The sequence below is a fragment of the Nostoc sp. NMS9 genome (assembly GCF_017114995.1).
Taxonomy (GTDB): domain Bacteria; phylum Cyanobacteriota; class Cyanobacteriia; order Cyanobacteriales; family Nostocaceae; genus Nostoc.
In genome coordinates this window covers 1-180,605 of record NZ_JABXKL010000066.1, presented here as the reverse complement: position 1 = coordinate 180,605, position 180,605 = coordinate 1, and the positions used below count along the sequence as shown (strand labels likewise).

General features: G+C 41.8%; 139 protein-coding genes, 1 tRNA gene and 5 pseudogenes. 58 read left to right on the top strand and 87 right to left on the bottom strand.

Annotated features, from left to right (window positions below; all coding sequences use genetic code 11):
- Positions 1-746 precede the first annotated feature (746 nt).
- Positions 747-992 (top strand): hypothetical protein, encoded by a 246-nt coding sequence (locus HWQ40_RS20005; RefSeq protein ID WP_292780827.1) that lies wholly within the window; start codon positions 747-749, stop codon positions 990-992.
- 479 nt (positions 993-1,471) lie between these two features.
- On the opposite strand, the gene HWQ40_RS20000 is transcribed toward HWQ40_RS20005, so the two are convergent.
- From HWQ40_RS20000 to HWQ40_RS19985, 4 genes are all read right to left on the bottom strand, one after another.
- Positions 1,472-3,166, bottom strand: a complete 1,695-nt coding sequence (locus tag HWQ40_RS20000; protein ID WP_292780825.1) for an alpha/beta hydrolase — start codon at positions 3,164-3,166, stop codon at positions 1,472-1,474.
- Between the two features lie 237 nt (positions 3,167-3,403).
- Entirely contained in the window at positions 3,404-6,637 is a 3,234-nt protein-coding gene (locus tag HWQ40_RS19995; RefSeq protein ID WP_292780823.1) for an efflux RND transporter permease subunit, read from the bottom strand.
- A 187-nt stretch (positions 6,638-6,824) separates the two neighbouring features.
- A complete protein-coding gene (locus HWQ40_RS19990; RefSeq protein ID WP_292780821.1) occupies positions 6,825-8,318 on the bottom strand; it encodes an efflux RND transporter periplasmic adaptor subunit in 1,494 nt (497 codons plus the stop codon).
- 70 nt (positions 8,319-8,388) lie between these two features.
- Positions 8,389-9,669 carry an NAD(P)/FAD-dependent oxidoreductase gene (locus tag HWQ40_RS19985; RefSeq protein WP_292780818.1) on the bottom strand — a complete coding sequence of 427 codons (1,281 nt, stop codon included), beginning with the start codon at positions 9,667-9,669 and terminating at the stop codon, positions 8,389-8,391.
- Positions 9,670-9,836: 167 nt separating this feature from the next.
- On the opposite strand from HWQ40_RS19985, the gene HWQ40_RS19980 reads away from it, so the two are divergent.
- On the top strand, positions 9,837-10,463 hold the full coding sequence (locus tag HWQ40_RS19980) for a TetR/AcrR family transcriptional regulator (RefSeq protein WP_292780815.1): 627 nt from the start codon (positions 9,837-9,839) through the stop codon (positions 10,461-10,463).
- Between the two features lie 32 nt (positions 10,464-10,495).
- On the opposite strand, the gene HWQ40_RS19975 is transcribed toward HWQ40_RS19980, so the two are convergent.
- The gene (locus HWQ40_RS19975) at positions 10,496-10,927 is read right to left on the bottom strand and encodes a DUF29 domain-containing protein (RefSeq protein ID WP_334985217.1); all 432 of its coding nucleotides are present in this window, start codon (positions 10,925-10,927) and stop codon (positions 10,496-10,498) included.
- A 232-nt stretch (positions 10,928-11,159) separates the two neighbouring features.
- Between HWQ40_RS19975 and HWQ40_RS19970 the strand changes: the two genes are divergently transcribed.
- Positions 11,160-11,459, top strand: a complete 300-nt coding sequence (locus HWQ40_RS19970; RefSeq protein ID WP_094333099.1) for a 30S ribosomal protein PSRP-3 — start codon at positions 11,160-11,162, stop codon at positions 11,457-11,459.
- Between the two features lie 10 nt (positions 11,460-11,469).
- On the opposite strand, the gene HWQ40_RS19965 is transcribed toward HWQ40_RS19970, so the two are convergent.
- The gene (locus HWQ40_RS19965) at positions 11,470-13,260 is read right to left on the bottom strand and encodes a serine/threonine-protein kinase (protein ID WP_292780812.1); all 1,791 of its coding nucleotides are present in this window, start codon (positions 13,258-13,260) and stop codon (positions 11,470-11,472) included.
- Positions 13,261-13,386: 126 nt separating this feature from the next.
- Between HWQ40_RS19965 and HWQ40_RS19960 the strand changes: the two genes are divergently transcribed.
- The gene (locus tag HWQ40_RS19960) at positions 13,387-14,049 is read left to right on the top strand and encodes a hypothetical protein (protein ID WP_292780810.1); all 663 of its coding nucleotides are present in this window, start codon (positions 13,387-13,389) and stop codon (positions 14,047-14,049) included.
- 336 nt (positions 14,050-14,385) lie between these two features.
- Here HWQ40_RS19960 and HWQ40_RS19955 read toward each other — a convergent pair whose 3' ends face one another.
- The 3 genes from HWQ40_RS19955 to atpD all read right to left on the bottom strand — a co-directional run bounded on the left by HWQ40_RS19955 (position 14,386) and on the right by atpD (position 18,706).
- On the bottom strand, positions 14,386-16,518 hold the full coding sequence (locus HWQ40_RS19955) for a flotillin family protein (RefSeq protein ID WP_292780808.1): 2,133 nt from the start codon (positions 16,516-16,518) through the stop codon (positions 14,386-14,388).
- 152 nt (positions 16,519-16,670) lie between these two features.
- Positions 16,671-17,084, bottom strand: a complete 414-nt coding sequence (gene atpC, locus HWQ40_RS19950) for an ATP synthase F1 subunit epsilon (RefSeq protein WP_094348863.1) — start codon at positions 17,082-17,084, stop codon at positions 16,671-16,673.
- A gap of 173 nt (positions 17,085-17,257) precedes the next feature.
- A complete protein-coding gene (atpD, locus tag HWQ40_RS19945; RefSeq protein WP_190891177.1) occupies positions 17,258-18,706 on the bottom strand; it encodes a F0F1 ATP synthase subunit beta in 1,449 nt (482 codons plus the stop codon).
- 571 nt (positions 18,707-19,277) lie between these two features.
- Here atpD and HWQ40_RS19940 point away from each other — a divergent pair.
- On the top strand, positions 19,278-20,099 hold the full coding sequence (locus HWQ40_RS19940) for a SirB1 family protein (RefSeq protein WP_292780802.1): 822 nt from the start codon (positions 19,278-19,280) through the stop codon (positions 20,097-20,099).
- A gap of 91 nt (positions 20,100-20,190) precedes the next feature.
- Here the strand turns inward: HWQ40_RS19940 and HWQ40_RS19935 are convergent, their stop codons facing one another.
- Positions 20,191-20,640, bottom strand: a complete 450-nt coding sequence (locus tag HWQ40_RS19935) for an SRPBCC family protein (RefSeq protein WP_292780799.1) — start codon at positions 20,638-20,640, stop codon at positions 20,191-20,193.
- 261 nt (positions 20,641-20,901) lie between these two features.
- Between HWQ40_RS19935 and HWQ40_RS19930 the strand changes: the two genes are divergently transcribed.
- A complete protein-coding gene (locus tag HWQ40_RS19930) occupies positions 20,902-22,578 on the top strand; it encodes a mechanosensitive ion channel (protein WP_292780796.1) in 1,677 nt (558 codons plus the stop codon).
- Positions 22,579-22,956: 378 nt separating this feature from the next.
- On the opposite strand, the gene HWQ40_RS19925 is transcribed toward HWQ40_RS19930, so the two are convergent.
- Positions 22,957-23,295, bottom strand: coding sequence for a DUF4158 domain-containing protein (locus HWQ40_RS19925; RefSeq protein ID WP_292780793.1), 339 nt, complete (start codon positions 23,293-23,295; stop codon positions 22,957-22,959).
- Positions 23,296-23,359: 64 nt separating this feature from the next.
- Between HWQ40_RS19925 and HWQ40_RS19920 the strand changes: the two genes are divergently transcribed.
- On the top strand, positions 23,360-23,878 hold the full coding sequence (locus tag HWQ40_RS19920) for a GrpB family protein (RefSeq protein WP_292780791.1): 519 nt from the start codon (positions 23,360-23,362) through the stop codon (positions 23,876-23,878).
- A gap of 256 nt (positions 23,879-24,134) precedes the next feature.
- Here HWQ40_RS19920 and HWQ40_RS19915 read toward each other — a convergent pair whose 3' ends face one another.
- From HWQ40_RS19915 to HWQ40_RS19900, 4 genes are all read right to left on the bottom strand, one after another.
- Positions 24,135-25,436: a response regulator gene (locus HWQ40_RS19915; protein ID WP_292780789.1), complete on the bottom strand. Its 1,302-nt coding sequence runs from the start codon at positions 25,434-25,436 to the stop codon at positions 24,135-24,137.
- Positions 25,433-28,282: a CHASE2 domain-containing protein gene (locus tag HWQ40_RS19910; RefSeq protein ID WP_292780786.1), complete on the bottom strand. Its 2,850-nt coding sequence runs from the start codon at positions 28,280-28,282 to the stop codon at positions 25,433-25,435. Before HWQ40_RS19910 ends, HWQ40_RS19915 begins: the two co-directional genes overlap by 4 nt.
- A gap of 238 nt (positions 28,283-28,520) precedes the next feature.
- Positions 28,521-29,507: a DUF928 domain-containing protein gene (locus tag HWQ40_RS19905; RefSeq protein ID WP_292780783.1), complete on the bottom strand. Its 987-nt coding sequence runs from the start codon at positions 29,505-29,507 to the stop codon at positions 28,521-28,523.
- Positions 29,508-29,701: 194 nt separating this feature from the next.
- Entirely contained in the window at positions 29,702-32,260 is a 2,559-nt protein-coding gene (locus HWQ40_RS19900) for a CHAT domain-containing protein (protein WP_292780779.1), read from the bottom strand.
- Positions 32,261-32,408: 148 nt separating this feature from the next.
- Between HWQ40_RS19900 and HWQ40_RS19895 the strand changes: the two genes are divergently transcribed.
- On the top strand, positions 32,409-33,104 hold the full coding sequence (locus tag HWQ40_RS19895; RefSeq protein ID WP_292780839.1) for a Uma2 family endonuclease: 696 nt from the start codon (positions 32,409-32,411) through the stop codon (positions 33,102-33,104).
- An 11-nt stretch (positions 33,105-33,115) separates the two neighbouring features.
- Here the strand turns inward: HWQ40_RS19895 and HWQ40_RS19890 are convergent, their stop codons facing one another.
- The 22 genes from HWQ40_RS19890 to HWQ40_RS19785 form a co-directional block, all read right to left on the bottom strand.
- Positions 33,116-35,575 (bottom strand): S-layer family protein, encoded by a 2,460-nt coding sequence (locus HWQ40_RS19890; protein ID WP_292780776.1) that lies wholly within the window; start codon positions 35,573-35,575, stop codon positions 33,116-33,118.
- A gap of 66 nt (positions 35,576-35,641) precedes the next feature.
- Entirely contained in the window at positions 35,642-37,423 is a 1,782-nt protein-coding gene (locus HWQ40_RS19885; RefSeq protein ID WP_292780774.1) for a ShlB/FhaC/HecB family hemolysin secretion/activation protein, read from the bottom strand.
- Between the two features lie 772 nt (positions 37,424-38,195).
- Entirely contained in the window at positions 38,196-38,363 is a 168-nt protein-coding gene (locus tag HWQ40_RS19880) for a CopG family transcriptional regulator (RefSeq protein WP_094348841.1), read from the bottom strand.
- Between the two features lie 727 nt (positions 38,364-39,090).
- Entirely contained in the window at positions 39,091-40,431 is a 1,341-nt protein-coding gene (locus HWQ40_RS19875) for a DUF4910 domain-containing protein (protein WP_292780772.1), read from the bottom strand.
- A gap of 14 nt (positions 40,432-40,445) precedes the next feature.
- Positions 40,446-41,384, bottom strand: coding sequence for an NAD(P)-dependent oxidoreductase (locus HWQ40_RS19870; RefSeq protein ID WP_292780770.1), 939 nt, complete (start codon positions 41,382-41,384; stop codon positions 40,446-40,448).
- A gap of 40 nt (positions 41,385-41,424) precedes the next feature.
- Positions 41,425-42,309, bottom strand: coding sequence for a hypothetical protein (locus HWQ40_RS19865; protein WP_292780767.1), 885 nt, complete (start codon positions 42,307-42,309; stop codon positions 41,425-41,427).
- 171 nt (positions 42,310-42,480) lie between these two features.
- A complete protein-coding gene (rfbC, locus tag HWQ40_RS19860) occupies positions 42,481-43,038 on the bottom strand; it encodes a dTDP-4-dehydrorhamnose 3,5-epimerase (protein WP_292780764.1) in 558 nt (185 codons plus the stop codon).
- A gap of 39 nt (positions 43,039-43,077) precedes the next feature.
- Positions 43,078-43,731 carry a PIG-L deacetylase family protein gene (locus HWQ40_RS19855; RefSeq protein WP_292780762.1) on the bottom strand — a complete coding sequence of 218 codons (654 nt, stop codon included), beginning with the start codon at positions 43,729-43,731 and terminating at the stop codon, positions 43,078-43,080.
- Complete coding sequence (locus tag HWQ40_RS19850) at positions 43,728-44,525, bottom strand: sugar phosphate nucleotidyltransferase (RefSeq protein ID WP_292780759.1); 798 nt, start codon at positions 44,523-44,525, stop codon at positions 43,728-43,730. Before HWQ40_RS19850 ends, HWQ40_RS19855 begins: the two co-directional genes overlap by 4 nt.
- A gap of 39 nt (positions 44,526-44,564) precedes the next feature.
- A complete protein-coding gene (locus tag HWQ40_RS19845) occupies positions 44,565-45,830 on the bottom strand; it encodes a class I SAM-dependent methyltransferase (RefSeq protein WP_292780757.1) in 1,266 nt (421 codons plus the stop codon).
- Between the two features lie 19 nt (positions 45,831-45,849).
- On the bottom strand, positions 45,850-46,878 hold the full coding sequence (locus HWQ40_RS19840) for an NAD(P)-dependent oxidoreductase (RefSeq protein ID WP_292780754.1): 1,029 nt from the start codon (positions 46,876-46,878) through the stop codon (positions 45,850-45,852).
- A gap of 3 nt (positions 46,879-46,881) precedes the next feature.
- The gene (locus HWQ40_RS19835) at positions 46,882-49,437 is read right to left on the bottom strand and encodes a glycosyltransferase (protein WP_292780752.1); all 2,556 of its coding nucleotides are present in this window, start codon (positions 49,435-49,437) and stop codon (positions 46,882-46,884) included.
- A gap of 49 nt (positions 49,438-49,486) precedes the next feature.
- On the bottom strand, positions 49,487-51,487 hold the full coding sequence (locus HWQ40_RS19830) for a tetratricopeptide repeat protein (RefSeq protein ID WP_292780750.1): 2,001 nt from the start codon (positions 51,485-51,487) through the stop codon (positions 49,487-49,489).
- 384 nt (positions 51,488-51,871) lie between these two features.
- Positions 51,872-53,152, bottom strand: a complete 1,281-nt coding sequence (locus tag HWQ40_RS19825; RefSeq protein ID WP_292780748.1) for a calcium-binding protein — start codon at positions 53,150-53,152, stop codon at positions 51,872-51,874.
- A gap of 108 nt (positions 53,153-53,260) precedes the next feature.
- Positions 53,261-53,431: a hypothetical protein gene (locus tag HWQ40_RS19820; RefSeq protein ID WP_292780746.1), complete on the bottom strand. Its 171-nt coding sequence runs from the start codon at positions 53,429-53,431 to the stop codon at positions 53,261-53,263.
- Positions 53,432-53,437: 6 nt separating this feature from the next.
- A complete protein-coding gene (locus tag HWQ40_RS19815; protein WP_292780745.1) occupies positions 53,438-54,700 on the bottom strand; it encodes a nif11-class peptide radical SAM maturase 3 in 1,263 nt (420 codons plus the stop codon).
- 67 nt (positions 54,701-54,767) lie between these two features.
- Positions 54,768-55,208 carry a Nif11-like leader peptide family RiPP precursor gene (locus HWQ40_RS19810; RefSeq protein ID WP_292780744.1) on the bottom strand — a complete coding sequence of 147 codons (441 nt, stop codon included), beginning with the start codon at positions 55,206-55,208 and terminating at the stop codon, positions 54,768-54,770.
- A 16-nt stretch (positions 55,209-55,224) separates the two neighbouring features.
- Positions 55,225-58,197, bottom strand: coding sequence for a tetratricopeptide repeat protein (locus tag HWQ40_RS19805; protein ID WP_292780743.1), 2,973 nt, complete (start codon positions 58,195-58,197; stop codon positions 55,225-55,227).
- A 539-nt stretch (positions 58,198-58,736) separates the two neighbouring features.
- On the bottom strand, positions 58,737-58,991 hold the full coding sequence (locus HWQ40_RS19800) for a hypothetical protein (protein WP_292780741.1): 255 nt from the start codon (positions 58,989-58,991) through the stop codon (positions 58,737-58,739).
- A gap of 435 nt (positions 58,992-59,426) precedes the next feature.
- On the bottom strand, positions 59,427-60,215 hold the full coding sequence (locus tag HWQ40_RS19795; protein ID WP_292780739.1) for a peptidylprolyl isomerase: 789 nt from the start codon (positions 60,213-60,215) through the stop codon (positions 59,427-59,429).
- A 107-nt stretch (positions 60,216-60,322) separates the two neighbouring features.
- A complete protein-coding gene (locus HWQ40_RS19790) occupies positions 60,323-61,870 on the bottom strand; it encodes an HlyD family efflux transporter periplasmic adaptor subunit (protein ID WP_292780737.1) in 1,548 nt (515 codons plus the stop codon).
- Between the two features lie 123 nt (positions 61,871-61,993).
- Positions 61,994-65,104 carry a peptidase domain-containing ABC transporter gene (locus tag HWQ40_RS19785; protein ID WP_292780735.1) on the bottom strand — a complete coding sequence of 1,037 codons (3,111 nt, stop codon included), beginning with the start codon at positions 65,102-65,104 and terminating at the stop codon, positions 61,994-61,996.
- Positions 65,105-67,531: 2,427 nt separating this feature from the next.
- On the opposite strand from HWQ40_RS19785, the gene HWQ40_RS19780 reads away from it, so the two are divergent.
- Entirely contained in the window at positions 67,532-68,731 is a 1,200-nt protein-coding gene (locus tag HWQ40_RS19780) for an acyl-CoA dehydrogenase family protein (protein WP_292780733.1), read from the top strand.
- A gap of 315 nt (positions 68,732-69,046) precedes the next feature.
- On the opposite strand, the gene HWQ40_RS19775 is transcribed toward HWQ40_RS19780, so the two are convergent.
- From HWQ40_RS19775 to ssuD, 7 genes are all read right to left on the bottom strand, one after another.
- Complete coding sequence (locus HWQ40_RS19775) at positions 69,047-69,241, bottom strand: hypothetical protein (RefSeq protein WP_138502135.1); 195 nt, start codon at positions 69,239-69,241, stop codon at positions 69,047-69,049.
- A 261-nt stretch (positions 69,242-69,502) separates the two neighbouring features.
- Positions 69,503-70,453: a D-2-hydroxyacid dehydrogenase gene (locus HWQ40_RS19770; protein ID WP_292780727.1), complete on the bottom strand. Its 951-nt coding sequence runs from the start codon at positions 70,451-70,453 to the stop codon at positions 69,503-69,505.
- A 101-nt stretch (positions 70,454-70,554) separates the two neighbouring features.
- Positions 70,555-71,502: a D-2-hydroxyacid dehydrogenase gene (locus tag HWQ40_RS19765; RefSeq protein WP_292780724.1), complete on the bottom strand. Its 948-nt coding sequence runs from the start codon at positions 71,500-71,502 to the stop codon at positions 70,555-70,557.
- Positions 71,503-71,625: 123 nt separating this feature from the next.
- A complete protein-coding gene (locus tag HWQ40_RS19760) occupies positions 71,626-72,129 on the bottom strand; it encodes a GNAT family N-acetyltransferase (RefSeq protein WP_292780722.1) in 504 nt (167 codons plus the stop codon).
- Positions 72,130-72,380: 251 nt separating this feature from the next.
- Entirely contained in the window at positions 72,381-73,151 is a 771-nt protein-coding gene (locus HWQ40_RS19755) for an ATP-binding cassette domain-containing protein (protein WP_292780719.1), read from the bottom strand.
- Between the two features lie 117 nt (positions 73,152-73,268).
- Complete coding sequence (gene ssuC / locus HWQ40_RS19750) at positions 73,269-74,096, bottom strand: aliphatic sulfonate ABC transporter permease SsuC (protein WP_292780716.1); 828 nt, start codon at positions 74,094-74,096, stop codon at positions 73,269-73,271.
- A gap of 98 nt (positions 74,097-74,194) precedes the next feature.
- Entirely contained in the window at positions 74,195-75,343 is a 1,149-nt protein-coding gene (gene ssuD, locus HWQ40_RS19745) for an FMNH2-dependent alkanesulfonate monooxygenase (RefSeq protein WP_292780714.1), read from the bottom strand.
- 587 nt (positions 75,344-75,930) lie between these two features.
- Between ssuD and HWQ40_RS19740 the strand changes: the two genes are divergently transcribed.
- From HWQ40_RS19740 to HWQ40_RS19715, 6 genes are all read left to right on the top strand, one after another.
- Positions 75,931-76,641, top strand: a complete 711-nt coding sequence (locus HWQ40_RS19740; RefSeq protein WP_292780711.1) for a TVP38/TMEM64 family protein — start codon at positions 75,931-75,933, stop codon at positions 76,639-76,641.
- A 107-nt stretch (positions 76,642-76,748) separates the two neighbouring features.
- Positions 76,749-77,756, top strand: coding sequence for a glycosyltransferase family 2 protein (locus HWQ40_RS19735; RefSeq protein WP_292780708.1), 1,008 nt, complete (start codon positions 76,749-76,751; stop codon positions 77,754-77,756).
- A gap of 815 nt (positions 77,757-78,571) precedes the next feature.
- Positions 78,572-80,386: an iron uptake porin gene (locus HWQ40_RS19730; protein WP_292780706.1), complete on the top strand. Its 1,815-nt coding sequence runs from the start codon at positions 78,572-78,574 to the stop codon at positions 80,384-80,386.
- A gap of 524 nt (positions 80,387-80,910) precedes the next feature.
- Complete coding sequence (locus tag HWQ40_RS19725) at positions 80,911-82,584, top strand: FAD-binding protein (RefSeq protein WP_292780704.1); 1,674 nt, start codon at positions 80,911-80,913, stop codon at positions 82,582-82,584.
- Entirely contained in the window at positions 82,581-82,910 is a 330-nt protein-coding gene (locus HWQ40_RS19720; protein WP_292780702.1) for a 4Fe-4S binding protein, read from the top strand. Before HWQ40_RS19725 ends, HWQ40_RS19720 begins: the two co-directional genes overlap by 4 nt.
- Before the next feature lie 19 nt (positions 82,911-82,929).
- A complete protein-coding gene (locus HWQ40_RS19715) occupies positions 82,930-83,979 on the top strand; it encodes an ABC transporter substrate-binding protein (protein ID WP_292780700.1) in 1,050 nt (349 codons plus the stop codon).
- On the opposite strand, the gene HWQ40_RS19710 is transcribed toward HWQ40_RS19715, so the two are convergent.
- Positions 83,945-84,352, bottom strand: a complete 408-nt coding sequence (locus HWQ40_RS19710) for a hypothetical protein (protein WP_292780698.1) — start codon at positions 84,350-84,352, stop codon at positions 83,945-83,947. The genes HWQ40_RS19715 and HWQ40_RS19710 overlap by 35 nt on opposite strands.
- Before the next feature lie 164 nt (positions 84,353-84,516).
- Here HWQ40_RS19710 and HWQ40_RS19705 point away from each other — a divergent pair, with 164 nt between their 5' ends.
- From HWQ40_RS19705 to HWQ40_RS19660, 10 genes are all read left to right on the top strand, one after another.
- Positions 84,517-86,004, top strand: a complete 1,488-nt coding sequence (locus tag HWQ40_RS19705; RefSeq protein WP_292780696.1) for an amidohydrolase family protein — start codon at positions 84,517-84,519, stop codon at positions 86,002-86,004.
- 77 nt (positions 86,005-86,081) lie between these two features.
- On the top strand, positions 86,082-87,560 hold the full coding sequence (locus HWQ40_RS19700; RefSeq protein WP_292780694.1) for an amidohydrolase family protein: 1,479 nt from the start codon (positions 86,082-86,084) through the stop codon (positions 87,558-87,560).
- Between the two features lie 273 nt (positions 87,561-87,833).
- Positions 87,834-89,015: an acyl-CoA dehydrogenase family protein gene (locus HWQ40_RS19695; protein WP_292780692.1), complete on the top strand. Its 1,182-nt coding sequence runs from the start codon at positions 87,834-87,836 to the stop codon at positions 89,013-89,015.
- Positions 89,016-89,184: 169 nt separating this feature from the next.
- A complete protein-coding gene (locus HWQ40_RS19690) occupies positions 89,185-90,006 on the top strand; it encodes a class I SAM-dependent methyltransferase (RefSeq protein ID WP_292780836.1) in 822 nt (273 codons plus the stop codon).
- A 515-nt stretch (positions 90,007-90,521) separates the two neighbouring features.
- Positions 90,522-91,523 carry an aliphatic sulfonate ABC transporter substrate-binding protein gene (locus HWQ40_RS19685; protein WP_292780690.1) on the top strand — a complete coding sequence of 334 codons (1,002 nt, stop codon included), beginning with the start codon at positions 90,522-90,524 and terminating at the stop codon, positions 91,521-91,523.
- 181 nt (positions 91,524-91,704) lie between these two features.
- Positions 91,705-92,832, top strand: coding sequence for an aliphatic sulfonate ABC transporter substrate-binding protein (locus HWQ40_RS19680; protein ID WP_292780688.1), 1,128 nt, complete (start codon positions 91,705-91,707; stop codon positions 92,830-92,832).
- A 16-nt stretch (positions 92,833-92,848) separates the two neighbouring features.
- Positions 92,849-93,712 (top strand): TauD/TfdA family dioxygenase, encoded by an 864-nt coding sequence (locus HWQ40_RS19675; protein WP_292780686.1) that lies wholly within the window; start codon positions 92,849-92,851, stop codon positions 93,710-93,712.
- 706 nt (positions 93,713-94,418) lie between these two features.
- Complete coding sequence (locus HWQ40_RS19670) at positions 94,419-95,507, top strand: sulfonate ABC transporter substrate-binding protein (RefSeq protein WP_292780683.1); 1,089 nt, start codon at positions 94,419-94,421, stop codon at positions 95,505-95,507.
- Positions 95,508-95,721: 214 nt separating this feature from the next.
- Positions 95,722-96,759, top strand: coding sequence for an aliphatic sulfonate ABC transporter substrate-binding protein (locus HWQ40_RS19665; RefSeq protein ID WP_292780681.1), 1,038 nt, complete (start codon positions 95,722-95,724; stop codon positions 96,757-96,759).
- Positions 96,760-96,983: 224 nt separating this feature from the next.
- Positions 96,984-98,027, top strand: coding sequence for an aliphatic sulfonate ABC transporter substrate-binding protein (locus tag HWQ40_RS19660; RefSeq protein WP_292780679.1), 1,044 nt, complete (start codon positions 96,984-96,986; stop codon positions 98,025-98,027).
- 22 nt (positions 98,028-98,049) lie between these two features.
- Here HWQ40_RS19660 and HWQ40_RS19655 read toward each other — a convergent pair whose 3' ends face one another.
- A complete protein-coding gene (locus tag HWQ40_RS19655) occupies positions 98,050-101,088 on the bottom strand; it encodes a PAS domain S-box protein (protein WP_292780676.1) in 3,039 nt (1,012 codons plus the stop codon).
- Positions 101,089-101,457: 369 nt separating this feature from the next.
- On the opposite strand from HWQ40_RS19655, the gene HWQ40_RS19650 reads away from it, so the two are divergent.
- Together HWQ40_RS19650 and HWQ40_RS19645 are read left to right on the top strand one after the other, a co-directional pair.
- Positions 101,458-101,742: a hypothetical protein gene (locus HWQ40_RS19650; protein WP_292780673.1), complete on the top strand. Its 285-nt coding sequence runs from the start codon at positions 101,458-101,460 to the stop codon at positions 101,740-101,742.
- 191 nt (positions 101,743-101,933) lie between these two features.
- Entirely contained in the window at positions 101,934-104,141 is a 2,208-nt protein-coding gene (locus tag HWQ40_RS19645; protein WP_292780670.1) for a CHASE2 domain-containing serine/threonine-protein kinase, read from the top strand.
- A gap of 98 nt (positions 104,142-104,239) precedes the next feature.
- Here the strand turns inward: HWQ40_RS19645 and HWQ40_RS19640 are convergent, their stop codons facing one another.
- Positions 104,240-107,788 carry an NB-ARC domain-containing protein gene (locus HWQ40_RS19640; protein ID WP_292780667.1) on the bottom strand — a complete coding sequence of 1,183 codons (3,549 nt, stop codon included), beginning with the start codon at positions 107,786-107,788 and terminating at the stop codon, positions 104,240-104,242.
- A 196-nt stretch (positions 107,789-107,984) separates the two neighbouring features.
- Between HWQ40_RS19640 and HWQ40_RS19635 the strand changes: the two genes are divergently transcribed.
- The 5 genes from HWQ40_RS19635 to HWQ40_RS19615 all read left to right on the top strand — a co-directional run bounded on the left by HWQ40_RS19635 (position 107,985) and on the right by HWQ40_RS19615 (position 113,614).
- A complete protein-coding gene (locus HWQ40_RS19635) occupies positions 107,985-108,545 on the top strand; it encodes a hypothetical protein (protein ID WP_292780664.1) in 561 nt (186 codons plus the stop codon).
- A gap of 945 nt (positions 108,546-109,490) precedes the next feature.
- Entirely contained in the window at positions 109,491-110,198 is a 708-nt protein-coding gene (locus HWQ40_RS19630; RefSeq protein WP_292780662.1) for a COP23 domain-containing protein, read from the top strand.
- Between the two features lie 181 nt (positions 110,199-110,379).
- Entirely contained in the window at positions 110,380-111,192 is an 813-nt protein-coding gene (locus HWQ40_RS19625) for a serine protease (RefSeq protein ID WP_292780660.1), read from the top strand.
- Between the two features lie 34 nt (positions 111,193-111,226).
- Complete coding sequence (locus HWQ40_RS19620; RefSeq protein WP_292780657.1) at positions 111,227-112,942, top strand: tetratricopeptide repeat-containing serine protease family protein; 1,716 nt, start codon at positions 111,227-111,229, stop codon at positions 112,940-112,942.
- A gap of 21 nt (positions 112,943-112,963) precedes the next feature.
- Complete coding sequence (locus HWQ40_RS19615; protein WP_292780654.1) at positions 112,964-113,614, top strand: hypothetical protein; 651 nt, start codon at positions 112,964-112,966, stop codon at positions 113,612-113,614.
- A 238-nt stretch (positions 113,615-113,852) separates the two neighbouring features.
- Here HWQ40_RS19615 and HWQ40_RS19610 read toward each other — a convergent pair whose 3' ends face one another.
- The 3 genes from HWQ40_RS19610 to HWQ40_RS19600 form a co-directional block, all read right to left on the bottom strand.
- Positions 113,853-114,836 carry an RNA polymerase sigma factor, RpoD/SigA family gene (locus tag HWQ40_RS19610; RefSeq protein WP_292780652.1) on the bottom strand — a complete coding sequence of 328 codons (984 nt, stop codon included), beginning with the start codon at positions 114,834-114,836 and terminating at the stop codon, positions 113,853-113,855.
- 737 nt (positions 114,837-115,573) lie between these two features.
- On the bottom strand, positions 115,574-117,304 hold the full coding sequence (locus tag HWQ40_RS19605) for an ATP-binding protein (protein WP_292780650.1): 1,731 nt from the start codon (positions 117,302-117,304) through the stop codon (positions 115,574-115,576).
- A gap of 149 nt (positions 117,305-117,453) precedes the next feature.
- Positions 117,454-118,248 (bottom strand): glutathione S-transferase family protein, encoded by a 795-nt coding sequence (locus tag HWQ40_RS19600; protein WP_292780648.1) that lies wholly within the window; start codon positions 118,246-118,248, stop codon positions 117,454-117,456.
- A 747-nt stretch (positions 118,249-118,995) separates the two neighbouring features.
- On the opposite strand from HWQ40_RS19600, the gene HWQ40_RS19595 reads away from it, so the two are divergent.
- Positions 118,996-119,847, top strand: coding sequence for a fasciclin domain-containing protein (locus HWQ40_RS19595; protein ID WP_292780646.1), 852 nt, complete (start codon positions 118,996-118,998; stop codon positions 119,845-119,847).
- Between the two features lie 76 nt (positions 119,848-119,923).
- On the opposite strand, the gene HWQ40_RS19590 is transcribed toward HWQ40_RS19595, so the two are convergent.
- Positions 119,924-120,844: a polysaccharide deacetylase family protein gene (locus HWQ40_RS19590; RefSeq protein ID WP_292780644.1), complete on the bottom strand. Its 921-nt coding sequence runs from the start codon at positions 120,842-120,844 to the stop codon at positions 119,924-119,926.
- A gap of 720 nt (positions 120,845-121,564) precedes the next feature.
- The gene (gene hemL / locus HWQ40_RS19585; RefSeq protein WP_292780641.1) at positions 121,565-122,863 is read right to left on the bottom strand and encodes a glutamate-1-semialdehyde 2,1-aminomutase; all 1,299 of its coding nucleotides are present in this window, start codon (positions 122,861-122,863) and stop codon (positions 121,565-121,567) included.
- Positions 122,864-123,092: 229 nt separating this feature from the next.
- Here hemL and hisIE point away from each other — a divergent pair, with 229 nt between their 5' ends.
- Positions 123,093-123,743: a bifunctional phosphoribosyl-AMP cyclohydrolase/phosphoribosyl-ATP diphosphatase HisIE gene (gene hisIE / locus HWQ40_RS19580; RefSeq protein ID WP_292780638.1), complete on the top strand. Its 651-nt coding sequence runs from the start codon at positions 123,093-123,095 to the stop codon at positions 123,741-123,743.
- A gap of 121 nt (positions 123,744-123,864) precedes the next feature.
- On the opposite strand, the gene HWQ40_RS19575 is transcribed toward hisIE, so the two are convergent.
- On the bottom strand, positions 123,865-124,758 hold the full coding sequence (locus HWQ40_RS19575) for a phosphotransferase (RefSeq protein ID WP_292780636.1): 894 nt from the start codon (positions 124,756-124,758) through the stop codon (positions 123,865-123,867).
- Positions 124,759-124,922: 164 nt separating this feature from the next.
- Positions 124,923-126,182, bottom strand: a complete 1,260-nt coding sequence (locus HWQ40_RS19570; protein ID WP_292780634.1) for an MFS transporter — start codon at positions 126,180-126,182, stop codon at positions 124,923-124,925.
- Between the two features lie 486 nt (positions 126,183-126,668).
- On the opposite strand from HWQ40_RS19570, the pseudogene HWQ40_RS19565 reads away from it, so the two are divergent.
- Positions 126,669-126,860: pseudogene (locus HWQ40_RS19565) on the top strand (DUF2811 domain-containing protein); the annotation flags it as partial.
- Between the two features lie 675 nt (positions 126,861-127,535).
- Here HWQ40_RS19565 and HWQ40_RS19560 read toward each other — a convergent pair.
- Positions 127,536-128,255 (bottom strand): response regulator transcription factor, encoded by a 720-nt coding sequence (locus tag HWQ40_RS19560; RefSeq protein WP_292780631.1) that lies wholly within the window; start codon positions 128,253-128,255, stop codon positions 127,536-127,538.
- Between the two features lie 647 nt (positions 128,256-128,902).
- On the opposite strand from HWQ40_RS19560, the gene HWQ40_RS19555 reads away from it, so the two are divergent.
- The gene (locus HWQ40_RS19555) at positions 128,903-129,529 is read left to right on the top strand and encodes a CPP1-like family protein (protein ID WP_292780627.1); all 627 of its coding nucleotides are present in this window, start codon (positions 128,903-128,905) and stop codon (positions 129,527-129,529) included.
- A gap of 154 nt (positions 129,530-129,683) precedes the next feature.
- On the opposite strand, the gene HWQ40_RS19550 is transcribed toward HWQ40_RS19555, so the two are convergent.
- The 12 genes and pseudogenes from HWQ40_RS19550 to alaS all read right to left on the bottom strand — a co-directional run bounded on the left by HWQ40_RS19550 (position 129,684) and on the right by alaS (position 142,166).
- Positions 129,684-130,376, bottom strand: a complete 693-nt coding sequence (locus HWQ40_RS19550; RefSeq protein WP_292780624.1) for an HAD family hydrolase — start codon at positions 130,374-130,376, stop codon at positions 129,684-129,686.
- Positions 130,377-130,443: 67 nt separating this feature from the next.
- On the bottom strand, positions 130,444-130,884 hold the full coding sequence (locus tag HWQ40_RS19545) for an N-acetyltransferase (RefSeq protein WP_292780621.1): 441 nt from the start codon (positions 130,882-130,884) through the stop codon (positions 130,444-130,446).
- On the bottom strand, positions 130,881-131,966 hold the full coding sequence (gene hppD / locus HWQ40_RS19540) for a 4-hydroxyphenylpyruvate dioxygenase (RefSeq protein WP_292780618.1): 1,086 nt from the start codon (positions 131,964-131,966) through the stop codon (positions 130,881-130,883). Before hppD ends, HWQ40_RS19545 begins: the two co-directional genes overlap by 4 nt.
- 106 nt (positions 131,967-132,072) lie before the next feature.
- On the bottom strand, positions 132,073-132,777 hold the full coding sequence (locus tag HWQ40_RS19535) for an SDR family oxidoreductase (protein WP_292780615.1): 705 nt from the start codon (positions 132,775-132,777) through the stop codon (positions 132,073-132,075).
- 81 nt (positions 132,778-132,858) lie between these two features.
- A complete protein-coding gene (locus tag HWQ40_RS19530; RefSeq protein ID WP_292780834.1) occupies positions 132,859-134,004 on the bottom strand; it encodes an NYN domain-containing protein in 1,146 nt (381 codons plus the stop codon).
- Between the two features lie 30 nt (positions 134,005-134,034).
- Positions 134,035-134,136 (bottom strand): annotated as a pseudogene (locus HWQ40_RS19525) (IS1 family transposase); the annotation flags it as partial.
- Between the two features lie 187 nt (positions 134,137-134,323).
- Positions 134,324-135,103: a phosphate ABC transporter ATP-binding protein gene (locus tag HWQ40_RS19520; RefSeq protein WP_292780612.1), complete on the bottom strand. Its 780-nt coding sequence runs from the start codon at positions 135,101-135,103 to the stop codon at positions 134,324-134,326.
- 427 nt (positions 135,104-135,530) lie between these two features.
- Entirely contained in the window at positions 135,531-136,061 is a 531-nt protein-coding gene (locus HWQ40_RS19515) for a CAP domain-containing protein (RefSeq protein ID WP_292780609.1), read from the bottom strand.
- Positions 136,062-136,488: 427 nt separating this feature from the next.
- Positions 136,489-136,776: a hypothetical protein gene (locus tag HWQ40_RS19510; RefSeq protein WP_292780606.1), complete on the bottom strand. Its 288-nt coding sequence runs from the start codon at positions 136,774-136,776 to the stop codon at positions 136,489-136,491.
- 134 nt (positions 136,777-136,910) lie between these two features.
- On the bottom strand, positions 136,911-138,068 hold the full coding sequence (locus HWQ40_RS19505) for a class I SAM-dependent methyltransferase (protein WP_292780604.1): 1,158 nt from the start codon (positions 138,066-138,068) through the stop codon (positions 136,911-136,913).
- Positions 138,069-138,099: 31 nt separating this feature from the next.
- Positions 138,100-139,335 (bottom strand): tryptophan synthase subunit beta, encoded by a 1,236-nt coding sequence (trpB, locus tag HWQ40_RS19500; RefSeq protein ID WP_292780602.1) that lies wholly within the window; start codon positions 139,333-139,335, stop codon positions 138,100-138,102.
- Between the two features lie 188 nt (positions 139,336-139,523).
- On the bottom strand, positions 139,524-142,166 hold the full coding sequence (gene alaS / locus HWQ40_RS19495; RefSeq protein ID WP_292780600.1) for an alanine--tRNA ligase: 2,643 nt from the start codon (positions 142,164-142,166) through the stop codon (positions 139,524-139,526).
- Positions 142,167-142,438: 272 nt separating this feature from the next.
- On the opposite strand from alaS, the pseudogene HWQ40_RS19490 reads away from it, so the two are divergent.
- From HWQ40_RS19490 to HWQ40_RS19470, 5 genes and pseudogenes are all read left to right on the top strand, one after another.
- Positions 142,439-142,585 (top strand): annotated as a pseudogene (locus HWQ40_RS19490) (copper chaperone); the annotation flags it as partial.
- Between the two features lie 978 nt (positions 142,586-143,563).
- Complete coding sequence (locus HWQ40_RS19485) at positions 143,564-144,592, top strand: diguanylate cyclase (RefSeq protein ID WP_292780598.1); 1,029 nt, start codon at positions 143,564-143,566, stop codon at positions 144,590-144,592.
- Positions 144,593-144,813: 221 nt separating this feature from the next.
- Positions 144,814-147,555: a tetratricopeptide repeat protein gene (locus HWQ40_RS19480; protein WP_292780595.1), complete on the top strand. Its 2,742-nt coding sequence runs from the start codon at positions 144,814-144,816 to the stop codon at positions 147,553-147,555.
- Between the two features lie 102 nt (positions 147,556-147,657).
- Positions 147,658-147,942, top strand: a complete 285-nt coding sequence (locus HWQ40_RS19475) for a hypothetical protein (protein ID WP_292780592.1) — start codon at positions 147,658-147,660, stop codon at positions 147,940-147,942.
- Positions 147,939-148,319: a nuclease gene (locus HWQ40_RS19470; protein ID WP_366934013.1), complete on the top strand. Its 381-nt coding sequence runs from the start codon at positions 147,939-147,941 to the stop codon at positions 148,317-148,319. The genes HWQ40_RS19475 and HWQ40_RS19470 overlap by 4 nt, the downstream gene beginning before the upstream one ends.
- Before the next feature lie 135 nt (positions 148,320-148,454).
- Here the strand turns inward: HWQ40_RS19470 and HWQ40_RS19465 are convergent, their stop codons facing one another.
- Complete coding sequence (locus HWQ40_RS19465) at positions 148,455-149,192, bottom strand: Ycf66 family protein (protein WP_292780590.1); 738 nt, start codon at positions 149,190-149,192, stop codon at positions 148,455-148,457.
- 216 nt (positions 149,193-149,408) lie between these two features.
- Here HWQ40_RS19465 and gndA point away from each other — a divergent pair, with 216 nt between their 5' ends.
- Positions 149,409-150,893 carry an NADP-dependent phosphogluconate dehydrogenase gene (gndA, locus tag HWQ40_RS19460; protein WP_292780587.1) on the top strand — a complete coding sequence of 495 codons (1,485 nt, stop codon included), beginning with the start codon at positions 149,409-149,411 and terminating at the stop codon, positions 150,891-150,893.
- Between the two features lie 213 nt (positions 150,894-151,106).
- On the opposite strand, the gene HWQ40_RS19455 is transcribed toward gndA, so the two are convergent.
- Both HWQ40_RS19455 and cax read right to left on the bottom strand, forming a co-directional pair.
- Entirely contained in the window at positions 151,107-152,249 is a 1,143-nt protein-coding gene (locus HWQ40_RS19455) for a serine/threonine-protein kinase (RefSeq protein ID WP_292780584.1), read from the bottom strand.
- Positions 152,250-152,456: 207 nt separating this feature from the next.
- A complete protein-coding gene (gene cax / locus HWQ40_RS19450; protein ID WP_292780582.1) occupies positions 152,457-153,548 on the bottom strand; it encodes a calcium/proton exchanger in 1,092 nt (363 codons plus the stop codon).
- 532 nt (positions 153,549-154,080) lie between these two features.
- Between cax and HWQ40_RS19445 the strand changes: the two genes are divergently transcribed.
- Positions 154,081-156,798 carry a DUF3536 domain-containing protein gene (locus HWQ40_RS19445; RefSeq protein WP_292780579.1) on the top strand — a complete coding sequence of 906 codons (2,718 nt, stop codon included), beginning with the start codon at positions 154,081-154,083 and terminating at the stop codon, positions 156,796-156,798.
- A gap of 290 nt (positions 156,799-157,088) precedes the next feature.
- On the opposite strand, the gene HWQ40_RS19440 is transcribed toward HWQ40_RS19445, so the two are convergent.
- From HWQ40_RS19440 to HWQ40_RS19420, 5 genes are all read right to left on the bottom strand, one after another.
- The gene (locus HWQ40_RS19440) at positions 157,089-157,256 is read right to left on the bottom strand and encodes a hypothetical protein (RefSeq protein WP_292780841.1); all 168 of its coding nucleotides are present in this window, start codon (positions 157,254-157,256) and stop codon (positions 157,089-157,091) included.
- Positions 157,195-157,440 (bottom strand): hypothetical protein, encoded by a 246-nt coding sequence (locus HWQ40_RS19435; RefSeq protein WP_292780577.1) that lies wholly within the window; start codon positions 157,438-157,440, stop codon positions 157,195-157,197. Before HWQ40_RS19435 ends, HWQ40_RS19440 begins: the two co-directional genes overlap by 62 nt.
- Before the next feature lie 39 nt (positions 157,441-157,479).
- The gene (locus HWQ40_RS19430; protein ID WP_292780575.1) at positions 157,480-157,725 is read right to left on the bottom strand and encodes an HNH endonuclease; all 246 of its coding nucleotides are present in this window, start codon (positions 157,723-157,725) and stop codon (positions 157,480-157,482) included.
- Positions 157,726-157,732: 7 nt separating this feature from the next.
- A complete protein-coding gene (locus HWQ40_RS19425; protein WP_292780574.1) occupies positions 157,733-158,830 on the bottom strand; it encodes a Gfo/Idh/MocA family oxidoreductase in 1,098 nt (365 codons plus the stop codon).
- 182 nt (positions 158,831-159,012) lie between these two features.
- Positions 159,013-159,480 carry a DUF4870 domain-containing protein gene (locus HWQ40_RS19420; protein ID WP_292780572.1) on the bottom strand — a complete coding sequence of 156 codons (468 nt, stop codon included), beginning with the start codon at positions 159,478-159,480 and terminating at the stop codon, positions 159,013-159,015.
- A gap of 100 nt (positions 159,481-159,580) precedes the next feature.
- On the opposite strand from HWQ40_RS19420, the gene HWQ40_RS19415 reads away from it, so the two are divergent.
- The gene (locus HWQ40_RS19415; RefSeq protein ID WP_292780571.1) at positions 159,581-159,781 is read left to right on the top strand and encodes a hypothetical protein; all 201 of its coding nucleotides are present in this window, start codon (positions 159,581-159,583) and stop codon (positions 159,779-159,781) included.
- Between the two features lie 120 nt (positions 159,782-159,901).
- Here the strand turns inward: HWQ40_RS19415 and HWQ40_RS19410 are convergent.
- The 6 genes and pseudogenes from HWQ40_RS19410 to HWQ40_RS19385 all read right to left on the bottom strand — a co-directional run bounded on the left by HWQ40_RS19410 (position 159,902) and on the right by HWQ40_RS19385 (position 165,222).
- A pseudogene (locus tag HWQ40_RS19410) lies at positions 159,902-160,855 on the bottom strand (DUF4351 domain-containing protein).
- Positions 160,856-161,030: 175 nt separating this feature from the next.
- Positions 161,031-161,780, bottom strand: a complete 750-nt coding sequence (locus tag HWQ40_RS19405; RefSeq protein ID WP_292780568.1) for a hypothetical protein — start codon at positions 161,778-161,780, stop codon at positions 161,031-161,033.
- Positions 161,781-162,143: 363 nt separating this feature from the next.
- A complete protein-coding gene (locus tag HWQ40_RS19400) occupies positions 162,144-162,539 on the bottom strand; it encodes a hypothetical protein (protein ID WP_292780565.1) in 396 nt (131 codons plus the stop codon).
- Positions 162,540-163,205: 666 nt separating this feature from the next.
- Entirely contained in the window at positions 163,206-164,480 is a 1,275-nt protein-coding gene (locus HWQ40_RS19395; RefSeq protein ID WP_292780563.1) for a ribulose bisphosphate carboxylase small subunit, read from the bottom strand.
- Positions 164,481-164,520: 40 nt separating this feature from the next.
- Entirely contained in the window at positions 164,521-164,664 is a 144-nt protein-coding gene (locus HWQ40_RS19390) for a hypothetical protein (RefSeq protein WP_292780561.1), read from the bottom strand.
- A gap of 303 nt (positions 164,665-164,967) precedes the next feature.
- Positions 164,968-165,222, bottom strand: a complete 255-nt coding sequence (locus tag HWQ40_RS19385) for a hypothetical protein (RefSeq protein WP_292780559.1) — start codon at positions 165,220-165,222, stop codon at positions 164,968-164,970.
- Positions 165,223-165,599: 377 nt separating this feature from the next.
- On the opposite strand from HWQ40_RS19385, the gene trmFO reads away from it, so the two are divergent.
- Complete coding sequence (trmFO, locus tag HWQ40_RS19380; protein ID WP_292780556.1) at positions 165,600-166,916, top strand: FADH(2)-oxidizing methylenetetrahydrofolate--tRNA-(uracil(54)-C(5))-methyltransferase TrmFO; 1,317 nt, start codon at positions 165,600-165,602, stop codon at positions 166,914-166,916.
- A 91-nt stretch (positions 166,917-167,007) separates the two neighbouring features.
- Here the strand turns inward: trmFO and HWQ40_RS19375 are convergent, their stop codons facing one another.
- Positions 167,008-167,295 (bottom strand): hypothetical protein, encoded by a 288-nt coding sequence (locus HWQ40_RS19375; protein WP_292780553.1) that lies wholly within the window; start codon positions 167,293-167,295, stop codon positions 167,008-167,010.
- A gap of 161 nt (positions 167,296-167,456) precedes the next feature.
- Between HWQ40_RS19375 and HWQ40_RS19370 the strand changes: the two genes are divergently transcribed.
- Both HWQ40_RS19370 and HWQ40_RS19365 read left to right on the top strand, forming a co-directional pair.
- On the top strand, positions 167,457-168,644 hold the full coding sequence (locus HWQ40_RS19370) for a murein hydrolase activator EnvC (protein WP_292780551.1): 1,188 nt from the start codon (positions 167,457-167,459) through the stop codon (positions 168,642-168,644).
- 44 nt (positions 168,645-168,688) lie between these two features.
- A tRNA-Arg gene (locus HWQ40_RS19365) sits at positions 168,689-168,761 on the top strand.
- A gap of 609 nt (positions 168,762-169,370) precedes the next feature.
- Here HWQ40_RS19365 and HWQ40_RS19360 read toward each other — a convergent pair.
- Positions 169,371-169,616, bottom strand: a pseudogene (locus HWQ40_RS19360) (hypothetical protein); the annotation flags it as partial.
- On the opposite strand from HWQ40_RS19360, the gene HWQ40_RS19355 reads away from it, so the two are divergent.
- The 8 genes from HWQ40_RS19355 to HWQ40_RS19320 all read left to right on the top strand — a co-directional run bounded on the left by HWQ40_RS19355 (position 169,587) and on the right by HWQ40_RS19320 (position 174,738).
- Entirely contained in the window at positions 169,587-169,985 is a 399-nt protein-coding gene (locus HWQ40_RS19355) for a MerR family transcriptional regulator (protein ID WP_292780548.1), read from the top strand. The pseudogene HWQ40_RS19360 and the gene HWQ40_RS19355 sit on opposite strands and share 30 nt — an antisense overlap.
- Positions 169,986-170,071: 86 nt before the next feature.
- Positions 170,072-170,512, top strand: a complete 441-nt coding sequence (locus HWQ40_RS19350; protein WP_292780545.1) for a type I restriction-modification system subunit M N-terminal domain-containing protein — start codon at positions 170,072-170,074, stop codon at positions 170,510-170,512.
- Complete coding sequence (locus HWQ40_RS19345; protein WP_292780542.1) at positions 170,484-170,960, top strand: N-6 DNA methylase; 477 nt, start codon at positions 170,484-170,486, stop codon at positions 170,958-170,960. Before HWQ40_RS19350 ends, HWQ40_RS19345 begins: the two co-directional genes overlap by 29 nt.
- Complete coding sequence (locus tag HWQ40_RS19340) at positions 170,960-171,538, top strand: Uma2 family endonuclease (protein ID WP_292780832.1); 579 nt, start codon at positions 170,960-170,962, stop codon at positions 171,536-171,538. The genes HWQ40_RS19345 and HWQ40_RS19340 overlap by 1 nt, the downstream gene beginning before the upstream one ends.
- Positions 171,539-172,606 carry a hypothetical protein gene (locus HWQ40_RS19335; RefSeq protein WP_292780540.1) on the top strand — a complete coding sequence of 356 codons (1,068 nt, stop codon included), beginning with the start codon at positions 171,539-171,541 and terminating at the stop codon, positions 172,604-172,606.
- 172 nt (positions 172,607-172,778) lie between these two features.
- Positions 172,779-172,994, top strand: coding sequence for a hypothetical protein (locus HWQ40_RS19330; protein WP_292780539.1), 216 nt, complete (start codon positions 172,779-172,781; stop codon positions 172,992-172,994).
- Positions 172,991-173,398, top strand: coding sequence for a PIN domain-containing protein (locus HWQ40_RS19325; RefSeq protein WP_292780538.1), 408 nt, complete (start codon positions 172,991-172,993; stop codon positions 173,396-173,398). The genes HWQ40_RS19330 and HWQ40_RS19325 overlap by 4 nt, the downstream gene beginning before the upstream one ends.
- A 35-nt stretch (positions 173,399-173,433) precedes the next feature.
- The gene (locus HWQ40_RS19320; RefSeq protein ID WP_292780537.1) at positions 173,434-174,738 is read left to right on the top strand and encodes a restriction endonuclease subunit S; all 1,305 of its coding nucleotides are present in this window, start codon (positions 173,434-173,436) and stop codon (positions 174,736-174,738) included.
- 3 nt (positions 174,739-174,741) lie between these two features.
- Here HWQ40_RS19320 and HWQ40_RS19315 read toward each other — a convergent pair whose 3' ends face one another.
- The gene (locus tag HWQ40_RS19315) at positions 174,742-175,104 is read right to left on the bottom strand and encodes a hypothetical protein (protein WP_292780536.1); all 363 of its coding nucleotides are present in this window, start codon (positions 175,102-175,104) and stop codon (positions 174,742-174,744) included.
- Positions 175,105-175,366: 262 nt separating this feature from the next.
- On the opposite strand from HWQ40_RS19315, the gene HWQ40_RS19310 reads away from it, so the two are divergent.
- Genes HWQ40_RS19310 through HWQ40_RS19300 form a run of 3 tightly spaced genes read left to right on the top strand, consistent with a single transcriptional unit; the run spans position 175,367 to position 179,244 of the window.
- On the top strand, positions 175,367-177,094 hold the full coding sequence (locus HWQ40_RS19310; RefSeq protein ID WP_292780533.1) for an HsdR family type I site-specific deoxyribonuclease: 1,728 nt from the start codon (positions 175,367-175,369) through the stop codon (positions 177,092-177,094).
- A 48-nt stretch (positions 177,095-177,142) separates the two neighbouring features.
- On the top strand, positions 177,143-178,549 hold the full coding sequence (locus HWQ40_RS19305) for a hypothetical protein (protein WP_292780530.1): 1,407 nt from the start codon (positions 177,143-177,145) through the stop codon (positions 178,547-178,549).
- Complete coding sequence (locus tag HWQ40_RS19300; protein ID WP_292780528.1) at positions 178,546-179,244, top strand: SprT family zinc-dependent metalloprotease; 699 nt, start codon at positions 178,546-178,548, stop codon at positions 179,242-179,244. Before HWQ40_RS19305 ends, HWQ40_RS19300 begins: the two co-directional genes overlap by 4 nt.
- A gap of 47 nt (positions 179,245-179,291) precedes the next feature.
- Here HWQ40_RS19300 and HWQ40_RS19295 read toward each other — a convergent pair whose 3' ends face one another.
- The 3 genes from HWQ40_RS19295 to HWQ40_RS19285 are packed head-to-tail and all read right to left on the bottom strand — an operon-like array spanning position 179,292 to position 180,535.
- Entirely contained in the window at positions 179,292-179,702 is a 411-nt protein-coding gene (locus HWQ40_RS19295; RefSeq protein ID WP_292780526.1) for a hypothetical protein, read from the bottom strand.
- 2 nt (positions 179,703-179,704) lie between these two features.
- Entirely contained in the window at positions 179,705-180,187 is a 483-nt protein-coding gene (locus tag HWQ40_RS19290) for a Mu transposase C-terminal domain-containing protein (protein ID WP_292780829.1), read from the bottom strand.
- Entirely contained in the window at positions 180,188-180,535 is a 348-nt protein-coding gene (locus HWQ40_RS19285; RefSeq protein ID WP_292780524.1) for a hypothetical protein, read from the bottom strand.
- Positions 180,536-180,605: the final 70 nt, after the last annotated feature.

The window sequence follows — 180,605 nt, the reverse complement described above, 5'->3', positions numbered from 1 at the left end:
CATAGGTAATCTTGCCACCATTAAAATATTTGTCTTCCAGGGCTTTAATATTCTGCGCCGCTTTATAAGCTGCTTCTAGAACCTGAAGCTGCCTACGATTCAACCATTGATTCCATTGATTAAGATTGAGTGGATTGAAATTCATATTGTTTAGGTTGAAATTATATTTAGTACAACAAGGCAAAAGTAAAAATTAAATAAGAATGATGCATAGGTTGTTTTAGGCTTTTATTAATTATCCTGCGATCGTAAATAGACCTGTAATTTGAGGCACTTTTAGATCCCCCCTAACCCCCCTTAAAAAGGGGGGAACCGGAATCTAAGTCTCCCAATATATCGGGAGATTTAGAGGGATCTAAAAGTTTTGATACCGAGAAGATGACTTTTCAAACATCCTCTAAGGGCAAAGCAATGCTCATTAGTGTCAACTTAACGGGAAACCTTTGTTAAAACGTGATATTGAGTTCACTCACTGACCATTACTCACCGTGTTACCCCACCCTAACCCTCACAGATGTGTGTACAGAATAGATCCTCCTAAATCCTCCTTAAAAAGGAGGACTTTGAGAGGTCTTTGCCCCCCTTTTTAAGCTACCGTGTACACACAAGTCGAATTTCTTCTTAAATCCCAAAGATTACCTACTTAATCGCAATGATGGTTAGGGTGAGGTAAAACTAAAGCTTAAACCTTAGTGAATCAGGTTTAAGGTGAGGTTTTAAGAATTTATGCAATAAGTTTATTGATTTTGGGTGGTCATTTATTGAATTCGGGTGGTCGTTTATTGATTTTGGGTGGTCGTTTATTGAATTCGGGTGGTCGTTTATTGATTTTGGGTGGTCGTTTATTGAATTCGGGTGGTCGTTTATTGATTTTGGGTGGTCGTTTATTGAATTCGGGTGGTCGTTTATTGATTTTGGGTGGTCGTTTATTGAATTCGGGTGGTCGTTTATTGAATTCGGGTGGTCGTTTATTGAATTCAAGCAGTGGTTAAAGTGGGGTAAAACCCAGATTCTTGAGCAACTTCAGACTTGTGTGTACACCGTAGCCTTTTTAAGGGGGGTTGGGGGGATCAAGAAGCTGTGGAGCAACTCTAGAAAACTTGTGTGTACACCGTAGCCTTATAAAGGGGAGGGAACTAGATTTCTTTTTCCCCTATTTCTAAGAGGATGTTTTAAAAGTCCTATTGTAAGTATCAAAACGTTCTAGATCCTTCTAAATCCCCCGATGAATTGGGGGACTTTGATTCCGGTTCCCCACTTTTTAAGGGGGGTTAGGGGGGATCGATAAGTGCCTAAAATCACAGTTAAATACTTTTAAAACATCCTCTAAGGGAGGATTAAAGGGGATAAGCATTTAAGCTTAAGTTGACACCAATGAGCAATGCTGTGCCCTTACGAAAGATGTGGTTTTTAAACTTATTCATATTTGGCATTTATTGTCAATGTGTAAGTCCTATTAATTATTTAATTCTCATTTCTTGCGAACTAATTCTTGGGGAAATCCTGGTGGTAGCGACCTGACGAAATAGACCTTGACTGCTTCATCACGATTTGAGTTCTTCACATAAGATGTACTGAGAAAAGGACGATATTCAGTCTGGTGAGCAAGATATACTTTCATAAAAGCTGTACTAAAAGCCTGAAAATGAATGCGTCCCAATTCTGGGTCACGTCCAGAGAAACTAGAGAAACGGTTAGAAGATGGTAAAATTACGCTACTCACACCAGCAATCAAATCAGTATGATTCCCTTTGTCACCAATACCCAAATACTTGTCTTTGGTAGTCAACCAGGAAAATGCTTGTACTTGTTCCAACAAGGCGGGAGTAAACGTGTCTGAGGCTCCACCAGCAATGGCTACGGGAATTTCGATTCGGCTCAGACCTGCTTGCCCAAGAAGACTACTCGTGACTGGATTGAGAGCAATCACAGCTTTGACTCGGCGATCGCGTAAATCTAGGTTGCTTAAGTTTTGTTGTATCTGTTCATAATCAGGAGAATTTTTTCCCAGTGCTAAAGCACGACACTGCAACAACAACGACATATTGACCGGATCAGATTCAGATTTACAATCTTTGTGCAACTGATTAATATTGATGCGTGCGCCAGCTAAGACTAAGGCTGTGTAACCACCAAAAGATTGTCCAATCACACCGACTTGTTGAACGTTGATTTTTCCTTGTAGCCAGGGATCAGATGTTGAACGCTGCTCTAATTGATTAAGTACAAACGTTACGTCTAAAGGTCGGTCAATTAATTCTGTGTCTGCAAATACTTGTTGGCTTTTCCCTGTGAGTAGTGCTTCCATTTGGAGAGAATCACTACCAGGATGCTGAGGAACAACAACAGCAAATCCATAGGATGCTAAATTTTCTGCCAAGTAAGCAAAGCTATCGCGATCGGAACCTAGTCCATGAGAAATGACTACAACTGGTGCGGATGATTGACTTTCAGGTAAATAGATATCTGTCTGAATGACTCTAGTTTTAATACTTCCAGTCAGGGATTTACGATTAGTATCCACAAACGCGATCGCTTTTTTCTGCCAAGAAAACGATCCTGACTTGTTGTATAGTTCCGGTAATTTTGAGATATTTACAGGTGGTTCAGTAGATGCTTCTGTAGTAGACTGTTGCTCAATTACAGAGAGAGCTTGATTTGTCTCCTTTTTCAGAGTGGAGAGTTTATTCATCAGTGCCAAAAGCTTTTCAGTGTTAATCCGAATATTCTGTGAAGGGAAGTAGCGCATCGTATTAAGTAGTGTTAATCCCCCTGGATCAGCCGCTGCTAGAATCAACGCCGCACGAATTGCATAAAAACCGTTTTGTCTTGAATCTGTTTGAATCAATTCACCCGCAGAATTTAACATCGATTCTCCAATTTCTGAATAAAGAAATTGAGAGACTGCTACGGGACTTAATTTTTGTTTTTCAGTCAAAACCTGACGCAGTTGAGCAACATCCTCTGGTTTGAGGCGCTTTGTATATGATGCTAGTTGACTGCTAATTTTACCTTCTTGAGCATAAGTTTTTAAATCAGTAACAGGAAGAGAAAATTCTAAAAGACTGTAAGAAAATTTTATTTGTTCAGCACCGAGAGCTGGCATCATTCCCATGCTCAACAGCCCGATAGTGGTACCGACCCAAGAAGGAATTTTAAGTTTCATAGCATCGTGTGAATGAGTAATTTGACCGTGCCAATTTTAGATTTTGGATTTTAGATTTTGGATTTTGGATTAAAAAAGTTTTTTGATACATGCCCCGCCCCGCTTCAATTTTAGATTTTGGATTAGACGATAGCGCTTGGAAGTCAAGCTTGAAAGCGATCGCATCCTAATCGCTTTCAAGAAACAAACTAGCTTGTTTGTTTCATTTGTAGCGTGTGGTACGCCGCTCTCAAGCAGTTAAGCAGGGGCATCTCCCTGAAACTTGACGACTGTTTTTTGACTCTTTCCATTCAAAGAGGCTAATTCCCCAGCAGGAGTAGGTTCAGGCGATTGGGGTGGCTTGGGAGGTTTACCTTTAGAGGCAAAGTCTGTGAGGTTTTTGATCACTACATAAAGGACAGGCACTAGCAGTAGGGTGCAAATGGTGGAAATCAATAAGCCGCCAAACACTGCCGTACCGAGGGAGTTACGACTAGCTGCACCAGCCCCAGATGACAGCAATAAAGGAACGAACCCACACAGGGCGGCGATTGTGGTCATTAAAATCGGGCGGAACCGTTGTTCGACAGCATGGAGTACAGCCTGGGCGATCGTCATGCCCTGCTCCCGCGAATGGTTGGCAAATTCCACAATCAAAATTGCGTTCTTACTCGCCAAACCAATCAGCATTACCAATGCCACCTGACAGTACAGATCGTTGACTAACCCTCTAAATGAGATAAACACCATCGCGCCGAGAACTGCGAAGGGCACGGTCAGCAAGATGATGATCGGGTCGATATAATTTTCGTACTGAGCCGCTAAAATCAGAAACACGACTACAATACCGAGACCAAACAGCACGATCGCTTGTCCGCCAGATTTGCTTTCTTCTCTGGAAAGTCCAGTCCAGTCATAACCCAGCCCTGGCTGCTCAATCTCTTTAAAGGTCTCCTGCATTGCCGCAATTGCTTGCCCAGAACTGTAACCTGGGGCAGCACTGCCTTGAATCTTGATCGAGCGGAATAAGTTGAAGTGGCTGATGGTTTGCGGCCCTGTAATTGGAGTCACTTTGGCGACTTCATTCAGTAGCACCAAATTACCACCTCTGGAACGGACATTAATTTGACCAATATTGTCTGGAGAGTTCCGAAACTGTTCATCGGCTTGGATGTATACCCGGTAGCTGCGTTGGGAGAAGGTAAAATCGTTGACATACTGCCCACCCATGTAAGCGCCCAGAGTATTCATTGCCTGACTAAAATCGACATCAAGGGCTTCTAAGCGATCGCGGTTAATGTCAATCTGGTATTGGGGAGTACTAGACGTAAATTGAGTGAACACTTGGCGCAAGACGGGATTTTGATTGGCTTTGGCAATCATTTGTTGCGCGATCGCCAGAAATTGATCGATACTCAGTTGTCCGTTGGTGCGGTCTTGAAGTTGAAATTCAAAGCCACCCGTTACCCCATAACCAGAGACGGCCGGCAGGTTGGAGGTGAAGATCAATGCATCTTGATTTTGGGCGAAGATGCCATTCAATCTTTGCACGATCCCCTTCACCGAATGTTCTTCACCCTTGCGTTCTTTCCAATCTTTCAGCTTAAAGAAAAATGTCCCCTGATTCGGCCCATTGCCGTTAAGACCAAAACCGGCAATAACGAGAGACGCTTCCATCTCCGGCACTTCTTTTTGCAGAGTTTGAGATACAGTGTTAACAATTTTTTCGGTGGAGGCGAGGGAAACACCATTGGGAGCCTGAATAATCCCAACGATAATACCTTGATCCTCTTCTGGCACAAATCCACTAGGGACGGAAATATACATAAACGCTGTTGCCGCCAGTCCGAGGATAAATAGCCCGACTACGAACATGCGGATGCGGATCAAAAACTTGCTCAGACCCTCGTATTGCTTCAGTACCCAGCTAAAGCCCCGGTTGAACTGACGAAAGAACCAGCCCAGCGGCCCTTGCCCTTCACCCTCGGTATGATGCAGGAAGAGTCCAGACATACTGGGAGTGAAACTCAGGGCATTGAATAAAGAAATGCCGATGGAGAAAATAATGATCAGTGCGAACTGCCGATACATAATGCCGGTCGCGCCCGGAAAAAAGGACACCGGGATAAATACCGCCATCAACACCAAGGAGGTGGCAATCACTGCCCCTGAAAGTTCCCCCATCGCCTCAAAAGCAGCTTGCCGTCGGTCTAAGCCTTGTTCCATCTTGGCAGCAATTCCCTCAACGACGATGATCGCATCGTCTACCACCAAACCCGTTGCCAGTACCAATCCAAACGTGGTCAACGTGTTGAGCGAGAAGCCCAAGACATAAGCAAACCCCAATGCACCAACCAGGGATACAGGAATAGCGATCGCCGGAATGATCGTCGCCCGCCAATCTTGCAAAAAGACGAAAATCACCAACACCACTAGGGCGATCGCTTCTATCAGCGTCTTGACCACTTCTTCGATTGAGACTTCCACAAACTTGCTGGTGTCGTAGGCGATGACGGCTTTCACCCCTGGGGGAAAGTTTTTCTCTAGCTCTGCGATTTGCGCTTCCACCGCTTTGGCAGTATTTAGCGCATTGCTGCCCGGAAGCTGATAGATCAGCATCCCAACGCCGGGTTTGCCCTGTACCAATGCCGATGTTGTATAGTCCTTCGCACCTAACTCGGCTCGTCCCACATCCTTGAGTTTAACCAGTGTGCCGTTGGTGTCCGACTTGATTACCAAATTCTCAAATTCCTTGACATCTTTTAATCTACTATTGATGCGGAGTGGGAAATTCGAGTTCTGATCCGTCTTCGTGGGCGCTTGACCAATCGACCCTGCCCCCACCTGAACATTCTGAGAAGTTAGCGCACTGCTGACATCCGTTGCCGTTAATCCCCGACTAGCTAAAGCGTTCGGGTCAAGCCACAGCCGCATTGCATATTGGCGTTCCCCAGACAGCGTTGCATCCCCTACACCAGGGACTCGCTTGATGGCATCGGTGATGTATAGGTCAACATAGTTACTCAAAAAGATATTGTCGTACTCGCTATTTTCGGCATAGAAGCCATAAACTAGCAGAATGCTGTTGGAACGTGCTATAGTAGTTACCCCAGTTTGCCGCACAGACTCAGGTAAAGTCGGTTGGGCGATCGCGGCTCGATTCTGGACGTTAACTTGGTTAATATTACGGTTACTCGCTGGATCAAACAGGGTTGAAATGCTGCTGGAGCCGTCATTACCACTGCTTGAAGTCATGTACTGCATCCCCTCAACCCCGTTCACTTGCCGCTCAATCACGGTTGAGACGGTATCTTCAACGGTTTGGGCATCTGCGCCAATATAGACGCTAGTGGTTTGCACTTGAATGGGGGCAATTTCCGGTAAGTTGTTAATCGGCAGCAAAGGAATACAGATGCTACCAATCAGCAAGATTATTATGGTGCAAACCGTTGATAAGACAGGTCGCTTGATAAAGGTGTCTGCGATCGACATGATGATTATACTATTTTGGATTTTAGATTTTGGTGAAGCAGCGCGGTCTTGGGGGTCTCCCCCATGAGTGACTGCTGAACCCGTTCGCGCAGCGTCTCCCCTTGGGAGAAGGGATTGAGAAAGTCTTACCCAGAGTGACTTTCACCTAACTATGTGTTGCATTCTTGTTTCAAATTGGGATTAACTTTTAAGGTTGTGGTTGGATGGGTGCGCCATCTCGCAGTTTGAGAATGTTAGACACCACTATGCGATCGCCTGGTTTAATTCCCTCTAAAATGGGATAGCGTAGGCGTAGCCCGCCGGAGGCATCGCTTTGCACATCACCCAACTTCACAGGTTTTTGATGCACAACGAATTGCGGTTTTTGTTTTGACTTGTCTCCTTCCACAACATTTTCTTTTGACTTTTGACTTTTGACTTTTGACTTCCCCGTTCGCGTAGCGTCTCGCAGAGAAGGGGCTGACTTGTTTTCTTCCACCACATAGACAAAACTCTGTCCGCCAATCCGATTCACTACTTGAGTCGGAATCAAAATTCCCGGCTGCTGGTTCCAAATAATTCGGGCGCGAACATATTGCCCATCCCGCAATTTGCCATTTGAATTAGTAAATCGAGCTTTCACTAAAATAGATTGGCCAGATGTATTCACTTGCGGTGAAATAAAGTTAATACTGCCGGTGGTTAAACGCTTACCTGTGTTAGCATCCAATAGCTCTACAGCTAATCCCCGACGCAATTGGGCAGCATTGTTGGACGGCACCGAAATTCGCATATCCAGGAGATCGTTTTTGGTAATTGTGGTCAGGTTACCGCCAGTATTCACATAATCGCCCACTTTGACGGAGAAATCGCCAACGATACCATCAAGTGGTGCAACTATCTGCTTCTGGTTCTGATTAACTTGAGTTGAGGCAACTTGAGCTTGGGCTTGCTGCACGTTGGACTGTGCCTGATTGATGCTGGCTTGGCCTGCATTTACTTGCTTTTGGGCGGCGGCTAGGGTGGCGATCGCTGCATCTAGGTTATTTTTAGCAATATCGAGTTCTTGCCTTGCCTGTGCGCCTTCAGTTACAAGCATCTTGGTTCGCTGGAACTGCACTTGCTGTAATTTCACATCTGCGGCGGCTTTCACTTGATCGGCTCGTTTTGATTCCAGTTGTGCCTGAGCGGTTGCTACAGCCGCCCGATTGGAGTTAACCGTAGCAATGGCGCTGGAGACATTGGCTGTAGTTTGATCCAAACTTAGAGACAGAATCGGCGTTCCTTGGGTGACGCGATCGCCACTGGATACAAATATGCGTTCGATTCGCCCCTGAATTTGCGGCTGAAGCGAAACGCGCTGCTGGGCTTCTAATGTGCCGACAAACTCAGAGGTAGATCGAACTTGACTCGATTCAACAGTCTGCACCTTCACCGGAAGAGGCGGTGGCGCTGGTGGTGGGGCTTCTCGCTTGCCTAACAATCGCCAAGCCACAAAACCCCCGCCTCCAATTAGCAGAACAGCCAGTATCACCCAAAGCCATTTCTTGCGCTGTGGAGGGCCTTTAGAAGCGGTTTCCTCAGTACTAATCGGATCTGTAGATTCTGGTGCTAAGACTGAACTAGAGCCTCTTGCAGTACCGTTTTTTAGCTCGTGAGTTGGATCTGAAGATCCAGATGTAATTGGGCGATCAAGTGACATAAGATATTTAACTCCCTCAATTTAGTATGCTTCTCTTACTAATTAGTATTACCAAAGGCTGAAGTTTGCTTTATACACCAGCAATCTGCTTCAAAATCTCTTCAGTAAACCATCCCGTCCGGTTGACAAAGTTACGGGCTGGAGTAGGCATGAGTTCGAGATAGGTTGCTAGGCGAATTGCCTGACCCAAGTGACCTTTTACCTCGTAGCGATCAAAGATTTCTACAGCGCTTTCGTGCAGTCCCAGTTTCATCAACGTACCCCGCAAATTTACCGTTGCAGGGATAAGAGATTTTCCGGCAATCAGCGCCTTGATATTGTGAGCGATCGCCGCTCCTTGTTGATAGGCAACCTGAGCGGTAGCAGGCTGGGAATTCAACGGATCGATGGCACAATCTCCCGCTGCAAATACTTCTGGAAATTCTGGCAGTTGTAGAGTCGGTTTAACTAGGAGGCGATTGTGTTCATCCCGGTTTTCAGCCGGAATCGGGAGCGAGTCAATCACGGGATTTGTAGCATTTCCAGTTGTCCATATCACCGTAGCGGCGCCTAATCTCCACCGTTGCCCATTGCGCTCAAACTCTACGGTTCCCGGATGCACCGCTTTGACCTCAGATCCTAGCAATATATTGACAGAGGCAGTTCGCTCTTGCAGCGCCGACTGTGCAGTTTCACGGAGGCGATCGCTTGCAGACTCTTTGAGAATCTCAGAACCACGCTGCAAAATCACAATCTGAATGTCCTGTCGGTTCCCGCCTAAAGGGATGTACCAAGTTGGCAGTAAATCCGCTAGCGTTGCTGCCATTTCCACCCCAGATGCACCACCACCCACAATCGCAACAGTCAGCAAAGCACGGTGTTCCTCTATATCTTCGGTTTGGGTTGCCAACTGCAAGCGGTTTCGTAAGTGGTGTCCTAACGCAAACGTATCATAGGCGGTACGGAATGATAGCGTATGTTCTTTTGCCCCAGGTATAGCAAGGTAGCTTGTAGTGCTGCCCAATGCCAATACCAAATGACTGTAGGAATATTTTAAGCCAGAGTCGAGCTTGACCTGCTTTTGATCCAGGTCGATCGCTTCTACTGTACCAAACACAAAGGTAATACCACTGTTGTGCAGCAATGCATCGTAGCGGGGACAGATTAACTCTAGCTTGACTTCGCTACTGAGCAGTTCATACAGCAGTGGCTTAAAAACGAAGCACCACGATTGGTCAATTAAAATAATCGGGCCGGAATGTAAATCTCTAAGATGGAGTGCTGCGAACAATCCTGCAAAACCACCCCCTAGAATCACAATCGGCAGATTATCATTTGTTTCTGTTTCATGAATCTGTGCTGGCGATCGCATTTGTACTCTCCTTGATTTTTGTTTCGGCTGAGTTAGTCTTAACAGACGAAACTGTTTAGTCTTGTTTAAAAGTAATGATAAACAAAACAGTTTCGTCTTGTCAAGGAGGTATAATAGAAATCAGTCAATAGTGTTAGTGGATGCCCAGCAAAGCGGGAAATTGAGTGATGAGTAACGTTAAGAGTGTTGAGCGGGAGTTATCGCCCGAAAAAACTGAAGCAATTCTGCGTGGAGCGATGCAGGAGTTTATGGAGCATGGCTATGCAGGAGCCAGGATCGATAAAATTGTGGCAGCCGCAGGGGTTTCTAAAGCCACAGTTTACCGACGCTTTGCCGATAAGGAGACATTGTTTACCGCCCTAATCCAACGAATGGCAGAGAAAGTAAACTTTTTTGAGCAACAAGACTTTCCCTCATCCCATGAAGAACCCGTTGTATTCTTGAAACGTCATGCTACTAAAATGCTTAACTGTGCTGCTGAAAACCCGCAAGATATAGCACTTTTCCGAATTGTCATTGGTGAATCAGGTCGCTTTCCAGAATTAGGACGCGCTTTTCTCCAAAATGTTGAGAAACCAAATCTTGACTTTATCACCCAATACTTTGCTACTCATCCTAAACTTCAGCTTGCCGACCCAGAAGTTGCAGCCCGAACCTTTATCGGAACGCTCCTCCATATTGTGACTACGCGAAATCTGCTGCATGGTGGAGATATTATACCAATAGAGGGCGATCGCCTCATTGATGGCTTGCTTTCACTGATTATTCATCCAAGCAAGAGCGTGAGATTATGACTCCGGCAAAAAATCAGAGTTGAGGACTTGCTCTAGTGTAAGGGAGATTTTTCAGGAAAAATAGCCACAGCCAATTCAGTTTCATCAGCAGCTAACAGCCTAGCATGGTCATAACACTGCCCGAAAACCTCATCAAAATAAGGTTTAAGGCTAGGACTTTCTTCTAGAGCTTGTCTGAGGCGTTTGCGATGCTCCCGAATTGTTGCTCGCCAACTACCAGAGCGCTTCTCGGCTTGATACTTATACTTTAATAGATGCATTAGCACCATTTCCAAATTGCTTCTGAGTGCTTTCTTTTCACTCCTACCTATTGTTTCAATTTCTTCAATCAGGTTGTCTAAGTCCAGTTGTGTGAAATTCTTTTGCTTGAGCAGTTCTGCTGTGGTTTGAATCCACAGGTAAAAGTCTTGCTCATACAAATCTGAACCAGATGTGATTGGAGATTGAGGTAGTTGGGCAGTCACGTCGCTTCGCTCCGAATTCAAAATTCAAAATTCAAAATTAATGATTCCCATAAACAAATTTACTTGTTCTGTATCATGAGTCTGTTTCGGTCATCAGCATTTTTAGTTAGCGCCGACTAAACCTTATGGTAGCCCATTCTCAATCACTGTTTGGTCATTTGATAGAGTATTGCGTTAAAATAAGCGATCGCTATCCTAGTTAAGTAATGCCCGGAAATTCCCGGAGGTGTGATTGACCAAGTTTATTTTGAAAATTCTGTGGTTAGACGAGAACGTTGCTCTAGCAGTCGATCAAGTTGTAGGCAAAGGCACCAGTCCTTTGACTAAGTACTTTTTTTGGCCCAGAAATGACGCCTGGGAAGAGTTAAAAAAGGAATTAGAGTCCAAACATTGGATTACTGACCTGGATCGTGTTGAGTTGCTTAACAAAGCGACAGAAGTGATTAACTACTGGCAAGAGGAAGGTAGAAACCGTCCAATGGCAGAAGCTCAGTTGAAATTTCCAGAAGTTGCCTTTACAGGTAGCGCTTGATATTACAAAATTAGCTATTGTCCTGTTCTACAAGCTGCCACAGTTTGATAGTCTTGTCCCGGCTGCCGCTTGCAATTAATTGTGTAACTTTGCTCACAGCAACAGCAGATACTGAGTCTACATGACCAGAGAGAGTAGCAATCTCTTCTGCTGTGCTTACCCTCCAAAGTTTAACTGTTTTGTCGCAACTTGCGCTTAGGAGCGTTTCACCATCGGCACTAAAAGCCACAGCTACCACAGACCAAGAATGGCCTACAAATGTGCAAATTAGCTGACCAGTGTTTACCTCCCACAATTTAATAGTGTTATCATCACTACCCGTCGCCAAAATTTTCCCATTGGGACTAAAAGCGACTGTCAAAACCGCCCATGCATGACCCGAAAGGGTGCTTAACAAGCTATAGCATGGGCGGTTTTGAAATTCTCTCTGGGAACCTTCTAATACAGGTATCTGCCACAAGCGAATTGTTCTGTCATAACTAGCGCTGGCTAAAAGCTGTCCTTGGGGACTAAATGCTACTGAATTTACCTGTAATTGGTGTCCAGTTATGGTACAAATTTCTGTGCCAGTATTTACATCCCAAAGTTTGACTGTTTTATCCCAGCTACCACTAGCGAGAATCTGCCCATCTGGACTGAAAGCAACTGATTTTACTGCGTGTGAGTGTCCTAATAGGATGCAGATTTCCTTTAATGTCTCAACCTCCCACAATTTGATAGTTTTATCATCGCTAGCAGTTGCCAGAATTTTCCCATCAGGACTGAAGGCAACTGATTTTACTGCGTGTGAGTGTCCTGATAAGCTAGCTAGGACTTTTTGGGTATTTAAATCCCACAACTTGATGTTTTTATCATCACTACCACTGGCTAAAGTGTAACCGTCAGGACTAATGGCAAGGGCATTCACACTACTCAATGTTCCAGAATGCTCAGTTAGGGTATCCAAGCATCGCCAAGGAGGATTTGGTAATTTCAAATTTTGAGTTTTAGATTCCATACCCATTGCTTGCATAACTTTATCAGCCGATTGAAAGCGACGGTTAACAGAATTTTGCAGCAGCTTGTCGAGAATTTGCTCCAAGCGTAGACTCTTTGAGTCTTGTCGCCAGACATCGCTTACCTTAGTAGTAAGATATTGTTGCCAAACCCAGCAATCATTTGCAATATCAAATAAATCAAAGGGAGAAATCTGGGTAAGTAAGTAAATGCAAGTTACACCCAAGCTATATAAATCACTAGCAAAAACGGCTTTTCCCTTCGTCTGCTCTGGTGCAGCGTATTCTGGACTGCCGATACTGGTTTCAAATGTTAGCCGATCGATTTCTGTGAAGATTTTCGCAGTGGAAAAATCGACTATGACGAAATCCCCCTTCTTGGTAATTGGGGATCTACGGATGATATTTTGGGGTTTAATATCGCGGTGAATGATGTTGCGATCACTAATAAACTGAAAAACTGGCAATAAATCTTCTAAAAGTTGCCAAATCTGAGTTTCATTAAAAGCGCCTTCTTCTTCAACCACCTGAGCTAAATTAGTGCCTGCAATAAACTCCTGCACTAAATAAAAATGTCCCTTCTGCTGAAAATAATTTAATAACGTGGGAATTTGGGGATGCTTTCCTAATTCCTCTAGCTTTTGCGCCTTTTGCTGAAAATTTTTAAATGTTTCATCTTCCAGCAATAATTCTTGAACAACGCAAGGAACTGGCGGAAACTCACCTTCATCTACAGCGAGGAAGGTTTTACAGAATCCCCCTTTACTAATCTGCTTGAGTAAACGATAACGTTCTTGTAAAAGCAAAATTTCTTTGCCTACACAGCATCTACAATAAAATATAACTGTTTTTAGTTACTTAGAACTCGGAACTGTTTACGATCAAGTATAAAAATTGCTAAAAAATACTAGTAAAAATAGCTTGTTATCAAGATGCAGAAGTTCTTAGGTCTAACCATTTGCTTATCTGCTATTATCTCATTTGTGCCTACAGTAGCCTTTAGCCTTCCGCTCTCAGGAAACCAGACATTAAACAATTTAGCTGAAAAAGCTAAGTTAGAGGTTTCTAAGACTACAGGTATCGCGGCTGAACACCTCAGTGTAGTTAACAAAGCAACTCTAGCTGATACTGGAATCATGCGGTTTAAGCTAATAGATACCCAAGGCAATATCTATGGTGTATCCCTTGATGCTGCTGGCAATCAAATTAGTCAGGAAGTGTTAGAGCAGGCTATTCAAGCAATCAACAATAAAGGCTTCGTTGGCAAATTGGAAACCGAATTAGCTAACCGCATTAGTCAAGGAAGCAATAGCCCTATCAGAGTCATTTTTCATCTAAAAGAAGAAACAGTTCAGCCTTATCGAGGATCGAACCGCACTGAGCATCAAAATCACTTAAATACTCTTAAATCTCACTATGAGGCAATTCAGCAACCTCTTGTAAACCAACTTAAGGAAAGTAACCAGCGGGTCATTTATCAGTCTCTTTATACACCAATTGTGGTGGCGGAAGTCACCCCTTTGTTAATCCAAACGATAGCTGCTCGTTCTGATGTAGAGCGAATCTATCTTGAGCGACGGACAATTAGAAGGTAAAACGATTGAATTTTAGTTTGGGAGAAGAGGCTGAACGTGGCTCGTTGCAACTATTTCCTCCCTTGCCTCCTCTGCTTATCCAAACCGTATTGGGGGCGCACATATCTCATTGGTATCAACTTAAGCTGAAAGCTATATCAGGTAGGTGTTTTACACATCACCTCACGCCCTCATCCCCTAACCCCTTCTCTCAAGGGAGAAGGGGAATTAAATCTCAGGCTCCCCTCTCCCTGGGGAGAGGGGCTGGGGGTGAGGGTAAAACGTTATCACCAAGCGGGTTTCACGTTAAGTTGACACGTATGCACATATCTACGCCCCTACCAGATGTTGCCAATGTTACTTATCTACAGGAAAATTCACAACTATAGGTGGATAACCGTTTTCTGAGGTTGGTTGTGCTTGGGTAACTATCGGTTGTGGATGCAAAGGTGTTGGTGTCAATTCACCCTTACCAGTTTGATTCCATAAAATCATCGATAGTAGCCCATCCACTAAGCCGTTATTGCTGCCATTGCTGCCAACTAAGACATCTGGAATCAAGCGGACATTGCGATCGCCGATAATCTGCATCAGTTGCATTGCTGTATAACCTTGTGGCCCCAAGGCTTCCACACCAGCGCGGTAGGTTTCAGCTTTGGCGTTACCTGTGGCCCGAATACCTTCTGCTTCAGCAATTGTCCGGAGTTTTGTCCCCTCAGCTTCACCGTTCGCCTCTTTGATTTGGGCTTGGGCTTTTAGGTCAGCAATATGTACACTCTGCTCCGATTTCACCATTTCTTGCTGGATATTAGCCAGTGCCGTTTCCCGGACAAGTTGCTGCCGTTGGGTTTGCGCCATCTGCTGGACTTCATAAGTCTTGCGTTCTTCTTCAGCAATTTTCCGGTCTGTCTGTGTCTGCATTAACGACGCTGGTGGCTGAATATCACCAATGAGGGTGTCGATCGCTTGCACGTCATAAGCCCGTAATGCTGTTTTAATATACTCAGCAGCCTCAGCTTGCCGTTCACTCCGAGCAGTCAGAAAGTCTAGTACAGTATAGTCTTGGGCTGAGTTGCGGAAATAATTTCCGATGGTCGGTTCTAATACATGGTCTACCAGATTTTGCATTGCACCAACGCGAGAAATTACCTTCGGGGCATCCAAAGCACCCACATGGATAATTTGTGCTACTTCCAAATCAAAGGCAAACCCATCACGCGATCGCACTGTCAAGGAAGCTAGTTGAGCATCATAGCTGTGGCGTTCGGTACGGTCTGACCAATTTAATACAATGTTGGTCGTTGGCACCAGTTCCATCTTCATAATCCGGGAATTAATTGGGTGCTTGCCAGGATACAGCGGTTCGATCCATACGCCCTTATGTCCAGGATTAACCAAGTTACCGTGGGTGAAAGCTGCACCACTGACATCTTGATGTGCTTTACCCACGAAAGAAATCACCACACCCACATACCCAATGGGAATTTCCGTCATTGGTACTTGCTCAACTTGGACAAACCAAGGATTCAAGTTCCAAGAACCAGAAAGCAATATCTGTTCTTGTAAACCTCGCCGCCCACCGCCATTAATAAATTTCTGACCATTTTGGAAGTTGTCGTGTCCGTCAATTATCGCGCCTGCGAGTTCACCTGCGGAAATTGGCACGCCATCTAAAGTAGTGACGATGCCAACTTTGTCAGATGCCAGACTATACACTCGCAACTGTTCTGGAGTCATGCCATGAGCGCTGGAATTTGCTGCCATGATGACTTTAAACAGGGCAGTATTAATCCGGTACGTACCAGCCGTAAGAAAACCCATTTGCCGCCCTTTTTCCCCACCTTGGGCGAGGAATTTTCGAGCATCTTGGAAGTTGTCACAACTGACAATTTTACCCAAAATCCGCTCTGGTGGGTTGGATGCTCCATCTGCCGCCACAATCAAAGCGATTTCCCCTTGGGGAACAACAATTACCGGTTCTTTCTTTACAGAATACTGCCAAGGCCAATAGCCCCAGTGCCAACCAGGAGCTAAAGTATCTGCCTGCAAGCCAGCTTCGCCGTTGAGGGCTATCAGACTGCCGGCGGGGAGTCCGCGCCCAGAAAGGGTAAATTTTCTAACTACAATACCGACTTCACGTTCGCCAATTACTACAAGTCCACCAAAGAATAGGGGCACAAATATAACTAAACCGCCAACAAGTAGAATGGGAACCAGTACAACAGGGTCAATTCCAGCAGCTTGATATTGAGTCCTGCTAGTTTGTAACTGAGCAATATTTGGTGTGGTCTGATTTAGCTGGACTGATGCAGTAGTTGTTTTTACAGAAGTCGCATTGGCAGGGTGAATACTTACAGCAATCGTCATTCGCGTAGCGTCTCGTAGAGAAGACGTTGGCGCAGCCATTGCTAAGGTTGCTACGACAGATGCTGCAAAGCTAGCTACCTTATTTTGTTTACGAGTACCAAGTAAAGATGAAAACCTTTTCATAATCTGTGCCCATCTGGGCAACTAATTAGCTAAGTTAACACTTCACTAAGGCTAGCCTCTATTTCTTAAACTTGACGTAATTTTTTTAAATTTAATAAATAATTTGTAGGTTGGGTAATGTCCAACCTACAAAGTTGAAATAGAAAGTTAAATTAGACCGAACCGCCAGCAGCTTGAAACCGAGCGCGGGCGCGTTTGAAGGCTTGGTTTGCCTGAATTTGGGCTTGGCGATCGTCTGCTGACACTTGACTTAGACGTGCTTCTGCTTGGTTGTAAGCAGTACGAGCTTCATCAAGGTTAATTTTGTCACCACGTTCAGCGCCGTTAACCAGAATTGTCACTTCATTTTCTTCGACTTCGGCAAAGCCACCCAAAAGAGCGATCGCTTCCCAATTCTGATTTTTAGCGCCACGAACTCGCATGACACCAGTATCTAGAGCAGTCAAAAGTGGTGCGTGTCCAGTTAGGATACCTAGTTGACCAGTAGTGCTAGGCAAAACGACTTCTTCAGCTGGAGCATCCCAGACTGTTTTATCTGGGGAAATTACACGAACGGTTAATGTCATTTGTCTTTTGTCCTTTGTCCTTCGTCCTTTGTCCTACCCTGCGGGTTCGCCTTTGGCGTTCTCGTAGAGTAGCCGCTGGCGCGTCTATGTCATTTGTCCTTTGTAATTGCCATTAGTCATTAGTAGTTGAACTAATGACTAATGACTAATGACCAATGACCAATGACTAATGACTAACCTTTGATTTTTTCAGCTTTGGCGATCGCTTCGTTAATATCGCCAACCAAGTAGAAAGCCTGTTCTGGTAGAGCATCTAACTCACCAGACAGAATCTTTTGGAACCCTTTGATGGTGTCTTCCAACTTCACGTACTTACCAGGAGAACCGGTGAATACTTCTGCCACAAAGAACGGCTGAGACAAGAAACGCTCAACTTTCCGCGCCCGCGCGACGATCAGACGGTCTTCTTCAGACAATTCATCTAGACCGAGAATGGCGATAATGTCTTGGAGTTCTTTATAACGTTGCAGAGTTGATTGCACCGCACGGGCAGTATTGTAGTGTTCGTCACCGACAATATTGGGCTGGAGCATGGTGGAAGTTGAACCAAGGGGGTCAACTGCGGGGTAAATTCCCTTAGCTGCCAAACCCCGAGACAGTACTGTGGTTCCGTCCAAGTGGGCGAAGGTGGTAGCAGGTGCGGGGTCGGTGAGGTCATCCGCAGGTACGTACACTGCCTGAATGGAGGTAATGGAACCCTCGGTAGTCGAGGTAATCCGCTCTTGCAGTTCACCTACATCGGTTCCCAATGTGGGCTGATATCCTACCGCTGAAGGCATCCGACCTAGTAGCGCGGATACTTCCGAACCTGCTTGTACAAACCGGAAAATGTTATCAATAAACAGCAGCACATCCTGCTTGTTTACATCCCGGAAGTATTCTGCTACTGTCAATCCCGATAGACCAACCCGCATTCTGGCTCCGGGTGGCTCGTTCATTTGACCGTAAACTAGAGCAATTTTTGATTCGTTGAGGTTGTCTTTGTTGATTACCCCAGACTCAATCATTTCGTTGTAGAGGTCATTGCCTTCACGGGTGCGTTCACCCACGCCAGCAAATACGGATACTCCACCATGCTGGGTAGCGATGTTGTTGATCAATTCCATCATAATGACGGTCTTACCAACACCAGCACCACCGAACAGACCAATCTTACCGCCGCGTCGATAGGGAGTCAGAAGGTCAACAACTTTAATCCCAGTCTCAAACACGGAAGGCTTGGTTTCCAGGTCAGTGAATTTGGGAGCAGAGCGGTGGATGGGTAAACTTGCCTCAGCATTTACAGGGCCCCTGTTATCCACAGGTTCGCCAAGGACGTTGAAAATTCGACCCAAAGTGGCTTTACCAACTGGTACGTTGATAGGAGCGCCTGTATCGGACACTTCAAAACCGCGGACTAAGCCTTCGGTGGAACTCATCGCAACAGTCCGCACCTGGTTGTCGCCCAGCAGTTGCTGTACTTCAACGGTGATGTTGATTTCCTGTCCAGCTTCGTTGGTGCCAACGATTTTCAAAGCGTTGTAGATTTGTGGCAATTTCCCGCCGGGAAATTTAACGTCTACAACTGGGCCAATGATTTGGGTAATGTAACCAATGTTTGTTTTTTCTGCGGTTGTTACCATGCTGCGCCTAATGAGTGAAGCTAGATTTCAGATAAGGTCGGAGAAGACATAAGAATAAGAAATGTCACCTTTCACTCTAGCATCGGACGGGGACATAACTCTCTTAGTAATTCCTTAAAAAGGAGTTTGGCGGTTGTGGTTGTAGTCCTCATCTTGACCAGATTGACAGAATATGCTCAAGTTTATCCTAATCTCATTTTTCAGATGCGATCGCCCTGATTTTTATGTACTGTAGCAAAAAATACCATTATTTTAAATTCTCTAAATATTTACACTTGCAAGCAAAAAGCTAGATATTTTGATATCTAACTTTGGTCTTAGAAATAATGCATATTTGTATTACGTCATGTGCTTTGCGTGGTTACAGCCCATAGAAGACATCACCAACGCAGCATTTACTAAAAGTTAGTTAGTAATAGATATATATCAAGCTATCCATAAACTACATTTCCAAAACTTCTGAATATCCATAAGATAAAGATAGATACAAAAACAGTTTTTAGCCAAGCCGCGATGCCTGAATTGGGCGTACCTGCGGCTTCATCCTCGCACCTCCACCGAGCAACAGCTTATGAATTTCTCGTCAGCACGACAATATTTTTATCAGGAGATTCAGCAGCCTGACGAGCACATTGACCTAGCAAAGGCAGCTTTGTACATTGCCCAAGAAGAATATCCCAACCTAGATCCAGAGGAATATCTCAACACCCTTGATACAATGGCATGGGAGCTTCAAGAACGCCTACCTTCTTCACGATATCCTTTGCGGATAGTTCAAACTATTAATCAGTATCTCTACGAAGATTTAAAATTTTCTGGTAATAAAATTTACTATTACGACCCACGCAACAGCTTTTTCAATGATGTAATCGCTCGCCGATTGGGGATTCCCATTACCTTAGCGCTGGTTTACCTGGAAGTTGCTCGACGGATTGATTTTCCGATGGTGGGTATAGGGATGCCGGGACATTTCCTGATCCGCCCAGATATTCCCGATATAGAGATTTTTGTGGATGCTTTCAATGGCGGTGAAATAATATTTGCCCAAGATTGCGAGGAACGGCTGTCTCAACTTTATCAGCAACCTGTGACGCTACAACCAGAATTTTTAGCTGTAGTTAGTAATCGGCAATTTTTGGCCCGGATGTTGACAAATTTAAAATTTATTTACCTCAAACAGCAAGAGTTAGAAAAAACGTTGGCAGCAGTTGAACGAATTTTGTTGCTGTTTCCTGGTTTAACTTTAGAATTGCGCGATCGCGGTTTGATCTACTATCAACTCGGTTACTACCCCCAAGCCGTAGACGACTTACAAAATTATTTAGCAAAAGTTCCTGAAGCCGAGGATGCATCTATGATTCGGCGGCTACTTACCGAATTGGGTAGGGAGTAGGGAGTGGGGAGTGGGAGGATAAGGGGACAAGGAGAATAACCATGCCCAATGCCCAATGCCCAATGCCCAATGCCCAATGCCCAATGCCCAATTACGAATTATTTTGTTCTTCTGCGACTCGTTTGAGGCGACGTAGCTGGGCTTGCATATCTTCTTTTGTCCAAGATGCAGCAAAAGTGTTGAAGCCCCAACTAATTAAGGGGTTAGGGATATTGTACTCAAAGCAGTTGAGTAGAAGCGTTCCCTTTTCTGTGGGTTGACATTCCCAGCGATCACGCCCTTGAAAAAATCCCTGAAATTCCCAAACTACTAAACCCGGTTGTCGTTCTACAACTACGCTATTCAAGGTGGGTTTTAGTAGAGGAATTTGAATAATAAAACGACTTTTACTGCCGACATCGGTACTCCAAGCTTCGCCCACAGGTTCGCAACGGAGAACGGGGTTGAGCCAACGGTGCATGAGAGCTAAATCGCTAATACAGCGCTCCACCACCGTAGCTGTAGCATTAATTTGAATCGATTGTTCCAAAACTTGGGACATTCCACATCTTTGATGCTGTTGCTGCAATTAGAGTAACGCAAAATTCAGCAAAGTGGGACATGGGGGAGCAGGGGGGCAGGGAAGAAATCAATTCAAAATTCGAAATTAAAGAACTTCTGCCTTCTGCCTCCTCTTTCCCATACCCAATGCCCGTATATTAAATCAAATATGAGTAAATATGTATGTTTTTACTGGTAAATTGATAGGCAAAACACTGACTCAGTGTTTGGGGCGAATACTTAAGCATAATTCCCGAAAACCATGAACACAACTTGGCAAGAAATAACCCAGGTGATGTCTACGACGGGCTACGCCTACGGGGTTGGTTTATCCTCAAGGGTGCAGCAATTTTTGGCACAATCATCGCCCAGCCTGCAACCAATACAACCAGCAGTGAATCAAGGAATCGCTGATGTGCAAGGTATTGTTCAACAGTTGATTCTGTTTACGCCTCGTCTTTTAGGGGCGGTAGCAATCTTACTAGTAGGTTGGCTCATTGCAGCGATCGCAGCGGCACTGACGCAAGGAATCCTCAAGCGCACAAACATAGATAACCGCATTGCCGCTGGGGTAACGGGTCGTCAAGATGTTCCCCAAGTGGAGAAATTAATCTCCAGCTTGGTCTTTTGGAGCATTATCCTGTTAACTGCGGTAGCTGTTTTACAGACGTTGGATCTGGAAATAGCCTCTCAACCCCTCAATAATTTCCTCAATCAACTTATTGGCTTTTTGCCAAAGTTGGTTGGTGCAGGAATCCTTTTGGCAACAGCCTGGTTTTTGGCGACCATTGTGAAGATTATCACTGTGCGCTCGTTACAGGCATTTAACCTAGATGAGCGTTTGAATCCAGAACCAGAAGACAGAGCACCCAGCCTGAATCAGCTGTCTTTGAGTGAGACGATAGGCAATGCTCTGTATTGGTTTATATTTTTACTGTTTCTCGCCCCAGTTTTAGATACTCTCGGACTCAGGCAGGCTCTACAACCAGTACAAGCTCTAATTACAGAAGTTCTGCTAATTCTGCCGAACATTTTAGCGGCGATCTTGATTGCTGTAGTTGGCTGGTTCATCGCTAATGTAGTCCGGCGGATTGTGACGAACTTGCTGGCGACAACTGGTCTTGACCATTTAGGTAGTCGGTTGGGATTATCTGCAAGTGCGGGGGTGCAACCTCTATCGAGTATTATCGGCACAATTGTCTATGTTTTGATTTTGATTCCTGTAGCGATCGCAGCACTCAATGCCTTGCGAATTGATGCGATATCAATACCCGCGATCGCCATGCTGCAACAGGTTCTCAACGCCATACCTGCCATCTTTACAGCCGTGGCAATTTTGATTGTTGCCTATTTCGTCGGGCGGTTTATTGCGGACTTGGTTACAAGTATCCTCACCAATTTAGGGTTTAATAACATTTTCACTATTTTGGGTCTGACAACACCCAGCAGACGAATCGTCATTTCCACAGAACCAACAGTTGAGCCGATTACAACCCGTACTCCATCGGAAATTGTAGGCATTGTTGCCTTAGTGGGGATCATGCTGTTTGCCACAGTGGCGGCGGTGAATATCTTGAATATTCCAGCCTTGACAGCATTAGTGTCTGGGATTGTGATTATATTCGGGCGGATTTTGGCAGGATTGGTGATCTTTGCCATTGGCTTATTCCTGGCAAATCTGGCTTTTAACATCATTACCAGTTCTGGCGAGCGCCAAGCCCAGATTTTGGGACAAGTGGCGCGGATTGCAATTATTGCCTTAGTTTCTGCAATGGCACTGCAACAGATAGGAGTTGCCAGTGATATTGTGAATTTAGCTTTTGGACTTTTACTAGGTGCGATCGCAGTTGCTATTGCCCTAGCTTTTGGTCTTGGAGGGCGCGATATTGCACGAGAGCAAGTTCAAGAATGGCTAAACTCTTTCAAAGGTAGAAACTAAAAATTGATGAAGGCGCAATTTCGTCTGTAAATCTATCTGGAAAAGTGCAGCCATAAGCATCAATAGTGCAGAAAATCTATCGGCAATTTTGCTTAAGAGGTTGAAAGTTAGAGCTTAGAAACTCGGAGTTTGAGTGTAGAATTTGACGTTTCGAGTTCTAAAGCTCAAATTCCGAGTTCTGAAGCTCAAGTTTCGAGTAAAAAGGTCGAAGTTCCGAGTAAAAAGGTCGAAGTTCCGAGTAAAAAGGTCGAAGTTTCGAGTAAAAAGGTCGAAGTTCCGAGTTCAAAGGTTGAACTTCCGAGTAAAAAGGTCGAAGTTCGTGGGTTAAGAGTCGCGCAATCGAGTATCCACAATATTTTTGTAACTTGAAAAATTAAATTAATAAATTTCAAAAGGTATTTTTAGTGCCGTTAACTGCGATCGCATTGAATTTCGTGTGGGACGCTTGGGAAGCTGCTTCAGGTCATTATATGGGCTGCGGCTAACTGCTGGGTGACTATCTAACAGGTCATCTAAGCGCTGAATATACTCGTTATCTAGTTGGCTAATGACAAGATTAAATATTTTTTGATTGACAAGATAACGTACCCGACGCACTAATCGGTCTAAAGTATAAAAACCTGGTAATTCATAGTGGTGTTTAATTAATTCACTAATGACAACATTAATTAAGTCGGCAGGGTTATCCATTACGCTGGCTGATTCATATACTCGCACAACAGCTAAGTGTCTGAGTAATTTTGATCAAAGTCACATAATGTTTATTAGGAAGTGACACTTCATGCCTGAACAGATCGTCATTGTTGAATATGATCCCAACTGGCCCTCGCTCTTCTTTAAGCTGAAAACTCCCGTGGCTGAAGTTCTCGGCGACTTAGCTTTAGCTATCGAACATGTTGGCAGCACATCCGTGCCTGGACTTGCTGCCAAGCCAATCATTGATATGGATGTAGTGGTGGCATCGACTGCCTATATTAGAGCTACTACCCTTGCGCTCGCCACCCTTGGATATGTGCATGAGGGCGATCTCGGCATCGAAGGGCGCGAAGCCTTTCTCTGTCCATCGAACACACCGCGCCACCACCTCTATGTCTGCCCACGCGATAGCAAGGAACTCCGTCGTCACCTATCGTTTCGTGACTACCTGATCAAACATTCCGATGAAGCGCATAGATATGCACGACTGAAGCTTGAACTTGCGCAGAAGTTCGCGTCGAACCGCCAAGCATACACTGATGCCAAGTCTGAATACATCCAAATGATTACTGAACGGGCGTTGCATGACCTTGGAGCAATCTGAATAACTAGATACCCACCCCATAAGGGATATTAAAGCAAGTGTTTTAATAATTCTTTACAACGTGTCCCATTTGCCACGTATTTCGGCATCCCCCTTGTAAACTTCCAAATAATCAATAAAATCAGGTGCAACCTTTAGAGCTGATTCGTAAAGAAAATTTAAAGAGAAGTGAATCTGGTTTTACTCAGGTTATAGGCTAAATCGAGTGTAGTTATGTAGAGTTGCCGAATTTTTTATAAAATCAATGTATATTAAATTACATAGGCAGGGTAATAATAAATTTTGTCCCCTCACCACGTACTGACAAGCAGTTGACTTGTCCGTTGTGTTTGTCAACAATAATTTGGTAGCTGATCGCTAATCCCAGCCCAGTTCCCTTACCCACGGGCTTGGTTGTGAAAGATTGCTCAAAAATTCGAGATTGCACCTCAGTAAGCATACCGGGGCCGTTATCTTGGATGCAAATTGTGACGGTTTGTTGCTGGGGATTAACCGATGTGGTAATGGTGATGATATTCTCGCAAGCAGCAATCTCTGGATCGGAATTGTTTTGATGGAGTTCATCAAATGCATCAATGGCATTGGCGATGATATTCATGAACACCTGGTTCAGTTGTCCGGGATAGCAACTGATTGGAGGTAACTCACCGTATTGTGTGACAACCTGGATTTTAGTGCGATCGCCATTGCCTTTGAGTCGATGTTTCAACAGCATTAAGGTGCTATCAATTCCTTCGTGAATCTGAAACTCCACCTGAGATGAAATATCTGCGCGAGTAAAAGTTCTCAAAGAGAGACTGATCTCTTTAAGACGGGTAATTCCCTGGTGCATTGATGCCAGTAGTTTCGGTAGATCCTCTGCCAGATACTCCAAGTCGATTTCTTCAAGAAGCTCTTGAATTTCCGAGTCTGACTGCGTTAGCTTTTGCTGTTGCAGGCTCACCAGGCGAAGTAGATTATTTACATGTTCCTCAATATAAGATAAATTTCCGCCAACAAAACCAACCGGATTATTAATCTCATGACCAATACCTGCAACCAACTGCCCTAATGTGGACATTTTCTCACTCTGGATCATTTGTAGTTGGGTTTGCTGTAACTGTTGTAAAGATTGAGTTAATTCTGCGGTGCGTTCTTGCACGCGTTCTTCTAGTGTGCGAGTGAGATGGGAAATTTTTAGGTGTAACTTTAAACGGGCAATGACTTCTTCGTGTTGGAAGGGTTTGGTAATGTAGTCAACTGCACCTATTTCCAATCCCGCCACCTTGTCTGTAGAATCGGATAGGGCAGTCATGAAAATTACTGGAATATTCTGAGTGATCGGATTGTTTTTCAGTCTGCGACAAGTTTCAAATCCATCAATACCTGCCATCATCACATCTAAGAGAATCAGATCGGGATGAGCATATTCTGTTTGTTCAATCGCTGACTCTCCATCTGTTGCCATGAGGGCTTTCCAGCCACACCTCTGAATTGCTTCAGATAGCACCTTGAGATTGTTTGGATTGTCATCCACTAATAGAATATGTATGGGTTTCGAGATAGAAACAGCGATCATGGATGTAACTCCGTTGTGACAAATGATTTGAGTAACTTACGGATTTTTCCGGTTTGGAAATTGGCAGTGAGTTTGCTTAACTCTGTCGCGAAGGGAGTTAGTTGACTATTTTGCTCAATTAGTTCTTTTAACATTCCCTCAATCGCTGAGATATCTCCCATCATTGCCAAATGATAGAGTTGTTGCAAAACATCTTGGGATGGTAGTACCCATTCACTCCCAGTAATCTGCTCACCTTTGGGAGGCGAAGATTCGGTATAAATCCATTCCACTCCCAAGAGCGATCGCAGTCTATTGAGTAGTTCGTCAATCTGGAGAGGTTTGGGTAGGAATGCTGTTGCTCCTGCCTCTAAACTCCGCTGACGATTTGACTCAAAGACGCTGGCACTAGAGACGATAATGGGAATAGAACTGGTTTGTGGATTCGCTTGCAGGTGAACCATTAGCTCAAAACCATCCATGTTGGGCATGGCTAAATCGAGTAGAATCACATCTGGATTGTGTTCAATTGCCACCTGTAGCCCATGTTTGCCATCGGTCGCTTCTAAGGTTCGACAGCCAATTTCTTGCAGCAGACTGGTTAACATAGAACAGTGGTTGCGATCGTCATCGACAATCAGAATCTGAGGCGCACTACCCTGAATCCCAATAATTTTCTGGGGAGTTGGCGCGTAGTCCGTCGTAGACATCGCTCCTCCACGCCAGTCATGAGCGAGTGGTACTGATACTGTCAAATCCAGCCAAAACAGACTTCCTTCGCCCAGGTGACTCTGCACCTGAATTTGGCTCCCCATCAATGCCGCAATTCTTTGGCTAATTGCCAATCCCAAGCCAGTACCTTCAGATCGTTGCCCTGCTTCACCCACTTGCTCAAAGGGCAAAAAGATTTTTTCCAGTTGGTCTGGTGACATCCCAATACCCGTATCTTCAATTTGAAAACGAATCTTGGGCATTGGGCATTGGGGAGCCAGCGCCGTGGGCGGGTTTCCCGACTTGAGGCGACTGGCGTCATCGGGCATTGGGCATTGATTTTCCTTGTGTCCCCAGTCCCCAGTATCCAGTACCTCTACTTTAAAGGTTACGCTACCGCTATCAGTAAATTTGATCGCGTTGCCCAGCAAGTTAATTAACACTTGCCGTAGCCGTTTTTCATCAGCTTCAATGGCAAGTGGTAGGCGATCGCTAATTAAGATATTAAACCCAATCCCTTTCTGTTCAGCCCGGATACCACAAATCTCAGTTACACCATGTAAGAAACTGGGCAGATGCACACTAGTGACAACCAAATCTAATTTCCTCGCTTCTATCTTCGAGAGATCGAGAATGTCATTGATCAGCATCAAAAGATGCGAGCCACATTGGTAGATAATGCTGACTCCTTCTAGGTTTTTAGCTGTCATGTTTGGCGATTCTTCTAGTACCTGGGCAAAACCAAGGATGCCATTAAGAGGTGTGCGTAGTTCGTGGCTCATATTGGCGAGAAACTCACTCTTGGCCTGATTGGCAGCATCAGCAGCTTGCTTTGCCTCAACTAATTCATGAGTTCGTTCTTCGACTTTCGTCTCTAGGGTTTTGGAATAATCCAATAGTTGACTGTTGGCAATTTCCAGTTGGCGATTGGTTTCTTCTAACTTCCGCTGTTTATAGGCATTAGTTGTTGCAATCACACTACCGATAAACGCTGCTAAGGTGGGTGTTACCGGAATTAAAACACCATACAAAAACATTCCATAGCCACCCCATATACAGGCTCCACTGATGCCTACAGTTGCCCAAAGAATTTTGCCGCCGGGAATCCGCAGCTTGCTACTGGATAACAACCAACTACCTGTAGAACCAATAACAGACCACAAAACAATCCAGAGTGATAAAGAAATTCCAGAAACACCGTGTAGACTGGCTTTTCCTGTTTTTGCTCCTCGTACTAGTTGATGAGCAATATTGGCATGAACAACCACACCTGGAGTCGGTTTTTGAGCAGATATCCAAGAAGAGAAGGGTGTGCTGAAGAAATCATTGGTACTGGAAGCAATTGACCCAATAAATACCATGCGATCGCGCATTAAATCTGCCGGAATTTTCCCTGCTAACACATCGCGCATCGCAACTGTCCGAAATGCTGCTTCTGAACCATGCCAATTCAGCAGAATTTGATAGCCTCCTAAATCGGCATCGGTATAACCTGCTTCTTGATTTTGCAGTGGTAGGTAAATTTCCTTACCCAACTGAAACTTTTGCTGTTGGGGGTCAATGCTTTCTAAGCTAATTTTTTCAGCTTCGAGGTACTTTAGGGCTACAAGGGTTGCCAGTCCGGCTTTAATGGTGTTTTTCTCTTTGGTATCTTCAGCTGTCAGGAGGGCACGACGTACAAAGCGATCGCCATCCAACACTAAATCTGCTAATCCTACCCGATCCTGTTTTTTCAATTCTGGTGGGGGATTGACGCGTTCACCAGTAATTTTCTCAACTCCGATTAAATTGGGAGTGTTGCGAAAGACTTGAACAAGTTGCTCGTGTCCGCTTCCTTCCGGTAAATCTCGATAGAGATCCAAGCCAATGGCTCTCGGCTGCTGCGCCCGGATTTTTTCTAGTAATCTTGCCAGTGCCCAGTCTGGAACTGGCCATTTACGTACTGATTGGATATCGCGCTCATCGATTGTGACAATCACAATCTCATCTGCGATCGCTACAGATGATCGCTGACGAACCCATTCGTCACGAATTTTCCATTCCGGTAAATTGAAAAGTCCCAACGATTGCCCAACTATAACTGTCAAGGCAACGCTGGGAGTAATAATCAAAACGCTGCGAGTACGTTGGATAAAAGCCTGGAATCTGCGCCACATATTTGTGCCATACAATGGGGGTTGGGATTAGGAAGGTGGGACGGTCCCCTCTGGTGATAAGGGTTAATTAGGAACTGGGTGGAAGGAAGCAGAGGGGGACAAAGAGAATAATTATTCGTTAACCCAATGCCCTTTAGGAGTGCTGAGTTAGGAAGCTCACTTCTTTACTTAGGAAGGGTTAAACCTAAGTATCCGCTAACGGAACTATTTTGCCCAATGCCCAATGCCCAAATTGGCATTAGTTAGTAGATGCTAACAAGTTCGCTGTTACAATCTCCTTCAAACTCACTGAGGATAGAAGTTCTTCCCATTGTTTGCGGAGAGTTGTATTGTAAGGTTGAGCGGTGTATACCGATGCAAGTGTTGCCACACAGTCATACCAAACACCGTTTTTACCCAAAACACTAGCCCGCTTCAGAGCATCTTGTTCTTGGATTGCTGTTGCCAACTCAGCGCTGGGCTGGATACGCTGAACCCAACCATCGACGTAAGGCGTACTTGGACTGAGTTGCCCATCTACTTTGAGTGCTAAAAACCATTGATAGTTTTTACCAACAGCTAAAGCGGGCGCATTGGCTGGTAATTTGATCGCGATTACCCCAGTTTTCCCTGCAACTGAAATGTTCATCTGATGTTGCATATTGCCAGCTTCATCCTTGAGGCTGAACACTGCTTCTTCGGCATTGGAAGCTGGGAGATACACCAATATTGTGGGACGTTCAGATACTGTTGTGCCATAGAAATTTTGAGGCAAGAGGGCGATTAGCGCTGCTGGTTGCGTTGTACTTATAGTCGATGGATTCAAGTAGTAAGTACCAACGCGAGAAGCACCCGCACTTGCTTGTTGGGGAGCGCCTTTACCAACGGCAGGTGTAAAGAGCTTGCCGCGAGAAGCTCCTCCAGTTGCCTGTCTGGGCGTACCTTTCCCGACGGCAGGTGTAAAGAGGTTGCCACGAGAAGCTCCTCCAGTTGCCTGTCTGGGCGTACCTTTCCCGACAGCAGGGGCAAACATACTACCGCGAGAAGCTCCTCCTGTTGCCTGTCTGGGCGCACCTTTCCCGACAGCAGGTGTAAAGATACTACCGCGAGAAGCTCCTCCTGTTGCTTGTCTGGGAGAGCCACTGTTGGCGGGTGGGGTAAATGTAATAGCATGAGCACTAGTCCATGCACTGCTAGCGATCAGAGTGATGACGCTTAGTGTACTAGCTAAATATCGACGTTTCATGATGTTTTTCCTTATGTCATTGAAATGTGATACAAACAAAATACGTTTCTTTTGACTATGGTCAGAAGCTCAGAGAATAAGTCTAAGTAACAATAAAGTCAGGGAACTTCTACTAGCAGTATAGGCGAGCTTGAGCTAAAACACTGTAAAAAATAGCCTAAATTATTTGCAATATAGTCCGTTGTATTACTTAGTTAAATCCAGTTGCCGATCAAAACAAAGCCAGACCAAAAGAACGGTTCGTGGAAATCAGTTTGGCGAATTAGACTAATTTGTGCTTGTCTTAGTGCTTCGGCTTTAGTGATTTTGGGTTGTCGCAGTTGGTCATAAAAGCGAGTCATTAGCATCGCGGCTGCCCGATCTTTGACGGGCCATAGGGTGGCGATAGTTGAGCGAGCGCCGGATTTGACAGCCAAGCCTGCTAGTCCCAGGACGGCGCGATCGTCTCCTGCTGCTGTATCACAGGCACTTAGTACCAGCAACTCGATGGCTTTCGATGGATCTTTACCCCGATTTTTTAGGAGTTCAGATAACTCTTTAACATTGACTTCTCCATCCCAAGTGAGCAAGAAGGTATCTTCGAGGCGGGAACTAAACTGTCCGTGGGTTGCTAGGTGGACAATACCTGCACTACTAGATTTCACCCGTTCAGCAAGGGCTTGACTGGTAAATTTTTGGTTCAGCAATAGAGAGGACGACACGGACTTGGAGATTTGTTTCACCTCTGATTCCACAGCGGGCAAAGCACTAAAACCAGCGCGAGATTGGCTAATGCCACCGACGATCGCACTGATGTGCTTTTGATGAAGCGATCGCGTCGCCATCAGTTGCAATCCTGGCGAGAGCGCCACAGCATACTTCTCGATCAGATATTGCTTACCGTCAAAAAGAGCTGCTATGGGAATGTTCCGCAACCTACCATCTAAAACAAACACCAATGTTTTAGTATCAATTAATGCTCGATCTGCTTCCTCTGGACGAATCAACCAATCATAAATCTGTTGGGACAATCGATCCCGGTCTTTGGAATCTGAGACAGGGTTAAGAGCAACCAAAAAATTGTCTAGAGTCTGCTCAATTTCAGCTTGAGATTTGTGAGTGACATAGGAACGGAGTGGTTGCCCTGCTTTGGAGAGAATTACTGTTAAACGATCTGGCAAGATGATCGGATAAATGACAGTTGCAGTGGGATCAACCTGATCAATTTGTTGAGTTCTATCTAAACAGGCTTCCCGAAAAAAGTTATCGAGTTCCGCAATTTGGAGTGACTCAATCAATTCACGAGCTTGTATTAGTTCTGCTTGACTCGGTTGATCCTCTAGAAGTAAATCAACCAGTTCCCGGTAGACCGGCTCTACACTGGTGCGAAAAGAGAACTGGACATCAGGGTTGATAGCCACCAAATCTCCCCGCAGTGCCTTTAAGGCGTTGACTGCTTCTGTATAGGCGGTAATCGCTTTTGAGCGATCGCCTTGTTGTTTATACAACTGTCCCACCTGCCAAGCAGATTGAGCAATGATATCGTTAGCTTGGAGTTGGCGGGCAATGTTGAGGGATTTCTGAGTTAACTCCTGTGCTTGAGATAACTGCTGTGTACGCTGATAGAGTTTTCCCCACTGATTTAGTGCGTGAGCTTCGGCTTGAGTATCCTGGATTTGCTGTGCAGATTTGACTGTGATTGCCATCAGTTGTGCCAAATCTTTCAGCGGTAAGATTGGGTCAGAATTTGACTGGCGGTTGAGGGTGGCAACAAAATTGATCGCTGCATAGAGTGAGGTGTGACTGGGGGGCAGTTCTCGGAGTTGTTGGAGTAGTTGAGGTGCGAGTGGGTTAACAAACTCCAGTTTGTCGTAATTGAGGAAAAGTTTGAACTGAGCTAAACGCGCTTGTAACTGATCGCTTGGGTTAGTTGTTAAGAGTTGAGCCTGTTCAAAGTAATCTAATGCGGCTTCCGGATCTTGCAAGTCAACGGCAGTTTGGCCCAGGCTGATCAGAATAGAACTTAACTGGGGTTGGGCTGAAATTTGGCGAGCGATCGCTAAACTTTGCTCCAACACCTCTTGACTTTTGCCATCACCAATCATTTGCAAAGCTAAACCAAGCGATCGTAACCCACTGACTTTGATTTCATCATCCGGCATTGCTTTGACCTTTTGCATTAGCGCTTCCAATTGCTGTTTCGAGCGGCGGTAAAAGCCCAAACTTTGTAATGCTTGTGCCTGGTTGATTTGACTGCCCAGGCTGCCCATTTTGTCACCTGCTTGCTCATAAAATTTTTGCGCTTGTTGCCAACTTTCCAGCGCAGTTTCAGCTTTGCCGATATGCAATTGCAAATTCGCCTGCGTATTAAGTGCCTGCGCCCAGAGAATAGGATCGGCGGCATGGGACGTTTGCAACAGTTTCAGGCTTTGCTCAATAGACTGTTGGGCTGGTTTCCATTGATTAAGTTCCTGTTGTGCCAGTGAGAGGTAACTTAAACTGAGAGCTTCGTTCAGGCGATCGCCTTGGGTATGATACTGTTGTGCTGCCGTTTGCCAAATCGTCACTGCTTCTGCAAAGCGTCCTGAATGGTAGAGTTTTCGTCCCTGTTCTAGCCAATTACTAGGCTGGGAAGTTGGTGCTGAAGTATTTATAGTAGAAGTTGTCGATACTTGCAAAGATGCTCTAGCAGGTGTGATAATCAATGCCAAACATAAGCTCACAATACTCAGACTTATATATAGCCAACGACGTTGTTTGATTTGGAAAAGCATAAATAATTACTGATAGTTTCAAGATCAGTCAAGCACTCACCTAATATTGCCCAACGGATCGTGCGATCTATCAGTTCCAGCTTTCACCGATCAGCCTTTGTTGAGCGATCGCATACAATTAAAATACTGTGTCATTCCGGGTAAACCTATGACCACCTTCTTTCGCACCGATGCAGACTTACGTTTCCCCGACAGCGACGGCAAGCCAATGGCAGACAATACCGAACAGTTTCGTTGGATTGTCCTAATTAAGGAAAATCTGGAAATTCTGTTTGCTGACCAACCTAACGTATTTGTGGCGGGAGATTTGCTATGGTTCCCGGTGAAATCGCGCTTAATTTCACCAGTTGCGCCGGATACAATGGTGGTGTTTGGTAGACCGAAGGGACGACGGGGGTCTTACAAACAGTGGCAGGAAGACAACATTGCCCCACAAGTTGTATACGAAATTCTCTCACCCAGCAACAATGCAGAGGAGATGGAACGCAAGCTAGAGTTTTACCAAACCTACGGCGTGGAAGAATACTATCAGTATGATCCAGACCGCTACGAACTCAAAGGTTGGCGCCGTCTTGGTGAACAGTTGTTACCAATTGCTCAGATGGATGGATGGACGAGTCCTCTGTTGGGAGTTCGATTTGCAGTGGGCAACCATGAACTGGTGATTTATCGACCAGATGGGCGGCAATTTTTGAGTCCGGTGGAGTTGGAGCAACGAGCAGAGCAGGAACGTCAACGAGCAGAGCAGGAACGTCAACGAGCAGAACAGGCAGAACAACAATTGCAGGATATACAAGCGCTGCTCCAGCAGTACCGCGATCGCTTTGGGGAATTAGATAGTTAGTTCTAGAAAAATTAACTCTTGGGAACAGCAGCACAGGTTAAAGATGGTTGTATATACGCTGGTTGAACCGCAATTAATTCAATTTTACCGTCAGCATTGCGATGCCAGGTTGTGGCTTCGACGAAAACCTTTGAGGATGCTGGAATCTGGGCATTTAGCTCACCTGTTTTGCGGTAAGCAGACAAATCTCGTATATCATCCCAGGTACGTAGGCGTAGCCCATCGTAGACATTACTCGTCACCTGATTAGGATTTTGTGGGATGCCACCCCGTCCCGTTGCAACAAAACTACTGCCTTGATTGTTGGCGCAGCCTGTGGCAATTTGCTGAGATGGGTCAATTACATTTGCTGGTAGTTCGACTAAGCCAGAATTTGGATCAACGCCAATGGTATTGATTTGCACATTACCATTCACACCGAACTGTGAACTCGCCGTAATATCATTGTCAGGGGTGAGTTGGTCGCGGAATTTTAGTCCAAAGATGCCTTGGGTAGTGATTTGAATATTGCCCCCCCGACCTTTAATGGCATTAGCAATAATGTCACTGTTTTTTAATCCGGCGATGATGGGTGCATTAATATTTATATTACCTCCATCACCATTACCACCTGCTGTTGCGGCGATCGCGCTATTGTCACGCAGCACCAACAATTTCCCAACTTCTAAGGCGATATTACCTCCATTACCTGATTCTGTTTGTGCCTGGATGCTTCCTTGACGGTCTAATCGGATGGTATTGGCTGTGATTTTGAGACTGCCACCATTGCCGCTACCTTGACTGGTGACACTGACTGTCCCGCCATCTCTCAGGGTTAGGTTCGGCGTTGTGATGCTGATCGTACCGGCATCGGCTGTCAGTATATTAGGCAAACGAAGTAGCTTCTGGAATGTTGGGTTTATGTGCATGGTAGACGAGTCGATGGCGCTATTTCTTAACTTAGTGCCACCACTAATTTGGATGGATTCTGTAGCATTTACGCTAATATCTCCTCCATGACCGACAAAAAACGAGCCTGTGGTAATTGTTCCCCCATCTAGCAGTTGTAACCTGGCAGTATCTAGTGTTATGGTTTTGGCATTTCCTCTACTGAAGGCATTTGAGCTAATTACAGTGGGGGTAGGTCGGGAGCTACTTCCCCTGATGATGGTATCAATGTTGTGAATGATAACTTCACCACTGTCACCAACACCCAGCGACGCTGAAAACAATGCTCCACCATTAGATATTAGTAAACTATCGCCATTGACGAAGATATTACCTGCGCTCCCGGAACCAAATGTACTAGTGTTAATAACGCTGGCATTTGAAGTGCTCAGCGAGAAGCCAGATATCTCTAGCGCTAAGGCATCGATCTGAATATTGCCACTGGCAGATACTCCATAGGTTATGCTACTTAATGCCGCTCCCTGCTGGAGGCTGAATCGGGGAGTAATGACGCTGATGTTACCACCAGTTCCAATCCCCAAGGTTTCACTCCGAACTCCGCTGGTTGTACCAGTCAGATCGATTCCTGCCGATGCCTGAAGATGCAGGTTGCCACCGGGGAGATTACCGAGATTTTGTGCCAGCGCCAGCGAGCTATCGGTAAATTGGATCTCTTTACCCTGAATTTCAACCGAACCTGCATTCATCCCACTCACATCCAGCAGCGATCGCCCAGTGAGTTGAACGTTACTAAAGCTTTGCCCATTAGCATACCCAAGCGTATAACCCTGAGCAGTTGGTATCAAGTTAACTAGCCCTATGCCACTCACACTGCCCAATTCAATTTGCCCTTGTTCGGCAGTTAGGGTTGCCCCATTCAGATTTAGATTACCACCCACCAACGCCAGAGTTTTTCCAGGCTGTACTCGCAGTTCTGTCGGACTAGGAGTGCGAGTGATGGAAGCTAGATTATTGGTAAGGCCTAAGGTTAAGGCATGTCCTGTGCCTTGAATGTTGATCGGTGCGGGATTGCTACCCATTTGCAGACCAAGGGGAACATTGATGCTCAACAGTGGGGTAGTTTGGGAATTAATCGCGCTAAACTCAACACCATCGGCAAATTTAATACTATTAGCAGTTGTACCAATAAACGATCCGCCAATATTCAATTGGGCATTTGCGCCGAAAATAATCCCACTGGGATTGAGCAGAAAAAGATTAGCGCTACCATTCGCCCGTATTAAACCATCAATTTGGGAAATACTGCCTCCAGTGACGCGGCTGAAGATATTTTGCACATCTGCGGCGTTGTTGAAGAAAGCAGAGCCGTTGGTAGGAACTGAGAATTGGCTGAAGCTATGGAACAGGTTGTTGCCAACTCGATTACCGTTGGTGATAGTAAAGTTATTGCCAGTTTGAGAGACATTAGTATTCAATGTGCCATCAGGAGTTACCTGGGCGTTGGCAAAGCCGCACCAAAGTGGCATTAACATCAACGGCACTATTCCACCGCACAGAACCAACCAAGTAGAGATTGTTGTCATCGCCAAGCCTTTATTTATACTTTGTATTTAGCCCAAAATGATATTATCTTGAACCGATCGCTTCCCTCAAAATGCTGAATAACTCACTGAAAAATACAGTCCATTTTCCTGGAGCGATCGCTTTTCACCGTCCACTGAGATTAGGGGAATGCCCCAATCTAGGCGGGTCAAGAAGTCATCACCCTGTTTCCACAACAGTCCCAACCCAGTACTAACAAGCGTACTCGGTGATGGATTTTCGCCTTTGGTATTCCAGCCTTTGCCAACATCAATGAAGGGTGTCAGTTGCAACACTCCGCCAATTTTGGCAGCGCGGACAATTGGGACTCGAAATTCCGCCGAAAATAACAGACCATTATCTGTGAGTAATGCGTCTTGGCGATAGCCCCGCACACTTAGCTGTCCACCAAGACCAAATTGCTCTAAAGGTACTAAGGAATCTGCTGCCAATTGGAAATCGCCCCTAGCTAAAAATAGAGTATCTGGTGCTAATTGCCGCACCCACTGCGCCTGTCCCCGCCACGCGAAAAAGCGGCTATCTGGTTCATTATTACTGACATTAGCATCGAACCAATCTACGCCAAAACTCAATTGCGATCGCGCCGCAAATACATACTGGTTGCTTCGCTGGGTATATTCTTGAAAAAAGCGCAGAGCCGAAATATTGGTTTTTCCGTTCGCATCTGCACCTGGGGAGAGTCGAAACGGCCCAATGTTATCAATACCTAACTCAGTTTGGCTTGACTGGCGCGAGAATGATACCCCCACTGCCAACTCTTGGTTTGGTTTTTGCATCAGTGGTTGCCGATAGCTCAATTCGTAAGAGCGGGTATTTGATTGAATATCAAGGACGCTGAATGGTTTTTCAATCACATGGTTCCATCCCTCGCTAAAACCGAAGGATACAGTGCCATTGTGGGCGTTAATCGGCAGCGTGTAACTGGCATTGATGGTATTACTGCCATCGGTATTGGCATATCCCACGCTCAAGGTATCGCCCAAACCCAATAAGTTGGCTTCTTGCAGATCCACTCCCCGGCGAAAACTGCCCACACTTGGCGATCGCCCATTATCCAGGCTTGCTGTCAGCTTAAAAGTTTCTGCTTCTTCAACCTCCACTTGCAACACATTAGTTCCGGGTTGCACGCCTGTCTGCAACTCGGCTGATAGGTTTTGAATCCGCGGATCGAGGCGGAGTAGTTGCAGCTTTTCTATTAAGTGTGGTATATTTAAAGGCTTACCTGCACCAAGTTTGATGCGATCGCGAATGTATTGAGTGTGTAATCGCCTATTACCGACAATCTTAATTTCTTGCAAACTACCCTCAATCACCTGAATTTTGATTGTCCCAGCTTCTATTATCTGCGGTGTAATCAATGCGCCTGTGGTGACATAGCCGTTATCAGTGTAGAGTTTGGTGATGGCATCTTTAACTTGCAACAACTCTGCAAATGTCAGTTCCCGGCCCACAAAGGAATTTGTGACAGTAGCAAACTGTTCTGCTTTGAAAACTGTACTGCCCAAAACTTCAATGCGATTGACCCGAAATTTGGTATTAGGGTCATTCTGCTCCAGAATCGGCTGATTCGGTAGTTTTAGGGATGGAAGCAATTGATTCTCGTCTGGTGGCTTGGGTAGCACATCCGACGGTAACGGAGTCTCAGGAATATCATCTAACCGACCTGGGGGTAATGTCTGAGGTTCGGGAGTTTGGGCGATTGCATCCTGATAGTTGCATAATATTGCAGCGATCACAAAGCTGAGTGTTATAAATCCAGCAAAAATCCTCAGTTTGCCCACGGACTTGCTTACCTTTGGCTGATTTATAACCAAGGTTTTTCTAACCATTATTTGTAATTAAATAAATTAGGGATTAAATTTTTAATACTTGGAAAGTATAAGTAAATAAGTGGTAAGTACTATAAGACTCATATCTGATTTCTGAACAAAATTTCAGATAAAACCCTGATAAAACGGGCTTTTGAGTCTCAGTGTGTTTTCAAAAATCAAATCGGAGTCCTATATATCTAACTTAAATTTTTTCCAAAAAGATCAGTAATATTACTATTTGTCAAAAAAAGAATTCAGGAGCAAAGCAGATACGAGAAGGGTATTCTGCCCAAAAAAATATAACTAGGTTAAATACACCCACAAAACTTGAAGTTTGGTGGTTTGCAAAATGCTTGCGGACTCACTACCGCTATGGATAAGCAAGCTATAACAGTCCTAAATGTGAAATATTTTTCTGTTGGCAGTCAAGAGTCATTTGTCCTTTGAATCACAAATGACTCTTGACAAATGACCAAGGACGACCATAACAAAAATTTTCACAATCTCATTTAGGATTGCTATAGCAAGAGCATCTTGATTCTGAATTCAACCTTTTCTTCAATTAATTTGATATTTTTAATTATGCAAGTGTATCAAGATGATTGCACCATATCCAAAGCAAAAGTCAGAGCAAAGATTTCCTCGGCTCTGAACTTGGTAAGAGAGTATTATTCTTTAAATTCCCTAACTTTAGTTATGGGAATTCACTGTTAGCTGATAACTGTTAAGCAGCATATTTCACTGACAAATTAAGATGTACTTATCCTGTTTGATTTTTTTGCAGTCTGATTCACGAGGTTTCAGAGGCTTTTTCATCTTTAGGATAAAGAGAGCGAATTAACTCCCGAATTACATCAGTTGCTGGTCTGCCAGTCGTTGAACAGTATTGTTCAAGCTTCTGTGCCTCGCCTGATGTGAGATTGATTGTAAGTCGTTTAACAGCCCATTTTTTATTCATGTACTAGACAAGGTATGTTTTTAAACTACTTCTCTAATATCAATCATCTAAACTGCTCTTACAATGGTATAAGTAATGACATTTAGTTCAAGTAATCATGAAGTTAAATAGGATATTTTTCCAAGTAATAGTGAAGAGATGAAGTATATTCTAGATTATAAAGTTCAGCTACTTTCTGGGCAGTAATTATAAATAGAATGTAAAAATAACATTAAATATATCAATACCAAATAAGTATTATCACAGAACAGTTGAGGATAATAATATAAAAAAAGTTGGCAGCCCTAGCAAATAGAATTCGCGGCTACACACATCAAACCTACCTTCAGGGGTTTTCAAGCCTGGATTTTCTTTTAGACTACCTGGTGGGAAGGACTTGCCTACGTTTGTGTCGTAGCGAATTTCATTTTCCCAATATTTTTCAAACTTAGTACACAGTTTCGTAAATTCATGACCAATTGAGGGTTTGAGTTTAAACCCAGAGGGACACAGAGTATAGCGCAAAGGAGCGCAAAGTTTGTTTTAGTCCATTCGCTACGAACTTCAGGGTTAGCTGTACTTATACCATTTCTTTGTGAGGCTGCACCAAATTTTCTTGGCTTCTTATTTCTTTCTTTGTGTCCTTCTCTGACGAGACGCTGCGCGAATGCGTTCTTCTCTAACGAGACGCTGCGCGAATGCGGTTCGTTCATCATATAGTTTGGCGCATCTTCATACAGAACTGGTATTAGTTGGTTTTAATTGTTAATAAGTCATGTGTTGATAATGTATCGGCAGCAGATTTAATCACATCAAATGACATTCCCGACCTTTCTGCAATATCTAATAGAGTATACTGACCGTCAGATAAATTTAAAACCCACAAGATTGCCATTTCATTTAGCCCGCTATCTTTGTTACCACCAACTGTCCGATATATTCCTCTTTTACCTAACTGTGGCTCACATTTGGGATTTTGGTTGTAGTAGATTTCGTTATTGTTGAGGATATACAACATCGAATGACATTGAAAGAATGACTCGGCAAGATATTGGGGTTGAACGAAATTTAAATCATCTGCTGAGGTATGGTATTCAGGAAAACTACCATGAGGCGATCGCATGAAGCAACCTACAGCTAAATTAAATCCAGGTGAGCAATATTGTCGCTCATCATAGCCATAGGGGAAAAAATCTATAATTTTGTGATCTTGTTTTGAGTTTTTGAGTACATAAGCAGCAACTTTATCGATTTCAGTGTCACCTCTACGGCTTTTTTTGTAAGTAAAGTTGCCTGAATCTCCTAAACAAGTTAATACCAAGCCATGTTTAATGTTATTGACTTTAGCTTCATTGAGAGCCAACCATGTAATTGAGCCAATGGTTCCAGGAATCCAAAGAAATCTATAGGAATATCTTGATGTAGTTTGACTTAAATATTTAGCGATAAAAGTAGCGATCGCAATTCCCGAAAGATTATCATTACACAGTGAAGGATGACAGGCATGGCAAGAAATCAAAATTTCATCAGTACTGTCTCCTGGAATATAATACTCACCATAAGTCAAATAACCTGCTTCCAGGGAAGAATCAATACATACTTCATATTCTTTATCTTCTAGTTGCAAATACTGGTTGTGAGTGAGGCAAAAACCCCAACTTTCCTTGTAATATGAAGTTCGGTAAGGAATCCAATTAGGATAATCGGCAAGTGTAAATAGATGTGATTTAAGTTCTTGAAGAGATATTTTTTGATGTATAGGAATACTATAGTTAACAACGTGCAAATTTGAATTATTAAAATCTATAATCTTTTCACCTTGAGAGTTTTTAATATAGGCATCTTTAATATTCCATTCATTAGGAACTGTCCAATCAAATACCTCTGTTCCTGTTGGCACTTCATGAACTGACAAAGGAATATACTGCTGAAGAATTTTTAAAGTTTCTCTAAAACCATCACCTGTAATACTACGACAAATAGGATATAAATCAGAAATTAGTTGGTAAATTTTTAGACTGATATCCTTTAAGTTAAAAGAATTTTTTAGCTCGACTAAATTAATATTCTCAAGTCTATCTGCAACCATAAGTAGAATCCTTGTTAACTGGTGTATCCAATCTTTTTTTGATGTTTTGTATACCAATTTACAGTCAATTCCAAGCCCTTTTTTAGAGGAATTGAAGGTTGCCAACCCAGTTTATCGTATGTATAAGCCGTATCAGCTACTCTTATTCTTTCCATCGGCCGCTCAGGTAAAGCACCAAATAGTGGCTGGATTTGAGGGTTGACCAGATTAACAAGCTCGGACACAACTGCATGAATGGGTACTAGTTCTCCCGAACCTAAGTCGAATGTACAACCCTCTATACTAGGAACTTGTGTTGCAGCGAGAAGTCCTGCAATCACGTCATCGATATAAATCCAATCAACTTGACGCTTTCCACTACTAAGTTTTGGAGCTTGCCCTTGCAACAAGGAAAGAATAACAGAAGGAACGATCTTATACACATTTTGCCCTGGCCCATAGGTCATAAAGGGTCTAACAAGAACTACAGGTGTCTGATAGAGTCGATGGAACATCCGAGCATAAGTACTACTAGCAAATTTAGCAATAGCGTAAGGAGAAGAAGGAACTACTTCAGGACGACCTTGTTCTGGTTCCTCTAAAGAAGCTATCAACACAATGCGACTACAGCCAATTTCGGCAGCTACCGTCAATAAGTTAATAGTACTGGTCAGTAGACTGTGAAAGGTAGGCAATATGAACTCTAGATTAGGAACTGCTGTCACAAGACCGGATAAATGGAAGATTACGTCAGGTTTAATGCTGTGGAAAAGGTTTTGAACAAACTTAATATCTTCCATGTCACCGCGCCACCATCGCAAGCAGCTGATATCAGAAGTATGAAAACTGCGAGAAACAGCATGTACTTCTGCACCATTGTGGCATAGATGACGGACTAAATGAGATCCTAGAAATCCGCTAGCACCTGTAATCAGTATTGTTTGTGCAGACAATTTTTCAACAGAGTTCACCATTTATTGCTTACAGACTGGAGTTTGGAAAACAAAAGTTCTTCTACAAGAGATTGTTTGTTGTAGACAACAACAATGTGTCAGTAATTGGGCAGAAGTCAGTGCCTCGTAAGAAGTCGCCTAAAGAAGTTCCTGTACAAGCTGAATCAATATTTGGTGCACCCTGTTGAGCTATGACATCATCAAAATGTACAGTTCTAAAGTCAATACTGAAACGGGTATAGCCTGATGTGTTGGGAATAGTGGAGTGCATCTGCGCTCCTGAAAACAGAATCATGCCACCGACTTGTGTAATTAACCGCAATTGCGGCTCCATTTCTAAAGTTTCTTCCGCATGGGGTTGCTTGCGCGTATCTGTTTTAATGTGCTGTGCCGCATTTTTGCGACTTTCTTTAGTCCACTGAGCGTAGTTATAATCTCTTGAGCTATTCTTAACTGGTTGACTCCAGTAGCGGGGATGGAATGCCATCGCATTCTCTGGGGTAATATCGTAGACAGGAACCCACCAGTTGATCTGGCACTGAGGAGCAGAGTACCAGGTGTCACGATGAGGATGGAAAGCGTAAGCAATGCCAGCAGTCAGATAGCGATCGCTGGTTACTGTTCTCAGGCGAGGTACATCGAAATAGGTTTTGTTCAAGTCACATCCACTTTCTTTCAAGATGCCTTGAATGAGTTGTTTTGATTCAGGGTGATGGATAAAAGTTGGCTTGAGTTGTGCTAAAATCTCAACGTATTTCTCTACAGGCAGGCTATGTTGTGCTTCTCTCGGATCTAAAGGGGCAAACGCTTCTTCAACCAGACCACGAGCAAAATCACATAGAGCGATCGCACTGGCGCAAGCAGAAAAAACAAACACTTGTCCATTATAAAGATGCTTGCGTCTGATTTCATCACTAAAAATCGAATCAAAATAAATTGTATTCACTTCGCTCCTCATCTGCTGTAACAAAGTTTGAACACAGTGTTAAGTATGAAAATCAAAATTTAATTTTTCAAATTTTGATTTTCCGTGTCTCTGCGCCTCTGTGCGATCCTAATCCTATATTTACTCAGCAACTATATATTTCTATATATTTTTAAATTGATCTTAAAAGTCTTACATCACCGTAGGCGTTACAATTTTTTTCGATTCAAATAAACTCCAAGCCCGATCTTTATCAGAAATTTCAGTCACAGATACAGGCCATTCAATACCAAAAGCTGGGTCATCATAGCGATACCCGCCTGCATATTCTGGTGCATAAAAGTCACCCATTTGATACATCACCTCCGTCTCATCGCTCAGAGTTTGAAAACCGTGAGCACACCTATCTGGGATATAGAGAGCAAGACGATTTTCAGCAGTTAACTCTATACCAATGTGAGATAAATAGCTAGGAGAATCTGGACGCAAATCGATAATTACATCATAAATAGCTCCCCTGATACAACGCACCAATTTTGTTTCCTGAGAAGGAGGCATTTGATAATGCATACCCCGCAATGTTCCTTTTTTATAGTTAAAAGATAAATTGCATTGGGCAATAGTAGGTTTTAAGCCATGATCTTTAAATTCCTGAGTACAGAAACTCCGAGCAAAAAAGCCGCGAATATCTCGGTGCAGTTCTAAATCAACAATAAATGCTTCTTTTATTTTAGTTTCAGTAAATATCATAAATTTGCAAACTTGAGATTAAATTCAAATTCTAATTTTTTAGAAAAATATTTTTCGACAGTAAAATGCTTCAGCATATTTACTCGGTGAATTTGATTCAATCCCACGAATTCTGAGAATTGAACGAAAAGTTTCTTCTGTAAACCACTGCTTATTATTCTGGGTAGCAAACGCATCCAAAATATATTGAATTTTTCGACGGCAGAGTGTTTCATTTAAATGGACAAAGAAATTAGGAATACCCAAATCACCATCATATTTGGGTATTTCATATTCCAAAATTAAATGATTTCTAAAGGTATTCCAAGTAAAGTCAGAAATTAAGCGATGATCTTGATGGCGATCGTCTCGATGATGAGTAAAGATTATATCTGGTGAAAATTCTTGCTTCAACTGTTCAAAGCATTCCTTCACCTCTATCCCTTGAAAAGGTAGAAAGCCATCTCGAAAATTTTTAATGATAATTTTCTTGACTGGGATTTCTTTTAAGAAGAGACTAGCACTTGTGGTTGCTTCCTCTGCTCTTTGCTCATTGGAACTAAAGACAACCCAATAGATAATAACATGTTGGTAATTTTCTATCAGCTTTAAGATTGTGCCTCCACAACCAATCTCGATATCATCGCAATGAGAACCTAGACAAAGAATTTTGTACTCAGATTCTTCTGTCTTATTCAACCTAAGTTGGATCATACATGGTCGACTTGTACTTGTTCATCTCCCCAAACTTCCCAAGGTCTTTTGCCTTGAGCATACATATCATCCAACTGTTGTTTCTCTTTAAACGTATCCATTACTCCAAAAAAGCCAGTGTATTTATATGCAAAAAGTTCTTCTTTGGCAATCAATCTTTGAAAAGGCTCCATGACCAGTTCTTCACCATAATTTATATAGTTAAAAATCTCTTTTTTAAAGATAAAATATCCTCCATTAATCCAAATATCACATTGTTTTACATCTTGGATATTTTTTACCAACCCATCTTCTTTCATGTCAACTAAGTGAAAAGTTTGGCTTGGTCTGACACATAAAAAACTACCGATTTTATCACGTTCATAAAAATTATTAATATACGTTGGTAAATGTAAGTCTGTCAAACCATCACTATAATTAGCTAAAAATACTTCTTCTCCTTCTAGATACTTTTCTACTGCCTTGAATCTTTGTCCAATATTGGCAGTTAATCCTGTATCTACAAATGTGATATTCCAATCTTGAATATCCCGATTAAACAACTGAATTTTGCTTCCATTGGAAAGGCTAAAGTTATTAGAAAGCCATTCATTGTAATTCAAAAAATAGCTTTTAATTAGGTCAGCCTTGTAACCAAGACATAAGATAAAATCTTTGTGCCCATAGTGAGCATAGTATTTCATTATATGCCATAATATTGGTCTATAACCAATATTAACCATTGGTTTAGGAATACTTTCGGAATACTCTCTCATTCTAGTTCCTAAACCACCACAAAATAAAACTACTTTCATGTCACTTACCCCTTGTTGATAATAAAAAATATTCAATACCTAAGAGTAGACATTAACTTCAGGAATTGGTACAACAAATTGACCTCCCCAATCACGGATGTAAGCTATTTGTATCATAATTTCATTTTTCAAATTCCAGGGTAATATTAGTATATAGTCAGGCTTTGTTTCGGCAATTTTGTCTGGATGAAAAATCGGAATATGAGTTCCTGGTAAAAATTGACCCTGTTTATAAGGATTACGGTCTACTGTATAATCAAGAAAATCTGTGCGGATACCGCAATAGTTTAAGAGAGTATTTCCCTTACCTGGAGCACCGTAACCAACAATCGATTTTCCCTCCCGCTTAACTTCGATCAAAAAATCTAATAAGTTGCGTTTAGTTTCTTTAACTTGTTCTCCAAAGGAAAAATAGTATTCTAATTGCGTAAAACCAGCCGCTTCTTCTCTATTTTTTAGTTCTGATACTTGGTCGCTAATAGGTTTAGAAGAGTCTTCATTGTGGCGGGCATAAATTCTCAAAGAACCACCATGAGTAGTTAATTCTTCTACATCAAAAATTGTCAAACCGTGAGCAGCAAAAATCTTGTCTACAGTAAGAAAGGAAAAATAAGAGAAATGCTCATGGTAAATAGTATCAAACTGATTTTCCTCGATTAACCGCATCAAGTGGGGAAATTCCATAGTAATTACACCATGCGGTTTGAGGATAATTTTCATTCCTTTGACAAAATCATTGAGATATGGTGTGTGAGCAAGGACATTATTTCCGAGTAATAAATCTGCCTGTTTGCCCTTAGCAACCTGTTCTTGCGCTGTCTCCTGTCCAAAAAATTTGACAACTGTAGGAATACCTTTTTGAATTGCTACCTCAGCAACATTTGCTGCTGGCTCTATTCCCAGCGCCGGGATGCTTTTGGCAACAAAGTATTGCAGTAAGTAGCCATCATTACTAGCAATTTCTATTACCTGACTTTCCTGGTTTAATTGGAAACGTTCTACTACCAAATCAACATATTTTTTGGCGTGTTGCAACCAGCTATCAGAATAGGAAGAGAAATAAGCGTAGTCGCTAAAAATATTTTCTGGACTAATGTATTCTTGGAGTTGAACTAAAAAACACTTCTCACAAACATAGACATGCAGAGGATAAAATGGCTCTACTTCATTGAGTTGTTTGAGACTGCGATAACTTTCGCAGGGAGGAGACATACCTAAATCTACAAAGGTATGGTGTAACCCTGTCCCACAGAATAGACAGTTACCAGTTATTAGCCGATTATTTGTTGGCTGTAGTAAATTCATAACTTATTATATAAAATTTTTAAACAGTCTGCCAGAAGAAATCTCGATCGATTTGCTGAGTGCGAATGAGGTATTTTAGTTGTTTCAGGCGAGTAAAGCCTCTAGACTCAAATATTCCTCCATCCATATCAATTTGCTGGAAGACATTATATAGTTGTTGAGCACCACGCTGGGCATCCCATTCACATTTGAATCCTGGTAAATTTTGGTTAATCTTATTAAATAAAACCCGATAACTGCGGTTATCAGGATCGTGTTTACCAAAGCTCAATTGACAATCTGTAAAAACTTCTGCAACTATTTGAGCAATTTGTTTGACTTGATGGTTGCTATTTGTATCGCCGACATTGAAAATTTGGTTGTGAATTACATCACGCGGAGCTTTTAAGGTACAGATAATTGCTTTGCAGATATCCAATAAATGCACTAGGGGACGCCAAGGCGTACCGTCGCTGTTCATCTTGATTTCTTTAATTGTCCATGCCCAACCTGCTAGATTGTTTAAGACAATATCAAAGCGCATTCTCGGAGAAGCGCCATAGGCTGTAGCATTTCGGAGAAAGGTGGGAGAAAAGCCATCATCAGCAAGGAGTTTCACATCCTGTTCGACAAGTGCTTTGCATTTGGCATAAGCTGTCTGGGGATTGATGGTAGACTCTTCGCTAACATAATCTTCAGTGGCAAAACCATAGACACTGCATGATGAAGTATAGACAAAGCGTTGGATTCCAGCTGCTTTTGCCAGTTTCGCTAAATGTACTGAGCCTTTGTGGTTGATATCGTAGGTGATATCAGGGGCTAACTGACCTAAAGGGTCGTTAGAGAGTTCTGCCATGTGAACTACTGCTTCCACACCTTGCAGGTCTTCTGTTGTAATGTGGCGGATATCTTTGTTGAGGGTTTTGGCAGTTACCTTGGTGCCGTTATATAGCCAACCTACTTTATAAAAGCCAGTATCTAAACCAATAACTTCATGACCTTCTTGGATCAACAGAGGAGCTAATAATGAGCCGATATAACCTTCAGTTCCAGTTACAAGTATTTTCATATCCTAAGCTATGATCGCAGTTTGTGGGGGTTTTAATTCAGTAGAAATATTGTCTTGGGTATTATCTACAGGTACTGGTAGGAACTTAGTAATGATTTCTTCTCGTAGGGGAGCGGCTTCATCTTGAGTCAACCAAGCGAATAACTTTGCTACTGCTTGTGGGGAGCGATCTATTTTGAGGGACTCTTGCAGTATAGACAAAGCCCCGGCGATATTGCCCACCTGGAGAGGAATTGCTACTCGTGTCAGACAATAGTTGAAATTTTGGCTGCGAGCTTCGGCGGTAATCTTTGCGCGCTGCTCAATGGGAAAATAGGTATCAGAAATTTCAATCGCACGGCGAATAGCTTTTGGCATATTTCCAGAAAGCCAATTTGCAGACGTCAATTTTTGGGTATGTTCGCGATAACGTGCCAAAATGCCTGGTTCGTACCACCAATCGTAACCAGCAGCATAGCGTTTAAAAATTTCCCAGTCAGAAATTTCAGTTAAGTTCGGGTAATGCCCTCCTAACTGTTCGTAAGCAGTTCGACGAATGACTATTGCAGGTATGGTTACTAGACCACAGACACCAATCTGGGACAGCCAATTTGTCATGATGCCCCTGTGTTCTCCATACAACGAAACTACTTCTCCAGTGTTGATCGCTTCTCCTTTTTCGTTAATATATTCAAAACCCGTACAACCAACCCCAACTGTATCTGGGCAAGTTGCAAGACTTTGCTGGAGGCGTTCATAAAAACCTGGAAGTACACAATCATCATCATGGAGAACATGCACCCACTGACCGCGACTCAGGGCAATCCCGGCGTTATAATTTCTAGCTCCACCAATATTTTCTTGATTGCGGTAGTAGCGGATTATTCCTCCCCCAATACTGTTTACTAGATCAAACAACGGTGGTGTACTGGCATTATCCATTACCAGAATTTCCATCTGCTCTGCCCCAGTCCATTGCACCAAGACGCTAGCCAGACATTCCAGGAGATAATCGGTGCGGTTATATACCGGAATCACTACAGTCCAAAATGGTCGAGGTTTCTCTGGGTCTGTTACAGGTGGAATCGCTGGAAACTGATAGTCGCCAACAGTAACCTCACCTTGAGGAATGGGGGGAGTAACGAGCATTTCTTGAGTGATGACAGCATTCTGGTAAGCAGATACAGCTTTGGCATAGTGAGGATTGAGTAAAGTTAATGCCTGACGATACACAGAAATCGCCTCTGCTCTCTTGTTTTGAGCTTGGTAAACCTGACTCAAACGGATGTAGATTTTCCAGTTTAAGGGATTGAGTTTTAGGGCTTGGCCATAAGAGGCGATCGCTTCTTCCCATTGAGCTTCTTCTTGCAGGGTATTGCCTAAGCTATAATATGTCTCTGGCAAATTTGGGTCAAGAGCGATCGCTTGACGATAATAATTAATTGCTTTCTTGAAATCCCCTGCGATTGTGCAAGAAAGTGCCAATTTCTGATTCAAATCCGTGTAGTGTGCTTGTTGAGCTTTTGATAGTTTACCTTGCGCGTTCAGGGCGTTGCCTAAGTTGACTTCTGCTTCGGCGCAATTGGGCTGAAGTTCTAAGGCTTTTTGATAACAAGTAACTGCTTCATCAAACTTGCCTTGTTGTTCTAAGGTATAACCCAAGTTATTATGTATTGCTACTAGCTTTGACTCTAGAGCTATAACATCAGGCAGAGAAGCAAAATCAAAATACAATAGAAACTTTGGGTAAGGAATATTTTGAAAGTTTTTATTTTCTTGCTTAAATTTTTGAGATAATAAAACTAATTTTTTATCTCTATTTTTTATCTGAATATCGTTCAGTTTTTCTAAAAGCTCACCATCTAATTCTCTGCCGCCATTTCTCGAAAATGCGTTCTTTTTTAAGAAATGTGTGTGCCAGAAAATAAAGCCTAAATAATAAGGTGTGATTCCTTTAAATTGAATCGCTTCACAGAATGGAATTTTTGCATTTTTATCGAAAATATTTTGCTGTGAAACTGTCCAATATGCCACATCTCCATCACCAGAAGCAGGACATTTTAAATTTGTGTAGTAGTTGGGATCATCTGGGCGTTGATATAAATTTACTCCTGAAAAAAATAAGGCTGTATTTTGCAGATGATTTTGCTTCAAATAATTATAAATAATTTTTAATTTTTCAGGAATGCCTACGCAATCAGCATCGATATAAACGCAAATTTTATACTGCGTCTTACTGAGACCAAAATTAGAATAAAAAACGAAAGAATGAATGTTGTTTACATCCAATTCAACTTGTTCTTTTGTAGAAAATGAATAGACGTGGGGTAAGTAATGAAAAGCCCGTATTTTCTGAGGATATTTTTGTGCAAATGCCTCTATTATTTGAGGAGTTTTGTCTGTACACTGATGAAACACAATTACCAATTCATCTACATAATCAATCCAAGATTCGATCGTTGGTGCTAAAAATTCCTCTTCATTGCGAACTCGCATCAGACCACTAATACCATCTTGTCGATTTTGTGGCTCAAAAGATGAAGTATTTATAGTAGGATACTTAACCTGAATAATTGACATACTTTTTAGTCCAAGACTATAAAATTTTTGTTTTTTCCTAAACAAGCCTTTATAAAGGAAGTGAGATAAATCTTGAGGCAATTTCATCACGCAGAGGAGCTGTTTCTTCTTGTGTTAACCACCTGAATAACTTTGCCACTGCTTCAGGGCTACGATCTATTTTTAAAGCCTCTTCTAACGCTTGGTAAACTCCAACCAGATTACCAGCCTGTAGGGGAATTATGGCTGATTCTAGACAATAAAGAAAATAATGATTCTGCGATTGGGCGGTAATCTGTGCCGAGTATTCAGTGGGAAAATAACTCTTTGAAATTTCAATTGCACGGCGGATAGATATCATCTGTTTCCCAGAGAGTAACAGTTCGCTGGTAACATTGTTAGCATGGTGGCGGTAACGAGCTAAAATTTCTGGTTCATACCACCAATCGAAAACAGAGGTAATGCGTTTATAAACTTCCCAATCGCTTGTATAGGTCAGTTCAGGATGATATACGCCCAATTGTTCGTGCGCTTCTCGACGAATCACTACCGCAGGCATATTCAATAAGTTACTAACTCCAATAATTTGCAGCCAATTTTGGGCAATTCCTCGCTGCTCTCCATAGACTTGTTGGCTGAAAATTACTTCCCCTTTCTCGTTAATATTTTCATAACCTGTAAAAGCGGCTCCTACAGAATCTGAACACCCTTCTAGACTTTCTTGTAGCCGGGAATAAAAACCTGGGAGAATATAATCATCGTCGTGCAGTAAATGAATCCAATGACCGCGAGTTAGAGCAACTCCGGCATTCCAATTTCCTGGCAGACCGAGATTTTGCGGATTGCGATAGTAGTTGATTATTCCTTGTCCAATACTATTCACCACTTCAAATACTGGCGTTGTACTAGCATCGTCTATGACGATGATTTCCATCTCTTCTTCTCCTTGCCATTGGGTCAATACACTGACAAGGCATTCGAGTAGATAATCTATGCGGTTATATACAGTTACCACCACACTCCAGAAAGGACGCTTACCTGTATTTGCTACTGTCGGAATAGTCGGAAAGCTGTATTTCCCTACAATTACCTCCCCTTGGGGAATTGAGGGTGTGACTGGTACTTGTTGAGGAATTTTAGCATCCTCACCAGTTGCTAATGCTTTGGCATAGTGGGGATTAATTAGCTTTAACCCTTGTCGATAGGCAGAAACTGCTTTCTGGTATTGGTTCAGTTGTTGGTAAATTTTGCCTAAATTGAGATATACTTCTCCATCGTTGGGATTAAGTTCCAAGAGTTTTTGATATGATGCGATCGCCTCTGCTAATTCCCCTTGTTCTTGCAGCGCCAAAGCCAAGTTATAATGGGCTTCTAACAAATTTGGTTGTAGTGCGATCGCTTCCTTGTGACAAGTAACAGCATTTTTCAAATCCCCTGCTTTTTTCCGGGCAACACCCAATTGATTATTTAATTGTGCATAGTACATTTGTTGATTGCTGGAGAGCTTACCTAGAGCGTGTAACGCATTGCCCAAATTAGCCTCTGCTTCGATAAAGTCTGGCTTTAACTCTAGAGCTTTTTGATAATAGTTAATTGCTTCTTCAAATAATCCTTGTTGTTGCAGAGTATAGCCCAAGTTGTTGTAAATTGGTAGTGAATTAGGTAATAAAACTAAAGCTTGCCGATAAGCTTTCTCGGCTTCGGAAAACTGTTCCTGAACTAAATGCAAATTACCTAAACTGAACCAAGTTTTAACAGAATCTGGTTGAACTTGTGAAGCTGCACTTAGCCACTGTTGAGCAGTTTGGGGTTGCCCCATCTGCTGCGCCAACATCCCTAAACCATATAAAGCTTCAGGGTTATCAGGTTGTTTTTCCAGAACTTGACTATATAGCAGTTCCGCCTCTGATAAACTATTCTCTCGTTGCTGTTCAGCTGCTAGTTCGAGGATTTCAGCTACTTCTGTTTTATCTAGCGATTCAGCTTCATCCTTTTCACCTGACTGATGCTTTTGCACCGCAATTTGAATAAGAGATTTAACTTTAGATTCTGAAATATTCGTAGTATTCATAACTATGTAGTATCTATAACTATATTTAATTTGATATTAGATTGTTATAGATTACTATAACTTCAGAAGATAAGTGATAACTATCAATAAAATATTTTATTTATTTTTGCCTGTTAAAAAAGCAAGCTTATTCAATTAAGACAAAACAGAGATTTTGTCAACAGTATGTGCGAGAAATAATCCTTAATTTAGTAATCAAAAATTACCAACTCAAGTAATTTCAATGCGTACACCATAGAGGTTCCTGTTAGCAAAATCTCTTTCAGAAAAGGTATCGACATTTTTTTGTGCAATCAGATTTTTTACTCACCTGATTGTTTTGACTGAGATGCTTGTAGATCGGATTCTGTTAGGGAATGAAACGAGCAATTAGCCTTAAGCAAATTATATTACCGAGCTGATGTCACTGGCACTCAGGTTTGAAAATAGTATGCTTTGTTGAGGATTATTAAAGAGAGACAAAGATTTACCGAGAGACAAAGAATTACCGAGAGACAAAGAATTTAAGGTGAGAAGAGCGCCATCGTTGGTATCTGTGATATTACCTCGACTTCCCCAGCCATCTAATACAAGCTTATCAACACCAACCTGGAAATCTTGAATGACATCAAAGTCTTTTTTAAGCAAGGTATCACTACGTTTGAAAGTAAATGTGTCATTACCTTCGCCACCAACTAAGACATCATTACCACTACCACCATTCAGAGTATCATTGCCTTTACCGCCATAGAGTGTATCATTGCCATCGCCACCATTTAGCAAATCATTACCTTGGCCGGCGTCGAGGTCATCATTACCTCTGTTTCCAGATAGCTTATCATCCCCTAAGCTGGCATAAAGTTTGTCTGCTCCGTTGGTTCCCGTCAGATTATCCTTCCGAATCGTGCCATAGATAACATCTCTACCCAGGTTGCCGATTAAAGTATCTCCTGCCAATTCAACAGAACTAGTATTAATTTTGACTATAGTTAGGTTGGTATTGCGATTAAAATTCCGTTCATAAGTACCAACAGCACTACCATTCAAGAAGTCAGTACCATTATCGCCATCAATATCAGAATCTTCATCACGAGTGTCGATTGTGATATTGCGACTACGACCAACTGTTAGATCCCCGATTTGCTCTGAGGTGACTAATTTACCCTGGATGCCAAAATAATCTAAAACTTTGGCCCTGTTAGGGTTTGTGGTATCTAATACCAAAAAAGTGGTTGTAGACTGACCCTTGTTATATTCAACGTCAGGATCTTCAATTTCTTTAGCTGCCAATTTTAAATCTGCTGAAAAATCAAAAGAGAAGCTTTCATTACGACCAACCGCAAAACTAGCAAGTACCTTTGCTTCGCTGTTGGAAGTACCTTCAAACTGACCACTTAATCCAACGACAGCAGCCTGAGTGAAAAGTGATGAAAAAGTTGGATCAAAACTTGCTTTAGCCTCAGCAATTGCAGCAGTTACGCCACCTTTAACTAATGTATCTGCCTGGGTAGCAGTTAAAATGCTTGAAGTACCTTCACTATAGTTAGAAAAAGTAGCATCCCCTTCAGCGGTAACAAAATTAGGACTAGGATCGGGCTTGGGATCGGGCCTATTATTGAGATTAGTTCTACCATTGAAAGAAAGTAACTTTAGAGGTGTCAGTCTTAGACTTACTCTTGATGCCATAAAAAACCTGTGTTGATTTTGTTAGTTAACAAATTTGCGCGTAAATATTCGGGGAGTAATTCTCTCCTAATTTACAAGTTAAACCTCTCGATAGCCCTAATTAACCTGTCAGCTTTTATCCAGGACTTGCTTTGCTTTTAACAGCACTTTTAAATAGCCTAATTGACTATTCCAAGCTGAACGTGGAAGCAATGGTATTTTCTCTACGTCTTGAGATGGTAATGACTTAAGGTCAGTTTTGTTCTCTGAAATTGTGTTAATTTCTGAATTTTCTGCCATAATTTATTATCTCACAAAAGAATAATAAAATTCGGGTTCTTGTTGCCAACCTTCTGACCACTGAATGCTGTTAGCAGTAAAGTGTAATCGGTCGTTTGCTGGCAATAAAGTATCTGTAGGCTCGACAATTAGCTCAAATTCGCCATTATCAAATGGCAATCCTTGCGCCTTTACTTTGGGAACTACACGCTCTCTCATACCTTGTTTGGCATGAACAAGAGCGCGATGATGACAGTAAGGATTATTACCTCTCTTATTAAAGAAAACATGGGCTGTCCAACTGCAACCCCCACGACAAAGTTCAGCATATTCGCAGGTTTTACAGAAACCCCACAGGTGTTTTGTGCCTTCAGGTGTTCCTGCTCCTAGATTGAAGCGTAATTCTTCTGCACCTTTGATAATATCATGCAAGGTATGTTCTCGAATATTACCACCTGTATAGGCAGTAGTCGGTAGTGAGGGACAACCTTTAATCGCTCCGTCAGCTTCAATTCCCAAAGTTGAGAGTCCTGCTCCACAACCTTGCCAAAATGAGAATTCATCCTCCTTTCCCCGTCCCCGCAACAGTCGTTCATAAGGGCCGTAGTAACCAATGTTATTTCCCGCCTGAAGTTGCACACCTTCTTGGTAAGCACGACGCGCCACACGGGCAAGCATGGGGTAGATATCTAACAGTTCATGGGGTTGGAGGAGGATATCTGCGTTATCGGCTGCATTTCCCATTGGTACAGTTAGCTGAACTTGCCAAGCATGAGCACCAGCATCACGAATGCACTCATAGATGCACGGAAATTCTGGTGCTGACAGGCGGTTAATTTGGGTGTTGCAACCAAAAGAAATACCCACTTCTCGCAGATGACTCATGGTTTTAAATGCATATTTCCAAGAGCCTTTCTTTCCCCGCAGGCGGTCATGAGTTGCTTCTAAGCCATCAATAGAAACAGAGACAGTACGAATTCCCGCTTCCTTCATTTTTTGGGCGGTTTCTAACGAAATGCCATAGCCGCCCGTAGTCATACCACACAACATTCCCGCCTCGTTAATAGCTTTGGCAATTTCCAGCCAGTCTGGACGTAGAAAAGCTTCACCACCAATGAGAGTCACTTCTTTAATTCCAACTTCTGCCATCTGCTTGACGAGATCCAAAGCTTCCTCTGGGGAAAGTTCTTTGGCGCGCTCATGTCCTGCACGGGAACCACAGTGACTACAAGCTAGATTGCACTTTAAGGTAATTTCCCAAACTGCGTAGCTTTTGCGGTGATATGTCATAGGTTAACTCTCAATCTCAACCCTCAAAATAAACTAACGCATTCTATTTCTTCATCGTTTTATCGGGTTATTGTACTTCTGTTGAACTAACAACTGCTCCATATAACGCTTGTACAGGTGGATCTATTGCTTTCCAAGGATGTGGCCATGGCTTGGGACGTGGTTTAGGAATCCATTTACATTTAACTGGTGGTTTTCCACTTTCTTCGGGAGGTTGGGCTACAACACTATACGCTGGTTGAGCGACTTGTTTATTGTTGTTTGTAAGCCCGCCAAAGGCTCCCAGTAATTCCTCTTCACTGAGGTCGTCAAACTGGCCTAGTTCTTTTAATTCCAATATTTTAATGGAGGCTGTTTCAAATTCTTCTTGAGAAAAATTATAGCCACCTTCTTCCATTACTTTTATCACTTCCTCAATCTTTTCACTCATTAATCGGGAGTAAAAAGTTTCGTCTTTGACTATTCTGATGATGAACTCTTTAACTTTCTCGAAAATTGTTATTGACATAATTTTTGCTGTGTTGTTATGGTGATTGTATTTTTTGTTTCCCTTGTTCTTGCAGTATCACCCCCAAGTTATAATGGGCTTCTACCAAATCAGGCTGTATTGCGATCGCAGCTCGATAGTAAACAACAGCAGTTTGCCAATCATCTGCTTCTTGGTGAGCAAGGCCCATCTGATGATTCAATTCTGCATAATAGGCTTGTTTCTCTGTTGAAAGCTTCCCTTGAGCAAAAAGCGCATTCCCTAAATTGATTTTCGCTTCTATGCAGTTGGGCTGAAATTCCAGAGCTTTTTCATAGGATGCGATCGCTTCCTCCCACTTTTCTTGTTGTTGCAAGGTGTAGCCCAAATTGTTGTAAATTGTCCCTGCATCTGGTCGCAAAGCAATAGCTTTTCGGTAAGCTGCTTCCGCTTCTGGTAACTGTCCTTGGCCTTGAAGCAAATTGCCTAAACTAAACCAAATTTTCACAGAGTTAGGCTGAACTTGCGAAGCTGCACTCAAATGCTTCTGAGCTTCCTGCAACTCACCTTTTTGTTGTGCCAGCATCCCTAAACCGTATAATGCTTCTGAATAGTCTGGTTGTTTTTCTATCACCTGACGATATAGCTGTTCGGCTGTGTCTAGGCGATTAGCTCGATGATCTTGAAGTGCAAGTTGAAATAGTTCAGCAACTTCTTCGGCGTTAAATTGTCTTGGTTTATTAACCAGTTGCAAAATAAAATCTTCCAGCGCTCTGACTGGCTTTAAATCGCCATATAATTTATGTTTATTTTCTGCAACTTGTTGGGAAATATATTGCCGATATTTAGCATCTTTCCCCAGACGAATGGCGATTTGGACGTATTCTGATTTATTTGAAGCGATCGTCTCTTCTATACCCATCATCTGCAAAATTGCCAGAGAATGCCGCGATCGCATCAGTTCTCCTGGTAAAGTGACAACCGGAATATTATGAGCAATAGATTCGAGCGTGGAGTTACATCCAGACCAACCAATACTATCTAAAAAGACATCTGCTAAAGCTGTAGTCCCAGCAAACTTACTGTTATTGAGGAAAGACAAAAACAAACAGTGATTTTGATAATCTAACCCTAATGCTGCAAAAGCATGGTTTAAGCGCTGGCGAAATCTTTCTGTTATTTCTTCACTTTTGCTTTTAATAAACACAAACTTAGAATTCCCTAATTCTTTAGCAATAGAAGGGAAAACATCATCATGATTGGGCAAATATTTATATAATGACTGACAACACCAGAAGAAAATATCATCCTCTTTTAAACCTATATCTGGTTTCTTAATTTCTTCGGGTGGAATTGCTAAAGGTACGTAATGAATAGATAGATTGGGTAATCTAACTAATTTTTCTGTATAATGTTCTTGAGCATTTTCTGGTTCCATTAAGTCACTGCTCAAGTAATAGTCAATTGTCGGGAGTCCACTAGTCTCAGGGTGTCCCCAAGATGTCATTTGAATTGGAGCTAATCTCAAACAACCCAGCTTGAGGGTCATTGGGTCCATCCCAAATTCTGGGAAAATCAGGATATGTAATTTATCTTTTGTGATTACCTCACACCATTGTTCAGTTGAGCGGACACCTTGGACAAATTTATCAAAAGCCTTGGTGGCACTCATTGTTGCGTAATCTGTTTTGTCCCCGGTGTAATAACCAAATAATTCAAACTCACTTCGATCTATATTTTCTACCCAACCTTTAATAGGGATTTTCCAATTAGAATGACTAGATAAAAACCCAGAAACAATACCAATACGAACCTTTTGATTTTTATCTAAATTTGGCAGAACAAGCGGCTGGCAATCTTGGGGATAGCGACTCGACATAATCTGGAAAATCATTTCCCCATAAGTTCGCTGTAAATCTTGGTCATTTAAGCCTTGATATGTCAAATAAAAAGGTTGAAATGCTCCCACAGCCTCAGATGCTTTTGCCCGTTCTTCCTGATTAGTTAATTCATAATATTTAGCTAAATTTTGCAAATACTGTTGATACTGATTTCGTCTGAATGCAATTTCATCAACATTAGAATAGATAACTGGTAGTTGGCTCATACAAGCACCAAATTTAGCCATATCATAGTTTGGTGTCACTTTGACGGCTTGCTCAAATGCCTCGACTGCCGCTTCTATTTGGTTATCATCTCTCAATGCTGTTCCCAAGTTGGAATATATGTAATCAATATCAGGTCGGATTTTAATAGCTTTTTGATAGGATTCTATGGCGGCATCGAACTTATTTTGTGCCCTGAGAATATTTCCCAAGTTGTTATAGGTGATTGCAAAATCAGGTTGAATGCTTAAAGTTTTTTCGTAAACTTCTATTGCTTCTTCAAATTTACCTTTTTCCTGGAAAAGATATCCTAAGTTGTGATAGGCGTAATGATAGTCTGGTTTAATTTTTAGTGCTTGTTGGTAAGAATCGATGGCATCATTGAATCGCCCTTGTTTTTGGAGTACCTCTCCTAAATTAGTATGAGATGATACCATATCTGGCTGCAATGCAATAGCTTGGCGATAATATAATTCTGCTATCTTGAAATCGCCTGTCTGTTGCCTACCTAAAGCAAACTGCTCATTCAACTCTGCGTAGTGGACTTGTTCTTCTGGTGACAGCTTGCCTTGAATGTGGAGAACATTTCTGATATTGATTTGTACTTCTATGCTGTCAGGGAGAATTTCTAGAGCTTTTTCATAACAGGCGATCGCTTCTTCTAGCTTACCCTGTTGTTGCAGACTAAACCCTAAACTGTTATGTATTGCCCCTGCTTCAGGCTGTAATTGCAAGGCTGCTTGAAAAAATTGTTCTGCATTTTGATATTGTTCCCGTTGCTGCGCCAGCAGACCTAATCCATATAATGCCTCTGACTGCTGGGGATCTACGTCTATAATTTGACGATAAACCTCTTCGGCTTGGGTGAAGCGCTTGGTTTGGTAATATTGACTTGCAAGTTGGAGAGCATCAGGAATTGTGGTCACGTCGCTTTGCTCCAAATTCAAAATTAACAATCCCTATAAATAAACTTAGGAAATTCCATCCTTTTATTTATGGGCCATAATTGATACAATCTTTTTTATTTATTTAATATGTCTTTTGTTCCTATATCTGCAAGGAACTCAAGACTTTTTAAACTTATAAATGATATCGATTGATATCATATCTGCTTGATTACTTCCTAAACTTAATTAAAAAGAACTTTACCCTTCTCTACCTTTCGGGGGTATACGAGAAGCTTAAGGTTACGGTAAAGTATTCCTCTTATGACTATTAGCCCAGAGTTTTAATTCAGGGCGGGCAAACAACACAGACTGCAAACTGGGTTGAGGATTAAATGTTGTAAGTTGTAAAATTTTATTGCGAAAACAGTTATTTAAGACCAAAAGATGTATTTTGGGTAAAAGCCGAAGGCTCAAATGAGCAAAGAGCCTTCGGCAATTTATCAATATACTAAGCTTTCGAGCCTAACTCTACTTGCAGAAGTTAATACTTTTTGTAAGTAGAGTTTAATTATTACTACTTAGTTAGAAGTAGAAGCAAAGCTTGATGACGAAGCAGTAGCACTATTAGGAGTGACGGTGGCGTTAGTAAAGGTTACGGCTACATTGTTGAGGCCGCCCTTTGCTGAAGCATCTGCATCAGCTTGTGCAACGCTGTTGAATTTTGGAGTGGGCTTAGGCTTAGGGACTATGATGACGATTTTCTTAGGCTTATAAGTACCACCGATAATTTCTTCAGAGGTATTTTCCAAGTAGTTCAGATCAGAAATGATCATTTGAGTTCTCCTAAAATTTGTAACTGGTGTTGGGAATATTTGGTCTAACCAACTTGTTTCGTTTGGCTATACATCTAATATACTTTATTACTCAAAAAAGTCAATGCTTTTTTGAGAAATTTATGATTAAAAAAACTAATATATTTATATTGGAAAATCATTTATGTAGTCCTATTTGAAGTCAGAAAAAATTGCATGACAAATTTAAGCAGAAATTAAAATAATTGCTGCCCAGCAAAAGTTATAGCGATTTAATTTAATTTTTAAATAAAGCAAAAGCAGCACTTTGTAGATATATTCACAAAACACTAAAAAAGAAAAGCTATTAAGTTTTGAAGTAAATAAAACCTGTATCTGCAACATTTTTGAAGACTAGAGAAATCTACCCTAACTTAGGGGAGATACTTAGCAACAAAAACATTGAAAATTCCTAAATTATTTAGTCTTGGTGAATAACATATCTATTAATTCCTCTTGTGAACCATCTGAGTCTATTTGAGTAACTATTTTCATCGTGGTGATTTGTTGCTTTAACCACTCAGAAAAGGATTCTGTAATGATTTTTTGGCGCAACTGTTCATCTAATTGGGGTTGAATTACTTCTTCCACCCAAATTAAATACACTCCCTTGGGAGTCGTTATCGGTTTGAGAGCTTCTGGTGGTGCAGCAGCAAAGACAGCGGCTGCAATCTCTGGACGAAAATCTTTGCGGTATCGGAGTCCTTTGTATCCATAAGCACGACGGGCTTCTGGTTCTGAGATATATAGACGAGCAATATCTGGAAAATTGATTTCGCCTTCTTCTAGGGCATAAAAAAGCTCTAAAGCCAAGTCTCGATCCTCGAAGACAACTTCGTAGGTAACGGCGGCGATATAATCTAGCTGATGTTCGTAAAAGTGCTTTTCCAGTTGATTGGAAAATAGATGATTTGCTAACTTCCGCGAAAGGATGTTGTTGTAGGCTAATTCTTCAAACTGATCCACAGAGAGGTGGTGTTTTTCTAGCCATGACCAGGTGTCTTTAGCTTTGACAAGCTTCTTGGCGAACCTTAAGTTATCTCCTTCTTGCTGTAGTTCTTCTGGGGTGACTGTAATTCCTGCCGCTTGAGCTGCTTCGGCAATAATACTTTGCGATGCGATCGCTTTCACCACATCAGGTATCTGACAGGAGAGTTTAAGACTGTGAATAATATCTGAAGTGGAAATGTTCAGATTGTGGGGCATAACACGATATCTCCAATAATTAAGCGGATTGGGGATTGGGCACGGAGCATTGATTATTCCTCCAATCTCCCTTGTCCTATTTCCTGATTCCAGTGCCATACCTTTAACTACATCTCCAAACCGCCCTTTTTCAGTTTCTTGAAGGGATCTAGAACAAAGTCAATTACTCGCCGTTGACGAATGATGACTTCAGCATTTGCTGTCTGACCGGCACCTAATGGAATACGTTTGTTGCCATTTTGGACATACTGCTGGTCTAAGATGATTTCTAATTCATAGGTTTCGATATTGCCTTGGGGTGTTTGGCTAACTTTCGAGTCAGGCGAGATCCAAGTAACTTTCCCTTGCACGATGCCATACTCTTGGAAAGGATAGGCATCAAACTTAACTTTTACTGGCATTCCTACCTTCAAGAAACCGCTATCCTGATTAGGCATATTGGCTCTGAGTACGAAGTCTGTTTTCGTGGGTGCGATTTGGGCAATCCTTTGACCGACTTGTACCACTGCTCCTGGCTTAGTGGTGGGTAATTCAAAAATCACCCCATTAATTGGCGATCGCACCACGCGCTGCTGAATTTGCAATCTTGTAGATATAAGCTGGCTTTTAGTCTGAGCGATTTCCGATTGCGTTGCTGTTATTTGTGCTTGTATATCTTTTAGCTGCTCCTGATTTTTCATTACAGCTAGTTGTCCGGCTTGCGTGGCACTTTTATAACTACTTTGTTCTTCTTGCAGTCGGAGTTTTGCTTGTTTGATATCAGACTCCAACGTTTTGATAGTTACTTGATAATTATTTAGCTCTTGGGCTAAACGCAATTCAGCTTGTTTAATATCTGATAGAGACTTTTTATAAAGTCGTTTGCTTTCTTGCTCTTGTTTTTTGATTTCATCAAATTGGGTTGCAGCAACTACCTTATTGTCAACGAGTTGGCTAAAGCGTTCAACTTGCTTAGAATCTATACTCAAACGGGCTTTAGCCGATTCTTGATCGTCGCGACTGGTGGAAATTTGCTCCTCTGCTTGCTTAACTAATGATTGTTTTTCTAACTTTTGGAGGTTATAGCTACTCAGTTTGGCATCCAGGTTTTGCCGCACCTGGTTAAGTTGAGCCATTTTTTCTAATTCTTGGGATTTATTTTGTTGTTCTAAAAGACTCGTTGACATTAAGAGTTGATTTTTCAGCAATTCCAGTTGTGATTGCCGATTTTGTAGCCCTTGCAATTTGCTCTGGACTTGTTGGAGTTCCGTTTGCAGCAAATCAGAATCCAGTTCCAGTAAAACCTGGCCGGCTCTAACTGTATCTCCTTCTTTGACTGTAACTGCTTTGACACTCCCAGCAGCTTGAGCGTCTAATTTTTGAGTTGCGCCTTTAGGTTCTATACGCCCTCTGGCGCTACCAGTTTCATCTACTTTCGAGAGAATTGCCCAAGGCAAGAATAGACCAGTAAAGCCGATGAGCGCATACAACAAACCACGAGTCCAAATTCGAGGTAAGGCATTGAGTAGTTTTTCTGTACCGTAGTACAAATCTTGACTTTCATTGTCTGCCTCTGTCTGCTCGTCAAACTCTACCGATTCCTCTTGCTGTTTGTAACCTTGATATTTATCTTGCTCATCTTGGGGAAGTGGGGACGATCTATTGGGATGTGGCATGGTTTTATTTCCGATAACAGTAGATGGGGAGTGGGAGAGAAATCAATTCAAAATTCAAAATTCAAAATTCAAAATTGTTCGTGTAGAGTCTCGTAGAGAAGAAAAAGACTGCCCAATGCCCCATCAACTAACTTGAGACAGCTGTTGTTGATTCAGGTAGTAATAATGACCTTTTTTAGTGATTAATTCGTCGTGGGTACCGCTTTCTACCAAAATACCTTGATCTAAAACCAGGATTAAGTCCGCGTTGCGGACTGTAGAGAGGCGATGGGCAATAATTACACTTGTGCGTCCTTTAAGAATTGTTTTGAGGTTGTTTTGAATAATCCGTTCTGATTCTGAATCTAGGTGACTAGTGGCTTCATCAAACAGTAATAACCGAGGATTTCCGAGCAAAGCACGAGCAATAGCTAGGCGTTGGCGCTGCCCACCAGAGAGCATTCCGCCGCTTTCACCAATTTCGGATTCGTAACCCATCGGTAATTTTTGAATAAACTCATCGGCTCCAGCATATTTTGCTGCTTGGATAATTTCTTCTGAAGAAGCATTTGGATAAGCGATCGCAATGTTTTCCCGAACAGTCCCACCAAACAGAAAAGTATCTTGGTCTACAACGCCGATTTGGGAACGGAGCGATCGCATAGATACACTGGTGATATCGTTACCATCAATGAGTATTTTGCCATCTGTCGGTGGGTATAAACCCAAAATCAATTTACTGAGAGTTGTTTTTCCAGAACCGCTGCGCCCTACGACTGCAACCATCTGTTCCGGCTGAATTTCAAAGTTGAGATTTTCTAATACGTTAGTGTCACTTTCTGAGTGATAACGAAAGGTAACATTCTGAAAACAAATGTTACCGCGGAGTTTACCCAACGACTTGCGGGGTTTAGTTTCTAAGTCTTCTTCTGGTTCCGCCTCCAACACATCATTAATGCGTTCAGTGGAAATCACGATTTCCTGTAATTCATTCCACAGCAAAGCGAGTCGTTGGAAAGGACTCAAGACGTTACCCACCAACATATTGAAAGCAACTAATTGTCCGATAGTTAGTTCGCCATTAATTACCTGGGTCGCTCCATACCACAGCAATGAAGTATTTACAAAGGTCTGGATGACGCCACTGATAATTTGCAAGCGATTGTCAATTATTTGAGCATTAAAGTCTTTTTTGATTAAATCATTTAGCAGTTCCTCCCAACGCCAACGCACTGTCTGTTCAATTGCTAATGAGCGGACGGTACGAATTCCGCTTAGGGATTCTATGAGATAGCTTTGTTCTTTGTTAGCTGCATTAAAAATATCTCTGGAGATGCGGCGCAAAATACTTGTGCTGGCCAGCGCCAAGATAAAAAATGGCGGTACAGTACACAGCACGAATAATGCCATCCGCCAGCTATAGGAGAACATCAAAGCCAGATAAACCACTAATGTCAGCATATCCAACACAATGGAGAGTGTCTGACCAGTAAGGAAGTGCTGAATTTTCTGGTTTTCTTGGATGCGCGAGATTATATCCCCAACGAAACGCGACTCGAAATAAGCAAGGGGTAAACGGAAGGTATGTTTGATGAAGCCTACGAGTAAGGCGATACTAATGCGATTAGCAGTGTGAAATAAGAGATATTGCCGTACACCGTTGACAGCAACACCAAACAACCCAAAAACAATCATTCCCAAACCAATGGCGTTTAAGGTTGGAACACTACGTTGCACAAGTACTCTGTCGAGCAACAACTGTGTAAAGACTGGCGTTACTAACCCAAATAATTGAATTACTATCGAAGCTATAAAAATTTCTAGCAGTGTTCGATAGTGAGGTTTGACTAACTCAAAAAATTTCCAGAAGCTTCTACTTTCGTCTTTAGCACTTTTTAGTAGAGGTGTCGGTTGCAGTAACAATGCATAACCACTCCAACCTGCTTGAAATTCAGCTTTTGTCAGACTGCGTTGACCAAGAGCCGGGTCACATACAATCACCCGCTTTTTGGTGATTTCATAGACAACAATAAAGTGTTTACCTTCCCAGTGAGCAATTGCAGGCAAAGGTTGTTCTGCTAATTTATCAAGAGTAGCTTTCACTGGACGGGTGGCAAAACCCAGGTATTCTGCCGTTGCTGCCATAGCCTTTAGGGATGCGCCGTTGCGAGTGACATTGGTCATATCCCGTAGGCGATTGATACTAAAATGTTTGCCCCAATAGTTACCAATCATCACCAAGCAAGCAGAGCCACAATCAGCTGCACTTTGTTGGGCATAGAAAGGATAGCTTTTGGTAATGCGTTTCCACCAATGCCCCATTTGTACTTTCGGGCTGGGAAAGTAAAAACGTGATTTTTTTGTTGGCTGTTGTTGTGACTGCTTTTCTTTTTGGGGAAAAGGAATAATTTTAGATTTTGGAGATTGGGAAGTTTTTTCTCTAGTACCCAGTCCCCAGCGATGCACTGAGCCGGTCGTTGTGTCCTCAGTCTCCGATTCCGTTCCGCTGACGCTCATGGCAAAAGCCCACTCTCCCAACTCCGGGAAGTATTCTAGTGCTGTTTGCATCTGGTCGTTTTTCAGAATGTAAGCAATCGTTGGTTGCGTTGTTTGCCAATCTCCTTGTTTTGGTTGAGCAAAGATTGTACCTGGTGTCAAAGAATGACCTTCAGAATGCCGCAGTTGACCTTTGTACAATAGCCACAACTGTGAATCTTGGGATATTTGTGGAGTTACAGAGCCAGTTTCTAACTGGTATCGCTCAAACAAAGATAAGGCTTTGAGCATTCCTGCAACTTGTGATGTATGGCGTGGGAATTGTGATACTTGGCGACATAACAACAACAAATCCCAAAGTTCTGCACGGGCGAATAGGCGATCGCGAATGTTAGGATACTTGTCTATCAACCTTTGCAATGCTTCTTGCCTGAAATAGCCAAGTTTTAAGCTTGTCGAAGCTCTAACTACATAAGGACTAAAGTTAGCTTCGGGAAACAAAGTCAATTCACCAAAAACAGACCATGCACCAAAGGTAGTAATTAAATTCTCAGAGCTATCTAACAGCCGGACTTTACCTGTAAGAATAATGTATATACCAGGATTCGTCTGTGCAGATTGCCAGAATTGCTTTGCTGATGGTGGCTCCACAATTTCCATTTCTGCCAAGAAGTTCTCTAGTTCTTTTTCTGAAAGTTTTGTATCCAAGGTGTACAAAAGTCTTTCACCCACATGTTGCTCAGAAAGCACTGGTGGCATTTTCTAATCTCCACAAAAAAATTTAGTTATCAGTCTGAATCCAATTCAAAAGTTCATTAAAAATATTATTTAATCCCGTATTTTCACCGAGGAAACTCTAAGCTTTATTAGAGTAAAGTTAGAGAGAAATAGCATGGTAGCAAAGCATCTATCTTTTACATACAAGGGATTTTTATTGGGTGGACAACCCACTTGTTGCAGCCAGTTATTGATGTGGCAATAACTAGTGTAAATGTGAAAATATCGAGCTAGAGCTTTGTTTATCTACATTCAGCTTCAAGAGCAACTAACTGCATTAACATGCTCCATACAAATATGGATAGCTCATTTTGGCAATCAGCGGCGGTTGTAAGTGATGATTAAGAGGAATTATTTTCGGATCATAATTTGCTTTATGCAGCAATAGCTACGCAAAGTATTTCATTTCTCCATCACAAACTATTGAAGTTTTTTCTAGTTTGGGACAATGTTCTGGCTGAAAGTTAGCTTTCATGCTCTTGAAAAAGACCTGACTCGGAAGAATTCTTAAAAGAATGTTTTCAGACATTCCTAACTTTTTAACAGCCTTGTCTTGACTTAAATGGTGTGACATAATTGTAGTTAGAAATTGCATTGAGTCGTAAATGATGTGAAAACGTAATTCCTTGCAGTTGTGTGAACAAAGCCTGACAGGAAAAAAACCACAAGTACAAATCTGACTAACCTTGTAGTGTTAATCAGAAATTTACACAATGTGCAATTAGCGCCCAGCATATTCCCCTAGTGCTTTGCGAGTCTAGGAGATAGTCTCCGGCATAGCTTCATTTTTATCGTGCAACCTAGAACAAAAGAGGATTTTGAGTAGGTTACAGGAAACAGAAGACTATAAAAACTATAAAGCTATAAAAGCACATCGTAATTTTTGTTTAAGTAGTATTTTACCAATTAAGCAAAACTCCATTTAAACAAATATTGCTTCAGCTTGCTTGGAGATTCCAGAATGGATCTTTTCCCAGCACTGCCTAGTATCTTTAAGTGAGCATCTAGCAAGTTATTTAACGTTTGTATTATACCTCCTATAGTGTAATAAATGCAAGTGACTAAAAGAGACTTGCGAACATCATATTTACATACAAACATGATATTTACATAATTAGCTTACACTCCTTAGCTGTGGAATTTAGATATTTTAGGAGTTTCTTAATGTAAATTTTCTGAAAAGTCACCTAATAGATGATTTTTAACAAAAAAAATATATTTCACAACCATTTATACATTAAATCTTTAAATAGCTAGGGGGCATAACATGATGGTAGTCATAACGGCGACTATTGTTTGCTTAAAGGTGATATTTAAGTTGTTTGAATTAGCTGTGAGGTAAAACACATTAATATTGTGATCGAGCACACACACTAGTTAACTATTGCAATCTTAGCATTTTTCCCATCAAGGATATAGCAGCAATACATATGATGGTAGTCATAACGGCGACTATTGTTTGCTTAAAGGTGATATTTAAGTTGTTTGAATTAGCTGTGAGGTAAAACACATTAATATTGTGATCGAGCACACACACTAGTTAACTACCGCAATCTTAGCATTTTTCCCATCAAGGATATAGCAGCAATACATATTACAGCTTGATAGAAGTTGAGAAATAACCATCATGTTTAAATGAGCCTATAGTTCAAAAAATGACAATAAGTCGCAAATTCGTCTTTTAAAACCTGAGATTGCGATGCGATTAAGTAAAGTAATAAATGGATAAATTTAATGGTGGTTATGGAGCCAGTGCCCTGACGAAAGTGTGACACCATAGATTTGGTTAAATATAGGAAATCATCGATAGCGGTTCTGAATCAGATGAGGTACATCCTCAAACTTAAAAAATTTATATATGAAGTCCAGTTATACCTCATTAGCAGAGAAACCGCTATAAAAGCAACTAGTACAGCATGGCGTAAATAAACATACCATTTCAAATGGCGCAAGAGCTTGGAATATAATTATGCGTGACTTTTGACTTTTGACTTTTGACTTTTGACTTCCGCCTTGCGGTACTAATATCACCTTAGTTGCGATCGCAATGCCGTTGCTGCATATTTATCCGCTGGAAAATCTACTTGATGAGAAAATTATCCCTCTGTGATGTCGGAATCTTTATATTACTCTCAACAGAGAATATTTAAACGCTTATTTCTTCGTGCTTGGCTTGCTCTATGAAAGTAGTTTGTGTCATACTTACAGAAATCACTAATTACTAAATCTTGGTCGATTTTAAGTAGTATTTTCAGGATCGCTAGAAGTAATACAGTTAGGGCAATGAGGATTGGGGATTGAGGGGAGACTCCCGTCGTGCGAAAAATTGATGTTCCTGCAAACTTGAGATGCTTCCATATTGAAAAACATCTCTGGTTTAGTAGTACAGTGAGTTGTGAAGGAGTATTTATGTCACAGTTGGAGCAAGCAGTGCCAGACACCTTTGTAGCCAAAGGCTTAGAAACTCTCCCTAATATTTTCGACCGAGTTGAGGCTCTGGCCAAAGATTTTGCCACCCGTGCAGGGACACACGATAGAGATGCTTCCTTTCCCTTCGAGAATTTTACAGCTTTGCATGAGGCAGGATTGCTCAACCTTACCATTCCACGTGAATTCGGTGGCCAGGATTTGGGGTTGGCAACTATCTGTCGGGTGATTGAAGGGATAGCACGTGGAGATGCTTCGACCGCATTAGTACTGACAATGCACTATCTTCAACATGCTCATGCAGCCCGTAGCCGTCGCTGGTATCCAGAAGTATATAAGCGGCTGTGTCGTGAATCAATTGAAGGCATTGCCCTGCTGAATGCTGCCCGTGTTGAACCAGAGCTAGGAACGCCAGCTAGAGGCGGATTGCCTGCGACAATTGCCATCAGGACAACAGAGGGCTGGCGTTTAACAGGACATAAGCAATACACCACGGGCAGTCCCATCCTCAGCTATTTTGTTGTTTGGGCACGGACAACTGAAGATGAACCACAAGTTGGGAATTTTCTAGTTCCACGTGATCTGCCTGGTTTGCGAATTGTCGAAACCTGGGATCACTTGGGGATGAGAGCTACGGGCAGCCATGACCTCATTTTAGAGAATGTATTAATTCCCTCAGAGTATGCTCTAAATATCAACCCCATATCTGCTGCGCCATCTTTTGATCCGCTAATTTCCACTTGGGGCAGTTTGACAGTGAGTGCCTTATATCTCGGTGTTGTTAGTAGTGCGCGAGACTGGCTTGCTAAATATCTTTGGGAGCGATCACCTTCTAATCTCCAAGAGCCACTGGCAACTCTGCCACGCTTCCAAACTGCCGTGGGTGAGATAGAAGCACTGCTATTTGCTAATAATAGATTAATTTATAGTTTGGCTCAAGATATTGACAAGGGCGAATATGAGCCTAACGTAGGATTACAGGCACAGGCTGTTAAATACCTCACCACAACCAACTCGATTCATGCTGTGGAGATTGCCTTAGAACTAACTGGTAATCCTGGTTTATTAAAAAGGAATCCTTTAGAGCGTCACTACCGTGACGTTTTGTGCAGCCGTATACATACACCACAGAATGATGTTATTTGCCAATCTTTAGGGAAGTCTGTACTGAAAGTCAAGTGATTAAAGACTAGGGATTAGGGATGAATGTCACTAAGATAAGGCAGGAGGCAGAAGGGAATATTGTAAAATGCACTCTAAAGCTTATGGTCAAAGGATTTTATAACTCCAGCAAGACAGCCCTCTGCCTTCTGCCTCACCCTAATAAAGAGCTAAACTTAGTGCCATTCGGATTAGGGACAAAGAGCAGTGAGCAGGAGAAAGGAATCTTCCCCCATACTCAATGCTCAGTTCCCTTAAAATAATCAGGACTTTGTTGAGTTGAGTTACTAATTAGAGCCGACGTAGTTAAACCTTGACTCGTTGTCGGACTCAGCTTTACTCCTGATCAATTTTTTCGATATCATCAGGTGTACCAGTGGCAGAAATTTTTGATGTGCCAGATTTGCCTGCACCTGAGTTGCCGCCAGAAGCGCCAGCACCCCCTGAGTGTTTAGAATCTGTGTTGCCTTGTTCTTCTTGAAGCTGTTCAAGGCGGTTTTTTTCTTGAGCTTTATCTTTTTGGTCAGCCATATCTTATTTACATTTTTCGCATAGCGATCGCTATATACTCTATCATTTATCTTTATTCAAGCGACATAACGAGGCAAATGCTTTTAATTGAAGCTTCTGGACTACGTTGCTGGCAATAGCTCACTCCCTTTAAAACTAGCTTGTGGATTTTTGGGTTATGAGATTGCCCAAATCCCTTTGCACACATCGTACTGCCTTAATATTTACGTGCTATCGCATCGTTATAGGAGCAATAATTAATTTTTTGGAATTTTGAATTGCTCAGTATCCTGCTTGTTTATCTACGACATTCCGCAAGGGCTGACCAGTTTGGTAGCGTTTGAGATTGTCGATAAACAGTTGTGCTATGCGCTCTCTCAGGGGTGGCGACAAGGCTGAACAATGGGGTGTGATAAAAGCGTTCGGTAGCGACCATAAGGGACTTTCTGGCGGCAGAGGTTCGGTTGCAACAGTGTCTAATCCAGCACCCGCAATCCAGCCCTCACGTAGTGCGGTAAGCAATGCGGCTTCATCTACGATCGCACCACGAGCAATGTTAATTAGGTAAGCAGACTGACGCATAGAGCGCAATGCAGTTTCATCGATCAAGCCTTTAGTTTCTGGGGTTAATGGTGTCGCAATAACTACATAGTCTGCGGCTGGAAGGAGCGATCGCCACTCATCAGCACCCACAACTTTGTCAAAATTCGGTAGGGGTTCAGGATGGCGGCGACTACCCCAAACTTTAACTCCAAAGGCTTTAGCACGAGATGCGATCGCTTGACCGATATTTCCTGTGCCAAGAATTAATAAAGTCGCGTCTGCCAACTCTTCGAGAAACACTCCTCTTACCCAAGAATGTTCATTCTGCAAAGTTTGTAATTTCCGCAGATTCTTGGCGTGATAGAGCATAAATGCCAGTACAAATTCTGAAATTGGGATTGCGTGAACCCCTGCGCCATTAGTGAGAATAATGTCCTTTTGCAAAAAAGTTGGTGTGAGGATGTGATTCACACCAGCACTCGGTGACTGTTGCCAACGCAGCGCGGGTGCTGCTGTTAGTACTTTGTCAAGTGTAGAGGTTTTCAGGTAAAATCCATTAACATAAACTTCTGCATCACTGGCATCACCATCGAGATTACCTTCACTATCCACCTCCACTACATCTATATTAGATGGTAGGTGTGGCTCTATATCTGCAATAAGATGATCGGGTAAAATTAATTTCACCATTAGCTAGTCCCTAATTTCATTTTGGATTTGGATTTTGGATTGTGCAACCTAATCGGTAGCACCTCTTCATTTTTAATTTTTAATTTTTAATTTTTAATTGTTTAGTATCCTGCTTTTTTATCTACTACATTTCGTAACGGCTGACCAGCTTGGTAACGCTTTAGATTGTCGAGAAATAGTGCTATTGAACGCTGTTTACTCTTGGGTGAATGACCGGAAGTATGAGGTGTGATAAAGATGTTAGGAAGTGACCACAAAAGACTTTCTGGTGGTAACGGTTCGGAGTTAACTGTGTCTAATGCTGCACCTGCAATCCAACCTTCTGTGAGCGCTTTTATTAATGCTGATTCATCGACTACGCCGCCACGAGCAATATTAATTAGGTAGGCATGATTTGGGAGCGATCGCAATACAGATTCATTAATAAATTCTTTGGTTTCGGGAGTTAAGGGTGTTGCAATAACTACATAATCTACCTCTGGCAGAAGTGATCGCCATTCATCAGCACCCACTACTTTATCAAAGTTTGGTAACTCATGGGGATGACGGCGACTGCCAATAATTCTTAAGCCGAAGGGTTTAGCACGGGCGGCGATTTCTTGACCAATACCACCAGCGCCAATAATTAGCAAGGTTGCATCTGTCAACTCTTGGATGGCAAAGCCTCTTTTCCAGTGACGTTCAGCCTGTAAAGCATATAATTCTGGCAGGTGTTTGGCATGAGCCAGTATATAAGTGATCACAAATTCTGCGATCGGAATTCCATGCACTCCCGCCCCATTTGTGAGAATAATATCTCTTTGCAAATAAGTTGGTGTGAGGATGTGATTCACCCCTGCATTTGGTGCATGATGCCAACGCAGTGCAGGTGCTGCTTCTAGTATTTTATGCAGTATAGGACTTCTCGATAAAAACCAACTGAAATAAACTTCAGCATCGCTAGCATCCCCATCTAAATTTCCTTCAACATCTACTCGTACAATCTGTGTATTGGGTGGTAGATGTGGCTCAATGTCAGCAACCAGATCGAGCGGCAAAATGAGCTTCATAGTGGATTACCTCTTCTTTATTTACAAGGCTATCTTTGGAAATTACCTATGTTTGACAAAAAATTGAGTGCCATTTTTCTTTGGCACAGATTATGATAATATTTAGTAATATTTCAGGGCTGATTATTTAATCTGTAAACACATAAACTCTAGATCAAAATATTGGTTATTATATTTATACGCTCTTTTCTCTGTTCCATATATTTGAAATCCCAATGATAAATAAAGTGCTTTTGCTAAAACATTGTTTTTAACAATATCAAGCAATAATATTTCTACCGCGTTAATAGCTTTTGCTCTTTCAATTAATTCATTTAATAATATTTTACCTATACCTTTCCCCCGATATTCTTGTTGAACATACATACTACTAATATAAGCTTTATGCCGGAGTTTTATTCTTGATTCTTGGTGAAATGCGACTATCCCAATTAAATTTTTATCCTCAAAACATCCCAAAATAAAATTATTGTTATCTACTGGAATTCTATCCCGAAATTGTTCTATCGTCTTAATTACTTCTTCTTGATATGTTGTGCCAAATGAATCTGGATTTTTCTCTAAAGCTTCTAATCTGATCTGTCTATAATCTTCTGCGTCATACTTTGTTAATTTTTTGACGATCATTAGATACTTGTGTATTATTTGTTTTCAATAAAGCAATATAGATTATTATATTTTAGTTTATCTAGATCGTGAATATAGAAAAAATCACCCAGACCAGCAGAGAGGAGAGTTGGGAGGTATTTTGATTGTTCATCAATAATTTTTTATTGCTATAGATAGCTGCTTTTTAAGAGCAAGTTTTAATCTCGAAGTAGCCTATTTACCGCAGCTACCTCAAGTTTAATATTGATTGACTACAAAAAGCTTAAATTTCAACTACTCAGCTGTAATAACTGGTTGTTTACCTGAGTATTATCATTGCTCATTACTCGTTCTAAAACTGCTTCTCTGATATTGATAAACACTTCGCTACTTCGATCTCGTGGGCGTGAAAGTCTCACAGGTAAATCCATAGAAATTTTTCCTTCATCAATCACTATCACTCGGTCTGCCAAGGCCACAGCTTCTTCCACATCGTGAGTAACCAAAAACGCAGTAAATCTTCGCTCTTGCCACAAGTTTTCAATCAAATGCTGCATTTCTTGGCGAGTTAGAGCATCCAATGCTCCCAAAGGTTCATCTAGCAACAACAAACGGGGCTGACTGGCTAACGCTCTGGCCAATGATACCCGTTGCCGTTGTCCTCCAGACAAAACATAAGGCCACTCATCAGCTCTATCTTTGAGTCCGACTTTATTGAGTACCCACAAAGCTTTTTCACGCCAATTACCTTCTAAGCCCAACCCCACGTTCTGAACAACGCGCTTCCACGGTAGCAAGCGGGGATCTTGAAACATCACTGTTACAGAACGGCTGAGTCTATGTAGTGGTTCTCCATCCAGTAGTATTCCACCTGAAGTTGCTCTATCTAATCCTGACACCAGACGCAATAAGGTACTCTTACCACAACCACTTCGTCCGACAATAGCGACAAACTCACCTGCTTCAACTTCTAAATTCAGGGAGTTTAAAACAGTTTTCTTACCAAAAGCTTTCGTCAAATCCAAAATACTTAGTTGTGTACCCTGTACATTTGAACTCACTTGCAAAACCTCCTTTTCGAGAACAATTGGAATTTAATTATTTGATGAGACGTTGAAGAAAGGAAACCACATTTAAAATCAAGATTTTTCAACCCTTGATTCTGGCGAATTTAGCATTTATGACTTTTGATAACTGGGGTTCCAAGCCAAGAATTTTTTTTCTAACCCTCTAGCAACAGCATCTGCTAATTTACCCAGCAGTGCATAGATTAAAATACTCAAAACCACAACATCGGTTTGCATAAATTCACGGGCATTCATTGCCATATAACCAAGACCAGAATCTGCTGCGATCGTTTCTGCGACAATTAGTGTCAGCCACATAATCCCCAACGAAAAACGAACACCAACGAGAATCGAAGACAAAGCTCCTGGAAAAATTATTTGCCACAGAAGTTGTGGTGTTTTTAATCCATAGACTTTTCCCATTTCAATCAGTCCAGGGTCAACACTACGGATACCGTGAAATGTATTGAGATATATCGGAAAAAATACCCCCATAGATACTAGAAATAATCTAGCTTGATCGCCAATACCAAACCAGAGAATCACTAGCGGAATTAATGCCAAATTAGGGATAGTACGGAGCATTTGTAAGGAACTATCCAATAACTTTTCTGCGATACGGGAAAAGCCATTGAGCAATCCTAAACCGAACCCAATACTGCCACCAACTATAAAACCAGATATCGCCCGCCCAGCACTAATTCCTATATGTTGGAACAGTTCTCCAGTTGAGCCAAGTTTAATAGCTGTAGCGATTACACCACTAGGTGCTGGTAAAATCCTGGTTGAAAGTAGGCCAGTTCTAGAAGCAAGTTCCCAAAGAATTAATATGGTAACAGGCACAATCCAAGGAACTATTTTCTCGATTTGCGGGTTGTCTAACACCTCGCTCAGGGATATATTATTTTTGTTTTTGGTGCTTTTAAAGGTAATAGTCATGGAATTTGGGATTTTAGATTGTTCCAAAGGATGAATCTAGAAACATCACCAACATAATTAGTAATTTGCTCTTTAATTACAAATTACTAATTATTGGGTCATGAAGCACTTGTTAGTTGTTTCGCAAATTTTTCATTGGCGAAATCATCGTCAATGGGACTCAAAACTGGTGGTGTTAAAGGTACAGGTTCGCTCTGCAAAGGTAGGCGGGGAAATAATAATTCAGCAGTGCGATACGCTTCTTCTAAATGGGGATATCCAGAGAAAACGAATGTTTCTATGCCCAAATTGCGATATTCCAGCATCCTAGCGGCAACGGTGTCAGGATCTCCAACTAAGGCCGTACCAGCACCACCCCGCACCAATCCAATTCCTGTCCACAGGTTGGGGCTAATTTCTAAGGCTGCTCGGCTACCACTATGTAGTTGACTCATGCGCCGCTGTCCTTCAGAATCAGAATGAGCTAACTCTTTCTGAGCTTTTGCGATCGCATCCTCATCGACATACTTAATTAGCTCATTGGCAGCATCCCAAGCAGCTGACTCGGTTTCTCGCACAATTACATGCAAGCGAATCCCAAAACGGACTGTTCTACCTTGTTCAGCCGCCAATTTCCTAACTTCGGCAATCTTTTGGGCAACTTGTTGTGGAGGTTCACCCCAAGTCAGGTAAACATCTATATGTTTAGCAGCAACCCGCTTGGCAGCAGCAGATGAGCCACCAAACCACAAAGGTGGATAGGGTTTTTGAACTGGTGGAAATAAGAGCTTACCACCTTTAATATCCAGGTAGTTTCCTTTAAAATCGACTGTTTCCCCACTGACGATACCCCGCCAAACTCTGAGAAATTCATCGGTTAAATCATAGCGATCGTCATGACTAAGATGCAAGCCATCCCCAGCCAGCTGCACCGGATCTCCACCTGTAACTACATTAATTAACAATCTTCCTTTAGAAATTCGGTCAAATGTTGCTGCCATCCGTGCAGCAACACCTGGGGAAGTAATTCCTGGACGAATTGCCACCAGAAACTTCATCTGCTTGGTGACAGATATAAAAGCAGCAGCAGTTATCCAAGCATCTTCACAAGAACTCCCTGTAGGTAACAATGCGCCCGTGTAGCCTAAACTATCCACAGCTTGGGCAATTTGTTGTAAATAATCAGGTGTGACAACACGAGAACCAATATCTGTACCTAAATAGCGTCCGTCATGAGATCCAGTAGGAATAAACCAAAGAATTTGCATTTGTATCAGGCAGGGTACAAGGATAACCTATACGGTAGATCGATCGAATTACCGTAGTTTATAGTCAGCATTTTACAGGAAATTATTTAAAACGCCAGTATAGATTAACGATTCATAAAGAATAACTGCCCACAAAATTGAGGTTCTCACGCACAATCCCGATAATCATGACACTTTTTTTGCAACAATGGCTGTCGTGAAGAATACAAGTTTTGTGTCAATTATCCAAATTTTTGCGACTTTGAAGTGTTCACTTCTGGTTTCATCGACAGAAACCTTGCTAACTTGCACTTTCTAAGTCTGTGTTTGGATAAAGGTTATGATCGCTGATGACTGGACTCCTTTAATACATAGCAGCAGTGTGGTAACACTACGAATTTATCAAAATTAATGTGTCGGAGTACTAGTACCGCAAGGCAGAAGTCAAAAGTCACGCATAATTATATTCCAAGCTCTTGTGCCATTTGAAATGGTATGTTTATTTACGCCATGCTGTACTAGTTTCCAGAACCAAAGTTTTCAAGAATTAATTAAAGGGGAAGTTTAAGAAAGATGGGTTGGGTTACAAAAAAAGTAGGAGTATTCTGGTGTGGAATTTGAAAGCTGGTATCTTGCTACTCACACTGAGTTGCATCATTGCAACTGGTATAGCAGTATATCTTCTTGGCGGCATTGAACCAGCACAAATCCAAGCTTTGCTGAAATCTTCTGGTATCTGGGCACCTGTTATTTATATTACTTTGTACGTTGTGGCAACGATGTTAGTTTTGCCCTCAACGGTACTTAATTTGACTGGAGGTGCAATTTTTGGCCCTTGGCTGGGTACTGTCTGGACTAGTGTGGCAGCAGTGATTGCAGCAATAATTGCCTTTGTTTTTACTCGGACTATTGGACGCCAAACCGTTGCAAAACGATTAGCAGGACGCTGGCAAGCTATGGATGCTGAGGTACGACGTGGAGGGCTTTTTTATATGTTTGCCATCCGATTAGTACCGATCATGCCCTATGGTTTGGTCAACTTTGTTGCGGGACTGACTTCGATCAGTTTTAAAGATTATGTTTTCGGTACAACACTTGGTACTGTTCCTAGTGTCTTACCTTTTGTATTACTGGGTAGTTCTGGTCTAAAGGCAGTCAATACAGGCGATTTTTTGCCTCTAGTACTCGCCTTAGGCTTAACTGGAACGCTGGTAGCAGGGTCTACTTGGTATCGCCATCGTCGGACTTTTCCCAAAAAAGCTGTAGAAAGGCTTAAAGAATCAGACTCTTCAGATAAGATAAATCCGAAGAATAAATAAATTATGGGAATGAGACTTGAGTCTTGCTAGGTATACTGTGAAGCAAACCTTTACGATCGCAAGCAGTCTGTTAGCTTGGCTGTTCAAAAATTAAACCATACTTCTAGATGCTACCAAAGTATTCATTCATTGTTCCAATTTATAACGAAGAAGAAATTATTCCAGAACTATACCGCAGACTGAGTGCAGTAATGAATCGGATGGATGGGCTTGTCGAATTAATTTTAATCAATGATGGTAGCCGCGATCGCTCCCTACAATTACTGCGAGACCTTCATCAAAAAGACCCACGCATCTGCTATCTGAGTTTTGCTCGTAACTTTGGTCATCAAATTGCAGTTACAGCTGGTCTCAATTTTGTTCGAGGTCAAGTTATCGTCATCCTTGATGCCGATCTACAAGATCCACCAGAACTAATTCCTGACATGGTTGAAAAATGGCGACAGGGCTATCAGGTAGTCTACGCTCAACGCACTCAACGCCTTAAAGAAGGATGGTTTAAGCGTTTTACTGCCTATTTCTTTTATCGCATCCTTAAGAAACTGGCAGATGTAGAGATTCCTACTGATACTGGTGATTTTTGTTTAATGGATCGGCAGATCGTAGATATTCTCAATTCTATGCCAGAACGTACCCGCTATATTCGTGGTTTGCGTTCTTGGGTTGGCTTTCAGCAAACAGCAATTCGGTTCGAGCGCAACCCCCGCTTTGCTGGGGAAGTTAAATACACTTTTAGTAAATCCTTAGCCCTTGCTATCAATGGTCTAGTATCCTTTTCAATAGTGCCACTGCGGTTATCAACTTACTTAGGCTTAGTAGCGGCGGCCGCGGCCATCTTCATGGCTTTATTAGTCTTGTATTGGCGTCTTTTTGTCCCACATTCGCCTTTAACCGGGTTTACGATTATTTTGATGGCAATTTTCTTTCTCGGATCTGTGCAGTTAGTCAGTGTTGGCATCTTAGGCGAATATATAGGGCGCATCTACGAAGAAGTTAAAGCCAGGCCCCTCTATACTTTGGCAGAGGTAGGTGGTTTTTATCACAAATCCTCTAACTCAACGAGCAATTCCGACAAACTAGATAATTTAGAAGATCCTAAAAAGCCCTCACCCTAAATCCCTCTCCCAAGCTTGGGAGAGGGACTTTGAAATTGACTCCCCTTCTCCCAAAATTGGGAGAAGGGGTTGGGGGATGTAGCAAGATCCCGCAGGGTGGGCGAATTTTGGATTTGTACAAGAGGTCTATTCGTTTTTACCGACTGACTATTTCCGGCGATGTCTACGACGGGCTACGCCTACGCAGTTACTGGAATTGACTTAGCCAAGAATTTTGACATATTTTCGCTTCATCAAAAAGTACTAGGTCTTGCATTGTACCAAGCTCTATGCAAAGATAATCCTACCAATGTACGGTAAGTCGATAGAACTGTCGTACTTAAATGATGATTGATGCTGTCAAAATATAGCTGATTACAAAATAGTGTTTTCAACTAATGTTAATTGGCAAATAATCAATTGAATCGAAATCAAGCTTTCATCAATGTCAGTAGCCATTGATGAACTTTGTACAGCATAACTAAAAAAATGGACTTTAGGATGCCTCAGAAGTATCAGTTCATCTAGTGTGTGGTTGAGTTCCCCTTAAAAGTAGAGAAGTCTTTGCTAAGGCAGTTATTGTCTCATTCCAGACGTTTTTAGGATTCTTTTAAGCATCATAATGCTAGTTTGCTGCAAATTTTGGATTGTACATTCAACTACTTAGTACTGGTTTCGATATTTATCAGAATTTTGTGCTTTTTTCAGCAGCTAAAGCTTTGGTGAATCTATGTTCTAATCGTTTGCTAGAAACATTAGAACAATGATTTATCTTGGTTTTCCTGTCCAATCAAGGACTAATTTATTCATCTTTAAGGTTGAGGAGTTAAGGAGTCATGTCGAAATTTTGCTGGAATTATAGATCCATAGTGTTCCTGCTTTTGTTGCTAGATATTCTAGCTATCCTGGTTTTTCATCCAGCCAAAAGTCAGGCTGAACTACCTAAATCTGATGTATCTACGACTGAAGTAGAAGAGAACAAAGCTCCAGAAGCAGTTGTCAATCAAACAGTAGACACTTCAATTCCACCAGCCACTCTTAAAAAAGCTCCAAACGATCTCCGAGATCGAGTGACACCTGTCTCGCAATTGTTGCAAGTTGCACCGCCAACTAACAAAAAAGCTCCAAATAATGCAGCCGGACAAGTGACATCCGTCTCGCAACTATCAGATATTAAGCCGACAGATTGGGCATTCCAAGCATTACAGTCTCTAGTTGAGCGCTACGGTGTAATTGCAGGATATACAGATGCTACATTTAAAGGCGATCGCTCCCTAACGCGCTATGAATTTGCAGCTGGGTTGAATGCAGCTTTAGATCGCCTCAATGAACTAATAGCGACTTCGACAACGGATTTAGTCAAACGCGAAGACTTGGATACCATCAAAAAACTACAAGAACAATTTTCTCCAGAACTCGCTCAACTTCGGGGACGCTTAGATAGCTTAGAAGTACGAAATGCGAAGTTAGAATCAACTCAGTTTGCGACCACAACCAAACTTATAGGTCGCTCTCAGATTGTCCTTGGCGATCTTATAGCGGGTAATAATGTCTTCACCAAGACACCAGCACCTCACAATCCCACACTTCAAGGCGTAACTTCTTTACGGTTAAACACCAGTTTTAACGGTAAAGATTCACTAGGTATAACAATAGGAGGTGGAAATCTTGAATCATTGGGACAAACAAGAGCTGGATTATTGGGAACTTATGAAGGGAGAACTGCTGATAACTCCAGTATTACTTTTCCACGCAATACTATTATTCTCAGTGGTGTTCGCTATCGGTTTCTACCTTTTCCAAATACCCAAGTCAACATTTATCCCTTGTCTGACGGAGCTAGTGAGATAGGTCTTTCTGGTCCGGTTAACCCATATTTTGAATCGTCTTCTGTGACTGGTGCTAATGGGATTTCACGATTTTCACGGCGGTCTTTGGTCTATAACTATGGAGATAGCGGCCCCGGAATTGCCATACTCCAGGGATTAGGCAAACAGGTTCAAGTCGGGATAGCGTACAGCGCACCAAACGGTGGTAATCCCACACCTAATAATGGCTTATTTACAGGCAGATATTTAGCTTTAGCACAGATAATATACTACTCCGGTAATAGGAATTTTCGGGTGGCTGCAACTTACGTCAATACCTATAGCCCACCAAATACCATAGGTTTTAGTGGAACAAATTTCGGCCCAGCAGTCGGGAGTAACTTGGTAAACAGCACCGTGCCTGGAGTAGCAACTCTAGGCAACCTTTATGGCCTACAGGCGTTCTATCAAGTTAGTCCCAAGTTGGCAATCAATGCCTGGGTAAGTTATGGGGTACACCGTTATTTAGGACGCGGAGATGCTGAAGCTATGGATTGGGCCGTAGGACTGGCATTCCCGGATCTTTTTAGTGAAGGTGCTTTAGGGGGGGTTTTAGTTGGTATGGAGCCAAAACTCATCAGCCTTAGTAATAATGTAAATTTGGGAAAAGGGCTAGGACAAGCGGACAGAGATCTTTCTCTGCACGTTGAGGCATTCTACCAATATAAAATCGGAGATCATATTGAGGTTACGCCAGGTTTGATCTGGATTACTGCACCTGATTCGGATGCCAGCAATCCTGATAGTTTATTTGCTTGGGTTCGTACTGTCTTTAGGTTTTAACCGAATGGCACGAAGATAAGGCAGGAGGCAGGAGGAAAAGAAAATAAAAACCTAAAAGTGTTGCAGCACAAAGATTTCATAATTCCTGCCTCCTGCCTCACGTTAGCGCCGCAAAACAAAGCCCAATCCAATTTTGCGTCTCTACTATCCAGACAAAATCGGTTAAAAAAATTTATTTAACTACGGCAAACTTATCGAAATTAAGTATTTTATGAACAAAAATTGGACAGTTACACAAAAGACGGTAAAAAGCAAGTTATTAAGAAAAATAACTGCGTTAATTTTACAAAAATTTACATTTAAATTAGTTTGGTAAAATGCTTGCTTTTTGTCGAAAACTGTGAAAAGCTTTGTTATATTGCAAACTACGGTTTACCGATCGGCTTAAAGTATTTATAATGGCAATCTAGTGAGAACCTGTATTAAGGGGTCACAATTTCTAGATTTTTAAATATTTATTTTGCCGCATGGATGGGGTGAAGACTTGATGCTTAAGACTTTATAGATGGGGGGGGAAATGGTAGATGCTGAAGACGTTAACAAACGATTTTGAACTCGACTTAGAAGCAGATGTGCTTGTGATTGGAGGTGGGCCAGCTGGAACTTGGGCGGCATGGAGTGCTGCATCAAGTGGAGCTAGAGTTGTCCTGGTAGACAAAGGATACTGTGGTACCACTGGATGCGCTGCTGCATCTGGTAATGGTGTGTGGTATGTGCCACCACATCCAGAAGCACGGGAAACAGCGAAGGCGAGTCGGGAATCGTTGGGTGGGTTTTTAGCCGATCGCAACTGGATGGATCGGGTACTGAATCAGACTTATATAAACGTCAATCAGTTAGCAGAGTGGGGTTATCCCTTCCCTACCGACGATGAAGGTAAACCCTATCGGCGATCGCTGCAAGGGCCGGAGTATATGCGGCTGATGCGGCGGCAAATTCAACGCGCTGGAGTCAAGATTTTAGACAACAGCCCCGCCTTAGAACTACTGGTAGATGACGATGGTGCTGTTGGTGGTGCAACAGGTGTGAACCGTCAGACTGGTGAGAAATGGATAGTGCGATCGCAGTCCACAATTATCGCAACAGGTGGCTGTGCATTTCTCAGTAAAGCGTTAGGATGTAACGTCCTGACAGGGGATGGTTATCTGATGGCGGCAGAAGCAGGTGCCGAGATGTCGGGTATGGAATTTTCCAATGCTTATGGCATCTCTCCCGCCTTTTCTTCAGTCACCAAAACCCTGTTTTATAATTGGGCAACTTTTACCTACGAAGACGGTACTGTGATTCCGGGGGCAAGTTCTCATAGACGTTCAGTAATAGCTCAGACATTGCTGCAACAGCCAGTTTACGCCATCATAGACAAAGCGGCGGAATCGATGCGGGTATCTATGCGTTTAGCACAGCCCAACTTCTTTTTACCCTTTGACCGGGCAGGCATTGATCCATTTACTCAACGTTTTCCTGTGACTCTGCGTTTAGAGGGAACTGTGCGCGGGACTGGAGGAATTCGGATTGTCGATGAGAGTTGTAGCAGTTCTGTAAGAGGACTCTACGCGGCTGGAGATGCCGCTACACGGGAACTGATTTGTGGCGGATTTACTGGTGGTGGTAGCCATAATGCTGCTTGGGCAATATCTTCTGGCTATTGGTCAGGGAAATCGGCTGCTGAATATAGCCGCAGTTTGGGGGAAAATAAAACTCAACGACAAGTTAAGGGTGTTGGAGAGGTAGGATTACAAAGTGGGAGCGATCGCTCTAAAACCTTGGCAACTGATGAAGTTATTCAGGCAGTCCAAGCTGAAGTATTCCCCTATGAAAAGAACTATTTCCGTACAGAACAAGGCTTAACCGAGTCTTTAAGTAAGCTAAATCATCTTTGGCAAGAACTCCGCAGTAGCCAGGTAACATCAGAGAAAGAGCTTCCCAGGGCGCGAGAAGCTGTGGCGATGGTAGCTACAGCACGATGGATGTACAGCAGTGCCATTGAACGTAAAGAAACTCGTGGGATGCACAAACATCAAGACTATCCAGAACTTGATGCTAACCAGCAACATCACCTGATAAGTGGCGGATTAGATCGAGTCTGGGTGAAGAGTCAGCCGCTATTGAATGCAGAAGATATTTCCCAATCCAAAATCGAAAATCGTTCGACTGAGCGTAACCAAAGTCCAAAATCCAAAATAGGGGTGACAGTGTGATTGAGTTGGTTAGCGAGTCGCGGTGCATAGAATGTAATATCTGCGTGAATATTTGTCCAACCAACGTGTTTGACCGCGTACCTGATGCGCCGCCAACCATTGCCCGACAGAGTGACTGCCAAACCTGTTATATGTGCGAATTGTATTGTCCAGTTGATGCTCTTTATGTGGCACCAGAAAGCGATGTGACGACTTCAGTCAACGAGGCAGAATTGGCAGAAGTTGGGCTACTGGGTAGTTATCGTGAAAAGGTTGGTTGGGGAAATAAACGCACTTCAACAGCCAAAACGGATCAAACATTCCAAATTTTGAAGCAGATGAAATAGTGCAGCGGAGAAAATAGTCATGCTGTTGTTATTAGTAGAAACAAGTTATATCAGTAAAAATAAATTTACTTCAAGATTATTAACTTCGGTGGCTTGTGTTCTATTGCTACTAACTACAGGATGTAGCCAAGGCGAAAATAAATCTGCTCAATCCATTGAGGCTGTTAATGTCAATAACACTGTTGCTTCCAATAACATTTCTACCCTACGAATAGGTTATGTAGGTAGTTCAGAACCGACAGGGGCACTTGGTTGGGCAAAGAAAAAGGGAATTTTAGAGCGTGAGTTGCAAAAAACAGGATTTAAAAACATTACTTTTGCAAGATTTCCTAACGGGCCGGATCTCAATGAGGCGCTTGTTGCAGGACAATTAGATGTTGGTTCTTTAGGCGATACACCAGCCATAGTTTTGAGAGCAAGGGGTCAAGAAACCCGACTGCTGCGGATCAGTCAATTTAATACAACCGCTTGGTTAGTGGCGAAAAAGCATGGTGCGCGATCGCTTGCTGAACTTAAGGGTCAGAAAATAGCTACCCAAAAAGGTTCTTATATGCATCGATACCTGCTGGGTCTATTAGCCGAAGCTAAAATTGCCAAAGATGTAAAAGTTGTCCACTTGATGACTACTGAGGCAAAAGCAGCTTTAGAACGTGGTGATGTAGCAGCTTATGCAACTTCAAGCGATCTGGGGCCTTTTCTGAAATCACAAGGGTTTCCAGTGATTGATTCTTCGGCAAATCATCAGGGTTTGTCAGGGACATCATTAGTTGTCGCAACCGAAAGCTTTCTGGCAAAACAGCCTGATTTCCCACAGAAATTTAATGCAATTCTCACAGAAGCAGCTAAGAATTTAAAAGCTAATTCTGAAGAATATTATCAGTACCACGCTCAAACTACTAAATATCCCATCAATATCATTAAAGTATCATTCCCGCTCAAACAGGTATCAGAAGAACCATTACCAGCCGAGGGAGTGAAACTTTTAGAAGGGACAAAGAAATTTTTAGTCTCGCAGGGTTTAGCAAAGTCGGACTTTAAATTAACAGATTGGGTTGCTGAAGAAAAATAGGGAGTGGGGAGTGGGGAGTGGGGAGTGGGGGAGATGAGGAGGCAGAAATCAGTAACTTTTCTGAGCAAGAAAAACAAATTTCTGTAATTAAGTTTTTCAAAAGCTCAACTTCCAAGCTCAAAGGTGCAACCTCCAAGCTCAAAAGCTCAACTTCCAAGCTCAAAAGCTCAACTTCCAAGCTCAAAGGTGCAACTTCCAAGCTCAAAGGCTCAACTTCCAAGCTCAAAGGTGCAACTTCCAAGCTCAAAGGTGCAACTTCCAAGCTCAAAGGCTCAACTTCCAAGCTCAAAGGTGCAACTTCCAAGCTCAAAGGTGCAACTTCCAAGCTCAAAGGCTCAACTTCCAAGCTCAAAGGCTCAACTTCCAAGCTCAAAGGCTCAACTTCCAGGCTTATAAACTTAGGACTTACGCAATAACTCTCTAAAACTCTGATTCCTTTGCGCCTTTGCGGTTCGTTTTTTCATTATTTTGCGTAAGTCCTGTAAACTTTCTGCTTTCCTCTTGACTAATCCATTTGAAAATTCATGTAAAATCGCCATGACTATTGCACTAGACCGTCCACAGAAAACCAAGTCTGCTCAAATTCGGGAAAAACTGGGTTATCCGATCATTGATACTGATGTACATACCCAAGAATTTCCCCCAGCATTCTTGGACTATTTAGAGCAAGTTGCTGGAACTGCGATCGCAGAACGTTTTCAAGAACACTTACCCGGTGCATCTCGCTCTAAATGGTTTAAGCAATCTTGGGATGAACGCCGTGCTAACCGCACCGCCCGCCCTCCCTTCTGGACTCGTCCCACCAATGATCCCCTAAATTTAGCCACCGTTAGTTTGCCAAAGTTGCTGCACGAACGCTTACAAGAAGCTGGTACAGACTTTGCTGTTGTGTACCCTAACTTGGCAACGATGGCACCACACATCGGCAATGAAGAGATGCGGCGGGCTGTTTGCCGTACAGCTAACACTTACCATGCTGATATTTTCCGTCCTTATAGCGATCGCTTAACGCCCATTGCTGCTATTCCCATGAATACGCCTGAAGAGGCAATCGCAGAGTTGGAATATGCGGTGAAAGTGCTGGGACTCAAAGCAATTCAAATCCCCGGACATATCCGCCGCCCGATTCCCGCCTTCGAGAAATATGCCGAAGAAGTAGCCAACGAAGCCATTTGGATTGATACCTTTGGCTTGGATAGTAAATATGATTACGATCCCTTCTGGGCGAAATGCGTAGAACTGAAAGTTGTACCCACCACCCACTCTTCCGGTATGGGCTGGATAAATCGGCGTTCCATTAGCAATTACCAATACAACCATATTGGTCATTTTGCATCGGCTGCGGAAGCATTATGTAAATCTTTATTCTTTGGTGGTGTAACTCACCGCTTCCCCACACTCAAGTTTGCTTTCTTAGAAGGAGGTTCAGCTTGGGGTGCTAGTTTGTACACCGATTTGATTTGGCACTGGGATACTCGGAATAAAGACCATTTGGTGGAAAATAACAATCCCGCCAATGTTAATTATGAAGAACTGCGAGAATTCTATACCCGCTATGGTGGTGAACTAGTACATGGTCGTTTAGATCAACTAGGCAGTGGTTTAGGTTTCCACGCTGACTTAATATCTCCCTTAGAACCAGGTGATTTAGATGAATTCGCCGTTGCAGGAGTAACCAAACCAGAGGATATCCGCGATCGCTTCTTGAATCACTTCTACTTCGGGACAGAATCAGATGATACCCGTGTAGCTCAAGCCTTTAACCGTAAAGCTAATCCCTATGGCGATCGTGTTAAAGCCTTCTTGGGTTCCGATTCTGGTCACTGGGATGTACCTGATATTACTGCGATCGCAGCTAATACCTATTCAATGGTAGAACGCAAGATTATCAGCGAAGAAGATTTGCAATATTTCCTGTCAATTCATCCCTTAGAGTTGTACACCAGCCTCAATCGTGACTTCTTCAAAGGTACGGCTGTCGAGAAAACAGCAGATGAATTTTTGGCTGCGAAAGAGACGCGATAAATCGCCGTCTCTACAAAGGATTGATTCTGCGTCTTTGCCAATCCCCAGAAACAATTTGAATAATTAGGTAAAATATCATGACGATCGCTTTAGACCGCCCACAAAAAACCAGGTCTGCTCAAATTCGGGAAAAACTTGGTTATCCAATCATTGACACCGATGTACATACCCAGGAATTTGAACCGGCAGTCTTGGATTATTTAGAACAAGTTGGTGGAAGTGAACTGGTCGAACGTTTCAAAGAGAATTTACCAGGAGCTTCCCGCTTTAAGTGGTACAAGCAAAGTTGGGAAGAACGTTTTGCTTATCGTACCAATCGCCCTAATTGGTGGGGTCGTCCGACAAAAAATACTTTGAATTTGGCTACCATTAGCTTACCCAAGTTGCTGCATGAGCGTTTGGAAGAAGCAGGTACAGACTTTGCCGTTGTGTACCCAAATTTGGCAACAATGGCCCCGAATATCGGCAACGAAGAAATGCGCCGTGCTGTTTGTCGGGCAGTTAATACCTACCATGCTGATATTTTCCGTCCTTATAGAGATCGCCTAACACCCATCGCCGCCATTCCCCTGCACACTCCCGAAGAAGGGATTGAAGAATTGGAATATGCGGTGAATGTTCTGGGACTTAAAGCGATTCAAATCCCTGGTTACGTTCGTCGGCCAATTCCTGCCTTTGAGAAATATGGCAAAGAAGTGGCTAACGAAGTGGTTTGGATTGATAACTTTGGCTTAGATAGCGAGTATGACTACGATCCATTCTGGGCTAAGTGCGTAGAACTGAAAGTTGTACCCACAACTCACGCTTCTAGCCAAGGTTGGACAACTCAGCGTTCTGTCACCAACGCCCAGTACAATCACATTAATCACTTTGCCTTTGCAGCCGAAGCATTATGCAAATCGCTGTTCTTTGGTGGAGTTACCCGCCGCTTCCCACAATTAAAGTTTGCCTTTTTAGAAGGTGGTTCCGCTTGGGGTGCTAGTCTATATGCTGATATTATTTGGCATTGGGAAACCCGCAACAAACAACATTTGTTGTCAAATAACAATCCTGCCATTATCGATAAGGAAGCATTAGTAGAGTTGTACGCCCGCTATGGTGGCGAACTGGTAGATGGACGCTTAGATAAAATTGGTGACGGTTTAGGATTCCACCATCAATTATTGGCTCCAGAAAATCCGGGTGAACTCGACGAATTTGAACTCGCGGGAATTGAGAAGCCAGAAGATGTGCGCGATCGCTTCTTGAATCACTTCTACTTCGGTACTGAATCAGACGATACCCGTGTCAGCCAAGCCTTTAATCGCGCAGCTAATCCCTTTGGCGATCGCGTTAAAGCCTTCTTGGGTTCAGATTCCGGTCACTGGGATGTGCCTGATATCACCGCCGTTACTGCCAACGCCTACTCAATGGCAGAACACGAAATCATTACCGAAGAAGACCTCCGCTACTTCCTCTCAATCCATCCTTTGGAGTTGTACACCAGTCTCAATCAAGACTTCTTCAAGGGTACAGGTGTTGAAAAAGCCGCAAACGAATATCTAGCTGGGAAATAGGGAATGGGGAATGGGGAATAGGGAAAGAATTACTATGCCCCATGCCCAATGTGACCAATGCCCATCTTTACAACGTTCCATGTTCCATTTCCTCTGTTCACTTGTAGCGTGGGCCAGGCCCACTCTACATTTCTCCTAAATTCTGTGTCTAAGGAAAGTATGTCTTGTTTCACTTTCACAGAGGAACAGATGAGAAACTGGTTGTATTAATTGTCTTTGTCCTAATTACGAATTACGAATTACGAATTACGAATTAATAAGGATGATTTGATTATGGTGCTAGATATCACAAAACCAAAGGATTACATTGACCTAGCAACTTCTTTATCCAAGGAACTAGCTCAATCCGCAGTTGAACGGGATGCTAAAGCTGGAATTCCAGAAGAGGAAATTAATAAACTGCGTGAAAGTGGCTTATTACCACTGATTGTACCTAAGCAATATGGTGGAATTGGTGCAACTTGGATTGATGCTTTAAAAATTGTCAGAAAACTATCAAAAGCAGATGGTTCAATTGGTCAGTTGTATGGTAATCATCTCAATTTGACGGCTTTGGGTCACGTTTCCGGCACGCGGTCCCAAAAGGAAAAATACTATAGAGAAACTGCTAAAAATAACTTATTTTGGGCAAATGCCATTAATACAAAGGATACTAGGCTAAAAATTAACCCAGAAGGCGAGAATTTTCGGGTTAATGGTGTGAAAAGCTTTGGTACAGGTATTTCTGTTGCCGATTACCGGGTATTCTCCGCTTTGGAAGATGGCGTAGAATTGCCCTTCATATTCATAATTCCCAAAGACAGGGAAGGGTTAGTTTCTAATCAAGATTGGGATAATATTGGGCAACGTCGCACTGATAGCGGTAGTTATACATTTAATAATGTCTTAGTAGAGAAAGATGAGATTTTGGGGCCACCAAATCCCCACGATAGTGCTTTCTCAACTTTTCTTGGTATTATTGCCCAGCTAACAAAAACTAACGTTTATTTGGGAATTACTAAAGGAGCCTTCGCTGCTGCTCGTGAATATACTAAAACTACTACTCAACCGTGGATTACATCAGGAGTAGATAGTGCTACTCAAGACCCATATATTCTGCATCATTACGGAGACTTTTGGATTGAAATTCAAGCTGCGATCGCTCTAGCCGACCAAGCAGCTGAGAAGGTGCAAGCATCATGGAATAAGGATACAGAGCTTACCCACGAGGAAAGGGGAGAAGTAGCGATCGCAGTTTCCGCAGCTAAAGCATTAGCCACCCGCGTAGGTATAGATATTACCAACCGCATCTTTGAAGTTACCGGAACTCGTGCCACAGCAACCAAATATGGATTTGACCGTTACTGGCGGGATTTGCGAACATTTACCCTCCACGATCCTGTGGACTACAAATTGCGAGCGATCGGCGATTGGGTACTTAACGAACAGCTACCCGTTATCACGCAATATTCTTAGGGCATTGGAAATGAGGCATTGGGAATGGGGCATAGGGCATTGGGCATTGGGAAGAGATTTGTTCAATAATTCCCCCTTATCACCTTGTCTCCTTTATCTCCCCATTCCCTTCACTCAGCGAGAAGTCGGCGCTCAGACTTTCCACAAAATCTCAAAATCCAAAATTGATATGACTCAACTAAAAACACTTCCTACCTACGACCCAAGTTTATTTGAGGGAGCTGCTGAGGGCTACGCTCAATATAGAACCAAATACCCACCTGTTGTATTCGATAAACTAGCCGAAATATTTAATCTCAATGGTCAAGGACGACTCCTTGATTTGGGTACTGGCCCAGGATTAATTTCAATTCCTCTGCGCAATAAATTTGAAGAAGTGGTTGCGATCGATCCCGATCCAGAAATGATTGCAGAAGCCAAACGGCAAGCAGCAGCAGTCGGAGCAAATAATATTACTTGGTTAGAACAAGGAGCCGAGTTAATTGACTCTAGTTTAGGGAAATTTAAGTTAACCACTATTGGTAGAGCCTTCCACTGGATGGAACGCGAACTAGTGCTTGAACGCCTCTATGAATTGCTTACTGATGATGGGGGATTAGCACTGCTTCAGACTGGTGATAACCCTTGGGAAAGTAATCTACCTTGGAAACAAGCTGCCGTTGGAGTAGTAAAGAAATGGTTAGGTGAAGAGCGCCGAACTGGACAACGAGGACAAGGCACTCGTAAACCAGTCGATCCTCCCCATGAAGTTGTCATTGGCAATTCGGCTTTTGTTCGTCAAGAAACCTATGAAGTGCCATTTGAAAAATCTTGGACTATCGATAGTTATCTCGGCTATTTATACACTACAGCCTTCTCTCTGAAAATTTTCTATGGCGATAACGCCCCAGCATTTGAAAAGGATCTTAGAGAAGCGCTACTAGCAGTTGAGCCGTCTGGACATTTTACAGAAGAACTCAAAGCTACAATTTTAGTCGCTTGGAAGCACTAGCAAAATTGCACACGATTGAAGAAGAATTCAGAAGTCAGAATCAAAACGCCACAAATTTAAATCTTCCACTAGCACGACCCTGGAGTGGGCCCTTCTCACTCCACTTCCTAAATTTTTCCCTTTCAACTCTTAAATTCTCAGTTCCTCGAGTCGTTATAGGGTGGGTAATACCCACTCTCTTTTCTATTTTACACATTCCCAAAAATTATTTTTATTTATTAAAAAAATGTTCTCCATGATGCCTAAATATGATAAAAATGATTTTATAAAAGAGGTCAAATTATCTATAAATCATACAGTTTAGATAAGTCCAAAACCCTTGTAGAGACGCGATGAATCGCGTCTTGAAGAACCAATCATCTACACCAATACCCTTTACCGAAGTGTATTGATACATAACCAGTTTTCCAATTTGAATTCCCAAGAAGTTCAGTCTAACAAAATAAAAAATAAAAATATCCACTTACCTCAAGAAATTACATTGAATCATGTTCATAAGCTATAGAAAGTCATGGTTGCCTGCGAATATAGCTCGTTATTTTTTGCTGGCGTTTACGACTTTTCTGTTAGTTACAGGCTGTAGCTCTCCAAGCACTCAAAGCAAGAGTCCCCAAGTTGAGGCAACTACTGCAAGCTCAAAAAAACTAGAGGTTATCAACATTGGTCATCAGAGTGGTACACCAGGTTTGAATCTACTCAAAGCTCAGGGCTATTTGGAAAAGCGCTTTGCTGCTGATGGCATTGCTATCAAGTGGATAGAATTTCGGGGCGGCCCACCAATGATGGAAGCAATGGCCGCAAACAGTGTTGATATTGGCAACGTAGGGAATCTACCACCAATTTTTGCTCAAGCTGGTGATAATCCGATTGTTTATGTTGCTGCAACTGGCTCCAACGCAGGCGCTCAAGCAGTTATTGTCCGTAAGGATTCACCAATCAAAACTCTTGCGGAACTCAAGGGTAAGAAAGTTGCGATCCAAAAAGGAACTGCTCTGCAATATTTGCTTTTGAAAGCTATAGCAAGTGCTGGATTAACTCTCAATGATATTCAACCTGCTTACCTAACTATTCCAGAAAGTCAGGTTGCTTTTGAAAGTGCCAGGGTTGATGTTTTACCTACTAGCGATCCGTTTTACGCTCGGAAAGAGCGAGCAAATGAAATACGAGTTCTAGCCAAAGGTTCTGATGTCGCTCCCCAAAGAGCCTACTATATCGCTACACGCAATTTTGCTGAAAATCACCCCGACTTAGTGAAGGTAATTTTGGAAGAACAAAGAAAAGTAGAAGAATGGGCTAAAGCTAACCCCAATGAAGTTGCTAATTTGTTGGCAGCGCAAACTAGACAAGAACCAGGAGTCTGGAAATGGGCTTTAGAAAGGCGACCTATCTTAGGGGTATTTGATATAACTGATGAATTTGTCGCTGAACAACAGCAGGTAGTTGAACTTTTCTACAGTCAAAAACTGATTCCTAAAACTTTTCAAATCAAAGATGCAGTATGGAAACCTAAAAGTTGATTTATTAAAAGAGAATTCAGAATGGGCTACGCCCCGCTGCGCTAACAGAATTCAGGAGTAACCAAGCTCCCCTCTCTTCTTCTGAGAGGTCTTAGGGAAAAGGAAGAGTTCTTTGGATTATTTAATTCGCAATTAATCATAATCGTTTCAACCACCGATAGAGGAATAAATAAAACAACCCATGCCAGCTTTAAAAGGAAAGTTTGAATTCAGGAAAAACCAGAGAGCAACACGCCGTTCCTTGTTGTTTGCTCTGGGCTACTGCTTAATGCTATCGACGGTTTTATCGAGTTGTGGTGAAGCCAAAAATAACACTCAGCAGTCATCAGCTTCCCCTGAGTCTGTAGCTGCATCTAACACTACAGAGAAGTCAACAAAAAAACAAGTAGTGCGGATTGTACGTTCAAAACAACTTACTGCTCTAGCAGTTTTAGAAAAGCAGGGTTCTTTAGAAAAGCGATTAGAGCCTATGGGTTTTAAAGTACAGTGGCCTGAGTTTGCGGCTGGGCCACAACAGTTAGAAGCCGTGAATGCAAATGGATTAGATATTGCATCTACAGCCGAATCGCCTCCTGTATTTTCCCAAGCAGCAGGAGCGCCTCTTGTTTATCTAGCTACTACACACCCTAGTGGTAAATCTATTTCACTTTTAGTTCCTGTAAACTCTCCGATTAAAAGTGTTAAGGATTTGAAGGGTAAAAAAGTGGCTTTCCAGAAAGCTTCCATTGGTCACTACCTATTAGTTAAAGCATTAGAAGATGCAGGGCTGAAACTGAGCGATGTCCAATCAGTTTTTTTAGCACCGGCCGACGCAAATGCGGCATTCAGTCAAAATAAGGTGGATGCTTGGTATATTTGGGAGCCATTCGCTACCAGAAATGTACAAAATAAAATAGCTCGTGTTTTAGCAGATGGTGGAAAGTTGCGGGATACTGGTAACTTTTACTCAACCTCACGCCAGTTTTATCAGGCTCATCCTGACGTGATCAAAGTGTTTCTAGAGGAACTAGAAAAGGCAGAAATCTGGACTAAGAATCATCCCAAAGAAGTAGCACAACTGCTTGCTCCTGTAACTCAGTTAGATCCACCAACTCTAGAAATTATGCATAAGAAATATGACTATGGGCTGGTACCAATCACTGATAAAACTATTACCAAGCAACAGGAAGTTGCAGACAAGTGGTACAGCTTAGGACTTATCCCCAAGAAGGTGAATGTTAAGGACGGGTTTCTGACACCTGAAGAGTACGCCAAAATTACTCCCTCAGAGGTGTTAGCGAATAAGTCGTTATCCCCAAGAACAAACTAAAACACAGGAGAATATTATGCCTACCTCGACTTTGACAAAGGTTAAAATTAGGTCTATTGATGCCCCTTTGGGAGCTATAGTTACCGATTTTGATGCCAGTCAACCGATCGCACCTGAAGTTATATTACAACTTAAGCAAGCACTGCGCGATCGCCACATCTTAATTTTCAAAGACCAAAACCTCTCCGATCAACAACTTTTGAACTTTTCTCTATACTTTGGCGCACTTTTTGTACCATCTGATGAAACTCCAGTATTGGCTTCTAAACCAGGAGAAACTCCGGTAGTGATTCCGATTTCCAACGTCGATGGTGGCTATACCGGTACTGGAGAACTCACTTTCCATTCCGATCACAAATGGACTCCTACCCCATCTAGTGGTTCACTTCTTTATGCGTTAGAAATACCTTCTCAAGGTGGAGATACTTATTGGTTAAATACCAATTTGGCATATCAAGCATTAGATGAAGCCACCAAAGAACGGATTGCAGATTTGCAGTTAATTACCTACAACCCATTTTTGCGAGATCGGAATGCACCCCGATCTTTATATCGTTTAGACAAAACTATTCCTTTAATCAGTCCGATCTTTCCCCATCCTTTAGTTAGAACCCATCCAGATAGTGGTAAAAATCATCTCTACTTAGACGCTGCTACAGAAGTGGAAATTGTCGGGTTAGAGCCGGAAGAAGGATCTAAACTGATTGAACAGTTGAGGCAACATCTAAATCAGCCCAAGTTCTACTACCAACACAAATGGTCAGTAGGTGATATTGTCTACTGGGATAATCAAGCTACTTTGCATTACCGTCAAGCATTTGATCCAAATGAGCGACGAGTATTGAAGCGGGTTAGCCTTGCAGGTAGTCGTCCCTTTTAGGATTTATAGCTCAGAAGATTAAGCTAATGAGCATTTGATTCTATATATTTTTAAGGCAGTCGAGAGTCAAGAGTTATTCTGACTCTTGACTGATTAAACTTGTCTAAACATCACACATATGCTTATAAAGACAAATCGTAAAAATCTTACTTTTTTGTTTAAAACAAGTGTTTGTGAATACTTTATTTCAAAACGAAATTTGATAATATCTAAACTGAAATTGAGAATTATTAGCACTCGTTAAAAGCGCTAAAACGAAAATTATTAAATTTTAAATTTAAATAGAAAAATATTATGGCACTTTCCAATTTATTGCAAAGTCTCAATTTGTCTATCAATAAACCGCAACAATCAAAAACAAACAAGACAAAGACGGTATATGAGTATAGCCTAAATACTAAACCTATAAAAGCCAAATATAAAATTGAGCATAAACATATATCTTTACTGATAGCTACTTGCTCGCTCACGATACCAATGAGCATTGTTGGTTGTAGCCAAGAAACTAAAAATACTCAAAACAAACTATCCTCAATTAGTACACAATCTCAAAGTCAAACAGTTTCTAATACTCCATAAAAGCAAGAATTACGAGTTGTTTATTCTAAGCTTGCTTCTCTCATTGTAATCAACTTTAAAAAACTGGAAAACTTAAGTTTTTAGCTGATGTTTTTATATCAGTAGTTAATCAAATGGAGGTGTATAAATGTTTAACAATTTTGTGAAAAATAAGACAACAGTAATCAGCAAGATAGCATTATTTGTAATCCCTGGTTTTGTAGCTTTATCTACTACTTTAATCAGTTGTACGTCAACTGTATCTAATACAAATTCAGGAATTGATCCTAAAGCAGAACCAGCAGGGGCTAAGACTATAACTTTTAAAACAAAGTTACTGCGAATAGGATATCAAAGCTCTGGTGATTTAGTTAGAGTCAGAGGAGTTTTAGAAAAACGTTTGGAGCCTTTGGGTTTGAAAGTAGAGTGGTCACAATTTGCCCAAGGACCACAACTTATGGAAGCGATGAATGTGGGCAAAATTGATATTGGCTCAGTTGGAGAAACGCCCCCGATCTTTGCCCAAGCTGCGGGTGCAAAAATCATCTATTTGGCTGGAAGAAGACTTGGCCCTAATTCAGGTAAAGGTAGTGCGATCGCAGTTCCTAAAGGTTCTCCAATTAAAAAATTAGCTGATATCAAAGGTCAAAAAGTAGTCTTTCAAAAAGGTTCTGCTTCTCACTATTTTATCATCCAAGCCTTAAAAGAAGTAGGTTTAAAATATAGTGATATTCAAGTTTTGAGTATGCCCAATGTTGAAGCTCGTGGTGCATTTATTCAGGGTACTATTCCAGTTTGGGTAACTGGTGATCCTCATTTAGCTTTGGTAGAAAAACTCCACGGTGCGCGTGTATTGAGAGATGCAACCAATATCGGTACTCCAGGCGGATACTATGTAGGAACACGAGAATTTGCTAAGGAAAATCCCGAATTAGTTCGCATAATTTTAGAAGAAATTGAGAAAAATGGTCAATGGGCAGAAGCGAATCGTAAAGAAGTAGCCAAACTTATAGCACCTGTACTCAAAATTGATTTACCCATTCAGGAAATAATTTCTAGCCGTGCTACTTATCGGCTCAGAGGAATTACTCCAGAACTAATGCAAGTCCAGCAAAGTGTTGCTGATTTGTTCTATAACGAAAAAATCTTACCCAAAAAGATTGATGTTAAAGAAGCATTGCTCACGCCTCAAGAATATGCAGCTATTACTCCACCAACACTGATAAGTGAAAAGTAGAGAATAATCAGATATAAAGTTTGTTTTTTTAAACAAACTAAAATACCAATTTAATAAATGAAACAGGAGATTTGTTAAATTAGCATAATCTCAAATTTTCCTCATAAATTGGTGTTTTAGGAGGTTTAAATAGCAACTTCCTATTATCTTACTTTCTTTCAGGAAGTAAGACTGACAACGTAAAAGTTAAAACTTACAAGGAAAATCACAACTGATGAACAAGTCATTTCAACCACAACGCCGTACAGTCTTAAAGCGTGTTGTCCAATATTCTGCATTGGGACTGTTTACTTTATTATCTCCCTTGGCTGGTAGCCTTATGCAAACCACTCAAGCAGTGCCTGCCAAAGTAATTAACTTGGCGTATCAAAGTTCTGGTGATATTGTCAAGTCTAAAAAAGCTGTTGAGCCACGTTTCAAAGCATTGGGTGTAACCGTGAATTGGGTTGGGCCATTCGCAGCAGGGCCGCAATTGATAAAAGCGCTGAATGAAGGTAAGGTGGATATCGGTAATGTCGGAGAGACACCTCCAATATTTGACCAAGCTGCACGTCCAGGCATCATCCCTGAAGTTGTCTATCTTACTGGACGCACGCCCAGCGATGGTACAAACCAAGGTATTGTGGTGAAAGCTAATTCTCCCATTAAGAAAGTAGCGGATCTTAAAGGTAAGAAAATTACTTTTCAGGTAGGGTCGAATGCACAGTATTTACTAACAAAAGCGTTGAAAGAGGTAGGGTTAAAAATTAGCGATATTCAAATCGTTGCTTTGACTCCAACTGAAGCCCGAGATGCCTTTATTCAAGACAAGGCTGACGCCTGGGTAGGTGGCGATCCCCTTTTAGCTGCTGTGGAAAAGACTACCCCGATTCGGAATCTGAGAAATGCAGCAGGAATTAACACTCTCAACGGGTTTTATATTGGCAGGCGTGGATTTGTCACCCAAAATCCGCAATTGGTGCGAGTATTTTTAGAGGAAGCACAGAAGGTAGGAGAACAGGCTGAAAAAAACCCAAGCGATTATGCAAAAATTTTAGTTGATGAACAGAAATTAGATCCATCAGTTGCACAAAAGGTAGCAAGCCGTCGTACTTATAAATTGAGAAAAATTACACCTGCTATCATTGCCGAACAGCAGCGCGTTGCTGATTTTTATTTTAATGAAAAAGTCATCTTGCGTAAGATTGATATCAAACAAGGGATTCTTTCTGATCTAGAATATAAAGCTATCGTTCCTGATAATATCAAGTAACGGTAAACAGGTAGAGGCAGGTTTATTCAGCTATTAACTTAGCTAGCTATTACACTGTAGCGGAAGTTTGCCTAACTTCAACAAGGGGCTTAACAAGTTGCTCAACTAACTTGTTAAGCCTATTGTCTGGTTAAGTAAAAACCGAGGAAGGAACAAGCGATCGCTAATCTTTTTACAGATATGATTTGGGAGTGACAATTAGTTTTAACTAAAATATTCCAGTGATGAAAATACCATTTATTTCACAACGCCGCACAGTTTTAAAACGCATTGTCCAATATTCTGTATTGGGATTGTTTACTCTATCAACTCCCTTAATAGGTAGCTTAGTAAATAACGCTCAAGCACAAAATAAACCTGGTTTTACTGCTAAAGTTATCAACTTGGCATATCAAACTTCTGGAGATATTGTCAAAGTCAAAAAAGTTGTTGAGCCACGTTTTAAAGCATTGGGTGTGACTGTAAATTGGGTTGGGCCATTCCCAGCCGGGCCGCAACTAATAGAAGCCATGAATGCAGGTAAGGTGGATATCGGCAATGTGGGAGAGACACCGCCAATATTTTCCCAAGCCGCAGGGATCACAGAAGTTATCTATATTGCCGGACGCACACCGAGCAAAGGTGAAAACCAAGGTATTATAGTCAGAGCTAATTCTCCTATTAAGAAAGTAGCGGATCTTAAAGGTAAAAAAATTGCTTTTCAGAGGGGATCGAATGCACACTATTTATTAGCAAAAGCCTTGCAAGAGGTGGGGTTAAAAATTAAGGATGTTCAAATTGTTGGTTTGACTCCATCTGAAGCCCGCGACGCTTTTATTCAAGACAAAGTTGAAGTTTGGGTGGCTAGTGACCCCTTTTTGGCTCTTGTGGAAAAAATTATTCCAATTCGTAATCTGAGAAATGCAGCAAGAATTAACACTCTCGGCGGCTTTTATCTTGGTAGGCGTCAATTTGTTACACAAAATCTGGAATTGGTGCGAGTATTTTTAGAGGAAGCAGACAAGGTAGGAGAATGGGCTGAAAAAAACCCAACTGGAGTTGCCAAAGCTTTTGCTCCCGAACTTAAATTAGATGTATCAGTTTTAGAAAAGGTAGCACGCCGTCGTACTTTTAGATTGAGAAGACTTACACCTGCGATCATTGCTGAGCAACAAAGTGTTGCTAATTTCTATTTTAAAGAGAAAATCATCCCCCGTAAGATAGATATCAGGGATGCAATCCTTCCAACTCAACAATATCAAGCCATCACACCTCAACGTATCAAGTAACGGTGAACAGGTAGAGGCAGGTTTATTCAGCGATTAAGTTGGCGATCGCATCTACTAACTCGCTTGGCTCTACTGGTTTGGCAATATGCTTGTTAAATCCGGCTCTTAGTACCTGTTGAGCGTTCATTTCTCCAGCATAAGCGGTAAGTGCGATCGCTCGAATTTGCCCTCCCTGCTCTGGTGGCAGTGTTCTCAACTGTCGCATAAACATACATCCATCCACTTCTGGCATCCCAATATCGCTTAAAAGTATATCTGGCAAGGATTGGGCTAAAGCAGCTAAGGCTTCATTTGCTGATGTTACTGCTCTCACATTTGCCCCATATTGCTCTAGTAAGAAGACGATAAATTCTCGCGTATCTGTATCATCATCCACTACTAAAACTTTGACACCATTCAAATTTGAGGATGGCTCAGAATTGCTACTGTCTTGTTTAATCTCTAATTGATTTTGGATTAATGGTAGTCTTACAGTAAAAGTTGCCCCCCGATCTTCGCCCTCGCTTTCTACCTGGACTGTGCCGCCATGCAGTTCGACTAAGTGACGGACGATCGCTAATCCTAACCCCAATCCACCAAATTTTCTGGTGGTGCTGCTATTCTCTTGGCGAAAATATTCAAATACGTAAGGCAGAAAATTAGGGTCGATGCCTTTACCTGTGTCGCTGACTTGAATGATTGCTGAGTTGGAATTTGACTTAGGACATGATGATAGTCGAATATCAACCCGTCCGCCTTCTGGTGTAAATTTAACCGCATTTGAGAGCAGGTTCCAAACGATTTGCTGCAATCGGTTGGAGTCTCCCAAAACTTGTCCCAAATTTGGTTCCAGGCTGATGTGCATCTCAATTAATTTAGCTTCTGCCGATAGCCGCACTGTTTCCATTGCTGCCGAAATCACAGATGTCAGATCGACTGGGTAGATATTCAAGCTGATTTTACCTTGTAAAATCCGGGAGATATCCAGTAAATCTTCAATCAGTTGAGCCTGTAACTTCGCATTTCGCTCAATAGTCTTCAGCGCTTGAGGAATTGTCTTTTCATCAAGTTTTTTGGTTTGGAGTAGTTTTGACCAACCTAAAATTGGGTTGAGTGGCGATCGCAATTCATGAGAAAGTACTGCCAGAAACTCGTCTTTAATCCGGTTGGCGTTTTCTGCTGCTTTCCGGGCGGTTTGCTCTGCCTCGTATAGACGGGCACGTTCCATCGCTTGAGCGCACTGCTGTGCTAGTGCCAGCATAAAAGCTTGATCGTCTTGATTAAACTGCTGAATTTCGGTAAAAGCTAGAGACATTCCACCGATAGCTCGTCCCTCAATAATCAGTGGAATCGAAATCCAAGCGCCGTAATTGTACTGGGCATATTCCTGAGCCAGATTTGAGTAACGAGCAATCCTTGTTTCGGTTGGCTCTTGCCAAATAGGCTGCTTAGTTCTTACTGCTTCTGCCAGTGGTGCAGATGCATTAATCGAGAATCGACGCCAGGAATCTAGTATTTCTTGTTGCCCGCCAACAGTTCGGACAATTTCTAATTCAGTGCCGCTTTGATTCAGTAATGCGACAAAAACAGAACTAGCTCCCAAAGCTGCCATACCTTGCTCTACAATTACTTCAGCAACTTGTGTCGGAGTTAAAGATTCAGAAAGGGCAGCGGTAATTGCTTGCAGACGGGTAGTGCGAGATGCTGCGCGTAAAGCCGCCTGTTGAGATTGCTGTGCTTCTCTGTAGAGTCGGGCATTATCAACAGCGATCGCCGCTCGGCTAGCCAACTCCTCAGCTAACATCAGGCTTTTGGTATCGTAGAAACGACCTGAAGAAGATACCAAAGTCATAGCTCCCAGCACTCGCCCCCGAAGGATTAACGGTACACTCATACCAGATGTCGGATTTAATTCTTGCAAGATTTTGAAGTGACTGGCGTTGTGGGTTAACCCTTGGATCTGTTCCTCAGAAATAAAATGAGTAATTTGTGATTTGCCCGTCCGTATTACCTTCGCAACACCTGCTGTTTGTGCCAAATTAGGCGGATAATTTTGTAACTGTTCTACCAATTCTTGTTTCTCTGGATTGGCATGGGCTGCTGCAACCCGACGGACTAATTGATTGTCACAAATAATATCAACTAAGCACCAATCAGCGATTTCCGGCACTGCCAAACGCGCCAAACCTGCTAGGGTTGTTTCGTAGTCTAATGATGCAGCCAAAATACCACTAGCTTCAGCGAGAAAACGCTGCTCCTCTTCCACCTGTTTGCGCTTAGTGATATCTCGCGAAGACGCTTGCATCTCTAAAATTTCTTGAGTTTGGCGATCGCGAATAGCTCGAATAGTTGCTTCCAACCAGATATAATGTCCCTCTCGGTGACGAGCACGGTGAGTAATGGTATAAATATCTGGTAAATCGGCATTGACTGGGTAATTTTTCGCAATCTTTACCAAATCGTCTGGGTGAACTAACTCATGACTGGGATGACCGACTAGTTCTTCTGGTTGATATCCCAGCACTGTGTAGCAAGCTGGTGAAACGTACAGAATAATTCCATCAACTGTATGGCGGGAAATAATATCAGTTGAATTCTCAGCCAGCAGCCGAAAACGCGCCTCACTCTGGCGCAGTTTGGTCTCAGCCTGCTTGCGTTCGGTAATATCGACGCACATTCCCACCCATTCGCGGATTTCGCCTGTTTCGTCGAGTATCGGCACACCGCGTATATTCATATAACGATATTCGCCGTCATGCCGCAGAACACGATACTCGGCAAGTGCAACACTGCGTGTAGGAAACGCCTGTTTCCAAATTTCCACCATCGAGGAACGATCTTCTGGGTGCAGTGCCTCAACCCAACCCCATCCTTTGTATTGTTCGAGACTTTGCCCTGTGAAGGCCTCCCAAGTTGGAATATCATCAACAACATTGCCCCAAGGTGCTGCTCTCCAGACAATGGATGCGCTGGCCTCTGCTAGTGAACGGTAGCGTGCTTCACTATCGCGCAGCGCAACTTGCTGTTCGCTCAAATATTGCTGCAAATCAGTAACCTCTTGAGCTTTCAGGTTCTCACTCATTTTAAAAGTATTTGGCTAAAAGCGACTCACTGGGTTCTCCCATCTGCTGTAATAGTATATTTTGATTTTTCTCATGCAATATAGCAGATGCTATGCCTCTAACTGCACCCATCTAAGGTTATAGAGGTTGTCAAGAAAAGACAAAGGAGCAGAGGGGGAAGAAGATCGCCTACAAGGGGCGGGGCTTGTACCGAAAATCATTTTTCTCCTCTGCCCCCTGCCCCTCTGCTCCCCTGCACCTCTGCCCCTCTGCCCCTCTGCTCCCCTGCCCCTCTGCTTTCTTGTAAGTTGGTGATTATGTATTACATCAACTATCATGCAAGCTATTTAAGCTAGTAATAGAATTGTTTCAATTCAGGGGATAAGAATATGAAGGTTTGGCTTGCTTGCTTTTTGGTGCTGTTTGCCTTAGCAGAACTGTTTGACTGGTTGCAAGAATTTAATCTACCATTACCTATCTATATTTTGGGTGGCGCTTTTTTAGCTGTTGCTTCTAACTATGATAAAATTGTTGGCTCCTATTTTGCTGATTCAAGCATTGAAGCATCACTTGAACAACCTCAGTTAGATTCACTAACTCCATCTACTAATCCGATTTCTTTTCCAGTTAGCAGTCCTGTTGAAGATGTTCAAACATCTCAAACAGATGATTAGAGCTTGTCTGATTCTATGGTTGACGCTGGGCGTAAGCTTGCTTTAAAAGTAGGAATACGTCAAAGTCTCTAACTAACAAGTAAATTGCTACATTAATAGGAGCTTCAGGTTAATTAGCTTTTAACCTAGATTCCCAAAATTGACTTCTGCGCCTACAACATCTACCCAATTCAGGCTACCGCCTCAACGCCGTGATTAGTGGACTATTAGAAAAACTCCGCGTACCTTTTGTCAAAGTTCAGGATTCCCGTGAAACTTCTAAGAGCAAAAGCTGGCTGCAAATTATTTTTGTTACCAGTATAGGAGTCACTGCTTTTATCTGGGGAGTTCGGGAACTCAAATGGTTACAGCCTTGGGAGTTAAGAGTTTATGACCAGATGTTGCGATCGCGTCCATCAGAAGCACCCGATCGGCGGATTTTGCTAGTAAAAATTACTGATAAAGATATCAAACGCGAGAAATGGCCTCTATCAGATCGGACAATCAATCAGCTATTAAAGAAAATAGAGTCTTATCAACCGCGAATTGTTGGTTTATATCTTTTCCGACCAGAAGACAATAATTTGGCGGCTAATCTCCAAAATCAAGATAACATTGTCACTACCTGTTTGTTCAGTAGCTTGGGTAGAGATGAAATTCCCCCACCGCCGAATGTCTCTATAGATAATGTTGGGTTTAGTGATGTGGTTGCTGACAATGAAAACGACCAAATTCTCCGCCGTACTTTATTATTTGCCAACTCTACAGACAAGAAATGTACAACATCATTTGCATTTGGTGCCCAAATAGCAATTAATTATCTAGAAAAACAAGGTATTGAATACGATTTCACTAAAAAAGGAGATTTTCTGTTAGGTAAAACTTTGTTTGTGAGTTTACAACCTAATTCTGCTGGCTACCAACATTTAGATGCACAAGGCTATCAAATATTATTAAATTACCGTCACCCCAACAGCCTCGCCGACCAAGTAACCCTTACAGATGTTCTTAGTGGGCAAGTCAACCCTATTTTATTCAAAGACCGTCTGGTAATTATTGGCACTACAGCGGCTAATATCCCTCCAGGTGGCTTTTATACGCCCTACAGTGCTTTGCCAGATCAACCAGCCAGAATGCCTGCTCTATTTATTCATGCACAGATAGCAAGTCAACTCATCAGTACAGTATTGGATGGGCGACCCTTGATTTGGTATTGGCCAAACTGGGTGGAACTTATTTGGATGTGGGGCTGGTCGCTATTAGGTGGTATTTTAGCATGGCGGTGGCAAAATCCACTGCTTTTGCTAGTGGTGGGAACGATAACTATATTTGGCTTAATAGTAATCTGCGTTGTTTTGTTTTTGCAAGCTGGATGGGTGCCGTTAATCCCTCCTGCTCTTGCTTTGGTGATTAGTAGTATCTGTGTGATTGCTTATACTAGCTACCAAAATCAGCGGCAAACTCAGGTGATTGTTCTGCAAGTTGAAAAACAACAAGAAGCGATCGCCCAATTAAATGTACTCTTAGAAGATAAAACAGCACTTCCCGACTCGTCTGTTGACTTTCTTCCCCCAATTGATTCACCAGAAACAAAATCAGGTGATTTGCTTTTGAGTGGACGCTACAAAATTTCTAAAACTCTTGGTGCAGGTGGATTTGGTCGGACTTATTTAGCACAGGATACTCAACGACCTGGTAATCCTACTTGTGTAGTTAAAAAGTTAATGCCAGCCCGTCAAGATACACGATTTTTGCAAGTCGCTCGCAGGTTGTTTCATAGTGAAGCTGAAATTTTAGAAATTTTGGGTAAACATCATCAGATTCCCGAACTACTTGCTTATTTTGAAGATAACCACGAATTTTATTTAATTCAACAATATATTGAGGGACATACCCTCAGTGAAGAATTACCACCTGTACAAAATGTGCAAAACGAATCATTTGTGATGGAAATGCTCAAACAAGTTTTAGAAGTTCTAGAATTTGTTCATCAACATCGAGTGATTCATCGCGATCTCAAACCGACTAATATTATTAGATGCGTTCAAAATAATCGGCTGGTATTGATTGACTTTGGTGCTGTCAAATTGATGCAACCGCCGAGTAGTGAGCAAACAGAATTAGCGACAGTAGCCATCGGGACGCGGGGTTATGCACCTCCAGAACAATTTGCCGGTCATCCCCGCTTATGCAGTGACATTTATGCTTTAGGAATGATTGCTATTCAAGCCATAACTGGGATACCACCGCAAGAACTCCACCCACATCCAGAAACGGGGAATGTGATGTGGCGACAAACGGTGCAAGTGAGTGCAGAATTAGCGGCAATTTTAGATAAAATGGTTTGCTATCATTTTAGCGATCGCTATCAATCAGCCACCGCAGTTTTACAAGATTTGAAACGTTTTTCAACTAAGTGAACGAGGAATTGGGGACAGGGACATGCATCAATCCACTTCTAACGCCCCTAAAGCTTTTAAAGTTGCTTGCCCAATCATTGCTCTACTGAAATTACGAATTAACCGTCTGTAGCAACTGATTCCACTGCTCCGAGCGCTTTTAGAGTCGCTTTTTGGGCTGCGGTTAACCCTGTAATGCCTGCAATGTTCATATCTTCGTAAGGGCGGGGCGATCGCAAAGTTTGCAAACACTCCCCTGTTTCGACATCCCACAGCTTAATTGTCTCATCTTGACTGCCACTAGCTAGGGTTTGCCCGTTGGGGTGAAAGGCAATTGCCCAAATCCAATCTGTATGTCCTATGAGTGTTCTCAGGCATTCTCCTGTATTGCTGTTCCAAAGTTTAATCGTTCCATCTTGACCTGTACTGGCAATAATATTGCCTTGGGGATGAAACTTTGCACCTAACACTATTTTTGTGTGTCCGTGGAAAGTTTGCTGACAGTTTCCTGTATTGATATCCCATAATTTCAAGCTGAGGTCAAAACTGCCGCTGAGTAACGTTTGACCGTCTGGACTCCAGTCTAGTGAATATACCCAACCGGAATGTGCCTCTAAAGTTTTGATACATTGCCATGTTTTGACATCCCATAACTTAATGCAGCGATCGCTGCTAGTAGCCAGAAATTGCCCATTTGGACTCCAGGCAACAGAAAATACCCAACCAGTATGTCCCTCTAAAGTTTTGATACATTCCCCAGTTTTGATATCCCAAATCTTAGCTATAGTATCTGTATTAGCACTGGCTAAAGCATTTCCTTGAGGATTCATAGCAAGTGAGAGTATCCACCCGTTTACCTGTAAAGTTCTTAAGCATTTACCTGTAATCGTATCCCAAAGGCGAATTGTCCCATCTGCACCGGCACTAGCAAGGATTGTTTCATCAGAACTAAAAACAGTCCCACAGATTTCACGAGTATGCCCATGTAAAGTATGTATGCATTTAGCTGTGGAAATATCCCATATTCTTAGTGTTTTGTTTGTATTTGCAGCTAATAGCTGACCATTGGCGTTAAAGGCTACACACCAAACACGACTGGAGTATCCTTGTAAGGTTTTTAAACATCTCCCTGTAGTCACATCCCATAACTTAACGCTTTGATCTTCGCTTGCACTTGCTAAAGTTTTACCATTGGGGCTGAAAGCAACTGACCAAACACGGCCTATATGTCCTAAAAAGGTTTGAATACATTCGCCAGTTTCGACATCCCACAAACTGATTACAGATGCTTCACCTGCAACTACAACACTGTCACCACTAGGACTAAAGCTAACTGACCAAACACCATCAATTTGATTTCCTTGTAAAGTTGTTCGACATTCCCCCGTACTCACATCCCAAAGTTTTACTGTTTTATCAGCACTCCCACTTACTAGTATTTTCCCATCTTCACTCAAAGAAACTGACCAAACTTGTGCCAAGTGTCCTTCTAAAGTCTGCAAATATTCACCACTATCAACATCCCAAACCTTGATAGTTTGGTCTTCACTTCCACTAGCAATAATTTTTCCATCTGAACTAAAAATAACTGGACGAACAATATTTGTATGTCCTTTTAATACTTTCAATAATTGTCCCGTATTAACATCCCAAAGTTTAACAGTATGGTCTCCACTACCACTTGCTAGTATTTTTCCATCTGGGCTGAAGCTGATCGACCAACTACGCTTGGAATCATCTTGTAAAGTATGATGACATTTCCCAGTATTAATATTCCATATTTTAATGACACCATCATCACTACAAGTTGCTAAGACTTTACAATTCGGACTAAACTTAGCATCCCAAACCCAGGCTTGATGTCCTTGTAGAGTCGTTAAATGTATCGCTTCTAAACCTTCAATATTCCATAAATGAATGCCATCATTTGCATCGGTACTAACTAAAAATTTTCCGTCAGGGCTAAATTTAACGCAAAGGCTACTAGCTAAATATTCTGTAAAAACTGATTTATTAATATTTGCACCTGTGAAATTTACCTGATTTAAATTGGTGCCTTGGAAATCAGCTTGCCAAATTGTTAAATTAGAAAAATTAGAACCTGTAAAATCTACTTTCAAATGCCGCAGTAGATTAATCAAATTTCCACCTGCATATCCAGGTATAGCGGGCAAGTTTTCTTGTAATTTTAAAATAAATTGCTTAATTTTTAGTTCAATTTCTCCGGGGATATTTAATTGACTTTGTAACCTAATTAATATAGATTCTAAAATTACGCGGGTTTGACTTTCTCTAATATAATCTTTAGCATTAGCTTTGATGAGAGCGTAGCAATTTAATAATCGAATCTCAAAAGTTATTATTTCTTGACAAATCTGTTCAATAAGTTGGTCTGTTATGTATTCCATAACTACAGGTTGCTGAGTAAAGCCACCGGAACTTTTTTCGATTAAGGAACGCCAAATCAAAGACTCCAAGGCTTCTAGTAAATTTGCCCTTGAAACTGCTGGCACCATATCTTCTTGTAACACCGCAACTACAATTGGCTCACGATTAATTGCTAGCCAGTACATGACTTGCTGCTCCGAAGTGGAGAGTCTTTTGAATTGCTGCTCTAGGAGATTGCCAATGCCATAGAAGACTGTTGTACCTTCGGCAAAAAAGCTGGCGATGTTGCCTTCATGTAAGTCCCGAATCGATGTGGCAGCAATTTTCAACGCTAGTGGATTACCACCATAACACTCAACCAGTTGGCGGGTTTCGTCCTCGGAGCCTGATAGCCCTTTGAGTGTCAGAATTGTTTGTCCGGCTGCAACTTCTAATCCTAATAAAGTAAGGGTACGAACTGGCAAACCATCACCTTCCAAGGCGGCGACTTCAGCAGGTTTTTCCCGGCTGGTGAGCAGGACACAGCTTTGATGCCCAGTTTCTCCTAATCGCCACAGGAGTTCGCCGTAGGGTTCGTAGCCCTCACGGTAACAGCCTGTCCCTTTACCTTGCTGCAATAATGTGTCGAAATTATCCAGAATCAGCAAGCATCGGGAATTGCGGAGGTATTCGATTAAACAAGTAATTTGCTCATGAGGGGAAGTGGGCAATGTAGTAACTTGTTGATGAGAAAGGATTTTGATGCAGTCTGTCACCTTGTCATAGAAAAAAGGTGCGTGCCGGAGCGATCGCCAAATGACGTACTCGAATTCGACCTGTAGCTGTTCTGCTAGCTTCACCGAGAGCGCGGTTTTACCCATACCACCCATACCTAGCAGTGCCACTACACGAGCGCGATCTCTGACAATCCATTGGCTGAGGGTCTCTAATTCTGTAGTACGTCCATAGAACTGAGAAACGTCGATTGCTTCCCCCCAGTTTGTGAAGGGTTGAAGGTTTAAGGTTGAGGAGGCGTTTGTGTCCTTTTGTCGCTGTGTGGTTCGCTTCAGTACTCCTTGCAGGTTATTTTTGGTAACTTTTTCTCCTAAAGCTTGAGAGAGCGATCGCCACAGTTCAGAACCAACGTCTTTGATGTGACCGGGGTCATAAGAGACTTCTTGCGCCATTTCTAGGTAAGTTTTCCCTTCCCAGGTGTAGCGAAATACAATCTCTTGCGCTTTGGTTAAGCGTCCTCGTTCCAATAATTGCTCAACTAGTGCGATCGCCTCTTCAACCGTCATTTATTTTCGTAAAAATACTAAGTTCACTACGATATTTGCACCATAAGCTTTGTTTATTTAAAAAGTTTGCGTAAATCTACCAAGAAGATCCGACTTTTTCCCTACCTTTTCCGACCGGCAAACTTTATACCACCCAGTTAGAGTATTTGGAAGATCAGAGCGATCAAAGAATCTAACCAATAACGAGGACAAAGACATGACTTATTACTATTACGGCACAAGTGAAACTAACTATTTCAATTACAAGGGTTCAGACAGTCTTCTTGCCTTTGGTTATGAGGGGAATGATACCATCTATGGCAATACTAACGACGATGATCTCAATGGAGGTAATGACAATGACTACTTAAATGGTTGGTCAGGTAACGATAAATTATACGGAGATAATGGTAACGATACCTTATACGGATACTCTGGTAACGATACTCTACACGGTTCTTACTCAACTGGTTACAACAGCAATGAATATGATGTCTTAAATGGTGGTAGTGGCTACGATACATTTGTTTTAGGTTCAAATTTTACTGGAAACTATTATCAGGGATCTGGTTACGCTACGATACAAGACTATGATGGTGCGTATGACTATATCCGACTTAAAGGAAGTGCAAGTTCTTATTATCTTAATAAAACTGGAAATTATGGGGGAAGTAGTGCGCTTGATACACTGATATATCAGAACAATGGAGACTTGTTAGCAATAGTTCAAGATAACACTAGTATACAGCTAACTAGCTATTACTTTAACTTTAGCTAGTTCTGGGTTCTGCTACAGTGTTGAAATAAATCTAAATCTGATCTAACGCATTAGTTTGTAGCGATTGTCTTGATTGTCAGGCAAAATCCAGTATTACATTTTCTCATTACACGATTAATTTTGTACGATGTCTGCGGCAGACGTAGCCATAGCACAGATTTGGAGAGCGCTCATCACCGTTCTAATAATTAGTCAATTAGTCTGATCTTTTCTTCGACTGTCATTTACTGACTGAACAGTAGTGCATACTTTCGTATTCGATCAATTTGAGGCTTGGCGAAAGCGATCACTGTCTAAAACTAATAGCTTATTAATTCACAGTGTTTTTGGAAAAACAAGCGTATGAAATCGTTAAAAACTCTGCACCAATAAAACTTGATGTAATTTCATCACTCAATTACCGCGAGAATTTTTAACGATACCTGCGGTGTTATCGTTGCCATCGCGATGATTTTGAGTTGAGGTGAAATAGGTGAGAGCGATTGCTTTCTCGAACTAATAACTTAGCAATCTCTAACTTTGTCTAACCTACCCGACAAGGTAATTGAAGTGTAACAGCCAGCTTTAGTCCTGTTACTAAAAAGATCCGACCTTTTCCGACCATCAAACTTGATACTAGGCACTATAGTATTTAGATCAGCAGTCATTTTGATATCTAACTTGTTCTGATAAATAGTAACTTTGGTTATTAGCCATTTAAGAAATACTTAATTATTTATAGCCTTTTCACTAACAGTGTATTTGCTATTTATTTACCAATTAGTTTTCTTTTCATAAAGCTTTAACCTAAGCTAAATAAAAACGATCAAAAAGTTATTTTTTATAGCAAGTTGATATAGCATAAAAACAGAATGGTTACTGAACAATACTTTGTTTCTTCCGCAGTATCAGATGGTTTCAGGAACAATGAGTAACAACAATTCAATTTCAGTTAGGAATGTATTTATGAAATTCAAGTTAGTAACTAAATTTCTGATAAGTGCGATCGCGCTTTCTGGTGCTGCGATATCTCCAGCAATGGCACAAAATTATCCCAATCCAAATGCACCTGTGCCAAGTGGCAATCCCTACCCCTATCCAAATGCGCCAGTCGGTACCGGAACATCTTTTATCTGCGGTCGAGTTGGATCTGACCCAGCCACCCTCGTCCAAGTGAACGGTCGGATTTTGCCATCACCTCTAATCGTTTGGCAGACGGCAAGTAATGATATGTCACCCCAGCAACGGTGTCAGATGGTTTCCCAGCGAATGACAGCGACAGTAGCGCAAAATGGTGGCAAATTGAGTAACTTGCTGTTGACAACTGGTAATGTCAATGGCTTCAGCGTGATTTGTTTTGTGAATACTGCCGAAAGTTGCAACTCCAACAATGTGATCATGACCCTGCTGAGAGGGGAAAATGCCCGCAATCCCGGCAATGTCCTAGCCCGGATTGTAAGGTTTGGTCAACGGGGTAGTGGTTCAAATGTAGTTGAAAGCAGTGGCTTCACAGGCAGTGTCGGTGGTGAAGAAGAAATTATTCCCACTGCTGTGGGTTTAGAAGAAGCGGTTAATCAATTAGCTAATGAATCTGGTGGGATGCCTGCTGCCCCCAATCCAGGAAATTATAGTACTCCCAATCCAGGTGCAGGGACGGGTGGCGGTTCTATCTAGCTTTAGCAATTCTTGTAGAGACGTTGAAGGCAACGTCTCTATATGCAGGTTCACAAAATCTTCTGCTTCTCAAATGGCTGTGGAAAGTAACAAAGTTGATTTACGTAGGCGCAGCCCGCCACAGGTATCGCTCCTTTTAAGTCCAACCTGGATATGGGTTGTTCACTTGGGAGTGTTTACTGTGTTTTCTGCTTCCCCATTAGTATCGCCTTCTGTCGCAGCTAACCCAAGTTTCACGGATACTGACCTGCAATTGCATCAAATGTCCCAGACGATCGCTCAATTTCCAGGAACGGCTGCTATTCTTCCTGATTCGGTGCCAGCGATCGCTAAATTAGTAACAGTGAGAATTTTAGGCGATCGAGGCACTGGTTCGGGAGTCATTATCAAGCATCAAGGACAAACCTACACAGTACTCACAAATGCTCATGTTGTGGCCGAAGCCGGAGGCAATGGCTACACCATCTTAACGGCGGATGGTCAGCTCCATAAGGGTGTTAGGCTGCATTCTGCTCAGTTGGGGAATGACGATTTAGCCTTGGTGCAATTTAGCAGCGATCGCCTTTACAAAGTCGTAGTGATCGGCAACTCTAACATCCTATCTGTTGGTGAAACTGTTTATGCTTCGGGATTTCCCAATTGGCGCATCATTAATGCTAATACCCTAGCTGATACTCGCGATTGGGGCTTACAAGCCTTTGAATTAACTCAAGGCTATATTGGGATGCTGCCCAACCAAGCTTTGCAACAAGGGTATCAACTTGGCTATACCAATCAGATTGAACCCGGAATGAGCGGGGGCCCGGTTTTAGATCGATATGGTCGCTTAATTGCGATTAATGGCGGCTTGAAATATCCTCTCCAAGGCATCATCGCCTTTATTTTTGCCGATGGCACAATGCCAAGTCAAGCTTTATTTGAGCAAATGGAAACTTTGAGTTGGGCTATTCCAACTGCTAGATTTCAACAATTGTTTAGGCAACCTGCTAAATAATTTCAGGGTAGTTATTAACTATTTTTTACTATATATGAACCTCAACTTTTTTCGCTCTAATCTTCCTTATGCAGTAATCAGTGGAACTGCCAGTGTTGCTGCAATAGTCATCGTTCAATCGGCAGCTTTTGCTGTGAAATCTTCTCAGGAAATTGCCCAGTATGCTAACACCATTACTGTGCAAGTAAACAGACCGACTGGAGTTGGTGTAGGTCTAGCTAGTGATGGTTCTGGGTTTATTATCAAGCACGAGGGAAGCACTTACACCGTCCTTACTTGCAATCATGTGGTTAATCCATCTGGCGGGCCTAAGCCAGCTAGCATTCGCACTAGCGATGGAGTCTCTCATCCCATTAACCCTACAAGTGTTAAAAGTTTAGGAACTAACGTTAAAGGAAGTAACGATCTAGCCTTGTTTAGTTTTACTAGTGATAAAGACTATCCAGTAGCCGAATTAAAAAGCCCTAATCAAACAAGGCTGGGCAGTAAAATGTTTGTTTTTGGTTATCCAGTTAACAATGATTTAAATAGAATTGCTGAAAATCGTGTTTATGATTTCCAACCAGGAACGATTTGGGAATCCAAGGATGCGACTTTGAGCGAAGGTGGCTACTCGTTGCAATACGCAGCTCAAACAACAGGCGGTATGAGTGGGGGGCCAGTGTTTGATATTGATGGTAAAGTAATTGGAGTTCACGGCAAAGCTGACACACAAACCGAAGTCAAAGAACTTCAGTCGGGGCAACAAATATCAGCTGGGCTAAAAGCTGGAGTTAGTGCAGCAGTTCCAATTGAGAAGGCGATCGCTTTATCTGGGCAGGTTGGAATAACTGGGTTGAAGGTAGACAGCTCCCCCAGTACGGATAAACCCCAAGAACGGATGCAAAATCCCCAAGCTTCGAGCGATTTCTTAGCACGGGGACTGTCCCAGCAAAGTAATAGTACCGCAGCAATCAATGATTTTAGCCAAGCGATCGCTCTTGACCCTAAAAGTAGCATTGCTTATTACAATCGCGCCAATGCTCGCTACAAAATGGGCGATAAAGAAGGTGCGGTCGCCGATTATAATGAGGCGATTCGCTTCAACCCCAATAATGCGATCGCTTATTACAACAGAGGGGTAGTGCGGTATTATCTAGGCGATAAGCAAGGTGCAGTTGCAGATTTTACCGTCGTCTTGCGTTTCGATCCTTATGATGTATCAGCTTATTACAGCCGAGGATCTATCCTCCGCAACTTGAAAGATGCTCAAGGTGCTTTTGCCGATTTTGACCAAGTTGTTCGGCTTGCACCTAACGTGCCTCACTCTTACTTCAACCGGGCGCTAGCTCGTGCCATGTTTAACGATCGCCAAGGTACTCTCGCTGATTTTACTCAAGCGATCGCCCTCGATCCCAAGTTTTCTAGAGCCTACATCAGCCGCTCGTTGACATTGCGTCGCTTGGGACAATTACCCGCAGCGATTCAGGATTTAAACACAGTGCTGAGTTACGAGCCAAATAATAGCATTGCTATTTACCAACGCGGCTTGTTCCGCCGCGATTTTGGCGATCGTCAAGGTGCGTTTGAGGATTTACAAAGAGCTGTAAATTTATTCCAGCAAGCCAATGATACTACTAGTTACCAAAAAGCAATATACGTTCTCCAACGCTTACAGTCATCACCTGCAACTCCCCCTCCTAATCAACAACCAAATAACGGACAACCAGGTGGTGAAACTGCTCCAGATGTCATAAATGAACCTATCTAGCAATGAGTGTAGAGATGTTTTATGGAACGTCTCTACACTTATCTAATGAAATTTATCCACAAAGCACACCAAAAAGTTATGAAAACTGGGCGCTTTAAACTAAACTTTACTAAACTGATTCAATTCGGTACGACAGTCTACACGTTTACTTTTTTATCAGTAATTGATATTGTCGGGGCTATGCCAATACCGATACCTACGGCGGTAAACTACGCTCAATCGCTTCCGACATCGGGTTTTTCTACTTACCCAGCCTCCACAATATCTCCTCTAGATGGGATTTGGAAACTCCAGTGGCGCTTAAATGGGAAATCTTTTAATGGACTCCTGACTTTAACGGGAAATTCTGGCACAATGACCGTTAATGTGCGCTATTCCAATGGTCAGAATGATGTCGTCCAACAAAGAATGGTGGTTCAGTCTTCTGGCGATCAATTCATTTTATCTGGACAAAATCCCGTTTATGCAGGGACGAATATGCCGATTGTCTCCTACATTCCCGATACTTTTTTGATCGAGCAAGCAGGCAATTTGGAGGGTTGGAGCGCTAAAAGTTGTGATAGCACTGAACGGTGTTCACGAGTCACGATGCGATATGTTGACCCTGCCTACCCACCATCTATACCGAATCGGGCACCTGCCGAGATACCCACAAAATGGGATTCATTGTAAATTTTTGGTAATTGCTTAACCCCTTTGACAAGAGGTAGAGATAGAGATTAGCTGAAGAATATAAATTGAGACTACATAATTGCCGCAATCTTAAGTTCCAATTGTTGCTGTTATTCTTCTCTCGCTATAAAAATCGCCAGCCAATTTTTCCTAGTTTTCAGCAAAAAAAATCGCCCCCTGAATTCAGGAAGCGCATCACCAAGGTGGTGTAGAGACGCGAAATTCCGCGTCTCTTGTTTTAGCTAGCAACGTATTCTTTGACATTGGCACGACGGCGACGCAGATGAGCTAAAGCTTGATGCTCTAACTGACGGACGCGTTCACGGCTGAGATTTAATCTCTCACCCACTTTCGCCAATGACATTTCGTTACCATCTTCTAAACCAAAGCGCAGGGCTACAACTTCTCGCTGTTGCGGGGTTAGTTCTGCTAGCAGATTGTTCAAATCTTGGCGTAAGAATTCTTGGTTGGTGTAATACTCTGGTGATGGCCCATCATCTTCGAGCATTTCTTGCAACTCAGTATCCTGGTTCTCGCCAACTCGCACATCCAAAGACACTGGTTGACGAGCCATATTCAGATACTCACGAATCTGAGTAGGTTCTAATTCCAGTTCTTTGGCAATTTCAGCCGGAGTCGGCGATCGCCCCAAGGTTTGAGCTAACTCGCGCTGCACTTTTTTGATTTTGTTCAGTTTCTCGGTAATGTGGATCGGTAAGCGAATAGTCCGACCTTGTTGAGCGATCGCACGAGTAATTGCTTGGCGAATCCACCAGTAAGCGTAAGTCGAGAACTTATAACCCCTCATTGGGTCAAATTTCTCCACACCCCGCTCTAATCCTAGTGTTCCTTCCTGGATTAAATCCAGAAACTCCATATTTCGCTTTTGATACTTTTTAGCAATAGCGACAACCAAGCGCAAATTCGCTTCGATCATTTTTTGCTTTGCCCGCTTACCTTGCGCCACCGTTTGTTGCACATCGGTTTCCGATTGTTTAACGTGATCGGCCCACTCTGAGATATCCGGTTCGCGTTGCAACTTCTTCGCCAAAGCTTCCTTGGCGTCGATGAGCGTCATCATTTGTTGCACTTGCTTCCCAAAGACAATTTCTTGTTCGCGGGTTAGCAGTGGTACACGACCAATTTCTCGCAGATAGGTTCGCACCATATCAGCCGTGAATTTGGTGTTGAGGTTTTCCGTTTGGGTATTGACAGTAGGCATTGGTGCGATGTCCTCTACTTCGTAAAGATAATGTATGTTTTATTACTAAAATGGATGGGAAAAAGTAGTACATCTATCACGAAATATCGGGAGCTACCAAAAGCAATTAATTAATTGATACAGCCGTTGTTAAGACGGTAAGCCCCCAATGATAGGTTCCCCTACCTTCCCTAAATTTTCAATCTTTTATAAGCACGCTGGTTATTTTTGAGAATTCTTCTCTTGGACAGTTACTAACACCGATCGGCAAAACCGAAGTCGGTATGAGTTCTACTTAACTTATGATACGATAAATCGGGCAAATAGTAAACTATCTTAAGATAAAACCTATCATTATAATTCAAAAGCAGCCGTTATAGAAAAATTTTTTAAATTTCCTAGAAATTACTCACTACATCTATAGTGACGCCAAAAACCCCTCTTCTGTTGCCGAAAACTAGCCGGATAACCGAACTTAATTTGCTGTGACAATGGAGGGATGTCAACCCCTTCGGGGAATTCAAAATTCAAAATTCAAAATTCAAAATTAATAATCCCCATAAATAAATTTAGGAGTTTGTATCCTTTTGTTCTTCGGTCACGAATTAGTCATTAGTCACTTGTACTGAGCGTAGTGGTTGGCGCAGCCTCTCCAAGAGTTGTATTGGTCATTTGGAAAGGATATAGACGCACCAGCGGCTACTCTCGGAAAACGCCAAAGGCGAACCCGCAGGCTAGGACAACTGACAAATGACAATCTAAAATCCAAGGTCAGCTTTGGCTAGTTCCGCAGCAGCGAATACTTCTGCGTCAGGTTTTTCTTCCCAGGCTGGCTCACCAATTTCTTCGTAAAAAGTTGCGTCGTAAGGACGGGTACGTACTACTACGGGCATAGGAACGGCGTGACCCAATATTAAAGCTTGTTGCTTCGAGTCTAGCTTTGCCAACACCGATCGCAGTCCGCTACCACCAGATACACCTGTAAAAATTGCGTCAATGTCTTTTTCATCATTCAGCAAAGCGGTAATGCGAGTCCCTATTTGCGACATAACTTCATTATCTATGCCTGATGGACGTTGATCAACTACCAAAAGTGTGACAAAATATTTCCGCAGTTCACGAGCAATAGTCCCAAAGATAGTACTTTGGACAATAGCCGGGTCAAGGAAACGGTGCGCCTCTTCAATGGTAATCATCAATGGCGTTGGGCGATCGCTAGGATTTTTGCTTTGCAGGAATTTATCTGCTTTCTTGACGTAATGCTCGTGAATACGTCGGGTGATCATATTCGTCACCAACATATAAGAGAGCATATTAGACTGGGAACCAAATTCTATCACAACATTCTTCCCAGATTCCAGGCATTGCACAATTTTACTAATATAATTCTGGGGGCAAACTGCTCGCATATACTTCAAGCTATCCATCCGCAAGAGTTTGCGCTGCAATGCCATAATCGAGCCTTTGTGTCCGCGCTTCTCGTCGCAAAACATCTCGATTTCTTCGTTAGTCATATTCAGCAACTGGACAATCCAAGACTTGCCAAACTCGCTATACAGAATATTGGCGTTATCTAAGGCTGCGTCAGAGAGTCCTAAATCTCGGCTACATAACTTAATATCTTCAACTTCTATTTGCTCATAGCTCAAATAAAGTTCTTGGGCATCACGCACACCCCGACGCTTTGTTGATTCCGGGTCGAGGGTATAAACTTCCACCTTACTAGGAAAAAGTTGCTTTAAGCCTTTAACGGTATTGACATTTTTACCTTCTGCAACAGCTTCCCAGCCATACTCAGAGTGCATATCAAAAATCAAATTGACTGCCGCATTTTTACGAATAACGCCAGCTAAAAGTAGCCGCGTTAGAAAAGATTTACCAGTACCAGATTTCCCAAAAACCCCATTACTCCGTTCCACGAAGCGATTCAAATCGATACAAACCGGCACATCCATATCCAATGGTTTGCCGATGGAAAAGTTGCGCCTTTGGGGGTCATCTTCCCAACCAAATACCCGGCGAAAATCGTCAACACTTGCTTCGTAAACTTGACTAAAGTGGCTAGGAATAGTTTTAACTGGCAACAATTCTATCGTCGTGCTGGTTTGTGGCATAAATGAAGCTAAACCCGTCACCGATGGGAGGAAAGGATTTGCCGATTTGCCATTTGTTGGGGAGAAAGATTCTTCAGTTTCGGGAGTGAACATCAACATCGGTGCGAGGTTGATAGTACCATAAGTACCACTTCCGGCTAAAACATCTCGTAAAAAAGTGTCTTCCCAACTGGGGGGATTAGCAATAATTCGGGCATTAGCAGTTCCCAATGCTACATCTGTCAGCATACAAAAAAAACGCGATCGCATCCCTTGCACAACAAGAAACTTACCCACCCGCATATCTTCTACAGAAATGTCAGGATGCAATCGTACTTCTAAACCTTCAGTTAGAGAACCTTGAATGACCGAACCTAATGGCTGTGCCGAATTCATCTAATTAATTACACGATTGTTGGTGCTATCTCTTATGTTGAATTTTAATTGCATAGGGCAAAAGTTGCGAATTTGTCATTAGTCATTGGTCATTCGTCATTTGTGTTGAGTTATTCTCTCTCAATGCCCCATGCCCAATTCCCCATTCTCTAATCAATCTGAATCGAAGTTGGCGCACTTCCCGTTGATGGAGTGGTACTAATTAACGGTTTGCGGAATTGGGCATAAAGGCGATCGCGCCAGGTAAAGAATAGTTCATAATCTATATTCTCGGCAAAGATTGGCAATCCTTTACCTCTGATAGAAGCTGGTAAATCCAGATAGGGGCCAGGAGGAAACTTGAGCAATATCGATAAGCCAGCCACCGCTAAGTCAGCTAAAGTCGGCTCATCTCCTGTTAAATAAGGACTATCTGCCAATAATAACGTTAAGGCTTCCAAGTCTTGTTTTAAAGATGCGATCGCTGACTGTATCACATCTGGGCTGTAACCTACACCAAAACCTAACACTGTCAGTAAGTCACTAGGTACTCCTTGAACCAGACTTTTAAATATATCTGGTGTTGAGGTAGGTAATAAAGACTTACGGAAATTTTGATCTTGACTTATAGCAGCAAATAGTGCTTTGCGACCTTTAATGCCTATAGACTCATCCGCCCATTCTTCTATTAATAAAGTTAAACCCCGTTGTTTAGGATCTTGCGGTATTATAGGGCGATCGGGATACTCTAAGTCTAAATACTTAGCTATCTCCGTAGAATCCGCAATATACTTGTTACGATCCTTTAACACTGGAACTTGTCTTTGACCAGTCAGCCGGAACAGTTCTACTTGTCCAATCCCAGGCGTAACCTCTATTTTGCGGTAATCTAGTCCTTTAAAATCTAGAATTAGGCGCACTTTCTCTGAGTATTGAGAGAGTTCCCATTGGTATAATTCCAGCATATTTTGTATATCTTGTAACTGGTTAACTTCTTAACTTTACAATTGTATCTTTAGTTTAAGTAATTTTTATTGGTATTAGTTGCTTAGCTATCTATTTAATTGACATTAGGGTTTAACTGATGCCTAATTTTTGGCAAAATTATCGATTTTAAAAAATATTGCTTTATGATTAATTAAAATATCGAATAACTAAGTAATTTAATTCAGCATATATATAAATATAAACCTAACCCCTTATTCGTGAGTTTTCAACAGTTACTTCAATTTCTGTCACTGTTAGCTTACTTTAAAATATTTCGGTGATTAATTTCTATGCTTTTGCTGAATAATCAATGGTCAATTCTGAGATATAACCTTCTTTCCTATGTAATTTAGGATTTATGAATCAACTATTAATATACCTACAAGTTTGTATATAAATTGTCTTTTAAGTATAATCTTTCTTTGAAGCTCATTCTAACTCATAACTTGTAGATATGAGATTTTCACACTTTCTTAGAATTTACGTGACACCGAGTGGGGCTTTTTAACTCATTTTGGTGTGATGGAGAAAATTTGCTTAATTTACATGAAATATATGGTAGATATATTTCATACTTATCAGCTTGAGTGGAGGTTAAACATTTTACCTCACTAGCACAAACACTTCTAGAGAAAAATCTTACTTCCCTCTTGAGTTAGATTTTGTGCATAGCAAAATGTTATAAATCTTTATGTAATGTGTGGACAAAAAGAAAAACAAAATTTATGAAGACAAATTACAGCAAATTACTGACTACGTTGGCAGGCATAGCAGGATTGAGTAGTTTCAGCGTCCTCATTACTTTACCATCTGACGCGAAAGAGGCATTAAATCCTAACCCCAGTATTTTCAACGAAGCCCCCTATAACCAGGGTCAACGCATTCAAGCAAACGCTCAATACACACCTGCTGAGGCTGTTTCCCAAATAGAAAAGGGCAATACTAAACGCAAACCGATAGCACAGAATAGTGGTGGAACGCTAAATCCCAAACCAAGTATTTTCAACGAGCCTCCCTATAACCGTGGTGGTGGTAGTGTTACACCTAGTGAACCTACACCCCGCACCCCACGTCCTATCCCGGACGAAACTCAACCTACCACACCATCTACTGATACACCTTCTACAACTCCACCAGGGCCAGGGGCAAGCGACAATCAAGGTAAAAACTTGTTAGCGTTGGCAGAATCAAACGCTTCCTTTACCACCTTAACTAAGGCATTGAAAGCAGCAGGATTGACTGGAGCTTTACAAGGTAAAGATAACTTAACTATTTTTGCACCAACAGATGCAGCTTTTGCTAAGTTGCCACCAGATGCTTTGCAAGAATTGTTAAAACCAGACAACAAAGAAGTATTGCTGAAGATTTTAACTTACCATGTGGTGACTGGTAAGTTATTGTCTACTGATTTGAAGTCTGGCGAAGTTAAAAGCCTTGAAGGCGGAACAATCAACGTAAAAGTTGATCCTGCTACTGGTGTTACCGTTAATGATGCTAAAGTCACACAGGCAGATATTACAGGTAGTAACGGCGTAATCCACGCAATCGATCAGGTGATTTTACCTCCTGACTTGTAGTTGTACGGTATCAGTACTACTGGCAACATAACTAGATTGGCATAAAGTATTAATACGTTAAAATTCCGTTCAGATGTTAATTTTGGACGGTTTTTTTGTTTGCAGTCAGCTTTTGATCTTTATCTTGCATTTCTAAAAGTTCAGGAATAGTAACAAACTTATAGCCCTGTTTCCGAAAGTTGGCAATAATTTCTGGTAAAGCTTGCACAGTTTTAGAGCGATTACCACCACCATCATGCATTAGCACAATTCCACCTGGCTTGGCCCTCCTAAACACATTATTAATTAATTTTGGTACAGCAGGACGTGAGTAGTCTACAGAGTCAGATGACCAGCGAATGATGGCATATTTGCTATTTCTAGCGTAACTAGCCACCCCATTATGCATGATTCCCCCTGGTGGTCGAAATAAATTTGTTTTAATCCCTGTCACTTGATAAATCAAGTCTGCTGTGTGGTCAATTTCATATGCAGCTGCTTGGGGATTTAAGAATTGATACCAATGATGCCAAGTGTGATTACCAATTACGTGACCCTCAGCAATCTCCCGCTTCACTAAGCCTGGATAATTCTTCACGTTTTGCCCAATGAGAAAAAATGTCCCTTTGATCTGATTTTTTTTGAGAATATCCAGTACTTGCGCGGTACTCTCAGGCCATGGTCCATCATCAAAGGTGAGCGCAATTACTTTCTGTTCGGGAGTCAATTTTGCCGCATCAATTATTGCCCCTTGAAAACGTAGTGGCACAGTATATGAAAAACCTTTTGTTTGTACTTGTTGCTGCCAACTTCTAAGCATCGTCGCTTTTAGTTCTTCAATCTGCTGCTGAATTCCAACTTTGCTTGATAGATTGTTTACATTTATATTCTCTGTACTTTGAGCATTAGAGGAGCTTGACTTAATAAGCATCATCGTGCTGACACTCACACTGCCACTCAAGACAAGCAACGTAACTAATATTTTTTGCAGACCAAAAAATGACTTATTGTCGTCCACTTCATAGCTCCTTTAAGGTCGAACCATCTTTTTTTTTACAATACTTATGGCAGCTTTTTATACTCTGTAAGCCTTGCCATACAAGCTACAGTTATGATTGGTATATTTTTTAAAGTTAGCTCCAACCCTGACTCTGAAAAAATACCTTACCCGATGGATAATCTAATATCTATAAGCAAAACCCTCACCATGAAGGTGAGAACTTTCTTACGCATTAATTTTTATAACCTATGGGGTATGAGAGTAATTTCGAGAACTATAAAAGGCAAGTAAAATAATTTGTAATTAAGTTAAGTTTTGCAACGAAGATCGAGACAAGAGCCACCAAACTTGCCACTTCTTAGTTGTGAGGGACTTAACCCCCTATAATTTATTAATCCTGCCTGATTCTATGAATCTTAATATAGGCTAAGTATTGCATATTCTATTGACGAAGCCATTGCGAAATTATGACGAAGATGTGACCTTCCTTAAGTAATGACGGTAAAGAGCAAACTTGTTAAAAAATTTCTTTGATCCCCAACCGCGCAAGACGATTGAACACCATTAACTGCTGAAAATTCTGCAAATAATGCTTTAGAGTGAGTCCGAAAATTCCATACGCTTGTTTCTGTCTTAAAAAAGGGACTTCCTAATAAATCATCCATTTTGTAGGGCAAGATGCCCACCCCACAAGAGTTAACAGGATACTTTTTATTTGGAAATCCCTTAACAAACAGGTTACAGGCTCGACATTACATCCCGTGCAACTGCTAAAGTCTGCTCAATGTCTTCTTCAGTGTGAGCAAAAGATGTAAACCCTGCTTCAAATTGAGAGGGGGCTAAGTAAACACCGCGCTCTAACATCCCGCGATGGAAGCGTCCGAATTTGGCTGTATCAGACTTTTTCGCATCTTCATAGTTATGAACTGGGCCAGAGGTAAAGAATAAGCCGAACATGGCGCTGATTTGACCGCCACAAGCTGCATGACCAGTTTCTTTGGCAATTTGCAGCAAACCATCTGCTAGCTTTTTAGTAATCCGCTCAAGAGACTCGTAAGTACCTGGCTTTTGCAGCAATTCTAAAGTCTTAATCCCAGCAGTCATTGCCAAGGGATTACCAGAAAGAGTCCCAGCTTGATATACGGGCCCGGCAGGCGCAACCATTGACATAATATCTCGGCGACCACCATAAGCCCCTACTGGCAAACCACCACCAATCACCTTACCCAAGGTTGTTAAATCGGGAGTGACACCAAATTTTTCTTGAGCGCCACCGTAAGCAATGCGGAAGCCTGTCATCACTTCGTCAAATACCAATAACGCTCCATACTCGTGAGTCAATTCCCGTAATCCTTCTAGGAAACCAGCGTCAGGCGCAATAAATCCAGCATTGCCGACGACTGGCTCAAGAATGACACCAGCAATCTCGTCGCGGTTTTCTTCAAATAAAGCTTTGACTGCTTCTAGGTCATTGAAAGGTGCGGTTAGAGTGGTGCTAGTTGCCGCTTTAGGTACTCCCGGTGAGTCAGGTAAGCCAAGTGTGGCAACACCAGAACCCGCTTTCACTAGAAACGTATCGGCGTGTCCGTGGTAGCAGCCTTCAAATTTGATGATTTTGTCTCGGTTGGTGAAAGCCCGCATCAGCCGCAAAACTCCCATACAGGCTTCAGTTCCAGAGTTGACAAATCTGACCATTTCGATGCTAGGAACGGCATCGATGACCATTTCTGCCAAAACATTTTCTAAGACTGAGGGAGCGCCGAAACTGGTGCCTTTTTCTAAAGCTTCATGCAAGGCTGCAATTACTTCTGGATGAGCATGACCACAAATAGCTGGGCCCCAAGTGCCTACATAGTCTATGTATTTATTGCCATCTACATCCCAAATATAAGCGCCTTTGACACGATCAAAAACGATGGGTTGTCCACCCACAGATTTAAAGGCACGAACTGGAGAACTGACTCCTCCGGGCATGAGATTTTGAGCAGCGGCGAAGACTTCTTGTGATTTTGTTGTTTTAATTGTGGTATTTACCAAAGTTCTCTCCTAACAGTGGGCAATAAAACGCTCTATCTTAGGATAGGGTCAAACACTGCTTAGAATTTCTATCCTATAAAATTAGCTGAACTAAAAAAATAACAATATGTTATGCAAGTCCAATGAAGATTTGATTTTAGATATTTAATTCCAAAAAATATACCAGCTAGCCTATTCTGAATGGTATCGTGAATCCATAAATTATTCTCATGAGAGCAAACTAGCTGGTATGTCTTCTAACGATTCGCGATCGCTGCATTACACCATCCCGGTTGAGAAAATTCGCTACGATGAACGGGGTCTGGTGCCTGCAATTGTCCAAGACTATCTAGATGGTACTGTCCTGATGATGGCGTGGATGAATCAGGAGTCGTTACACAAGACTTTGGAAACTGAAGAAACTTGGTTTTGGAGCCGTTCTCGGCAAGAATTGTGGCACAAGGGGGCGACTTCTGGGCATATCCAAAAAGTGCAAAGTATCCGTTATGACTGTGATAGTGATGCCCTCCTGATTGGGGTAGAACAATTAGGAGATGTTGCTTGCCATACTGGAGAGCGCAGTTGTTTTCACCAAATAGAAGGAAAAATTGCTGCACCTCCAGGTGATACATTGTCGCAATTGTTTCAAATAATATGCGATCGTCGCGACAATCCTACTGAAAGTTCTTATACCTGTAAACTATTTGCAGGTGGCGATAACAAAATTTTGAAAAAGATTGGTGAGGAAACTGCTGAGGTGGTAATGGCTTTTAAGGATGATGAAGCAGATGCGATTGCAGGTGAAGTGGCTGATTTGCTATATCATACTTTGGTTGCCTTAGCTCACCATCAAGTTGATTTAAAATCTGTATATCGCAAGCTGCAAGAACGTCGTCAATAGAGAATGTAGGCAAATGGCAGTCAAATAAAGGAGTAGGGGAAGTAGATAAAAAACTTGATGCCCCCGCTTTGCCAATTGCCAGACTTCAATAAGCATCCCCTTTGTTATTGGCTATGACAGGTTAACTTAACCGTGTACCTACAGGTTGAACCTCTCTGGCTAAACCAATATGTGCTAACGACAATGAGATATGGTTAAACTTTACTCCAGCCAAAGCCCACTGAAGTTCAAGTGTCCCCACCCAGAAACGCGCCCGGTCAATGACATCCGGTAACATGGAATAGTCGCTTTCCATACGCCGCACAATACTTTCTCCGTAATTACCAAGTTGCACTGCAATATCACAAGCTGCATCTCCCAAACCAGCCGTGCCAAAATCAATCAGACCGCTGATGCTCTCTGAGATCGGGTCAAAGAGAATGTGATACACTGTCTTATCACCGTCGATCAGTACGGCTGTGTAACTGAGGTCAAGTTCATTTGTAATTACGGGCGCAAAAAGTTCGTGTATCCAAGTTTGCTGATGACGCCACAGGTGAGGAAAGAGAGTTTCCTGAACTTGCTCATACAACTGCAACCAATCTTCACGAGAACGTTCTGCATCAGAAGAAGACACTCCAGCATTAATTAAAACTTCATTTGGGATGCTGTGCAATTGTTGATGAAATCTGCCTAGTTGGGAGATGATACGCACTTGTGATGCTTCACTCAACTTCAGCAAGGTGTTACGAGATAGCGGTTCACCTTTAATAAATCTGTAGCTAGCAAAGCCTTCTTCCAGGTGTTCAAAATGCGGAACTCGCAATTTAACATAATTTTGCACCACTTCCAACACCTTAGCTTCATGGGAAAGTACCTGTTTTCCCCAGTCATCTTTGGCAAAGCGACATACAAGCTCATGATTAATAATTACTACATCGTTAACCATTCCATCTTGATTAAAGTCAAGATGCTCAATAGAGATATTGGGATAGACAGCACGAATTTTTTCAAGATACGAGGAAGGAATATTCACAGTAAATCCTAACGTAATCACAACAAACAAAAAATCAAAATTTATCGGACTTTTAGCCCGATCGCAGTGACTTATAACAATTTGTCTGTTTGTTGTATCAACGTACCACTGTGATTTAACTCCCTAAAAAGTCGCTCAACATGGTCATAATACCATTTTGGTGATTAATCAGCCAAAATTCGATTGAGATACTGTAAAATTACCACAGTGATCGCTACACTGAAGATGAAGCCTAGCCAGTAAGTATTAGTAATAATTTGTGGTTGATCTAATGCCCATCCACCCAAGGGATGACCAATAAAATAGCCAACAGCCCAGCACAAAGCGTTGATAGAGAAATACACGCCGCGTTGATTTTCTGGGGCTAACTCAGTCACTAAAGAAGCAGCAGATGGGGTATAAGAAACAATTGCCACAGCAAATACTCCCAATGCTAATGTTACCCAAAGCAGATGATGAGATGAGACTGTACCGCTTACCCAAATCAGGCCGAAACCAATTGCCCAGAAAATGGCGGAAATAGTAAGCGCAAGTGTATGAGAGCAGCGTTTTAAAATGCTGGTGACAGGCAACTGACAAATAATTGCGACCACTAGATGCCAAGCAAATAGTCCGCTAATGGTAGTTTCAGCAAATCCCTTGGCGGTACTTTCTACAAGGACAAAGTTTTTGAAGTAAAGCGGCAGGGTACTGTGGATTTGAGAAATATAGATTGTAAAGAATATATTAACTGCTATGTAGACCAGGAAACGGCGATCTTTTAATACTGCCATCCAAGCAGCAAAATGTTCTGTCTTTTCAGATTCCTCTATCTGCTGTTGTTCAGTTTCAGTAATCCCTACATAGACAACTCCAAAAAATACCATAAAAGAGATGGCATCAATGATAAATAGCCATCGATAACTCCCAATTATCGCGATCAAAAACCCAGCCAGCACAATTCCGATCGCTAACCCAAGATTATCAGCTAGTCGAGCGATCGCAAAAGTTTCGCGGCGATTGTCAGTTTGGCTGGCATCAGCAACCACAGCTTCAGCCGCCGGCCAATAGAAACCTATTCCTAAACCGCTAATCAAGCTACCGATTACCAAAGAAGTGAAATTATTGGTTGCAGCTAAAACTAGAGAAGCAATTGCTGAAATCGCCGTCGCTAGCAACAAAGTGCGGCGGCGTCCCCAATATTCAGAATCAGCCAAAGAACCACCCGCAATCCGCCCTACAATGCCGGAAATCGAGGCGCTACCAAAGGCTACCCCAACACTGGTTGCAGATAAACCAAGTTGATTAACAAAAAAGATGGGCGCATAAAACAGGGTAAAGCCGGTACCAACTTCCGAGAGAAATCTACCAATTGCGAAAATCCAGACCTGGGGATGTATCGAGGGCAACCACGATGATAACTGAGATTGAGAAGCTAATTTCATGAGCTTAAATGTCATAGTTTGATGACATTTTTGTAATTCTTATCATTGGCTACTATTTTCCTCACTCATTCCACAGGGTTTCCACAGGGATTTTAGCAGTTTTCCACAGCTGCTATACGAGCTAATAGGCTTCTTGCTGTCTTACTGGGGATTGTTGATTACAAGTAGCAAAGAAGTTTAAGGACTGAGTTTTTATGAAGTAAAGTAACAAAAAATTGGCTTAAACCCCGATTATTTCGTTCGCATTTATTTTTTATACAATCGTTTTTAACATTTCGCAGCATTGACAAACCTACCCCCTCTTGGCGCACAATGATGCGGCTTGCTTTTATAATTCCGTTCAACCGTTGGCATCAAATTTGTAAAATATATTACCAGCAGATGTAAGCGCAGATTGTCGGGATAGCGAAAGAGCGTGTAAAGCCCTAAACCGCTTTACCGCAAGCAACTTGTCCCTCTTGATTATCCTCATAGGAGGAAAATCTCATGAAATCAACGGTTAGAATCTTTACAGAAATTCCTGAAACACTCCACGAATCCTTAAAAAACTACTTAGAAACCCATCCCGATTGGGATGAAAACAGAGTATTGACGGCGGCACTATCATTGTTTTTACTCCAAAATGGAGATAGCGATCGCCGCGCAGCACGAGTCTATCTGGAAACTTTGTTTCACCACTCCACAGTAGAAATGCCCTGTACCGACTCACCAGCAACAGCTAATTTACTAGACACCCCATAGGTACTGGTATGAAGGGCGTTATTCCCCTATTTATTAATGGGGGCACGGCATACCGTGCCCCCATTAACGGGATTTTAAGCTAATAGCGATCGGCAATATTACAATAAAAAAGATCGGTAGATTCCGATCCATAAAAAAGTTCTAATAGTTTTTCTTGTTGCCAAAAGTAGTTGGTAATAGGGCGGAATTTACTTTTGTTCTCAGTCTCCGACTGGGAATACCTATTTTGAGGCAGCTGCTTCCCTGACTTACAGTAGCAGCCCAATGAGCAGCATTTCCAGATAGAGGCTAGAAACGGGGTTTTAAGTTAAGGGAACTTTAGCTGAAGTTGACTACCCAATGCACTAGCTATGTACCCGATGAACTCCAATCTAAGCACCTTTATATCTACCAAACCGGTCACATACCAAGAAATATTTTCCACTGGACTCTCTCCCCTGTCCACTATCTTAAATAGATAGATAAATATCTCAAATAACTGTTTGGTTTGTATTTGAGGAATATCTACTTATTTTGATTGTCTAAATTTGTCTGTTACTAAAGCCAAGAGAATTCACCAACTACTACCCCAAGAGTTAACAGTCAAGAGTTAAAAAACTCTAGACTATAAACTCAGGACTTACCTTCCAACTGCTGGGGGTGAGCAGCAGATTCAAACTTATAACCTACGCCACGTACAGTTTGAATTAATGCTGGCTGACTAGCATCAATTTCAATCTTCTTGCGAATTTGGCCAATATGTACATCTACAACCCGCTGGTCGCCGACATATTCATAATCCCACACCTCTTGAATAAGTTCTGCCCGCCGCCAAACTCGACCTGGATGACTAGCTAAAAAATGCAACAAGTCAAATTCCAGAGCAGTTAAGGGTACTGGTTGGTTATTAAGTGCTACCTCCCGTCGCACTGGATCAATCATAAGTTTTTCAAATACCAAGCGTTTCTGCTCGGCCGTAGTTATCACTCGCTGACGCCTCAAAATAGCTCCGACTCGGACTTCTAGCTCACCTAGCCCAAAAGGCTTGGTGAGATAGTCGTCAGCACCTTTAGCAAAGCCGCGAATTTTATCAGCTTCGTCAGCACGGCTAGTCAACATCAAAACAAAAACACCATTACGACTTTGCATCTCTTGGCAGAGGTTAAACCCTGTGACATCTGGTAAATTCACATCTAGAATCACCAAATCAGGGTTAAATTGCTCAAATAGAGTTAAGGCTGTCTTTCCATCTTCGGCAGCCTCCACCTGATAGTTCTGCTTAATCAGAAAGCGTTGGATTAAATTCCGAACCGCAGGGTCGTCGTCAACTACAAGAATCTTGGCAGGAGCCATGACCATTACTTTGCACAAAAATTCGTAAGATTAACAAAAGGTTTGCGTAAAAACGCAGTTGCCACTTTGGGACTAACTAAAAATCTACATGGCTACGGTATGAGATTCCTGATTATTCAAAAAGAAATACTCTAATCAGGATTGTGGGCAATGAGAACGCTAAACTTCTGTTAGCCACAGTATATAGGCGCTCTGACTTTAGCCGCAACAGTTCTCAACACCAAGACACGTTCTTAATCCCAGTTAGGTGGTAACTTAAAACGTCTCAATTTTAAATCGATATGCGGATATATACCACAAGCGATTATTCAGTATAATTAAAAAAATTCTATTAGGGCACAGTAAATTGCCAAATTTGAAACATTAAAGTTGATATTTTCATAAAAACTATGTGTTTTAGGTACTCTCCGTTCAAATTCTAGATTAGAGCCAGAATTAGACAACGACATGAGGGTATACACGGAGTTATAGCGATATGTTAAAGTGACTATAGTTGAAATTACAAAGTCGATCAAACTAACCCGTGCTACTATCCTGGTAGGGCATATAAATAGGTCGAGACTTTAGTTTCGATCAAAATAAAACCTAAAGCTGTTTTTTATTCGATAAAAGACTGCCGCTGACTGAGGCTGAAGTAACAAACTCCCATGAGCGATCAAAATCCCTACGAAAAACTTGGGGTATCAGAAGAGGCTAGCTTCGATGAAATTCAGGATGCTCGTAATCGCCTATTCGAGCAACATAATGGCGATGCCAAGCATTTAGAAGTGATTGAGGCGGCTTACGATGCGATTTTAATGGATCGCTTACGGATGCGCCAGGAAGGTAAAATCAAAGTCCCTGAGCGGATACGGTTTCCAGAGTTGCGAGTGCAATCGCCTCCGAAAGAAAGTCCAACCCCTCGCGAGCAGTCACCTGCATGGCTGCAACGGATGCTGGATCAGCCAACGCCTGCGGATATACTCTTACCAGGAGCTTGGTTTCTCGGTTTGAGTTCTATTAGCCTGTTCTATCCAGAGGGAGGCGATCAGGTTTTGCAGTTAGCATTGGTGGTTGGCGTAGGCACTAGTATTTACTTTCTTAATCGCAAGGAAGGCAAATTTGGCCGAGCAGTTCTGTTCACCCTGGTCAGTTTAATAATTGGCCTAATTGTTGGGGGACTAGTTGCTAGCTGGCTCTTACCACAAATATCATTTATTAGTCTGGAAACGAATCAGTTCTCTACTGTAGTGACGTTTATATTGTTGTGGTTAGTTAGTAGTTTTCTACGTTAAACCACTGCCGTAAGCAGGTTTCTATAAAGAAGACATAGTTTATGTATGTTCTTCTGAGATAAAAAGTCAGGAGTCAGAATACCTATTCTGACTCCTATTTTAATTTGCAACCTGAATGCTGATTAATTGAATCTGTTGCAGCTACAGAGCCTTTTTAAACAAAGTGTTTAGCTCTTAGAACTAAATCTACAGCAGCGCTAAAATCCTTAACGATTAAGTCGGGGTGGTAAAGTTCTAGTTGGGTGCGATCCCGAATCCCAGATTCTACAGCCATCACCTTAATCCCATAATTTTTCGCAGCGGTGATGTCGGCTTCCGTATCTCCCACCATCCAGGTATCAGTAGCCGGGGGTAGTTCTGCTAAAGCCCTAGCCATTAACAAAGGCTTATCTTCAATATCACGAGTTTTAACGTAGTCGTTAGTCAGGCAATAACAACGATTTTCTGGGAAAAATCTACCTAAATCGTGTTTTTTGAAGGCATAATCTAGTTCCCGAAATCGGCGCATGGTCATAACTGCTAAATCAATTTCAGCTTGTTGAATTTTTAATAAAGCATCCACAGCACTAGGCGCGAGGGTGTCATAGCCAAAGTAGGGTTCTGTATGCACAGTTTGTCGTCGCAGCTGGGCAAATTCTTGGGCTTGGGCTTCATCTAACCCTGACTTTAAGGCGATTTGTTTTTCGGGAACGCGCGAGCGCTTTAACTGCCAAAATTCCGCTTTCGGAAGTTCTTGCACTACTTGATCTGGGCGACGGGTTTTATCTAAGCAGAATTGATAAACGCGGTAGTAGCGTTCGGAAACATCAATAATTGGGCCGTCGAAGTCAGTAATCAGTCTTAGCATCGGCGGAAAATGTTAATTTTTATTAAAATTATCTCAGATGTATGGCTATTTTTGGAGACTATCAAGTTTAGCTAAGGGTTTTTTGTAAATTCTTTTTAAGAAAGTATCGACGATGACCTGGAGGAAAATCCGCTAACTCTCCAAAAACTTCATACCCCAAGTGCTGATAAAATTCAGGAGCTTGGAAGCTGTAAGTAAAAACATATACGTTTAAGCAGCCACGATTAACAGCTTCTTGCTCTGCTACCAAAAGTAGTGCTTTTGCATATCCATTACCTCTTAACTCCTCTGCAATCCAGAGAGTACCGATATGAAGCCATCCCAAGCCGATAAAACCTTCCAAGCCACCCACTACATTTTCTTCTGAATCACAAAGCGATAGAAACAGTGGCGTATATTGGTAATCTCCAATCTTACTTAGATTAAATTTATGAAGTTGCTTATCTACAAAATCAACTTGTTTGGAGTCTGGCTGAATTTCAATTGATATTTTGTACTCAGGCATCATTGCAAAGTACCGCGTTTGATTTGTTCGCTTTCAATAGCTTCAAATAAGGCGCGAAAGTTACCTTCACCAAAACCTTGAGCTTGAAAACGGCGTTCAATAAATTCAAAGAAAAATGTCGGCTGTTCAAAAATGGGCTGGGTGAAAATTTGCAGTAGTAGGGGCGCGGTTTGTTTTGTCCCTGTGGGAGTATATTCTTGCCAGTCCACCAGAATTTCCTGTTGAGCGATCGCTTCTAATTCTAAAGGTGATAGTGTAAGTCCTGGTCGCTGTTTTAGTTGCGAGTAATAGGTTTGGGGAACCGAGAGTAAGGATAAACCACTGGCACGAAATTTAGCGATCGCACTCACAAGATTAGTCGTCCGCAAGGCAATATGTTGAATTCCTGGCCCCCGATTGACATCTAGAAATTCCTGAATTTGAGAATTCCTGGAAGCTGGTTCATTAATTGGCAATTGGACGCTACCGTTATGTGAAACCATCACCTGGCTGTGTAAAGCAGAGCGATTGGTTTTAATTTTAAATGCCTGCTGGGGTTGAAAATCTAAGATTTTTTCGTACCAAGCCACAGCACGCTCTAATTCACCAACTGCCACGTTCAGCACTATGTGATCTATAGCGGTAAAAGTGTTGTCATTTGTCATTTGTTCTTTGTTATTTATGTTAGTTACAAATGACGACGGACAAATGACCAATGACCTTTCTATCAACGTATGAGTCAGTCCACCCCAGGCGGCAATTTTGCCACATTTGATGAACGCCGTACCTACCTGGCGTTCCTGGATGGGTTGTAGGATTGTAGCACCGTGTTTTTGAGCTAATGCGATCGCGCCTTCGACATCTTTGACAGCAAAAGCGACATCTGCCACACCAGGTGGATATTGACGCAGAAATTCAGCTACTGGACTTGTCGGCAACAGTGGTGAAGACAGAAAAAAGCAGACATCACCATTTTTCACCACTTCTGTACAAGTGTGAAATGAACTGATGCGATCGGTTACTGCTTGAAAACCAAGATGGCGTACAAACCAATCCCGCCACACTTTGGCGTCTTCTACATAGAAATGAACGTGATCAATTTTCATAGATATTGAAAATCCAGCATAACAGTTTATATATCTGTAAATTTTGCCTTTTTTGCTAGATTTTCACTTCTTTCCTAAGCAAGAATTATGTAAGCGTACTCCCACTTTAAAAGAATAAATGACTATCAGGTTGAATGTTAATTTCCATTGGCACAGCTTGCGGTTCGGCAGAAAGAGCAAAGAAAATCGCATTGGCAGCAGTTTCAGGACTGAGCATTTTTTTTCGGTCGACTTTTAGGTTGACGTTATCCCAAAAAGGAGAATCTACCCCACCAAAGTAGAATAGCGTGAACTTGATACCAAAACGCTTGAGTTCCTCTGCCATGCACTTGCTAAAACCGACAACACCAAACTTAGAAGCAGAATAAGCCGCTGCCATCCCCATCGAATGCTTGCCCAGAATTCCTACCACATTACAGATGTGACCAGACTTGCGCTTTTGCATCTCTTCAGCAGCCGCTTGAGTGGTGTAAAAGCTACCTTTTAAGTTGACATCTAACATCTTGTCTAAATCAGCGGGTTCTAGGCTGTTGTAGGGCTTGAGTATACCAGCACCAGCTGCATTCACTAAAATATCAATTTGACCAAACTCAGCGATGGTCTTTTCTATCAAAGTATCTACCTGTTGGGGGTCAGTAATATCGGTGGGAACAGTCAAAACTTGTCCTGGTAAATCAGCAGCCAATGTGGTTAAACGAACTGTATCTCTCGCAGCCAGTACCAACCGGACTCCGGTAGGTGCAAGTTTTTGTGTTAAAGCTGAACCAATACCACCAGTAGCACCGACAATAAGAACAACTTTATCCTGCATCGTATTATTTACATTTATTTACATCTTTTTACATAATACAGAATTACAGGCTCAGGTTGTAGGTAGACATCTAGAAAGTATCTATTCGGAGAGTAGCGGCATTACCTCATATTCCTTGCCATTCATTTTTAATCTAAATGTGGGAGATGATTCTAGATATTTGGTAAAATTGGAACCTAACTTTAATTTTTTAATAATTGAATTAGGAGATTCTCCGGTTATTTTACGTAACTCTGAACCTAGTTTAGACACAGATAATTTAGTTTTGGGAGATTTTATTTGTATATCTTGAATAATTTTTAATAGTAATTTATCTAATGTTTTTTCATTAGGGATTTCCGTAGAATCTTCTTCTTGAAGAGATTGTACAGATAAATTATCTATAATAGGTATAATTTCCTCCATTTGTGGTTGCTTAAGATTAGATTTATTATTGATATTGGATCTTTCTTGAAATAAAGTCGCAATTTTTGCTAAACTGTGTAATCGAGTATTGATAGAATCTTGTTCGTTTTTAATTAAATCTTGAATTTGCTCAACCACTTTTTGCAAGGATGGCACTTCTGTTGCCATTGCTAAAGAATAATGAGTTAATTTGCCAGTATTCCGGTTTTCTATATGCAAAGTTTGCCCTTGTCTACGTACCCAATAGACAATTAATCCTTGGTTTTGGAGTTCGTTGCAAAGGTGAATTAAAATTCCATCACTAGAACAGACTAATATTTCTTGAACTGTTGGATAAGAGCGTAAAACACAAGCACCGAAAGCGATCATTTTTGCATCAGCACTATCCTTACCCTCTGGCACATGGACAAGTTGATAGCCACGGTTATATAGTTCAATATCTTGCTTTCCAATACTTGGATTTTTCCAGTTAGCAAATGCGATTTTAAAGTGGAGAGGATACTTGCAGACACTAGCTAAAAATAATTCTGAATTAACATCTAGTTTTAAGTTTTCTGCATCCAAAAGTAGAAGTGATATTCCTGTTTCTAATTGATGTTTTGTTTCAGTTTTTTGTTGAATTTTTTGGATAAATTGGCTGAAAGCAGCAGATTCTAACCAACCAGGTGATAATATCGTTTGCAGCAGTTGTTCAGCTAATGTCAAACTAAAAGAGCCAAGACTTTTCTCTGTGATTTTTTCTTCTGGCAGGTTTTTTACTAAAGAAATTTCCGTGGCTTCAGGCGTAGAAACTTTAGTATGTCCGTTGCTGTTAGCAAGCAAGTCAGTTTCTAAGGAATGAGAGAATGTAGGCTCAATGAATTGTTTACCACAATTTTTGCAGAGGTAATTCTGCTTGTCATTCCGACGACCATTTTTACGATATGAAGTAGATTCGCACCGGGGACATTTCATTTTGTGATTCAGGTGGTCTAGAGCAAATACTTGTCTTTAAATATATAGGATAAAAAAATACTGTCAATATCAGATTGCGTTGCTCAACACCAGAAAAACTTAAAGCAAGCGGAAATTCAATATTAACCCCTGATTTCCGCTTGCACCATGTAGTAACTCTCTGAATAGCTAGAATTTAAGAAACACTTCAAATGATGCGAGCGAAAACGTAGTCGCGGGTACGAGAATCCACAGGGTTAGTAAAGATTTTATTTGTAGTACCAAATTCAACCATTTGAGTAATCCGATTTTCATTACTATAAAAGAAAGCGGTAAAATCAGATAGGCGAGTAACTTGCTGCATATTGTGAGTAACAATCACAATTGTCAACTCAGAACGCAAGTTATGGATCAAATTCTCAATTTTCATACTACCCATAGGATCGAGACCTGAACAAGGTTCATCCATCAATAAAACGTTAGGTTTGACTGCTAAAGCACGAGCAATACATAATCTTTGCTGTTGACCGCCAGAAAGCTCTAAAGCAGATTTGTGCAGCTTATTTTTCACTTCATCCCAAAGTTCGGCAGCTTTGATGGCAGATTCAACAATTCCATCTAATTCTACTTTCGGATGCCATCCAACTAACTTCACCCCATAAGCAACATTATCGTAAACGCTCATGGGAAAAAGATTTGGCTTGGGAAAAACCATACTAACTTGGCGACGTAAGCGATTGATGTTGACACGACGCTCATAAATACTCTGCCCAAAAAATTCTACTCTTCCTTCAACCCTTACTTCTGCTTCTAATTCACCCATGCGATTTAACGATTTAAGAAAAGTAGACTTCCCACAACCACTAGAACCAATAATTGCCGTGACTTGGTTTTGGTAAATATCCATTGACACGCCTTCAACTATCTTTTGAGTGTCGTAAGAGAAGCTGAAGTTTTTGACTCTGATGGCTGGAATTAGTTTACTCATATTCCCAAAACGTGTGAAACAAAACTTGATTAAGTAAAACAGTACAAATCAGCAATGCTGTTTCACTATGTTACTGCCAAAATGACATATTCATGGAAATTACGTAGTTATATAGCAGTTATACAGCAAATAAAATGTTATTAGATATTTGTATCAAGACTGTGTTCCAAAATGTATCTTTTACAAACCTTTTATACCCATCTTTTGCACCTTGACTTAGAGGTTGTTTGAAAAGTGGTATGTTGTGATTTTAATCGAATTATTACCCCCCTTAATCCCCCCTTATAAAGGGGGGAAATATCCGGTTCTCCCCCTTGCTAAGGGGGAGTTAGAGGGGGTCAGAAAGACTTGTGTGTACACCGAGCTTCTTTGCAGGAGAGAGGAATGGAAGTGAGGTCAGAATATTAAGTTGCACATCGCGTCAAACCTATGAGCGAATGAACATTTGTGTGAAATAGATTGCGCCTTGACTGTTTTTAGCAACACCAATCCCCGTCAGATTATAATTACCTCTGATATTGGCAAGATGCCCTGGACTTCTGAGCCAGCCTTGAACAGCTATTGTGGCAGGATCGCTATATCCCTGGTTGTAAGCGACATTTTCAGCAGCTGATCTGTAAGAAATACGGGTTGCATTAAGACGTTCTGAAAATCCATTATGTCCAAAGGGAACAGTACCATTAGCCATGTTCTGACTATGAATCTTCACTTGATTATCGATGGCAGAATTACGAGTCAGCGCTGGTAGCCCTTGGGAAATTCTGTATTTATTAATTTGGTTAAAAATCGACTGTTCTAGAGCAGCAGTGTCGATGCTATATGCTGCAATTTTAACAGTATTATTTGACACATCTGAAAACATCGGTGTGAAAGCTGGATTTGTCACAGGAGTAGCAATCGCTCCACTACTGAGAGCAACAGTGCCTAAAGCAACGCTGTAAATTATTTGTTTGAGCATTTGTTTACAGTAAAGTTTTAGACAATGTAACCAACGAATATCAATGTGACAAATTGCTTATAGGTCTAAATAGCTCTATTTGTAGGCTTTTTTGCTCAAAAACTACTAGTAAACGTTTAAATTCATGATTTTACAAAAAAATAATACCGTTTAATGACTAATTGTCTTTTACCATTAGTATGATTATTTTTATCCCATATTCCACACTTAGACTGTCACATAGTGTAATTACTATATTTATTTGAATTTACGAGTTCTAAATTATGCTTATTTACCTTCATAAATTCAGCTATTTTACTGTATACAAGTATTTTAAATAGCTTTTTTGTGTCATAAAAACAGTAAAAACCGATTGTGGCAGTCGAAGATGCGGAATGTCGGATAAAAATGGCTGGATTTCTTCAGCAAAATATCTATGTGATTTCAACTAGCTTTTTTTGAGGTTTTCTAACTCTTCCTGTACCACGCGCAACACCCGTGCAATATATTCTGTACGCCACTGTTCCCGTTCCTTGGTTACTTTTACATCCGGCTCGTAAGCTTCAATCTCACTAGCCGATAAAATACCTTTCACCTCTAGCAACCGTTCAATGGTGTCTAGCCGCTCATGCAGCACAGACACCTCACCAGTCAAAGCCATGACGATCGCTAACAATTTATCAGTTTGCGGATTTTCTAAGTAAACAGGTCGTTTACCCTTGGCTATTTTTGTCATCCTAATACCAATTCTCCAAAAATAAGACTAGACATACAAAACGAGGAAAGCCAGATAAAATCTGACTTTCTCAATTACGAATTACGTTAGCGTAGCAGGCCATAGCCCATTACGAATTACGAAATTTTCTCTGCTTACTTAGTTGCAGCAACCATAAACCAAGTGCCTTGGGTGGCTGAGTTCCGATTTTGAAACATAGCATTAGTTTCTTTTGCTTTCCATGCCCCATTGGGGATAAATTTCTCAAATGTCTTATCTGCTGAAAAACCAGCCTCAGTAACTAGCGGCACCAAATCTAAATCGCGTACAGCACTCCAGAAGGGTTCGTTGTTGTTAGCAGTTTCCCAATCATACATAAACTGTGCATAAACATCCATGTGATGATACAGGGGTGCTTCTAGATGAATCATCATGCCACCGGGAGCCAGTAGACGATAAGACTCTTGCATAACTTTACGCACAGATGACGGGGGGATTTCATGCAGCAAAATGTGAGAAACCACTAAGTCAAATGATTCATCAGGAAAGTTAGTATGTTCGGCATTTTGCTGAGAGAAGTGTACCCGTTTTCCCAAGGCTTCGGCTCTTGCATGAGCATAACGCAGTATAGATGCACCTATATCTATGGCATGGACTTCTGCATCTGGGAAACCATCGACATAAGGTAATGTGCTATTGCCAATAGAACATCCCATATCGAGGATTTTTCTGGGTCGAAAGTTGGGAAACTCTGCTAAAAGGTAGTTTTGGACTATAGATAGCCCCATATCATCGTTGAGCGGCCCCAACCAACCGAATCCATAAACGTAAACGCCGCGATCGTAGGTTGCACCGGCGGCGACATCATCGGCAGTGAATTCACTGTGATATCCTCCGGGCATACAGTGAATGTCTACAACCTTTTGATAATTAGGTATTTGAAAATTTGGATCGAGGGTTAAAGTACCCAGTTCACCACCCTTATCTTTGGCACGCTCTATCAACTCTGGCAGTTGTCTGTCAACGTTGGCATTTACAGCATCCCATAACATTTCCTGGTTGATGCGCTTCAGAGCACTAGTCCAGCGGTAATAGGGTTCGTGCTGCATTACTTCCCGAATTTCATAACGATTCTGGGGAGGGCGCTGATGTTCTTGTTCAAACTTCTGCTTGGCTAGTTTTTCATAAACTTCTTTATTACCAGGAAGGATATTCCTGAAAATGTGCATTTTCATAGTTTGCACAAAGTTTTGGCGTGCCAACTCGTCGTGAGTGGGTTGGGGTAACATTGGGTGTTGGAATTGTTGATCCATTATTGTTTTCTCCCAAATATTTTATGTAGATTTACGCTGGATATAATAATTTGGCTACCGTTTGTACATCCTTGTCACCACGTCCAGAGCAGTTAATTATAATCCGAGGACTGCCGGTTAGTTGAGGACAGAGGGTTTCGAGATAAGCGATCGCATGGGCTGTTTCCAATGCCGGGATAATCCCCTCCAATTTCGATAATCGCTGAAATGCCGCCAAAGCTTCTGCATCTGTCACACTATAGTATTCAGCGCGACCAGTATCCTTTAAATAGCTATGTTCTGGCCCCACACCGGGATAATCTAACCCCGCACTAATTGAGTGTGCCTCAATGATTTGCCCATCTTCATCTTGCAGCAGGTAGCTCATGGCTCCGTGCAATACACCAATTCGTCCTTTTGTCAATGTAGCTGCGTGTTTTTCGGTATTGACACCTTCCCCGGCTGCCTCAATCCCAATGAAGCGTATAGAAGACTCATTCATAAACTCATAGAATAGTCCCATCGCATTGGAACCACCACCTACACAAGCCAAGAGAATATCAGGTAATCCACCCCACTTTTCCATTGCTTGGGCGCGGGTTTCTTCGCCGATTACTGCATGGAAATCACGTACCATCATTGGGTAAGGATGAGGCCCTGCTACCGAACCCAGGATGTAGTGAGTAGTTTCCACATTTGTCACCCAATCTCTGATTGCTTCGGAAGTAGCATCCTTCAAAGTTCCGGTTCCCGCGTCCACAGGCCGCACTTCTGCCCCCATCAGCCGCATTCTAAAAACATTCAAAGCTTGGCGTTCCATGTCCTGAACACCCATGTAAATTACACATTCCAGCCCAAAACGAGCGCAAACTGTGGCTGTAGCAACTCCATGTTGTCCAGCACCCGTTTCAGCAATAATCCGCTGCTTACCCATGCGTTTCGCCAACAATACCTGACCAAGGGCATTATTGATTTTGTGAGCGCCAGTATGATTTAAATCTTCACGTTTCAAGTAAATTTGTGGCCCGGTGCGATCGGGTCGGGCATAATGAGCAGTCAGGCGTTCAGCAAAATACAATGGTGTCGCACGTCCTACATAGTCTCGTAACAACTGCTGTAGTTCTGCTTGAAAACCAGGGTCATTGCGGTATTGCTGATAAGCTGTTTCTAATTCAGCCAGGGCAGGCATAAGCGTTTCAGGTACATACTTACCGCCAAAGCGTCCGAAGCGGCCTAGCGTATCTGGAACCTGAGCAGTTGAACTTGGAGATAGGGGAGTGGTAGTCACAAGCTGTTTTTGATGACGGGAATGACTTAATCATTATAGAAAAGTCTGAAGCATATCTGGGGAATGGGGAGGAAGTAGGGGGGCAGGGGAGCAGGGGAGTAGGGGGGAATTTTGGGAGTTGCTAAATCATCCCGTAAATATGCAACGCCTAAAATTCCGCCCCTATTAAGAGTTCCCATACGGCTTGGTTAACCCAACGCAGACTTTAAATCACTTTCCGCTTGTCCTAACGCATCTGGTAATTTACTTGGATCGCGTCCGCCGGCTTGGGCTAAGTTCGGTCTTCCACCACCGCCGCCGCCGCAAATTTTAGCGATCGCACCCACAAATTTACCAGCTTGCAAACCTTTTTTGTTCACTTCTGGACTAAAAGCTGCAACTATACTAACTTTCCCAACTTCTGGAACAGAACCCAGCACTACTGCACCGTTGCCGATTTTTTGCAATAAGCGTTCGGCTGCGGTTTTCAATGATTCTGGATCGACATCTTCTAATTGGGCGACAATAATTTTATGATCGCCTACGGTTTCTGCTGTTTGTAGCAAGCTGTCAGATTTAGCGATCGCTAGCTGTACCTTCAAGGCTTCTAGTTCCTTCTGGCTATTTCTCAGTTCGCTTTGCAGACTTGTGATTCTGTCTGGTAATTCTTCAGGTTTCACTTTAAAGCGATCGCTCAAATCTTTAACTACTTTATCCCGCAGGTTGAGATAATCTAATATTGCTGGCCCCGAAACAGCTTCAATCCGCCGCACCCCAGAAGCTACACCAGCTTCTGAGATAATCTTGAACACGCCAATTTCAGCAGTGTTACTCACATGAGTCCCACCGCATAATTCCATTGATACGCTAGGAAAGTCAATCACGCGCACTTCCTCACCGTATTTTTCCCCGAACATGGCGACAGCACCCCTAGCTTTCGCCTCTGCTAAAGGTAATACTTCCACTTTTGCAGCATGAGCCTCAGCAATCCAAGTGTTCACCTGTTCTTCAACTTGTTGAACTTCTTCTGCTGTCAAAGCGCGGGGACAGTTGAAGTCGAAGCGCAACCTATCAAAGGAAACCAGAGAACCTGCTTGAGATATGCCCTCATCAACAATTTTTTTCAATGCAGCTTGCAATAGGTGCGTTGCGGTATGGTTAGCTTGAGCGCGACGGCGACAAGCCGGATCGATTTGAGCGCTGACGCGATCGCCTACGCGCAGTGTACCGCGTTCGATGCGTCCGAAGTGAACAAAGAAATCTGATTCTTTCTTCACGTCTTCTACCCGAATTACGATACCATCACCAGAGATATAACCGCGATCGCCGATTTGTCCCCCAGATTCTGCATAAAATGGCGTTTTGTCAAGGACAATTTGTACCTCTGTCCCCGCTTCTGCTTCCTCTTGAGAAACACCTTCTACCAAAATCGCTTCAACTTTCGCAGTCGTCGCAGGTTGGGTATAGCCGATAAATTCGGTAGCATGGATGTGTTCTGCTAATTTATCGAGGGAACCTTGTACAGTTAAATCGATGGTTTCATGTGCTGCTTTGGCACGTTCCACCTGTTTTTGCATTTCGATATTGAATCCCGCTTCATCAACTGTCAGATTATTTTCCTCGGCAACTTCTTGAGTAAGTTCCAGGGGAAATCCGTAGGTGTCATAGAGGGTAAATGCACTTTCACCGCTAATTTGAGTTTCCCCTCGCTGTTTCACCTCTTGAATGATTTCTTCTAGGAGTTTTTCGCCTCTATCCAGAGTTCTGAGGAAATTAGATTCTTCCCGTTGCAACTCAGCTTTAATTGCTGCTTCCCGTTGGCGCACATTAGGGTAAGCTGATTCCGAAAGAGCGATCGCAGTTTCAGCAACTTGGGTAGTAAATTCGCCAGAAATCCCAATTAATCGCCCATGACGCACCACGCGCCGAATTAATCGCCGCAGCACATAACCGCGTCCGACGTTGGAAGCGCGAATTTCATCAGCAATCATGTGGATGACAGCCCGAATATGATCGCCAATGACTTTTAGGGAAGTTTTGGTTTTTTCATCACTGCTGTGGTAATCAACACCAGCAATTTTCCCTGCTGTTTGAATAATTGGGAAAATCAGGTCAGTTTCGTAGTTATTAGGCACTTTTTGGAGAATTTGCGCCATTCTATCCAAACCCATGCCGGTGTCGATGTTCTTATTTTGCAGTGGCGTTAAATTGCCTGACGCATCCCGGTTATATTGCATGAAGACGAGGTTGTAAAACTCGATGAACCGAGAATCGTCTTCTAAATCTATATTTTCGTCACCCCGTTCTGGATGGAAGTCATAATAAATTTCGGAACAAGGACCACAAGGGCCAGTTGGACCAGATACCCAAAAGTTATCATCTTCGCCCAAGCGTTTAATTCTCGCTACCGGCACACCGATTTGATCGCGCCAAATTCCAAAGGCTTCATCATCATCTTCAAAAACGCTGACGACAAGATTTTGAGGGGAGAAGCCAAAGACTTGTGTGGAGATTTCCCAACCCCAAGCGATCGCTTGTTCTTTAAAATAATCACCAAAGCTGAAATTGCCCAGCATCTCAAAAAAGGTGTGATGCCGTTTGGTGCGTCCGACATTCTCAATGTCGTTGGTGCGGATACACTTTTGCGAAGTCGTAGCCCTTTTAAATTCTGGTGTGCGCTGCCCTAAGAATATTGGCTTAAATGGTAGCATCCCCGCGATCGTCAGCAGTACAGTTGGGTCTTCTGGCACGAGGGAGGCACTTGGGAGAATTTGGTGTTCCCGTTGAGCAAAGAAGTCGAGAAATATGTTGCGAATTTCGTTACCGCTTAGGTACTGGGGATTTGAAGACATAGGTGTTTTTTACTTTAGACTTTAGACTTAGGCGTAGCGGCACTAGGTAGGTGTATTTTCATAAATAGCTTTATATATTCTTGCATTTTGTTTCATATTACTGCCAGCGAATTCTGCCATTGGGTGAGATATATGCAGTTACTAGGATGCTTTTACGCTACTAGCTGACTTTGGCAGGATGTGCATAGGCGTAGCCCGTCGTAGACATCGCATTTCGATGCTTAAAATTAATCATTAAGAAATACTTTAAAATTTCCATAATGAGGTAACAAATGGCACTAAAACTGAAAGTATCAAATATTGCTTTTGAGGGATGTGCAGAAATAATTACTGAGTCTATCTACGTTATGGAACCTGAGGTCAAAGTGGATGTTGATATTAACGCTAAAACTGTCACGGTGGAGTTTGAAGCTTCTGAGTAGTCAATCAAACAGGTAATTGTTGCTGCTGGTTACGCTGTAGAAGGTTATCGATCGGATTCCAGCTTTTCACAGAAGAAGTTTAGACTTTAATATCTTAGGCGACGCTAACAAATTTTTTTATATTTTCCGCCTGTAGAAGGCCGGAATAGAAATAACTTCCCCAAATTAGTGGCAGGTTTTGACATAATTTTTTTATTTAGCTTTATTTTCTAAATTTATGATGTTACAGCAAATAAAAAAGACGTGAATTAAGTAAATAGGCAAATCTAAATAAAATGTCGGCACAAATATTTTATTTCTCCTGTTAACGCATTGTTTTTTTGGGTTAAATTTTACTTAAATTATAAATTTTTACCCGACAACTTCTGTCTTTATTTAGATGGGAGGTAAGCCCCAAAAAGCTACTGTACATAGCAGGAGATAGTTTTGCTATATATATTATATATATTTTAAACACTTTGTTAAGATGTGATCTAAGCCTAGCTTATAAAGAAAAAGGCTAAAAAACTTTATGGAAAATAATATTTTGAATTGCATAATAAAATTTCAGATTTGATAATTCAATTAAAAAACTTTATATTTTCTTTGTTTTTCTACTTGGGAATAAATTTATCTACCTAATGCAATGGTTATTACAAACTATTTATTTCGGTAATTCCATCATGGAAATAGTACTTAAGAATCCACCACAATAGTTTTTATACATTTAAATAATATTCCGTATTTTTACTGTTTTAAAAATAACCTGTAAAGAAGACATTAGTTGTTAGAAATGAATATTTCCGAAACGGTAGTAGTAAATCTAAAATCTTAAAATGAGATTAAATTTGGAAGTTCACTATCTAATCGATGCTCAAAAAACAAGATGTAAAAAAATATAATTTAGCCTAGAACATCATATTTAGTATTAGACACAAGAGCAGTAGTGACCCAAGTGAATTTATTTAAAATTTAAATAGGATAAAAAATAAAGCAATGAATATTTCTATTCTGATCTTTGGAAAAAATAATTTTATCGCCACACTTCCAGATCAGATCCGTTATGCGACTGCTTTTAGTGTAGAAGTTATAGACAATTTGGATCGAGCAGTGTCGCGGATTAAAACAACACCCCCCGATATAATCCTGGTGCAGGCTAGCCTGGATAGTAGTATGGAACTCTGCGGTTGGTTGAAAGATCAGACAAAACTATCGTGGATATATTGTATTCTTTTCGAGGATCGTTCCCAGCAACTTACTGATAGAAATAAGTATGGTTGGCACAGGGAATTGGAGATGAGTGCTGCGGCCCTAAAGCAAGGAGCCGATGCATATATTTGGCATCTTATTGAAGAAAAAACAGACTATAGCTTGGCAGAGTTGACTGCCAATCATGGACTAATACTTGCTCAATTGACAGTTGGTTTGCGGAAAGCACAAAAATACCGAGATTTGATTCGGACAAATGATATGTTATCTGCGATCGCCTTAGCAGATTCGTTGACAGAATTAAATAATCGTCGTGCTTTAGAATGGGACTTGCCCAGACAAATTCAAAGAGCCAGGACTCAAAAAACTTCCCTGAGTTTGATTATTCTGGATGTAGATCATTTTAAGAAAGTTAACGATACTCACGGGCATTTAGTAGGCGATCGCATTTTGCAAGTATTATGTCAGCGTTTGCGCCACAATCTGCGCTGTCAAGATACAGCATTCCGCTATGGTGGCGAAGAATTTGTAATTCTTCTAGCTAACACTACTGATGAGGAAGCACTACTAGTAGCCCGTCGTCTCAATCGTGTAGTCAGCGACGAACCATTTGCACTCAACAATAAACTGACAATTAATATCACCATTAGTTTGGGTACAGCCTCTCTGCAACCTGAGGATGATGAAAAAGGAGAGAGTCTGCTGCATCGTGCCGATCAATGTTTGTTACAGGCTAAAACTTCTGGGCGTAATCGGGTGATTAACTCCAGCTACCTATCTCATCATGGCTCACATTTGAAAGTTGTTTCTTCGTGAAAGTCCGGGGCATACGTGTCAATTTAAGCTAAAACTCCTTTAAAACCTGGCTAATAATAGTGCAATCACCTGTTGTCCTAAAAAGGCTCAGATTTAGTATTAAAAATTACAATGCTTCAATCTAATTTTTATAGAATTCCTTGAAATAAGCAATTTTAGATGTTGAATTCAAGGATGAGTCGCTAAAATCTATACATTCGATCAAGTATTTCCATTGCCAGATGACAACTCCAATACCTTACTACATCTCTCGCAAACAGGCTCATGACTTTTTAACTAAGTTTGCCAAAGCACTGGTATCTCCAGAATCTACCCCACTGCTGTTTCAGGTTTATGGGATCGGAGGAGTTGGTAAAACTACCCTCACCACAAAACTGAAAGAGACGCACGATTTGCAAGCTGACTTTGCAGAGGTGTCCTTTGGCCTTACACCAGGTATTGAAACGCCACTGAAGCTTATGGAAAAGCTTTATGAGCTATTACCAAAACCTACCGGACTCTGGCGAAGGGATTTATTACCTAAACCCGACCCTTTTACATCACTTTATGAGCAGTATCAGGAAACTGTTTACAAGCTGAAAACTGAACCTGTACAAGGTAAATCAGTTGATACAGAGCAACAAAATACAGTTAAGGATTGGTTTGAACTAGGAACAGCCACACTGCTAGCCACAGGTGCAGGCTATTTGGGAGATCATGGAACAGCATTGAGTTTAGGTTTGGATGCTACGGTCAAGGCTGGGGGAATGTTATCAGATGCATCACAGGCACTCAAACCGACGAAAGAGCGTATACAAGAACTACTGCAACAGCATCCAGCAACGAAGAACGACAAACAGCTTCAGGAGTTGATGCTGGAACCAATACCCAAGTTGACTCATGCATTTGCTCAAGGGTTAATCCAGAAAACTCAAAAACACAAGCGCTCGATTGTACTGGTTCTAGATACCTATGAAAAGGCATCGTCAGATATTGACACTTGGCTGTGGCAGTATTTGTTAGAAGATACACCCCTTAAGTCTTATGGTGTACGTATTTTGGTGGCAGGACGACGTTCTTTATTAGAAAAAGAAAGTTGGCGGAAGTTGCAACAGGATCGGGATGTAATCTATGAACAACGGCTAGATGAATTCAACAAAGAACAAACTAAGGAATATCTTCAGCATATTGGCTTTACTAAATCTGGAGATATTCAGAAAATATATAAAGCTACTCAAGGCTTACCCTACTATCTCAACTGGATTAGACGAGAGAAGGAAGCAGGTAGAGATATTGACGACTTTTCCCGTGGTAACAAAGCAATCACTGATCTGCTACTGCAAGGACTAAATGCAAATCAAAAACAGATAGTACAATTAGCTGCTTGTTGTCGTTGGTTTGATCGATCGTTGATTCAGTACTTGATGCAAAAGCAAGGAATAGATTTTGAAACTGGTGTTCATGCAAGTATCGACTGTTTTGAATGGCTAACAAAGTGCGATTTTGTTGAGTTTGTTCAAGATCACTATCGTCTGGATGATGTGGCTCGTAATGTTTTCCGGTTGTCATTTTGTAATGAGGATAGAACGCGATTTCGTGAAACCCATGAACTGCTAGCCACATATTTTGAGCAACAAGCAAACCAAGAAGTTGCTCCAGATAGCCCTGATCCAGAAAAATACGATAATTATCATTGGCGTCAATACACTGCTGAATTTCTCTATCATGCTCTCTTTGGGAGAAGAGATGAGGGTCAGCGTCAATTTCTTTCCCATTTCTTTGCTTCTCGCTATCTTAAACAACTTGAAGTAGTAATGATTCCTTTCGCCGCAGTTGTCGCAGAAGCAGCAGTAGAGAATTATCGCCTCTTGCCTGATTCAACTAATAAGTTTCTGAAAAGCATAAAATTGGGCTTTTTCTTTAGTTGGATGATGTTAACAGAAAATCCAGCTAAATATGAAATTAACTACGAGAATCTGATTGGCCCCTCCAAAGAAGAAATAGAAGCAGCATTACGACCTTGTTTTACTCAAGTTGACTTTTTGGAAGATGGACTGGGTAAATATACAGGGCTGTTGTCCAAATCCTTACGCAGTCAACCAAATCAGCTTGCTGATTTGCTACAGAAGGCAGCAGAGCAGGCTGAAAAAATTGCAAATAATAGTTATCCTATTTATGCTGAATTCAGCAGTAGTCTATTTTTAAATTTAGGTGATCAGCAGGATAATCTAGATCGTTATGAAGAAGCGCTCGTGAGTTATAACAAAGCCTTAATAATTCAAGATGATAATCCCATAATTTATTACTGCCAGGGCAATGTCTTGGGAAAATTAGGTCGTTATGAAGAGGCGCTCAATAGCTACGATAAAGCCTTGCAAATTAAACATGACTATGGCGAGGCTTGGAACAACCGAGGCTCAGTACTGGCAGGATTAGAGCGTTATCAAGAAGCACTTGCTAGTTTCAATGAAGCTTTAGCAATTAAAGATGATGACCTGAATGTATTAAGAAATATAGCTGTTACACTGATGTACTTACATTTTTATAAAGAGGTAATTCCTATCTGTGATCGGGTTTTAAAAATTCAACCCAATGCTCCTGAGATGTTGAGCAACAAGGGTTTGATGTTGAGTTTATTGGGGCGTTATGATGAAGCATTGGCTAACCTCAATGAAGCTATGAAACTTCAACCAGAACATCCACTTTGGTGGGCTAACCAGGGCATTATCTTAGCTCGTGCAGGGCGTTACCAAGATTCACTCGTTAGTTGCGAAAAAGCTTTAGAACTACAAGCTAATGATGAGAGTGGCTATTATGGCAAAGCTTGCTATTTCGCCTTACAAAATGATGTTTATTTAGCTATTGAGAACCTGCAACAAGCAATTAATATCAATCCCTCTCGATGCCGTATAGAAGCAAAAACAAACCCTGATTTTGATAGTATTCGGGATGATGCAAGGTTTCAATTATTGCTGCAACGTTAAATGAGCAGGTGATATTAAGGAGCAAGCGACTCAAAATAAAAAAGATCCAATTTGTAGTAGTGTGGCACAGCTAAAATGTATGGTGTCACTCAAAAGAGACTTATGACCTTAACCCTGAACTTGCCACCAGAATTAGAACAGTATCTTGCACAACAAGCTAAACAGCAAGGGCTTTCTGTTGAAACATATACTTTGCAGATTTTGCAAGAATATATTCTGCCAAAAGAGAAACAGTCTAAGTTGATAAATGTGCTTCAGTCTTGGATTGATAAAGGTGACGCTAATGAGCAGCAAGAAACAGGAGAGTACTTAATTCACGCCTTAGATGAGGATCGTTTATCTAATCGTAAATTATTCCCTATTGAGTTAAAAGGTATAACTTGGTGAGTCAGGTTATTCTGTTAGATTCAGGGCCACTAGGTTTAGTCACAAATCCCAAGTTGTCTGCTGAAAGCCTTGCTTGTACTCAATGGCTGCAACTACTAGTTTCCTCTGGCAGTCGAGTTATAATTCCTGAAATCGCCGATTATGAAGTGAGGCGAGAATTATTACGGGCAAACAAAGTTAAAGGTATTACTCGTTTAGATGAGTTAAATCAACTTTTAGAATATCTACCCATCACAACAGCTGCAATGCGTCAAGCTGCATTCTTCTGGGCACAAGCTCGTCAACAAGGACAACCAACAGCTGGTGATAAGACGATTGACGGTGACATAATTTTAGTAGCCCAAGCTGTAACTATTATCGGTGCAGATGTTGCGTAGCTTGCCGCCGTAGGCATCGCAACAACTAATGTTGGTCATTTATCAAGGTTTGTTGCAGCCGATTTGTGGCAAAACATTCAAACAAGTTAAGTGAAACCCAACATTATATTAGGTTAACGCTGGGTTTCACAGAATTTAACTACCTTGATTAGGCGGTATTTGTTCAGGTGGCGTTTCTGCTGGGGGAGCGAGTACCGCATCCGGCGCAATTTCTTCTACGGGAATCGGTTGCTTATCCTCAATCTCAAAATCTGGTTGCGCTGCTTCCACCAATTCAGGAGATGGGGGATGTGGAGGAATCGCTTCCGGTACACTCTCGGTTTTTGCTTTGGTGTCGGTAGTAACTGTCTCCTCTGCTGGTTGTTCTGGTATGACAATAGTTTTGTCAATAATCTCAATAGCAGGTTTCTCTGACAGTACAGAAGTAATATCTTCAGGTTTGGGGGTTGTGGGTGTTTTTTTACTCACAGTCTGTTGCACTTTGTCTTTTGCGCCACTGAAGGTACTACCAAGACCTTTTTGCAACTGGACCAGCCGTTCCTGAAGGGACAACTTATTCACCTGTTCTTGAATGCCAGTTTTTACCGTCTCAGCACTGGGTACTTGGGTTTGTTGTGCCTGTGGAGTCAATTGCCGACGTAATGATAGAGTTTGCCAGCCAAACCAGACCAAAAGAGCCACACTAGCCACATGACCCAGCAACAAACCTCCAGTAATGCGTGGCGCAAACACCCATAAAACTAAAGCGTAGAATAATCCTACGCCACTCCAGATAAAGTCATTCTTGCGGTGGATTTCTGGAAAAAAGAAAGCTGCTATGTAAATGGCTAAACTACCAAGACCCACTACCAAAGCTAGGACAAATGCCAGCATTATTTGGTTACTCCTTACTGCGTCCTTTGATTATTTCAATTTTGCAAATTTTGCAAGTCAATTGTTGATTTAGATACAATTTAAAATTAATTATCCATGTTAGTTGTGGATTTTTGTCGTTTATATCAAGTCTTAAGGTCTTCTTTAGGGGAGAAGGGAAAATATCGGACTACCCTTAAGGTAAAAGGATCTGCAAGAGTTAGCCAGAAATTTTTTATGACACTACAAAGCTTTGGTGTGATTGGATTAGCCGTTATGGGTGAGAACATCGCTCTAAACGTGGAGCGCAATGGCTTCCCAATTGCAGTTTACAACCGCTCCCGAGAAAAAACGGATGCGTTTATGGCGCAGCGTGCGCCAGGACGGAACGTCAAAGCCGCCTTTACTCTAGAAGAATTCGTTGCCTTATTGGAACGTCCCCGCAAAATTCTAGTAATGGTGCAAGCTGGTAAGCCAGTGGATGCGGTGATTGCTCAACTCAAACCCTTGTTAAACGAAGGCGATATCATTATCGACGGTGGCAACTCTTGGTTTGAAGATACAGAACGACGCACTCAGGAACTAGAACCGGCTGGACTTCGGTTTATTGGGATGGGTGTCAGCGGTGGTGAAGAAGGTGCGCTAAATGGGCCTTCACTCATGCCAGGAGGTACAGAAAGCTCCTACGAGTATCTATCGCCAATTTTTAATAAAATTGCTGCCCAAGTTGACGATGGCCCTTGCGTAACCTATTGCGGTCCTGGTGGCGCCGGTCACTACGTCAAAATGGTACACAACGGCATTGAGTACGGCGATATGCAGCTGATTGCTGAAGCCTACGACTTGCTGAAAAATGTTGCTGGACTAGACCATAATCAGCTACACGAAGTTTTTACCGAGTGGAACACCACCGATGAACTCAATTCGTTTTTGATTGAAATTACAGCTAAGATTTTCCCCTACATTGACCCAGAAACAAATCTACCCTTAGTCGATTTGATTGTTGATGCCGCAGGGCAAAAGGGAACCGGACGCTGGACAGTGCAGACTGCAATGGATTTGGGAGTTGCTGTACCAACAATGATTGCAGCGGTGAACGCCCGGATTATGTCTTCTTTCAAAAAAGAACGGGTAGCAGCATCTAAGATACTTACAGGCCCTTCTGGCAAGTATGAGGGAGATACCAAAGCCTTTATCAATATGGTGCGGGATGCCCTCTATTGCTCGAAAATCTGTTCTTATGCTCAGGGCATGGCACTGCTAGCTACAGCTTCAAAAACCTATAATTTTAACTTAAATTTAGGTGAATTGGCGCGGATTTGGAAGGGTGGCTGTATTATTCGCGCTGGATTTTTGAATAAGATTAAGAACGCATTTAACGAAAATCCAGCGCCACCTAACCTGCTATTAGCCCCGGAATTCAAGCAGACGATTCTCGACAGACAAACAGCTTGGCGTGAAGTGTTGGCAACAGCAGCAAAACTGGGAATTCCAGTACCAGCATTCAGTGCGTCATTAGATTATTTTGACAGCTATCGACGCGATCGCTTGCCCCAAAACCTCACTCAAGCTCAACGCGACTACTTCGGAGCGCACACCTACGAGCGACTTGATAAGCCTGGAGCCTTTCACACCGAATGGACGCCGATTTCTGAAGCATCAGTGCAAACTTCCACACCGGAACCGATGCAAGCTACACAACCAACTACACCTACAAATTAGAGAGTTTTAAATTGTAACTTTTAAAGTGGCTTTTACAGAGCCACTTTTTTTGTTCAATTATTACTGTTAATTGTTAAGCTAATACACATTTAACTTGTATATTTTCATTTTAGAGAAAAAGCATCAATCTTTCTCTCTTTTTCCTCTGCCCCTCTGCTGCCTAAATGTGCTTTCTTAGATGTATAATATTATGTCTTTCTCACCACCTTAATATTAAGAGTTGTTATTACCAAGATATTTAGCTTTTAATTCTTCTAATTCTTCATCTATTTTACTTTTACTAGAAGGCTGAGGTGTGGGGTTTTGTGGCTGTATTTTACTTGGTTGAGGTTTGCTGCTACCCATAAATTGGGTTTTCATTTCTTCTAATTCTCGCTCGAGTTGACTAGGAGATTTCGATACAAAATTGGGTGAAGAATTTGGTGGTGATTGAGGGATAGTTTTTGGTGTAACCGCTGGCTTTGATGCTACTTGCGAGTATTTATTTAAGTCTTTGAGAACTTCGTCTACTGTTTGATAACGCCGAATCGGGATACTTTCTAGCATCTTGTTGAGAATACGGCTCAACTCATTACTGACGGGAGTTTGCAAGTATTGCTGCCATACCCAAGTATCGTTGTTGGTATCATAAGAATCGAAGGGCGATCGCACTGTTAATAAATTAATACAAGTCGCACCTAAACTGTAAATATCGCTAGCAAAAATAGCCCTACCTCTCATTTGTTCAGGGGCAACATATTCTGGACTACCAATACTAGTACCAGTTTTATTTAAGGCAGCGCCAGTGGCAGATTTAGCAGCACCAAAATCTACTAATACTAGTTTGCGTTCGGCATCACTCTCACGAATAATATTTTCTGGCTTAATATCGCGGTGAATTACGTGTTTGGCGTGACAAAATTGCAAAACTGACAATAAATCGTTTAATAGTTGCCAGATTTGTGTTTCACTAAAAGCACCTCTATGTGCCAATTCCTGGGCTAAGTTTTGCCCATCAATAAATTCTTGTACAAGATACTGCCGATTTTCTTGAGTAAAATATGCCAGTAGTTCGGGAATTTGGGGATGTTTGCCCAATTCATCTAACTGCACTGCTTCTTGGTTAAATAACTCTACGGCTTTTGCCAGAGTGTTAGTGCCTTGGGATTGGGGATAAAATTGCTTAATTACGCAGCGTGGTTTTGAGGGTTTATCCTCATCCACAGCTAAAAAGGTTTTGCCAAAACCACCTTGTCCGATTGGTTTGATAGCACGGTAACGTTCTTTGAGGAGTAACTTGGAACCGCAAGTCACGCAAAAATTGACATGATCGGGATTTTCAGGCTTGGGACAATGGGGATTAAGGCAGTAGCTCATACAGGCGATCGCTCTTATATCTCTTTATTTTACTGGCGTTAAGGGTGGAGACTTTTGCGAATCCGTTAAAATATGAGCGATCTCTACGACGGGCTATTCGGCGTCGCACTACTAACTAGTACAGCGCAGCGGAAATCAAGCCACCATTTTAAACAAGCAAAAACCTTGATATACAAACTTTTGACTTTTGACTTCCGCCTTGCGGTACTACCTCATACCTTCCATAACTGGATGGAAGTAGAAGGCGAACCCCAACACTGTATAAGCAGCTAATAACAAAGTGCCTTCCAGCCAATTGGATTTACCATCAGAACTAATACTGTTGGCAATCAAGACTGACACAACCACAGCGACTAATTCAAAGGGTTTGAAATCCAAATCCATTGGTTGACCCAATACCCGTCCTGCTATAACTAACACGGGTGCAACAAATAGGGCAATCTGCATACTTGATCCCACAGCTACCGAAAGGGAAAGATCCATCTTATCTTTCATTGCCACGGTGACTGCTGTAGCGTGTTCAGCCGCGTTACCGACGATGGGAACTAATATCACCCCTGTAAACAGCGCCGTCAAACCTAGCTGAGATGTGGCCACTTCCAGAGAATCTACTAGCATTTCTGACTCAATTGCCACTAGCAAGGTACATACTAGCAACACGCCCACCCACAACATCATATTTGGTTTCGCGTGAGGGGTTTCCTCTTCTTCTGTCTCCGCTACACCCACATCATACAAATAGGAGTGGGTTTTCATCGAAAATAGCAGCGTTAGGGCGTAAACCAAGATTAAGACTACGGCAACAGCAATAGAAAGATTTTGCAGTGTTTCTTCGTTAATTCCTTGAGAAGTATAATTCATCGCCGTTGGCATCAAAATGGCAATCACTGCCAAATTCATCGAAGCAGCATTTACCCGCGCCACAATTGGCTGAAATGTCTGTTCTTTGTAGCGCAGTCCTCCCAAAAGCATGGAAAAACCCATCACCAGTAGTAAGTTGCTAATAATCGATCCTGTGATACTAGCTTTGACTACATCGATTAACCCAGCGTTCAACGCTACTAGGGCGATGATTAATTCTGTAGCATTGCCAAAGGTAGCGTTTAATAAGCCCCCCAGCGATGGCCCAACTACGACAGCAATTTCTTCTGTAGCTGTACCCATCCAAGCTGCTAAGGGCAGAATTGCTAATCCAGCTGTGATGAAAACTATCAATTCTCCCCACTCTAGAAAATGGGCTGCTACAGAAACCGGGATGAACAGTAGTAAAACGAAAAGAATAATGTTTTTGGTTGACATTTGTTGTCTTAAGTTGAGGGTATCATTCACAGCGAGCAATCCTAAGTTTTCAATTTGGAGTGTTGAATTAACTAATCACTTTCACTCAACACTCCGATATGGTACTCTCAACCATCTGTAGACCAATTCAGAGATTGTACTGTTTTCCGTTTGCCACTGTGGATATTGTGTAAAATAAAATTGCGATATAATGAGTTTTCGTAATCTTTTGTTGCAAAAGTATGAATGTGAGCCAAAGTTTTACACCAGAAATAGGGTTTAATGTATTAAAAGACAATTAAAATTTTGATTGGCGCCCAAGAAGAGAAAATCCCTAACTAAGGCTTTGTTCAATGGCTAATTATTTTAAGCCTTCAGGGAAAGGGCTGTGCGATAACGCAGATTTCCCACTACAATAAAACCGCTTTGTCAAAAATTTAGTTGGGTTTCATAGTTGTTGTTTATACCGGATTTTGTGTTCAACCTATTGGAGAAAGGTTTATGCACAATGTTTTCGGTGCAAATGCAAGTTTTTTGTTTTGGATAAATATACATGACTTCTGCTGCCCAAATGCCAGCTAGCTCTGGCTCAACGTTAACATTACATTCAGATCCCAATAACACCAAAGAAACCGATCCCCTGAGAAAGGCTAGTGGTGTTTATGTGACGGTGCATGGTCATTTTTACCAGCCACCAAGGGAAAACCCTTATCTGGACGCAATTGAACGCCAACCGAGCGCTGCACCTTTCCATGATTGGAATGAGCGGATTCATTGGGAATGCTATCGTCCAAATGCCTTTGCCAGAGTCTTAAATGACCAAGGCGAAGTGGTGGGGATCGTCAATAATTACGAGTATTTCAGTTTTAATATTGGCCCAACGCTGATGTCGTGGCTAGAACGCTACGATGTGGAAGTTTATCAGCGGATTTTAGAGGCGGATGCCAAGAGTAGCCAACGCTTGCATGGTCACGGCAATGCGATCGCGCAAGTATACAATCACATCATCATGCCTCTGGCGAACGAGCGCGACAAATATACCCAAATTCGCTGGGGTAAAGAAGACTTCCGCTCCCGCTTTGGACGTGATCCCGAAGGGATGTGGCTAGCAGAAACTGCTGTAGACTACGCCACCCTAGAAGCTCTTGTTGCTGAGGGTATTCGCTTCATTGTCCTGGCACCGTCTCAAGCACTGCGTTGCCGTCCCCTCCCCACTGAAGCTCATCCCCATCCGGAATGGATCGAAGTCGGTGGTAGTCAGATTGATTCCACCCGTCCTTACCGTTGTTATTTGCAGCCCACACTAGACACTTCATCTTCACCTCTGAGTGCGATCGCTACAAGCCCTAAAGATGGTAGTACAGAAGAATTACCCTACATTGATATCTTCTTCTACGATGGGCCGATATCGCGGGATATGGGTTTTAGTGATGTCGTTTATAATTCGAGTCACTTTGCCGGACGTATCGGTTCGGCAGTGCGTGGGGATCATCGTCTGGCACAGTTGATTTCGGTGGCGACGGATGGGGAAACCTTTGGACATCACAAAAAGGGAACAGAGAAAACTTTAGCCTACGCCTTTACCAAAGAGTTTCCTCAACAGGGTTGGACGGTGACGAACTTCGCCCACTATCTCAGCTTAAATTCTCCTGGTTGGGAAGTGGAATTAAAATCAGTCACAGCCTGGAGTTGCGCCCACGGTGTCGGCAGATGGGAGGATGACTGTGGTTGCGGTGGGGAAGGCTCAGTTTGGCATCAGAAATGGCGTCGTCCTTTGCGGGATGCCCTAAATTGGCTCCGGGATCAGCTAACTGAGGTATATGAAGAACATGGTAGACAGTTATTTCGCGATCCCTGGCTAGCGCGGGATGAATATATCCGAGTAATGCGCGATCGCTCTGCTACCAATGTCAACCGTTTCCTCGCCCGTCATCAAACCCACAAACTAACCGCAGCCGAACAAGTAGACGCTTTGCGCCTGTTAGAAATGCAGCGTCACGCTTTGTTGATGTTTACTAGTTGCGGTTGGTTTTTTGAAGAAATTTCTCGTCCAGAGGGGACACAAATTCTGCGCTACGCCGCCCGTGCTTTAGAATTGGCAGGGGAAGTGGCAGGTGTGCAGTTAGAAAAAGGCTTCGTCAAACGTCTTGGTTTAGCCCCCAGTAATGTGGATGACTTCAAACACGGTGCGGAAATTTATCGGCAACTCGTGTTAACTGCCCAACTTGGCTTTAAGCAAGTTGCAGCCCATTACGCCATTACTTCCCTGTTTACCAATCAGAAACCAGCAGAGACACACAATTCCCTACCAAGAAAAGATGCTGCTGACAAACAGTCTCAGCGTTACCATAAGCGGGTTTATTGCTACGCTGCCAATGAGCTAGATTACCAACTGCAACGCATGGGATCGCTAACTCTGGCTGTGGGAAATTTAAAGCTGGTATCAGAGATAACTTGGGAAAGTGAGCATTTGGTATTTGCAGTTTTGCATTTGGGAGGCTGGGATTTTCACTGCTGCATTCAGCAATTTACTGGACGGCGTAACTACAGCCAATTAAAAGAAAAGCTGTTTGGCGCACTAAAACAAGCTAGTGCGGCTCATACTATTTCGGCGATGACACAGCTATTTGGAGAAGAAGCTTTCAGCTTGCAAAATCTATTTGCTGAAGAACGTCACCGAATTATGGGGCTGCTGAGTCAGGAAACACTGGCACGTTTAGGGCAGCTGTATACCCAAGCCTACCGCGATAATTATGGTGTGCTGATGGCGTTTCATCGAGATGAAATCGCAGTACCGCAAGAATTGCAGGTAGCAGCAGATATTGCTTTAGGGCATCGCTGTCTGATGACATTGCGATCGCTTGAGCAAGAAATTGCCGATCCCCAAAAGAGTTGGAATCACATCTTAGAATTAGAGGCGATCGCTACTGAAGCAAAACATCTGCGTTGTCGGCTGAATATTCCCGACGGTAAGCAGATGTTAGAACAGTTAATTGCGCGATCGCTCTGGCAATTGCTGCACGATGCCAATGGTAGTTTTAATGCAGATATCCAACTATTGGAGCGATTGATTGATGTCGGGGATCAACTAAATATTGATATTTCCCTACAGCGATCGCAAGAACTATATTTTAGTTGTCTGCAAAGTCAGATAGCACCAGTGTGTATCACTAGCCTTGCTAATGAAGGAGATAATCAGTGTCTTCAGTTGCTCAAGTTGGGTAAAAAATTAGCTGTTGATGTCAGCTCGATCTCAAATCAGTTGAGATAGATGTAGGAACTCATATTATGTCCGCTTGATTACTTATTAATCCCGGAGAACCCCAGCCCGCCAAAGCTACGCTTTGTCTCCCCTCCCCGCTTGCGGGGAGGGGTTAGGGGTGGGGTTCTTTTATTATGGGTAATTAGCCGGACTTGATATCATAGGGGTACATTAGTATCAACTTAAGTTAAAACCTCGTTCCCGGTGTTTAGCTGGGAACGAGGTCAATTTTTGGATAAAAATTTTACACACAGAGAAGAAGAAAATTATCCCCTTTTCTTTTGACAGTGAATTTCAAATTAGTGAAGTACACAACGATTCGTCTCAAGTCCAGGTAATGCAGCCTGTTTTACTCCTGAATTCTGACTTCTGAATTCTGACTCCTGAATTCTGCTGTAACTTCCTTTACTTAACATGAGAGCGATCGCAATGGTAGGGATAAAGCCACTCACACTTGAAGAGTCCACGGGTATGTTTTTCAAAAAATGTTCCTGCATGGCGTCCAGGTGATATGTCGATCCCAGCTTTCGTTTTAATCTCATATAGCCAGGGAAAGGCTACTACTAAAATAGCTATGACAGTGAAGAAGTAAAAAAGCTTAGTTCTAATATTCAGAAATATTAGAGAATTGCTATTTTTATTTTGAGGCATAGAAATGAGAGAGAAACTAATAGCTTATACCATCGTAACCTAAAGCTGAAAATACCGCCGGAAACGCGGGTCAATATTATCTGTTTTCTGCTGATTACAGGTAAAACAGAGAGTTTGAAGATTGCTGATATCATTTTGACCCCCACGAGCGAGGGGAATAATATGATCGATGCTGAGGTTAGTTTCTACATTAGTTTTACCGCAGCTTCGGCATTGATATTGGTCGCGTTGAAAAACATATTTTTTTACTTCCGGCGGGATATGAATGCGGGGAGTTTTGCTCATCTGTTTTCTAGTTACTCAGAAATTCTTCCAAACTAAGTACATCTAACCAACTTGATTTTTGATGCGATTCATGAGATAAATCCATCAACAACTGAGAATAGATTCCTTCGCGTAGTGATGGTGTAATTTCCTGATTGCGGTCAATTCCTTGCACCCATTGGTCTACTACGCGGATAAATGCCGAAATGCGACCATCAGCATGATTTTTGGGAAAAATTAACCGATTCGGTATTTCTATTTCTGTTAGAGGTTTACCTGGCTGGGAACCCCAAACACGAAAACCATGTATATAATCTTTTTGATTTTCACTGCCCACAATTAATGTACCGCGATCGCCATATACTTCTACCCAATGCGTTCTTGCTGCATGAACCACCGCACTGATAGAAAGTTGACAAGGTATACCATTGGCTAATTCCAGGGTTAATATACAGTTGTCATCTGTATCTACTGGCTTCGATTCCCCACTAATCGGGTCAACTCGTGTAGGAATAGCAGTACTCAAATAGGCGTTTAATCTACGCACTGGCCCGAATAACCAGTGAATATAATCGAAGGCGTGAGAACCCAAAGATCCCAATGCACCGCCTCCTTTTTCTTTATCAGAATACCAATTCCAAGGGCGTGAAACATCAGCACGAGAAGAACCTAACCAATCAATTTTAATTAGGCGTAACTCACCCACATAGTTTTCTGACAATAATTCTGCAAACAACTGCCATGCTGGTACAAAGCGAAATTCAAAGTCTACAGTTGCAATCACGCTTTTTGCTTTAGCTAACTGATAAAGTTCTTTTGCTTCAAATACATTTAAAGTTGTCGGTTTTTCTAGTAATAAATGTTTTCCAGCTTGCAGTACAGTTTTTGCCATTTCATAGTGCAAAAATGGCGGTGTCGAAATGCTGACGGCTTGCACTTCTGGTAATGCCACAATATCTGCAAGTGAGTCGTAAGCGTGACGAATATTATGGGATTCTGCTATGGCTTTGGCTTTATTTATATCTCGGTGATAAACAGCAACTACCTCAGTGCCAGGATGTGCTTGGAATCCGGGTATGTGGACTTTTTGACCAAATCCAGTGCCTGCGATCGCAACTCCAATCATATAATTTTTATCCCCATATTTATGCAACTTATTCTTTGTTTAATATTCTTTGATAAATCATATCTAATATCTAGTTATATCAAACTTTTTAGACAATATTTTTCTTCCTGCTTGGCGGTTGCTATTAACTTTATAATATCTAGCGATCGCTTCTTTTGAATCTAGTATACTATCAGATAGGCTTATCGTAAAACTCTAATTGTAAAGGGGTAACGATAATGCTCACCATTGTAAGCTTTAATAGCGGCAAAAGTCACTACAAAAGATTGTAGTACCAGTTTGAAGAAAATTAATGATATAAGTATAATTAATAAGCTATTTAAAAAATTTTTTATTTCATTAAATGAACCATTATTAGTCACTGCCAAACTCAAGCTAGTTAATACTAAAACTAAGGATAGTATTATAACAATAAAAGTGTAAAAAGTTAAAGAAAGTTGAAAGTTTAATGACTCCTTTCCTTGTAAATCAATCCAGGGATATTGAGATTTTTTAAAGTGCCAAATTATGAGTGGAGGTAATATATTTAAAGGTAAATATAGAGGAATGCCAAGAAATACCAAAAAACACAATAATATCCATCCTACCAAAGCTGAGAAATGACACAACATCGCCCATATACGCATTTGTTGTTTAGGTTTTTCTTTCATGGCTTTTTATGTGTAGGTGGATTACTGAGATAATTCCCCATTGTAATTATCTATAAAAAAGCCAAACAAGAGTTTAAAATCTGAGTATTTTTCGGTCAGAATGCGTAGTCAAAGTGAGACAGGAGTCAGGCATTGGTGTCAACTTAACGTGAAAGCCAGCCTAGAACAAGCTTTTAGATATCGTCTCATTCCCAGTCGGAAACTGGGAATGCCGTCCTTGGGGCTGCCGCCTCCCTTGCTGGCAGGAGCAGCATTTCCAGCAAGAGGCTGGAAACGAGGTTTTAAAGGAGTTTCAGCTTAAGTTGACACTAATGAACATGTTGTGCCCCTACCCGTATACTTCATTTACCTGAAATACGCTGTAAGTGATTAATCTGACTTGATATGAAATGGACAAAAACTATTTCCATCAAGAAATTTTCTACGCTGTTTGATTTGCTTCCAACCAGGTAAGTAAATCCTCAATGACTGTAAAATCCAATAAAGCTTCGCCAAGTGCTTCTAATTGCTTTAGGGAAAGAGTTTGAATGCGTCCCCGAACCTCTTGTGGTAACTCTCCTACCCGTTTTTGTAGTAGCCGTAGGACGAGTGTTTGTCCTTGTTCCTGTTTTCCTCGCTCGTAACCAATGCGCTCGCCTGTAGTAATGTAGCTCATAGTCTGCTCCTGCTCAAATTGCTTAAACTCTTGCCAAAATTCTGCTTCCAAGGCTTTTGGTAAAATCATAACCCAATCAATAAATCGATAAAGGTTACGAATATCTTTTTCTTGCAATCCTAATTCATACAATCGACGAATCAAGCTAAATTTCCAAGCTTTACGTTCTCCTGGCTTTTTACTTGTTTGCTGCGTCTTCAAATGCGCCATTACGACAGTTGCAAATGGGTTGTCACTGGCTTCTAATTCTGTCCAATGATTTTGATAATCCAGCAGCTTGACGGTTCCAAATTCAAAGTTAAGCCTGGTATTGGGATAACTATAACTATATTGATTGGGTCGCCATTTCGAGTCTGTATCGCAAAAAATCGCCAAACTCATGGCAGGTTTCGCAAACCTGTCAAAAATTCGCAGGTTGTAAGAAAACATTCTTTCTGCAAAGGTATCTTCTGATTTTGCTTGGATTTCTACATGGATTAATAGCCAAGTTTCTTGTCCTTGAATTTGCCAGACTTTAACTAATTTATCTGCATATCTCCTACCAAGTTCTGCTTCACGGGCTATTTGTTAAAATTCCTTATCAAGAAATTCATGGGGACGTTCCCAATTAATTAGTTCTGCTGTTTGGGGAAAGAAAAATTGCATTGCTTGGGGAAAGTAAGCTTCTAAAATTTCTTTCCAGGGGCTATCATTATCTGCTCTTTCCAATTCCTCGTTCATTAATTGATTTCTATACCATCTAGTAATCCTAAATCATTTGCGAACAACAAGATACCCAACTTCTTAGAGAAGTCGAGTATCTGAGGCTGCGAATTCGAGTCGCCAGGGATTTTGTTAATTCTCAAACAACCGGAAACAATATGCTTCCTCAATTTTATCGCTGAATTTTTCCCTTTTAACTACAAGTATTTGCTGAAGCTGAGTTCATATTTCTTAAATCACCTGTAAATGTGGCTGTGTATTGATAAGGTGATGAACCAGTGCAATTCATGGAATTTGTATAAGTGTTACGGGGACTCCACCATGATTGAGCTTTCACAGTCAAATTTTCGCCATTCCATGATAGATAATTGACAAGTATAGAGTTAGTTTGTCCATTATCTGGCTTTTTAGAAGATAAAAATGTGGCGTAATTCACCTGGCCATTAGCTGGATTAATCCGAGCTATAACTGCGGCTTTTGGCCCGCCTCCACTACCATAGCTAGGCAACCACCGACCACTGGCAAAGCGGCGAAAATCATTACCTGCCTGAGTGCCTGTGGAAGAGTAAATGCCATATAAAACATCATCTCCATTCCAATACAATCCGTAACCTGTACCATCGTCATTTGTTGTTTCGTAATCATTACGACACCATGCTTTTATCCCATTATTGAAGCGGATAGTTACAGGGTTTTTGTTATTTGAGAGTTGCTGATAACCAACGTAAATTCTTGCTGTTCCATTAACTACTTTGGGGCCATTTTTAGCTGCGATTGTCGCTTCACTATCATTGCAAGTGAATGTCACAGCTTCACCGATCGATGTATTTATGGTTTCGGCTAAAACTGGAGCAGTTTTTTGGGTGAGAACTAAATCACCTACTAAAATTACAGACAAAGAAATGCCCGCAAAATACTTTTGTAATTTGCCAGAATAAATCATGTTATGAATCTGCCGAGACAAGGAACGGAAAACACCGTATCACTATAAACTCTAATCAGTATTTAGACAAGTAAAATGCTTGAAAATGCTATGGTGTAAGACTTTCAGTATTGCAAAATATTAGGCAGAACTACAAAATGTCCGATCTAATATGCATGACGATGCATGATACTAGCTGTATATAATTGTTGTTTATCAATGAGCATTAGTAAATATAAAAAATTGCAATAGGTTATGGTTTCCCATAACCTATTGCAGTAGTTGAGAAAATAATTTTAATCAGCAAAGTAGCCTTTGTTCGTTCCCTACATCCTTTGCAAGAAGATTGCTTTGGCTCTGTCTTATGCTTTTATCCGGGCTGTATTAGGTAGTTTTAGGATTTTCATCTGATGCTTGTTTAGCAGCAGTTTTCAGGCGGCTCAATCTGCTTTTGCGAACCCGTTCACTATCACGAACCCCACCCGCCATTTCATATTCGCTGCTATCTTTGCCATATTTAAAAGCAACCCCTCTTACCATCTTGTCTGTAAGATTACTTAGGGTTTTTTCCATCGCATCGATTTTAGTTTTGGAAGAATCAATTACAGTTAAAGCAGTGTTATAAGCATCAAGCGTAGTTCTTAGCTGCTCAATTGCTTGACTCAAGTTTTGCAAATCACAATCATCACCAAAACTCATATTTGAATCAATTGCTTTTAGTCCAGCGGATCTCAACTCAGCTTTTTCGAGAACACGGGATGTACGTTTTTTACGAGACATTAATATATTCCTTAGAGAGGTTTCTAAAGCTACTTTGCCTTACTAAAACTGTTTTTTGGTTCAGTAAAATTAGTGAATAATTATATTTGTCAAAAAAATCCAAACCAATCTGAGTAATTTCTCTTGATTTTCAGTTTTTAGCTCTTTTTCTTTGCAATTGCTTTAATGTTGATGAGAAATATTGCAATATTGATGAGGAATATTGCAATGTTAATGAGAAACATTTCAATGTTTATGAAGAACGTTGCAATGTTAATGAGAAACATTTCAATGTTTATGAAGAACGTTGCAATGTTGATGAGGAACATTGCAATCTTGATGAGAAATATTGCAATGTTGATGAAGAATATTGCAATGTTGATGCGAATAATAACCGACATCATCTATAGGTATATAGCGGTTCCCATTCAGATGCGGTACAACATTATATCGTGGGGTGTAGGGGCTGTCTATACCCATTGGTGTCAACTTAAGAAGATAAAGCCCAAATTTGTTGGGTGTAAGCGTCAATCTCAACAAGGGTGACGCTTACGCCTTGCTTTAACTATGATTACGGCATCTGTGCAAAAATCCCAAAAGCCTCTTTCCCCCTGCTCTCAGTAAGAACTGCGTAACCACAATGCAGCCATTGTCATCAAAAATAGGTTGGTGGTGCTGTATCTGCCCCTAATTGTTCCCATTTGGACGCTGAATAATTGTCTCCAACACTCGCCGCTTGGCTTTGGGATCGATACCTACTAAGCGCACATACTCACCACTATATTCTGTCAAAGTTGCCTCCAAATTTGAGATGGCATCAGACTCGGCATCAATGTGGCTATGAACACAAGTTTGCCAAGAACCTGTGCGGAAGCGGCGCTCATCTACGTGTTCAATACTAATTTTGTAACCTTGAGATAATAATTCCCTAATTTGAGCTTGTGTATCTAGAGTCAAATGTGGACTGGATGCTTCCTGTTTTTGGAATCCATTAGTTTTTGCTTCTTGAGTTGCACCATTGCTTGACGGCTGACTAATTGGTTTCACAACAGCAGGTGGTGCAGATTGAGAATTTCTACCTCGATTGAGTCGATTGTAATCATCAACTAAATGGGAACTTTCCACCCGTTTTTGTTCACCAACGAGGAAGTTACCAGACTCGATTAAGTGAGACAGCTTGAAATCTGGCTTTTTAAACTCTGGTGGCCCTTCAAGGCTGTTAACCACATTCAAAGATATCTGCTCAAAACCTACTTTATGGATGTAGTTGCGGATTTGTTCGTCATAAATGCGCGATCGCAAAGCGCTAAAAAAGTCAATGGACTGATTGACAAAAGTATCAACTAGCTGTTCAATTTCCTTCTGTGAGAGTCCATCCGCTTCAAAAATCCCCTTGACAATCCCCACCTTATCGTCTCTGTCTGGTTCCCAGTAAAATTTCTCCATCCGTCCATCCCGAATTAACGGTGCATAGAGGGTGGAAAAATCATTACCTGTGACAATAATCGGCACACGATGTAAAGGTGTGGAATCATAGCTTCCCGGCAACTGCACATCTGTGGGATTATCAGCAATATTCATCAGTGTGGCATTCACCAACTGCGTGTTTACAGTATATTGAGTCCCTTCGTCAAAGCGTCCAGCACCAGCATCTAAATCGTTAATCATTAGTACACACATTTTGCCGCGTACTTTGATCAGTTCTGCTGTTTCTCGATAGCGCAACCGAATCAACCGCGCTGGATCTCCAGCATCTGGACTTTCTAATTCGCCGCCAGATACGTGAGTCACCTCGATACCCATTTTCTCGAAGACTAATTGACATTGAAATGTTTTGCCTTCTCCTTTGCGTCCATGAATACCCAATATCACGGGAACTCGCACACCAGGAAGCTTCAGGAAATTTTTGGTGATGTGGACAGCAAGTTTGTCCAAAAAGCGGGGAGCGATGTAGTAACCCATGAGTTTATGTGATGAAAAATTAACACTTCTAAGGTTAATGTTAAGTTTTTTTTGGGGATAGCGATCGCTTTTCTTTCAGACAAGCTTGTGCTTGTTTATTTGTTGGGTTGATTGTCTGTTGCCAAAGTTGAACAGGCTCCCAAGCATGGAAGGAGTGAAAACTGCTGTTATTTGGTAGTGCCAAAGATTTAATTACAATATCAAATGACTTTGATAAGCCATTAGAATAATTCCAGGATTACTTACAGCAGATTGCAAGTTAATGAAGTACAAAAATATCCCTCCCTAACCCTCCCCGTATGTATTGGGGAGGGAACTAGATTGAGAATTTACCCTCAATCCATCGAGGGGATTAAGGGGGGTAAAGGATGTACTTCATTTAGATGCAAAATGCTCTAAATTAATCTATTTTTTTAGAATACAGCGTGTTTGAAAACACGTCCTAATATTGCATATCGCTACAGTTAATGGAAATCGTTTATATCTACTACGTCTGATTACCCAAAATTTCTTTTAAAGCAGACAACGCCTCTTCTGTTAATGTATTTGGGTTGTTAGGATCGTTAGTCACTTGAATACCGCGCTTTTCAAGAGCAGCAATAATCTCAGGGCTTAGTCGTGAAACAGGAGGCGTTGCGCCACCGTATACACTTTTCAATACCTCATCATCTGTTACTTCCTCAATAAACATAACTAGAGCTTGATTTAAATCGACGTTATCTTTGATTTTGTTTTTAGTCATAAATCACGTCCCAATTACGTATTTTTAACTAGTTATTGAATGCATACTTAATCTATCACCTCGAAAAAGTAGAAATCAAGGGTTTATACAAAATATCCTACTTTTCCTACTTTTTTGATTAATACAATTAGGCAAGGGCTGAGGACGCGATCGCACTTGCTAGCAGTGTGCCAGTTAGAAAATGTTCAGCCCAGCGCTGTCGGTGGCTTTTCATATTATGGCAAAATCGATTGGAAAAAACGTTGAGAGTGTAGTCTCAACGTTACAATTGGCCCAATACTTTATTTGCACTTGTTGTGGTTTAACATCACTTTTTATTTAATTTGACTTCTGTAATGGTGATGGATACTTATAATATGGGAATTAAAAATTTAACTATGGAAATACAACCGATACAAGTAATTGGAGGTGGACTAGCTGGGACAGAAGCAGCTTGGCAAATAGCGCAAGCTGGAGTGCCAGTAATTCTGCATGAAATGCGTCCAAAGCGATTTAGTCCTGCTCATCATACAGAACATTTAGCAGAATTAGTGTGTAGTAATTCCTTTGGGGCAATGGCAAGCGATCGCGCGGCGGGATTATTGCACGAAGAGTTACGCCAACTGGGTTCTATCATCATCTCAAAAGCTGATGAACACGCCGTACCTGCGGGTGGGGCGCTAGCTGTAGACAGGGGACAATTTGGCCAAGATTTAACTGAAACTTTAGCGAGTCATCCTTTAGTTGAATTCCGCCGGGGTGAAGTGTCTGCGATTCCTGAAGGGATTGTGGTTTTGGCAACCGGGCCTTTAACCAGTCCTGATTTGGCAGAAGATTTGCAACGCTTTACAGGGATGGAATACCTAAGCTTTTTTGATGCAGCTAGTCCGATTATCGTGGGAGAATCGATTAATCGTGACATTGCTTTTATGGCATCACGTTATGACAAAGGTGAAGCCGCTTATCTCAACTGCCCAATGAATAAAGAGCAGTACTTGCACTTTCGAGAAGAACTCTGTAAAGCTGAACAAACAGAACTCAAGGGTTTTGAACGGGAAACGGCGAAATTTTTTGAAGCTTGTTTACCCATAGAAGAACTAGCACAGAGGGGAGAAGATACCATGCGCTACGGCCCCCTGAAGCCAGTGGGATTGTCAGATACTCGCACAGGGGAACGCCCTTATGCTGTGGTGCAGTTACGACAAGAAGATAAAGCTGGTCAACTGTGGAACATGGTAGGATTTCAAACTAATCTGCGTTGGGGTGAGCAAAAGCGAATCTTTCAGTTAATTCCAAGTTTGGAAAAAGCAGAGTTTGTCAGGCTGGGAGTAATGCACCGCAACACTTTTATTAATGCTCCCCAATTAATGCATCCTACCTTGCAATTTAAAGAGCGTCCGACATTATTAGCCGCTGGACAATTGATTGGTACTGAAGGTTACACTGCTGCGGCTGCGGGTGGCTGCTTGGCGGGAATTAATGCAGCGCGATTAGCTTTGGGTAAAGAAGCTTTGGTTTTACCACCAACAACAATGATGGGTGCGTTATTAGAATTTATTAGTTCCGCTTCACCGAAGCATTTCCAACCAATGCCGCCTAACTTTGGGATTTTTCCCGATTTAGGAGTGAAAATCAAAAGTAAACCAGAACGTTATGGACGTTACCGCGATCGCTCTTTAAGTGATTTGGCAAATTGGAAAGCTAATCATAATTAATGGGCATGGGGCATGGGGCATTGGGCATTGGGCATGGATTATTCTTCTTATCCCCCTTGTCCCCTTGTCCCCACTCCCCAATCTCCAATCCCTATTCTTTAATAGTGACTAATCCATGTATGCCTAGTGCTGTAATTACACCTCCCAATAATCCCCAGGTACCATCGGCAAATACGTTGATGCGATGAATGTAGGTGCGATGATAGGCATACTCTAACTGTCTATCATTTACTTTTCCAACCTGTACCAGGTTTTCTACATACTTTTCAGCTTTGATCAGTGCTGCATAATCGAGATTAAACCAATACAACGATACTCCCACCACTGCCAAACCCGGAAAAACCAAGGTAATTAAGAGAATTGCTATACGTGCGTTCATACATCTCACCCACTCACATATCTGCTCAATGCTGACACAGATAGAATCTTTGTGTTACAACTTGGCAGACCAATTTGATACATAGTGTTGGAGTGGGTGAATCAAATTTTGGGAATAATCCTCATAGTGTTTGAAAGTATTGTTTTAGTTAGGCTCGCACTATGAGAGGGCGATTTCTAGAAAAAAAGCAGATTTATTGCTGTTTATCTATTGCATTTTGCTGTATTTTGTGGATTTGTTTGGCATTAATTCCAGCCCACGCAACGTCTACAGGGTCTATTGATACTCTGCGACAGCAGCAGCAACAAATGAACCAGCAGCGTCAGAGTGTGGTTAACGATCGCGATCGCTTAACTAATCTCCAACAAGAGGCTCAAAAACACCTCACTGGTTTAAAGCAAAATCTGCAAACTACAGATAGCTATCTTCAAGAGAGCGAATCACGATTACAACTCTCTACCCAACGCCTCCAGCAGTTAGAAGCTGATTTAGATGTGGCAGAACGTTCATATCAGGAGCGGCAAATAGCAACAGTAGCACGATTGCGTTACCTCCAGCGATCGCCTGCTTTTGCTGGATGGGCAGTTTTGCTCGAAAGTGAAAATCTCAGCGACTTTTTCAGCCGTCGTCATCAGTTGAAGTTAGTGTTTCAGGCAGACGAACAAATTTTGCTAAAACTCAACGCCCAAGCAAACTCAATAGATAAACAAAAAACGGAAGTAGAACAGCAAAAAAACGAAATTGGCTTGATTCGTGAGCAACTATTAGCACAAAAAGCCGATTATCAAACCCAGGCGCAATCACAATCAGAATTGATTCAACGCCTAAATAGCGATCGCCTCGCCTTAGAAGCCGCACAAAATCAGCTAGAAAGGGAATCCAAAAATCTGGAAGTCTTGATTCAACAAAAGGTAGCAGAAGCCCAAGGAAAAACCAACAGCCGGACAAGTATCATCATTCGGGGAACTGGTGTAATGGCATATCCTAGCGATGCTGCTACTAGCAGTCCCTTCGGCTGGCGGATACACCCTATTCTTGGCTATCGTCGCTTTCATGCCGGGTTGGATTTTGCCGCCAGCTATGGCAGTAAAATTCGGGCAGCCGATTCGGGAACAGTAATTTTTGCTGGGTGGTATGGTGGTTATGGCAGAGCGGTAATTATCGATCACGGTAATGGCATAACTACACTCTACGGTCATACCAGCGAGTTGTATGTTTCTGAGGGACAAGCAGTTGAACGCGGACAAGCGATCGCTGCTGTCGGTTCCACAGGTTTTTCAACTGGCCCCCATCTCCACTTTGAAGTTCGTCGGAATGGTACACCCGTAGATCCAGCTAATTATCTTTAAGGCTGCGAATTTTATCACAGACGTGCTATAATATGGAAGATTAAGGGCGCGTAGCTCAGTGGATAGAGCAACAGATTCCGGTTCTGTGGGTCGGGGGTTCAAATCCCTCCGCGCTCGTTATGTACATTAACTAATTATTTGTCACTGTTAACAGATTAATGTCAATTTTAACAAAATATTGTCACTGTTAACAAATTAGTGACTACTAGAACACCGATTCATTAATAAAACATAAGACCGATCAACCCTGTTTTAATGTCTTTTACAACCAAATATTCCTTGTTGCAACCTAACGAAACCTGGTTTTTTCGTTATGATTACGATTACTGAATCGGTGTTCTAGGCAGTCTGGATACCCTATATCAAAGATTAACTGCTATAGTCACAATACCAGTCTAACAAGGACGTAACTGGATTCGCTTTCAACCCACCCTTTTCTAAAAAGCTTTTGTTATAAATTCGTAAACTGATATCAACACCTTTCAACCCGCCTCTAGCTGGGAGGGGTGTTGAAACTCTGCGCTTCAAACCCTTGATTTACCATAGTTATGAAGGCATTTTTGTCACGTCTCCCAAAATCACCTGTCACTTAATACTTAAAAAAGTAAATCAACTGACACATTAAAGGCTATAAACCTTATTAAACAAGCGATTTAAAGTTTTGGCAGGAGTCCCAGGGAAATCGCCCCTGCTTTACCATGCCAAAAAATAATTAAGGTGGGTTGATTTTTGTTCAGCTTTGGCTTGAACCTCACTTTGAACTTGTTCTCGCATATCGCCCAACTTAGGGAGGACAATACTACCAGCTTTATATGTTTGTGCGATCGCTAGAATTTCTTTAGCTATCAATCTGTCTACATACTGCCCTAACTCTGATTCTCCCAATTGATTTGGTGCAGCAAGCGTTTGAGCTATTTGGCGTTGATGAGATAAGAAGTGTTTTTGTTGTCGCTGTCTATTAAGCAGTCTGTAATAGTTATGCCTATTATCGGTGAGACTGGAATAGGGCGTAGTATTTATTACTCAAAGCCAAATTTGATGGAACTGGCAGCAATGTTATATTTTTTATCTATGGGGCTAAATTTTGATGTTGCTAATACTACGCTTAAAACATTGAAAGACAGGGAACCAGAATTATTTGAATCTGGTAAAGGTACGCGGTGGATGCTCCAACGAGACAATCACAAGCGATCGCTCGAACTTGTAGAGTTTGAATTAGACCAAGCGATGCCTAACGGCAAGCCGCTTTGCGTCTACGCCCAAATCAAAGCAGGCCAACCTGTAATTCCAGTATGGTTAGATACCATATACGAGCGTATAGCTAGCAAATTGAAAGATTAGACTTCAGCAATTTGGAAGTGGGTTAGAGTGTCTCTCAACAAGAGATATACTGGCAAAGCATTAGTGTCGCAATCTCAGCATCTACTATGGGCAAACTCACGCTGCCGCAACTAGAACGTCATCTTTTTTCTGCTGCGGATATTCTGCGGGGAAAAATGGATGCTTCGGACTTCAAAGAATACATCTTCGGGATGCTTTTTTTAAAACGCGCCTCGGATGTATTTGAGCCGCAGTATGAGCAGATTTTGCAGCAGAATTTGCAAAGGGGACGGACACAAGAAGAAGCAAACATGAGGGCAGAAAGGCCCATCAGTTACCAAGAAACTTTTTTTGTACCAGAAAAAGCGCGGTGGGCATATATTCGTGATCAGCTACATAAAAACGTCGGACAAGGGCTAAATGATGCTTTGACGGCATTTGAGGAAAGTAACGAAGCCCTGACAGGTGTATTAAAACATATTGATTTTAATCGTCAAGCTGGTAAAAATCGGATTCCTGATGTCAAGTTGCGCGAAGAGTTTTATTAAAAACGATCAATTAGAGGCGGTGATTGGCTTACCACCCAATTTGTTTTATGGCACTGGTATCCCCGCCTGTATTTTGGTGATGTGTCCACAAGGGGCGAAACCTGTTGAACGCCAGGGAAAAGTTTTGTTTATTAATGCTGATGCTGAATATTATGCAGGTCGCGCTCAAAATTATTTGCGTCCTGAGCATATTGAAAAGATTTCCTGGGTGTTTGAAAATTTTCTGTCTTTACCAGGATATTCAGCAGTAGTAACTAAAGAAGAATTAAGAGATAACGATTACAACTGCAATATCCGTCGCTATGCTGACAACGCGCCACCACCAGAACCGCACGATGTACGGGCGCATTTGTTGGGGGGAATTCCTAAAGTAGAGGTAGAGGCTAAATCTTCCCTATTAGCAGCGCATGGGTTTGATGCAACTAGGATTTTTGTGGAGCGCAATTAATTATGACTGTAACCTTACAATTACCTCCTAATCTGCAATTTAGTGATGAGGAATTTGCACAAATTGTAGCCGTGAATAAAGAATTACGACTAGAGCTAAGTGCTGAAGGGGAATTAATTATCATGTCACCTACTGGGGGAGAAACAGGAAACCGTAATTTTGATTTATTAGGTCAGATATGGTTTTGGAGCAATCAAAATAATTTGGGAAAAGCTTTTGATTCTTCTACTGGGTTTAAACTGCCAAATGGAGCAACTCGTTCACCTGATGCTTCTTGGGTAAGGATAGAAAGATGGGATGCTCTTACCCCAGAGCAAAGAAAGAAATTTATCCCTTTGTGTCCTGATTTTGCAGTGGAATTAGTTTCTGAAACTGATGATGTGGAAGATACTAAAGCCAAAATGGCGGAATACTTAGCAAATGGCTTACAACTAGGTTGGTTAATTAATCCTAAAGATCAACAAGTAATCATTTATCGCCCAAATCTTGCACCGGACGTTTTACAATTTCCCACAAGTTTATCGGGTGAAGATGTTCTCCCTGGTTTAGTTTTAAATTTACAGCAGATTTTTACATAGATGACTGATTATTTTGATTTTATTTCTCCAATCACAGAACGTTCTCAAATTAAAAGTTTTATAGAATCTGATGCTGGTGTTCAGCAGCAAGAAGGCAAACTTTATAATGTGTTTGCTGCTTGGTGGCAAATACACTCTAGGAGTTTGGGTGACTTGCCTAAAACTAAAAAGGTGATGGAACTCCGCGCTGAGTTTTTTAGTTCTTTTGTGGATAGTTTGCAACCTGTGGGATTACTTGACCGCTTTAAAGTGGCGGGTGTGGTTGCTAGTTGGTGGAATGAACAGAGGTATGAACTGAGAACTTTATCAGAGTCAGATTTTGGTGGTTTAGTTGATAGTTGGGTAGATACAATTAAAGATGCTTTAGAACAAGATGATGACGAGAAGAAAAAGCAGGCAAAATTTGACCCTCTAAATCATAAATTAGTTGGGCGGTTGATGCCGGATTATTTACAAGACATTGCTGAGGCTGAGGCGAAGATTGCGGAATTAGAACAGCAAAAGTCAGCTTTTGAGCAGGGAGATGAAGCTGAGGCGGATGTTGAAGAAGGTGAAGAATCAGAAGCGGTTAATATTGTCAAGGATTTAGAGACAGACCTTAAGTATATAAAAAATTTGATACAAGAGCCGAAGAAGGAATTCAAGATTTTAAAGAAGACACCTTTATTTAATAAGGATAAAATTGCTGAACTTGAGGCTTTTATTGAAGAGAATGAAGCGGAAATTGCCCAAATAGAAGCCCAACTAAAACCCTATAAGGAAATTGTTAAGCAGTTGAAGGAAGCAAAGGCAGAATTAAAGACATTAAAGAATGAATTGGTGAAGCGTTTGTCAGCTGCGCGGGCTGCGTTGACTGATGAAGATTGTCATGAGTTAGTGTTAGCGATTTTCAAAGATGGGTTAATTGCTGAATTAGAGCGATATGTTACCGCGCACCGTCAGCAGGTGATTGCGGCGGTAGAGAATTGGTGGGATAAGTATCGGGTGACGTTGCAGGATATTGAGACGGAACGGGATGCGGCGGCGAAGAAGTTGAATGAGTTTTTACAGGGGTTGGGGTATGTTTAATATTTGAAGTAGGGTGTGTTATGCCGTAGGCTAACGTACTACCAGCAATTTAAGGTGCGTTACGCTAAAGTAATAACTTGCGTAAATGTTTTTTATCTCACGTAGAGAAAGAGTTAAAATCAATTTCAAGTCTGGTATATGCTTTATATAGTATTGATAGGATTAATAGTTGATGAAAGTTAAAGTGACCGAACAAGGTGTAGTGATTCCTAAAGAGTTGCTAGAGGGAGTTCAAGAGGTAGAAATTCGCAAGGAAAATAATTTAATTGTAGTAATAACAACTATTAAAAGCGATCCAATTTTTGAGATGGGGATGAACCCTGTATCTTGTGGTATTCCTGATGCTTCTGAACAGGCTGATCCTTATATTTACGGTTCTGGTGAATGACTACTGTTTTTTTAGATACGAGTTATATCATTGCCTTGGAAACATCTGATGATATTAATCACGATGTAACATTAAAACATTGGCAAATTTTTATTCAGGAATTACCTAGACTGGTAACTACATCTTATATTTTTGATGAGATAGTCACTTTTTTTAATAGTCGAAATCGTCATGCTAAAGCTGTTGAAGTTGGTAATCGCTTGCTAAGTAGCCCATCAGTTCAGTTTATTCATGTTGATGAAGTGCTGTTTTTTGATGGGTGGCGATTATTCCAGCAGTATGATGATAAGTCTTATTCGCTAACTGATTGTGTTTCGTTTGTGGTAATGAAACAGTTGGGAATTCGTACAGCTTTAAGTTTTGACAAGCATTTTGTTCAGGCTGGTTTTGAAAAGCTACCCTGAAAGCTGATTAAATGAGCTTTTGCAGGGGTTGGGGTATGCGTGAGGTTTTGGTTAAATATGAGGAGTTTAAGGATTCGCCTGTTGGGAGAATTCCGAAGGATTGGAATGTTGCATTTTTAGAGGATGTAGCTGAAATTGTTATGGGTCAATCCCCTCCTGGCCACACATACAATCAAGTTGGCAGAGGTATGCCTCTAATTAATGGCCCAGTTGAATTTGGTGACCGTTTTCCTTCAAAGCTTCAATGGACTAATACGCCCACCAAATTGTGTAAGCCTAAAGATATTCTCTTTTGTGTTCGTGGTAGTACCACAGGTAGAATTAACATTGCGAATGATACCTTTTGTATTGGACGTGGTGTTGCAGCAATTTGTGGTAAGGAAGGTATAGCGATTACTGGTTTTGTCGAACTTCTTTTAAGACGGCTAGCTGAAGTCATTCTTTCTGAAGCTAGAGGTAGTGGCTCAACATTTCCCAGTGTTAATTCAACACGTTTAGCTGAAACACTTCTTCTATTACCGCCCTTTGAAGAACAAAAAAAAATTGCTGAAATTTTGGATACGGTGGATGAAGCGATCGCACGCACATCTTCCCTTATTATAAAACTTAAACAAACCAAAGCCGGACTACTGCAAGACTTGCTCACACGCGGGTTAGATGAGGATGGCAAATTGAGAGATCCACATGCGCATCCTGAACAGTTCAAAGATTCCCCACTGGGACAAATTCCGAGATATTGGGATATTGAACGACTCGAAAGCTTTGCAGAATTCATTACCAGTGGTTCAAGAGGATGGGCTGCTTATTATTCTGACGAAGGTGCGATGTTTATTAGAATTGGCAACCTGACCCGTGAACATTTGAACTTAAAACTAAATAATATTGCTTATGTCAAGCTACCAGCTAGTATTGAAGGAGCAAGAGCAAGAGTTCAAGCTGGTGATCTTCTCATTTCAGCTACTGCTGATTTAGGGATTATTGGTGTCATACCTAGTAGTTTTGAAGAAGCTTATGTTAATCAACATATTGCACTTATAAGACTTGATCAAAACCGAATTAATTCTTGGTGGGTTGGTAACTACTTATCAGGAGAGCTAGGTCAAAAAAAGTTTTATCAGCTAAATGACATTGGTGCTAAATCTGGGCTAAATCTACAAACTATAGGAGCATTACTAATTGTAGTACCACCAATTCAAGAACAAGAAAAAATTGTAAAAATCATTAATACCTACAACGTGCGTATCTGCACAGAAGAAGCCTACCTTAACAAGCTCAAACTCCACAAACAAGGACTGATGCAAGACTTATTAACTGGCAAAGTGCGCGTGAAAAATCTCTAGACATCAACTTTTATTAGTAACCTTATAACTAGCAGTTACCTTCTGTTGAGGTTCTAAACTTTTATCTCGATTTTGAAACTCATCTAACAACCGATAGAAACTATTAAAACCCTCTTGTTCACTCCCACAGTGGAGCATAATAATCTTTGCCCAAGAGTTAGAAGTTGAGACATGATATTTTTTCTGCACCCAAGGCTGAAACTCTTGATAAAAATCCATTTCCTCCTCAGTTGCTTTAACTTCTAATTCTCTTAAAGCAGTTTTAAAACCAACTAAAAAATGAAACAGATCGCTAACAGAAGCACGCCCGATATACATTCCTGGCTTAGATTTAATTTTTTGCAATATTTCAAATAATTTGCTCATCTTAATTTTTTCCTCCCAGCTACTAATATTTCAATTCTAAAGCTCATCTAAATAGTCAATCAGAAACGGCATAACAAGCCGATGCAATGGCATAACACCCCGATGCAATGGCATAACAAGCCGATGCGTTAACAATAAAACTGATTTCGCAGGTAAAAGTAAGTTTTATTACAGCGATCGCCTCAAATTTATGATTGTGCGGTTACTCTGGATTTGAATATATCGCCCTCAATTGCTGTAATTTACCCCAAATACTGCCTCTATGCCCCAACCAACACCTGAGTATATTCATGTAGAACTGCCCATCATTCAACAACTCACAAGTATGGGATGGCAATATATAGAAGGCAGTTGGGACAATCCCGCAATTACCGAACGCGAAAACTTTAAGCAAGTTCTACTGATACAACGCCTCAAAGCCGCCATCAAACGCATCAACTTAGATGACAACGGCAATCCTTGGCTAGATGATATCCAAGTTCAAACCGCAGTGAGTCAGTTAGAACGCTTGGGCGCAAACAGATTAATGGAAGCCAATCAAGCCGCTACAGAATTGCTACTTAAAGGTACTACTGTTTTAAGACAAGACGGTAAACAGCATACGGTACATTTTATTGAATTTGATCCTGAAAATCTTCACCGCAACAATTTTTTAGCCATCAATCAATACCGAGTAGACCCGCCTTGGGCAACTGGTAATCGGGGGTTTATCGTCCCAGACATGGTACTACTTGTTAACGGCATTCCTCTAGTAGTGATTGAATGTAAAAGTCCCAATTTAGATAACCCGATAACTGAAGCAATTCAAGACTTATTGAAATATTCCAACCAACGGGGTAGCAGTCAACCAGAAGGCGCAGAAAAATTATTCCACTACAATCTGCTGATGATAGCAGCCTCTAGAGGACGGGCAACAGCCGGAACCATCAGCGCAAATTATGAACATTATGTTGATTGGAAAGATACCATTCCCAGCCCCCAAGCGGAAATTGCTGCACAATTAGGCGTTTCTGAATTGAATTTTCGCCAAACCCTCATCGCTGGGATGTTGAAACCAGCTAATTTGATCGACATCTTTCATAATTTCACTCTATTTAAAACCAGTGGCGGACGCACTATCAAAATTGTCCCCCGTTACCAGCAATATCGGGCAGTTTATAAAGCACTGCACCGACTTCAACACAATCAAACCCGCGCCGAACATGGCACAGATGACCAACGCGGTGGCATTATCTGGCATACCCAAGGTTCAGGTAAAAGCCTGACAATGGTTTACCTAATTCGGAAAATTCGCACTATCCCAGAATTACGCCGCTTTAAAGTTGTTGTTGTCACCGACCGCCGAGATTTAGAAAAACAACTTGCAGATACCGCCGTCCTCACTGGGGAACCATTGCAAAAGGCTAAAAATGTCAAAAAGCTAGAAAAATACTTGCAACAACCAGGCGCTGGCTTAGTCTTCGGAATGATTCAGAAATTTAAAAGTGGGGAGGATTCTGATGAAGAAGCAGAAATAGAACCAATTCCGAAAAACCTCAATCCTTCGGAAAATATCTTAGTGCTAATTGACGAAGCACACCGTTCTCACGCCAAAACCCTGCACACCAATTTATTAGAAGCCTTACCTAATTGTGTCCGTATCGGCTTTACTGGTACACCGATTGTCAAAGCTGCCAAAAAAACCACGCTGCAAATTTTTGGTTCATTTATCGACGAATACAATATCCGCCAATCCCAAGAAGATAAAGTCACTTTGCCGATTGTCTACGAAGGATTAGAAGCTAGAGGTACTGTAACCCAAGGTGATGACCTCGACAAACTTTTTGAAATTATCTTTGCTGATAAAATCCCAGAAGAACGGGCGCAAATTAAAGCTAAGTACGCAACTAAAACCCAAGTTGGCGAAGCGCGGGAATTAATTAAAGCCAAAGCTAAAAGTATGCTGCATCATTATATTGAGTGCATTTTAGCAGGAGGCTTTAAGGCGTAAGTAGTCGCCTGTACCCGTCTCGCCGCCGTCCGTTACCAAGAGGCGTTTGTGGAAGCGCAACGGAAACTAGTACAGCAGCTAGAACACCGCGCACCCCTTCTGCAAAGTCTCGATACGGAGATTTTAGAATCGCTTGATGCCGAAACTCGTTTTTTTGCTCAAGCACTCCCACATCTTGAAATCATACGCAAACTAGAATTTGCTGCTATCATCTCTGGTGATAAAGGAGATGACGGTAGTTGGAAAAAGTGGACAGATAAAAGTCAACAGGAAATTAATATTGAGAAATTTAAAAAATCTTTAGACGAAGATAGTTTAGCAATTTTAATTGTAAAAAATATGCTGCTAACAGGTTTTGATGCACCGTTAGAACAAGTTTTATATTTAGACAGGTCACTAAAAGAATACGAATTGCTGCAAGCGATCGCTCGTGTTAACCGAGTGTATGATGATAAAAAAACAGAAGGATTAGTGGTCGATTATTACGGTGTTGATATCGCTGCTGCACTCTCGGTTTACGAAAATGTAGATACAGAATTAGCTTGGTTTGATGTTCGTGCAGAATTGCCTAAATTACGCGACAAACATCAGCAAGTTATTGCCATATTCACTCGAAATAATTGCACAATTGATGATGTAGATGCTTGTGTAGAGTTGCTCAGAGATGAACGCCTGAGAGTTGAATTTAACGACTGTTTCCAAGACTTTCTCAACACTCTCGATACAATACTGCCGCGTTCAGAAGCACGTCAGCCCTATAATTTTGTTCGAGATGCCAAAAAACTTGGCTTTATTAAAAAAGCTGTTGCTGACCTCTACAGAGATGAAAAACTTAACATCGTTAGCGCCAAAGAGAAAGTTAGAGCATTAATAGACCAATATATTGAATCGCAAGGTATTGACCCAAAAGTGCCACCGATTGATATCATGTCACTGGATTTTAAAACCCATGTCCAGCGCCATCGCTCAATTAAAGCACAAGCCGCAGAAATGGAATTCGCCGCTCGTCACCATATCAGCGTAAATTATGAAGAAGACCCAGTTTACTACAAAAATTTAAGTGAAAAACTCACAAAAATTCTGGAATCTTTAGCTGATAACTGGGAAGCAAAAGTTGAGGCGTTGCGAAAGTATATAGAACAAATCCAAACTGGTCGTACTACAGATGAGACTGGATTAGATCCCAAAACTCAAATGCCATTTCTCAACATTTTAGGTGAATATTCCCAAAAAGAACTCCCCGAACTTGCTCAAGCAACTGTAGAAATTGTCAAACATATCCGCCAAGAAATACGACGAATAAATTGGGGTAGCCAGATAGTCCAAGAGGATTTAAGAAGGTGGATAGCAGGGTACTTGGATGACCATGATTTAGTGAGTTACAACCAACTCGAAGAAGTTGCGGATAAATTAGTCCAACTAGCTAGGAGAAATCGTGATAATTTAATGGCATGACAAGCATCACCTTTGGCGACCTGAATTTTGAAATTCGCCACAGTTCCAAACGCCGCACCGTAGGTATTACCGTCGAACGTGACGGTAAATTAGTCTTAGCTTCTCCCCCAGAAGTACCAATAGATACATTAGAAAGAATTGTCAGCGAGAAACGTTACTGGATTTACAGTAAACTTTTAAAAAAAGAGTCATTAAATCCACCAGCTAGCGTTAAAGAATACGTATCAGGCGAAGGTTTTTATTATCTAGGACGCAGCTATCGCCTGAAAGTAGTAGATGGAGTTCAACAACAGCCATCTCTGAGACTATATCAAAGCCGCTTTGAGTTACAACGCCCAGCAAAAGTTCAAGGTCGAGAACACTTTATTAAGTGGTATCAGAAACACCTTCAGCCAATTGTAGAACAACAAATTGCCACACTGATTAGACGAGTTTCTACTTCGCCTCGTTCAGTACAAGTACGTGAGTTAGGGAATCGTTGGGGTTCTTGCGGACACAAAGGGGATTTATATTTTCACTGGCGAGTAGCAATGCTACCACGAACGATGATTGAGTATTTGGCAGTTCATGAATTAGTGCATCTAATTGAACCGGATCACAGCACTGCATTTTGGCATAGGGTGGAGCGTATTGTGCCAGATTATCTTGAGCGAAAGCAGTGGTTAGCTGAGAATGGGGCAATTTATAACCTTTAGAAAAATAATTAAGAGCGATCGTATTTAGACAAAGTTGAAAGAATGTATCAAACTTCTACAAATTTTTGGTAATTTTCCATCTCTGTAAATCTCATAAAACACCTCTGGCAATGTCCATCTATCCACAACGCTGGAATTTTAAACCTTCCACCGCAGTTAGGACATTCTGAAAGTAAATGTAATTTATGGCGATGTCTGCGACGGGCTTCGCCTACGCATCCCTTAGTCGCCTTAAACTGCCATTCAATTTTGTGGCAAGGCGAGTCAGCATAACAAGCAGCACATAATCGAATTGGTTCAAGATTCATCTCTACCCTAGCAGGTGCTAACATCTCCTCTAAGCTATCAGCGTCAACTCCCACCACAGTAGCTAAAGCCTCCAACTGCTGCCGAGAAGCAGGAGGATTAAACCGAAACTTTTCCCATCGGGCGATCGCTTGAGCTTCTTGTAAAGTCATTTTTACCACCCGTAATCTTCACGCATTTGTTCGTAATCAAAAACTTCCGGCATCTCTGGCTCAGGTTCGCTATCAATAGATACTGCCTCTACTGATTCCTCTGGCTCAACAGGTATAAGTTGTTTAGATTTTTTGACCTCAGCCTGTTCTACTTTTTGACGCTCTTTTTTAGTTTTCTTTTGAGTTTGGAATGTTTCGCGTTCCCTAACTTCAGCCAAAATTGAGCGATTGCTCACAGCTTTACCCGCTTCTCTGACCTTACGGCTGCTAGCTTTTGCTTCATCTAGAGATAGTTTTTCTGTCTCCAAATCTTGAGCATAAGCACGAGCAATAAATACCTCTTTATCCCCTTCTATGCGATAAACCAAAATCGTTGTGATGTCTCTGGGGTCATATCGCAATACAACACTTTCCCCCGCATAACCCGCTAAGAGTTCACCTCTATACATCAAGTTTTCAAATTGCAGATATCCCCCACGTTGAATTTATCGCCGTGTTTGCTTCATTAAGCAAATATCCAAATCCCTCTCGGAAAGTAAATCGGGTGCTGCGATTAAACCAGATTCCCAGCGTTGAAATCTTGTCTGGTCGCCCATTCGAGCATCAAGTCGCTGGTTATAGTTATCAACGATGTAACGCACTAACATTTGCTCTAACTGCCGCAACGTTAAGCAAGCTTCTTTCTCCGCTTCCTCTGGTCGCTCTTGAACGTTTGAACCTGTATATCCTTGTAAAGTTGAGAATAATTCTGTATTTAGAGTTTTAAACGGACGCTCAACACTACCACCTTCAGATGGGCGATCGCGTAAATGACAAACAAACCCTAACTGCACTCCTATTTGCTGTAAGGGACTTGCAAGAAAATAAGATCCCAATCAAACTGGAGTAATCGTGATATCCCAT

Bases quoted from the DNA above. Each gene is read 5' to 3' on its own strand.
- HWQ40_RS19595 (WP_292780646.1), top strand. From the start codon at position 118,996: ATGAAGACAAATTACAGCAAATTACTGACTACGTTGGCAGGCATAGCA.
- HWQ40_RS19600 (WP_292780648.1), bottom strand. From the start codon at position 118,248: ATGCTGGAATTATACCAATGGGAACTCTCTCAATACTCAGAGAAAGTG.
- HWQ40_RS19435 (WP_292780577.1), bottom strand. From the start codon at position 157,440: ATGCCTCAAAATAAAAATAGCAATTCTCTAATATTTCTGAATATTAGA.
- HWQ40_RS19760 (WP_292780722.1), bottom strand. From the start codon at position 72,129: ATGATCGTCAAAAAATTAACAAAGTATGACGCAGAAGATTATAGACAG.
- HWQ40_RS19510 (WP_292780606.1), bottom strand. From the start codon at position 136,776: ATGACAAAAATAGCCAAGGGTAAACGACCTGTTTACTTAGAAAATCCG.
- HWQ40_RS19405 (WP_292780568.1), bottom strand. From the start codon at position 161,780: ATGATTTATTCTGGCAAATTACAAAAGTATTTTGCGGGCATTTCTTTG.
- HWQ40_RS19900 (WP_292780779.1), bottom strand. From the start codon at position 32,260: ATGCTTTTCCAAATCAAACAACGTCGTTGGCTATATATAAGTCTGAGT.
- HWQ40_RS19775 (WP_138502135.1), bottom strand. From the start codon at position 69,241: ATGGCTGACCAAAAAGATAAAGCTCAAGAAAAAAACCGCCTTGAACAG.
- HWQ40_RS19535 (WP_292780615.1), bottom strand. From the start codon at position 132,777: ATGCAGGATAAAGTTGTTCTTATTGTCGGTGCTACTGGTGGTATTGGT.
- HWQ40_RS19570 (WP_292780634.1), bottom strand. From the start codon at position 126,182: ATGAAATTAGCTTCTCAATCTCAGTTATCATCGTGGTTGCCCTCGATA.
- ssuD (WP_292780714.1), bottom strand. From the start codon at position 75,343: ATGCAAATTCTTTGGTTTATTCCTACTGGATCTCATGACGGACGCTAT.
- HWQ40_RS19985 (WP_292780818.1), bottom strand. From the start codon at position 9,669: ATGCGATCGCCAGCACAGATTCATGAAACAGAAACAAATGATAATCTG.
- HWQ40_RS19940 (WP_292780802.1), top strand. From the start codon at position 19,278: ATGAATTTCTCGTCAGCACGACAATATTTTTATCAGGAGATTCAGCAG.
- HWQ40_RS19840 (WP_292780754.1), bottom strand. From the start codon at position 46,878: ATGAAAATACTTGTAACTGGAACTGAAGGTTATATCGGCTCATTATTA.
- HWQ40_RS19675 (WP_292780686.1), top strand. From the start codon at position 92,849: ATGCCTACCTCGACTTTGACAAAGGTTAAAATTAGGTCTATTGATGCC.
- HWQ40_RS19765 (WP_292780724.1), bottom strand. From the start codon at position 71,502: ATGAAGCTCATTTTGCCGCTCGATCTGGTTGCTGACATTGAGCCACAT.
- HWQ40_RS19935 (WP_292780799.1), bottom strand. From the start codon at position 20,640: ATGTCCCAAGTTTTGGAACAATCGATTCAAATTAATGCTACAGCTACG.
- trmFO (WP_292780556.1), top strand. From the start codon at position 165,600: ATGGAAATACAACCGATACAAGTAATTGGAGGTGGACTAGCTGGGACA.
- HWQ40_RS19700 (WP_292780694.1), top strand. From the start codon at position 86,082: ATGACGATCGCTTTAGACCGCCCACAAAAAACCAGGTCTGCTCAAATT.
- HWQ40_RS19295 (WP_292780526.1), bottom strand. From the start codon at position 179,702: ATGACTTTACAAGAAGCTCAAGCGATCGCCCGATGGGAAAAGTTTCGG.
- HWQ40_RS19430 (WP_292780575.1), bottom strand. From the start codon at position 157,725: ATGAGCAAAACTCCCCGCATTCATATCCCGCCGGAAGTAAAAAAATAT.
- HWQ40_RS19630 (WP_292780662.1), top strand. From the start codon at position 109,491: ATGAAATTCAAGTTAGTAACTAAATTTCTGATAAGTGCGATCGCGCTT.
- HWQ40_RS19605 (WP_292780650.1), bottom strand. From the start codon at position 117,304: ATGAATTCGGCACAGCCATTAGGTTCGGTCATTCAAGGTTCTCTAACT.
- HWQ40_RS19635 (WP_292780664.1), top strand. From the start codon at position 107,985: ATGACTTATTACTATTACGGCACAAGTGAAACTAACTATTTCAATTAC.
- HWQ40_RS19735 (WP_292780708.1), top strand. From the start codon at position 76,749: ATGCTACCAAAGTATTCATTCATTGTTCCAATTTATAACGAAGAAGAA.
- atpD (WP_190891177.1), bottom strand. From the start codon at position 18,706: ATGGTAACAACCGCAGAAAAAACAAACATTGGTTACATTACCCAAATC.
- HWQ40_RS19920 (WP_292780791.1), top strand. From the start codon at position 23,360: ATGCCTGAACAGATCGTCATTGTTGAATATGATCCCAACTGGCCCTCG.
- HWQ40_RS19690 (WP_292780836.1), top strand. From the start codon at position 89,185: ATGACTCAACTAAAAACACTTCCTACCTACGACCCAAGTTTATTTGAG.
- HWQ40_RS19475 (WP_292780592.1), top strand. From the start codon at position 147,658: ATGACCTTAACCCTGAACTTGCCACCAGAATTAGAACAGTATCTTGCA.
- HWQ40_RS19880 (WP_094348841.1), bottom strand. From the start codon at position 38,363: ATGAATAAAAAATGGGCTGTTAAACGACTTACAATCAATCTCACATCA.
- HWQ40_RS19910 (WP_292780786.1), bottom strand. From the start codon at position 28,282: ATGTGGCGCAGATTCCAGGCTTTTATCCAACGTACTCGCAGCGTTTTG.
- alaS (WP_292780600.1), bottom strand. From the start codon at position 142,166: ATGTCTTCAAATCCCCAGTACCTAAGCGGTAACGAAATTCGCAACATA.
- HWQ40_RS19875 (WP_292780772.1), bottom strand. From the start codon at position 40,431: ATGGTTGCAGATAGACTTGAGAATATTAATTTAGTCGAGCTAAAAAAT.
- HWQ40_RS19680 (WP_292780688.1), top strand. From the start codon at position 91,705: ATGCCAGCTTTAAAAGGAAAGTTTGAATTCAGGAAAAACCAGAGAGCA.
- HWQ40_RS19995 (WP_292780823.1), bottom strand. From the start codon at position 6,637: ATGTCGATCGCAGACACCTTTATCAAGCGACCTGTCTTATCAACGGTT.
- HWQ40_RS19725 (WP_292780704.1), top strand. From the start codon at position 80,911: ATGCTGAAGACGTTAACAAACGATTTTGAACTCGACTTAGAAGCAGAT.
- HWQ40_RS19550 (WP_292780624.1), bottom strand. From the start codon at position 130,376: ATGCTAAGACTGATTACTGACTTCGACGGCCCAATTATTGATGTTTCC.
- HWQ40_RS19670 (WP_292780683.1), top strand. From the start codon at position 94,419: ATGTTTAACAATTTTGTGAAAAATAAGACAACAGTAATCAGCAAGATA.
- HWQ40_RS19320 (WP_292780537.1), top strand. From the start codon at position 173,434: ATGCGTGAGGTTTTGGTTAAATATGAGGAGTTTAAGGATTCGCCTGTT.
- HWQ40_RS19990 (WP_292780821.1), bottom strand. From the start codon at position 8,318: ATGTCACTTGATCGCCCAATTACATCTGGATCTTCAGATCCAACTCAC.
- HWQ40_RS19350 (WP_292780545.1), top strand. From the start codon at position 170,072: ATGGGCAAACTCACGCTGCCGCAACTAGAACGTCATCTTTTTTCTGCT.
- HWQ40_RS19705 (WP_292780696.1), top strand. From the start codon at position 84,517: ATGACTATTGCACTAGACCGTCCACAGAAAACCAAGTCTGCTCAAATT.
- HWQ40_RS19770 (WP_292780727.1), bottom strand. From the start codon at position 70,453: ATGGTGAAATTAATTTTACCCGATCATCTTATTGCAGATATAGAGCCA.
- HWQ40_RS19915 (WP_292780789.1), bottom strand. From the start codon at position 25,436: ATGATCGCTGTTTCTATCTCGAAACCCATACATATTCTATTAGTGGAT.
- gndA (WP_292780587.1), top strand. From the start codon at position 149,409: ATGACACTACAAAGCTTTGGTGTGATTGGATTAGCCGTTATGGGTGAG.
- HWQ40_RS19485 (WP_292780598.1), top strand. From the start codon at position 143,564: ATGAATATTTCTATTCTGATCTTTGGAAAAAATAATTTTATCGCCACA.
- HWQ40_RS19335 (WP_292780540.1), top strand. From the start codon at position 171,539: ATGACTGATTATTTTGATTTTATTTCTCCAATCACAGAACGTTCTCAA.
- HWQ40_RS19555 (WP_292780627.1), top strand. From the start codon at position 128,903: ATGAGCGATCAAAATCCCTACGAAAAACTTGGGGTATCAGAAGAGGCT.
- HWQ40_RS19820 (WP_292780746.1), bottom strand. From the start codon at position 53,431: ATGGCAGAAAATTCAGAAATTAACACAATTTCAGAGAACAAAACTGAC.
- HWQ40_RS19465 (WP_292780590.1), bottom strand. From the start codon at position 149,192: ATGCTGGCATTTGTCCTAGCTTTGGTAGTGGGTCTTGGTAGTTTAGCC.
- HWQ40_RS19715 (WP_292780700.1), top strand. From the start codon at position 82,930: ATGCTGTTGTTATTAGTAGAAACAAGTTATATCAGTAAAAATAAATTT.
- HWQ40_RS19960 (WP_292780810.1), top strand. From the start codon at position 13,387: ATGCAGAAGTTCTTAGGTCTAACCATTTGCTTATCTGCTATTATCTCA.
- HWQ40_RS19855 (WP_292780762.1), bottom strand. From the start codon at position 43,731: ATGATCCAACTTAGGTTGAATAAGACAGAAGAATCTGAGTACAAAATT.
- HWQ40_RS19560 (WP_292780631.1), bottom strand. From the start codon at position 128,255: ATGGCTCCTGCCAAGATTCTTGTAGTTGACGACGACCCTGCGGTTCGG.
- cax (WP_292780582.1), bottom strand. From the start codon at position 153,548: ATGTCAACCAAAAACATTATTCTTTTCGTTTTACTACTGTTCATCCCG.
- HWQ40_RS19790 (WP_292780737.1), bottom strand. From the start codon at position 61,870: ATGCCACATCCCAATAGATCGTCCCCACTTCCCCAAGATGAGCAAGAT.
- hppD (WP_292780618.1), bottom strand. From the start codon at position 131,966: ATGAAAATTGATCACGTTCATTTCTATGTAGAAGACGCCAAAGTGTGG.
- HWQ40_RS19870 (WP_292780770.1), bottom strand. From the start codon at position 41,384: ATGGTGAACTCTGTTGAAAAATTGTCTGCACAAACAATACTGATTACA.
- HWQ40_RS19830 (WP_292780750.1), bottom strand. From the start codon at position 51,487: ATGAATACTACGAATATTTCAGAATCTAAAGTTAAATCTCTTATTCAA.
- HWQ40_RS19980 (WP_292780815.1), top strand. From the start codon at position 9,837: ATGAGTAACGTTAAGAGTGTTGAGCGGGAGTTATCGCCCGAAAAAACT.
- HWQ40_RS19695 (WP_292780692.1), top strand. From the start codon at position 87,834: ATGGTGCTAGATATCACAAAACCAAAGGATTACATTGACCTAGCAACT.
- HWQ40_RS20000 (WP_292780825.1), bottom strand. From the start codon at position 3,166: ATGAAACTTAAAATTCCTTCTTGGGTCGGTACCACTATCGGGCTGTTG.
- HWQ40_RS19885 (WP_292780774.1), bottom strand. From the start codon at position 37,423: ATGGTTAGAAAAACCTTGGTTATAAATCAGCCAAAGGTAAGCAAGTCC.
- HWQ40_RS19850 (WP_292780759.1), bottom strand. From the start codon at position 44,525: ATGAAAGTAGTTTTATTTTGTGGTGGTTTAGGAACTAGAATGAGAGAG.
- HWQ40_RS19660 (WP_292780679.1), top strand. From the start codon at position 96,984: ATGAAAATACCATTTATTTCACAACGCCGCACAGTTTTAAAACGCATT.
- HWQ40_RS19455 (WP_292780584.1), bottom strand. From the start codon at position 152,249: ATGAGCTACTGCCTTAATCCCCATTGTCCCAAGCCTGAAAATCCCGAT.
- HWQ40_RS19480 (WP_292780595.1), top strand. From the start codon at position 144,814: ATGACAACTCCAATACCTTACTACATCTCTCGCAAACAGGCTCATGAC.
- HWQ40_RS19810 (WP_292780744.1), bottom strand. From the start codon at position 55,208: ATGTCAATAACAATTTTCGAGAAAGTTAAAGAGTTCATCATCAGAATA.
- HWQ40_RS19325 (WP_292780538.1), top strand. From the start codon at position 172,991: ATGACTACTGTTTTTTTAGATACGAGTTATATCATTGCCTTGGAAACA.
- HWQ40_RS19445 (WP_292780579.1), top strand. From the start codon at position 154,081: ATGACTTCTGCTGCCCAAATGCCAGCTAGCTCTGGCTCAACGTTAACA.
- atpC (WP_094348863.1), bottom strand. From the start codon at position 17,084: ATGACATTAACCGTTCGTGTAATTTCCCCAGATAAAACAGTCTGGGAT.
- HWQ40_RS19420 (WP_292780572.1), bottom strand. From the start codon at position 159,480: ATGAAAGAAAAACCTAAACAACAAATGCGTATATGGGCGATGTTGTGT.
- HWQ40_RS19315 (WP_292780536.1), bottom strand. From the start codon at position 175,104: ATGAGCAAATTATTTGAAATATTGCAAAAAATTAAATCTAAGCCAGGA.
- HWQ40_RS19370 (WP_292780551.1), top strand. From the start codon at position 167,457: ATGAGAGGGCGATTTCTAGAAAAAAAGCAGATTTATTGCTGTTTATCT.
- HWQ40_RS19300 (WP_292780528.1), top strand. From the start codon at position 178,546: ATGACAAGCATCACCTTTGGCGACCTGAATTTTGAAATTCGCCACAGT.
- HWQ40_RS19650 (WP_292780673.1), top strand. From the start codon at position 101,458: ATGAAGGTTTGGCTTGCTTGCTTTTTGGTGCTGTTTGCCTTAGCAGAA.
- HWQ40_RS19815 (WP_292780745.1), bottom strand. From the start codon at position 54,700: ATGACATATCACCGCAAAAGCTACGCAGTTTGGGAAATTACCTTAAAG.
- rfbC (WP_292780764.1), bottom strand. From the start codon at position 43,038: ATGATATTTACTGAAACTAAAATAAAAGAAGCATTTATTGTTGATTTA.
- HWQ40_RS19825 (WP_292780748.1), bottom strand. From the start codon at position 53,152: ATGGCATCAAGAGTAAGTCTAAGACTGACACCTCTAAAGTTACTTTCT.
- HWQ40_RS19505 (WP_292780604.1), bottom strand. From the start codon at position 138,068: ATGGATCAACAATTCCAACACCCAATGTTACCCCAACCCACTCACGAC.
- hisIE (WP_292780638.1), top strand. From the start codon at position 123,093: ATGTCTTCTAACGATTCGCGATCGCTGCATTACACCATCCCGGTTGAG.
- HWQ40_RS19310 (WP_292780533.1), top strand. From the start codon at position 175,367: ATGCCCCAACCAACACCTGAGTATATTCATGTAGAACTGCCCATCATT.
- HWQ40_RS19385 (WP_292780559.1), bottom strand. From the start codon at position 165,222: ATGACTAAAAACAAAATCAAAGATAACGTCGATTTAAATCAAGCTCTA.
- HWQ40_RS19730 (WP_292780706.1), top strand. From the start codon at position 78,572: ATGTCGAAATTTTGCTGGAATTATAGATCCATAGTGTTCCTGCTTTTG.
- HWQ40_RS19955 (WP_292780808.1), bottom strand. From the start codon at position 16,518: ATGAAAAGGTTTTCATCTTTACTTGGTACTCGTAAACAAAATAAGGTA.
- HWQ40_RS19400 (WP_292780565.1), bottom strand. From the start codon at position 162,539: ATGTCTCGTAAAAAACGTACATCCCGTGTTCTCGAAAAAGCTGAGTTG.
- HWQ40_RS19905 (WP_292780783.1), bottom strand. From the start codon at position 29,507: ATGAAACGTCGATATTTAGCTAGTACACTAAGCGTCATCACTCTGATC.
- HWQ40_RS19835 (WP_292780752.1), bottom strand. From the start codon at position 49,437: ATGTCAATTATTCAGGTTAAGTATCCTACTATAAATACTTCATCTTTT.
- HWQ40_RS19640 (WP_292780667.1), bottom strand. From the start codon at position 107,788: ATGACGGTTGAAGAGGCGATCGCACTAGTTGAGCAATTATTGGAACGA.
- HWQ40_RS19895 (WP_292780839.1), top strand. From the start codon at position 32,409: ATGACCACCTTCTTTCGCACCGATGCAGACTTACGTTTCCCCGACAGC.
- HWQ40_RS19545 (WP_292780621.1), bottom strand. From the start codon at position 130,884: ATGATGCCTGAGTACAAAATATCAATTGAAATTCAGCCAGACTCCAAA.
- HWQ40_RS19845 (WP_292780757.1), bottom strand. From the start codon at position 45,830: ATGAATTTACTACAGCCAACAAATAATCGGCTAATAACTGGTAACTGT.
- HWQ40_RS19330 (WP_292780539.1), top strand. From the start codon at position 172,779: ATGAAAGTTAAAGTGACCGAACAAGGTGTAGTGATTCCTAAAGAGTTG.
- HWQ40_RS19610 (WP_292780652.1), bottom strand. From the start codon at position 114,836: ATGCCTACTGTCAATACCCAAACGGAAAACCTCAACACCAAATTCACG.
- HWQ40_RS19655 (WP_292780676.1), bottom strand. From the start codon at position 101,088: ATGAGTGAGAACCTGAAAGCTCAAGAGGTTACTGATTTGCAGCAATAT.
- HWQ40_RS19890 (WP_292780776.1), bottom strand. From the start codon at position 35,575: ATGACAACAATCTCTACTTGGTTGGTTCTGTGCGGTGGAATAGTGCCG.
- HWQ40_RS19520 (WP_292780612.1), bottom strand. From the start codon at position 135,103: ATGAGTAAACTAATTCCAGCCATCAGAGTCAAAAACTTCAGCTTCTCT.
- HWQ40_RS19615 (WP_292780654.1), top strand. From the start codon at position 112,964: ATGGAACGTCTCTACACTTATCTAATGAAATTTATCCACAAAGCACAC.
- HWQ40_RS19620 (WP_292780657.1), top strand. From the start codon at position 111,227: ATGAACCTCAACTTTTTTCGCTCTAATCTTCCTTATGCAGTAATCAGT.
- HWQ40_RS19415 (WP_292780571.1), top strand. From the start codon at position 159,581: ATGCGTAGTCAAAGTGAGACAGGAGTCAGGCATTGGTGTCAACTTAAC.
- HWQ40_RS19395 (WP_292780563.1), bottom strand. From the start codon at position 164,480: ATGGGTTACTACATCGCTCCCCGCTTTTTGGACAAACTTGCTGTCCAC.
- ssuC (WP_292780716.1), bottom strand. From the start codon at position 74,096: ATGACTATTACCTTTAAAAGCACCAAAAACAAAAATAATATATCCCTG.
- HWQ40_RS19425 (WP_292780574.1), bottom strand. From the start codon at position 158,830: ATGATTGGAGTTGCGATCGCAGGCACTGGATTTGGTCAAAAAGTCCAC.
- HWQ40_RS19515 (WP_292780609.1), bottom strand. From the start codon at position 136,061: ATGCTCAAACAAATAATTTACAGCGTTGCTTTAGGCACTGTTGCTCTC.
- HWQ40_RS19800 (WP_292780741.1), bottom strand. From the start codon at position 58,991: ATGATCATTTCTGATCTGAACTACTTGGAAAATACCTCTGAAGAAATT.
- HWQ40_RS19785 (WP_292780735.1), bottom strand. From the start codon at position 65,104: ATGCCACCAGTGCTTTCTGAGCAACATGTGGGTGAAAGACTTTTGTAC.
- HWQ40_RS19665 (WP_292780681.1), top strand. From the start codon at position 95,722: ATGAACAAGTCATTTCAACCACAACGCCGTACAGTCTTAAAGCGTGTT.
- HWQ40_RS19345 (WP_292780542.1), top strand. From the start codon at position 170,484: ATGTCAAGTTGCGCGAAGAGTTTTATTAAAAACGATCAATTAGAGGCG.
- HWQ40_RS19795 (WP_292780739.1), bottom strand. From the start codon at position 60,215: ATGCCCCACAATCTGAACATTTCCACTTCAGATATTATTCACAGTCTT.
- HWQ40_RS19930 (WP_292780796.1), top strand. From the start codon at position 20,902: ATGAACACAACTTGGCAAGAAATAACCCAGGTGATGTCTACGACGGGC.
- HWQ40_RS19375 (WP_292780553.1), bottom strand. From the start codon at position 167,295: ATGAACGCACGTATAGCAATTCTCTTAATTACCTTGGTTTTTCCGGGT.
- HWQ40_RS19780 (WP_292780733.1), top strand. From the start codon at position 67,532: ATGTCACAGTTGGAGCAAGCAGTGCCAGACACCTTTGTAGCCAAAGGC.